Source organism: Pseudomonas japonica, assembly GCF_900188455.1.
Lineage (GTDB): Bacteria > Pseudomonadota > Gammaproteobacteria > Pseudomonadales > Pseudomonadaceae > Aquipseudomonas > Aquipseudomonas japonica.
This window is the reverse complement of the sequence record NZ_FZOL01000015.1, coordinates 1-174,035: the sequence shown is the minus strand read 5'-3', so window position 1 is coordinate 174,035 and position 174,035 is coordinate 1. Positions and strand designations below refer to the sequence as shown.

The 174,035-nt window shown below is 62.5% G+C and carries 155 protein-coding genes, 3 tRNA genes, 7 pseudogenes and 1 riboswitch; of the genes and pseudogenes, 106 read left to right on the top strand and 59 right to left on the bottom strand.

Annotated elements, in window-relative coordinates:
• From CHB99_RS30370 to CHB99_RS30425, 6 genes are all read left to right on the top strand, one after another.
• A partial coding sequence (locus CHB99_RS30370) for a type VI secretion system Vgr family protein (protein ID WP_141137307.1) occupies positions 1 to 879 on the top strand: 879 nt, incomplete at its 5' end.
• The gene (locus CHB99_RS18780) at positions 876 to 1,466 is read left to right on the top strand and encodes a DUF4123 domain-containing protein (RefSeq protein WP_042127832.1); all 591 of its coding nucleotides are present in this window, start codon (positions 876 to 878) and stop codon (positions 1,464 to 1,466) included. The genes CHB99_RS30370 and CHB99_RS18780, both read left to right, overlap by 4 nt.
• A complete protein-coding gene (locus CHB99_RS18775; RefSeq protein ID WP_042127834.1) occupies positions 1,451 to 2,290 on the top strand; it encodes a hypothetical protein in 840 nt (279 codons plus the stop codon). The genes CHB99_RS18780 and CHB99_RS18775 overlap by 16 nt, the downstream gene beginning before the upstream one ends.
• Positions 2,280 to 4,190, top strand: coding sequence for a hypothetical protein (locus CHB99_RS18770; RefSeq protein ID WP_052419514.1), 1,911 nt, complete (start codon positions 2,280 to 2,282; stop codon positions 4,188 to 4,190). The genes CHB99_RS18775 and CHB99_RS18770 overlap by 11 nt, the downstream gene beginning before the upstream one ends.
• A 17-nt stretch (positions 4,191 to 4,207) precedes the next feature.
• Positions 4,208 to 5,110: a hypothetical protein gene (locus CHB99_RS29820; RefSeq protein WP_170946395.1), complete on the top strand. Its 903-nt coding sequence runs from the start codon at positions 4,208 to 4,210 to the stop codon at positions 5,108 to 5,110.
• A gap of 50 nt (positions 5,111 to 5,160) precedes the next feature.
• Positions 5,161 to 5,427 (top strand): PAAR domain-containing protein, encoded by a 267-nt coding sequence (locus CHB99_RS30425; protein ID WP_346426411.1) that lies wholly within the window; start codon positions 5,161 to 5,163, stop codon positions 5,425 to 5,427.
• A 79-nt stretch (positions 5,428 to 5,506) separates the two neighbouring features.
• On the opposite strand, the gene CHB99_RS18755 is transcribed toward CHB99_RS30425, so the two are convergent.
• On the bottom strand, positions 5,507 to 6,085 hold the full coding sequence (locus tag CHB99_RS18755; RefSeq protein ID WP_042127836.1) for a hypothetical protein: 579 nt from the start codon (positions 6,083 to 6,085) through the stop codon (positions 5,507 to 5,509).
• A gap of 143 nt (positions 6,086 to 6,228) precedes the next feature.
• Positions 6,229 to 6,449, top strand: a riboswitch (cobalamin riboswitch).
• Positions 6,450 to 6,570: 121 nt separating this feature from the next.
• Here CHB99_RS18755 and cobO point away from each other — a divergent pair.
• The 14 genes from cobO to CHB99_RS18690 all read left to right on the top strand — a co-directional run bounded on the left by cobO (position 6,571) and on the right by CHB99_RS18690 (position 17,874).
• On the top strand, positions 6,571 to 7,182 hold the full coding sequence (cobO, locus tag CHB99_RS18750) for a cob(I)yrinic acid a,c-diamide adenosyltransferase (RefSeq protein ID WP_042127838.1): 612 nt from the start codon (positions 6,571 to 6,573) through the stop codon (positions 7,180 to 7,182).
• Complete coding sequence (locus CHB99_RS18745) at positions 7,179 to 8,474, top strand: cobyrinic acid a,c-diamide synthase CobB (RefSeq protein ID WP_042127840.1); 1,296 nt, start codon at positions 7,179 to 7,181, stop codon at positions 8,472 to 8,474. Before cobO ends, CHB99_RS18745 begins: the two co-directional genes overlap by 4 nt.
• On the top strand, positions 8,471 to 9,121 hold the full coding sequence (bluB, locus tag CHB99_RS18740; protein ID WP_042127842.1) for a 5,6-dimethylbenzimidazole synthase: 651 nt from the start codon (positions 8,471 to 8,473) through the stop codon (positions 9,119 to 9,121). The genes CHB99_RS18745 and bluB overlap by 4 nt, the downstream gene beginning before the upstream one ends.
• On the top strand, positions 9,118 to 10,026 hold the full coding sequence (gene cbiB, locus CHB99_RS18735) for an adenosylcobinamide-phosphate synthase CbiB (protein ID WP_042127844.1): 909 nt from the start codon (positions 9,118 to 9,120) through the stop codon (positions 10,024 to 10,026). Before bluB ends, cbiB begins: the two co-directional genes overlap by 4 nt.
• Positions 10,019 to 11,011 (top strand): threonine-phosphate decarboxylase CobD, encoded by a 993-nt coding sequence (gene cobD / locus CHB99_RS18730; RefSeq protein ID WP_042127846.1) that lies wholly within the window; start codon positions 10,019 to 10,021, stop codon positions 11,009 to 11,011. The genes cbiB and cobD overlap by 8 nt, the downstream gene beginning before the upstream one ends.
• A complete protein-coding gene (locus CHB99_RS18725; protein ID WP_042127848.1) occupies positions 11,008 to 12,462 on the top strand; it encodes a cobyric acid synthase in 1,455 nt (484 codons plus the stop codon). Before cobD ends, CHB99_RS18725 begins: the two co-directional genes overlap by 4 nt.
• Positions 12,463 to 12,464: 2 nt before the next feature.
• Positions 12,465 to 12,986 (top strand): bifunctional adenosylcobinamide kinase/adenosylcobinamide-phosphate guanylyltransferase, encoded by a 522-nt coding sequence (gene cobU, locus CHB99_RS18720; RefSeq protein WP_042127850.1) that lies wholly within the window; start codon positions 12,465 to 12,467, stop codon positions 12,984 to 12,986.
• Entirely contained in the window at positions 12,983 to 14,038 is a 1,056-nt protein-coding gene (gene cobT, locus CHB99_RS18715; protein WP_042127852.1) for a nicotinate-nucleotide--dimethylbenzimidazole phosphoribosyltransferase, read from the top strand. Before cobU ends, cobT begins: the two co-directional genes overlap by 4 nt.
• Positions 14,035 to 14,613, top strand: coding sequence for an alpha-ribazole phosphatase family protein (gene cobC, locus CHB99_RS18710; RefSeq protein ID WP_042127854.1), 579 nt, complete (start codon positions 14,035 to 14,037; stop codon positions 14,611 to 14,613). The genes cobT and cobC overlap by 4 nt, the downstream gene beginning before the upstream one ends.
• A gap of 101 nt (positions 14,614 to 14,714) precedes the next feature.
• Complete coding sequence (locus CHB99_RS18705) at positions 14,715 to 15,443, top strand: adenosylcobinamide-GDP ribazoletransferase (RefSeq protein WP_042127856.1); 729 nt, start codon at positions 14,715 to 14,717, stop codon at positions 15,441 to 15,443.
• A 55-nt stretch (positions 15,444 to 15,498) separates the two neighbouring features.
• Positions 15,499 to 15,903 (top strand): MarR family winged helix-turn-helix transcriptional regulator, encoded by a 405-nt coding sequence (locus tag CHB99_RS18700; RefSeq protein ID WP_042127858.1) that lies wholly within the window; start codon positions 15,499 to 15,501, stop codon positions 15,901 to 15,903.
• A gap of 61 nt (positions 15,904 to 15,964) precedes the next feature.
• Entirely contained in the window at positions 15,965 to 17,167 is a 1,203-nt protein-coding gene (locus CHB99_RS18695; protein WP_042127860.1) for an MFS transporter, read from the top strand.
• Complete coding sequence (locus CHB99_RS30365) at positions 17,164 to 17,286, top strand: hypothetical protein (protein WP_281177173.1); 123 nt, start codon at positions 17,164 to 17,166, stop codon at positions 17,284 to 17,286. Before CHB99_RS18695 ends, CHB99_RS30365 begins: the two co-directional genes overlap by 4 nt.
• Positions 17,287 to 17,325: 39 nt before the next feature.
• Positions 17,326 to 17,874: a glutathione peroxidase gene (locus tag CHB99_RS18690; RefSeq protein WP_042127862.1), complete on the top strand. Its 549-nt coding sequence runs from the start codon at positions 17,326 to 17,328 to the stop codon at positions 17,872 to 17,874.
• Between the two features lies 1 nt (position 17,875).
• Here CHB99_RS18690 and CHB99_RS18685 read toward each other — a convergent pair whose 3' ends face one another.
• On the bottom strand, positions 17,876 to 18,136 hold the full coding sequence (locus CHB99_RS18685; protein WP_042127864.1) for a DUF2798 domain-containing protein: 261 nt from the start codon (positions 18,134 to 18,136) through the stop codon (positions 17,876 to 17,878).
• A gap of 121 nt (positions 18,137 to 18,257) precedes the next feature.
• Between CHB99_RS18685 and CHB99_RS18680 the strand changes: the two genes are divergently transcribed.
• Positions 18,258 to 19,193 (top strand): LysR family transcriptional regulator, encoded by a 936-nt coding sequence (locus tag CHB99_RS18680; protein WP_042127867.1) that lies wholly within the window; start codon positions 18,258 to 18,260, stop codon positions 19,191 to 19,193.
• A gap of 46 nt (positions 19,194 to 19,239) precedes the next feature.
• On the opposite strand, the gene CHB99_RS18675 is transcribed toward CHB99_RS18680, so the two are convergent.
• The 3 genes from CHB99_RS18675 to CHB99_RS18665 all read right to left on the bottom strand — a co-directional run bounded on the left by CHB99_RS18675 (position 19,240) and on the right by CHB99_RS18665 (position 21,638).
• Positions 19,240 to 20,508, bottom strand: coding sequence for an OmpP1/FadL family transporter (locus tag CHB99_RS18675; protein ID WP_042127869.1), 1,269 nt, complete (start codon positions 20,506 to 20,508; stop codon positions 19,240 to 19,242).
• 148 nt (positions 20,509 to 20,656) lie between these two features.
• Entirely contained in the window at positions 20,657 to 21,139 is a 483-nt protein-coding gene (locus CHB99_RS18670; protein ID WP_042127871.1) for a hypothetical protein, read from the bottom strand.
• Between the two features lie 274 nt (positions 21,140 to 21,413).
• Complete coding sequence (locus CHB99_RS18665; protein ID WP_042127972.1) at positions 21,414 to 21,638, bottom strand: hypothetical protein; 225 nt, start codon at positions 21,636 to 21,638, stop codon at positions 21,414 to 21,416.
• 949 nt (positions 21,639 to 22,587) lie between these two features.
• Here CHB99_RS18665 and CHB99_RS18660 point away from each other — a divergent pair.
• Positions 22,588 to 22,917, top strand: a pseudogene (locus tag CHB99_RS18660) (sel1 repeat family protein); the annotation flags it as partial.
• Positions 22,918 to 23,158: 241 nt separating this feature from the next.
• Positions 23,159 to 24,550: a DNA recombination protein RmuC gene (locus tag CHB99_RS18655; protein ID WP_245655645.1), complete on the top strand. Its 1,392-nt coding sequence runs from the start codon at positions 23,159 to 23,161 to the stop codon at positions 24,548 to 24,550.
• Here the strand turns inward: CHB99_RS18655 and CHB99_RS18650 are convergent.
• Positions 24,522 to 27,998, bottom strand: a complete 3,477-nt coding sequence (locus CHB99_RS18650; protein WP_042127875.1) for a PAS domain-containing hybrid sensor histidine kinase/response regulator — start codon at positions 27,996 to 27,998, stop codon at positions 24,522 to 24,524. The genes CHB99_RS18655 and CHB99_RS18650 overlap by 29 nt on opposite strands.
• A 242-nt stretch (positions 27,999 to 28,240) precedes the next feature.
• Between CHB99_RS18650 and CHB99_RS18645 the strand changes: the two genes are divergently transcribed.
• Both CHB99_RS18645 and CHB99_RS18640 read left to right on the top strand, forming a co-directional pair.
• A complete protein-coding gene (locus CHB99_RS18645; protein ID WP_042127877.1) occupies positions 28,241 to 29,377 on the top strand; it encodes a TDT family transporter in 1,137 nt (378 codons plus the stop codon).
• A 203-nt stretch (positions 29,378 to 29,580) separates the two neighbouring features.
• Entirely contained in the window at positions 29,581 to 31,455 is a 1,875-nt protein-coding gene (locus CHB99_RS18640; RefSeq protein WP_042127879.1) for an MFS transporter, read from the top strand.
• Positions 31,456 to 31,473: 18 nt separating this feature from the next.
• On the opposite strand, the gene sugE is transcribed toward CHB99_RS18640, so the two are convergent.
• The gene (sugE, locus tag CHB99_RS18635) at positions 31,474 to 31,791 is read right to left on the bottom strand and encodes a quaternary ammonium compound efflux SMR transporter SugE (RefSeq protein ID WP_042127881.1); all 318 of its coding nucleotides are present in this window, start codon (positions 31,789 to 31,791) and stop codon (positions 31,474 to 31,476) included.
• A gap of 151 nt (positions 31,792 to 31,942) precedes the next feature.
• Positions 31,943 to 32,863 (bottom strand): recombination-associated protein RdgC, encoded by a 921-nt coding sequence (gene rdgC / locus CHB99_RS18630; RefSeq protein ID WP_042127883.1) that lies wholly within the window; start codon positions 32,861 to 32,863, stop codon positions 31,943 to 31,945.
• Between the two features lie 159 nt (positions 32,864 to 33,022).
• On the opposite strand from rdgC, the gene CHB99_RS18625 reads away from it, so the two are divergent.
• The 10 genes from CHB99_RS18625 (at position 33,023) to CHB99_RS18580 (ending at position 44,215) form a co-directional block, all read left to right on the top strand.
• Positions 33,023 to 33,098: transfer RNA gene (locus tag CHB99_RS18625), tRNA-Val, on the top strand.
• A 16-nt stretch (positions 33,099 to 33,114) separates the two neighbouring features.
• Positions 33,115 to 33,191, top strand: a tRNA-Asp gene (locus CHB99_RS18620).
• Between the two features lie 319 nt (positions 33,192 to 33,510).
• Positions 33,511 to 37,515 carry a bifunctional nitrate reductase/sulfite reductase flavoprotein subunit alpha gene (locus tag CHB99_RS18615; protein WP_042127885.1) on the top strand — a complete coding sequence of 1,335 codons (4,005 nt, stop codon included), beginning with the start codon at positions 33,511 to 33,513 and terminating at the stop codon, positions 37,513 to 37,515.
• A gap of 285 nt (positions 37,516 to 37,800) precedes the next feature.
• A complete protein-coding gene (gene nirB / locus CHB99_RS18610; protein WP_042127887.1) occupies positions 37,801 to 40,359 on the top strand; it encodes a nitrite reductase large subunit NirB in 2,559 nt (852 codons plus the stop codon).
• Positions 40,359 to 40,718 (top strand): nitrite reductase small subunit NirD, encoded by a 360-nt coding sequence (nirD, locus tag CHB99_RS18605; protein ID WP_042127889.1) that lies wholly within the window; start codon positions 40,359 to 40,361, stop codon positions 40,716 to 40,718. Before nirB ends, nirD begins: the two co-directional genes overlap by 1 nt.
• A gap of 119 nt (positions 40,719 to 40,837) precedes the next feature.
• A complete protein-coding gene (pcaQ, locus tag CHB99_RS18600; protein ID WP_042127891.1) occupies positions 40,838 to 41,770 on the top strand; it encodes a pca operon transcription factor PcaQ in 933 nt (310 codons plus the stop codon).
• Positions 41,771 to 41,946: 176 nt separating this feature from the next.
• Positions 41,947 to 42,711, top strand: a complete 765-nt coding sequence (gene bamJ, locus CHB99_RS18595) for a BamJ family beta-barrel-assembly machinery protein (protein WP_042127893.1) — start codon at positions 41,947 to 41,949, stop codon at positions 42,709 to 42,711.
• 253 nt (positions 42,712 to 42,964) lie between these two features.
• Complete coding sequence (locus CHB99_RS18590) at positions 42,965 to 43,405, top strand: YkvA family protein (protein ID WP_042127895.1); 441 nt, start codon at positions 42,965 to 42,967, stop codon at positions 43,403 to 43,405.
• A 100-nt stretch (positions 43,406 to 43,505) separates the two neighbouring features.
• Positions 43,506 to 43,850 (top strand): helix-turn-helix domain-containing protein, encoded by a 345-nt coding sequence (locus tag CHB99_RS18585; RefSeq protein WP_042127897.1) that lies wholly within the window; start codon positions 43,506 to 43,508, stop codon positions 43,848 to 43,850.
• On the top strand, positions 43,847 to 44,215 hold the full coding sequence (locus CHB99_RS18580; protein ID WP_042127899.1) for a hypothetical protein: 369 nt from the start codon (positions 43,847 to 43,849) through the stop codon (positions 44,213 to 44,215). Before CHB99_RS18585 ends, CHB99_RS18580 begins: the two co-directional genes overlap by 4 nt.
• Before the next feature lie 41 nt (positions 44,216 to 44,256).
• Here the strand turns inward: CHB99_RS18580 and CHB99_RS18575 are convergent, their stop codons facing one another.
• Together CHB99_RS18575 and CHB99_RS18570 are read right to left on the bottom strand one after the other, a co-directional pair.
• Positions 44,257 to 46,014: a bifunctional diguanylate cyclase/phosphodiesterase gene (locus tag CHB99_RS18575; protein ID WP_042127901.1), complete on the bottom strand. Its 1,758-nt coding sequence runs from the start codon at positions 46,012 to 46,014 to the stop codon at positions 44,257 to 44,259.
• Between the two features lie 136 nt (positions 46,015 to 46,150).
• Positions 46,151 to 48,232, bottom strand: a complete 2,082-nt coding sequence (locus CHB99_RS18570) for a carboxy terminal-processing peptidase (RefSeq protein WP_167335882.1) — start codon at positions 48,230 to 48,232, stop codon at positions 46,151 to 46,153.
• Between the two features lie 140 nt (positions 48,233 to 48,372).
• Here CHB99_RS18570 and CHB99_RS18565 point away from each other — a divergent pair, with 140 nt between their 5' ends.
• Entirely contained in the window at positions 48,373 to 49,335 is a 963-nt protein-coding gene (locus CHB99_RS18565; protein ID WP_042127904.1) for an NAD(P)H-quinone oxidoreductase, read from the top strand.
• Between the two features lie 146 nt (positions 49,336 to 49,481).
• Here CHB99_RS18565 and CHB99_RS18560 read toward each other — a convergent pair whose 3' ends face one another.
• From CHB99_RS18560 to CHB99_RS18535, 6 genes are all read right to left on the bottom strand, one after another.
• Positions 49,482 to 50,135 carry an HAD family hydrolase gene (locus tag CHB99_RS18560; RefSeq protein ID WP_042127907.1) on the bottom strand — a complete coding sequence of 218 codons (654 nt, stop codon included), beginning with the start codon at positions 50,133 to 50,135 and terminating at the stop codon, positions 49,482 to 49,484.
• A gap of 22 nt (positions 50,136 to 50,157) precedes the next feature.
• On the bottom strand, positions 50,158 to 51,147 hold the full coding sequence (locus tag CHB99_RS18555) for an ABC transporter ATP-binding protein (protein ID WP_042127909.1): 990 nt from the start codon (positions 51,145 to 51,147) through the stop codon (positions 50,158 to 50,160).
• Between the two features lies 1 nt (position 51,148).
• Entirely contained in the window at positions 51,149 to 51,946 is a 798-nt protein-coding gene (locus tag CHB99_RS18550; RefSeq protein WP_042127911.1) for an ABC transporter permease, read from the bottom strand.
• Positions 51,933 to 52,775 (bottom strand): ABC transporter permease, encoded by an 843-nt coding sequence (locus CHB99_RS18545; protein ID WP_089266589.1) that lies wholly within the window; start codon positions 52,773 to 52,775, stop codon positions 51,933 to 51,935. Before CHB99_RS18545 ends, CHB99_RS18550 begins: the two co-directional genes overlap by 14 nt.
• Positions 52,772 to 53,578, bottom strand: a complete 807-nt coding sequence (locus tag CHB99_RS18540) for an alkaline phosphatase family protein (RefSeq protein ID WP_042127913.1) — start codon at positions 53,576 to 53,578, stop codon at positions 52,772 to 52,774. Before CHB99_RS18540 ends, CHB99_RS18545 begins: the two co-directional genes overlap by 4 nt.
• 141 nt (positions 53,579 to 53,719) lie before the next feature.
• On the bottom strand, positions 53,720 to 54,784 hold the full coding sequence (locus tag CHB99_RS18535; RefSeq protein WP_042127916.1) for an ABC transporter substrate-binding protein: 1,065 nt from the start codon (positions 54,782 to 54,784) through the stop codon (positions 53,720 to 53,722).
• 334 nt (positions 54,785 to 55,118) lie between these two features.
• Here CHB99_RS18535 and CHB99_RS18530 point away from each other — a divergent pair, with 334 nt between their 5' ends.
• Positions 55,119 to 55,832 (top strand): UTRA domain-containing protein, encoded by a 714-nt coding sequence (locus CHB99_RS18530; protein WP_042127918.1) that lies wholly within the window; start codon positions 55,119 to 55,121, stop codon positions 55,830 to 55,832.
• Here CHB99_RS18530 and CHB99_RS18525 read toward each other — a convergent pair.
• The 7 genes from CHB99_RS18525 to minC form a co-directional block, all read right to left on the bottom strand.
• On the bottom strand, positions 55,829 to 57,970 hold the full coding sequence (locus CHB99_RS18525) for a mechanosensitive ion channel family protein (protein ID WP_042127977.1): 2,142 nt from the start codon (positions 57,968 to 57,970) through the stop codon (positions 55,829 to 55,831). The genes CHB99_RS18530 and CHB99_RS18525 overlap by 4 nt on opposite strands.
• A gap of 47 nt (positions 57,971 to 58,017) precedes the next feature.
• Positions 58,018 to 58,182: a hypothetical protein gene (locus CHB99_RS29815; protein ID WP_167335883.1), complete on the bottom strand. Its 165-nt coding sequence runs from the start codon at positions 58,180 to 58,182 to the stop codon at positions 58,018 to 58,020.
• A gap of 122 nt (positions 58,183 to 58,304) precedes the next feature.
• Positions 58,305 to 59,594, bottom strand: coding sequence for a M18 family aminopeptidase (locus CHB99_RS18520; protein ID WP_042127920.1), 1,290 nt, complete (start codon positions 59,592 to 59,594; stop codon positions 58,305 to 58,307).
• Between the two features lie 163 nt (positions 59,595 to 59,757).
• Entirely contained in the window at positions 59,758 to 60,393 is a 636-nt protein-coding gene (locus CHB99_RS18515; RefSeq protein WP_042127922.1) for an RluA family pseudouridine synthase, read from the bottom strand.
• A gap of 95 nt (positions 60,394 to 60,488) precedes the next feature.
• On the bottom strand, positions 60,489 to 60,743 hold the full coding sequence (minE, locus tag CHB99_RS18510) for a cell division topological specificity factor MinE (protein ID WP_042127924.1): 255 nt from the start codon (positions 60,741 to 60,743) through the stop codon (positions 60,489 to 60,491).
• A gap of 3 nt (positions 60,744 to 60,746) precedes the next feature.
• A complete protein-coding gene (gene minD, locus CHB99_RS18505; RefSeq protein ID WP_042127926.1) occupies positions 60,747 to 61,559 on the bottom strand; it encodes a septum site-determining protein MinD in 813 nt (270 codons plus the stop codon).
• A 103-nt stretch (positions 61,560 to 61,662) separates the two neighbouring features.
• Positions 61,663 to 62,421, bottom strand: a complete 759-nt coding sequence (gene minC, locus CHB99_RS18500) for a septum site-determining protein MinC (RefSeq protein ID WP_042127929.1) — start codon at positions 62,419 to 62,421, stop codon at positions 61,663 to 61,665.
• Between the two features lie 121 nt (positions 62,422 to 62,542).
• On the opposite strand from minC, the gene CHB99_RS18495 reads away from it, so the two are divergent.
• Together CHB99_RS18495 and CHB99_RS18490 are read left to right on the top strand one after the other, a co-directional pair.
• Positions 62,543 to 63,469 (top strand): lipid A biosynthesis lauroyl acyltransferase, encoded by a 927-nt coding sequence (locus tag CHB99_RS18495; protein ID WP_042127931.1) that lies wholly within the window; start codon positions 62,543 to 62,545, stop codon positions 63,467 to 63,469.
• Between the two features lie 26 nt (positions 63,470 to 63,495).
• Positions 63,496 to 64,671 (top strand): patatin-like phospholipase family protein, encoded by a 1,176-nt coding sequence (locus CHB99_RS18490; protein WP_042127933.1) that lies wholly within the window; start codon positions 63,496 to 63,498, stop codon positions 64,669 to 64,671.
• Positions 64,672 to 64,808: 137 nt separating this feature from the next.
• Here CHB99_RS18490 and CHB99_RS18485 read toward each other — a convergent pair whose 3' ends face one another.
• Both CHB99_RS18485 and CHB99_RS18480 read right to left on the bottom strand, forming a co-directional pair.
• The gene (locus CHB99_RS18485; protein WP_042127935.1) at positions 64,809 to 65,594 is read right to left on the bottom strand and encodes an MlaA family lipoprotein; all 786 of its coding nucleotides are present in this window, start codon (positions 65,592 to 65,594) and stop codon (positions 64,809 to 64,811) included.
• A complete protein-coding gene (locus CHB99_RS18480; RefSeq protein ID WP_042127937.1) occupies positions 65,587 to 66,885 on the bottom strand; it encodes a serine/threonine protein kinase in 1,299 nt (432 codons plus the stop codon). The genes CHB99_RS18485 and CHB99_RS18480 overlap by 8 nt, the downstream gene beginning before the upstream one ends.
• Positions 66,886 to 67,123: 238 nt before the next feature.
• Here CHB99_RS18480 and CHB99_RS18475 point away from each other — a divergent pair, with 238 nt between their 5' ends.
• Entirely contained in the window at positions 67,124 to 67,486 is a 363-nt protein-coding gene (locus CHB99_RS18475) for a hypothetical protein (protein WP_042127939.1), read from the top strand.
• A gap of 120 nt (positions 67,487 to 67,606) precedes the next feature.
• On the opposite strand, the gene CHB99_RS18470 is transcribed toward CHB99_RS18475, so the two are convergent.
• Positions 67,607 to 69,157, bottom strand: a complete 1,551-nt coding sequence (locus tag CHB99_RS18470) for a glycoside hydrolase family 17 protein (RefSeq protein WP_042127941.1) — start codon at positions 69,155 to 69,157, stop codon at positions 67,607 to 67,609.
• A 332-nt stretch (positions 69,158 to 69,489) separates the two neighbouring features.
• Between CHB99_RS18470 and CHB99_RS18465 the strand changes: the two genes are divergently transcribed.
• From CHB99_RS18465 to CHB99_RS18455, 3 genes are all read left to right on the top strand, one after another.
• Positions 69,490 to 70,338, top strand: coding sequence for a glycine betaine ABC transporter substrate-binding protein (locus CHB99_RS18465; RefSeq protein WP_042127942.1), 849 nt, complete (start codon positions 69,490 to 69,492; stop codon positions 70,336 to 70,338).
• A gap of 193 nt (positions 70,339 to 70,531) precedes the next feature.
• Complete coding sequence (locus tag CHB99_RS18460) at positions 70,532 to 70,843, top strand: DUF485 domain-containing protein (RefSeq protein ID WP_042127944.1); 312 nt, start codon at positions 70,532 to 70,534, stop codon at positions 70,841 to 70,843.
• On the top strand, positions 70,840 to 72,498 hold the full coding sequence (locus CHB99_RS18455) for a cation acetate symporter (RefSeq protein ID WP_042127946.1): 1,659 nt from the start codon (positions 70,840 to 70,842) through the stop codon (positions 72,496 to 72,498). The genes CHB99_RS18460 and CHB99_RS18455 overlap by 4 nt, the downstream gene beginning before the upstream one ends.
• A 69-nt stretch (positions 72,499 to 72,567) precedes the next feature.
• Here the strand turns inward: CHB99_RS18455 and CHB99_RS18450 are convergent, their stop codons facing one another.
• Positions 72,568 to 72,720, bottom strand: coding sequence for a DUF3309 family protein (locus tag CHB99_RS18450; protein ID WP_009407510.1), 153 nt, complete (start codon positions 72,718 to 72,720; stop codon positions 72,568 to 72,570).
• Positions 72,721 to 72,942: 222 nt separating this feature from the next.
• On the opposite strand from CHB99_RS18450, the gene CHB99_RS18445 reads away from it, so the two are divergent.
• The 3 genes from CHB99_RS18445 to csrA all read left to right on the top strand — a co-directional run bounded on the left by CHB99_RS18445 (position 72,943) and on the right by csrA (position 74,458).
• Positions 72,943 to 73,758 (top strand): SDR family oxidoreductase, encoded by an 816-nt coding sequence (locus tag CHB99_RS18445; RefSeq protein WP_042127949.1) that lies wholly within the window; start codon positions 72,943 to 72,945, stop codon positions 73,756 to 73,758.
• A 49-nt stretch (positions 73,759 to 73,807) separates the two neighbouring features.
• Positions 73,808 to 74,143 carry a YnfA family protein gene (locus tag CHB99_RS18440; RefSeq protein WP_042127951.1) on the top strand — a complete coding sequence of 112 codons (336 nt, stop codon included), beginning with the start codon at positions 73,808 to 73,810 and terminating at the stop codon, positions 74,141 to 74,143.
• A 129-nt stretch (positions 74,144 to 74,272) separates the two neighbouring features.
• The gene (csrA, locus tag CHB99_RS18435; RefSeq protein WP_042127953.1) at positions 74,273 to 74,458 is read left to right on the top strand and encodes a carbon storage regulator CsrA; all 186 of its coding nucleotides are present in this window, start codon (positions 74,273 to 74,275) and stop codon (positions 74,456 to 74,458) included.
• On the opposite strand, the gene CHB99_RS18430 is transcribed toward csrA, so the two are convergent.
• The 5 genes from CHB99_RS18430 to mnmC form a co-directional block, all read right to left on the bottom strand.
• A complete protein-coding gene (locus CHB99_RS18430; protein ID WP_042127954.1) occupies positions 74,459 to 74,686 on the bottom strand; it encodes a YheU family protein in 228 nt (75 codons plus the stop codon).
• A 180-nt stretch (positions 74,687 to 74,866) separates the two neighbouring features.
• Positions 74,867 to 76,051, bottom strand: a complete 1,185-nt coding sequence (locus CHB99_RS18425; RefSeq protein WP_042127956.1) for an osmoprotectant NAGGN system M42 family peptidase — start codon at positions 76,049 to 76,051, stop codon at positions 74,867 to 74,869.
• A gap of 14 nt (positions 76,052 to 76,065) precedes the next feature.
• On the bottom strand, positions 76,066 to 77,811 hold the full coding sequence (gene ngg, locus CHB99_RS18420) for an N-acetylglutaminylglutamine synthetase (RefSeq protein WP_042127958.1): 1,746 nt from the start codon (positions 77,809 to 77,811) through the stop codon (positions 76,066 to 76,068).
• 3 nt (positions 77,812 to 77,814) lie between these two features.
• Positions 77,815 to 79,602, bottom strand: coding sequence for an N-acetylglutaminylglutamine amidotransferase (locus CHB99_RS18415; RefSeq protein WP_042127960.1), 1,788 nt, complete (start codon positions 79,600 to 79,602; stop codon positions 77,815 to 77,817).
• A gap of 650 nt (positions 79,603 to 80,252) precedes the next feature.
• Positions 80,253 to 82,238, bottom strand: a complete 1,986-nt coding sequence (mnmC, locus tag CHB99_RS18410) for a bifunctional tRNA (5-methylaminomethyl-2-thiouridine)(34)-methyltransferase MnmC2/FAD-dependent 5-carboxymethylaminomethyl-2-thiouridine(34) oxidoreductase MnmC1 (RefSeq protein ID WP_042122567.1) — start codon at positions 82,236 to 82,238, stop codon at positions 80,253 to 80,255.
• Positions 82,239 to 82,363: 125 nt separating this feature from the next.
• Here mnmC and pap point away from each other — a divergent pair, with 125 nt between their 5' ends.
• Positions 82,364 to 83,857, top strand: a complete 1,494-nt coding sequence (gene pap / locus CHB99_RS18405; protein ID WP_042122540.1) for a polyphosphate:AMP phosphotransferase — start codon at positions 82,364 to 82,366, stop codon at positions 83,855 to 83,857.
• A 255-nt stretch (positions 83,858 to 84,112) separates the two neighbouring features.
• The gene (locus CHB99_RS18400; RefSeq protein ID WP_042122538.1) at positions 84,113 to 85,069 is read left to right on the top strand and encodes a DMT family transporter; all 957 of its coding nucleotides are present in this window, start codon (positions 84,113 to 84,115) and stop codon (positions 85,067 to 85,069) included.
• 1 nt (position 85,070) lies between these two features.
• On the opposite strand, the gene CHB99_RS18395 is transcribed toward CHB99_RS18400, so the two are convergent.
• A complete protein-coding gene (locus CHB99_RS18395) occupies positions 85,071 to 86,465 on the bottom strand; it encodes a class II fumarate hydratase (RefSeq protein WP_042122536.1) in 1,395 nt (464 codons plus the stop codon).
• A 162-nt stretch (positions 86,466 to 86,627) separates the two neighbouring features.
• Between CHB99_RS18395 and CHB99_RS18390 the strand changes: the two genes are divergently transcribed.
• From CHB99_RS18390 to CHB99_RS18360, 7 genes are all read left to right on the top strand, one after another.
• Entirely contained in the window at positions 86,628 to 87,155 is a 528-nt protein-coding gene (locus CHB99_RS18390; RefSeq protein ID WP_042122534.1) for a DUF2059 domain-containing protein, read from the top strand.
• 12 nt (positions 87,156 to 87,167) lie between these two features.
• Positions 87,168 to 87,467, top strand: coding sequence for a BolA family protein (locus CHB99_RS18385; protein WP_042122532.1), 300 nt, complete (start codon positions 87,168 to 87,170; stop codon positions 87,465 to 87,467).
• Positions 87,468 to 87,581: 114 nt separating this feature from the next.
• On the top strand, positions 87,582 to 88,517 hold the full coding sequence (gene trhO / locus CHB99_RS18380; protein ID WP_042122529.1) for an oxygen-dependent tRNA uridine(34) hydroxylase TrhO: 936 nt from the start codon (positions 87,582 to 87,584) through the stop codon (positions 88,515 to 88,517).
• A gap of 3 nt (positions 88,518 to 88,520) precedes the next feature.
• Entirely contained in the window at positions 88,521 to 89,153 is a 633-nt protein-coding gene (locus tag CHB99_RS18375) for a DsbA family protein (RefSeq protein WP_042122527.1), read from the top strand.
• Positions 89,146 to 90,978, top strand: a complete 1,833-nt coding sequence (locus CHB99_RS18370) for an ABC transporter ATP-binding protein (RefSeq protein WP_042122525.1) — start codon at positions 89,146 to 89,148, stop codon at positions 90,976 to 90,978. The genes CHB99_RS18375 and CHB99_RS18370 overlap by 8 nt, the downstream gene beginning before the upstream one ends.
• A 101-nt stretch (positions 90,979 to 91,079) precedes the next feature.
• Positions 91,080 to 93,539, top strand: a complete 2,460-nt coding sequence (locus CHB99_RS18365; RefSeq protein WP_042122524.1) for an EAL domain-containing protein — start codon at positions 91,080 to 91,082, stop codon at positions 93,537 to 93,539.
• A 35-nt stretch (positions 93,540 to 93,574) separates the two neighbouring features.
• A complete protein-coding gene (locus tag CHB99_RS18360) occupies positions 93,575 to 94,381 on the top strand; it encodes an iron-containing redox enzyme family protein (RefSeq protein WP_042122522.1) in 807 nt (268 codons plus the stop codon).
• Here the strand turns inward: CHB99_RS18360 and CHB99_RS18355 are convergent.
• From CHB99_RS18355 to CHB99_RS18340, 4 genes are all read right to left on the bottom strand, one after another.
• A complete protein-coding gene (locus CHB99_RS18355) occupies positions 94,368 to 95,108 on the bottom strand; it encodes a YciK family oxidoreductase (protein WP_042122521.1) in 741 nt (246 codons plus the stop codon). The two genes, CHB99_RS18360 and CHB99_RS18355, sit on opposite strands and share 14 nt — an antisense overlap.
• A gap of 83 nt (positions 95,109 to 95,191) precedes the next feature.
• A complete protein-coding gene (gene mupP, locus CHB99_RS18350; protein WP_042122519.1) occupies positions 95,192 to 95,863 on the bottom strand; it encodes an N-acetylmuramic acid 6-phosphate phosphatase MupP in 672 nt (223 codons plus the stop codon).
• Between the two features lie 2 nt (positions 95,864 to 95,865).
• Entirely contained in the window at positions 95,866 to 96,564 is a 699-nt protein-coding gene (gene ubiG / locus CHB99_RS18345; protein ID WP_042122517.1) for a bifunctional 2-polyprenyl-6-hydroxyphenol methylase/3-demethylubiquinol 3-O-methyltransferase UbiG, read from the bottom strand.
• 55 nt (positions 96,565 to 96,619) lie between these two features.
• Complete coding sequence (locus CHB99_RS18340; RefSeq protein ID WP_042122514.1) at positions 96,620 to 97,951, bottom strand: TRZ/ATZ family hydrolase; 1,332 nt, start codon at positions 97,949 to 97,951, stop codon at positions 96,620 to 96,622.
• A gap of 109 nt (positions 97,952 to 98,060) precedes the next feature.
• Here CHB99_RS18340 and mtnA point away from each other — a divergent pair, with 109 nt between their 5' ends.
• The 11 genes and pseudogenes from mtnA to CHB99_RS18285 all read left to right on the top strand — a co-directional run bounded on the left by mtnA (position 98,061) and on the right by CHB99_RS18285 (position 113,231).
• Positions 98,061 to 99,137, top strand: a complete 1,077-nt coding sequence (gene mtnA / locus CHB99_RS18335; RefSeq protein WP_042122512.1) for an S-methyl-5-thioribose-1-phosphate isomerase — start codon at positions 98,061 to 98,063, stop codon at positions 99,135 to 99,137.
• Positions 99,138 to 99,418: 281 nt separating this feature from the next.
• Positions 99,419 to 102,058, top strand: coding sequence for a DNA gyrase subunit A (gene gyrA, locus CHB99_RS18330; protein WP_042122510.1), 2,640 nt, complete (start codon positions 99,419 to 99,421; stop codon positions 102,056 to 102,058).
• Between the two features lie 74 nt (positions 102,059 to 102,132).
• Positions 102,133 to 103,218 carry a 3-phosphoserine/phosphohydroxythreonine transaminase gene (gene serC, locus CHB99_RS18325; protein WP_042122566.1) on the top strand — a complete coding sequence of 362 codons (1,086 nt, stop codon included), beginning with the start codon at positions 102,133 to 102,135 and terminating at the stop codon, positions 103,216 to 103,218.
• A complete protein-coding gene (gene pheA / locus CHB99_RS18320; RefSeq protein WP_042122508.1) occupies positions 103,218 to 104,312 on the top strand; it encodes a prephenate dehydratase in 1,095 nt (364 codons plus the stop codon). The genes serC and pheA overlap by 1 nt, the downstream gene beginning before the upstream one ends.
• A gap of 73 nt (positions 104,313 to 104,385) precedes the next feature.
• Positions 104,386 to 106,593: a bifunctional prephenate dehydrogenase/3-phosphoshikimate 1-carboxyvinyltransferase gene (locus tag CHB99_RS18315; protein ID WP_042122507.1), complete on the top strand. Its 2,208-nt coding sequence runs from the start codon at positions 104,386 to 104,388 to the stop codon at positions 106,591 to 106,593.
• Positions 106,590 to 107,279 (top strand): (d)CMP kinase, encoded by a 690-nt coding sequence (cmk, locus tag CHB99_RS18310; RefSeq protein ID WP_042122505.1) that lies wholly within the window; start codon positions 106,590 to 106,592, stop codon positions 107,277 to 107,279. Before CHB99_RS18315 ends, cmk begins: the two co-directional genes overlap by 4 nt.
• A gap of 120 nt (positions 107,280 to 107,399) precedes the next feature.
• Entirely contained in the window at positions 107,400 to 109,073 is a 1,674-nt protein-coding gene (gene rpsA, locus CHB99_RS18305; protein ID WP_042122503.1) for a 30S ribosomal protein S1, read from the top strand.
• A 224-nt stretch (positions 109,074 to 109,297) separates the two neighbouring features.
• Positions 109,298 to 109,585 carry an integration host factor subunit beta gene (gene ihfB / locus CHB99_RS18300; protein ID WP_042122501.1) on the top strand — a complete coding sequence of 96 codons (288 nt, stop codon included), beginning with the start codon at positions 109,298 to 109,300 and terminating at the stop codon, positions 109,583 to 109,585.
• A gap of 30 nt (positions 109,586 to 109,615) precedes the next feature.
• On the top strand, positions 109,616 to 109,879 hold the full coding sequence (locus CHB99_RS18295) for a LapA family protein (RefSeq protein WP_042122499.1): 264 nt from the start codon (positions 109,616 to 109,618) through the stop codon (positions 109,877 to 109,879).
• Between the two features lie 735 nt (positions 109,880 to 110,614).
• On the top strand, positions 110,615 to 111,676 hold the full coding sequence (locus tag CHB99_RS18290) for an LPS O-antigen chain length determinant protein WzzB (protein ID WP_042122497.1): 1,062 nt from the start codon (positions 110,615 to 110,617) through the stop codon (positions 111,674 to 111,676).
• Positions 111,677 to 112,162: 486 nt separating this feature from the next.
• A pseudogene (locus tag CHB99_RS18285) lies at positions 112,163 to 113,231 on the top strand (IS630 family transposase).
• A 102-nt stretch (positions 113,232 to 113,333) separates the two neighbouring features.
• Here CHB99_RS18285 and CHB99_RS30145 read toward each other — a convergent pair.
• A pseudogene (locus CHB99_RS30145) lies at positions 113,334 to 113,793 on the bottom strand (transposase); the annotation flags it as partial.
• A gap of 99 nt (positions 113,794 to 113,892) precedes the next feature.
• Here CHB99_RS30145 and CHB99_RS18275 point away from each other — a divergent pair.
• Positions 113,893 to 114,865, top strand: a protein-coding gene (locus tag CHB99_RS18275; RefSeq protein ID WP_377697073.1) for an IS5 family transposase whose coding sequence is annotated in 2 segments (ribosomal slippage) — positions 113,893 to 114,041 and positions 114,040 to 114,865 — 975 coding nt in all. Because the reading frame shifts where the segments join, the coding sequence is not laid out codon by codon here.
• Between the two features lie 92 nt (positions 114,866 to 114,957).
• Here the strand turns inward: CHB99_RS18275 and CHB99_RS18270 are convergent.
• Positions 114,958 to 115,414 (bottom strand): annotated as a pseudogene (locus tag CHB99_RS18270) (transposase); the annotation flags it as partial.
• A gap of 704 nt (positions 115,415 to 116,118) precedes the next feature.
• On the opposite strand from CHB99_RS18270, the gene tviB reads away from it, so the two are divergent.
• From tviB to CHB99_RS18185, 15 genes are all read left to right on the top strand, one after another.
• Positions 116,119 to 117,396: a Vi polysaccharide biosynthesis UDP-N-acetylglucosamine C-6 dehydrogenase TviB gene (tviB, locus tag CHB99_RS18260; RefSeq protein ID WP_042122493.1), complete on the top strand. Its 1,278-nt coding sequence runs from the start codon at positions 116,119 to 116,121 to the stop codon at positions 117,394 to 117,396.
• Positions 117,397 to 117,463: 67 nt separating this feature from the next.
• A complete protein-coding gene (locus CHB99_RS18255) occupies positions 117,464 to 118,513 on the top strand; it encodes an NAD-dependent epimerase/dehydratase family protein (RefSeq protein ID WP_042122491.1) in 1,050 nt (349 codons plus the stop codon).
• Between the two features lie 5 nt (positions 118,514 to 118,518).
• Positions 118,519 to 119,742, top strand: coding sequence for an MATE family efflux transporter (locus CHB99_RS18250; RefSeq protein WP_141137306.1), 1,224 nt, complete (start codon positions 118,519 to 118,521; stop codon positions 119,740 to 119,742).
• A 112-nt stretch (positions 119,743 to 119,854) separates the two neighbouring features.
• Entirely contained in the window at positions 119,855 to 121,060 is a 1,206-nt protein-coding gene (locus tag CHB99_RS18245) for a hypothetical protein (protein ID WP_042122488.1), read from the top strand.
• Positions 121,061 to 121,514: 454 nt separating this feature from the next.
• The gene (gene asnB, locus CHB99_RS18240) at positions 121,515 to 123,485 is read left to right on the top strand and encodes an asparagine synthase (glutamine-hydrolyzing) (protein WP_042122486.1); all 1,971 of its coding nucleotides are present in this window, start codon (positions 121,515 to 121,517) and stop codon (positions 123,483 to 123,485) included.
• Between the two features lie 5 nt (positions 123,486 to 123,490).
• Positions 123,491 to 124,609, top strand: coding sequence for a glycosyltransferase family 4 protein (locus tag CHB99_RS18235; RefSeq protein WP_245655585.1), 1,119 nt, complete (start codon positions 123,491 to 123,493; stop codon positions 124,607 to 124,609).
• 1,152 nt (positions 124,610 to 125,761) lie between these two features.
• Positions 125,762 to 126,796 carry a polysaccharide biosynthesis protein gene (locus CHB99_RS18225; protein ID WP_042122480.1) on the top strand — a complete coding sequence of 345 codons (1,035 nt, stop codon included), beginning with the start codon at positions 125,762 to 125,764 and terminating at the stop codon, positions 126,794 to 126,796.
• Positions 126,797 to 126,799: 3 nt separating this feature from the next.
• Positions 126,800 to 127,918, top strand: coding sequence for a UDP-2-acetamido-2,6-beta-L-arabino-hexul-4-ose reductase (gene wbjC, locus CHB99_RS18220; RefSeq protein WP_042122478.1), 1,119 nt, complete (start codon positions 126,800 to 126,802; stop codon positions 127,916 to 127,918).
• A gap of 25 nt (positions 127,919 to 127,943) precedes the next feature.
• Positions 127,944 to 129,074, top strand: a complete 1,131-nt coding sequence (wecB, locus tag CHB99_RS18215) for a non-hydrolyzing UDP-N-acetylglucosamine 2-epimerase (protein ID WP_042122475.1) — start codon at positions 127,944 to 127,946, stop codon at positions 129,072 to 129,074.
• Between the two features lie 14 nt (positions 129,075 to 129,088).
• Positions 129,089 to 130,342 carry a glycosyltransferase family 4 protein gene (locus CHB99_RS18210; protein WP_042122472.1) on the top strand — a complete coding sequence of 418 codons (1,254 nt, stop codon included), beginning with the start codon at positions 129,089 to 129,091 and terminating at the stop codon, positions 130,340 to 130,342.
• On the top strand, positions 130,342 to 131,307 hold the full coding sequence (locus CHB99_RS18205) for a UDP-glucose 4-epimerase family protein (RefSeq protein ID WP_042122469.1): 966 nt from the start codon (positions 130,342 to 130,344) through the stop codon (positions 131,305 to 131,307). The genes CHB99_RS18210 and CHB99_RS18205 overlap by 1 nt, the downstream gene beginning before the upstream one ends.
• Positions 131,304 to 132,314: an MraY family glycosyltransferase gene (locus CHB99_RS18200; protein ID WP_042122467.1), complete on the top strand. Its 1,011-nt coding sequence runs from the start codon at positions 131,304 to 131,306 to the stop codon at positions 132,312 to 132,314. Before CHB99_RS18205 ends, CHB99_RS18200 begins: the two co-directional genes overlap by 4 nt.
• Before the next feature lie 90 nt (positions 132,315 to 132,404).
• A complete protein-coding gene (locus tag CHB99_RS18195) occupies positions 132,405 to 134,399 on the top strand; it encodes a polysaccharide biosynthesis protein (RefSeq protein ID WP_042122565.1) in 1,995 nt (664 codons plus the stop codon).
• 449 nt (positions 134,400 to 134,848) lie between these two features.
• Positions 134,849 to 136,129 (top strand): GNVR domain-containing protein, encoded by a 1,281-nt coding sequence (locus CHB99_RS18190; RefSeq protein ID WP_042122464.1) that lies wholly within the window; start codon positions 134,849 to 134,851, stop codon positions 136,127 to 136,129.
• A gap of 365 nt (positions 136,130 to 136,494) precedes the next feature.
• Positions 136,495 to 136,824: a ComEA family DNA-binding protein gene (locus CHB99_RS18185; RefSeq protein WP_042122462.1), complete on the top strand. Its 330-nt coding sequence runs from the start codon at positions 136,495 to 136,497 to the stop codon at positions 136,822 to 136,824.
• 43 nt (positions 136,825 to 136,867) lie between these two features.
• Here CHB99_RS18185 and CHB99_RS18180 read toward each other — a convergent pair whose 3' ends face one another.
• The gene (locus tag CHB99_RS18180) at positions 136,868 to 137,035 is read right to left on the bottom strand and encodes a DUF2897 family protein (protein WP_084702591.1); all 168 of its coding nucleotides are present in this window, start codon (positions 137,033 to 137,035) and stop codon (positions 136,868 to 136,870) included.
• Positions 137,036 to 137,196: 161 nt separating this feature from the next.
• Here CHB99_RS18180 and pyrF point away from each other — a divergent pair, with 161 nt between their 5' ends.
• Positions 137,197 to 137,898 (top strand): orotidine-5'-phosphate decarboxylase, encoded by a 702-nt coding sequence (gene pyrF, locus CHB99_RS18175; protein WP_042122460.1) that lies wholly within the window; start codon positions 137,197 to 137,199, stop codon positions 137,896 to 137,898.
• Between the two features lie 36 nt (positions 137,899 to 137,934).
• Here the strand turns inward: pyrF and CHB99_RS18170 are convergent, their stop codons facing one another.
• Entirely contained in the window at positions 137,935 to 138,939 is a 1,005-nt protein-coding gene (locus CHB99_RS18170; RefSeq protein ID WP_042122458.1) for an NADP-dependent oxidoreductase, read from the bottom strand.
• Positions 138,940 to 139,167: 228 nt separating this feature from the next.
• On the opposite strand from CHB99_RS18170, the gene CHB99_RS18165 reads away from it, so the two are divergent.
• On the top strand, positions 139,168 to 139,929 hold the full coding sequence (locus CHB99_RS18165) for an SDR family oxidoreductase (protein ID WP_042122456.1): 762 nt from the start codon (positions 139,168 to 139,170) through the stop codon (positions 139,927 to 139,929).
• Here the strand turns inward: CHB99_RS18165 and CHB99_RS18160 are convergent.
• Positions 139,922 to 141,091: an MFS transporter gene (locus CHB99_RS18160; protein ID WP_042122454.1), complete on the bottom strand. Its 1,170-nt coding sequence runs from the start codon at positions 141,089 to 141,091 to the stop codon at positions 139,922 to 139,924. The two genes, CHB99_RS18165 and CHB99_RS18160, sit on opposite strands and share 8 nt — an antisense overlap.
• A gap of 113 nt (positions 141,092 to 141,204) precedes the next feature.
• Here CHB99_RS18160 and CHB99_RS18155 point away from each other — a divergent pair, with 113 nt between their 5' ends.
• The 3 genes and pseudogenes from CHB99_RS18155 (at position 141,205) to CHB99_RS30665 (ending at position 144,695) form a co-directional block, all read left to right on the top strand.
• Positions 141,205 to 142,617 carry an aminotransferase-like domain-containing protein gene (locus tag CHB99_RS18155; RefSeq protein ID WP_042122451.1) on the top strand — a complete coding sequence of 471 codons (1,413 nt, stop codon included), beginning with the start codon at positions 141,205 to 141,207 and terminating at the stop codon, positions 142,615 to 142,617.
• A gap of 131 nt (positions 142,618 to 142,748) precedes the next feature.
• Positions 142,749 to 143,831: pseudogene (locus CHB99_RS30670) on the top strand (HAMP domain-containing protein); the annotation flags it as partial.
• Positions 143,823 to 144,695 (top strand): methyl-accepting chemotaxis protein, encoded by an 873-nt coding sequence (locus CHB99_RS30665; protein WP_377697131.1) that lies wholly within the window; start codon positions 143,823 to 143,825, stop codon positions 144,693 to 144,695. The pseudogene CHB99_RS30670 and the gene CHB99_RS30665, both read left to right, overlap by 9 nt.
• 15 nt (positions 144,696 to 144,710) lie before the next feature.
• Here the strand turns inward: CHB99_RS30665 and CHB99_RS18145 are convergent, their stop codons facing one another.
• Positions 144,711 to 145,904, bottom strand: a complete 1,194-nt coding sequence (locus CHB99_RS18145; RefSeq protein ID WP_042122447.1) for a benzoate/H(+) symporter BenE family transporter — start codon at positions 145,902 to 145,904, stop codon at positions 144,711 to 144,713.
• Positions 145,905 to 146,037: 133 nt separating this feature from the next.
• Between CHB99_RS18145 and CHB99_RS18140 the strand changes: the two genes are divergently transcribed.
• Positions 146,038 to 146,640, top strand: a complete 603-nt coding sequence (locus CHB99_RS18140; RefSeq protein WP_042122445.1) for a glutathione S-transferase family protein — start codon at positions 146,038 to 146,040, stop codon at positions 146,638 to 146,640.
• An 88-nt stretch (positions 146,641 to 146,728) separates the two neighbouring features.
• Here CHB99_RS18140 and CHB99_RS18135 read toward each other — a convergent pair whose 3' ends face one another.
• The 5 genes from CHB99_RS18135 to CHB99_RS18115 form a co-directional block, all read right to left on the bottom strand.
• Complete coding sequence (locus tag CHB99_RS18135; RefSeq protein ID WP_042122443.1) at positions 146,729 to 147,100, bottom strand: glutathione S-transferase N-terminal domain-containing protein; 372 nt, start codon at positions 147,098 to 147,100, stop codon at positions 146,729 to 146,731.
• A 58-nt stretch (positions 147,101 to 147,158) separates the two neighbouring features.
• Positions 147,159 to 147,704 carry a GTP cyclohydrolase I FolE gene (gene folE / locus CHB99_RS18130; RefSeq protein ID WP_042122441.1) on the bottom strand — a complete coding sequence of 182 codons (546 nt, stop codon included), beginning with the start codon at positions 147,702 to 147,704 and terminating at the stop codon, positions 147,159 to 147,161.
• A 69-nt stretch (positions 147,705 to 147,773) separates the two neighbouring features.
• Positions 147,774 to 148,331, bottom strand: coding sequence for a Smr/MutS family protein (locus tag CHB99_RS18125; RefSeq protein WP_042122440.1), 558 nt, complete (start codon positions 148,329 to 148,331; stop codon positions 147,774 to 147,776).
• Positions 148,332 to 148,368: 37 nt separating this feature from the next.
• Positions 148,369 to 148,689: a hypothetical protein gene (locus CHB99_RS18120; RefSeq protein WP_042122439.1), complete on the bottom strand. Its 321-nt coding sequence runs from the start codon at positions 148,687 to 148,689 to the stop codon at positions 148,369 to 148,371.
• A 68-nt stretch (positions 148,690 to 148,757) separates the two neighbouring features.
• Complete coding sequence (locus CHB99_RS18115) at positions 148,758 to 149,348, bottom strand: cysteine hydrolase family protein (protein ID WP_042122438.1); 591 nt, start codon at positions 149,346 to 149,348, stop codon at positions 148,758 to 148,760.
• 186 nt (positions 149,349 to 149,534) lie between these two features.
• Here CHB99_RS18115 and prmB point away from each other — a divergent pair, with 186 nt between their 5' ends.
• Positions 149,535 to 150,443, top strand: a complete 909-nt coding sequence (prmB, locus tag CHB99_RS18110) for a 50S ribosomal protein L3 N(5)-glutamine methyltransferase (protein WP_042122437.1) — start codon at positions 149,535 to 149,537, stop codon at positions 150,441 to 150,443.
• A 114-nt stretch (positions 150,444 to 150,557) separates the two neighbouring features.
• Here prmB and CHB99_RS18105 read toward each other — a convergent pair whose 3' ends face one another.
• Together CHB99_RS18105 and CHB99_RS18100 are read right to left on the bottom strand one after the other, a co-directional pair.
• Positions 150,558 to 151,355, bottom strand: coding sequence for a hypothetical protein (locus CHB99_RS18105; protein ID WP_042122436.1), 798 nt, complete (start codon positions 151,353 to 151,355; stop codon positions 150,558 to 150,560).
• A gap of 95 nt (positions 151,356 to 151,450) precedes the next feature.
• Positions 151,451 to 152,410, bottom strand: a complete 960-nt coding sequence (locus CHB99_RS18100; protein ID WP_042122434.1) for an alpha/beta hydrolase — start codon at positions 152,408 to 152,410, stop codon at positions 151,451 to 151,453.
• A 137-nt stretch (positions 152,411 to 152,547) separates the two neighbouring features.
• Between CHB99_RS18100 and aroC the strand changes: the two genes are divergently transcribed.
• From aroC to CHB99_RS18085, 3 genes are read left to right on the top strand one after another with little or no spacing between them, the layout of a single operon-like run.
• The gene (gene aroC, locus CHB99_RS18095; RefSeq protein WP_042122433.1) at positions 152,548 to 153,639 is read left to right on the top strand and encodes a chorismate synthase; all 1,092 of its coding nucleotides are present in this window, start codon (positions 152,548 to 152,550) and stop codon (positions 153,637 to 153,639) included.
• A 38-nt stretch (positions 153,640 to 153,677) separates the two neighbouring features.
• Positions 153,678 to 154,823: an MFS transporter gene (locus CHB99_RS18090; RefSeq protein ID WP_042122431.1), complete on the top strand. Its 1,146-nt coding sequence runs from the start codon at positions 153,678 to 153,680 to the stop codon at positions 154,821 to 154,823.
• Positions 154,824 to 154,861: 38 nt separating this feature from the next.
• Complete coding sequence (locus tag CHB99_RS18085) at positions 154,862 to 155,401, top strand: acireductone dioxygenase (RefSeq protein WP_042122430.1); 540 nt, start codon at positions 154,862 to 154,864, stop codon at positions 155,399 to 155,401.
• A gap of 48 nt (positions 155,402 to 155,449) precedes the next feature.
• Here the strand turns inward: CHB99_RS18085 and CHB99_RS18080 are convergent, their stop codons facing one another.
• On the bottom strand, positions 155,450 to 155,722 hold the full coding sequence (locus tag CHB99_RS18080) for a DUF3509 domain-containing protein (RefSeq protein WP_042122428.1): 273 nt from the start codon (positions 155,720 to 155,722) through the stop codon (positions 155,450 to 155,452).
• Between the two features lie 331 nt (positions 155,723 to 156,053).
• On the opposite strand from CHB99_RS18080, the gene CHB99_RS18075 reads away from it, so the two are divergent.
• Positions 156,054 to 156,584, top strand: coding sequence for a hypothetical protein (locus tag CHB99_RS18075; protein ID WP_042122427.1), 531 nt, complete (start codon positions 156,054 to 156,056; stop codon positions 156,582 to 156,584).
• Here the strand turns inward: CHB99_RS18075 and CHB99_RS18070 are convergent.
• A complete protein-coding gene (locus CHB99_RS18070; protein ID WP_042122426.1) occupies positions 156,581 to 157,522 on the bottom strand; it encodes a ZIP family metal transporter in 942 nt (313 codons plus the stop codon). The genes CHB99_RS18075 and CHB99_RS18070 overlap by 4 nt on opposite strands.
• 126 nt (positions 157,523 to 157,648) lie before the next feature.
• Between CHB99_RS18070 and CHB99_RS18065 the strand changes: the two genes are divergently transcribed.
• The 7 genes from CHB99_RS18065 (at position 157,649) to CHB99_RS18035 (ending at position 164,310) form a co-directional block, all read left to right on the top strand.
• Positions 157,649 to 157,840, top strand: coding sequence for a PLDc N-terminal domain-containing protein (locus CHB99_RS18065; RefSeq protein WP_042122425.1), 192 nt, complete (start codon positions 157,649 to 157,651; stop codon positions 157,838 to 157,840).
• Positions 157,841 to 158,004: 164 nt separating this feature from the next.
• Positions 158,005 to 160,065 (top strand): LTA synthase family protein, encoded by a 2,061-nt coding sequence (locus CHB99_RS18060; protein ID WP_042122424.1) that lies wholly within the window; start codon positions 158,005 to 158,007, stop codon positions 160,063 to 160,065.
• Between the two features lie 154 nt (positions 160,066 to 160,219).
• A complete protein-coding gene (locus CHB99_RS18055) occupies positions 160,220 to 160,456 on the top strand; it encodes a hypothetical protein (protein ID WP_042122422.1) in 237 nt (78 codons plus the stop codon).
• 171 nt (positions 160,457 to 160,627) lie between these two features.
• Positions 160,628 to 160,957 (top strand): ribonuclease E inhibitor RraB, encoded by a 330-nt coding sequence (locus tag CHB99_RS18050; RefSeq protein ID WP_042122420.1) that lies wholly within the window; start codon positions 160,628 to 160,630, stop codon positions 160,955 to 160,957.
• A 204-nt stretch (positions 160,958 to 161,161) separates the two neighbouring features.
• Positions 161,162 to 162,571, top strand: coding sequence for a circularly permuted type 2 ATP-grasp protein (locus CHB99_RS18045; RefSeq protein ID WP_042122419.1), 1,410 nt, complete (start codon positions 161,162 to 161,164; stop codon positions 162,569 to 162,571).
• A 3-nt stretch (positions 162,572 to 162,574) separates the two neighbouring features.
• The gene (locus CHB99_RS18040; RefSeq protein ID WP_042122418.1) at positions 162,575 to 163,525 is read left to right on the top strand and encodes an alpha-E domain-containing protein; all 951 of its coding nucleotides are present in this window, start codon (positions 162,575 to 162,577) and stop codon (positions 163,523 to 163,525) included.
• Positions 163,522 to 164,310, top strand: a complete 789-nt coding sequence (locus CHB99_RS18035; protein WP_042122416.1) for a transglutaminase family protein — start codon at positions 163,522 to 163,524, stop codon at positions 164,308 to 164,310. The genes CHB99_RS18040 and CHB99_RS18035 overlap by 4 nt, the downstream gene beginning before the upstream one ends.
• A gap of 3 nt (positions 164,311 to 164,313) precedes the next feature.
• Here the strand turns inward: CHB99_RS18035 and CHB99_RS18030 are convergent, their stop codons facing one another.
• The gene (locus tag CHB99_RS18030; RefSeq protein ID WP_042122415.1) at positions 164,314 to 165,114 is read right to left on the bottom strand and encodes a cytochrome c; all 801 of its coding nucleotides are present in this window, start codon (positions 165,112 to 165,114) and stop codon (positions 164,314 to 164,316) included.
• A gap of 520 nt (positions 165,115 to 165,634) precedes the next feature.
• Here CHB99_RS18030 and CHB99_RS18025 point away from each other — a divergent pair.
• Positions 165,635 to 166,363, top strand: coding sequence for an amidotransferase (locus CHB99_RS18025; RefSeq protein ID WP_042122414.1), 729 nt, complete (start codon positions 165,635 to 165,637; stop codon positions 166,361 to 166,363).
• On the opposite strand, the gene CHB99_RS18020 is transcribed toward CHB99_RS18025, so the two are convergent.
• The 3 genes from CHB99_RS18020 to CHB99_RS18010 form a co-directional block, all read right to left on the bottom strand.
• Entirely contained in the window at positions 166,341 to 167,312 is a 972-nt protein-coding gene (locus CHB99_RS18020; protein WP_042122412.1) for a magnesium and cobalt transport protein CorA, read from the bottom strand. The two genes, CHB99_RS18025 and CHB99_RS18020, sit on opposite strands and share 23 nt — an antisense overlap.
• A gap of 67 nt (positions 167,313 to 167,379) precedes the next feature.
• On the bottom strand, positions 167,380 to 168,102 hold the full coding sequence (locus tag CHB99_RS18015) for a lysophospholipid acyltransferase family protein (protein WP_042122411.1): 723 nt from the start codon (positions 168,100 to 168,102) through the stop codon (positions 167,380 to 167,382).
• 123 nt (positions 168,103 to 168,225) lie between these two features.
• Positions 168,226 to 168,915 carry a crotonase/enoyl-CoA hydratase family protein gene (locus CHB99_RS18010; protein WP_042122409.1) on the bottom strand — a complete coding sequence of 230 codons (690 nt, stop codon included), beginning with the start codon at positions 168,913 to 168,915 and terminating at the stop codon, positions 168,226 to 168,228.
• A gap of 300 nt (positions 168,916 to 169,215) precedes the next feature.
• Between CHB99_RS18010 and CHB99_RS18005 the strand changes: the two genes are divergently transcribed.
• Positions 169,216 to 169,305, top strand: a tRNA-Ser gene (locus CHB99_RS18005).
• 119 nt (positions 169,306 to 169,424) lie between these two features.
• Here CHB99_RS18005 and CHB99_RS18000 read toward each other — a convergent pair.
• On the bottom strand, positions 169,425 to 170,630 hold the full coding sequence (locus CHB99_RS18000) for an Arm DNA-binding domain-containing protein (protein ID WP_042122408.1): 1,206 nt from the start codon (positions 170,628 to 170,630) through the stop codon (positions 169,425 to 169,427).
• Complete coding sequence (gene xisR, locus CHB99_RS30140; RefSeq protein ID WP_082425694.1) at positions 170,631 to 170,855, bottom strand: excisionase family protein; 225 nt, start codon at positions 170,853 to 170,855, stop codon at positions 170,631 to 170,633.
• Positions 170,856 to 171,704: 849 nt separating this feature from the next.
• Between xisR and CHB99_RS30360 the strand changes: the two are divergent.
• A pseudogene (locus CHB99_RS30360) lies at positions 171,705 to 172,132 on the top strand (ATP-binding protein); the annotation flags it as partial.
• Positions 172,133 to 172,224: 92 nt separating this feature from the next.
• Here the strand turns inward: CHB99_RS30360 and CHB99_RS17985 are convergent.
• Positions 172,225 to 172,689 (bottom strand): helix-turn-helix domain-containing protein, encoded by a 465-nt coding sequence (locus CHB99_RS17985; protein ID WP_042122407.1) that lies wholly within the window; start codon positions 172,687 to 172,689, stop codon positions 172,225 to 172,227.
• A gap of 212 nt (positions 172,690 to 172,901) precedes the next feature.
• Between CHB99_RS17985 and CHB99_RS17980 the strand changes: the two genes are divergently transcribed.
• From CHB99_RS17980 to CHB99_RS17970, 3 genes and pseudogenes are all read left to right on the top strand, one after another.
• Positions 172,902 to 173,309, top strand: a complete 408-nt coding sequence (locus CHB99_RS17980; RefSeq protein ID WP_245655583.1) for a hypothetical protein — start codon at positions 172,902 to 172,904, stop codon at positions 173,307 to 173,309.
• A 22-nt stretch (positions 173,310 to 173,331) separates the two neighbouring features.
• A complete protein-coding gene (locus CHB99_RS17975) occupies positions 173,332 to 173,736 on the top strand; it encodes a DUF6957 family protein (RefSeq protein ID WP_042122406.1) in 405 nt (134 codons plus the stop codon).
• Positions 173,737 to 173,814: 78 nt separating this feature from the next.
• Positions 173,815 to 174,035 (top strand): annotated as a pseudogene (locus CHB99_RS17970) (hypothetical protein); the annotation flags it as partial.

Below are 174,035 nucleotides of genomic sequence, written 5' to 3'. Positions count from 1 at the left end.
TACGGCCGGGTGAAGGTGCAGTTCCCCTGGGACCGCGAGGGCAAGGGTGACGAACACAGCTCCTGCTGGATTCGCGTATCGCAGAACATCGCCGGAGCGCTGTGGGGGCACATGGCGATACCGCGCATCGGCCAGGACGTGATCATTTCCAATTTCGACGGTGATCCCGACCAGCCGATCATCACCGGCCGCGGCTACACCGCCTTGCAGCGCCCGCCCTACGAACTGCCGAAGCACAAGACGCGCATGACCCTGAAGAGCCAGACCCACAAGGGCGATGGCTTCAACGAACTGCGCTTCGAGGATGAGGCGGGGCAGGAAGAGGTGTTCATCCATGCGCAGAAGGACCAGAACATCCACGTCAACAACGACGAAACCATCAGCATCGGCAACGACCAGACGCTCGGCGTTGTCCGCGACAGGAGCACCAGCATTGGCAGGGACGATATCCACACGACCGGCCAGGACCGAAAGGAGCAGGTCCGGCAAGACCTGTTCTCGACCATCGATCGAAACGAGATCCGCAAGGTCGGCAACACGCGGCAGGAGTCCATCGTCGCCAGTCATCTTATGGAGATTGGCGCGAACCAGACGGTCGTCATCGAAGGCGTGCAATCCATCGAGGCCCGAACCGCGCTGCGCACACTGACCAGGACCTTCGTCCTGCAAGGCACGGACCGCATACTCATCAGGGGCCCCAGCGGCAAGATCGTGCTCGATGCTTCGGGCATCACGCTTGACAGCCCCAACATCCTGCTCAAAGGCAATGTCACGATAATGACGCCCTCCGACGCTCAAAGCGACGTCATCGAGGCCGCGATCAGGGAGGGCTCGCCGCTGGTGGAAGAGTGTCCACTTGCCAAGGGGCCCGCTTCATGAGCCTGCACCGACAACTTGAGGCCGCGGGCGTCGTGCCGCGCTCGATGGCCACAGGGGTTTACTTGTTGGTCGAGGGCGCTGCAAGAACGGAACTGCAGGCCCGCCTGGAATTCCATGACGAACCACACCGAATGCTGTGGCTCACGGATGCGGCAGTCATCCTGGAAAGGCACGCCCCGGTGCTATTCCAGGCCATGCCGGGCGGCAAGCTCGACGCCTGGCTGGGTGAGCGCTTCAATGACCTTTCACTGAGCGTCATTCATGCTCGTCTGGATCATGACGCCTTGTGTCGGCAGTTGCGCCGGTTCAGCAAGCTTGAGGACGACAACGGCCGGTACTTCCTCAGGCTGGGTGATCCCGTCTCGCTTCATCTCTATGTCGCGTCGCTCGCCCGCGCCCCCGCTGAGGTCGCGCGCTTCTTTGCTGATGGCGATATCGAAAGCATCTATTTCCACGCTCCTGCGCAGGGCTTGTCACGGCAGGTCCAGCCCCTGTTCGAGCAGGCGTTCGAGCATGCCGAACGGGACGGGTGCCTGGTCTGGCTAGCGATTGAACAAAAGGAAGAAGCCTCATGCTCCCGCGCATAGACCTTCAGGCCGTGGAGCGTGCAGAGCGCGACAGGGCCAACCAGGAACTCTCCAGATACCTCTGCTCCACCTTGGCTGACATGCTTCCAAGGATCCCAACCACCGCGCAACGAGTGCCTCTACTGATCGAGGACGCTGGCAAGCTCGCTTACGCGGCTGGCCATTATCAAGGTCGGGCCTACAGCATCTACGTCATCATTTGCTTCCTGCTTGGCCCAGGCTGGGAATACGAGCCTGGCAACCGCCAGATTGTCCAGATCCTCTCCGATTCGGGAATGGGCATCGACGACCGGCTGGACATGGCGTTGAACCGAACCCTTGATCTGCGGCAGCAGTTCGAATCGATATTGCCGCAGATGCTCGACCTTATCGGGGCTGTCCTGACGCAGCGCGACGGCCTGTCGATCGAATCCTTGTGGGAGACCTTCCAGAGACTGGCGCACCTGCGTGGCGTCGTCTACGAGGACCGGATCCTGGATTGGCTCGAAGTCTACGAAGCCGACGCCTTCAACATCCTTCCGCATGCCCCGTTCGGGCGGAAAAGGCTGACGAAGGAAGACATCTGTAGGTACAGGGACATTGGCTGGTCGCTACCGCAGCCTGCCGATCCTTACCGGTCGCTGGAGCCTGGCATCGCCCGAAAGGTCGGTTTTCACGCTCTCATCGCGATGGCCTACGGGCGCAGGTTCTTCCTCAACCCTCTGTTGAGATCCTTGCCCCCGCTCCTCTCCGAAGCACTCAGCCCCTCCCCGCGAACAACAGCGCTACAGGCCTTCCTGCAGCAGCACCGCCACGCCCTGATGGAGCACACCCATGTCAAATGACGCCGATGCCGGCCTGGAAGCCCTGGCCGGCGATGCCCTGAACGACCGTACTCCACGCCCCAGCAACACCTGCAAGGCCTGTACTCAGGTCGGCGTGCCGTTCTCCCTCAATCCCGGCGATGGCCCGCGGGAGGCGGATGCCTTGCTGGGCATTCCCCCCAGCGACCGCAGCGTCGGGCTCGCATGGCTGGTGAACAACCAATGGCTCAAGGAACGCCACAAGGCGCGCAATTTTCGCGACACCTTTCTCCTGCAAGTGATCGCCTCCCTTGAGCATATGCATGGCATAGCCTGGCTCGCCGAGTTCTACGCCTTCATCGCCGCCACCAATCACGAGTTCGTCAGCATCGACATCGAGATGGAGAGCGAGACCTATGTCACCCCGGCGTTCATGGGCGAAGTGGCGCGGGTGCAAGTGACACCGACAGGGGTCAACTGTGAGAGGGGCAATTTTGTCTTTCACGGAGACCGTATCTACTTCTGGTCTTTCACCGCCGCCAGCCATTCCAGGGAAGCCCCCACGGCGCAGCAGCCGCACCAGGCGCCTTTGGGTGATTTCGACTGGCGCATCTCGGGGTTCTATTCGGTGGAGCAGGCCGCGAAGGAGCTGACGACCCACTACCTGCGGGCCAAGGAAATACAGCAGGGCTGGAACCGGTTCTTCGGTGCGCTGGAGCTCGCCACGGGCGTACTGAGCTTCGTTCCGGTGGTGGGCATGGTGGCGCGGGGTCTGTTCGGTCTGAACAAAGGAGTGGTCTACGTCCTGGCCGCGCTCGAAGCGGCGCTGGCCGCCAACGCGGTGGCCAGCGGCAGTACCAGGCTCATCACCGGCAAGGACATCAACCTGGGGGAGGAACTGTTTGCCGACCTGGGCCGACTGGCCGACCCGGTCGATGGCGAGGCGCGAGGGCGTCAGGTCTTCATGTTCATCAATCTGGTGATGCTTGCCCCTTTGGCCTACGGCGGGGCGAGCTGGCTGTTGCGCGACTTTCGCCGCGACGCAGCGCCTGTGGGAAGGATGGAAGTCGAGGCGCTGAGCGAGGCCGAGCGCAAGCCCCTGGGTGGGCGTCGTCGTGCGGAGGTCAAGGCCATCGAACTGCATGGCGGCAAGAAGGGCACGAGCGCCGCCGAGGCCGAGATGGGCAAGACCACCTGGGTGGATCGTCCTTCGCTGGACAGCAATCGCAGCCAGGTCAGCCTCACCCCCGCTACCGGCAAGGCCAGCTACGCATTGATGGCCGGCTCCCTGCGCGAACGGCTGATCGCCTTGATCGTGCACCACGCGGGCAGCCTCAAGGTGGTGGGCAGGATGGCCAGGGTGGTGGGTGATGCGGGCGAAGAGGCGCTGGTGATGAAGCTGACGACAACCTTTGGAATGGACCCCAGGCGTATCCCGGGCTACAGCCTCGATCCCCGTGTCCCGCATCGCTTCGGCCTGACCAACAAGAGCGGGCATGGCCTGGACCTGCTGGTCTGGGTGCCGCCACCGCCGGAACTGAAAGTGCGGGTGCCGAGCGACAGGTATCGCCACAGCATCGATGGTGCCACGGGGCCGGTGCAGAAGACGGAGACCTTGAAGTTTACCGGGGATACGTTGCTGGTGATCGAGACGAAGACGACGTTGGGGCAGAAGCGGACGCCTGCGTTTAACAAAACGCAGCAAGCAGGCTCGGAAAAAGTTACGGATCTGTTGTTGAACATAAATAAAAAGCGCAAGGGTTGGAATATGTCCAGTATCACAGATGTGGATCCGGACTCGATGAAGAAAGCCCAAGCGCTAGCAAATGCGGTTGCAATGAAGAAAGTGAACTATATCCATGCGCAGGTGTTTTTTGATGGTGGTGGAAATCTAAATAAGTTTGTGGGTGACGGGTCAGGGATTCAATTGAATATATGGTAAGCAGTGGAGGTGATGGTGTGAAATCTCGACTTGATAGGGTGCTTCCTGAAGTGAAGAAATGGTCAGAAGATAATTGGCCTCCAGCGGGTAGCTTGGAAACTTATATTGAAGGCAAGGGTTACCTTCCTCTGGCCAATATTGATCTCTCAAGGTTTGTAATGCTTGAGTTCAGCAAAAGCTTGCTGGAAGCTCAAGCGCATAGGATGGAATATGCCAAGCAGCATATGGCGTTTGGTTTCAAACGACAGTTGCTCTATGACTTGACTGAGCTTATGGGTAAGCGCGGTTCGTCCGATAGGATCATAGGTGACTTGGATACAGTTACTCATACCCTCCTAGGGGTGATCGCAACAGGTAATAACTCCCTTGTAGAGCCTTTTTATAATGTGGTCCTGAGTAGTGTGACAGGTGCCTATGGTGTATTCGACGGACATAACCCTCCTTCGGGGAGTTCGCTGCGCTACGCCGCCTTCGGCCTCTCCATCATCAGCGACTGGCTCGGCACACCACTGGACCTGGACGCGCACGCACTACCGAGAGACCCAGCCTGGGGCCAACTGGTTGCGCACTGGCGTGAGCCAGACCCGGACAAGTTCCTTTCAGTGTTGCTACAAGCCTGCGATACCCATGTCGAACGCATTGCCGTCACCGAGCGCGAGGCCAATGCGCTGTCGAAGGACTTCGAGTTCAACTCGGTCTTCCTCGCCGTCCACCCCACTGAAATCCTCGCCGTCCTGCGCCTTCGCGACCTGTTGGGCTTGCCCAACCCTGTCGAAATCAATCATCCGTTGATGCAAACGCCTTATGCCGCGATCACCTGCCGACCCGGCGAGATCACTGAGCGGGATGAACTGCTGGAGCGTTATCTCGCGACGGTGCGTCAGCGTGACCCTCACGTGCTGCCGCCGGAATTGAGTTGAGCATTTGCACACAAGCCTTCAAACGGCATATCAAGACGTCCAGGGAGCACATGATGGGTGGAGCAATTCGGCTGGGAGACAATCATTCCGGTGGCGGGAGCATGGTCGAGGCCAGTGGTGTCCCCGTTGACGGCAGGCCACAGTGCCTGCTGGGTGATCACGCCCAATGCGCTGCACACGGCGGCCGATTCCCGTTGGTATCCGGAGGCGATGGTTCAGCCGTCATGAACCGTCGTCCGTTGGTGTTCGAACCTGCCCGGCTCGCTTGCGGGTGCGTGGTGTCTTCATCATGCGCCGGTCGGTACGACCGACGGTAATCGTCCTTTGCAACCCTCAAGCCGCAAGACGGGTTCCCACAGCTCTTTCCTGCAGCTTATGGCTTGCGGCCTGGGGCTTTCAAACCTGCTTCAGCAGCAGTGCCACGCCTGGATAGTACTGCCCGAACTCGTCATGCAACTTGCGATAGCCATACGGGAAACACCAGGTGATCGCGCACGCCGTGTGTTTCTGCAGGTCGTCCACCATGTCCTGCAGTTCTTCCGGGCTGGCATGCTTTTCCAGCTTGACCGGGCTGACGAACAGCGCGGCGATCTTCAGCTGGCTCGGATAGGCGATGCTCTTCGCCACGGCGCCGGCTTCCTGCAAGGCGCCGCTGAGGTCGAGCCGCCCCACCTTCGGCCAGCGCTGGTCGGCATGCAGGTACGCCGACTCGTCGGTACTGGCGACCAGCAGGTCGCAGCGTGCGCCGCGCTCGCCTTCATCGCGCTGTTTCTTGCTCTGGTAATCCTGCAGGGTGACCAGTTCGGCCTGCCAGATGGCCGCCGAGAGTATTCCCAGGTTGGCCTGGGCGCCATGCCAGTAAGGTCCTTCGTTATCGCCAAGGACCTGGTTGAAGCGCTCGATGCTTTCCCCCCAGCGCTCCAGCGCCGGACGCAGGAATTCGAGGCGGGGATTGTTGATGATCAGGCCTTGCATGCTGCTCTCCTTTCGTAGTTGTTGTACGAGTACAGCGGAAAACCATGGCTATTTGATATCACTGTGGCACAGGGTCCAGGAAGTGTCATCGGGCAGGCCTGTGACGGGCGTCTCCAATTGACGCTCCCCGCCCAACCCTCTAACCTTCGCGACTTGTTTCAGGTGCTCTGTGACCCGCGGGTCGACAGGGTGAAACAGGGAAGCCGGTGAGTGCGCAAGGCGCGCGATTCCGGCGCTGCCCCCGCAACGGTAAATGAGTCAAGACCGCGCATGGCCACTGGGTTTCCGACCCGGGAAGGCGCCCGGTCGGGATCGCGCAGGTCCACTCATGAGCCCGGAGACCGGCCTGCAAACAGTCAACGGCATCACGGAGGGTGGTGCGCGGTTTTTCGGACCCCGCGTCCGGCTTCTGCGCCTGTTCCCGTGCCATTTTCCTTCAGCTGTCGTCGCTCCCGCCTGACGACAGTGGCCCGCGGAGACCCCCGATGAGCGAATCCCCCGAACGTGACGAACGCCACCTGGCGCGCATGCAGCGCAAGAAGGCGGTGATCGACGAACGCATCGCCAACGCGCCCAACGAATGCGGCCTGCTGCTGGTCCTCAGCGGCAACGGCAAGGGCAAGAGCAGCTCGGCCTTCGGCATGCTCGCCCGCGCCCTGGGTCACGGCATGCAGTGCGGCGTGGTGCAGTTCATCAAGGGCCGCAACGCCACCGGCGAGGAACTGTTCTTCCGCCGCTTCCCCGAGCAGGTGCGCTACCACGTGATGGGCGAGGGCTTCACCTGGGAAACCCAGGACCGCCAGCGCGACATCGCGGCCGCCGAAGCGGCCTGGGCCATGTCGCGGCAACTGCTGCAGGACCCGGCCATCGGCTTCGTCGTGCTGGATGAATTGAACATCGCCCTCAAGCACGGCTACCTTGACCTGGATCAGGTACTCGGTGACCTCCAGGCCCGTCCGCCGATGCAGCACGTGATCGTCACCGGCCGCGGCGCCAAGGACGAAATGATCGAACTGGCCGACACCGTCACCGAAATGGGGATGATCAAGCACGCCTTCCAGACCGGCATTCGTGCGCAGAAGGGCGTCGAGCTATGAGCGACACCCGGCATTGCCCGGCGGTGCTGATCGCCGCGCCGGCCTCCGGCCAGGGCAAGACCACCGTGACCGCGGCCCTGGCCCGCCTGCATCGCAACCAGGGGCGCAAGGTCCGCGTGTTCAAGTGCGGACCGGATTTTCTCGATCCGATGATTCTCGAACGGGCCAGCGGCGCGCCGGTGTACCAGCTCGACTTGTGGATGGTCGGCGCCGAGGAAAGCCGCCGCCTGCTCTGGGAAGCCGCCGGCGAAGCCGATCTGATCCTTATCGAGGGGGTGATGGGGCTGTTCGACGGCACTCCGTCCAGCGCCGACCTGGCCCGGCATTTCGGCGTGCCGGTGCTGGCGGTGATCGACGGCACGGCCATGGCCCAGACCTTCGGCGCCCTGGCCCTGGGCCTGGCTCGTTACCAGGCTGACCTGCCGTTCGCCGGCGTGCTGGCCAACCGTGTCGGTTCGCTGCGCCATGCGCAACTGCTCGAAGGCAGTCTCACCGAGGGCCTGCGCTGGTACGGCGGCCTGTCGCGGGAGACCGGGATCGAGCTGCCGAGCCGACACCTGGGCCTGGTCCAGGCCAGCGAGCTGAGCGACCTCGACCTGCGCCTGGACGCCGCCGCCAAGGCCCTTGGCGACAGTTGCCAGTCGTCCCTGCCGCCGGCGGTGGCCTTTGCCGCCCCCGCGCCGCGCGAAGTCGAAGCCCGCCTGGCCGGTGTGCGCATCGCCGTGGCCCGCGACGAAGCCTTTGCCTTCACCTACGGCGCCAATCTCGACCTGCTGCGGGCGATGGGCGCCGATCTGCGGTTCTTCTCGCCGATCCATGACCGCGAGTTGCCGGACGCCGACAGCCTGTACCTGCCCGGCGGCTACCCGGAGTTGCATCACCACGCGCTTGCCGCCAACACCGCGATGCTGGTGGCGATCCGCGCTCATCACCAGGCCGGCAAGCCATTGCTGGCCGAGTGCGGCGGCATGCTCTACCTGCTCGACGCCCTGACCGACGTCGCCGGCGAGCGCGCCGAACTGACCGGCCTGCTGCCGGGTGAAGCGACCATGCAGAAGCGCCTCGCCGCCTTGGCCCTGCAGGCGGTGGAGCTGGCGGAAGGGACCTTGCGCGGGCATACCTATCACCATTCCCTGACCAGCACCGACCTCGTGCCGATCGCCCGCGGGCAGAGCCCCAATGGCGGACGCGGCGCCGAGGCGGTGTACCGGATCGACCGCCTGACCGCCTCCTACGTGCACTTCTATTTCCCGTCCAACCCCGACGCGACGGCGGCGCTGCTGGCGCCATGAGCGAACACGCCTACAGCGCCGCCGAGCGCGCGGCGATCTATCGCGCCATCGGCGAACGCCGCGACATGCGTCACTTCAGTGGTGGCGAGGTGGCCCCCGAGCTGCTCGCGCGCTTGCTGGAGGCCGCGCACCAGGCGCCCAGTGTCGGCCTGATGCAGCCCTGGCGCTTTATCCGCATCACCCGCCGCGACCTGCGCCAGCGCATCCAGGCACTGGTCGAGGACGAGCGCCTGCGCACCGCCGAAGCCCTCGGGCAGCGCTCCGACGAATTCATGCAACTCAAGGTCGAGGGCATCAACGACTGCGCCGAGTTGCTGGTGGCGGCGCTGATGGACAAGCGCGAGGCGCATGTCTTCGGTCGCCGGACCTTGCCGGAAATGGACCTGGCGTCGCTGTCCTGCGCGATCCAGAACCTGTGGTTGAGCGCCCGCGCCGAGGGCCTGGGCATGGGCTGGGTGTCGCTGTTCGATCCGCTGGCCCTGGCCGAACTGCTGGGCATGCCGGCCGGGGCCAAGCCGCTGGCGATTCTCTGCCTGGGCCCTGTGCACGAGTTCTATCCGGCGCCGATGCTCGCGCTGGAAGGCTGGACCACGCCACGGCCGTTGGCGGACATGCTGTTTGAAAACCAATGGGGAGAAGCCGAATGAGTGTGGCCTTGCTGACCGTGGCCGGGGTGGCGCTGGATGCGCTGCTGGGCGAGCCGCGGCGCTGGCATCCGCTGGTGGCCTTCGGCCGTATGGCCGGGCGTCTGGAGCAGCGCTTCAATGCCGGCGGACGCGGCTGGCGCAGCCATGGCGTCACCGCCTGGTTCCTGGCCGTGGTGCCGCTGACCCTGCTCGCCACCGCGCTGTCCTGGTTGCCCTATATCGGCTGGCTGGTGGAAATCCTCGCCTTGTACTGCGCCCTCGGCCTGCGCAGCCTCGGCGAGCATGTGCAGCCGGTGGCCGATGCCCTGCGTGGCGGCGACCTGGACGAGGCGCGCACGCGCGTCGGCTACCTGGTCAGCCGGGAAACCCGCGAGCTGGACGAAACCGCCGTGGCGCGCGCGGCCACCGAGTCGGTGCTGGAGAACGGCAGCGACGCGGTGTTCGCCGCCCTGTTCTGGTTCGCCATCGCCGGCGCGCCGGGGGTGGTGCTGTATCGCCTGAGCAACACGCTGGATGCCATGTGGGGCTATCGCAACGAACGCTTCGAGCGTTTTGGCTGGGCCGCCGCGCGGATCGACGATGTCCTCAACTATCTGCCGGCACGCCTGGTAGCGCTGACCTACGCGTTGCTGGGCAAGACGCGCCTGGCCCTGAAATGCTGGCGCGAGCAGGCGCCGAAATGGGACAGCCCGAACGCCGGGCCGGTGATGGCGGCGGGGGCCGGGGCCCTTGGCGTCGAGCTGGGCGGACCGGCTGTCTATCATGGTGAACTGCACGAACGCGCGCGGCTCGGTGAGGGCCCGGCGGCCGATGCCGGGGCCATCGAGCGCGGCTGGCGCCTGGTGTGCCAGGGCGTCTGGCTGTGGCTGCTGCTGTTGTGCCTGGGAGCGGAATTCTATGCTTGAACATGGTGGTCGCCTGCAACGGGCGATCGAGCACTACGGCATTCCTCGCGAGGCCTGGCTGGACCTGTCCAGCGGCATCGCGCCCTGGCCGTTTCCCCTCGCCGAGATCCCCCCGCGCGCCTGGGCGCGCCTGCCGGAAACCGAGGACGGCCTGGAGCAGGCCGCGCGGGCCTATTACCAGGTCTCCGAGGTATTGCCGGTGGCCGGCTCGCAGGCGGCGATCCAGGCCCTGCCGCGTCTGCGTCGGCGCGGCACGGTGGCGGTGGTGTCGCCCTGTTATGCCGAGCACGCCGAGGCCTGGCGCCGCGCCGGGCATTTGGTGCGGGAACTGGACGAGGCCGAGGTGGAAGGGCAACTGGACGAGCTCGACGTGCTGGTCCTGGTCAACCCGAACAACCCCACCGCGCGGGTGCTGCCGCGGCACACCCTGCTCGCCTGGCACGCGCGCCTGAGCCAGCGTGGTGGCTGGCTGCTGGTGGACGAAGCGTTCATGGACAACACGCCGGCCGCCAGCATCGCCGCCGACAGCGAGCGCGAAGGGCTGATCGTGCTGCGTTCGTTCGGCAAGTTCTTCGGTCTGGCCGGGGTGCGTCTGGGTTTCGTCCTGGCCGCGCCAACTCTGTTGCGCGCGCTGGCGGAGGAGATCGGGCCTTGGTCGGTCAGCGGGCCGACGCGGATTCTCGGCGAGGCCTGCCTGCGCGATGTCGCCAGCCAGCGCGCGCAAACTGCCCGTTGCAGCGCCGCCAGCCGCCGCCTCGCTGTGCTGTTGAGCGAGGCGCAACTGGCCCCCAGCGCCGGCTGCGAGCTGTTCCAGTACCTGCGCCATGCCGATGCCGCGGGGATTCACGAATTCATGGCCCGGCGCGGCATTCTCCTGCGCCTGTTCGAACAGCCCGCCGGCCTGCGTTTCGGCCTGCCCGCCAACGAGGCCGACTGGCTGAAACTGGCCGCGGCGCTGGACGCGTACCGCAAGGAGCAGGCATGACCACGCTGATGGTGCAGGGCACCACCTCCGACGCCGGCAAGAGCACCCTGGTGACCGCGCTGTGTCGCTGGCTGAAGCGCCAGGGCGTCGCCGTGGTGCCGTTCAAACCGCAGAACATGGCGCTGAACAGCGCGGTGACCGCCGACGGCGGCGAAATCGGCCGGGCCCAGGCGGTACAGGCCCAGGCCTGCGGGCTGGCGCCGCATACCGACATGAATCCGGTCCTGCTCAAGCCCAACAGCGATACCGGCGCCCAGGTCATCGTCCATGGTCGCGCGGTCACCAGCATGAATGCCGTGGCCTATCACGACTACAAGGCCATCGCCATGCAGGCGGTGCTGGCCTCGCACCAGCGTCTCGACGCGCAGTACCCGGTGGTGATGGTGGAGGGCGCCGGCTCGCCGGCGGAGATCAACCTGCGCGCCGGCGATATCGCCAACATGGGCTTCGCCGAGGCGGTGGACTGTCCGGTGATCCTTATCGCCGACATCAACCGCGGCGGGGTCTTCGCCCATCTGGTGGGTACCCTGGAACTGCTGTCGGCGAGCGAGCAGGCGCGGGTCAAGGGCTTCGTCATCAACCGCTTCCGTGGCGACATCGCCCTGCTGCAGCCGGGGCTCGACTGGCTGGAGGCGCGTACCGGCAAACCGGTGCTGGGCGTGCTGCCCTATGTGATGGACCTGCACCTGGAAGCCGAGGACGGTCTCGATCGGCGTCAGGGTGACAAGGCCGCGCGGGTGCTCAAGGTGATCGTCCCGGTACTGCCGCGGATCAGCAACCACACCGATTTCGATCCGCTGCGCCTGCACCCGCAGGTTGACCTGCGGTTCATCGGTCCCGGCGAGGCGATTCCCCCCGCCGACCTGATCATCCTGCCCGGCTCGAAGAGCGTGCGCGGCGATCTGGCGCAATTGCGCGAACGCGGCTGGGACCAGGCCATCAACCGGCATCTGCGTTACGGCGGCAAGGTCGTCGGCATCTGTGGTGGCCTGCAGATGCTCGGCCAGCGCGTGGACGACCCGCTGGGGCTGGAAGGCGCCGCGGGCAGCAGCGCGGGCCTTGGCCTGCTGGATTACTCGACGGTGCTGGAGGCGGAAAAGCAGCTGCGCAACGTCAGCGGCACCCTGACCCTGGAGCAGGCCGCCATCAGTGGCTACGAGATCCATGCCGGGGTGACCCGCGGTCCGGCGCTGGAGCATCCGGCGGTGCAACTGGCCGATGGCCGTTGCGACGGTGCGATCAGCGCCGACGGGCAGATCTTCGCCACCTACCTGCACGGTCTGTTCGAATCGCCGCAGTCCTGTGCCGCGCTGCTGCGCTGGGCCGGGCTCGAAGCGGTCGAGCAGATCGACTACCACGCGCTGCGCGAACTGGATATCGAACGCCTGGCCGACCTGGTGGAGCAGCACCTGGATTGCGCCCGGCTCCGTCAACTCTGCGGGCAGGACTGAACATGCTCAACCTGATCCTCGGCGGTGCCCGTTCCGGCAAGAGCCGCCTGGCCGAACAACGTGCCGTGGCCAGCGGCCTGGCGGTGACCTACATCGCGACCAGCGAGCCGCTGGACGGTGAAATGAACGCACGGGTGCAACTGCACCGCGAGCGGCGTCCGGCCGAATGGGCGTTGATCGAGGAGCCGCTGGCCCTGGCCCGGGTGCTGCGTGCCGAAGCCGACGCCGGACGCTGCCTGCTGGTGGACTGCCTGACCCTGTGGCTGACCAATCTGCTGATGCTCGACGACCCGGCGCGCCTGGCCGCCGAGCGCGACGCGCTGCTGGCCTGCCTGGACGAGCTGCCGGGGGAAATCATCCTGGTCAGCAACGAAACCGGCCTGGGCGTGGTGCCCCTGGGCGAACTGACCCGACGTTACGTCGATGAGGCCGGCTGGTTGCACCAGGCGGTCGCCGAACGTTGCCAGCGGGTGATCCTCACCGTCGCCGGCCTGCCGCTTTACCTCAAAGGAACCGAATCATGACCCAGTCCTGGTGGCTGAATGCGTGCCGCGTGGCGGACGAGCAGGTGCGTGTCGAGGCGTTCGCGCGCCAGCAACAGTTGACCAAGCCGGCCGGCTCGCTGGGCCGTCTGGAGCAGGTGGCGGTGGAGCTGGCGGCGCTGCAGGGGCAGCTCAAGCCGGGCCTGGATCAGGTCTGGATCAGCATCTTCGCCGGCGATCACGGTGTGGTGGCCGAGGGGATTTCCGCCTATCCGCAGGAAGTCACCGGACAGATGCTGCTCAATTTCGTCAGTGGTGGCGCGGCCATCAGCGTCCTGGCCCGGCAACTGGATGCGCGGCTGGAAGTGGTGGACCTGGGGACGGTGAACCTGGCGCTCGACCTGCCGGGCGTGCGTCACGAGCGGATCGCCGCGGGCACGGCCAATTTCGCCCGCACCGCGGCCATGACCGAGGCCCAGGGCCATCGCGCCCTGCAGGCCGGACGCGACAGTGCCCTGCGCGCGCTGGCGGCAGGCGCGCGGCTGTTCATCGGTGGCGAGATGGGGATCGGCAATACCACCGCGGCCAGTGCCCTGGCCTGCGCCTTGCTCGATTGCCCGGCCAGCGAACTGAGCGGTCCCGGTACCGGGCTGGATGCCGTCGGCGTTCGCCACAAGGCCGAAGTGATCGAGGCGGCGCTGCTTCTTCATGCCGGCGCCACGCTCGATCCGTTCCAGGCCATGCTGCGGGTCGGTGGTCTGGAGATCGCCGCGCTGGCGGGCGCCTATCTGGCCTGCGCCCAGGAGGGCGTGGCGGTGCTGGTGGATGGGTTCATCTGCACGGTGGCGGCGTTGCTGGCGGTGCGTCTCAACCCGGGCTGCCGGCCTTGGCTGTTGTTTGCCCATCGGGGTGCCGAGCCGGGGCATCGGCGGCTGCTCGCCGAGCTGCACGGCGAACCGCTGCTGGAACTCGGCCTGCGTCTTGGCGAAGGCAGCGGCGCGGCGCTGGCGGTGCCGTTGCTGCGCCTGGCCTGCGCGCTGCACGGGCAGATGGCGACATTCGCCGAAGCCGCGGTGGCGGATCGTCCGGCATGATCCTCGACCTGTTGCGCCACGGCGAGACCGAGCTGGGCGGTGGCTTTCGCGGCAGCCTCGACGATGCGCTGACCGAACAGGGCTGGGCGCAGATGCACACGGCGGTGGAGGGGAGCGGGCCGTGGGATCGGCTGGTCAGTTCGCCATTGCAGCGCTGTGCGCGGTTTGCCGAGCGCCTGGCGCAACAGCTGCAACTGCCACTGGCGCTGGAGCCGGGCCTGCGGGAATTGCATTTCGGCGACTGGGAAGGGCGCAGCGCGGCCGAGCTGATGGTCGATCATGAGCAGGCGCTTGGGCAGTTCTGGAATGATCCCTATGGCTTCACTCCGCCCAATGGCGAGGCGGTGGAGGCCTTTGCCGTCCGCGTGCTGGAGGCTCTGGGTCGGCTGCACGCGGCCCATGCCGGCGAGCGGGTGCTGCTGGTGACCCATGGCGGGGTGATGCGCCTGTTGTTGGCGCGGGCCCGAGGGTTGCCGCGGGAGCAATTGCTGCAGGTGCAGGTTGCACATGGCGCCTTGCATCGGCTGCGGGTGGAGGCGGGTGGTGGGCTGCTGGAAATGTCGCCGGGTTCCTGATGCGCTGTTGCAAGTGAAGGCCTCATCGCTGGCCGGGCGGCGTTCCGCTTGTCAGCGATGAGGCCGGTGGTCATACCAACGATTCAATGAGAGGAACACCCGTGCTGCCCTTCTGGATCGCCCTGCAATTTCTCAGCAGCCTGCCGGTGACCCTGCCGGGCATGCCCGAGCCCCGGCAAACCGGGCGCTCGCTGCTGTTCTATCCGCTGGTGGGGCTGCTCTTCGGCGTGCTGCTCTGGGGCCTGAATGTCTTGCTGCAGGGCACCCAACCACTGCTCCATGCCGCCCTGCTGCTCAGTGCCTGGGTGCTGCTCAGCGGTGGCCTGCACCTGGATGGCCTGGCCGACAGCGCCGATGCCTGGCTCGGTGGCTTCGGCGATCGCGAACGCACCCTGCTGATCATGAAGGACCCGCGCAGCGGGCCGATCGCCGTGGTTACCCTGGTGCTGGTGCTGCTGCTCAAGTTCTCCGCCCTGCTGGCATTGGTCGAGGCGGGGCAGGGCATGCTGCTGGTGCTGGCGCCTGTCGTGGGGCGGGCAGCCATGCTGGCGCTGTTTCTCACCACGCCCTACGTGCGTCCCGGCGGGCTCGGCCAGGCGTTGGCCGAGCACCTGCCACGGCGCGCGGCGACCTGGGTGCTGGCCCTGACCGCCGCCGCCTGCCTGTGGCTGGGCGGCGTGCTGGCAATGGCGGTGGGCCTGGTGACCTTCTACCTCCTGCGCCGTTCGATGCTGCGCCGCCTCGGCGGAACCACCGGCGACACCGCCGGCGCTTTGCTGGAGCTGCTTGAACTCGCGGTTTTGCTCGCGCTGGCCCTGTCTTGCGCTTGAAATATTCAGTAACTTTCCCTTGCGTCACGTCTTATGCGGGTATATACACGTATCCATGTTGACCAGTACCTGCATCTGCACTCACCTGCGTCGTGCTGCCCGTGAGGTGAGCCGACACTACGACGAAGCCCTCGAAGGCTCCGGGATCAATGTCGCCCAGTTTTCCCTGCTGCGGCATCTGCAACGCCTCGATCGGCCGAGCATTTCGATCCTCGCCGACGCCATGGGCCTGGACCGCAGTACCCTGGGGCGCAATCTCAAGGTGCTGGAGGCGGAGGGCCTGGTGTCGCTGATCGAAGGCGAGGATCTGCGCAACCGCGTGGTCCTGCTCACCGCCGAGGGTGCGGAGCGTGTGCGCAGTGCCGAGCCAGCCTGGGAAAAGGCCCAGGCCAGCCTGGTCGAAAGCCTGGGTGAAGCACAGCGCGATGAACTGATCCGTCTGCTGAAGCAGTTGGCCTGAATTTTTTCACCGCCATAAACGGGTATATACCCGCTTATGGCGCCACAGGAGAGAAGAACACATGACTTCCATATGGCGTACCAGTGGCTGGATCCTCCTCGGCGCGGCCTTGATCCTCGCCCTGTCGCTGGGCGTGCGCCACGGCTTCGGCCTGTTCCTCGCGCCGATGAGCGCCGAATTCGGCTGGGGTCGCGGCGTGTTCGCCTTCGCCATCGCCCTGCAGAACCTGATATGGGGCCTGGCCCAGCCCTTCGCCGGGGCCCTGGCCGATCGCCTCGGTGCCGGCAAGGTGGTGATCATCGGCGGCATTCTCTACGCCGTGGGTCTGGTCCTGATGGGCCTGTCGGATTCACCGGTGTCGTTGTCCCTCAGCGCCGGCCTGCTGATCGGCATCGGTCTGTCCGGTACGTCGTTCTCGGTGATTCTCGGTGTGGTCGGCCGTGCCGTGGCGCCGGAAAAACGCAGCCTGGCCATGGGCATCGCCAGCGCCGCCGGCTCCTTCGGCCAGTTCGCCATGCTGCCCGGCACCCTCGGCCTGATCAACTGGCTGGGCTGGTCGCTGGCCCTGCTGGTGCTGGGTCTGATGGTGGCCTTCATCGTGCCGCTGGTGAGCCTGCTCAAGGATCGGCCGCTGCCGACCCTGGGCCATGAACAGACCCTGGGCGAAGCGCTGCGCGAAGCCTGCACCCATTCCGGTTTCTGGTTGCTTGCCCTGGGCTTCTTCGTCTGTGGCTTCCAGGTGGTGTTCATCGGCGTGCACCTGCCGGCCTACCTGGTCGACCAGCACCTGCCGGCGACCACCGGGACCACGGTGCTGGCGCTGGTCGGCCTGTTCAATATCGTCGGCACCTACACCGCCGGCTGGCTGGGTGGGCGGATGTCCAAGCCGCGTCTGCTGACCGCGCTGTACCTGCTGCGCGCGGTGGTCATCGTGTTGTTCCTGTGGGCACCGATCACCACCTTCAGCGCTTACCTGTTCGGTATTGCCATGGGCCTGCTGTGGCTCTCCACCGTGCCCTTGACCAACGGCACCGTGGCGACCCTGTTCGGTGTGCGCAACCTGTCCATGCTCGGCGGCATCGTTTTCCTCTTCCACCAGCTGGGGGCTTTCCTCGGCGGCTGGCTGGGCGGGGTGGTCTATGACCAGACCGGCAACTACGACCTTGTCTGGCAGATTGCGATCCTCCTCAGCCTGCTGGCGGGTGCGCTGAACTGGCCGGTACGCGAGCGTCCGGTGGCGCGCCTGCAGGCCGCGTCGGCATGAGCCGCTACCGTGCCTGGTTGGCCGCGCTGGTCGTGGCGGCCGTGCTGCTGGGGCTGGTCTGGTGGGGCTGGCAGCGTGGCGGTCTGGCGCTGATGCAGTTGGGCATGGGCGTCTGTTAGGCGTAGGCTGATCCTTCGTACAACGAATGGAGAATCGTCATGCATGCACGCCTGTTGATCGCCGCTGTTGCCCTTGGCTTCAGCGGCCTGGCCCTGGCCGATGGCTGCCCGGCCCTGCTTCAGGGTGATCTGCCCAAGCTGGGCAACAAGCAACCTGTCGACCTCTGCCAGCAGTTCGGCGGCAAGCCGCTGGTAGTGGTCAACACCGCCAGCTACTGCGGTTTCGCCCCGCAGTTCGAAGGCCTTGAGGCGGTCTACAAGGAGTACCACGGCAAGGGCCTGGAAATGCTCGGCGTGCCGTCCAATGACTTCAAGCAGGAAGACGCCGACAGCGCCAAGACCGCCAAGGTCTGCTACGCCAACTACGGCGTCACCTTCACCATGACCGAAGCGCAGCCGGTGCGCGGTGCCGATGCCACGCCGCTGTTCAGGGAGCTGGCGCGGCAGAGTGCTGCGCCGAAATGGAACTTCTACAAATACGTGGTCGACCGCCAGGGCAAGGTGGTGGCCAGTTTCTCCAGCCTGACCAAGCCGGACGATCCGGAGTTCCGCGCGGCCATCGACAAGGCCATCGCCTCCCGGCCCTGATTCATTTGTGCGGATGCACCGTCAGGGCCACCAGCCTGACCACGATCGGTCGCACCACCAGTACGCAGGCGAAGGCCACCGGCATGGCCAGTTGGTAGGCCTTCAGCACATTGCTCAGGTACTGCTCGCCGAGGCCGCTGTTGGCCGCGGTGATCACGAAGCACATCAGCATCGCCATGATCGACGACATGTAGAAGGCGAAGACATAGGGGGTGGCGCGAACGCCGAGTTTCAGGCTGCGACCGGTTGCCGGTGAATGCATGCGACTTCCTCGAAGGGTTCAGTGAGTCGGCGCAGGTTAACAAGGCGGTCGCCAGGCAGGTAGACGCTCGCGGATTAGGTCTTTATAAAGAGAATCTTACGAATTCTCGCCGAGGCCGTCCGTGAACCTGCTGGGTCTGATCAAGAGTTTCATCAAGGTGGTCGAAGCCGGCAGCATCGCGGGTGGCGCCCGCAGCCTCGGTTTGAGCGCTGCGGCGGTGAGCCAGAACATCGCCCGCCTGGAAGCCCACCTGCAAGTGCGACTGCTCTCCCGCACCACCCGCAGCATGGCGCTGACCCCCAGTGGCAGTTTGTACTACGACAAGGTCCGGCATATCGAGCGCGACCTGGAGGCGGCGCAACTGGCGGTCACCGCGGTGGACAGCGAGCCCCAGGGGCGCCTGTGCATCGCCAGCACTTCGGCGTTCGGCCGGCATGTGCTGGCGCGGTTGATTCCACGGTTCAGTGCGCTCTATCCGCAGCTTTCAATTGAATTGATTACGAGTGACAGCCGCGTCAACCATGCGCAGCAGGGCGTGGACGTGAGCCTGCGCATCACCCCGCAACTGGACGATGGGCTGATGGCGCGACATATCGCTCAGGTGCCTTTCATCTGTTGCGCCTCGCCTGGCTACCTGGAGCGCGAGGGCTGGCCGCAGAGCCCCGAAGAGCTCAAGCAACGGCGTTGCCTGGTGTTTCGCTACCCGGTGGACGGGCGTTTCCTGCGCTGGGGCTTCGTGCGCGACGGCCTGCGTTTCGATGCCGAGTTCGGTGATGTGCTGATCAGCGACGATATCGACGTGCTGGCTCAGATGGCCGTGCGCGATGGTGGCATTACCCGGCTCGCCGAGTTCGTTGCCCGGCCGTTCCTCGAGCGTGGCGAGCTGGTGCCGCTGTTCGAGGATGGCGGCGGCAACCGTGCCTATGCGCAGACCGAGCCGATGGATATCTACCTCTGCGTCACTGATCGCTTTGCCCTGACGCCGAAGGTGCGGGCCTTCATGGCGTTCCTGCAGGAGCATCTCGGCGATGAGTGGCGGGTGAAATCCCGGGCATGAAAAAACCGCCGGCGAGGGCGGTTTCTTCATGCAGCCGAAGCGCGGATCAGAAGCGGTAGGTCAGGGACGCGCCCAGGCCGTGCGCACTGTTTTCGTAGGTCGCGCTGTAGGCGCCCTTGCTCGGTTCGCGCAGGTTGACCTTGGTGTCTTCTTCCCACAGGTAGGAGTAGGCCAGGTCGATGGTCATGTCGTCAGTCGGGCTCCAGCCGGCACCGATGCTGAAGATCTTGCGATCGCCGGTGGGGATGCGTGGCGAACGGTTGACGTTGTTGGTCGGCGACTGGTCGACGGTGAAGCCGGTGCGCAGCACCCACTCCTTGTTGACCTTGTAGGACGCGCCGATGGCGTGGGCCCAGGTGTCGTGCCAGTTCTGTTCTTCGCTGATGGTGCCCAGGTTCGCGCGCAGCGGCGCCGGGACGCCCTCGTTCTTGACGGTGATGGCTTCCAGGCGGCTCCAGCGGGTCCAGGTGCTGCCCGCGTAGAGGGTCCACTGGTCATCCAGCTCGTGGGTGATGGAGAAGTCCACGGATTCCGGGGTCTTGATGTTCAGCGAGGCGTCGTACTTGCCACCGTTGAAGGGGCCGAAGCCAGTGCCCTGGATCTTGGTGTCGCCTTCCAGCTTGTAGTCCACCATCGAGTGGTAGGTCAGGCCGAGGCGGGTGTGCTCGGTAGGCTGGACCAGGATGCCGATGTTGTAGCCGACCGCGGTGTCGTCACCGGAGATCTTCACCTGGCCGTCGTTGCGGCCCAGGCTGCCGGCGTTGAGTGTATTGGACTGCAGGCTGCCTTTGATGTGGTTGATGGTCGGACCGAAACCGATCGACACCACGTCGTTGAAGGCGTAGCTGACGGTCGGCTGGAAGGTGACGACCTGGACTTCCGATTTGCTGCCGAAGTAGCGGCCGGCGAAGCCGGTCTCGTAGTCGGTGATCAGGCCGAACGGCACGTACATGCCGAAGCCGACGCTCCAGTGCTCGTCGATGGGCTTGACGTAGTAGCCCATGGGCACGCCAACCACCGGAACCATGTCGCCATCGTTGCTGCCACCGAAGGTGCCACGGGCGTTCTTGAGGTCGGTCTTGGCGATCACGGCAGCGCCGCCGACGGTGATCTGTTCACGTTTCAGGCGCGACATGCCGGCCGGGTTGCCGTACACGGTGCTGGCATCGTCGGCGGACGAGGAGCGGCCGGCAAAACCGGTACCCATGCCGCTGATGCTTTGTTCGTTGAGCGCGAAACCGCTCGCCAGCAGATTGGAAGAGGCCAGGGCAACCGCGAGGGTGAGGGTGCTTTTGACGAGTGTGAATTTTTTCATTATTAGAAACTCCAGGGGATCACCGGGGCGCAAATTACCAACATTTTCTGGCCTGCGCTATAGGCTGTATCGCCGGAGATAGAGCGGTTTTGTAGGACAATCCGACCAAAGTTGGCAGTTTATTCCGTTTGTGAATGTAGTTGTTTTCCTAACATGCCTGATGTTCCAGGGGCGCGACGCAGGCCTGCCAGGCCCGGGTGAAGTCGCGCAGCCGGCCCTGCGGCTGGAAAATCTGGCGCCAGATTTTCGCCAGGCCGAGCAGGTCGTCGGCAGCCGGCAGGTGTGGCGCCTGCTCTTCGATCAGCATCCATGCTATGGCGGTGGCGTAGCGCAGGTTCACCGTCAGTTCCAGGTGTGGGCCGTTGAGAAAAGCATGCTGACTGGCCAGTCCGCGGACCAGGCTCGCCAGTTCCGGATCGCGGGCGAGGAAGTGATCCCAGATGGCCTGGTGACGTAGTTCGGCGATGCGATACAGGCCGTGACCACGGCGGTCGTGAAGGGCGGCGCCAAGGGCCGACTGGCTGGCTGCCACGCCGAGCAGCAGGGCTTCGGCGCAGGGGCTGTAGCGTTCCAGGTAGATCAGCGTCGGCCGGATCACGTATTGGCTCAACTCGCTCGCGGCGATACCCATAATGCCCTCGAACTGAAAAATGGCCGGCGGGACGCTGGTGCTTGGCAGCAGGGTGGATCGGAAGTCAGGCCCGCCGGAAGCGGACTGAGCCGCTTGAGTTGAAGTCTAGTGTCATATTTCGGCTGTAAAGGGCTGTTTTTAAATCATTTCCGGCTTTTCGTTATAGGTCATATGCCGATCGGTACTTAAAGGCAGGGGGCTTTCGAGGGCGTTCAGGCGAGGTGGGTGGATAGCAAAAGCCCCTCGAATGAGGGGCTTGGGAGTGAGAGGTCCATCAGGCGGTCAGCGCCTGGCGGGTCCGGTCGATCACCGCCTGCAGCGGCTCGGCGCGGGTGTATTGCTCGGGGTACAGGCGTTCGCTGTGCTGGGCGATGCCGTGTTCGTCGACCAGGGTGAAGCTGAAGCTGTTCTTGCGCGAGGCGAGGATGATGCAGTTCAGTGGTGCGAAAGCCTGGGACAGGGTGCGGATGGCCGCTTGGGTATGGGTGTTGTAATTCATCATTGTTGGACGTTCCTGCATGGGATACGGCTAGTTTGAGCCGCATATATTTCAAACGTTCCAGTGACGCGAGCCTTTAGGCCGGATGCGGCAGAACCTGTCTGGAACAGGACAGCCAGTTGATGAGCGCAATAAGAAGGTGGCGCCTTGGGCTGACTGGTAGGTACTTCGGAAGACGGGCAACACGCCAGGGCATAGGTTCTGCGCCTCTGGGTGAGGATCCTGTTCAGTCTGCTGGTGTGGGCTCGGCGGGGCGTGCATGGCATTGCCCGGGGAGCTTCGGTTGGCGGGTCCTGGTTTCAGCAGGATGACCCTTGGGGAGGGTGATGCTGCAAGGACCGCTTTGGCCAGAATTGACTTTCAGCTTGGTACTAACGGCGGCGAAGATACCGACTTCCGTTCTCGCTGGCAAGTTTTTTCGTCTTTCGTCCGGCGAGCCGACCATTATGTCCATTTTGTGCGTTCCTGGGAAGCCCCGTCTCCGCTCCCGAATGACCGCGATGGTGCGCTGGATTGCCTCGCTTTGGGGCGTTTGTGCACATGTGGGGAGACCTGTGTCACAACCCTGTAACAGCCTGGCATGGCTCGCCCATTGACCGGTCTGGATGGACAAGTCAATGAAAAAAAACACTTTTTTTAGCTGGTGAAAAAATCGACAGTTTGACTGGGGGCCCCATTCTACCGGGGTTTGCGGGGTGTCGAGAGGGGTTGTCCACTGAGTTATCCACAGCTTCTGTGGATTGTCCCGAGCGGTTGCTCTAGGACGGGCGTGCCAGCAAGTGGAAGGCTGTCAGACAATTGTTCGAGGCGGTAGTACTGGCTAAAAAATCACCTCGGAAAGGTCAAGAAAAAATATCAGAAAATTCAAAAAAAACTTCGGAAATGATCCAGGCAGTCGTCGGAAAAATCGGGTAGAGTGCGCGCCCCAAGAAGTATCTCACCTGTTTTTATGAAGTTTCGCGGTCGATCCTCCGATTCAAATCCTCCCTCTAAAGCCATTTCCCAACCCGCGGGCCTGTCGCTGAAAGTGGCGTTGTGGCTGCTGGACAATCCGCGCCTGGGCGACAAGCCGCGAATCAAGCATTTCGCCGGACGCCTGCTCAAGCAACCGGCCCGTGAGGGCGTAGTGGTGGCGCAGAGCCGTCTGGGGCAGATGCTCTGTCGCGATTGCGGCAATGCCCGCGACCGTCGTATCGGTCATGAGCTGCTGCGCCAGGCGGCGCGGGCCGGCGATCTTCACGCGCAACGGGAGTACGAGCGCCTGTGCAGCCAGTCCGAGGTCAACCCGCCAGTGTCGGTCGCGGCCAGCACGGCGCGGCCTCTGCCGGAGTAATTGCCGCGCGGTCGAGAACCCGGGCTGATAAGCTCGGCGGGACTTTTTCCGAGGGGTGAGCATGCTGTCGATGGTTGCATTGGATCTGACCAGCCTGGTGCTGGGTATGTTGCTCGCGGCCGCGCCGGCGGCGGCTTTGCTGGTGCGCTGGCAGCGCCAGCACAGCGAGCGCCAGGCGCAACTGGCCTTGCAGGAGGAGCGCCTGAGCAGCGCACTGCTGGCCCAGGAAGGCCTGCAGGCGCAACTGGATGCCAGCCGCGACGAAATCAGCGATCTCGGCCAGGCCAACAGCGCCAAGCAGGCCAGTCTCGCCGCCCAGGCCCGTGAGCTGGATCTGTTGCAGATCGACCGCGACAACGCCCGGGACGCGGCCCACGCCTGGAACCTTGAGCGCAGCGCCCGCGAAGCCGAGCTGCGGCGCCTCGATGCGCGTTGCGCGGCCCTCGACGCCGAGCTGCGCGAGCAGCAGGACAGCCACCAGCAGCGCCTCGCCGACCTGCAGGGCTCGCGCGATGAGTTGCGCGCGCAGTTCGCCGAAATGGCCACGAAAATCTTCGACGAGCGCGAGCAGCGCTTCGCCCAGACCAGCCAGCAGCATCTGGGACAGTTGCTCGATCCGCTCAAGGAGCGCATCCAGTCCTTCGAAAAGCGCGTCGAGGAAAGCTACCAGCAGGAAGCCCGCGAACGCTTCTCCCTGGGCAAGGAGCTGGAGCGCCTGCAGCAGCTCAACCTGCGCCTGAGCGACGAGGCGACCAACCTGACCCAGGCCCTCAAGGGCCAGAAGACCCAGGGCAACTGGGGTGAACTGATCCTGGAAAAGGTCCTGGAGCATGCCGGTCTGGAAAAGGGCCGCGAATACCAGACCCAGGTCAGCCTGAAAAGCGCCGACGGCGAGCGTTTCCAGCCCGATGTGCTGATCATGCTGCCGGGCGACAAGCAGGTGGTGGTGGACTCCAAGGTCAGCCTGACCGCCTACCAGCAGTTCATCGGCGCCAGCGAGGACGACGTGGCCCAGGCCGCGCTCAAGCAGCACGTGCATTCCCTGCGCAGCCATGTCAAAGGCCTGTCGAGCAAGGACTACAACCGCCTCGACGGTCTCACCAGCCTGGATTTCGTCCTGCTCTTCGTGCCCATCGAGGCGGCCTTCTCGGCGGCGTTGCAGGCCGAGCCGAACCTGTTCCAGGAAGCCTTCGACCGACAGATCGTGATCGTCAGCCCGACCACCCTGCTGGCCACCCTGCGGGTCATCGACAGCCTGTGGAAGCAGGAGCGGCAGAGCCAGAACGCCCGGGAAATCGCCGAGCGCGCCGGCTGGCTGTACGACAAGTTCGTGCTGTTCATCCAGGACCTGGACGAGCTGGGCAGCCGTCTGCAGCAGGTGGACAAGGCCTACGCGGCGGCGCGCAACAAGCTCTGCGAGGGGCGCGGCAATCTGATCAGCCGCAGCGAACAGCTCAAGCTGCTCGGTGCCCGGGCCAGCAAGAGCCTGCCGACCGACCTGTTGGAAAAGGCCATGGCCGCCGGTGACGGTGGCCCGGCCAACGACGGGCTCATTGCACCAGACTCAGATGGCGATTGAGCAGGGCGCGCAGGGCTGCCGGTTTCACCGGTTTGCTCAGGTAGTCGAGGCCAGCGGCGTGGACCTTGGCCATGGTCTCGCCATGCCCGTCGGCGCTGATCACCACTCCCGGCACCGGCTCGCCGAGGCGGGTGCGTAGCCAGGCCATCAGCTCGGTACCGATCTCGCCGTCGTCGAGGTGGTAGTCCACCAGCGCCAGGTGCGGACGCAGCCCCTGGTCCAGCAGCGCCGCGCATTCTTCGCGATTGCGCGCGGTCCAGACCTGGCAGCCCCAGCGGCTGAGCAGGCTGTTCATGCCGATGAGGATGCTGTCTTCGTTGTCCACGCACAGCACGTGCAGGCCCGCCAGCGGCTGTCCGGCCTGTTCCGCGGTCTTCACCGGTTCCGGCGCGGGGGCGCTGGCCAGCGGCACGCTGACCCGGAACACGCTGCCCTTGCCGGTCCACGAGCGCACTTCCAACGGATGGCCGAGCACCTTGCACAGGCCGTCGGCGATCGCCAGGCCCAGGCCGAGGCCTTTCTCGGCGCGGGTCTGGTGGCTGTCGAGGCGTTTGAACTCCTCGAAGATCACTTGCAGCTTGTCGTCGGCGATGCCCGGTCCGCGGTCCCAGACTTCCAGCCACAGGTTGTCCTTGTTGCGCCGCACGCCGAGCAGGATCGGGCTCTTGCCGTAGCGGAAGGCGTTGGTCAGGAAGTTCTGCAGGATCCGCCGCAGCAGCTTCATGTCGCTGTGCACCCGCAGGTGGCTGCCACGCACGCGGAAGTCCAGGCCGTGCTCGCGGGCCAGCACCTTGAACTCGGCGCCGAGGGTGTCGAACAGCTCGCTGAGGGCGAAGGGTTTGGCGTCCGGGGTGATCTTGCCGTTCTCCAGGCGCGAGATATCCAGCAGGTCGCTGATCAGCTCTTCCGCCGAGCGCAGTGAACTGTCCATGTGCCGCACCAGTTGCTGGGCTTCCGTGGACAGGCCTTCGGCCTGGTGGGAAAGCGCCGCGGAGAACAGCCGCGCGGCGTTCAGCGGTTGCATCAGGTCATGGCTGACCGCGGCGAGGAAGCGCGTCTTGGACTTGTTCGCGGCTTCGGCGTGGCTTTTGGCCTCGGTCAGCGCCAGGTTCAGTTGCGACAGTTCGTGGGTGCGTTCGGCGACCCGCTGTTCGAGGCTTTCGTTGGAGTCCTTGAGCGCCTGCTCGGCTTCGCGGAACGGGGTGATGTCGGTGAAGCTCATGACGAAGCCGCCGCCGGGCATCGGGTTGCCGATCAGCTCGATGACCCGGCCGTTGGGGAACAGGCGCTCGGAGGTGTGCGCGCGGCCCTGGCGCATCCAGTGCAGGCGTCGCGCCACGTGCACCTGGGCTTCGCCGGGCCCGCACAGGCCGCGCTCGGCGTTGTAGCGGATGATGTCGGCGATCGGCCGACCGACGCTGATCAGGCCGTCCGGGTAGTTGAACAGTTCCAGGTAGCGGCGGTTCCAGGCCACCAGGCGCAGCGACTGGTCGACCACGCTGATGCCCTGGCTGATGTTCTCGATCGCGCCCTGCAGCAGGGCGCGGTTGAACTGCAGCACTTCCGAGGCTTCGTCGGCGATGCGCACGACGTCTTCCAGCTGCATGTCGCGCCCTTCGATGGCGGCCTTGACTACCGCGCGGGTCGACGAGGTGCCTAGGACGCCGGCGAGCAGGCGTTCAGTGTGCTCGATCCACTCACCGTCGGCGTTCTGGTTGGGGTTGAAGCCTTTGCCCTGGCGGTAGGCGAAGCGAATGAAGCTCTGCCGCGCGCGCTCCTCGCCGACGAAGCGCGCGGCGAGGTGCAGCAGGTCGTCGATCTGCACCGCCAGCAGCGAGCGGTTGTTCGGCCGCGCGCTGCTTTGCTGGCCGATGAAGCGCCCGGCCTGCCAGTGTTCGCTGACCCGGGTGCGGGAGAGGATCGAGACCCAGGCGAAGACCATGAAGTTGCCGGCCAGGGACAGGACCACGCCCTGGGTCAGCGGGGTGATCGGCAGGTCCAGCGGGTTGCCGTGCAGCCAGGCCAGGCCGGGAAACAGCTCCAGCGTCCAGCCGAGGCTGTGGGCGGCGATCGGCAGGACCAGGGTGTAGAACCAGAGGAACGTGCCGGTGGCCAGGCCGGCGAACACGCCGCGGCGGTTGGCCTGTTTCCAGTACAGCGCGCCAAGCATGGCCGGGGTCAGCTGGGTCACCGCGGCGAAGGCGATCTGGCCGATGGTCGCCAGGCTCGCGGTGGAGCCCAGCAGGCGGTAGCTGACGTAGGCGAGGAGGAGGATGACCACGATGGTCACCCGGCGCACCGTGAGCATCCAGTGGCGGAAGGCTTCGAATGGTCGCTCGGCGTTGTTGCGCCGCAGTAGCCAGGGCAGCAGCATGTCGTTGGAAACCATGGTCGACAGCGCCACGGCCTCGACGATGACCATGCCGGTGGCGGCCGAGGCGCCGCCGATGAAGGCCAGCAGGGCCAGGCTCGGGTGGGCTTCGGCCAGCGGCAGGCTGATGACGAAGGAGTCGGAGATCACCGTGCCCGGCAGCAGCATCTGCCCGGCCAGGGCGATGGGCACCACGAACAGCGCGGCGAGGACCAGGTACAGCGGGAACACCCAGCGCGCCATGCGCATGTCCTGCGGCTCGATGTTCTCCACCACGGTCACCTGGAACTGTCGCGGCAGGCAGATGATCGCCATCATCGCCACCCCGGTCTGCACCACCATGGACGGCCAGTTGATGGTTTCCTGCCAGTAGCTGTCCAGGGCGGGCGCGGCGCGGGCCTGGCTGAACAGGTCGTCGAAACCGTCGTACAGGTTGAACACCACGAAGGCGCCGACCGCGAGGAAGGCCAGCAACTTGACGATGGCCTCGAAGGCGATGGCCAGGACCATGCCGCGGTGGTGCTCGGTCACGTCCAGGCTGCGGGTGCCGAAGACGATGGAAAACAGTGCCAGGACCAGCGAAACCACCAGCGCGGTGTCCTGCACGCGGCTGCCGGTGGCGTCGGCGTTGGCGCCGATCAGCAGGTTGACGCCGAGGACGATGCCCTTCAACTGCAGGGCGATGTAGGGCAGCACGCCGACCAGGCAGATCAGCGCCACCACCACCGCCAGGGTCTGTGATTTGCCGTAGCGCGCGGCGATGAAGTCGGCGATGGAGGTGATGTTCTCCTGCTTGCTGATCAGCACCATCTTCTGCAGCACCCAGGGCGCGAACATCATCAGCAGCACCGGGCCGAGGTAGATCGGCAGGAAGGCCCAGAGCTGTTCGGCGGCCTGGCCGACCGCGCCGAAGAAGGTCCAGCTGGTGCAGTACACCGCCAGCGACAGGCTGTAGACCCAGGCCCGCAGGCGCGGTGGCAGCGGCGTGCCGCGGCGGTCGCCGTAGAAGGCAATGGCGAACATGACGGCCATATAGGCCAGGGCGACCACCGCGATCAGCCCGCTGGACAACGACATGATGACTCCGAACGAAAATAGCGATGCACCACCACGGCGGATGGTCACCTCGGTCAGTCAGTCTGGCACGTCGCCCGGGCTTCGTCAGCGCCGACCAAGGTCGCAGCGGCAGGGCGTCGCAGGGTTTTCGGCGATGATTATCTGTTAAGTCGATAATAGATAGAGAAAATAACCGTTATATGGATATTCTTTTTGGTTGTAGGTTGGTCTCTACCTCATGAGAGGACAGGAGACAGAACACCATGTCATGCCCGACCGCGATCCATCCCTTGCGTCCCTTCAACCAGTTGACCCACCCCCGCGAAGTGATCCGCCAGTTCACCCCCAACTGGTTCGCCGTGGTCATGGGCACCGGTGTCCTGGGCCTGGCCTTGGTGCAGGCGATTCCGGCGCTGCGCGGGGTGGCCGAGGCCCTGTGGTGGCTGGCGTCGGGGCTGTTCGTGCTGTTCGGCATGCTCTACGGCGCGCGCTGGGTCATGTTCTTCCACGAGGCGCGGCGGATCTTCGGACACTCCACGGTCTCGATGTTCTTCGGCACCATCCCGATGGGTCTGGCGACGTTGCTCAACGGTGCGCTGGTCTTCGGCCTGGCGCGTTTCGGCGACGGCATCCTGCCCTGGGTCGAAGCGCTGTGGTGGCTCGATGTGGCCATGGCGCTGCTGTGCGGCGTGGCGATTCCTTTCCTGATGTTCACCCGTCAGGAGCACAGCATCGACCAGATGACCGCGGTCTGGCTGTTGCCGGTGGTGGCCGCGGAAGTGGCGGCGGCCAGCGGAGGCCTGCTGGCGCCGCACTTGGTCGACAGCACGCGGCAGTTCCAGGTGCTGATCACCAGTTATGTACTGTGGGCGGTATCGCTGCCGGTGGCGTTCAGCATCCTGACCATCCTCATTCTGCGCATGGCCCTGCACAAGCTGCCGCCGGCGCACATGGCCGCGTCGAGCTGGCTGGCGCTGGGGCCGATCGGTACCGGTGCGCTTGGCATGCTGCTGCTGGGGGGCAATGCACCGGCGATCTTCGCGGCCAATGGCCTGGCCGGTTTCGGCGAGATTGCCCGGGGGATCGGCCTGATCGCCGGGCTCGTGCTCTGGGGCTGCGGGTTCTGGTGGTTGCTGACGGCGCTGCTGATCACCCTGAAGCATATGCACCAGGGCATGCCGTTCAACCTGGGCTGGTGGGGCTTCACCTTTCCGCTGGGCGTTTATGCGCTGGCGACGCTGAAGCTGGCGAGCTGGCTGGGTCTCGGGTTCTTCCAGGGGATGGGCGTGGTCCTGGTGCTGGCGCTGGTGGGGTTGTGGTCGCTGGTGGCCTGGCGCACGGCGCGCGGGGCCTGGCGTGGTGAGTTGTTTGTGTCGCCTTGCATTGCGGGTTGTAAATAGGCTTTGGGGAGCGCGTTGCGCTCCTTCGCGGGCGAGCCACGCTCCTACCGGGGCAGCCGAACCACTGCGAAGGACCGCAACGCGGGCCCAATTGATTGGCAAGTATTTCCAGGGGCTGGCCGAATCGAACTGCATTCCTGCAAAGTGTGGCTTTTCCCGCGCCCGGCGCCTCAAATCACAAAGCCCGATCAGGTACACGGACGATGAGCCACACCTCCCAGTTCGCCTTGCTCAGGAAGCGTCGCTTCCTGCCGTTCTTCATCACCCAGTCGCTGGGTGCCTTCAACGACAACCTGTACAAGCAGTCGCTGATCCTGGCGATCCTCTACAAGCTGAGCATCGGCGGCAGCGGGTCGATGCTGGTCAGCCTCTGCGCCCTGCTGTTCATCCTGCCGTTCTTCCTGTTCTCGGCGCTGGCCGGGCAGTTCGGCGAGAAGTACGCCAAGGATGCGCTGATCCGCACCATCAAGCTGGCCGAGGTGGTGATCATGGCCATCGGTGCCGTGGGCTTCCTTTATAACCAGCTGTGGCTGATGCTCGTGGCACTGTTCGCCATGGGTACCCACTCGGCGCTGTTCGGCCCGGTCAAGTATTCGATTCTGCCCCAGGCATTGCGCGAAGAAGAACTGGTGGGCGGCAACGGCCTGGTGGAGATGGGCACGTTCCTGGCGATCCTCGCCGGAACCATCGCCGCGGGTGTGATGCTGTCGGTCAGTGGCTATGCCCCGGTGGTGGCGTGCGCCATCGTGCTCACCGCGGCCCTGGGCTATCTTGCCAGCCGCTTCATTCCACGTGCCGCCGCGGCCTCGCCGGAACTGAAGCTGCAATGGAACATCTTCGCCCAGACCGGCGCGACCCTGCGCATGGGCCTGAACCAGACCCCGGCGGTGTCCCGCTCGATCGTCGGCAACTCGTGGTTCTGGTTCGTCGGGGCGATCTACCTGACGCAGATTCCGGAATACGCCAAGGTCTCGCTGCACGGTGACGAAACCGTGGTCACCCTGATCCTCACCCTGTTCTCGGTGGGCATCGCCCTCGGTTCGCTGCTCTGCGAACGGCTCAGCGGCCGCAAGGTCGAGATCGGCCTGGTGCCGTTCGGCTCCTTTGGCCTGACCCTGTTCGGCCTGCTCTGGTGGTGGCATTCCGGGTATATCCCGGCGGCGGACGCGCCTTATGACTGGCTGGCGCTGCTGGGCATGGCCAAGGCCTGGTGGATCCTGCTGTCGATCGTCGGCCTCGGGGTGTTCGGCGGCTTCTATATCGTGCCGCTGTATGCGCTGATCCAGGCGCGCACCCCGGAAGACCAGCGGGCCCGGGTGATTGCCGCGAACAATATTCTCAATGCGCTGTTCATGGTGGTCTCGGCGATCGTCACCATGCTCCTGCTCGGCGTGGCGGGGCTGGAGATTCCGCAGCTGTTCCTGGTGGTGTCGCTGCTCAACATCGCGGTGAATGCCTACATCTTCAAGATCGTCCCCGAATTCAGCATGCGCTTCATGATCTGGCTGCTCAGCCATTCCATGTACCGGGTCAGGCATCGCGACCTGGAGCGGATTCCCGACGAAGGCGCGGCGCTGCTGGTGTGCAACCATGTGTCGTTCGTCGACGCGCTGCTGATTGCCGGCGCGGTGCGCCGGCCGATGCGTTTCGTCATGTACTACCGGATCTACAACCTGCCGGTGCTCAACTTCATCTTCCGCACCGCCGGGGCCATCCCCATCGCCGGGCGCAACGAGGACCGCGCCACCTACGAGCGTGCCTTCGAACGCATCGCCGAATACCTGGAGGCGGGTGAGCTGGTGTGCATCTTCCCGGAAGGCAAGCTGACCGGTGATGGCGAGATCGACGAGTTCAAGGGCGGGGTCAAGCTGATCCTGCAGCGCACGCCGGTGCCGGTGATTCCGTTGGCGTTGCAGGGGTTGTGGGGGAGTTTCTTCAGTCGCGACCCGGCCAAGGGCTTCTTCCGGCGCTTCTGGTCACGGGTGACCCTGGTGGCCGGCGCCGCGATTCCTGGCGAACAGGCGGAGCCGGCGCTGCTGCGCGAACGGGTAGGGGCGTTGCGCGGAGAAATCCGCTAGCGACGTAGAGGGGGAAGGTCAGCTTGCGCTGACCTTCAGGCCGATCAGGCCGGCGATGATCAGCGCAACGCTGACCAGGCGCACCAGGGCCATGGATTCGCCGAACAGGATGATCCCGGCGATCACCGTGCCCACCGCGCCGACGCCGGTCCAGATGGCGTAGGCGGTACCCAGCGGCAATTCCTTCATCGCCAGGCCGAGCAGGCCCAGGCTCACGGCCATGGCGGCGACGGTCAATGCGGTGGGAAGGGGGCGGGTGAAGCCATCGGTGTATTTCAGGCCGACGGCCCAGCCGACTTCGAAGAGGCCGGCGAAAAACAGAATGATCCAGGACATGCTCGATACTCCATCAGGTGATGGGGCCGTCCCCGGATGTTCACGCGGTGCGTCGCGAGGTCGTCCTCGCAGTGCGCACTATAGTGCACATTTTCCCTGGCAAGGGCAAATCCAGGGGATGAAGGGGCCGCGCCGCGGCCCCCTGGATGGATCAGATCCCCTGCGGAATCTCCTCGCCGCCCAGCGCTTCGAACAGCGCCGGGAGGAATTCGGAGAAGGTCAGCATCATCAAGGTGAAGCTGGCGTCCAGTTGACCCAGCGCTTCGTCGCCGCCGTCTTCCTCGGCCTGGTCCTGCAGCAGTTCCTCGAACTTCAGGCGCTTGATCACCGTCTTGTCGTCCAGCACGAAGGACAGCTTGTCCTGCCAGGCCAGGGCCAGCTGGGTGACCTGCTTGCCGGTGCCCAGGTGCAGCTGGATCTCGTCGCTGGTCAGGTCCTGGCGCTTGCAGCGCACGATGCCGCCGTCTTCATGGGTATCGCGCAGTTCGCATTCGTCCAGTACGTGGAAGTCCGGGGCGGCCTGCTGGTTCTTCACCCAGTCGGTCATGGTCGCGCTCGGCGCGATCTTCACCGTGACCGGACGCACCGGCAGCGAGCCCATGACTTCACGCAGGGTCGAGAGCAGGTCTTCGGCACGCTTGGCGCTGGCCGAGTTGACCAGGATCAGGCCGAGCTTCGGCGCGATGGCGGCGAAGACCATCGCCCGGCGAATGAAGGCGCGGGGCAGGAAGGCCTGGATGATCTCGTCCTTGATCTGGTCGCGTTCCTTTTTATAGACCTTGCGCATCTGCTCGGTCTCGATCTCGTCGACCTTCTCCTTGACTGCGTCGCGCACGACGCTGCCGGGCAGGATGCGTTCTTCCTTGCGCGCGGCGATCAGCAGGAAGTCACCGCTGACATGCACCAGGGGAGCGTCCTCACCCTTGCCGAACGGCGCGACGAAGCCATAGGTGGTCAACTCCTGGCTGGCGCATGGGCGGGCAGGCTTGCTGGCGAGGGCCGCTTCCAGCGCTTCGGCGTCGAACGGGATGTCCTGGGTCAGGCGATAGCTCAGCAGGTTTTTGAACCACATGGGGCGAATCTCTCCTCATTACATAAGGGGGGCATTATTCTCCGAGCGGCGCTTCCAGGCCAAGTCCGCTAAGTCGTTGGAACGCCTGAAAATTTTTTTTCAAAAAGTGCTTGCCAGAGTATCGGGTGCTCCGTAGAATGCGCGCCACACCGAGACGATGGGTGATTAGCTCAGCCGGGAGAGCATCTGCCTTACAAGCAGAGGGTCGGCGGTTCGATCCCGTCATCACCCACCAAATCTCAGTGTTACGCGCAGCGGTAGTTCAGTCGGTTAGAATACCGGCCTGTCACGCCGGGGGTCGCGGGTTCGAGTCCCGTCCGCTGCGCCATATTCGCTTCCAGGGCCCACTGAACACCCGGAAGCAACAGAGAAAGCGACCTGAGGGTCGCTTTTTTTGTGCCTGCGTTTTCCTGCCCGCGCTGCGTTGGTGCAACGCTCACCACGACGGTGCATCCTGCGCCGCCCTCGATACCTCGCCATCCCCTGATTCCGGGCTTCCGGCCGTTTTGGCGCGCCCCTTGCTTTGACCTGACCATCAGGCAATCAACGTCGATTGCCCCATTCACGACAAAGGCGCCGTGTCGCTCCCCTGTTCATTCAGGCCGGGGCGGCAGGGCGCCTTTTTGTTTTGCGAAGGAGTCAGGGTCATGGCCAGCACGACGGTGCGCAGTGTCTGCCCATATTGCGGTGTCGGTTGCGGCATCGTCATGAGCGTGGCGGACAACCAGGTCATCAAGGTCAGCGGCGACAAGCAGCACCCGAGCAATTTCGGGCGCCTGTGCACCAAGGGCCTGAGTTGCCATCAGCCGTTGCGCGAGTCCGGGCGCATGGAATGGGCCTGGCTGCGCGATCAGCGCCAGCGCGATCCGGTGCGCCTGGGCATGGACCAGGCGCTCGAACAGGCCGCCCGGCGTCTGCGCGAGATCATCGACCGCGACGGCCCGGACGCCGTGGCACTGTACGTGTCCGGGCAGATGTCGCTGGAAGCCCAGTACCTGGCCAACAAACTGGTGAAGGGCTTCATCCGCAGTCGCCATATCGAATCCAACTCGCGCCTGTGCATGGCCAGCGCCGGCAGCGGCTACAAGCTGTCGCTGGGTGCCGACGGGCCGCCGGGCAGCTACCAGGACTTCGACAAGGCCGAGGTGTTCTTCGTGATCGGCGCCAACATGGCCGACTGTCACCCGATCCTGTTCCTGCGCCTGCTCGACCGGCTCAAGGCTGGCGCCCGCCTGATCGTGGTCGATCCGCGGCGCAGCGCCACGGCGGACAAGGCCGATCTGTTCCTGCAGGTCCGTCCCGGCACCGATCTGGCGCTGATCAACGGTCTGCTGCACCTGCTGCATGAAAACGGGCAGACCGACAACGCCTTCATCCAGCGCTACACCGAAGGCTGGGAGGAGATGCCGGCCTTTCTCGCCGACTACACCCCGGCGCGGGTGGCGCAGATCACCGGTCTTGCCGAAGCCGATATCCGCCAGGCGGCTGCCTGGATCGGCGCGGCCAAGGACTGGATGAGCTGCTGGACCATGGGCCTGAACCAGAGCATCCAGGGCACCTGGCACACCAATGCCCTGTGCAACCTGCACCTGGCGACCGGCGCCATCTGCCGACCCGGCAGCGGTCCTTTCTCCCTGACCGGTCAGCCGAATGCCATGGGCGGTCGGGAAATGGGCTACATGGGCCCCGGTTTGCCAGGCCAGCGTTCGGCGCTGGTGGAGGCGGATCGGCAGTTCGTCGAACGACTCTGGAAGATCCCGGCCGGCAGCCTGCGCGCCGAGGCGGGCGAGGGCACCATCGGCCTGTTCGAACAGTTGGCCGCCGGCCAGGTAAAAGCCTGCTGGATCATCTGCAGCAACCCGGTGGCCAGCGTCGCCAACCGCCAGCGGGTGATCGACGGGCTGCGCGCGGCGGAGCTGGTGATCAGCCAGGACGCCTTCCTCGACACGGAAACCAACCGTTACGCCGACATCCTTCTGCCCGCCGCGCTGTGGGCCGAAAGCGAAGGGGTGATGATCAATTCCGAGCGCAACCTGACCCTGACCGCCAAGGCGGTGGACGCCCCCGGCGAGAGCCTGGCCGATTGGCAGATCATTGCCCGGGTGGCCTGCGCCATGGGCTATGCGGACGCTTTCAGCTACGCCAGCGCCGAGGAGGTCTTCGAGGAAATTCGCCAGGCCTGGAACCCGGCCAGCGGCTACGACCTGCGCGGCCTGGACTACGCAACGCTGCGCAGCGGCCCGCGGCAGTGGCCGTGTGAACCGGGCCGCGCCGATTCGCGCAGCCCGCTGCGTTATCTCAACAATGGCCTGAGCCAGACGCTGAAGGACGCTGTCGATGGTGAGCGTCCGGATATCGTCTTCGCCACGGCCAATGGCAAGGCCCGATTCTTCGCCCGGCCGTGGCTGCCGCCTGCGGAACTGCCGGACGCGTCCTACCCGTTGGTGCTCAACACCGGTCGTGTCCAGCACCAGTGGCACACCCTGACCAAGACCGGCAAGGTGGCCAGCCTCAACAAGCTCGACCCCGGCCCCTTCGTGGAAATCCATCCGCAGGACGCCGCCGAACTCGGCATCGCCGAGAAGGATCAGGTCCAGGTCCGCTCGCGGCGTGGCCAGGCCGTGCTGCCGGCGCGGATCACCACGCGGGTGATGCCGGGCAACTGCTTTGCACCCTTCCACTGGAACGACCTGTACGGCGAGCAACTGGCGATCAACGCGGTGACCTGCGATGCGGTCGATCCGCTGTCGCTGCAACCCGCCTTCAAGCACTGCGCCGTGGTCCTGAGCCGGGTCAGTGGCGAGCGCCTCGATATCCTTCAACTCGATCCCGCCATCTCCGAGGAGAGCCGGCCCATGCCCTACGACACCCTGCGCCAGGTCCTGGGCCTGGGCACGCCGCCCGAACTGGCCCTGGCCGAGAATGAGCAACAGTACCTGCATGGCTTCCTGCTGGGGCTGGAGAGGATGCGCCACGAGGGCGTCCCGACCTTGCCGGCCAGCGCGCCGCTGGCGCCATCGCGAAGGCTGTTCGTCGACGGCCTGCTGGCCGGCCTGTATTCCCGTGCCGAGGCCCTGCCTGCCATGGCCTCCCTGGACGCGCCGACCACCCCGGCGCATCTGGTGCTCTGGGCTTCGCAGACCGGCAACAGCCAGACCCTGGCCGAGCGCTGCGCTGGCCATCTGCGCGAGGCCGGGTTGACGGTGCAACTGGAGTGCATGGAAAGCGTCCAGCCGGCACGGGTCGGCGAGGCTGCGAGCCTGTTGCTGATCACCAGCACCTTCGGCGACGGCGAGGCCCCGGACAGCGCCACGGCATTCTGGCAATCGCTGCAGGGCGAGGGCGCTGACTGGGCGAAACGGCCTTACGCGGTCCTGGCCCTGGGGGACTCCAGCTACGACCAGTTCTGCGGCTTTGGCCGCAAGCTCGATCAGCGTCTTGCCGAGCTGGGCGGCCAGCGTCTGCTGGAGCGGGTCGATTGCGAGCCGGATTTCGACGAGCCCTTCGCCGGCTGGCTGCAGGCGTTGACCACGAAGCTGGCGCAGGCTCCGCTGGCGCTGAGTGAACCGCTGCAGGCGGCGTTCGGCAAGCAGGCGCCATTGCCCGCGCGGGTCGTGGAAAATCGCCTGCTCAACGGGCCGGGAGCCAGCAAGGAGACCCGGCAGATCGTTTTCGACCTGGGTGACAGCGGGCTGCGCTACGAAGCCGGCGACGCCCTCGGGGTCTGGCCGCGCAACTGTCCGCAACTGGTCGAGGAAGTGCTCGAACGCAGCGGGCTCGACGCGGCGCTTCAGGTCACCCTGAAGGGCCAGGCGCCGATGTCGCTGCGCGAAGCGCTGAGCGATCACCTGGATATCACCCGGATCACCCCGCAGTGGCTGGAGCGCTTCCGCGCCGTGCATCCGGCCTGCCCCGGCGACAGGGATGCCTTGTGGGGACGGCAACTGGCGGACCTGCTCGCCGAGTTTCCCCTGTCGCTGCCCCTGGCGGACTGGCTGACCTTGCTCAAGCCCTTGCAGCCCCGGCTCTACTCCATCAGTTCCAGCCCGCGCCAGCATCCGCGGCAGGTGCACCTGACGATGTCGACGGTGCGTTACGGCCAGCGCAAGGGCGTGTGTTCGACCTTTGTCGCCGATCGTGCCGGGGAACTGAAGGTGTCGATCTTCCCACAGCCGTCCGCGAGTTTTCGCTTGCCCGAGGATGACAGCCGGCCGCTGATCATGGTCGGGCCCGGCACCGGCATCGCGCCGTTTCGTGCCTTTCTCCAGGAGCGCGAGGCGCGTGCCGCCAGCGGCGCCAACTGGCTGTTCTTCGGCGAACAGCGCGAAGCCTGCGACTTCTACTACCGCGACGAGTTGCTGGCATGGCGCCAGAGCGGTGTGCTGACCCGGCTGGACACCGCGTTCTCGCGCGATCAGCAGGACAAGATCTATGTGCAGCAGCGCATGCGCGAGCAGGGCGCGGAGCTGTGGCGCTGGCTGCGTGATGGCGCGTACTTCTATGTCTGCGGCGATGCCGGACGCATGGCCAGGGATGTCGATGCGGCGCTGAAGGACGTGGTCGCGGAGCATGGCGGGATGAGTGCCGAACAGGCGGCGCTGTATGTAGCGCAGATGGGGCGGGACAAGCGCTACCTGCGGGATGTGTACTGATGCGGCCGGGAAACTCACTGCATCAACATGCTGCAACATGGCGATTTCTGCACCAGCGTGGTTCAAGCAAACCCGCCGGGAGCCTCTGGAACCCTTGATTTCAGGCCAATCCGGCACTTGGCACACTACCTGCTTTTACCTCTGCACAACGTCCCGGGTGGTCAACGTCGATCACCGTTACGGACCATAACGATCAAGACCAGGCAAAGGCGCCTGGAGCTTCGGCTCCAGGCGCTTTTTTTTGCGTTTTTTCCGGGGTACGCCCCGCACCGTGAGGAACCAGGCATGAACGCCATCGCGTCCATCGAGCAACGAGAAAAGCTGGTAATCGTCGGCAACGGCATGGTCGGCCATCACTGCGTCGAGCAACTGATCGAGCGCGGTGCCCTGGCCCGTTTCGAGGTGCGGGTGTTCGGCGAGGAACGCCAGCGCGCCTACGACCGCGTGCATCTGTCCGAGTACTTCAGTGGCAGCGATGCCGAAGCGCTGGCGCTGGGCGAGGCGGGGCTGTATGGCGAACACGGCATCGCCGTGCATCTCGGCGAAGCGGTGCTGGAGCTGGATCGCGAGCGCCGCGAAGTGGTCACCACGCAGGGGCGCTACCCGTACGATCGGCTGATCCTGGCCACCGGTTCCTACCCCTTCGTGCCGCCGATTCAGGGCTCCGAAGGCGCGGCGCGCCTGGTCTACCGCACCCTCGACGATCTCGACGCGATCCGTGCCGCGGCGGCCAATGCCCGCCGTGGTGTGGTGGTGGGTGGCGGTCTGCTCGGCCTGGAGGCGGCCAATGCCCTGAAGTCCCTGGGGCTGGAAGCCCATGTGGTGGAATTCGCGCCGCGCCTGATGCCGGTGCAACTGGACGGCGAGGGCGGCGCGGCGTTGCGCGCGCGGATCGAGGCACTTGGGGTCGGCGTGCATCTGGCGCGGGCGACCCAGGCCATCGTCGCTGGCGAGGACTACCGCTACCGGATGAATTTCGACGGGGGCGAATTCCTCGAAACCGACCTGATCGTGTTCTCCGCCGGTATCCGTCCGCAGGACGCCCTGGCCCGCGCCAGCGGCCTGGAAGTGGCGGCCCGCGGCGGCGTGGTGATTGATGGCGAGTGCCGCAGCAGCGACCCGCGCATCTATGCCATCGGCGAATGCGCCTCGTGGAATGGCAGTGTGTTCGGCCTGGTCGCGCCGGGTTACGGCATGGCGCGCAACCTCGCCACGGCGCTGGCCGGACAGCCGGCCGAGGCCTTCGCCGGGGCGGACATGTCGACCAAGCTCAAGCTGCTCGGCGTCGATGTCGGCTCGATCGGCGATGCCCACGGCGCCACGCCGGGCGCGCGCAGCTATCGCTTCATCGACGAGGCTGGCAGCAGCTACCGCCGCCTGGTCCTGGATGCCAGCGGCAAGCGGGTGATCGGCGCGGTGCTGGTGGGCGACAACAGCTATTACGACACCCTGTTGCAGTACGTGCAGAACGGCATCGCCGTGCCCGCCGATCCGGCCGCGCTGATCCTCCCGCAAGGCGGCGGCGCGCCGGCCCTGGGCGCCGATGCCCTGCCAGACAGCGCGACCATCTGCTCCTGCCACAACGTCAGCAAGGGCGCGGTGTGCGCCGCCATCGACAGCGGTTGTGGCGATCTTGCCGCGGTGAAGAGCTGCACCAAGGCGGCGACCGGTTGCGGCGGTTGCGCGGCCTTGCTCAAGCAGGTCTTCGAGCACGAACTGACCGCCCGCGGCGTCAGCGTCGACAAGAGCCTGTGCGAGCACTTCGCCTACACCCGCCAGGAGCTCTACGCGCTGGTGCGGGTCGAGGGCATCCGTGATTTCGACGAACTGCTGGCCAAGCACGGCAAGGGTCATATCGGCTGCGCCATCTGCAAGCCCACTGTCGGCTCGATCCTCGCCTCGTGCTGGAACCAGCCGATCATGGACCCGTCCCTGGTGCCGCTGCAGGACACCAACGACACCTTCATGGCCAACATGCAGAAGAACGGCACCTACTCGGTGGTGCCACGGATTCCCGGCGGCGAGATCACTCCGGACAAGCTCATCGTGATCGGCGAGGTGGCGAAGAAATACGACCTCTACACCAAGATCACCGGCGGCCAGCGCATCGACCTGTTCGGCGCGCAGTTGCACGAGCTGCCGCTGATCTGGGAGGAACTGATCGCCGCCGGCTTCGAGACCGGGCACGCCTACGGCAAGTCGACGCGCACGGTGAAGTCCTGTGTCGGCAGCACCTGGTGCCGCTATGGCGTACAGGACAGCGTGAAGATGGCCCTGCTCCTGGAAGATCGCTACAAGGGCCTGCGCTCGCCGCACAAGCTCAAGTTCGCCGTGTCGGGCTGCACCCGCGAATGCGCCGAGGCGCAGAGCAAGGATATCGGCGTGATCGCCACCGAGAAGGGCTGGAACCTCTACATCTGCGGCAACGGCGGCATGCGCCCGCGCCATGCCGAACTGTTCGCCACCGACCTCGACGACGCCACCCTGGTGCGCCTGATCGACCGCGTGCTGATGTTCTACATCCGCACCGCCGACAAGCTCCAGCGCACCTCGGTATGGCGTGAAAGCCTGGAAGGCGGGCTGGACTACCTCAAGCAGGTGATCATCGATGACAGCCTGGGCCTTGGCGCCGAGCTGGAGGCGCAGATGCAGCATGTGGTCGAGCGCTATGAATGCGAATGGGCCAACGCCCTCAAGGATCCGGAAAAGCTCAAGCGCTTCCGTACCTTCGTCAACGACCAGCGGACCGATCCGGGCGTGCATTTCGTCCGCGAGCGCGGCCAGCGCCGACCGATCGCGGCGGCGGAACTCCATTTGATCCCGACCACCGAGGAGGTGCTCTGATGAACCTGTCGAATGCTGCTGTGAAATCGTCCCTGGCGTGGACGCCGGTGTGTGCCGAAGCCGATCTGGTGGCGCAATCCGGTGTGGTGGTCTGGCATGACGGCGCGCAGGTCGCGCTGTTCCATGTGCCGGGGGCGGAGACCGAGTTGTATGCCGTGGACAACCATGACCCGCGCTCGGGCGCCAATGTGATCGGCCGCGGCCTGATCGGCAGCCTGCAGGGTGAGCTGGTGGTCGCCGCGCCGTTGTACAAGCAGCATTTCCGCCTGCGCGACGGGCGCTGCCTGGAGGACGAGGGGCAGGCGTTGCGGGTCTGGCCGGTGCGCTTGCATGAGGGGCGGGTCGAGATCGGCGGGTAGTTCTTTTGGGGCTGCTTTGCAGCCCTTCGCGAGCAAGCTCGCTCCCACAACCGCCTGTGGGAGCGAGCTTGCTCGCGAAGGGCCGCAAAGCGGCCCCAATACGGATAAACTTCCCCCCCATGAACCTCGACACCCGCATCAAATTCCGCCACCTGCTGTGCTTTCTCGAAATCGCCCGCCAAGGCAGTTTCGCCAAGGCCGCGGATGCCGTGGCGATCAGCCAGCCGGCGATCTCCAAGACCCTCAAGGAGCTCGAGGACCTGCTGCAGACCCGTCTGTTCGAGCGCGGCAAGCAGGGTGTCGAGCTGACGCCCGCCGGGGTGCGCTTCATGCGCTACGCCGGCCCCTGCGTGCAGGCCCTGCGCGAAGGTGTGAGCACCCTGCGCGGGGAGGAGCATGCGCCGCCGCAGGTGCGCGTCGGCGTGCTGTCGACCGTGGAAAGCCTGCTGATGCCGGAAGTCATCCGCCGCCTGCATCAGCGCCACGCGGCGCTGGTGGTCAGCGTCGCCACCGGGCCCAGTGCCCATCTGCTGGCGCAGTTGCATGTCGGTGAACTGGACCTGGTGATCGGGCGCATGACCGACAGTCCGCAGATCCAGGGCCTGCTGTTCGAACACCTGTACAGCGAGTCGATGTCGCTGGTGGTGCGGCCGGGCCATCCCCTGCTGCGGAGCCTGCCCCTGGAGCGTGCGCGGCTTGCCGATTACCCGCTGGTCCTGCCCCTGGCCGGGACCACCATCCGCAAGCATGCCGACAGCCTGTTCGTGCAGTGCGCCATCGAACAGCCGCGACAGCGTCTGGAAACCCTGTCGCCGGCCCTCAGCCGGCGCTATGTGCAGGGCAGCGACGCGGTCTGGGTGGCGCCGCGCGATGCGGTGCGGGTCGACCTCGATCGCGGCGAGCTGCACGAGCTGGACCTGGGGGTCAGGGAGCCGGGCGGTTCTGTCGGCATCTGCAGCAACGCCGCCTTGCCGTCACCGTTGCCGGCCCAGTGGCTATGCGAAGTGTTGCGTGAAGTTGCGGCGCAATACCGCGATGGCGACTACCCTTGAACGCGGTTGCGACGTCCATACTGGCCCTGTGCCGTAAGTGCGCATGAAGAACTGTTCATATTGCTGAACTTCCGGGACTTTTCTCGTTCTTATTGCCGGTAGCCATTGGTCGTGGCCGCCTGATATTCTCGCGGCTTTATTCGATTGCCCCTTTGGCGGATGAACAAGGAAATAGCATGAAACAGCATCGGTTGGCGGCTGCGGTTGCCCTGGTTAGCCTGGTCCTGGCGGGTTGCGATTCGCAGACCAGCGTCGAGCTGAAAACCCCGGCACAGAAAGCCTCCTACGGTATCGGCCTGAACATGGGCAAGAGCCTGGCTCAGGAAGGCATGGACGATCTCGATTCCAAGGCTGTCGCCCAGGGCATCGAAGACGCCATCGGCAAGAAGGAACAGCGCATCAAGGACGAGGAGCTGATCGAAGCCTTCGCCTCGCTGCAGAAGCGCGCTGAAGAGCGCCTGACCAAGCTGAGCGAAGAGTCCGCCGCGGCCGGCAAGAAATTCCTTGAAGAAAACGGCAAGAAGCCTGGTGTGGTCACCACCGCTTCCGGCCTGCAGTACGAAGTCGTGAAGAAGGCCGAGGGTGTTCAGCCCAAGCCGACCGATGTGGTCACCGTTCACTACGAAGGCAAGCTGATCGATGGCAAGGTCTTCGACAGCTCCGTCGAGCGCGGTGCGCCGATCGATCTGCCGGTCAGCGGCGTGATTCCGGGCTGGGTCGAAGGCCTGCAGCTGATGCACGTCGGCGAGAAGGTCAAGCTGTTCATCCCGGCCGACCTGGCCTACGGCGCACAGAGCCCGAGCCCGATGATCCCGGCCAACTCCGTTCTGGTCTTCGACCTGGAACTGCTGGGTATCAAGGACGTGTCCAAGCTCGAAGTACCTGAGCTGGATGCCGCCCCAGAAGCCGCTCCGGCCAAGGAAGCAGCTCCGGCCAAGTAATCTGGCTGTCGCTGTTGTCCAACGCCCCGTAGCCACGGGGCGTTGTCGTTTTTGCGGCAGGGCGCGATGCTGTGTGACAGTGTTCACGGATCCTTGCGCTAGACGATTGCGTAATGAAACAAGTGTGTAAAAAACGCCCGATTCGACCCCGGCCCTTGCCCGCCGGGAGCCCCGGGCCCGAAACCAGGCTCTGTTCACAAGGTTATCCACAATTAATGTGGATAACCTTCCTGGCACCGCTGATGGAGGTCTCATGAAAGCACCGTGGAATTTCGCTCGCTTCCTGCCTCTCGCCGAACGTCTGCTCAGCCGTGGTCGGCTGCCGGCGCTGCTGTTCGCCGTGGCGCGCAAGGGCCCGCGGCTGGGTCAACTGAAGGAGGACGTGCGTCTGCTGCAGGCCCTGTGCGTGGCCTGGTGGCGCGGCGAGTACCGGGCGATCAGCCCCAAGGCACTGGTGACCATCGTTGCCGGCCTGCTGTACTTCGTCAGCCCGCTGGACGCGATTCCGGACTGGCTGCTGGGCGTCGGCCTGCTGGATGACATCGCCGTGCTCGGCTGGGTACTGAAGACCGTCAGCGACGAACTGGAGGCGTTTCGCGCCTGGCGCCAGCGTCAGTCGCCGGAAAAACTGCGGGTGGTGGAGCGTCTGCCGGATACCCCCGAAGCCCTGCGTCTGGAGCAAAATCGCGGCTGACGCGTGCGGCGTGCTGCAATTCCCCTGTTGGCTGGTAATATTATTGGCATAACGATTATGCCTACAGATTACATGCGAGAAGTCCGACAAGGGGGTTGTAATGGCTATTCAGGTTATCAGCCGAGATGGTCAACCCGAGTACGCGGTTGTTCCCTGGGATCAATATCAGGCGTTACTCAAGGCGGCGGGCCAACCGGAGGCGGTTGCCGCCAGCGTAGACAGCAGCACTTCAGCGTCCTCCACCACGGCCAGCGCGCCAGCCTTCAGCGAGCTGGCCGCGTTGCGTCAGGCCAAGGGCCTGGCGGCCGAGCAGCTGGCGCGCAAGGTCGGGATCAGCCCGGTCTATCTGGCGATGATCGAAAGTGGTGAGCGCGAGCCCGACTCGGCGATTCGTCGCAGCCTGGCCTGGGAGCTGGGGCTGCCGGGCTGGAGCGATGCGTCATGAGCGCCGTACGGATCAGCCGTCAGCATTGGGAAGGGCTGCTCGGCGAGCTGGATGTCGCCCGCCGGCAACGCCACCTGCTGACCTACCGTGCACTGCTGGAGCGCCTGCAGTTGCCCAGCCCGGCGATGCAGACCCTGACCGCCGCCCTGGAGTACCTGGCGCTGCTCGATGCCCGCGCCGAGCAGCCATTGCGTAGCTCGCTGGTGATCAGCCAGGGCGCGAGTCGCTTGCCGCGCACCGGATTCTTCGAGTGCGTCGAGCGCCTGGGGCGCTTTTCCGGGCCGTCGGATGGCATGGCGGCGGCGTCCTGGCATGCTTCGGAGGTTGTGCGGGTGTTCGAGTTTTCCTACCCCGACGAGGATTGACAGCCTTGAGGCTTCATCGCTGCGGTTCGGCGATGAGGCCGTCAGGCCGCCGCGGTATCGATCAGGTACACGCTGGCACCGGCCACTTCCTTGGCATGGTGCTTGGCTTGCGACGCCAGGTCCGCCAGTTGCCCCGCATCCAGCTGGGCACACGCCTCTGGGCGCAATTGCACGACCCCGATCGACAGCGACAGCAACGGGAACTCCTGGCGCTGCCCCAGGCGGTTGTGGGCGATGAAACAGCCGGCCTCCAGATGCTCGCTGCGATAAAAGCGCCGACACTGTTTGTGGAACTCTTCCAGCAGCACGTCCAGGCGCTGCTGCCAATCCTGCGAACCCAGCACCAGCATGAAATCATCCCCGCCGATATGCCCGACGAAGTCGCGGCTCGGATCGACCCGCTCGCTCAGGCACTGCGCCAGGCACAGCAAGACTTCATCGCCACGGGCATAACCGTAGATATCGTTGAAGGGCTTGAAGCTGTCGATGTCGACATAGCAGATCACCGCCCGACGCTGCTGTTGCAGCAGGCGCGCCAGGCACTGCTGGATCGGCACGTTGCCAGGCAGCAGGGTCAGCGGGTTGGCGTAGCGCGCCTGCTGGATCTTCTGCTCGGTGATCAGTTTGAGTACATCGATCACCCGACCCAGGCCGACATAACGCCCCTGGTGGGTAATGATGAAATCTTCTTCGATACGCTGCCGCGCGCGGCTGGTGAGCAGGCGGCTGACAGTCTGCAGTGACTGGCTCAGCTCGACGGCGAGGAAGTCGTCGCTCATCAGCCGACTGATCGGCTTGCGCGCGAACAGGTCGGTGGCGAACGGCTTGAGCAGGGCATCGGAGAGCGAATGGCGATGCACGATGCCGCACGGCCGCTCCTGTTCGTCGAGCACCGCCAGGGAGTTGAGGTTGGCCTGGCGGCGAAAGGCTTCCAGCACCAACGGCGTGGCGGTATCGCCAGTGACCGCCGGCTGTTCGATGAGCAGGGCGCTGAGGTCGGACGCTTCGTCGGCCAGTACCGGCAGGCTGGTGAGGACCGGGCCCGGCAGCAGGTGCGTGATGTCTTGTGGTGGATGTTCCTGCGGGCGGCAGAGCAGATAGCCCTGTACCAGGTCCACGCCCATCTCGGTCAGTACCGTCAGCTCCTCGGTCAGCTCGATGCCCTCGGCGATCACCTGGGCGCGGGACGCCTTGGCGATCTGCAGGATGGAACCGACGAACTCGCGCTTGACCGCGTCGAGGTGGATGCCGTCGATGAAGTGGCGGTCGATCTTCACGTAGTCCGGGCGCAGCTCCGACCACAGGCGCAGGCTGGAGTAGCCCGCGCCGAGGTCGTCCAGGGCAATCGAGAAGCCCATGTCGCGGTAGTGGTGCAGGGCGTTGTAGAGCAGCTGGAAGTCGTCGGTGGGGGTCTGCTCGGTCAGCTCGATGACCACCTGGCTGGCCGGGATGCCGAGGTGCTGCAGGAGCTTGAGGGTCTGTCCGGACTGGTACTGCGGTTCGAGCAGCGACTCGGGCGAGACGTTGAGGAACAGCTTGCCGTCCAGTTGCTGCTGACTGAACCGCCGACAGGCGCTTTCCCGGCAGGCGATTTCCAGTTCGGTCAGGCGCCCGGCGTGGCGGGCCACGGCGAACAGGTTGATCGGTGAATGCAGCGGGCTGTTGGACGGGCCGCGGCTCAGGGCTTCATAGCCGAGGATGCGCCGTTCGGAAAGGCAGACGATAGGCTGGAACAGGCTGTGCAAGCCGCCTTGAGTCAGGATGGAACTCAATGCGCTGAGCTGTTCGGTCATGGTCATATCGCAACTACCTTGAAAAAAAAGGGACTGGACGCCGGCAGCGTTCAGTCCCTTATTTCACGACAGTTTGATGACTGTTTAATGACGCAATGCCATCACTTCATGGTATTTCGCCATTATCGATTCAGCGGGCTTTTCAGTGTTTGGCCACCGCCGAATTGAGGCTCAGGTAGTCCAGCAGGATGCGTCCGGTCTCGCTCAGGTAGGCATCGTCCTCCGGCTTGCTGTCGTCCGGTTCGGCGGGGATCGCGTCCTCGTCTTCCTTCTTCAGCTCCTTCAGTGGCTCCTCGCCCTTGGCCTTGCGCCGGATGTTCTCCAGCGCCAGTTGCTGGCCTTCGATATCGGCGTGCTGGGCGCGGCGTTCCTGCTCGTTGAGGCTGACGGTCTTCTCGCTCATCAGCTTCTGGGTCAGGGCCAGGCGATCGCGGATGTAGACGAACTCCGCGTCCTTGGCGCTGCGCGTGTCATGGCGTTCCTTGAGCTGCGCGAGGAACGGTTTGAACGGATCGCTGGCCGGTTTGATCGCCGCGCGGATGGTGTCCCATGGCATGGCTTCGGGCAGGGCGCTTTCGCCGATTTCCTTGGTGTCGATGATCGACGGGTAGTCGATGTCCGGCAGCACGCCCTGGTGCTGGGTGCTCTGTCCGGAAACCCGGTAGAACTTGGCCAGGGTCAGTTTCAGCTCGCCGTGGTTGAGCGGCTGGATGGTCTGCACGGTGCCCTTGCCGAAGGTCTGGCCGCCGAGGATCAGGGCGCGGTGATAGTCCTGCATGGCACCGGCGAAGATCTCCGACGCCGAGGCGGACAGGCGGTTCACCAGCAAGGCCAGCGGGCCCTTGTAGAAGGCGCCGGTGTTTTCATCTTCGAGCACATCGACGCGGCCATCGCTGTTGCGCACCAGCACGGTCGGGCCCTTGTCGATGAACAGGCTGGTCAGCTCGGTGGCTTCCTGCAGGGAACCGCCGCCGTTGTTGCGCAGGTCGATGACCACGCCGTCGACCTTTTCCTTCTGCAGCTCGGTGAGCAGTTTCTTCACGTCGCGGGTGGTGCTCTTGTAGTCCGGATCGCCGGCACGGTAGGCCTTGAAGTCCAGGTAGAAGGCCGGGATCTCGATGATGCCGAGCTTGTAGTCGCGGCCGTCCTGCTTGAGGTTCAGCACGGATTTCTTCGCCGCCTGCTCTTCGAGCTTGACCGCTTCGCGGGTGATCGACACCACCTTGCTGGTCTGGTCGTTCGGCGCGTTGCTCGCCGGGATCACTTCGAGGCGTACCACCGAGCCTTTCGGGCCGCGGATCAGCTTGACCACTTCGTCCAGGCGCCAGCCGATCACGTCGACCATTTCCTTGTCGCCCTGGGCGACACCGATGATCTTGTCGGCGGGGGCGACCTGCTTGGTCTTGGCGGCCGGGCCGGCCGGCACCAGGCGGACGATCTTGACCTGGTCATTGTCGCTCTGCAGCACCGCGCCGATGCCTTCCAGCGACAGGCTCATGTTGATGTCGAAGTTTTCCGCGTTGTCCGGCGACAGGTAGTTGGTGTGCGGGTCGTAGGACTGGGCGAAGGTGTTGATGTAGGCCTGGAAGATGTCTTCCGAGCGGGTCTGGTCCAGGCGCGCCAGCTGGTTCTTGTAGCGCTTGGTCAGGAGTTCCTGGATGGCCTTGGGTTCCTTGCCGGCGATCTTCAGGCGCAGGACTTCGTCCTTCAGGCGTTTGCGCCAGAGGTCGTCGAGCTCGGCGCCGGTCTTGATCCAGGGGGCGTCCTTGCGGTCCACCAGCAGCGTTTCACGGGCATTGAAGTCGATCTTGTCGACGCCCTTGTTCAGCTCGGCGAGGGTGAAGTCCAGGCGCGATTTCACCCGGTCCAGATAGCGCTTGTAGATATCGAAGCCGGGCTGCAGGTTGCCGCTCTTGAGGAAGTCGTCGAACTGGGTCTTCCACTTGTCGAACTCGGCGATGTCGCTGGCCAGGAAGTAACTGCGCGCCGGATCCAGCAGCTTGATGTAGCTGTCGTAGATGATGACCGAACGTGCATCGTTCAGCGGCGGCTTGCTGTAGTGATGGCGCTTGAGCAGCTCGACCACGTTGAGACTGGCGACCACCTGATCGCGATCCGGCTGCAGCGATTCCCAGCTGTTGGCCGCCAGTGCCGTGCCCGCGAAGGGCAGGCTGCCGAGGCCGATCAGCAATGCGAGGGCGGTGGACGGAAGAAAGTGCTTCATGCCGATTCGACGCAGGGGCAATTGATAACGCATAGTGGGCCGTCTTTGATTCGCCGGTTCCAGAAGATCCGGTCGCAAAATGCAAAAAGCCTGGCGCTACAAGCGCCAGGCTCGGTCTTGACATCAACTATGGAGGCACTGTGAAGGCATTGCAAGGCGTTGACGGACATGTGGAGTGGGTTGAGGCACCAAGCCCGGCCTGCGATGTAGGTCAAGTGCGGATTCGTGTTGCCGCCGCCGGCCTCAACCGTGCCGACCTGCTGCAGCGCGCGGGGCTCTACCCGCCACCGCCGGGTGCCAGCGAATACCTGGGGCTGGAATGTTCCGGGGTGATCGTCGAGGTGGGCGCCGGTGCGTCCTGGCAGATGGGTGACCGGGTCTGCGCGCTGCTCGCCGGCGGCGGCATGGCCGAGGAAGTGGTGGTCGATGCCCGTCATGTGCTGCCGGTGCCGGAAGGCCTGAGCCTGCATGAGGCGGCGGCGCTGCCGGAGGTGTATGCCACGGCCTGGCTCAACCTGTTCCAGCTTGGTGGTCTGAGGCCCGGTGAGAAGGTGCTGCTGCACGCCGGGGCCAGTGGTGTCGGGTCGGCGGGCATCCAGCTGTGCAAGGCCTTTGGCAGCCCCTGCTGGGTCAGCGTGGGCTCGGCCGATCGCCTGGCCTACTGCGAGGCACTGGGGGCCAGCGGTGGCGTGGTGCGTGGTGATGATCTGGAGGCACTGAACGACTTTGCCCCGTTCGATGTGGTGCTCGATCCGGTGGGCGCCAATTATGCCGCGCTGAACCTCAAGTTGCTGGCGCGGGACGGACGCTGGGTGATCATCGGCCTGATGGGTGGGCGTAAAGCGGATCTGGATCTGGCCTTGTTGCTGGGCAAGCGTATCCAGCTGACCGGCTCGACGCTGCGCAACCGTGACGACCAGTTCAAGGCGGATCTGCTCCGCGACCTGCATCAGCAGGTCTGGCCGCTGTTCAGCGAGGGCAGGTTGCAGCCGCAACTGGTGGGCAGCTACCCGGTGGCGGATGCGCAGTCGGCCTTCGAGGAACTGGCGGGGAACCAGGTTTCCGGGAAGCTGGTGCTGGTGATCGATCCGACCCTGGTTTAGGCATTTGGGGCCGCGTTGCGGCCCTTCGCGGTGGTTCGTCACACGACAAGCCTCGCTCCTACAGGCAACTCAGATTTCCTGTAGGAGCGAGGCTTGTCGTGTGACGAACCACCGCGAAGGACCGCAACGCGGTCCCCGAAACCACCTCAGGTCCAGGCCAGGATCGGCCAGCCATTCTTCTCGGCATGCTCGCGCAGCACCGGATCCGGATTCACCACATGCGGGTGATCCACCTTCAACAGCAGCGGCAGGTCATTGCGCGAGTCGGAATAGAAACTCGCCCCCTCCAGGTTCTCCTCTTCCTGATCCAGCCACTCCAGCAAGCGGGTGATCTTGCCCTCTCGGTAGGTCAGCACGCCTTGCGTACGGCCGGTGTAGACGCCGTTGGCCACTTCCAGATCGATCGCCAGGAATTCGTCGATCCCCAGCCGCGCCGCGATCGGCCCCACCAGATGATTGCCCGAGGCCGAGATCACCAGGATCCGGTCGCCCTGCCGACGGTGCTCGGCAATCACGCGGCAGGCATCGCTGAAGATGATCGGCTCGATGAAGTCCTCCACCCATGGCTCCACCAGATGCTCGACCTCCTCCGGTGTGCGCCCGGCCACGGGCTCCAGGCTGAAGGCCATGTAGTCCTCCATGGCCAGGTGGCCCTTGCCGTACGCCTCCATCAGCTCATGGTCGCGGCGCAGGAACGAGGGGCCGTCGACCCAGCCCAGGCGGGCCATCTGCTCGCTCCACAGCGAGGCGCAGTCGCCGTGGATCAGGGTTTCGTCGAGATCGAAGATCGCTAAAGCCATTCAAGAAAACTCCCGTGCATCCCTAGGCGACTTCGCGCAGGGCAGTTGGATCGATCGACAAGGATACCCGTTGTCCGTCCGGATAGAGATCGGCGGACGAGCGGTTGAGCACGTCCACCAGCAGTTCGACGCCACGGGCCTCGACCCGGTAGCGAATGATGTTGCCGAGCAGGCTGTGGCTGCGCACCTGGCCGTCCAGCGCGCCGTCCAGGCTCAGGGCGATGGCTTCCGGGCGGATCGCCAGACGACTGTGCACCGGACGCTGCAGCAGGCGGCTGGCGCTCTCGGCGTCGAGCAGGTTGTAGTTGCCGATGAACCCGGCGGCGAAGGCGTCCACCGGGGCGGTATAGAGCGTCTCGGCGTCGCCGCTCTGGACGATCTTGCCCTGGTTCATCAGGAAGATGCGATCGGACATCGTCAGCGCCTCTTCCTGGTCGTGGGTGACGAACACCGTGGTCAGGCCCAGTTCGCGCTGGATGCCGCGGATCTGCTCGCGCAGGTGCTTGCGAATGCGCGCGTCGAGCGCCGACAGCGGCTCATCGAGCAGCAGCAGGCGCGGACGGGTCACCAGCGAGCGGGCCAGGGCCACGCGCTGGCACTGGCCACCGGACAACTGGTGCGGATAGCGCCCGGCGAAGTCCTGCAACTCGACCATGCGCAGGGCTTCCTCGACCCGGCTCCGGCTGTCCTGGCTGGCGACCTTCTGCATGCGCAGGCCGAAGGCGACGTTCTGCGCCACGGTCATGTTGGGGAACAGCGCGTAGCTCTGGAACACCATGCCGATCCCGCGCTTCTGCGGGCTCTGCGGCACCAGGTCGTGGCCGTCGAGGAGGATCTGGCCGCTGTCCACCGGGGTCAGTCCGGCGATGCAGCGCAGCAGGGTCGACTTGCCGCAGCCGGAGGGGCCGAGCAGGGTGATGAATTCGCCGCGGGCGATGGTGAAGTTGATGTCCTTGAACACCGGGCTGCCGGCGTAGGTCTTTTCCAGGTTCTGGATGCTGACGAAGCTCATATCAGGTCTTGTCCTTGTTCAGGCGGTTGGCTGCCCAGGTCAGCACCAGTACGAAGAGGAAGTAGGAAATCACCAGGGCACTGTTGAAGTGACCACTGCTGTTGCGCATGTTGTTGAGGTACACCTGCAGGGTTTCGTAGCGGGTACCCACCAGCAGGTTGGCGAAGACGAACTCGCCGAAGAGGAACGAGAACGACAGCAGCAAGGCCACCATCAGGCCCTTGCGCAGGTTCGGCAGGATCACCAGGAACGCCGCCTGCCAGGTGCTGGCGCCGAGCAGTTGGGCGGCGTCCATCAGGTCGCGGAGGTTGATCGCCTGGAGGTTGTTGGTGATCGCCCGGTACATGAACGGCAGGGCGACGGTGAAATAGCAACCGATCAGGATCCACGGCGTGCCGACCATGGCCATCGGCCCGGAGCCATAGAGCTGCAGCAGGCCCACCGAGGACACCACCGGCGGCACCGCGAAGGGCAGCAGGATGAGGATGTTCATCAGTCCGTCGAGCTTCGGAAAGTGGTAATGCACGACGAACAGCAGCGGCAGGATCAGCAGCACCGACAATGCCAGCGCGCCGACGCAGACCAGCAGCGACTGGGCGAAGGCGGTGAGGAAGCGCGGATCGCTCCACAGCGCCAGGTACCACTTGAAGGTCAGGCCGCTGGGCAGCAGGCTCGCCGACCAGCTGGTGGCCAGGGAATAGAGCAGGGTGCCGGCCAGCGGCAGGAGCAGGATCAGGAACAGCACCCAGACCACCAGGCGGTGGTAGAGGGCGCTGCGGCCAGGTTCAGCGCGCGACATGGTAGCTCCTCTTCAGCAGCCATTGGTGGACCAGGGTCACCAGGGTCATCAGTCCGACCAGGATGATCGCCAGGGCGCTGGCCAGGTTCGGGTCCAGGGAAATGTCACCGGCCACCAGGGCGGCGATGCGGATCGGCAGCACGTTGAAGTTGCCGGTGGTCAGGGCGTACACCGTGGCGTAGGCACCGAGGGCGTTGGCCAGGAGGATGACGAAGGTGCCGAGCAGTGCGGGTGTCAGCACCGGCAGGCCGATATGCCGCCAGTACTGCCAGGCATTGGCACCGAGCAGCGCGGCGGACTCGCGCCAGTCTTCGCGCAGGGCGTCGAAGGCCGGGTAGAGCAGGAGCACGCCGAGAGGAATCTGGAAGTAGGTGTAGAGGATGATCAACCCGGTCTTGGAATACAGGTTGAAGTCCTCGATCAGCCCGGCCTGCTTCAGGGCCATGGTCAGCGCCCCGTTGAAGCCCAGCAGGATGATGAAGGCGAACGCCAGTGGCACCCCGGAGAAGTTGCTGGTCATGTTGGCGAAGGCGTTGACGAAGTCGCGCAGGCGCGAATCCACCCGTTGCAGCGAATAGCTGCCGAGCACGGCGATGAGGATGCCGAACAGGCTCGACCAGAAACTGATCTCCAGGCTGTGCTGGATCGCCTGGCGGTAGAACTTCGAGGCGAAGATCTTGCTGAAGTTGTCCAGGCCCCAGCCGCTTTCGGCCTGCAGGCTGTGGATCGCCACCCAGGCCAGCGGGGCGATCTGGAAGATGATGAAGAACACCGCGAAGGGCAGCAGGCACAGCAGCGCCAGCCACTTGCCACGAGACAACGGATTCACGAGAGCAGCTCCCGGCAGACGGGTTTGTCGTGGGCCACGCCGAGCAACTGGCAGATGGTGCCGCACAGTTCGGTTTGCTGGGGCTTGGCGTTGGGGTCGAGGCTGAAGCCGTCGCCGAAGACGAACAGCGGCACGTCGCGCTCCTCCGGCAGCAGGCCGTTGTGCGAGCGGTCGTTGTTCATGCCGTGATCGGCGGTCACCAGCACCTGGTAGCCCTCGGCGAGCCAGGTGGCCAGGTAGTCGGCGAGCAGGATGTCGGCCGAGCGCGCACTGTTGCGGTACTGGCTGCTGTCCAGGCCGTGGCGGTGGCCGGCATCGTCGATGTTCATCGGGTGCACCAGGAGGAAGCCGGGGCGGTACTTGCGCCGCAGGTACTCGGCGTCGGCGAACAGGTGCGAGTCCGGGTAGTGGTCGGCGTAGTAGAACAGGCCGTGCTGGATCGGCAGCTTCGGCGCGTGGGTGTGACGGTCGCGGACCGGGTCGAACGGGGTGCGGTTGTACAGTTCGCTGACCCAGTGATAGGCCGCCGCCGCGGTATTCACGCCGCCCTCGCGGGCGTAATGGAAGATGCTGCGCTGGTTGGACAGGCGCGACACCTGGTTGTGCACGATGCCGCTGTCGATGGGCGGCACCCCGGTGAGGATGCATTCGTACAGCGGCCGCGACAGGGCCGGCAGTTCGCATTCAAGGCGGTACAGCGCGGCGCGGTCGGCTTCGACGTAGGCGTGCAGGTGGCCCATGGCGTGGTGGGCCACCTGGTGGTTGAGGCCGTCGAGGAGGACCAGGATGACGTTGTGTTTCATGTTGCGGGCTCCGGGGCCGGGTGGGACGGGGACCGCTGCGCGGTCCTTCGCGAGCAAGCTCGCTCCCACAAGGCCAGGTCAGCGCTGTTCCTGTGGGAGCGAGCTTGCTCGCGAAGGGCCGCATAGCGGCCCTGGAACCACTTATTCCATCTCGATGATGACCTGCTCCTGCCACTTCTGCGGCAGGGCCTTGGAGGTGGCCTCCCAGGCCGCGGCGTCCTTGATCGGCTGGGCCGCGCGGTACTGCTCGTTCGGCAGCAACTTGGCCTGCACCTCGGCCGGCAGCGTCAGGTGCTCGGCGCGGATCGGACGGGCGTGACCGATCGCCAGGTTGGTCTGGCCGGCGTCGCTGAAGATGTATTCGCGGGTCAGCTTGGCGGCATTCGGGTGCTTGGCGTACTTGTTGATGATGGTGGTGTAGCCGGAGATCACCGAGCCATCGGACGGAATCAGCACTTCGAAGCGGTTCGGATCGATCTGCTGGCGGTAGCTCAGGCCGTTGAAGTCCCAGACCACGCCGACTTCCACTTCACCCTTTTCCAGGGTCTGGATGGTCGGGTTGGCCAGCGACAGGCGCTTCTGCTGGGCCAGCTTGGTGAACAGCTGCAGGCCCGGCTCGATGTTCTTCTCGTCGCCCTTGTAGGCGATGGCCGCGGCCAGCACGCCGTTGGCGGCCTGGGCGGCGGTGCCGACGTCACCGATGGCGACCTTGTACTTGCCCTTTTCCAGGTCATGCCAGGTTTTCGGGATGTCGGCTTCCTTCACCAACTGCTTGTTGACGATGAAGGCGATGGTGCCGGTATAGGCCAGGGCCCAGTGACCGTCCTGGTCCTTGGCCCAGTCCGGGACCTGGTCCCAGGTGCTCGGCTTGTACGGCTGGGTCACGCCCTTGGCCTTCGCGATCGGGCCGAAGGCGGCGCCGACGTCACCGATATCGGCGCTGGCGTTGTCCTTCTCGGCGTCGAACTTGGCCACTTCCTGGGCCGAGCTCATGTCGGTGTCCATGTGCTTGAGGCCGTACTTGCTGGCCAGGTCGGCCCAGGTGCCTTTCCAGTTGGCCCAGGCATCGGGCATGCCGACGCTGTTCACGGTGCCTTCCTTGCGGGCGGCGTCTTCCAGGGCTTTGAGGTCGGTGTCGGCGGCGAACGCCGTGTGCGACAGGGCAATGCTCGCGCCTAACAGAGAGGCCAGGAAAAGCTGTTTCATCCGAAGCTCCTTAATGGGTGCCTTGCACAACGTGAGAGGTTGGGGCGTGCTGTGTTTCGGTTGGTCTAGGTCAGCAATACCTGAGCCAAGGTAGGCAAGTTGCGTGACAGTTTGATGTCGGGGAATGTGTCGACTGACCTTGGCAATACAGCGTAGACCACGGCAAAAACCCCGCCTGCCGTGGCTTTCAAGGCGGTCGTGGGCAACCGTTCGGCGCCGCTGTCATCTGCGCTTCATCTGCATTGCCTAAGCTCAAGGGGTTTTTCCGGCACGGCATTTGCGCACCATTGCGGTACGGATGCGATGCTGGACTAGTCCAGACAGGAAGCCTTTGATGCACGCACTGCCGACCCGCGCGGTTACAGCGATCTGCCATGCCTTGCAGGAGCAGATCGAACACGGCCTGCTCCCGCCGGGAAGCAAGCTGCCCGCCGAACGCAAGCTCAGCGACGTGTTCGACACCACCCGCATCACCCTGCGCGAAGCGCTGGTGCAACTGGAGGCCCAGGGCCTGATCTATCGCGAGGAACGGCGCGGCTGGTTCGTCGCGCCCGAGCGGCTGACCTATGACCTGATCGAACGCAGCCATTTCCACGCCATGGTCCGTGATCAGGGGCGCGTACCCGCCACCGAACTGCTGTCGGCGCGCCTGCAGCCGGCCGCCGCGGCGATCTGCGCGCGCCTGCGCTTGCCGGCGCTGTCCAGCGTGATCCAGATCTGCCGCCTGCGTCGCATCGACGGGCGTGCGGTGCTGTATGCCGAGCATTACCTGAATCCGGAGTACTTTCCCGGCATCCTCGAACACGATCTTGGCCAGTCGCTGACCGAGATCTACGCCCGGCACTACGCCATCCACTACGGGCGGGTGTGTTTCGAGATTCTGCCGACCGCCTTGCCCGCCGCCGCGGCGTCGGCGCTGAAGGTGTCACCAGGGAGTGCCGGGCTGCATATCACCCGGGTCAACAGTGATCAGAACGGACGTCTGATCGACTGCGACCTGGAGTACTGGCGGCACGATGCGATCCGCATTCGCGCCGACGCGGGTTAGTCCTTCGCGGTGCCGCTGCCGTCCGCGGAGGTCAGCACCTGCACCGAAAGGCGTGGCGTGGCGAGGTCCAGGCCGGCCTCGTCGAGCTGGCGCTTGAGCGCCAGGTTGAATGCGCGGGAGACTTCCCACTGCTTGATCGGCGCGGTCTTGAAGCGCGCGCGCAGTACCGCCGAGCCGGATTCGAAACTTTCCACTCCCTGAAACTCCAGCGGCGACCAGATATTGCGGCGCTGCAACGGATCGGTGCGCATCTTCTGGCCGACGTCCCGAACCAGGGCGATGGCCTGATCGATGTTCATGCTGTGGGGGATGGCGATGCGGAAGATCGCGTAGCCGAACTCGCGGGAGTAGTTCTTGATGCTCTTGATCTCGCTGAACGGGATGGTGTGGACGATGCCGTCGATGTCGCGCAGGCGCACGGTACGGATGGTCAGGCCCTCGACGGTGCCCAGGTGGCCGCCGACATCGACGTAGTCGTCGATGGCCAGGGAGTCCTCGATGATGATGAACAGACCGGTGATCAGGTCGGCCACCAGCGACTGCGCGCCGAAGCCGATGGCCAGGCCGATGACGCCGGCACCGGCCAGCAGCGGGGTGACGTTCATGCCCATGTTCGCCAGCGCGACGATCAGGGCGATGATGGCGATCGCCACGAACAGCACATTGCGGATCAGCGGCATCATGGTCTGCGCCCGGGCGTTGGCCAGGCCCTTGCGCGAGCGGGTCAGGGCGTGGTGCACGGCAGTGTCGGCGAGGATCCACACCAGCCAGGCGACGAGCAGGGTACCGGCCAGGCCCGCCAGGCGCATCGCCACTTCATGCCCCTCGCCCTCGGCGAAGGTGATCAGGGAAAAGCCCCAGACCCGCAGCCCCAGTTCGATGAACAGCAGCCAGATCGTCAGGTGCACCAGGGTGTAGCCGAAGCTGCGCAGGCGTTCCGCATACACCGCCTGGCGCCGGTTGGCGCGCCGCGGCTTGAGCGCCTGGCGGCGCACCAGGCCGTTGATCACCATGCACAGGATCACCAGCACCGTGCACATCAGCGACTGGCGCAGGGCAGTGCTGGTATCGCCGGCGGAGACGAAGGTGGCGAACAGGGAAATACCCACCAGCACCAGCGCCGGCAGGAACCAGAAGCTGCCGAGCACTTCGATGGTGTCGCTCAGCGCGCGGCGCTTGAGGCGCTGGGCCAGCGGCTGGTTGCGGATCAGGTGGGCGATCGGGCGGCGGAAACGCAGGATGAACAGCGCGGTGGACAGCGCCGCCAGGACATTGGCCAGGGTCGCCAGGGCATGCGCCAGGTGGGTGCCGAGGGCCAGGTACAGGCGCGGATCGTTCATCGCCTCGCCAAAGGCGGCGAAGCTGCCGATCAGCCACAGCGGGCGGAAAGCCTGGTGCCGGAGGATGTGCAGGGCGCGGTGGCGATGTGGACCGTCGAGCAGGGAAAAGGCGATGACGCAGATGGCCGAGAAGCAGGTGCCGACCACCAGCGCATAGGCCAGGACCATGGCCATGGATTTGCCCAGCGAAGACGGCAGGGCGAAGCTCAGGTACACGGTGATCACCAGCGCCACCAGCCAGGGGCCGAGCTTGCGCAGGGCGAAACGCACCAGATCCCAGGTGCGCGGATGCTGGGGCAGTTCCTCGGTCAGACCGAACTTCAGCCGCAGGCGGTGACCGGCCCAGTTCAGCGCGTACGCCAGCAGGCTCCACAGCGCGATGATGGCGATGAAGCCGAACAGCAGGCTCGGCAACTGCTGCACCGGCACCTTGAGCGCGGACAATTCGATCTGCGCCAGTTCCATCTCGTCGGACCAGCGCTTGAACGGACTGGCCTCGCCGCTGAACTGCTTTTCCAGCTCGGCGAGGGTGCCGCCGATCAGGCCCAGCACACCCTGTTCGGGCTCTGGCTGGGCCTTGCGGGTGCTGTCGCGGAGCTTTTTCAGGTCGTTCAGCAGGCGCGTGCGCTGCTGGTCGTTTTCCAGGGTGGTGATGACTTCGTCGAGGGACTTGCCCAGTGGCTCGCTGGCCTGGGGTTGTGCCGGGGTGCCGCCGAGCAGGCTGGGCAGGCCCGCGGCCTGGGCGGCGGTGCCGCAGAGAAGCAGCAGGAAGGCGAGAACACGCAGGAAAGCAGGCACTGGACGATCGACCTCGAACACTTGATCGGCGCAGTGTAGAGCATTTCTCAGGCGAGTTTTTCCAGGATCTTCCACACCATGATGCCGAGGATCGACAGCATGCCGAGCCACATCATCAGCACCCCGGAGTTGCGCTCGCGGTTGTTGAAACCGATGGTCAGCAGGATCAGGCCGGCGAGCACCGGAAGGAACATCGATTGAAATGCGGACATGCGCACGGTCCTTCTTTTTCCTCGGAAACGTCAGGCAAGAGCATAGGCGCAAAACGACCGAAGCGGCTTGATCGGTGTCACGGATTGGGGAAAAGGGCGGGGCAGAGCGCCCCGCGCCGGGTTCAGGGCAGTTCGCGCGTGCGGTAGAAGGCGGTGAGTACCTTGACCAGATGAGCGAGGTCCTGGCTGCCGCACAGCTCGCGGATCGAGTGCATGGCGAAGGTCGGCAGGCCGATATCGACGGTGCGCACGCCCAGGTGGCTGGCGGTGATCGGGCCGATGGTCGAGCCGCAGCCCATGTCGCTGCGCACCACGAAGCTCTGCACCGGGACTTCCTCGGCCATGCACAGGTGGCGGAAGAAACCGGCGGTTTCGCTGTTGGTGGCGTAGCGCTGGTTGTTGTTGACCTTGATCACCGGGCCGGCGTTGAGCTTGGGACCGTGGTTGCCGTCGTGCTTGTCGGCGTAGTTGGGGTGCACGCCGTGGGCGTTGTCCGCCGAGACCAGAAGCGAGCGCTGGATGGTGCGGACGAATTCGTCACCGTCCGGCAGCAGGCGGCGCAGGGTCTGCTCCAGCATCGGGCCGTCGGCACCGCAGGCCGAGCAGGAGCCGACTTCCTCGTGGTCGTTGCACACCAGCACGCAGGTCTCGTCGCTGTCGGCATTGAGCAATGCCTGCAGGCCGGCGAAGCAGGACAGCAGGTTGTCCAGGCGCGCACCGGCGATGAATTCGCCGTGCAGGCCGATCAGGGCGGCGTCCTGGGTATCGTAGAAACTCAGTTCGTAATCCAGCACCACGTCGGCGTTGAGGCCGTGCTCGCGGGCCAGTTGCTCGGTGAGCAGGGCGCGGAAGTCGACGCGCTCGTCACCGGCGACCTGGGCCAGGATCGGTGGCAGTTCGGTCTGCGGGTTGATCGCCCAGCCTTCGTTGGCGCTACGGTTGAGGTGGATCGCCAGGTTGGGGATCACCGCGATCGGCAGCTTGAAGTCCACCAACGCGCTTTCCACCTTGCCGTCGCGGCGGAAGGTGACACGCCCGGCCAGGGACAGGTCGCGGTCGAACCAGGGGGCGAGCAGGGCGCCGCCGTAGACTTCCACACCCAGTTGCCAGAAACCGTGGCGTTGCAGCTCGGGCTGCGGCTTGACCCGCAGGCACGGGCTGTCGGTGTGGGCGCCGACCAGGCGAATGCCATCGAGCAGCGGCGAATGGCGGCCGAGCTTGATGGCGATGATCGAGGAGTCGTTGCGGGTCAGGTAGTAGCGGCCACCGGGCACCGTGGCCCAGCTGTCGCGCTCGTCCAGGCGCTGGTAGCCGGCGGCTTCGAGGCGCTTGGCGAGGCTCGCGGTGGCGTGGAAGGGCGTGGGGGAGGCTTTGAGGAATTCAATCAGGCCGTGGTTCAGGGCGTCGCGCATAGGTCACTCCAGACAGCAGTGGGCGCGAGTTTAGCGCAGATGCGTACGGCTTTGGCACCGTGTTGAGCCTATCGCGGGCAACGCCCACTCCCACCGGTTCTGTGGTGCATGGAGTCCCTGTGGGAGCGGGCGTTGCCCGCGATAGGGGCGCCACGGTTCCGGATCAGAACGGCGCCGGGCACTCGAACTTCAGGCGCTCGCCCGTCACCGGATGGGTGAAGCTCAGCATCGAGGCATGCAGGCACAGCCGCTCATGGGCTGCCAGCGCCTCCGGATTGGCGTATAGCCGATCCCCCAGCAGCGGGTGCCCGATCGACAGCATGTGCACGCGCAACTGGTGCGAGCGCCCGGTGATCGGCGTCAGCTCGACACGGCAGTGATCGCCGCAGCGCTCGACGATGCGCCAGAAGGTCAGCGCATGCTTGCCCTGTTCGTGATCGACCACATGCCGCGGCTTGGTCGGCGGGTCGTAGCGCAGGGGCAGGTCGATGCTGCCGCTGTCGAGCGTCGGTTGGCCCCAGCACAGCGCGGTGTAGGCCTTCTCGGTCTCGCGGTCGTGGAACTGCCGCGACAGTTCTCGGTGGCTGTCGGCATTGCGGGCGAGAAGAATGATCCCCGAGGTTTCCCAGTCCAGGCGATGGACGATCAGGGCATCGGGATAGCCGTTTTCCTGCAGGCGGGTGATCAGACAGTCCTTGTTGTCTTCGGCCCGGCCGGGCACGGAGAGCAGCAGGGTCGGTTTGTTGACCACCAGGATGGCGTCATCCTCGTGCAGGATGTGAACGTTGGACAGCGGCATTGCGTGTTCTCTTGAAATGCCAACGGCGACGGTCGAACCCGAAGCTTTGCAGCCTGGGCCCGGCCGTCGCCGTGGCGGTTACCCGAAGACGCCGATCAGCGGTCGGGCAGGGTGATGTTGAGTTCGAGAATCGAGCAACTGCCCTGGTTCTCCAGCGCCACCTGCACGTCATCGTTGCCGATGTTGACGTACTTGCGGATCACTTCCAGCAGCTCCTGCTGCAGGGCCGGCAGGTAGTCCGGGGTGCTGCGTTGTCCGCGCTCGTGCGCCACGATGATCTGTAGACGCTCTTTCGCAACCGACGCGGAACTCTGTTTTTTGCTGGCACGAAAGAAGTCAAAAAGGTTCATGGGTCAATTGCCTCCAAACAGGCGCTCGAAGAATCCCTTCTTCTGTGCGTCGATGAACCGCAGGTCCACGGTCTTGCCCAGCAGGCGGTCGACGGTGTCGCTGTACGCCTGGCCGGCATCGCTCTGGTCGTCGAGGATGACCGGAACGCCCTGGTTGGAAGCCTTGAGTACCGCCTGGGATTCGGGAATGACACCCAGCAGCGCGATCGAGAGGATTTCCTTGACGTCGTCGACGCCGAGCATCTCGCCCTTGCTTACGCGCTCGGGGTGGTAACGGGTGATCAGCAGGTGTTCCTTGATCGGGTCTTCGTTCTGCTCGGCGCGGCGCGACTTGCTGGCCAGCAGGCCGAGCATGCGGTCGGAGTCGCGAACCGAGGAGACTTCCGGGTTGGTCACGACGATGGCTTCGTCGGCGAAGTACATCGCCAGGTGCGCGCCTTTCTCGATACCGGCCGGGGAGTCGCAGACCACGAATTCGAAGTCTTTCTTCAGTTCCATCAGCACGCGCTCGACGCCTTCCTGGGTCAGGGCGTCCTTGTCGCGGGTCTGGCTGGCGGCCAGCACGTACAGGTTCTCCAGGCGCTTGTCCTTGATCAGGGCCTGCTGCAGGTTAGCTTCGTTGTTGACCACGTTGACGAAGTCGTACACCACGCGGCGTTCGCAGCCCATGATCAGGTCGAGGTTACGCAGGCCGACGTCGAAGTCGACGATGACAGTCTTGTGCCCGCGCAGCGCGAGTCCGGTACCGATGGCGGCACTGGTGGTGGTCTTGCCCACACCACCCTTGCCGGAAGTAACCACGAGAATCTTGGCCAAGGTGTATCACCCCTAAAAATGATGAAAATGGACGCGTGGTCCCAAAAATGCAAAAAACGGCAACTAACTGACTAAGTTGCGCGGAAAATGGCGGCAGTATCCGTTAAAGGCGGGTGATGTTCAACACGTCACCGGACAGGCTGACCTGCACCCCGGCACCCCACAGCGGATCGCGGCGCAGGTCTTCGGAGACCTTGTACTGCCCGGCGATCGACACCAGTTCGGCGGTCATCTGCTGGCAGAAGATCCGCGCCCTGGTATTGCCTTTTATGCCGGCGAGGGCGCGTCCGCGCATTGGCCCGTACACATGGATATTGCCATCGGCGAGAAGTTCCGCGCCCGGACTGACCGCGGACACTACTACCAGATCGCCACCTTGAGCATAGATCTGTTGGCCGCCACGCACAGGCGAGGTGATGATCTTCGTTGGCCGCACCGTTGGCTCAGGCGGCGGAGGCGGTGGCGCGGGGGCGGGTTCGGGCTTTTTCACCGGCTCGATTTCCACCGGGTCCACCGGCCGCTCGCGGGCGCCGGATGGGGGCAGCACCGGCAGGTCGATGGCGATGGCGGCGGCGATGTCCTCGATGCGGCTGGCGCGGATCGCCAGGGTGCGCAGGCCGTGCTGGCGGCAGACACGCATCATGCCCGGCAGATCGACCGAGCCTTCGCCGACCGGCAGCTTGTCCAGCGCCAGCACCAGAGGCGTGTTGCTGAAGAAGTTCGGCGCCTGGGCCACCTTGGCCGCCAGTTGCCTGTCGAGTCCTTCGAGATCGTTCCGGGCAAGCTCCAGCACGGTGATGGCGAGCATGCTGCCCTTGAGCTGGAACACGGGGGCTTGGTCTGGCGTCTGGCTTTGGCTCATGGTCTGGGTCGAGGCGGCTTTGTTGCGAAAAGTGCCCAGACTTATAACGAGAACGCCGGTTAGCCGCAACCCGCGCCGAACCGTTGTAGAATGCCCGGCCTTTTTCTTTCCGGAATCTTGAATGGATCGCCCGCGTTTTCGTCCTTATTTCCTGCACCCGCGTTTCTGGCCGCTGTGGCTGGGGCTCGGCCTGCTCTGGCTGATCGTGCAGCTGCCGTACCCGGTTTTGCTGGGGCTCGGCCGTGTCCTCGGTGCGCTGATGTACCGCGTGGCTGGAGCCCGCAGGGCGATCGCGGCGCGCAACCTGGAACTGTGTTTCCCCGAACTGCCGTCCGTCGAGCGGACCCGCCTGCTCAAGGAAAACTTCGCTTCCACCGGCATTGCCTTCTTCGAAATGGCCATGAGCTGGTGGTGGCCCAAGGCCCGCCTGGCGCGCCTGGCGCACATCGAAGGACTGGAGCACCTGCAGGCGGCGCAACGTGATGGCCAGGGTGCCATCTTGATGGCCCTGCACTTCACCACACTGGAGATCGGTGCCGCGCTGCTCGGCCAGGAACACACCATCGACGGCATGTACCGCGAGCACAAGAACGCGTTGTTCGACTGGGTTCAGCGCCGCGGTCGCGAGCGCCACAACCTCGATTCGCTGGCGGTGGAGCGCGAGGACGTGCGCGGCATGCTCAAGCTGCTGCGTGCCGGGCGCGCCATCTGGTATGCGCCGGATCAGGACTACGGCGCCAAGCAGAGCCTGTTCGTGCCGCTGTTCGGCATCCAGGCGGCGACGGTCACCGCCACCACCAAATTCGCCCGCCTGGGCAAGGCGCGGGTGATTCCCTTCACCCAGGAGCGCCTGGCCGACGGCAGTGGTTATCGCCTGGTGATCCATCCGCCGCTGCAGGACTTCCCGGGGGAAACCGAGGAAGCCGACTGCCTGCGCATCAATCAGTGGATCGAGCAGGCGCTGCGCGAATGCCCCGAGCAGTACCTGTGGGCGCACCGGCGCTTCAAGTCGCGTCCGCCCGGAGAACCGAAGCTGTACACGCGGTAATCATCTTCATTCCAGGGAGTACGCGCATGGCAGCAGCAGAACCGGTCACCGGCCTGATCCTTTCCGGAGGCGGTGCCCGTGCCGCCTATCAGGTCGGGGTCCTGGCGGGTATCGCCGACCTGCTGCCGCAAGGTGCGGCCAACCCCTTTCCGGTGATCGTCGGCACGTCGGCCGGAGCGATCAACGCGGTCACCCTGGCCAGCGGTGCCCTGCATTTCGCCGAGGCGATCCGGCGCCTGACTAGTTTCTGGCAGGGTTTCCGCAGCCACCAGGTGCTGCGCAGCGACTGGCCCGGGGTCGTGCGCCAGGCCAGCCGTTTCGTCGGCCACAGCCTGCTCGGCCTGGGCCGGCAGGTACCGGTGGCGCTGCTGGACAGCTCGCCCTTGCGTGGCCTGCTCACCGAGCATCTGGATCTCGGTGGCATCGGCCAGGCCATCGAGCAGCGCCACCTGCGCGCGGTAGCGGTGACCGCGTTCGGCTACGAATCCGGCCAGGCGGTGACCTTCTATCAGGGCCGTGGCGCCATCGATCCCTGGCTGCGTCATCGGCGCATTGGCCTGCCGACGCGCCTGAGCATCGAGCACCTGCTGGCCAGTTCGGCGATTCCGCTGCTGTTCGCGCCGATCAAGCTCGGCCACGAATACTACGGCGACGGTGCGGTGCGTCAGTCGGCGCCGATCAGTCCGGCGCTGCACCTGGGCGCCAACCGCATCCTCGTGGTGGGGGTCAGCGGCAACCCGCGCGGCCCTTCGGACAGCATGCCGCAGGCGCGGGTCTACAGCGGCCAGCCGCCGAGCCTGGCGCAGATCGGCGGACATCTGCTCAACAGCACCTTCATCGACAGCCTGGAAGACGACCTCGAACTGCTCCAGCGCCTCAATCACCTGAGTCATCTGCTGCCGGCGCAGACTCATCCTCAGCGCCTCGGCCTGGCGCCGGTGGAGGTGCTGGTAGTCGCGCCGAGCCAGCCGCTGGATGAAATCGCCGCGCGCCACCGGCGTGAGTTGCCGGCGGCATTGCGCCTGTTCCTGCGCGGGCCGGGGGCGACCAAGACAAGCGGGGCGGGGGTGCTCAGCTATCTGCTGTTCGAGGCGGGGTATTGCAGCGAACTGATCGAGCTTGGCCGCCGTGATGCCCTGGCCAAGAGTGCCCAACTGCGCAGCTTCCTCGGCCTGCCGGGGGGGCACGGCAGCCCTCTGTAGGAGCTGGCTTGTCGTGTGACGAACCACTGCGAAGGACTGCGAAGCGGTCCCCGATAGCGGTGAGGTCTGGGACCGCGCTGCGGTCCTTCGCAGGCAAGCCAGCTCCTACAGAGGGCCGCGTCGCTCTTTCGATCAGGTCATTCGGCGATCTGCAGTTTGCGCGACTCGGTATAGACGTAGCGCACCTTCTCGTACTCGAACGGCGAGTTCATCTGCCCGTAGCGGAAGTTGGTGGTGTAGCGCTTGTCGATGCTGCGCAGCACCCACAGCTCCGGATGGTCGCTGCTGACTTGCGCGACATTGAGGAAGTTGATCTGGTTTTCCGCGCTGTAGTCCACCACCAGGCCACCGGTGTCACGCAGGTTCGACGGACCGAGGATCGGCAGCATCAGGTACGGACCACCCGGTACTCCCCAGACGCCCAGGGTCTGGCCGAAGTCCTCGCTCTGCTTGGGCAGGCCCATCTTCGCCGCCGGGTCCCACAGGCCGAACACGCCGATGGTGGTGTTGAGCAGCAGGCGACCGGTGATTTCCATGGAACGCTTGCCCTTGAACTGCAACAGGCTGTTGAGCAGGTTGGGCACGTCGCCGATGTTGCTGAAGAAATTGCTCACGCCGCTGCGCAGGATTTCCGGGGTGACGTAGCGGTAGCCGTTGACCACCGGCAGGAACACCCATTGGTCGAAGCGGTAGTTGAAGTGATAGACACGACGGTTCCACGACTCCAGTGGGTCATACACCTCCAGGGCGTTCAGGGTGGCGCGCTCGAACTCGCGCTGATCCAGGCCGGGATTGAATTTCAGTTCCTTGAGCGGTTCGGTGAAACCGTCGGTGTCGAGGGCGCTGGCCGTCGGCGCGGGCTCGTCGGCGAAGGCCGGTGCGGCGGACAGCAGCAGGGCGGTGATCAACAGACGTTTAACCACGGAAGAACTCCAGCATGGCGTCGCTGTTGACGCGGTAATTGAGGTTGCCGCAATGGCCGCCATGGGGGTACAGGGTCAGCCGGTCGCCGAAGGTCTTGCGCAGGAAACCGATGTCGCCGGGGCCGAGGATCAGGTCGTCGGCGTTGTGCATCACGGCGATCTTCGGCGACTTGCTGAGATAGTCCTGCAGGGCGTAGAGGCTGACCTGGTCGATCAGTTGCAGCAGGCTGCCGCCGTCGGTGCGGGCGCGCCACATGGGGATCACCTGCTCGGTCAGGTAGCAGTCGAAGTCGCACTGCAGCGCACGCTTGAAGAACGGCGTCAGGCTGCTGCCCTCGGTGATCGGGAATTTCGGCGGGATGATCAGGCCGCGGCGGTTGATCAGGTCCGAAGTGAAGGCGATATCGGCGGCGGAAAAGCGGAACGAGCTGCCGATCAGCATGGCCATCTGTTCGTTGGACAGGTGCTGGCGCGACTGCTGGAAGTCGTAGAGCAGGGCGTCGTTGAGGTCGATGTAACCCTTCTGCTGGAAGTAGCGGGTCAGCTTGTTGAGGACCAGCTCATAGAAGTTGGTGTGGCTGGTGACGCCCTTGACCTCGGTCTGTACCAGGCGATCGAGGTTGCTGACCGACGTGTACAGGTTCACCGGCGGGTTGAGCAGCAGCACGCGCTTGAAGTTGAAGCTGCGCCGGGTCTCGTCGAGGTGGGCGACGAACGCCGCGTCGAGGGCGCCGAGGCTGTAGCCGCTGAGGTAGAACTCCTTGACCGGCAGGCGCGGGTGCTGCGCGCGCACGCCCTGCATGACCCGGTACAGGTCCTCGGCGTCCTCGCTGCTGACGCCCGGCGTGGCGAAGCGCGAAGCGGCGCTCATGAAGTCGTAGCTGGTCGGCGAGGACAGCTGCACCACATGGAAGCCGGCCTTGTAGTAGAGGCGCTTGAGGTATTCGTTGATGCTGGCGTTGAACGGCGCGCCGGTGCCGGCGATGAGGAAGATCAGCGGCGCTTCGTGGTCCTGGCGGGCCAGGCGGTAGGTCAGCTTTTTCACCGGCCAGAAGTTGTCCGGCAGGGTGAAGGCGCGCTCGGGGCGCAGGTTCAGGGCGTAGTCGTTCTGGGTGATGTCATCGTCCGTGGGCAGCTCGGGACGAAGGTCCGGCGGCGTGGTGGCGATGGTCGCCTCGAAGGGGTTGGTCAGTGGATAGCCGTAGGTGGCGGCATCGATGTCCGCCGCCATCGCGGACGCGCTCAACAGTAGGCCGCCCAGCCAGGCAGCGAGGCGCAGTGGTCGAAACATGACGGATCCCCGGAAAAGACAAAAAACTCGTTGCACCCTAGGACACTTGTGTGACGAAAGAAGTTGCCAAGTGCCACTGTCTTTGTTGCCCCGGATGTTGCCGCGCCGGGCTTGGTCGCGGCAACAACAGGTTGCATTTCCCTTGACGGTAAAAATAGCCGAGGCGGGCGCTTTCGCCTTGCGTAGACGCTCTGGGGGATTATGCTGGGCGCCGATTTTTCTGTTTCTGGAGTACTCCATGTCATTGCGTTTGCCATTTATCGCTTTGTTGCTGTTCCTGCCGCTGTGGCTGGCTGCCAGCTATGGGGTGCGTTACGGCTTCATGGAGGACCCGCAGTGGGTGGGGATCTGTTCGGCACCGGTGCAGGCCTGGGAATGCCAGGTGCGGTCGGTGCTGGGGCTGACCATTCATTTCCGCATCCTGGCCTGGATTGCCCTGGGGCTGGCGGTGATTGCCAGCTTCGTGCCGCGGCGGCCGGGCTGGTGGCTGGCGGTGGCGGCACTGGTGGCGGGGATTCCGGCGTTGGTCTTGTATACCGCGAGCATCGCGGTGTTCGCGGTGGTGCTGGCGGGGTTGAGGTTGGTCAGGAAGACTCGGTAATCAGGCTTTGGGCCTGCTTTGCAGGCCTTCGCAGGCAAGCCAGCTCCTACAGAGGCATCGCGCGTTATCCGTAGGAGCGTGGCTTGCCCGCGAAGGGCCGCATAGCGGCCCCAAAACCATTCACTGCCGGACCCGCAGGCATCTCCACAAAGCGACAGCCATCCCGACGCTGACCACCGCCCAGATCCAGGCCTGCTGGCTTTCCAGCCCTTCCCGGTACAACTGCGGCGCAACCCCCGCGCCGACGATGAAGGTCAGCAACGCCACCTCCGCCCGCGGCACCCGCACCGGCCGCAGCAAGTACACCAGCGCCGGCAGCACGAACGCGGCACTCGGGAAACTGCGATAACGCGGATCGAACACCAGCGCCAGCGTGCTCACCGCCGCGGCGAATCCCGCCGCCACGACCCACCATCCGGCCCGCGCTTCCAGCCAGGCGAACGCCCGCTGGCGCCAGCCCTCGCGGTACGCCAGGGCCAGCGCGCCATGGGCCAGCACCAGCAGGTTCAGCCCCGCCAGCAACAGCACCCACAGCCATTCGCCCATGAAGCGGCTGTTGGTCCGCGCCAGCTCGCCCCACAAGCCGAGACTCGCCGCGCCGATCGCCGCCAGCAGCGGCAGGGCCAGGGCATTGCGCGTCCCCCGCACCGGCCCGGCCAGCACCAGTACGCCGATGAACAGCGCCACCCCGGCCGCCAGCCACTGTGGCCAGTACGCCAGGTTGCTCACCGGCCCTTCGAGCACGCCCTTGTCCTGGCGGTCGGCGTCGTACAGCCCCCAGTAGCCGCCCACCGCGCCTTCGCTGGCGCGTTTCCAGGGCTGGTCGAACGCTTCGATCAGGTTGTAGTGCCAGCCGTTCTGCTCGGCCATGGCGACGAAACCGCGAATGAAACGCGCCTCGTTGACCCGGCTGGGCAGGGCGGTTTCGCGCTGGCGGCCCTCGCTGGGCCAGCCGGTCTCGCCGATGAGGATGTCCTTCGGTGCGAATTTGTTGCCGAATACCTGGCGGATCTCGCCGACGTGGGCAAGGGCATCGTCGATGCCGCGCGGATCGTCCTCCCAGTAGGGCAGCAGGTGAATGGTCAGGAAATCCACCGCCGGGGCGATCTGCGGGTGCTGCAGCCAGAATTCCCAGACATCGGCGTAGGTCACCGGCACCTGCACCTGGCTTTTCACCCGGCCGATGAGCTCGGCCAGACGATCGCCGGTGATTTCCTTGCGCAGCAGCGTCTCGTTGCCGACGATCACCGCGCGGACCACGTCCGGGTTGGCGTTGGCCGAGGCGATCAGGGCGACGATCTCCTTCTCGGTATCCAGCGGATTGCCGTTGACCCAGGCCCCCAGCATCACCTTCAGCCCGTACTTGCGGGCGATGGCCGGGATCTCCTCGAGACCGGTCATGGAATAGGTGCGGATGCACTCGAAGCGTTTCGACAGCAGCGCGAGGTCGGCATCGATGCGTTCCGGACGCAGGGTGAAGGGCTGGTCGAAGGGCGACTGGTCCTTGTCGAACGGGGTGTAGGACGCGCACTGCAGTTTGTGCGTGGCGCTGGCGGCATCGGGCAGCAGCACCGGCTTGCCGAGCCCGTACCAGAGCCCGCCGAGGGCGAACAGGGCGAGCAGGCAGGCGAACAGGTAAGGCGGCAGCGCAGAGCGGGCGGTCGAAGACATGGAGCGATCCGGTGAGGCGACAAAGCCGCCAATACTACCTGCAAACTCCCGCGGATTTTCCTTCGGCATGCAAAGTTCGGGCGGGTTTGCCGGAGGGCCCCGTGTACCGGGCAAGTGCTGGCCATATGGTGTCGTTTCTCGATGTTTCGAGGTCGCTGACAGAGCAGGTTCCTCGCGAGCCGGGGTTGATGATGGACGCCATCAGTACTCCGCTGATGCGGTCCTGGTCCAGGCTTTGAGGCGTGAAGGGGGCGCCGTGCACCAGAACAAGACGTAGCCCGATCTGCGTCGGGCGCTCGACTCTATCCGTGAAGTGACAAGGGGAAGCTTTGATGAAAATGCGACGACTCCTGGGGGCGACCACCGCCCTGGCATTGGCCTTCAGCGCCGCTCAGGCGATGGCCAAGGAAGTGAGCATCGGTTATGTGGATGGCTGGTCCGACAGTGTGGCGACCACCCATGTGGCCGCCGAGGTCATCAAACAGAAGCTGGGTTATGACGTGAAACTCATGCCGGTGGCCACCGGCATCATGTGGCAGGGGGTCGCCACCGGCAAACTCGACGCCATGCTCTCCGCCTGGCTGCCGGTCACTCACGGTGAGTACTGGACCAAGAACAAGGACAACGTGGTCGACTACGGCCCCAACTTCAAGGACGCCAAGATCGGCCTGATCGTCCCGGAATACGTCAAGGCGCAGTCGGTGGCCGACCTCAAGACCGAGGAAGGCTTCAAGAAGAAGATCGTCGGCATCGATGCCGGCTCCGGGGTGATGCTCAAGACCGATCAGGCGATCAAGGACTACGAGCTCACCGGCTACAAACTGCAGGCCAGCTCCGGCGCGGCGATGACCGCTGAACTGGGGCGTGCCTACGACAAGAAACAGGACATCGCGGTGACCGGCTGGGTGCCGCACTGGATGTTCGCCAAGTGGAAACTGCGTTTCCTCGAAGACCCGAAAGGCGTGTATGGCGCCGCCGAGACCGTGAACAGCATCGGCAGCAAGGAACTGGCGGGCAAGGCGCCGGAAGTCGCCGAGTTCCTGAAGAAGTTCTCCTGGCAGTCGAAGGACGAAATCGGCGAGGTCATGTTGGCCATTCAAGAGGGCGCCAAGCCCGACGCGGCCGCCAAGGACTGGGTCGCCAAGCATCCCGAGCGCGTGGCCGAGTGGACCGGCAAATAATGGCTTGATGCCTCTATTCCGAGCCTCCCAGGGCCGCCCCCGGATTTTCCGGTGGGCGGCCTTGTCGTTCATGGGTTGTTACCGGATTCGCAAGAGACTGTTACATCTAAGACTAAGGTCGTCTGGAGCGCGTCCATGGGCAGCATAAAGTGGTGACGGGTTCTACCTAATCTGTGCTGCGAGGACAAAAACAATGAACGACAGCATTTACCTCTCGATACAAAACAGCCCGCGGTTCAAGGAGCTGGTGTCAAAACGCGAGCGCTTCGCCTGGATTCTCTCGGTGATCATGCTCGGCCTTTACTCTGCTTTCATCCTGCTGATTGCCTACGGTCCCCAGATTCTCGGATCGAAGATCAGTCCCGACTCGTCGATCACCTGGGGTATTCCCCTCGGCGTGGGCCTGATCCTCTCGGCTTTCGTGCTCACCGGCGTCTACGTGCGTCGTGCCAACGGCGAGTTCGACGAGCTGAACAACGCAATCCTCAAGGAGGCTCAGCAATGATCCGGCGTGTATTGGCAACCCTGGCCATCGGCGCGTTCGCACCCGCCGTCTGGGCCGCCGACGCCCTCACCGGCGAGGTGCAGAAGCAACCGTTGAACGTCGCGGCGATCCTGATGTTCGTCGCCTTCGTCGGTGCCACCCTGTGCATCACCTACTGGGCCTCCAAGAAAAACAACTCGGCGTCCGACTACTACGCCGCCGGCGGTAAGATCACTGGCTTCCAGAACGGCCTGGCGATCGCTGGCGACTACATGTCCGCGGCGTCCTTCCTGGGGATTTCCGCCCTGGTGTTCACCTCCGGCTACGACGGCCTGATCTACTCGATCGGCTTCCTCGTCGGCTGGCCGATCATTCTCTTCCTGATCGCCGAACGCCTGCGCAACCTGGGTAAATACACCTTCGCCGACGTGGCCTCGTACCGCCTCGGGCAGAAGGAAATCCGTACCCTGTCGGCCTCCGGTTCGCTGGTGGTGGTGGCCTTCTACCTGATCGCGCAGATGGTCGGCGCCGGCAAGCTGATCCAGCTGCTGTTCGGTCTGGACTACCACATCGCGGTGATCCTGGTCGGCATCCTGATGTGCATGTACGTGCTGTTCGGCGGCATGCTGGCGACCACCTGGGTACAGATCATCAAGGCGGTGCTGCTGCTCTCCGGTGCCAGCTTCATGGCGCTGATGGTGATGAAGCACGTCAACTTCGACTTCAGCCAGCTGTTCTCGCAAGCCATCGCCGTGCACCCGAAAGGCGAGGCGATCATGAGCCCCGGCGGCCTGGTGAAAGACCCGGTCTCGGCCTTCTCCCTGGGTCTGGCGCTGATGTTCGGTACCGCCGGCCTGCCGCACATCCTGATGCGCTTCTTCACCGTGAGCGACGCCAAGGAAGCCCGCAAGTCGGTGTTCTACGCCACCGGTTTCATCGGTTACTTCTACATCCTGACCTTCATCATCGGCTTCGGCGCGATCCTGCTGGTCAGCACCAACCCGACCTTCAAGGACGCCGCCGGCGCCCTGATCGGCGGCAACAACATGGCGGCGGTGCACCTGGCCGACGCGGTGGGCGGCAGCATCTTCCTCGGCTTCATCTCGGCAGTGGCCTTCGCCACCATCCTCGCGGTGGTTGCCGGTCTGACCCTGGCCGGTGCCTCGGCGGTTTCCCATGACCTGTACGCCAGCGTCTGGCGCAAGGGCAAGGTCAACGACAAGGAAGAGATCCGCGTTTCGAAGATCACCACCATCGCCCTGGCGGTCCTCGCCATCGGCCTGGGCATCCTCTTCGAAAGCCAGAACATCGCGTTCATGGTCGGCCTGGCGTTCTCCATCGCGGCGAGCTGCAACTTCCCGGTACTGCTGCTCTCGATGTACTGGAAGAAGCTGACCACCCGTGGTGCCATGATCGGCGGCTGGATGGGCCTGATCAGTGCCGTGGCCCTGATGGTCCTCGGCCCGACCATCTGGGTGCAGATCCTGCATCACGAGAAGCCGATCTACCCGTACGAGTACCCGGCGCTGTTCTCGATGCTGATTGCCTTCGTCGGTATCTGGTTCTTCTCGATCACCGACAAGTCCAAGGCGGCTGACGAAGAACGCGCGCTGTTCTTCCCGCAGTTCGTCCGTTCGCAGACCGGCCTGGGTGCCAGTGGCGCGGTTTCCCACTGATCCTTGGCGACAATGAAAAAGACGGCCCTCGCGGGGCCGTCTTTTTTTTGCCCGTGTTTCAGGCACGGGTCATATATAGCCGAGCAACAGCAGTATCAGCAGGACGATCAACACCGTGCCTATGACCCCGGACGGCCCGTAGCCCCAGCTCCGGGAGTGCGGGAAGACCGGGAGACCCCCGATCAGCAGCAGGATCAGGATGATGATCAGGATTGTGCCCATGACGGATTCCTCTGGTTTCGGTCGGATGGGCAGACCTGCTGTTCAGGTCCGCTTGTAGTTGCGACTGCTGGCGGACGGAGAAAGTTTAATCGGCCTCGCGCAGCCCCCCGCACCGTCCCGCGTTTTGCCCCCGCCATTCAGCAACCTGATAGCGGTCCAGACTGGCCGCACCCTTCGCTACACTGCCCCTCACCGACCCAAAGCACACAAGGCAGCTGTACTATGCAGAACCGCATGATGATCACCGGCGCAGGCTCCGGACTGGGGCGCGAGATCGCGCTGCGCTGGGCCTGCGAGGGCTGGCGACTGGCATTGAGCGATGTCGGCGAGGAGGGCCTCAAGCAGACCCTGGCCATGGTCCGCGAAGCCGGCGGCAGCGGTTTCATCCAGCGCTGCGACGTGCGCGACTACAGCCAACTGGTCGCCCTGGCCCAGGCCTGCGAAACGCAGTTCGGCGGCATCGATGTGATCGTCAACAACGCCGGCGTGGCCTCCGGTGGCTTCTTCGCCGAACTGTCGCTGGAGGACTGGGACTGGCAGATCGCGATCAACCTGATGGGTGTGGTCAAGGGCTGCAAGGCCTTCCTGCCGCTGCTGGAACAGAGCAAGGGCAGGATCATCAATATCGCCTCCATGGCCGCGCTGATGCAGGGCCCGGCGATGAGCAACTACAACGTGGCCAAGGCCGGTGTGGTGGCGTTGTCCGAGAGCCTGCTGGTGGAACTGCGGCAACTGGACATCGGCGTGCATGTGGTCTGCCCATCCTTCTTCCAGACCAATCTGCTGGACTCGTTCCGCGGTCCGACCCCGGCGATGAAGGCCCAGGTCGGCAAGCTCCTGGAAAGCTCGCCGATCAGCGCCGCGGATATCGCCGAGTACATCTGGCAGCAGGTCGCCCGCGGCCAATTCATGATCCTGCCCCATGAGCAGGGGCGCCTGGCCTGGCATCTCAAGCAGCACGACCCGCAGGCGCTCTACGACGAGATGGCGAGCATGGCGGAAAAGATGCGTGCCAAGGCCCGTCCGGGCCAATCCTGAGTCTATCCATCAGGTATCCTTGGCGCTTTTGCCAGCACCGGGGATACCTGTGACCAATTACCTGCTGTTCTTCCTCGCCGCGGTCTTCGAAATCGCCGGCTGCTACGCCTTCTACCTGTGGTTGCGCCTGGACAAGAGCGCCTGGTGGATCGCCCCGGCGCTGCTCAGCCTGACCCTGTTCGCCCTGCTCCTGACCCGTGTCGAGGCGGCTTACGCCGGACGGGCCTATGCCGCCTACGGCGGGATCTACATCGTCACCTCGCTGCTGTGGCTGGCGTTCGTCGAGAAAGGCCGGCCGCTGAGCAGCGACTGGCTCGGCGCGGCGCTGTGCGTGGCAGGGGCGACGGTCATCCTGCTGGGCCCGCGGTTACACAGCGCGAGCTGAATTTGTAGGACTTTTCGGTAGGCATATTCCGTTACTGTTGTAGGTCAACTCTTTTAGCCAGTCAGAGTATTGAAGCGGACTACACCGAAGACCAGTCTCCGAATTCATCTTGAAATGGAGGATTCGGGAATGTTGGTCATAGGACGCGAGATTGGCGAGGTCATCAACATCGGCAACGACATCAAGCTCAAGGTCATCGCCGTGGACGGTGGCACCGTGCGCTTCGGCATCAGCGCACCGCGCAACGTGGAAATCCATCGCGCGGAGATCTACCAGCGGCTGGTGGAGGAGCTGGGCAAGCAGAAGGCCGGCTGATCAGTCGAACAGTTCCTTCGGTACATCGTGTTTGGGCAGCAGCTGGCATTGCTGGCTGTCCATGTCGAAGAGAATGAAGGCCTGGCCTTTGGCCAACGCCTGGCGCACCCGCAGCACCCGGGTTTCCAGCGGGGTGTCGTCGCCGTTGTCGGTGCCGTCGCGGGTGACGAAGTCCTCGATCAGGCGGGTGAGGGTTTCGGCTTCGAGCTGGTCGTAGGGGATGAGCATGGTGGGGCCTTGCTGGGAATGAACTGGCGATATGCTACGCCAAATGGGGCCGCTCTGCGGCCCTTCGCGGTGGTTCGTCACACGACAAGCCACGCTCCTACGGGGTTTGCGTCACGTAGGAGCGGGGCTTGTCGTGTGACGAACCACCGCGAAGGCCTGCACAGCAGGCCCCGAATCCACCTAATTCCTCTGCCCAAGCACCTCATCCACCGTCGGCACCCGGGTGTCGCTCTCCATCTGCGCGTCATGCTCCAGCTGATGGCTGAAGCGCTCCAGCGAACTCCCCGCCGGATGCGAATCGGTGGCGAACACCGGCGGACTCAACAGATAGGCGCCAAGCAGACGACTCAAGGCCGCCAGGCTGTCGATATGGGTCCGTTCGTAGCCATGGGTCGCATCGCAACCGAAGGCCAGCAATGCGGTACGAATGTCGTGCCCAGCGGTGATCGCCGAGTGCGCGTCGCTGAAGTAATAGCGGAACAGGTCGCGACGTACCGGCAGGTGGTGTTGATTGGCCAGGTGCAGCAGATGCCGCGACAGATGGTAGTCATAAGGCCCCGACGAATCCTGCATCGCCACGCTCACCGCATGTTCGCTGGACTGCTGTCCGGGCGCGACCGGGGCGATATCGATACCGACGAATTCGCTGACATCCCAGGGCAGGGCGCCCGCGGCACCGGAGCCGGTTTCCTCGGTGATGGTGAACAGCGGATGGCAGTCGATCTGCGGTTGCTGGCCGCTCTCGACGATGGCCTTGAGCGCCGCCAGCAGTGCCGCGACCCCGGCCTTGTCATCCAGGTGGCGGGCGCTGATATGGCCGCTTTCGGTGAATTCCGGCAGCGGATCGAAGGCGACGAAGTCACCGATGTTGATACCCAGCGATTCGCAGTCGGCGCGGGTCGCGCAGTAGGCGTCCAGGCGCACTTCGATGTGCTCCCAGCTCACCGGCATCTGGTCGATGGCGGTGTTGAAGGCATGACCGCTGGCCATCAGCGGCAACACACTGCCGCGCAGCACGCCGCTGTCGGTGAACACGCTGACCCGGCTGCCCTCGGCGAAGCGGCTCGACCAGCAGCCCACCGCGGCGAGGCCGAGACGACCGTTGTCCTGCAGCGCGCGCACGCTGGCGCCGATGGTGTCGAGGTGCGCTGAGACGGCGCGGTCGGGGGAGTTCCTGTGGCCCTTGAGGGTGGCGCGAATGGTGCCGCGGCGGGTCAGTTCGAAGGGAATCCCCAACTCCTCCAGGCGTTCGGCGACGTAGCGCACGATGGTGTCGGTAAACCCGGTGGGGCTGGGGATCGCCAGCATTTCCAGAAGGACTTTCTGCAGGTAGTTCAGGTCCGGTTCGGGTAGTGGGGCGGACATAGGCACTCCTTGAGTCATTGCGTCGGCTGGCTGTGCGGGAACAGCAGGTCGACGAAGCGTTCGGCGACGGGTTGCGGCTCGTGGTTGGCCAGGCCGACCCGTTCATTGGCTTCGATGAACACGTACTCCGGCTGCTCGGCGGCGCGAACCATCAGGTCCAGGCCGACCACCGGGATATCCAGGGCGCGGGCTGCCTGCACCGCGGCCTCGGCCAGCGCCGGGTGCAGGCGCGCGGTGACGTCTTCCAGGCAGCCGCCGGTGTGCAGGTTGGCGGTGCGGCGCACGGCCAGGCGCTGCCCGGTCGGCAGCACGCTGGCGTAGTCGAAACCGGCGGCGCGCAGCGTGCGCAGGGTTTCCTCGTCCCGCGGGATGCGACTCTCTCCGCCACTGGCGGCCTGGCGCCGGCGACTTTGCGCCTCGATCAACTGGTCGATGCTGTGCAGGCCGTCACCGATCACCTGTGCCGGATGGCGGATCGCCGCGGCGACGACTTCGAAGCCGATCACCACGATGCGCAGGTCGAGGCCTTCGTGGAAGCTCTCCAGCAGGACCCGGCTGTCGAAGCGGCGCGCCGTTTCGATGGCCGCGTCGAGTTCGTCGAGGCTGGTGAGGTTGACCGCTACCCCGTTGCCCTGTTCGCCATCCACCGGCTTGACCACCAGCGCGCCATGTTCCTGGAGGAACGCCAGGTTGGCGTCGGCATCGCCGGCCAGTCGCTGCGCTGGCAGTTTCAGGCCGGCGGCGGCGAGGGTGCGGTGGGTCAGTTGCTTGTCCTGGCACAGGGTCATGCTCACCGCCGTGGTCAGGTCGCTCAGCGACTCGCGGCAGCGTACCCGCCGCCCGCCATGGCTGAGGGTGAACAGCCCGGCGTCGGCGTCGTCCACCTGGACGTCGATGCCGCGACGGTAGGCTTCCTCGACGATGATCCGCGCATAGGGATTGAGCCCGGCCTCCGGACCCGGGCCGAGGAACAGCGGCTGGTTGATGCCGTTCTTGCGCTTGACCGCGAAGGTCGGCAGGTTGCGAAAGCCCAGCTTGGCGTAGAGACGCTTGGCCTGGCGGTTGTCATGCAGCACCGAGAGATCGAGGTGGCTGAGCCCGCGACTCATGAAGTGCTCGATCAAGTGCCGTACCAGCACCTCGCCGACGCCCGGCCGCGTGGTATTCGGGTCCACGGCCAGGCACCAGAGGCTGCTGCCCAGTTCCGGGTCGTCGAAGGCCTTGAGGTGATTGAGGCCCATGACGCTGCCGATCACCGCACCGCTGGTCTCGTCCTCGGCCAGCCAGTACACCGGTCCGCCCAGATGGCGCGGGGTGAGCAGGGTGGTGTTGACCGGGAGCATGCCGCGGCCCTGGTACAGGTTATTGATCGCCTGCCAGTCCTCGTCGCTCTGCGCGCGGCGGATGCGAAAACCGCGAAACACCCGGCTGGCCGGGCGGTAGTCGCTGAACCACAGGCGCAGGGTGTCGGAGGGGTCGAGGAATAGTTGCTGCGGCGCATGGGCCAGCACCTGCTGCGGCGCCGCGACATAGAGGGCGATGTCCCGCTCGCCGGGACGTTCCTCCAGCAGCGCGGCGGCCAGTTGCGCGGGCTCCGGCCAGGTGTGACCGATCAGCAGCCGGCCCCAGCCGCAGTGCAGGGCGCGCGGCTGGTCGCTGGGCTCGTTGCCGTCCCCGGCCAGGCGCGCCCGCAGGCGTTCGTAGGACGGCACCTGGCCGCGCAGCAGGCGCTGGCCATAAGCGGTTGCGTGGGCTTTCATCGGTCAGATTCCTTGTTCGCTGAGCCACAGGTTGAGGGCTGCCAGTTGCCAGAGCTTCGAACCGCGCAGCGGGGTGAGCTGACCGTGCGGGTCGCTCAGCAGGCGGTCGAGCATCGCCGGGTTGAACAGCCCGCGATCCTGGCTCGGGTCCAGCAGCAGCTCGCGTACCCAGTCCAGGGTCGCGCCTTGCAGATGCTTGAGGCCGGGCACCGGGAAGTAGCCTTTCCTGCGGTCGATCACCTCGCCGGGAATGACCAGCCGCGCGGCTTCCTTGAGCACCTGCTTGCCGCCGTCGGGGAGTTTGAAGCGTGCCGGGATGCGCGCCGACAGCTCCACCAGGCGGTAGTCGAGAAACGGCGTGCGTGCTTCCAGGCCCCAGGCCATGGTCATGTTGTCGACCCGCTTCACCGGGTCGTCCACCAGCATCACCGTGCTGTCCAGGCGCAGGGCCTTGTCCACCGCGTCGCGGGCACCGGGCTGGGCGAAGTGCTGGCGAACGAAGTCGCCGGCGGCGTCCCGCTCCAGCAGCCAGGGCAACTGCACGGTGTCGCGGTATTCGGCGTGACTGCGGTCGAAGAACGCCGCGCGGTAGGCCGCCAGCGGATCGGCGGCGCCGTCCACCTGCGGGTACCAGTGGTAGCCGGCGAACAGCTCGTCGGCGCCCTGGCCGCTCTGCACCACCTTGCAGTGCCTAGCCACTTCCCGCGAGAGCAGGTAGAAGGCGATGCAGTCGTGGCTGACCATCGGCTCGCTCATGGCGCGGAAGGCCGCGGGCAACTGGGTGATGATCTCCCGTTCGTCGATGCGCAACTGGTGATGGCGGGTGCCGTAGTGACGGGCGATCAGGTCGGAATACTGGAACTCGTCGCCGCGTTCGCCGCCGGCATCCTCGAAGCCGATGGAGAAGGTCGACAGGTCTTCCACGCCGACCTCGCGCAACAGGCCGACCAGCAGGCTGGAGTCGACGCCGCCGGAGAGCAGCACGCCGACGTCCACGGCCGCGCGCTGGCGGATCGCCACGGCCTGGCGCGTGCTGTCCAGCACGCGGTCGCGCCAGTCTTCGAGGGTCAGGTCCTGCTCATCGGTGCGTGGTCCGTAGTGCAGGCTCCACCACTGCTGCTGTTCGGCGCGGCCCTGGGCGTCGATGCGCATCCAGGTGGCCGCCGGCAGCTTCTCGACATTCGCCAGCAGGGTGCGTGGCGCGGGGACCACGGCGTGGAAGTTCAGGTAGTGGTTGAGCGCCACCGGGTCGAGCAGCGGGTCGATATCGCCGCCTTTGAGCAGGGCGGGGAGGGTCGAGGCGAAGCGCAGGCGCTCGCCGCTGCGCGACAGGTACAGCGGCTTGACGCCGAGACGGTCGCGGGCCAGGAACAATTGCTGTTTGTCTCGCTCCCAGATGGCCAGGGCGAACATGCCGTTCAGGCGCGGCAGCAGTTGCTCGCCCCAGGCGTGATAGCCCTTGAGCAGGACTTCGGTATCGCCTCTGGAATGGAAGGTGTAGCCCAGCTCTTCCAGTTCGCGGCGCAGTTCGGGGTAGTTGTAGATCGCGCCGTTGAAGGCCAGGGCCAGGCCCAGCTGGTTGTCGACCATGGGCTGCGCCGAGGCGTCGGATAGGTCCATGATCTTCAGGCGCCGGTGGCCCAGGGCAATCGGGCCTTGGCTATGGAAGCCCCAGGCGTCGGGGCCGCGAGGGGCCAGGTGATGGGTGATCCGCTCGACCGCGGCGAGGTCCGCCGGGCGCGATGGGGTGGCGACGGGGGTGAAACGAAACTCTCCAGCTAATCCGCACATAAGTCCTTACCGGTTTTGCCGTTGGGGAAAGTGCCCGAACAACGGGCACTCAGGAACTGACCGGTGGGGATCCTGTGAGTTTTAGATCGATATGGAATAACTGCTCAATGGCTGCCTGGGCCTCATTGCTGCATGGGTATCTACACATCTTTGACGGCCTGGCGGGAAACCGCATGAAGACCGCCAGGTGCCTGTCTTGAGCCCTACAGTGCCTGTGAGATCGAGCGCCGCCCGCGCGGCGCATCGCGAGCTCGCTCGCTCCTACATTTTTTGCAACGTGCCTATGCCTGACAGGCCATGGTTGTCCGCCTTGGTGGTACGACGCGGTACCTCGTCGATCCCAACAGCCTCCCCGCGATAAATCGCCAGGCACCAAAGGCTGGCAACACCGCTCTCACAGGCCATGGCACGTTGCAAAAAATGTAGGAGCGAGCGAGCTCGCGATGCGCCGCGCGGGCGGCGCTCGATCTCAAGAGCACTGCACCCGTCACGACGAGCACTTGGCGGCCTTGATACGGTTCCCCGCCAAGCCGTCAAAAATGTGTAGATACCCATGCTCATTGCTGGCAAGCCAGCCCCACAAGGTTCGGTGTCGCCGCGGACATTGTGGGAGCGGGCCGGGCGGCGTTCCGATTGCCCGCGATGGGTCTTCAAGCCTTGCCGCGCTTGAGCTCGCGCAACATGAAGCGGTTCGGATGGCAGGCCTCGGCGATCTCCCGCGGCACCGGCAGGGCATCGCCGTTGATCCAGGCCGCCACCAGCTCGCCGCACAGCGGTGCGGTGATCAGCCCGCGCGAGCCATGCCCGCTGTTGACGTACAGCCCTTCTAGCCACGGGCAGGCCTCGTCGGGAACCTGCCGCGCATTCTTCGCCAACGCGGCATAGACCTCGGCGAACCGCGCCGCATCCGCCACCGGCCCCACCAGCGGCAGGTAATCCGGGCTGGTACAGCGAAACGCCGCGCGCCCCTGCAGGTGCCGCGGGTCCAGATGATCGATGTCCAGGCGCTCGGCCAGATCGGTGGAAATCTCCCGCAGCAGGTCGAGGTTGCTGCGATGCTCCTCCGCCGTCGGCGTCAGATCGGTCGCGTGGAAGTCGAAGCTGGCCCCGAGGGTATGTTCGCCATGCCGCGGTGGCGCCACATAGCCATCGGCACAGACCACGGTATGCAGCGCCTGGCTCGCTGTCGTCACCGGCAAGCGGGTGATCTGCCCGCGAATGCGCTTGAGCGGCAGCCCGGCGCAACCTTCGAAGCGGCGAATGTCCGCAGCGCCGGCGAGCACCACGACCGGCGCTTCGGCCAGCATCCGTTCGCCATCGAGGGCCTGCCATTGGCCGTCGACCCGGCGCAGTTGCAGCACGTCGTGATGAGTGAGCAGGCGCACATTGGCCTGTCCCGCCTGCCAGTGGCACAGGGCCGGCGGGTGGACCCAGCCGCCCTCGGGATAGAACAGGCCGCCGCTGGGCAGCGGCACGCCGGCCACTGTCTCGGCCTGCTGGCGGTCCAGGCGCTGCACCAGTTCCTCGCTGAAGGCCCCGGCCAGTTGCGCCTGGCGCTGGTCTTCCTTGGCGTCGAAGGCCAGTTGCAGCACGCCACAGTCGTCCCAGTCGCTGCCCCGTTGCAGGCGCTGGAGCAGACGGCGGGTATGGCCGAAGCCGCTGACGATCAGTTGCGAAAGCAGCGTGCCGTGGGCGGACAGCTTGAGATAGAGCACGCCCTGCGGGTTGCCCGAGGCCTCGCTGGCCGCCTGTGCATGGCGCTCCAGCAGGCTGACCTGCCAGCCGCGGGCGGCCAGGCTGGCGGCGCTGGCGCAACCGGCGAGACCGGCGCCGATCACCAGGGCATGGCGCGGACCGCTGGCCAGGGGAGGGCGTCGATACCAGGGCGCCACGGCAGGCAGCGGCTGTTGTTCGGGCGCCGCGTTGAACAGGCCACGAAGGATTTCCCATTTCTTGCCGATCCCCGGAATCCGCTTCATCGAGAAGCCCACCGCGATCAGCGCGCGGCGCACCCAGCCGGTGCTGGTGAAGGTGCCGAGGGTGGTCCCGGGGCGCGACAGCCGGGCCAGTTGGGCGAACAGTTCCGGGGTCCACATGTCCGGGTTCTTCGCCGGGGCGAAGCCGTCGAGGAACCAGGCATCGATGTGTCCATCGAGCTTTTCGAACTGCTCGCGGGCGTCGCCGATCATCAGCGTCAGGCTGACCCGGCCGTTGTCGAAGAGGAACGGCTGATAGCCCTGGTGCACCGCCACGTACTGCTCCAGCAGGGTCGTGCCCTGCGGCGCCAGGTCGGGCCAGAGGGCGAGGGCACGGGTCAGGTCGTCGCGGGTCAGGGGAAACTTCTCGGCGCTGATGAAATGCAGGCGCGCACCCGGCGCGGCGCAGTGCTCGAACAACTGCCAGGCGCAGAGAAAATTCAGCCCGGTACCGAACCCGGTTTCGCCGATCACCAGGCATTCGCCCGCGGCCAGCGCGCTGAAACGCTGGCGCAGATCGTTCTGCTCGATGAACACGTGGGTGGTTTCCGCCAGGCTCTGGTCCTTGGAGAAATAGATGTCGTCGTACTGCCGCGAATGTGGGCGGCCCAGTTCGTCCCAGTCGATCTGGGCGTGGCGGGGGGCGGGCGTGTCGGTCATGAAAGGGCTCGGCAACAGCGGATCGGCCATTCTAGCTGATCGCCGGAGCGCTGTTTGATCTGGCGCAACCCGGACAAAAGCAGTGGCAATCCGCTAGTCTTGCTTATCCAAGAAGGGAGCCTGGTATGTTCGAATCCGCTGAAATCGGTCACTCGATCGACAAAGAAACCTACGAAGCCGAGGTGCCCGCCCTGCGCGAGGCCTTGCTCGAAGCCCAGTTCGAACTCAAGCAGCAGGCGCGCTTCCCGGTGATCGTGCTGATCAACGGCATCGAGGGCGCGGGCAAGGGCGAGACGGTCAAGCTGCTGAGCGAATGGATGGACCCGCGTCTGATCGAAGTGCGTACCTTCGACCAGCAGAGCGACGAGGAACTGGCCCATCCGCCGGCCTGGCGCTACTGGCGTGCGCTGCCGGCCAAGGGCCGCATGGGCGTGTTCTTCGGCAACTGGTACAGCCAGATGCTGCAGGGCAGGGTCCATGGTCGGTTCAAGGACGCCGTGCTGGACCAGGCCATCAGCGGCGCCGAGCGCCTGGAGCAGATGCTCTGCGATGAAGGCGCGCTGATCTTCAAGTTCTGGTTCCACCTGTCCAAGAAACAGATGAAGGCCCGGCTCAAGACCCTGAAAAAAGACCCGGTGCACCGCTGGCGGATCAGCCCGCTGGACTGGGAGCAGTCGCAGACCTACGACCGTTTCGTGCGCTTCGGCGAGCGCGTGTTGCGCCGCACCAGCCGCGATTACGCGCCCTGGCATGTGATCGAGGGGGCCGACCCGTACTACCGCAGCCTGGCGGTCGGCAAGATCCTGCTCGAAGGCCTGCAGAACGCCCTTAAGGCCGAGGGCAACATCAAGGCGCCGACCCCGATCGCGCCGTTGGGCGAAAGCATCGACAAGCTCAGCCTGCTCGAGGCGCTCGACCTCAGCGTGCACCTGGACAAGCAGGACTACGAGAAGCAACTGCTCAGGGAGCAGGCGCGCCTGGCCGGTCTGCTGCGCGACAAACGCATGAAGCAGCACGCCCTGGTGGCGGTATTCGAAGGCAACGACGCGGCGGGCAAGGGCGGGGCGATCCGTCGGGTCGCGGCGGCGCTGGACCCGCGTCAGTACCGTATCGTGCCGATCGCCGCGCCGACCGAGGAAGAGCGTGCGCAGCCTTACCTGTGGCGGTTCTGGCGACATATTCCGGGACGCGGCACCTTCACCATCTTCGACCGTTCCTGGTACGGCCGGGTGCTGGTCGAGCGGGTCGAGGGGTTCTGCTCGCCTGCCGACTGGATGCGGGCCTATGGCGAGATCAACGACTTCGAGGAGCAACTGAGCAACGCCGGCGTGGTGGTGGTCAAGTTCTGGCTGGCGATCGACCAGCAGACCCAGCTGGAGCGTTTCCAGGAGCGCGAGGAGATTCCGTTCAAGCGCTTCAAGATCACCGAGGAAGACTGGCGCAACCGCGACAAGTGGGACCTGTACGCCCGCGCCGTGGGCGACATGGTCGACCGCACCAGCACCGAGATCGCGCCGTGGACCCTGGTGGAGGCCAATGACAAGCGCTGGGCGCGGATCAAGGTCTTGCGCACCATCAACGAGGCGCTGGAGGCGGCGTTCAGCAAGCACAAGAAATAAGCGTTGGATCTGGGGCCGCTGTGCGGCCCTTCGCGGTGGTTCGTCACACGACAAGCCACGCTCCTACGGCGGTGCGCGTTCCCGTAGGAGCGTGGCTTGTCGTGTGACGAACCACCGCGAAGGACCGCACAGCGGTCCCGATCATCTCCATGTCGCTGCCAGACCAGCACAGTTATTCCCCAACTGTCACTGTGTAATCCCTTTCCTACCCCCTAGACTCCACCCAACCACCACCCCGGGATTATCGAGGCCGTCATGCATACCACCTCCGGACGCTGGGCGTACGGGCTGTTTCTCGCGCTGTTGACCGCCGTGCTGTGGGGCATCCTGCCGGTCAAGTTGAAGCAGGTGTTGCAGGTCATGGACCCGATCACCGTCACCTGGTACCGCCTGCTGGTCTCCGGCAGCCTGTTGTTCGCCTGGCTGGCGGCAACCCGTCGGCTGCCGTCGTTCGCGCCACTGGGGCGGCGCGGCAAAGGCCTGGTGGCGATCTGCACCCTGGGCCTGGTGGGCAACTACGTGCTCTACCTGGTCGGCCTCAAGCTGGTCAGCGCCGGCACCGCGCAACTGGTGGTGCAGGTCGGCCCGGTGCTGTTGCTGGTGGGCAGCGTGCTGGTGTTCAAGGAGCGTTTCAGCTTCACCCAGGGCATTGGCCTGGCGCTGCTGCTGGCGGGATTCGGCCTGTTTTTCAATCAGCGTCTGCAAGAGCTGCTCACCTCGCTGAGTGCTTACACCACCGGGGTGCTGGTGATCCTCCTGGCCTCGTTGGTCTGGGTGTTCTATGCCCTGGGCCAGAAGCAGTTGCTGACGGTATGGAACTCGATGCAGGTGATGATGGTGATCTATCTGTTCTGCGCCCTGTTGCTGACACCCTGGGCGCAGCCGCTGGAGGTGCTGCAACTGAGTGCGCTGCAGGGTTGGCTGCTGCTGGCCTGTTGCCTGAACACCCTGGTGGCCTACGGGGCGTTCGCCGAAGCACTGGCGCATTGGGAAGCCTCGCGGGTCAGCGCGACCCTGGCGATCACGCCGCTGGTGACCTTCGTCGCCGTCGCCCTGGCCGCCTGGCTGTGGCCGGACGTCGTGATGGCCGAACAGATCAACGGCCTGGGCTATTTCGGCGCGCTGGTGGTGGTGCTGGGCTCGGCGCTGACCGCGCTGGGCCCTTCGCTCAGCGCCGGCTGGAAGGCCAGGCGCGCACGCCTGGCCGGCTGACTCAGCCCTTGCCGCCCGCTTCGAGCATCTGTTCGGGGCGCACCCACTGGTCGAACTGGGCGTCGGTCAGGTAACCCAGGGTCAGCGCCGCCTCGCGCAGGGTGGTGCCTTCCGAGTAGGCCTTCTTGGCGATTTCCGCCGCCTTGTCGTAGCCGATATGCGGGTTCAGCGCGGTCACCAGCATCAGCCCGCGTTCCAGGTGCGCGGCCATCTGCTGCGGATCCGGCTCGATGCCGGCGACGCAGTGCTGCTGGAAGTTGCGGCAGCCATCGGCGAGCAATTCGATCGATTGCAGCAGGTTGTGGATGATCACCGGCTTGAACACGTTCAACTGCAGATGTCCCTGGCTCGCCGCGAAGCTGATCGCGGTGTCGTTGCCCAGTACCTGGCAGGCCAGCATCGACAGGGCTTCGCACTGGGTCGGGTTGACCTTGCCGGGCATGATCGAACTGCCCGGCTCGTTGGCCGGCAGACGCACTTCGGCCAGGCCCGCGCGGGGGCCGGAGCCGAGCAGGCGCAGGTCGTTGGCGATCTTCATCAGGGCCACCGCCAGGGTTTTCAGGGCGCCGGCGAGGCTGGTCAGCGGTTCGTGTCCGGCCAGGGCGGCGAATTTGTTCGGCGCGGTGACGAACGGTAGCCCGGACAAGGCCGCCAACTCCGCCGCGATGGCCTCGGCGAAACCATGCGGCGCGTTCAGCCCGGTGCCCACCGCGGTCCCGCCCTGGGCCAGCTCGCATACCGCCGGCAGCGTGGCGCGAATGGCGCGCTGGGCATAGTCGAGCTGGGCGACCCAGGCGGAAACCTCCTGGCCGAAGGTGATCGGCGTGGCGTCCATCATGTGCGTGCGCCCGGTCTTGACCAGGTGCGTGTGCCGCGCCGACAGCTCGGCCAGGCCCGAGGACAGTTCGGTGATGGCCGGCAGCAAGTGTTCCTGCACGGCCTGGGCGGCGGCGATGTGCATGGCGGTGGGGAAGCAGTCGTTGGAACTCTGCGAGCGGTTGACGTGATCGTTGGGGTGCACCGGGTCCTTGCCGCCACGTCCCTTGCCGGCCAGTTCGTTGGCACGACCGGCGATCACCTCGTTGACGTTCATGTTGCTCTGGGTGCCGCTGCCGGTCTGCCAGACCACCAGCGGGAACTGGTCGTCGTGCTCGCCGTCGAGCACTTCGTCGGCGGCCTGCTCGATCAGGCGGGCGATGTTGGCGGGGAGGTCGCCGTTGCGGTCGTTGACCCGGGCGGCGGCTTTCTTCACCAGGGCCAGCGCGTGCAGGACCGCCAGCGGCATGCGTTCCTTGCCGATGGCGAAGTTGATCAGCGAGCGCTGCGTCTGCGCGCCCCAGTAGACCTGGTCCGGAACTTCCACGGGTCCCAAGCTGTCAGTTTCGATGCGGCTCATGTGCTACCCACTCCTTATGCAAGATGCCAGGTTTGACCAGACAGTTTAGGTGCCGATTCCAAAGGCCGGTTCCATAGCCCACTCGTCCTATTGAGCGGTTGCGTCCCTCGGCGCAGAATGCTCTACGCTGGAAACACTCACTTACTCTTTTAAGGAACACCGATGACCCGTCTCCGCGCCCTCTGCACGGCTGTTGCGCTGGTCTGCGCCACTGGCCAGGTATTCGCCGCCGGTGCCAGCCATGAGGCTGCCGCTGAAAAATTCCTCCTGCTCGCCCACGCCGACAAGCTTCCAGCGCCGGTCTACGGTCAAGTGCAGCAGATGTTCGCCCAGCGTTTCGAGCAGACCAAGGCCCCGGCCTCGAAGAAAGCCGTGCTCGACAGCTACCAGGCCAAGGCCAACGCCGCCCTGGACAACAACATCGGCTGGAACAAGCTCAAGCCGGACATGATCAAGCTCTACACCAGTGCTTTCAGCGAGCAGGAACTGAAGGACCTGGTGGCCTTCTATCAGTCGCCACTGGGCAAGAAAGTCCTGGAAACCATGCCGCGCGTCACCCAGCAGTCGGCCCAGCTGACCCAGCAGAAGCTGGAAGGCGCGGTACCGGTGGTCAACAAGCTGCTGGCCGACATGACCAACGAACTGGACCCGAACGCCGGCAAAGCCGCCGCTCCGGCCAAGAAGCCGTAAGCGGAGTCGCCGATGTCGATGCAACAGAAGATCGAACAGAGCCTGGGCGCGCTGGCGCCCGTGCACCTGCAGGTTCTGGACGAGAGCCACATGCACAGCCGTGGCGTGGAAACCCACTACAAGGCGGTGCTGGTCAGCGAGCAGTTCGAGGGCCTGAACAGCGTCAAGCGTCACCAGAAGGTCTACGCCACCCTCGGCGACCTGATGGGGCAGTTCCACGCCCTGGCGCTGCACACCTACACCCCGCGGGAATGGGAACAGACCGGCGCCGCGCCGGCTTCGCCGACCTGCGCCGGAGGCAGCAGGCACTGATTTCACCGTCGGTTTTTGCTAGAATCCGCCACCGCGCCGCTTGTCGGCGCGTTTTTATTTGTATTTCTGACCCGGTCCGCCCTTTGCGAGGGTGACCACTGGAGAGTTGCAAGCATGACCCAATCCATCGTCGTGGCGGCGCTGTACAAGTTCGTCACCCTGGAAGACTACGTCGAACTGCGCGAGCCGCTGCTGGCCTGCATGGAAGCCAATGGCGTCAAAGGCACCCTGCTGCTGGCCGAGGAAGGTATCAACGGCACGGTTTCCGCCGCCCGCGAAGGCATCGACGGCCTGCTCGCCTGGCTGCGCAACGATCCGCGCCTGGTGGATGTCGACCACAAGGAGTCCTACTGCGACGAGCAGCCGTTCTATCGCACCAAGGTCAAGCTGAAGAAAGAGATCGTCACCCTCGGCGTACCGGGTGTGGACCCGAACAAGGCGGTCGGGACCTACGTCGAGCCGCAGGACTGGAACGCCCTGATCAGCGACCCGGAAGTACTGCTGATCGATACCCGCAACGACTACGAAGTGGCCATCGGCACCTTCGAGGGCGCCATCGACCCCAAGACCACCTCCTTCCGCGAGTTCCCCGACTACATCAAGGCCAACTTCGACCCGGCGCGGCACAAGAAGGTCGCCATGTTCTGCACGGGCGGCATCCGCTGCGAGAAAGCCTCCAGCTACATGCTCGGCGAGGGTTTCGAAGCCGTCTATCATCTTAAGGGCGGGATCCTGAAATATCTTGAAGAGGTTCCTCAGGATCAGAGCAAGTGGGAGGGCGACTGCTTCGTCTTCGACAACCGGGTCACCGTGCGTCACGACCTCAGTGAAGGCGATTTCGATCAGTGCCACGCTTGCCGCCATCCGGTCAGTGTCGAGGACCGGGCCTCCGAGCACTATTCGCCAGGCGTCAGCTGCCCGCATTGCTGGGACAGCCTGAGCGAGAAGACCCGGCGTAGCGCCATCGACCGGCAGAAGCAGATCGAACTGGCCAAGGCCCGCAACCAGCCACACCCGATCGGATTCAACTACCGCAAAGCCGAGGTGTGATGCATGAGCGCTCGCCTGCTTTACGTCATGGACCCCATGTGTTCCTGGTGCTGGGGGTTCGCGCCGGTGGCCGCGGCCCTGATCGACCAGGCCCGGCAGGCGGGTGTGGAAACCCGTCTGGTGGTGGGTGGTCTGCGCAGCGGCAGCTCGGCGCTGGATGCCTCGACCCGGCGCTACATTCTCGAGCACTGGCAGGCGGTCAACCAGGCCACCGGCCAGACGTTCCAGTTCGAGGGCGCCATGCCCGACAGTTTCGTCTATGACACCGAGCCGGCCTGCCGTGCCCTGGTCACCGCGCGCAGCCTCGACGCCGACAAGGTGTGGACGCTGCTGGTGCTGATCCAGCAGGCGTTCTACCAGCGCGCCGAGGATGTCACCCTGGCACCGACCCTGGTCAACCTGGCGGAGCAGGCCGGTTTCGACCGCGCCGCCTTCGCCGCGGCCTTCACCAGTGCCGACCAGCGCAGCGCGACCGCCGCCGATTTCACCTGGGTTCAGGACCTGGGCATCGCCGGCTTCCCCACGCTGCTGGCCGAACGCAACGGCCAGCTGGCCCTGCTGACCAACGGCTATCAGGCGCTGGAATCCCTCGAACCGCTGCTCGGTCGCTGGCTGGAGCGCGCCGCCTATGCTTGATCTGCCAGGCTCGCCCGACCCGGTTCCCGGGCCAGCGGCGGCGTCTGCCGATCGTCTGAGCTGGGCGGAAATCCGCCGCCTGGCGCTGCATCACAAGAAAGCCCTGTGGATCGCCAACGGCGTTGCCGTGCTGGCGGCGCTGTGCAGCGTGCCCATCCCGCTGCTGTTGCCGCTGCTGGTGGACGAAGTGCTGCTCGGCCACGGCGACACCGCGCTGAAATGGATGAACCAGTTTCTTCCGGGCAACTGGCAGGTGGCGGCCGGCTATATCGGCCTGATGCTGGCGGTGACGCTGGTCCTGCGCTGTTCGGCGCTGGTCTTCAACGTGATGCAGGCCCGGCTGTTCGCCGGGCTGGCCAAGGACATCGTCTATCGTCTGCGCATCCGCCTGATCGAACGGCTCAAGCGGATTTCCCTGAGCGAGTACGAAAGCCTCGGCAGCGGCACGGTCACCACCCACCTGGTGACCGATCTGGATACCGTCGACAAGTTCGTCGGCGAAACCCTCAGCCGCTTCCTCGTGGCGGTGCTGACCCTGACCGGCACCGCGGCGATCCTGATCTGGATGCACTGGCAACTGGCCCTGCTGATCCTGCTGTTCAACCCGCTGGTGATCTTCGCCACGGTACAACTGGGCAAGCGGGTCAAGCACCTGAAGAAGCTGGAGAACGACAGCACCTCGCGTTTCACCCAGGCCCTGGCCGAGACCCTCGACGCGATCCAGGAGATCCGCGCTGGCAACCGCCAGGGCTATTTCCTCGGGCGCCTCGGCCTGCGCGCCCAGGAAGTGCGCAATCACGCCATCGCCTCGCAGTGGAAAAGCGATGCCAGCAACCGCGCCAGCGGCCTGCTGTTCCAGTTCGGTATCGATATCTTCCGCGCCGCGGCGATGCTCACCGTGCTGTTTTCCGACCTCAGCGTCGGACAGATGCTCGCGGTGTTCAGCTATCTGTGGTTCATGATCGGCCCGGTGGAACAGTTGCTGAACCTGCAGTACGCCTACTACGGCGCCGGTGGCGCGCTGAGCCGGATCAATGAACTGCTCGCCCGTGGCGATGAACCGCAGTACGCCGGCGGCGCCGATCCGTTCCAGGGCCAGACCACCGTCGGCATCGACGTGCGCGGGCTGCGCTTCGGCTACGGCGAGGAACCGGTGCTGGACCAGTTGAACCTGTCCATCGCGCCGGGCGAGAAGGTGGCCATCGTCGGTGCCAGCGGTGGCGGCAAGAGCACCCTGGTGCAACTGCTGCTCGGCCTTTACAGCGCCCAGGCCGGAAGCATTCGTTTCGGCGGCGCGACCCTGCAGGAAATCGGCCTGGAAACCCTGCGCGAAAACGTCGCGGTGGTGCTGCAGCACCCGGCGCTGTTCAACGACACCGTGCGCGCCAACCTGACCATGGGGCGCGACTGCAGCGATGAAGAGTGCTGGCAGGCCCTGGCCATCGCCCAGCTCGACGAAACCATCGGCGCCCTGCCACAAGGCCTGGACAGTGTGGTCGGGCGTTCCGGCGTGCGTCTCTCCGGCGGCCAGCGCCAGCGCCTGGCGATCGCGCGGATGGTTCTGGCCAAGCCCAAGGTGGTGATTCTCGACGAGGCCACCTCGGCCCTCGATGCCGCCACTGAATACAACCTGCACCACGCCCTGGCGCGTTTCCTCAGTGCCCGCACCACCCTGATCATCGCCCACCGCCTGTCGGCGGTGAAGCAGGCCGACCGCGTGCTGGTGTTCGACGGTGGTCATGTCGCCGAGGATGGCGGCCATCTGCAACTGATCGCCGAAGGTGGTTTGTACGCCAAGTTGTATGGTCACTTGCAGCAGAGCTGAACGCTCGAATGTGAGAAATCACTTATCCGCATGCAGGCAAATGGCCTAGTCTGTATCGGAACAGAGTGAGGCGACTCACCGGCGCAGTTGCAAGGGACTTCATGAAGGGAAAACGGACGCTTGAAACGCCCAGGCTCCTGGGGATCATCTGGCCATTTATCGCCGTGGTGCTGTTTCAGGCGCTGCTGGGTGGTATCAGCCTGTACGCGCTGTCGGCGATGCGTGCCTATGTCGCCGGGGAAAGCCTGTGGTCCAAGGGGCAGAAGGACGCCATCTATTACCTGAGCCTGTACGTCGACAGCCGCGACGAGGAGAACTTCCGCAAGTACCGCGACGCCTTCGCCATCCCCGAAGGCAGTCACCGCCTGCGTCTGGCCCTCGATCTCGATCCGCCGGACCTGGAGGCCGCGCGCCAGGGCATCCTCGCCGGTGGCAACCACCCGGACGACGTCGCCAGCGTGATCTGGTTCTACCTCAACTTCCGCCACGTCAGTTACCTGGAAAAGGCCATCAGTCGCTGGCAGGTAGGGGACAGCTTCCTGCAGGAGCTGGACACCCTGGCCGATGAAATTCACGCAGGCATCGCCGGCAGCCGCGCCACGCCGCGCGATCTGGCCGACTGGAAGCGCCGCATCGTCTCCATCAATGACAACGTCACTCCCGCCGCACGAGCCTTCAGCGATGCGCTGGGGGAAGGCTCGCGCATGCTTTTGCGCCTGCTGCTGCTGACCAACCTGGCCACCGCGGCGTTTCTCATCGCCCTGGCCTGGCTGCGTTCGAGCAAGCTGCTGGCGCAGCGGCAGGCCTTTGCCAGCGCGCTGCGGGAGGAAAAGGAGCGGGCGCAGATCACCCTGGCTTCCATCGGCGACGGCGTGATCACCACCGATGTCGATGGCAGCATCGTCTACATGAACGCCGCCGCCGAGCAACTGACCCACTGGGACGCCAGTCACGCTCAGGGCCTGCCGCTGGCCGCACTGTTCAGCCTGCTGGATGACAATGCCGAGAAGGACCGCCTGACCCTCACCGAACATATCCTCAACGGCGCGCTGGGCGGCGGTTCGGAGCATGTGCGGCTGATCCAGCGCCTGGATGGCAGTACCGTCTCGGTGACATTGGTCGGTGCGCCGATCATGACCGAAGGGCGGATCAGTGGCACCGTGCTGGTGCTGCACGACATGACCCAGGAGCGCCAGTACATCGCCAACCTGTCCTGGCAGGCGACCCATGACGCCCTGACCGGGCTGGCCAACCGTCGCGAATTCGAATATTGCCTGGAGCAGGCGCTGGGCGATCAGGTACGCAACAACGGCCGGCATTCGCTGATGTTCCTCGACCTCGACCAGTTCAAGTTGGTCAACGACACCAGTGGCCATGCCGCGGGTGATGAGTTGCTGCGGCATATCTGCGCGGTCCTGCAGTCGGGACTGCGCGAAGGGGATGTGCTGGCGCGGCTGGGGGGCGACGAGTTCGGCGTGCTGCTGCGCGATTGTCCGCCGGAGCAGGCCGAGCGGATTGCCGAGAACCTGCGCCAGGTGGTGCAGAGCCTGCATTTTGTCTGGAAGGGTCGACCGTTCGTGAACAGTGTGAGCATCGGTCTGGTTCATCTGAATCAGGCGCCGGACTCGCTGGAAGCGGCGTTGCGCGCGGCGGACATGGCCTGCTACATGGCCAAGGAAAAAGGCCGCAACCGTGTGCAGCTGTACCTTGCCGACGACACCGAGCTGTCGCTGCGCTTCGGCGAGATGGCCTGGATCCAGCGCTTGCACATTGCCCTGGAAGAAAACCGCTTCTGCCTGTATGCCCAGGAGATTGCCGCGCTCGACCCTCACGAGGAGGGCGGCGGACACCTGGAAATCCTCCTGCGCCTGCACGACGAAAGCGGCCGCATCATCCTTCCCGACAGCTTCATTCCCGCCGCCGAGCGCTTCGGCCTGATCACCGCTCTCGATCGCTGGGTGGTGCGCAATGTGTTCGAGGTGATACGCCAATGCCTGAACGAGGGGCGTGAAGGGCCGTTGGCGATGTGTTCGATCAATCTGTCGGGGAGCAGCATCGGCGACGACAAGTTCCTCGACTACCTGCGGCGGCAGTTCAGCGACTACGCCATTCCCCCTGAATTGATCTGTTTCGAAATAACCGAAACCAGTGCAATCGCCAACCTGGGAAGTGCCATTCGTTTTATCAACGAATTGAAAGGATTGGGCTGCAAGTTTTCCCTTGATGATTTTTGCGCCGGAATGTCGTCGTTCGCGTATCTGAAACATTTGCCTGTAGACTTCCTCAAGATCGACGGAAGTTTCGTCAAGGACATGCTCGACGACCCGATTAACCGGGCGATGGTCCAGGTGATCAACCACATCGGCCACGTCATGGGTAAGCGCACCATCGCCGAGTTTGTCGAGACGCCGTTGATCGAGCAGGCCTTGCAGGAGATCGGTGTCGACTATGCCCAGGGCTATCTGATCGAACGGCCCCAGGTGTTTTCCTGCGACAGCCTGCAGCGTCAGCGTGACGCCGCCGGGCCAGTGCTGTTCGGATCACCGGGGACGCTGCGCTGACGCTCCATCCAAATCACAAGGACAAGGAGCTGACAGTGATTGACGCATTTACTCGGACTGGTCCATTGATGGACGCCGCAAGTTATCCCCTCTGGGCCCAGCGCCTGATCCAGGAATGCAGCGCGAGCAAGCGCCGGGTGGTGGAGCACACGTTCTACCAGCGCCTGCGTGACGGCCTCGTCGGCAGCACGACCATGCACCAGTACCTGGTGGGTGGCTGGCCGGTGGTCGAGCAATTCTCCGTGTACATGGCCCACAACCTGACCAAGACCCGCTACGCCCGCCACCCCGGCGAGGACATGGCGCGACGCTGGCTGATGCGCAACATTCGCGTCGAACTCAACCATGCCGACTACTGGGTGCACTGGTGTGAAGCCCACGGCGTCACCCTCGACGACCTGCAGGCACAGGACGTGCCGGCGGAACTGCAGGCGTTGAGCGACTGGTGCTGGCACACCTGCAGCCAGGACTCGCTGGTGGTGGCCATGGCGGCGACCAACTACGCGATCGAAGGGGCGGTGGGCGAGTGGTCGGCGGTGGTCTGCGCCACCGATACCTATGCCCTGGGCTTCCCCGAAGAAGGCCGCAAGCGGGCGATGAAATGGCTGAAGATGCACGCCCAGTACGATGATGCCCATCCGTGGGAGGCGCTGGAAATCATCTGTACCCTGGCCGGCAACAGCCCGAGCAAGGCCTTGCAGGCCGAGCTGAAGCGGGCGATCTGCAAGAGTTACGACTATATGTACCTGTTCCTCGAGCGCTGCATGCAACTGGAGCAGCAGGAGTCGCACCAGGGCACCCGCTTGCGCGGCGCCCTGGCGCAGGGGCTCACTGGGCGTTGAATGCCTGACCGTTGACCCCGGTGCTGTCCGGGCCCATCAGGTACAGATAGACCGGCATGATGGCCTCGGGCAGCGGGTTGTCCTGCGGATTTTCCGCCGGATAGGCCTGGGCGCGCATGCTGGTGCGGGTGGCGCCCGGGTTGACGCTGTTGGCCCGCACCGGGGCGACACCTTCAAGCTCGTCGGCCAGGGTCTGCATCAGGCCCTCGGTGGCGAACTTCGACACACCGTAGGCACCCCAGTAGGCGCGGCCCTTGCGTCCGACGCTGCTGGAGGTGAACACCACCGAGGCGTCTTCCGACAGCTTGAGCAGCGGCAGCAGGGTCTGGGTGAGCATGAACATGGCGTTGACGTTGATGTGCATGACGCGCATGAAGTTGTCGCCGCTCAACTGCTCCATTGGCGTGCGCGGGCCGATGATCGACGCGTTGTGCAGCAGGCCGTCGAGGCGGCCGAAGGCGTTTTCCACCATCACCGCCAGTTCGTCGTACTGGTGCGGCAGGGCGGTTTCCAGATTGAACGGGATCACCACTGGCTGCGGATGGCCGGCGGCTTCGATCTCGTCGTACACCGCGGTGAGGTTGGCCTCGGTCTTGCCCAGCAGGAGCACGGTGGCCCCATGGGCGGCGAAGGCTCTGGCCGCTGCCGCGCCGATCCCGCGACCGGCGCCGGTAACCATGATGACCCGGCCTTTGAGCAGATCCGGGCGGGCGGAATAGTCGAACATGGGAGTTGCCTCGAAAGGGAAATGGCTTCAGGCGCCAGCGAGCCGGCCACGAGGCCGGCCCGACAGGGCCACTGGCTGTGGGATCAGCAGCCGCACAGGGCGCTGTCGAGCACCTTGCGCAGCTCCAGGGGATGATCGACCACCACATCCGCGCCCCAGTTGTTGGGGTTGTCCTCGGGATGAATATAGCCATAGCGCACCGCCGCGGTGCGGGTGCCGGCATCGCGGCCGGACTCGATGTCGCGCAGGTCGTCGCCGACGAACAGCACGCTGGCCGGATCCAGGTCGAGGGTCTTGCAGGCGAGGATCAGCGGCTCGGGATCGGGCTTGCTGTTCTTCACGTGGTCCGGGCAGATCAGCAGCGAGGAGCGTTCGGCCAGGCCCAGGCGTTGCATGATCGGTTCTGCGAAGCGCACCGGCTTGTTGGTCACCACGCCCCACAGCAGCTTGCCGCGCTCGATGTCCTGCAGCAGCTCTTCCATGCCGTCGAACAGCTTGCTGTGCACCGCGCAGTCACGCTGGTAGCGCTCCAGGAACTCCAGGCGCAGGGCCTCGAATTCCGGCGCTTCGGGGTCGATGCCGAAGGTCGCGGCGACCATCGCCCGGGCGCCGCCGGAAATCACGTCGCGCACGGTGTTGTCGGCGACCGGCGCCAGGCCGCGGTCGTTGCGCATCGCCTGGCAGATGGCGATGAAGTCCGGCGCCGTGTCGAGCAGGGTGCCGTCCATGTCGAAAAGTACTGCTCGCAAACGCATGCTCATTCCTCGCGAAGGGTCTGGATCATGTAGTTGACGTCAACATCGGCGGCCAGCTTGTAGTGCTTGGTCAGCGGATTGTAGGTCAGGCCGATGATGTCCTTGACGCTCAGGCCCGCCGCGCGGCTCCAGGCACCGAGTTCGGAAGGACGGATGAATTTCTTGAAGTCATGGGTGCCGCGGGGCAGCAGCTTCATGATGTATTCGGCGCCGATGATGGCGAACAGATACGCCTTCGGGTTGCGGTTGATGGTGGAGAAGAACACCTGGCCCCCGGGCTTGACCATGCGGAAGCAGGCGCGGATCACCGAGGACGGGTCCGGCACGTGTTCCAGCATCTCCAGGCAGGTGACCACGTCGAACTGCTCCGGCATTTCCTCGGCCAGGGCCTCGGCGGTGATCTGCCGGTACTCGACGTTGACCCCGGACTCCAGCTGGTGCAGTTGCGCCACCGCCAGCGGCGCCTCGCCCATGTCGATACCAGTAACCGTGGCACCGCGCAGGGCCATGGCCTCGCTGAGGATGCCGCCGCCGCAACCGACGTCGAGGACCTTCTTCCCGGCCAGCTTGACCCGTTCGTCGATCCAGTTGACCCGCAGCGGGTTGATGTCGTGCAGCGGTTTGAACTCGCTCTCGCGATCCCACCAGCGATGGGCCAGGGCCTCGAACTTGGCGATTTCGGCGTGGTCGACGTTGCTCATGGAACAATCCTCTGAAACTGTGAAAATTCGGTGCGGCAGGCTGGCTGCCGTCGGGTCATTCGGCGTGTCCGGCGATCCGCTGGCCCCAGGCCACGGCGGCGGCATGCACGGCCTGCTCGTCCAGGCGGGTCAGGCGACGCTCGTCGAGCAATGCCTTTCCGGCGACCCAGACATGCTTCACGCAGTCGCGGCCGCTGGCGTAGATCAGTTGCGACACCGGGTCGTAGATCGGTTGCTGGGCCAGTCCGCCCAGGTCGAAGGCCACCAGGTCGGCGGCCTTGCCCACCTCCAGCGAGCCGGTGATGGGGTCCAGGCCGAGGGCGCGAGCACCGTTCAGGGTCGCCATGCGCAGTGCGCGGTGGGCATCCAGGGCGCTGGCCGAGCCGGACACGGCCTTGGCCAGCAGGGCGGCGGTGCGGGTTTCACCGAGCAGGTCGAGGTCGTTGTTGCTGGCGGCGCCATCGGTGCCCACGGCGACGTTGACTCCGGCCTGCCACAGGCGCTCCACTGGGCAGAAGCCGCTGGCCAGCTTGAGGTTGGATTCGGGGCAGTGCACCACGCTGGTGTTGCTTTCTACCAGCAATGCCAGGTCGTCATCGCTGATCTGGGTCATGTGCACGGCCTGCAGGCGCGGGCCGAGCAGGCCGATACGGGCCAGACGCTGCAGCGGGCGTTCGCCGCGCTCGTCGAGGGACTGGCGGACTTCGCTGGCGGTCTCGTGGATGTGCATGTGCACCGGCGCGTCCAGTTCGTCGGCGGCCACCCGGATCTTTTCCAGGTTCTCGTCGTTGACCGTGTACGGCGCGTGGGGGCCGAGGGCGACGCTGATGCGCGGGTGATGGCGCAGGTCGCCGAACAGCTCGACGGCCAGGTGCAGGCCTTCATCGAAGGTGCGCGCGCCGGGAATCGGGAAATCCAGCAGGGGCACGGCGATCTGCGCGCGAATGCCGCTGTCGTGCACGCAGGCGCTGGCGATCTTCGGATGGAAATACATGTCGCTGAAGCAGGTGATGCCGCCCTTGAGCTGTTCGGCGATGGCCAGGTTGGTGCCGTCGCGGACGAAATCCTCGTCGACCCAGCGGCCTTCGGCGGGCCAGATGTGCTCCTGCAGCCAGGTCATCAGCGGCAGGTCGTCGGCCATGCCGCGGAACAGGGTCATGGCCGCGTGGCCGTGGGCGTTGATCAGCCCCGGGGTCAGCAGGCAGTCAGGCAGTTCGCGGACTTGCGCGGCCTGGAAACGACCGGTCTCGCTGCGTGGGCCGATGAAGACGATGCGCCCTTCGTGAATCCCCAGGGCATGCTCCCTGAGCACCACGCCGGCCGGTTCGACGGGCACCAGCCAGGTCGGCAGGAGCAGCAGGTCGAGAGGGACGGGGGGCTTGGGCATGGGACGGAATTCCCTGGGTCATGGGCAGGTGGCGAAGTATACCCGAGCGTCCGCGCTTGGGGCTCGTTATAATCGCCGGTTTTTGATGTCCGAATGACGGGGTGAGGGAATGCGCGATCGACTTCTGGCTGCAGAGAAAGTGAGGGCCATCGATTGGCGTGATGGCACCCTTTACTTGCTCGACCAGCGCGCCTTGCCGTTCGAGGAAACCTGGCTGGCCTACAAGGACGCCGCCGGCGTGGCCGAGGCAATTCGCTCGATGGTGGTGCGCGGAGCCCCGGCCATCGGCATCAGCGCCGCCTATGGCCTGCTGCTGGGCGTGCGCCAGCGCCTGGCCGAGGGGGGCGACTGGCGCGCGTCGCTGGAGGCGGATTTCGCCGTGCTGGGCGAGGCGCGGCCGACCGGGGTCAACCTGTCCTGGGCGCTGAATCGCATGCGCGAGCGCCTGCGACGACTCAAGGAGGGCGACGATCCGTCGCAGGTGATGGAGGCCGAGGCCCAGTCGATTCATGACAGCGATCGCGAAGCCAACCTGAACATGGCCCAGTTGGGCGTGGAGCTGATCCGTCGCTACCAGGGCAGCGAGCAGACGGTGCTGACCCATTGCAACACCGGCGCCCTGGCTACCGGTGGTTTCGGCACCGCTCTGGGTGTGATCCGCGGCGCCTGGCTGGATGGCATGATCGAGCACGTCTACGTCGATGAAACCCGGCCCTGGCTGCAAGGCACCCGGCTGACCGCCTGGGAGCTGGTCAACGAGGGCATTCCGGTAAGTGTCAACGCCGATTCGGCCGCTGCGCACCTGATGAAGACCAAGGGCATCACCTGGGTCATCGTCGGCGCCGACCGCATCGCCGCCAACGGCGACGTGGCGAACAAGATCGGCACCTACCAGCTGGCGGTCAACGCCATGCACCACGGTGTGCGCTTCATGGTGGTGGCACCGAGTTCGACCATCGACATGAGCCTGGCCAGCGGTGACGAGATCGTTCTCGAAGAGCGCGATGGCAGCGAGTTGCTGGAAATCGCCGGAACCCGCATCGCACCTGACGTGGAGGTGTGCAATCCGGTGTTCGACGTGACCCCTGCGGACCTGATTGACGTGATCGTGACCGAGAAGGGCATCGTCGAGCGCCCCGATACCGCCAAGCTGGCCCAGTTGATGTGCCGCAAGCGCCTGCACTGAGCATTTTCGCCTGCCGCCGGCCGACAGTCCTGGCGCCGCTTCCGGGCCCGTTTTCCCTCGCGCCAGGCGGCGCTTTGCCATACTCCCATGCCCCCGGCGACTGTGATAACATCCGGCGGTTTCCAAGACCGCCCCGAGGGGCGCTCTTCACTACGCAGATCCATGGCATAACTCGTTGATTTGTCGTAAGTCGTTGCGGGGGAGGCCCTCCGCGGCGGCGAGCTTCGTTCGTCCCATATGGATGTGACGAAGTTTCACCAGAAAAAGGAATCAGGCTTCTCATGGGCGAACTGGCCAAAGAAATCCTCCCGGTCAATATCGAAGACGAACTGAGACAGTCCTACCTCGACTACGCGATGAGCGTCATTGTCGGGCGTGCACTGCCCGATGCGCGTGATGGCTTGAAGCCCGTGCATCGCCGCGTTCTGTATGCGATGAGTGAACTGGGTAACGACTGGAACAAACCGTACAAGAAATCCGCCCGTGTGGTCGGTGACGTGATCGGTAAGTACCACCCGCACGGTGACACCGCCGTGTACGACACCATCGTGCGTATGGCCCAGCCTTTCTCCTTGCGTTACCTGCTGGTCGACGGCCAGGGCAACTTCGGTTCGGTCGACGGCGACAACGCCGCGGCGATGCGATACACCGAAGTGCGCATGTCCAAGCTGGCCCACGAGCTGCTGGCCGACCTGCACAAGGAAACCGTGGACTGGGTGCCGAACTACGACGGCACCGAGCAGATCCCGGCGGTCATGCCGACCCGTATTCCCAACCTGCTGGTCAACGGCTCCAGCGGTATCGCCGTGGGCATGGCCACCAACATCCCGCCGCACAACCTCGGTGAAGTCATCGACGGTTGCCTGGCGCTGATCGACAACCCGGAAGTCTCGATCGACGAACTGATGCAGTTCATCCCGGGCCCGGACTTCCCCACCGCCGGCCTGATCAACGGTCGCCAGGGCATCATCGAGGCCTACCGTACCGGCCGCGGCCGCATCTACATGCGCGCCCGCTCGACCATCGAGGACATCGACAAGGTCGGTGGTCGCCAGCAGATCGTCGTCACCGAACTCCCCTACCAGCTGAACAAGGCGCGTCTGATCGAGAAGATCGCCGAGCTGGTCAAGGAGAAGAAACTCGAGGGCATCACCGAACTGCGCGACGAGTCCGACAAGGACGGCATGCGCGTGGTCATCGAGCTGCGTCGTGGCGAAGTGCCGGAGGTCGTGCTCAACAACCTCTATGCGCAGACCCAGCTGCAGAGCGTGTTCGGCATCAACATCGTCGCCCTGATCGACGGTCGCCCGCGCCTGCTCAACCTCAAGGACCTGCTCGAAGCCTTCGTCCGCCACCGCCGCGAAGTGGTGACCCGGCGTACCGTGTTCGAGCTGCGCAAGGCGCGTGAGCGCGGGCACATCCTCGAGGGCCAGGCGGTCGCGCTGTCCAACATCGACCCGGTCATCGCCCTGATCAAGGCTTCGCCGACGCCTTCCGAGGCCAAGGAAGCGCTGGTCAGCACGCCGTGGGAGTCCAGTGCCGTGCAGGTGATGGTCGAGCGCGCCGGCGCCGACTCCTGCCGCCCGGAGAACCTCGACGAGCAGTACGGTCTGCGCGACGGCAAGTATTACCTGTCGCCAGAACAGGCCCAGGCCATCCTCGATCTGCGTCTGCACCGCCTGACCGGCCTGGAGCATGAGAAGCTGCTGGCCGAGTACCAGGAGATCCTCAACCAGATCGGCGAACTGATCCGCATCCTCAGCAGCGCCGAGCGCCTGATGGAAGTGATCCGCGAGGAACTGGAGCTGATCCGCGCCGAATACGGCGACGCGCGCCGCACCGAAATCATCGATGCGCGCCTGGATCTGACCCTGGGCGACATGATCCCCGAAGAAGACCGCGTGGTGACCATCTCCCACGGCGGCTACGCCAAGACCCAGCCACTGGCCGCCTACCAGGCGCAGCGTCGTGGCGGCAAGGGCAAGTCGGCTACCGGAGTCAAGGACGAGGACTACATTTCCCACCTGCTGGTCGCCAACAGCCACACCACGCTGCTGCTGTTCTCCAGCAAGGGCAAGGTGTACTGGCTGAAGACCTACGAGATTCCCGAAGCGTCCCGTGCCGCTCGCGGCCGGCCGCTGGTGAACCTGCTGCCGCTGGATGAAGGCGAGCACATCACCACCATGCTGCCGGTGGAGGAGTACACCGAGGGTCACTACATCTTCATGGCCACTGCCAACGGCACCGTGAAGAAGACCCCGCTGGAGCAGTTCAGCCGGCAGCGCAGCGTCGGCCTGATCGCCCTGGAGCTGGACGAGGGCGATATCCTGATTTCCGCCGCGATCACCGATGGCGAGCGTGAGGTCATGCTGTTCTCCGACGGTGGCAAGGTAACCCGCTTCAAGGAATCCGATGTCCGCGCCATGGGGCGCACTGCCCGCGGTGTTCGCGGCATGCGTCTGGCCGAAGGGCAGAAGCTGATCTCCATGATCATTCCGGAGGAGGGCAGCCAGATCCTCACCGCTTCCGAGCGTGGCTACGGCAAGCGTACCGCGATCGGCGAGTTCCCCGAATACAAACGTGGCGGCCAGGGCGTCATCGCCATGGTCAGCAACGAGCGCAACGGTCGTCTGGTCGGCGCGGTCCAGGTGCAGGAAGGCGAGGAGATCATGCTGATCTCCGACCAGGGCACCCTGGTGCGCACGCGGGTTGGCGAGGTTTCCAGCCTGGGCCGCAACACCCAGGGCGTGACCCTGATCAAGTTGGCCAGCGATGAAACCCTGGTCGGCCTGGAGCGGGTCCAGGAGCCTTCCGACGAAGGCGACGAAGACGATGTGCTGGAAGGTGCCGACGACGATATCGAAAACGCCGAGGCGCCCCAGGCGGATGCCGCTGGCGATGAAGAGACAGCGCAGGACTGATTGGTAAACAGTGTGACTGGAAGCGGGGCAATGGCCCCGCTTCCGCCGTTATCTTGAGCAGAGCGAGAGTGGATGTGAGCAAACGAGCCTTTAACTTCTGCGCCGGCCCTGCCGCGCTCCCCGATGCTGTTCTGCAGCGCGCCCAGGCCGAAATGCTGGACTGGAACGGCAAAGGCCTGTCCATCATGGAAATGAGTCACCGTAGCGACGACTACGTGACCGTCGCCGCGAAGGCCGAGCAGGACCTGCGTGACCTGCTGTCCATCCCCTCCAACTACAAGGTGCTGTTCCTGCAGGGCGGCGCCAGCCAGCAGTTCGCCGAGATTCCGTTGAACCTGCTGCCCGAGAATGGCACCGCCGACTATGTCGAGACCGGCATCTGGTCGAAGAAGGCCATCGAAGAGGCGCGCCGCTTCGGCAACGTCAACGTCGCCGCCTCTGCCAAGCCATATGATTTCCTGGCCATTCCCGGTCAGAACGAGTGGCAGCTGACCCCAGGCGCCGCCTACCTGCACTACGCCTCCAACGAAACCATCGGCGGCCTGCAGTTCGACTGGGTTCCGCAGACCGGTGACGTACCGCTGGTGGTCGACATGTCGTCGGACATCCTCTCCCGCCCGATCGACGTCTCGCAGTACGGCCTGATCTACGCCGGTGCGCAGAAGAACATCGGCCCGAGCGGTCTGGTGGTGGTGATCGTTCGCGAAGACCTGCTGGGTCGCGCCCGCAGCAGTTGCCCGACCATGCTCGACTACAAGATCGCCGCCGACAACGGCTCGATGTACAACACTCCCGCCACCTATTCCTGGTACCTCTCCGGCCTGGTGTTCGAGTGGATCAAGGAGCAGGGTGGTGTCGCCGCCATGGAGCAGCGCAACCGGGCGAAGAAAGACCGCCTGTACGGCTTCATCGACAAGAGCGATTTCTACACCAACCCGATCAGCACCAACGCCCGTTCCTGGATGAACGTGCCGTTCCGCCTGGCCGACGAGCGCCTGGACAAGGCCTTCCTCGCTGGCGCCGACGCCCGCGGGCTGCTCAACCTCAAGGGTCACCGTTCGGTGGGCGGCATGCGCGCGTCGATCTACAACGCCCTGGGTCTGGACGCCGTGGAAGCACTGGTGGCCTACATGGTCGAATTCGAGAAGGAACATTCCTGATGTCGGAACAGGAACTCAAGGCCCTGCGGGTGCGCATCGACAGTCTCGACGAGAAGATCCTCGAGCTGATCAGCGACCGTGCCCGCTGCGCCCAGGAAGTCGCCCGGGTGAAGATGGCATCGCTGGCCGAGGGCGAGAAGCCGGTGTTCTACCGGCCCGAGCGCGAGGCGCAGGTGCTCAAGCGGGTCATGGAGCGTAACCAGGGCCCCCTGGGTAACGAAGAGATGGCCCGTCTGTTCCGCGAAATCATGTCCTCCTGCCTGGCGCTGGAGCAGCCACTGAAAGTCGCCTACCTCGGCCCCGAGGGAACCTTCACCCAGGCGGCGGCGATGAAGCACTTCGGTCACGCGGTGGTCAGCAAGCCGATGGCGGCGATCGACGAAGTGTTCCGCGAAGTGGCCGCCGGTGCGGTGAACTTCGGTGTGGTGCCGGTGGAGAACTCCACCGAGGGTGCGGTCAACCACACCCTGGACAGCTTCCTCGAACACGACATGGTCATCTGTGGCGAGGTCGAGTTGCGCATTCACCACCATCTGCTGGTGGGCGAGAACACCAAGACCGACAGTATCAGCCGCATCTATTCCCACGCCCAGTCGCTGGCCCAGTGCCGCAAGTGGCTGGATGCGCATTACCCGAACGTCGAGCGCGTGGCGGTATCGAGCAACGCCGAGGCCGCCAAGCGGGTCAAGGGCGAATGGAACTCCGCGGCCATCGCCGGTGACATGGCTGCCGGCCTGTACGGGCTGACGCGCCTGGCCGAGAAGATCGAGGACCGCCCGGACAACTCCACGCGGTTCCTGATGATCGGCAACCAGGAAGTCCCGCCGACCGGCGACGACAAGACCTCGATCATCGTCTCCATGAGCAACAAGCCCGGCGCATTGCATGAGCTGCTGGTGCCATTCCACGAGAACGGCATCGATCTGACGCGTATCGAGACTCGTCCGTCGCGCAGCGGCAAATGGACCTACGTGTTCTTCATCGATTTCGTCGGTCATCATCGCGACCCGCTGATCAAGGCCGTTCTGGAGAAGATCAGCCAGGAAGCTGTTGCCTTGAAAGTACTGGGTTCCTACCCGAAAGCGGTGCTTTGAGGCATGCCGATGCGTGATGTTTTGAACAGGGTCCTGCTCCGTGATTGAAGTCGAAACGCGAAAGGGCGGGGCCATGATCGGCCGCCTGGTGGTCGTGGGCCTCGGCCTGATTGGTGGTTCCTTCGCCAAGGGCTTGCGTGAAAGCGGCCTGTGCCGTGAGGTGGTCGGTGTCGACCTGGATCCGCAGTCGCGCAAGCTGGCGGTGGAGTTGGGCGTGGTCGATCGCTGCGAGGAAAACCTCGAAAGCGCCTGTGTCGGGGCCGATGTCATCCAGTTGGCCGTGCCGATTCTGGCCATGGAGAAGCTCCTGGCTCGTCTCGCCGGGATGGATCTCGGCCAGGCAGTGCTGACCGACGTGGGGAGCGCCAAGGGCAATGTAGTGCGCGCGGCTCGCGAGACCATGCCTGGCCGGCTGTCGCGGTTCGTGCCTGGCCATCCGATCGCCGGCTCCGAGCAGAGTGGGGTCGAAGCCTCCAATGCCGCGCTGTTCCGTCGGCACAAGGTGATTCTCACACCGCTGGCGGAAACCGCGCCGGAAGCGCTGGCCGTCGTCGACCGGCTCTGGCGCGCGCTGGAGGCGGACGTCGAGCACATGCAGGTCGAGCGGCACGACGAGGTCCTCGCGGCGACCAGTCATCTCCCGCACCTGCTGGCCTTCGGTCTGGTCGATTCATTGGCCAAGCGCAATGAAAACCTGGACATCTTCCGCTACGCTGCCGGCGGCTTCCGCGACTTCACGCGGATCGCCGGAAGCGACCCGGTAATGTGGCATGACATTTTTCTCGCCAATCGTGAAGCGGTGTTGCGCACACTGGACACTTTTCGCAGCGACCTCGACGCCTTGCGCGACGCGGTCGATGCAGGGGACGGGCATCAACTGCTGGGCGTGTTCACGCGCGCCCGGGTGGCCCGTGAGCATTTCAGTAAAATCCTGGCCCGCCGGGCCTATGTGGACGCTATGAACTCCAACGACCTGATTTTCCTGGCACAACCTGGTGGCCGTCTGTCCGGACGCATTCGCGTTCCTGGCGACAAGTCGATTTCCCACCGTTCGATCATGCTCGGCTCCCTGGCCGAAGGCACTACCGAAGTCGAAGGCTTCCTCGAGGGCGAAGACGCCCTGGCCACGTTGCAGGCCTTCCGCGACATGGGTGTGGTGATCGAAGGTCCGCATCATGGTCGCGTCACGATTCACGGCGTCGGCCTCAATGGCCTGAAGCCGCCGCCTGGCCCGATCTACCTGGGCAACTCCGGTACCTCGATGCGCCTGCTCTCCGGGCTGCTGGCCGCGCAGAGCTTCGATACCGTGTTGACCGGCGACGCGTCGCTGTCCAAGCGCCCGATGAATCGCGTCGCCAACCCGCTGCGGGAGATGGGAGCGGTCATCGAGACCGCGGAGCAGGGGCGTCCACCGGTCGTCATTCGTGGCGGTCACAAGCTCAAGGCGCTGACCTACGCGCTGCCAATGGCCAGCGCCCAGGTCAAATCCTGCCTGCTGCTCGCCGGCCTCTACGCCGAGGGCCAGACTTCCGTCACCGAACCGGCCCCGACCCGCGATCATACCGAGCGCATGCTGCGTGGTTTCGGTTACGACGTGAAGGTCGACGGCGCCACGGCCTCGCTGGTCTCCGGCGGCAAGCTGAGCGCAACTCATATCGAGGTGCCGGCGGATATTTCCTCGGCGGCCTTCTTCCTGGTGGCGGCCTCCATCGCCGAAGGTTCCGATCTGTTGCTGGAGCACGTCGGCATCAACCCGACCCGCACTGGCGTGATCGACATCCTGCGCCTGATGGGCGGCGACATCACCCTTGAGAACCAGCGCGAAGTCGGCGGTGAGCCAGTGGCCGACCTGCGTGTTCGCGGTGCGAAGCTCAAAGGCATCGATATTCCCGAGCATCTGGTGCCGCTGGCCATCGATGAGTTCCCGGTACTGTTCGTCGCCGCCGCTTGTGCCGAGGGTCGTACCGTGCTGCGTGGTGCCGAGGAGCTTCGAGTCAAGGAGTCCGACCGCATCCAGGTCATGGCTGATGGCCTGCTGGCCTTGGGCGTGAAATGCGAGCCGACCCCTGACGGGATCATCATCGACGGTGGAGAGATTGGCGGTGGTGAGGTGCATGGTCATGGCGACCACCGCATCGCCATGTCCTTCAGTGTTGCCTCGCTGCGCGCCAGCGCGCCGATTCGCATCCACGACTGTGCCAACGTCGCGACCTCTTTCCCGAACTTCCTCGCGCTGTGCGCGGAAGTCGGCATTCGTGTCGCCGAAGAGGGTAAATCGTGAACACACAAGCGCCGGTCATCACCATCGACGGACCGAGTGGCTCGGGCAAGGGCACGGTAGCGGGGCTGCTGGCCCGTCGCCTGGGCTGGAACCTGCTGGATTCCGGTGCCCTGTACCGCCTGCTGGCGTTCGCTGCCAGCAACCACGGTGTCGACCTGACCAATGAGGAATTGCTCAAGGCTTTGGCGGCCCATCTCGACGTGCAGTTCCTCGCGGCCGAAGAAGGGCAGTTGCAGCGCATCATTCTGGAAGGCGACGACGTCAGCAATGACATCCGCAAGGAGCATGTGGGTGCCGGTGCTTCCCAGGTCGCTGCGCTGCCGGCGGTGCGCGAGGCCCTGCTGCAGCGCCAGCGCGCCTTCCGCGAGGCGCCGGGGCTGATTGCCGACGGCCGGGACATGGGCACGGTGGTGTTTCCCGATGCACCGTTGAAGATTTTTTTGACAGCCAGCGCCGAGGAGCGGGCGCGTCGTCGTTACCTGCAGTTGAAGGCAAAGGGCGATGATGTTAGTCTGTCGAGTCTGCTGGATGAGATACGTGCGCGTGATGAACGCGACACCCAGCGATCGGTGGCCCCGCTCAAACCGGCGGCCGACGCGATTCAGCTGGATTCTACTGAATTGTCCATCGAGCAGGTGCTGGAACGCATTCTGAGCGAAGTTGCTTTGCGCGACATCGCCGGATGATCAGGGAGGCTGCAGGATCACCAGTCAACGTCCTGCAGGCCAACCTTACTTTGAACGAACCCACATTGTCTGGAATGTGGCTGTTGGGCGTATTCTCCGCCCGAATCTACAGGAATTAAAATGAGCGAAAGCTTTGCAGAACTCTTTGAAGAAAGCCTGAAAACCCTCAACCTTCAACCAGGTGCGATCATCACCGGTATCGTTGTCGATATCGACGGTGACTGGGTTACTGTCCACGCTGGTCTGAAATCCGAGGGCGTCATCCCGCTCGAGCAGTTCTACAACGAAGCTGGCGAGCTGACCATCAAGGTCGGTGACGAAGTTCACGTCGCGCTGGACGCGGTGGAAGACGGCTTTGGCGAAACCAAACTGTCCCGTGAAAAAGCCAAGCGCGCCGAGTGCTGGATTGTTCTGGAAGCAGCTTTCGCCGCTGAAGAAGTGGTCAAGGGCGTTATCAACGGTAAAGTTAAAGGCGGCTTCACTGTCGACGTTAACGGTATCCGTGCGTTCCTGCCGGGCTCCCTGGTTGATGTCCGCCCAGTGCGTGACACCACTCACCTGGAAGGCAAAGAGCTGGAATTCAAGGTCATCAAGCTGGACCAGAAGCGCAACAACGTTGTCGTTTCCCGTCGCAGTGTCCTGGAAGCCGAAAACAGCGCCGAGCGCGAAGCTCTGCTGGAGTCGCTGCAGGAAGGCCAGCAAGTCAAGGGTATCGTCAAGAACCTCACCGACTACGGCGCATTCGTGGACCTGGGCGGCGTAGACGGCCTGCTGCACATCACCGACATGGCTTGGAAGCGCATCAAGCACCCATCGGAAATCGTCAACGTTGGCGACGAGATCGATGTCAAGGTTCTGAAGTACGATCGCGAGCGCAACCGCGTTTCCCTGGGTCTGAAGCAACTGGGCGAAGACCCATGGGTTGCTATCAAGGCTCGTTACCCAGAAAGCACCCGCGTCATGGCGCGCGTCACCAACCTGACCGACTACGGCTGCTTCGCTGAGCTGGAAGAAGGCGTTGAAGGTCTGGTGCACGTTTCCGAAATGGACTGGACCAACAAGAACATCCACCCGTCGAAAGTCGTTCAGGTTGGCGACGAAGTGGAAGTCATGGTTCTGGACATCGACGAAGAGCGTCGTCGTATCTCCCTGGGTATCAAACAGTGCAAGTCGAACCCATGGGAAGACTTCTCTGGCCAGTTCAACAAGGGCGACAAGATCTCCGGCACCATCAAGTCGATCACCGACTTCGGTATCTTCATCGGCCTGGACGGCGGCATCGACGGTCTGGTTCACCTGTCCGACATCTCCTGGAACGAAGTGGGCGAAGAAGCCGTACGTCGCTTCAAGAAGGGCGACGAGCTGGAAACCGTCATCCTGTCCGTTGATCCAGAGCGTGAGCGCATCTCCCTGGGTATCAAGCAACTGGAAGACGATCCGTTCTCCAACTACGTTGCTGTGAACGACAAGGGCGCCATCGTCAAGGGTACCGTCAAGGAAGTCGACGCCAAAGGCGCCGTCATCACCCTGGCCGACGACATCGAAGCTACTCTGAAGGCTTCCGAAATCAGCCGTGACCGCGTTGAAGACGCGCGTAACGTCCTGAAGGAAGGCGAAGAGATCGAAGCCAAGATCATCAGCGTTGACCGCAAGTCCCGCGTAATCAACCTCTCCATCAAGTCGAAAGACGTTGAAGAAGAGAAAGAGGCTATCCAGCAAATCGCCAAGGCTCCAGAAGCCGCTGGCGCGACCCTGGGTGACCTGCTGCGTGCGGAAATGGCCAAACAGAACTAAGTTCTGCTTGATCAAAAAAAGGCGACTTCGGTCGCCTTTTTTTATGCCTGAAATTTCAGTCAGTTAAGCGCCGACCCTTGTGAATAGGGCGTTACGGGGGTGGGGGACCATTATTTGTTTCTGGATTTTCTGTCCAAGTCAATAACCGCACTGTTCAAACTCACCAAGCCATGCTAAAACCAATGGAAGCAATGACCTAGCTGCTTGATACAGAAGGGAAAAATATGACGAAGTCGGAGCTGATCGAACGTATTGTCACCCATCAGGGGCTGCTCTCGTCCAAGGATGTGGAGTTGGCTATCAAGACCATGCTTGAGCAGATGTCCCAATGTCTCGCGACAGGTGATCGAATCGAAATCCGCGGTTTTGGCAGTTTTTCACTGCATTATCGTGCGCCTCGTGTGGGGCGCAATCCGAAGACTGGGCAGTCAGTCACGCTTGACGGTAAGTTCGTTCCGCACTTTAAGCCAGGAAAAGAGCTTCGAGATAGAGTCAATGAAGAAGAGGCATGAGCCCTCCTGAGCGACGGAAGGAAAAATTTTATGTTTAAGCTCAAGCGAGTCCTAGTGACGCTGTTCATCCTCTTGCTGGTGGCCTTGGTGTTGTTCTTCGTGCTGGAAAATCAGCAGGTTGTGTCATTGATAATATTTGGTTGGTCGACACCGGCCATTCCGCTGGCAGTACCTGTTTTGTTGGCTCTGATTATTGGTTTGGCGATTGGTCCGCTGATGGGTTGGTATGGGGTGATGCGCCACAAGCGGGACATCCGGGCTTCTGCTCGGCGTGCGGCACAGGTCCAAGGCTGAGGAAATTTCCCTGTTGCGTTGGGAAAATGCCTATTTTTTGGTTGTGTCGGAAATGAGGTAATACGGGTTTCCTCGCTAGTGGTCGAAGGGGTAGCGAAATGGAATTCCTGGCGACTAATTCTCCTGGTGGCGCCCGCATTAGCGTGGGTTCTCGTCACCAACCTCCTCCCGATAAGTTGGTGTGCCTTGGCATGCAAGCTTGGGTTCCGTCTGGATCATGTCCAGTGTCCGCCGAGGCATTCGCCTGCGGCTTCAGTCCCCCTTGTTCACTATGGTGCCTCTTGCGACAGTCTGTTGCTGTCTTAAGGATGCCTATCGCCGCTTGATATGCCTTTATTGAAATGTGGGGCGCAGTTGGCTTCATCGTGAAGATGCATTACCAGCAGTTCATGATGCTGTCCTGTGTCAACGCAGACAGGGCACGTATTGCAATGTGCAGTGCAGGCTGGGGTGCCATTGATCGAGAGGGCTGGAGCTGTCTGGAAAGTCTGGGAACTTCCTAGTGGGGTGTTGCTCTACAGTCCCCTGTGGCGTGGCTGGTCATGTGCTGATGTTGCTGTTGGCTGATGCTCGGGCGAGCGGTTGTTGCGGGCGGCGCTATGCTTGCGTTGTGGGTTTTCAAAAATGGCTAGTAGGGCCGGGAGGGCCTTGTCAGCGGGGTAAGTCGTGTTCTGGAGGTGTGCAGTGAACTGTTGTGACGTGATGATTGAACAGACCCATGGGGAATTACAATAAATGCGCGATAATCGTGAGCGGCTCAGCATTACAGAAGAAGTCGACTTGATTGAGCTGATTGAGAGGTTGTGGAGGCGCAAGTTACTTATTTTCGGTACGGCGTTGACGGTTCTGATCGCGGCTGTGGCTTACGTGTTCCTGGCTACGCCGATCTATCAGGCAAAGGTTTTTGTCCAGGCGCCGACCCAGAATGACATTGCGAATCTGAATTATGGGCGTAGCGAGGGGCAGGGTGGTCTTGGGGTGCTGACCGTCAAGGAAGTCTACGATACCTATCTGCGCAATCTGCTTTCCGAGTCGTTGCGACGTAAGTTTTTCCGAGAGGTCTATCTGCCCTCGTTGGATGGCAAGGTGACCGATAGAGGTCAGGACGAACTCTATGCACGCTACGTCAAGGCTCTGCGAGTGACGGTGGCTGGTAAAGATACACCAGACCGATACTCGATCACCGCTGATCTGCCAGATGCGCAACAGGCTGTGAAATGGGTGACACTCTATGCCCGAATGGCGGGGGACCTTGCAAAGCAGGAGGTGCTCAAGGATGCCCGAAGTGATGCGCTAGTAAAGGCGGGCAACCTTGAGCAGGAAATTGCCAGTGTACAGGAGACGGCTAGAAAGCGGCGTGAGGATCAAATCGTGCAGTTGCGTGAAGCTCTTGCTGTGGCTCGTTCAATAGGCCTGGAGAAGCCGCCGATCATTTCCGGCAATCTTTCTACCGAGGTTTCTGCCCGTATGGATGGATCGCTGACCTACATGCGTGGCAGCAAGGCATTGGAGGCCGAAATCGAGAACCTAGAAAAGCGTCCGTCGGACGATCCGTTCATCAGTGGTCTTCGGGCGCAGCAGGCGGGCCTGGCGTTCTTTCGCTCTTTGGATGTTCCCGCTGAATCGATTACCGTTTATCGGTTGGATGGGGACGTCGAGTTGCCAGACAAGCCTATAGAGCCAAGAAAGCTGCTTATCATCGTCGCTGCTGCTGTGCTGGGGTTGTTGCTGGGCTGTATTGCCGCAATCATAGCCAACTTGTTGCGTGGTAGGGTCCGTGTCGGGCCTGGCGCCTAAAGCAAGGCTCGTGGAGTAAACTCAGCAGTGTCATTTCATTTTTCATCGTTTCTGCGGCAGGCGCTCACGTTGGCGCAGAACGAAGAAGATGTTGGTGGGCTGACTCTTGGTGTGGGGCTGGCTCGACCTCTTTAAGCAGGTTGTACAGCTCAATGGGGTCGGGTTTATTTTTTCGGGGTTATTTAAAGACTTAAGAGTCTTAATCAGGCAGTGGCTCCGTAAGTCGGTTATTCTTTTGCTGCTGCATGTGTGAAATTTCAAAGTCGACTAGTCATCAGTTGGCTGCTATGTTGTCTCGTGCGTTCCACGTGTATGAGCCGTGTTACATTGTGTTAGGCTTTGTGTGAAAAGCCTTGATACTCGGTGATGCTGCGTTGAAAACAGCCTTGCCTGACCTTCGTCTCAATGCTTTTCACACAGACCCTAGTGTGGTGTTTCGCAAGTAACACTCATATTTTGGCCTAGGCTTTCAGCGTCAGAAATGCCTTGAAGCAACGATATGAAAACCGGCCGACCGGCCGACCGGCTGCCCCGATTGAGCTGAGCGACGAAGAACACATCGAACTGCTTCGTCGCTCCCGGCAGCGTAAAGGCCCTGCTGAATCGCGCATTCGGGCCGAAATCATCTTGGCGTGCGCAGGTGGAGAGTCGGGTACCTCGATCGCCCACAGACTCAGTATCGGCGTGCACACGGTTTCGCGTTGGCGAGTGTGATTCAGTCGTCTGCGACTCGATGGTTTAAATGACGAATATCGCTCAGGCCGGCCTCGCAGCATTACTGATGAACAAGTACAGGCCGTGGTCAATCAGGCACTGCAATCCAAACCCGAAGATGCCAGTCACTGGAGCACTCGCTCGATGAGTCAGGCAACCGGGATTTCTCCAGCCAGCGTCATGCGAATATAGCATGCCTTCGGGCTCAAGCCTCATCTGGAAAAGACTTTCAAGCTTTCGACCGATCCTCTGTTCGTCGAAAAGGTCCACGACATTGTTGGGCTCTATCTCAATCCGCCCGACAAGGCCCTGGTACTCTGTATCGACGAGAAAAGCCAGATTCAGGCGCTGAACCGTACCCAGCCAGGCTTACCTCTTGCCCCGGGTAAACCCATCACTCGCACCCACGACTACAAGCGCCACGGGTGAAGTCATCGGTAGATTAAAGCGCCGCCATAGAAGTACGGAGTTTCTTGCTTTCCTTAAAGAGGTGGACGACAACGTACCAGAGGACATGCCTGTTCATCTGGTAATGGACAACTACGCGACACACAAGACCGACAAAGTGAAAGCGTGGTTGGCAGCGCATCCGCGCTACCAGGTGCATTTCACGCCTACTTCGGCATCCTGGTTGAATCTGGTGGAGCGCTTCTTCTCGACACTGGGCGAGAAGTGGATCAAGCGTCAGGCACATACCAGCGTGAAGGATCTGGAGGAGTCTATTGAGTACTACCTATCCACTCACAACGCCAACCCTCGCCCCTTTCACTGGAACCGAAAGGCCGATGATATCTTGGCGAGCATCGGTCGTGCAGCCGAGGCGCTAGGCCGAAAAATATGAGTGTTACTTGCGAAACACTACACTAGCTATTTGGCTCAGAAGTGCTTGACCTTCAGTCGCTGACGGTTCTGATAACCAGGGCAAAACCGTGGTTATCGAGCGTTACAGACGTCTCCTAAAGGATTCAATAAATCTGGCGTACCATCCCAAATTCGACAGAGCAAACAGCGTTGTTGGTTGCGCCATGTTCTTGGTCAGCCCGCGGAGGTGGGTCATCACGCAGTCTAACCGTCGCTGATGGCCTGAAACGGATGTTCGGCCTTTGCCCGCGTCTGAGCTTTGACCTTTTCAACTTTGCGTTCGGCCTTGTGCAGGGCGCTGAGTTTACTCAAATGCTTGTAGGTGCTGCGTCGGGTTTCGATCTGCCAGATTACTTGTCACCCCTCATGTTCTGGCCGCTCTTCCGCCCTGGTATAACCGGCATTGGCAGAGATGACATTCTCATCCCTATGCAGCAAATGAGCGATTTCCGTTATGCAGTTACATTCGTCGCGGTGCCATGAGCGTGGTTTGCCAGACCAGCTTCAACGTGGACTCCGATATGTGCTTTCGTGCCGAAGAAGTCCTAGGGATTCTCCGATCAAGTCAGCACAGATCGCCTGAGCTGTGCTGAAATAGCCCTCCGCCCAACTGCCCCCCCCCCCGAGCAAGCCTCCATCCTATGAGTCAGATGAGCTTTTCCGATTTCGAGTACGCCGGTAAGCGCAAGCAAACCCGTCGCGAGCGTTTCCTGGCCGAGATGGAGCAGGTGGTGCCGTGGCGCGGTTTGGTGGCGTTGATCGAGCCTCATTACCCAAAGGCCTCGCAGACAGTATCCACTGGAAACCATGCTGCGTGTTCACCTGCTGCAGAACGGGTTCTCGTTGAGCAGCCCAGCCATGGAAGAGGCGTTGTATGAGATCACTTCGATGCGTCAGTTTGCTCGGTTGACTCTCAGCGCTCCAATACCCGAAGACACAACAATCATGAGTTTCCGACACCTGCTGGAGAAGCATCAGCTGGCATCGGGCATTCTGGAAACCATCAATAGTTATCTGCGGGACAAGGGCCTTTCGTTGCGCCAGGGCACAATTGTCGATGCCACCATCATCCGCGCGCCCAGTTCGACCAAGAACAAGGAAGGCAAGCGCGATCCCGAGATGCATCAGACGAAGAAAGGTAACCAGTACTTCTTTGGGATGAAGGCAGATATCGGGGCTGATATTGAATCGGGTTTGGTGCATCACGTTCACGGCACCGCGGCGAATGTGGCTGATGTAATGGAGGTCGCTCACCTACGACATGGCGATGAAAATTTTGTCTGTGCCGATGCGGGTTATACCGGCGTGGAGAAAAGGTCTGAGCATGACGAGAGGCCAGTGATCTGGCAGATTGCGGCTCGCCGCAGTTACAAGCACCTGAGTAAACGCAGCGTGCTTTACAAAGCCAGACGCAAGGTCGAGAAGGTCAAGGCGCAGACACGAGCGAAAGTGGAACATCCATTTCGCGTGATCAAGCGTCAGTTTGGTTATGTGAAAACCCGCTTCCGTGGCTTGGCCAAGAACACGGCGCAACTGACCGCGCCGTTTGCCCTGTCGAATCTGTGGATGGTGCGCCGGCAATTACTGACTTCTGCGGACCAGGTGCGCCCGTAGCGGCAGATGATCAAGGTTTTGCCTTGGTTATCGAGTAGTCAGCGTCTGAAAACATGGGTTTTCGATCTCCCAAAGTCGCCCATTTTCGGCTGATGGGCGACTTGTTCGGAGCTTCCCTGGTTTCCCTTCTTCGTCTTGTGCATTTCCGGATCGCGTTTGCCTTCGTTGTTTTTGGTCGAGCTGGAGGCATGAATGATCTTGGCCTCGACGATCGTCCCGTGGTGCAAAGACAGGCTCTTGTCTCGCAGGAGCTCGTTGATGGTTTTCTGAATGCCTTCCGCCAGCTGATGTTTCTGCGGCAGGTGCTGGAAATTCGTGACAGTGGTGTTTTCTGGAGTCGGGGCGCTGAGTGTCGGCCGGACAACCTGGTACATCAAAGTGATCTCGTACCTCGCCTCTCCTGTCACCGGGTCGCTGACGAAAACCAGTTCTGCAGCAGATGAATGCGTAGCATGGTTTCTAGTGGATAGGGTCACCCGATTTTGGATAATACGGCTCGATCAATGTAGCCAATCCGCTCCAAGACACGGCTTGCTGCATCTCGGACAGGAAGCGCTCGTGACGGGTTTGCTCGCATTTTCGGTGTACTCGGAAATCGGAAAACTCATCTGGTTCATGAGTGGGAGGACTTGCTGGGGAAGTTGAGCAGAGGGCTGTTTCAGCGCAGGTCGGACGGTCTGTGCTGACTTGATCGGAAAATCCTTAGGGGTTGTAGGAAAACCATCGCGTAGCGCTCGGGTATTTTAGGGGTGAGTGTTAGGCTCTGCATGGAAATTTTTATCCCGCTGTTGCCCCTCAAGGCTCGAGTTTCCATAGAGCTCTGGCTTTTTCAGTCAGACCTCTGTCATGCTCAAACGATAAGAACTTTCTGACGTGGGCTGGAAGTTGGTCACTGATCTTTTCAGTACCCATAGCAGCAGCGGGCGACCAAGAGCTGGCGCTGGGCTAATGATCGGCGGCGTCCTGTGGGTGTTTTGTTCCGACGCAGCCCAGCGGGACACGCAGAAACGTTTCGGGCCTTGGTTTAGGGTCTATCAACGTCAGAGGCCAAGGCCGATCGGTGGTGCGTTTATGCAGTGCTCCACGTCCCTGTTCGATGAGCTGGAACCTTACAGGTCGAAAATGAGTATGGCTCCCGGGAGGGATTTCGGTGTAATCTCTAATGTGCGCAACGATCATGCTCGGCTCGAAAGCGCGAGATGTGAAGTGGTTTTTGCGATCGACTTAATATTGATGAATGGCAAGGGAAAACAATGCTTAAACTCGAAGATGTAAAGCTGGCCATAGTAGGTCTCGGTTATGTGGGCTTGCCGCTGGCAGTTGAGTTTGGCAAAAAGATGCAAGTGGTTGGTTTTGATATCAACCAGCATCGGGTCGAGGCGTTGAAGGCGGGGCATGATGCTACTCTTGAAGTCTCTGATGACGAACTGAGATCGGCATCCGGATTAAACTTCAGCTCTGTTCTTGATGAACTGTCGGCATGTAATGTTTATATTGTTACGGTTCCAACTCCGATTGATGAGCACAAGCAGCCAGACCTGACGCCTTTGATCAAGGCCAGTCAGTCCATAGGTCGCGTGCTGAAAAAGGGTGATATTGTTGTCTATGAGTCAACGGTATATCCCGGTGCCACCGAAGAAGATTGTGTTCCTGTGCTGGAAAAAGTGTCAGGCCTTAAATTTAACGTTGATTTTTTTGCCGGTTATAGTCCGGAGCGCATAAACCCCGGCGATAAAGAACATCGGGTTACCACGATTAAGAAAGTTACCGCTGGATCCACTCCGGTAGTCGCTGATCTGGTCGATGCGCTGTATAACACCATCATTCTCGCTGGCACTCACAAGGCTCAGAGTATCAAGGTTGCCGAAGCTGCCAAGGTTATCGAGAATACGCAGCGGGATTTGAATATCGCGCTGATCAACGAGCTGGCCTTGATTTTCAATAAAATGGGTATTGATACCGAAGCGGTCCTCAAGGCAGCAGGGACGAAGTGGAACTTCCTACCATTCCGTCCGGGCTTGGTTGGGGGGCATTGTATCGGTGTGGATCCTTACTATCTCACTCATAAGGCACAGTCCATCGGCTATCACCCGGAAATTATTCTTGCCGGGCGCCGTCTGAATGACAGCATGGGGGCCTATGTCGTCTCTCAACTTGTCAAAGCCATGCTCAAACGCAAGATTCATGTTGATGGCGCCAGGGTGCTGATCATGGGGTTGACCTTCAAGGAAAACTGCCCGGACCTACGCAATACCCGAATTATTGATGTCGTCAATGAACTAGCAGAGTTCAATGTCGTTGCCGATGTTTACGATCCATGGGTTGACGCGGATGAAGCGATGCATGAGTACTCGATTGCTCCTATCAGTCATCCACAGGAGAACACCTACGACGGTATCATCTTGGCTGTAGCGCATAATGAATTTGTAGCGATGGGGGCAGAAAGCATTCGCCGCCTCGGCAAGGCTGATCATGTCCTCTACGACCTTAAGTATTTGCTGGATGCATCCCAGTCAGATCTGCGTCTTTGAACTTCAGGGGCTGCAAGACCCCTGATTTGCTAGCGCTGATTAAAAAATACTAAGCCGAGAGAACGACATGAACCGTTTTGAAAAAGTAAAATCTGAAATTCAGCATTCCCCAAAAGTATGGCTGATCACCGGTGTAGCGGGATTCATTGGCTCCAATTTGCTGGAGACGCTGTTGCGGTTGGATCAGCGAGTCGTTGGCCTCGATAATTTTGCAACCGGACATCAATACAATCTTGATGAGGTAGAGTCGGCGGTCAGTCCTGAGCAGTGGAAGCGCTTCGCCCTGATCAAGGGTGATGTCAGAAATATTGAAGACTGCAGACGGGCAATGGTATTCCCTGGCAACTCCACTGTATCCGTGGACTATGTTCTGCACCAGGCTGCGTTGGGCTCTGTTCCCCGCTCCATCAATGATCCCATTACGACCAACGGCACCAACATCGACGGCTTTCTGAATATGTTGGTCGCCGCAAGGGATGCTCAGGTGAAGAGCTTTACCTATGCGGCCTCCAGTTCAACTTATGGCGACCATCCTGCACTGCCAAAGGTAGAGGGGGTTATTGGAAAGCCGCTTTCTCCCTACGCGGTTACGAAGTATGTAAATGAGTTGTATGCTGAGGTATTCTCGAAGACTTACGGTTTCCATACCATCGGGCTTCGGTACTTTAACGTTTTCGGAAGGCGTCAGGATCCTAACGGCGCCTATGCAGCCGTTATTCCAAAATGGACAGCAGCCATGATTAATGGCGAAGAAGTTTTCATCAATGGTGATGGTGAAACTAGCCGAGACTTCTGCTTTGTCGAAAACGCTGTCCAGGCCAATGTATTGTCTGCCTGTGCCGATGCCGAGGCAAAGAACAATGTATATAACGTTGCGGTGGGTGACAGAACAACTCTGAATCAAGTGTATACTTGCATCAAGGATGCTTTGGCCCACGCGGGTGTCCAGTCGACTTCGAAAGTGGTCTATCGTGATTTTCGTGCCGGTGATGTAAGGCATTCGCAGGCTAATATTGACAAGGCAAAAAACCTGCTAGGATACGATCCCCTCTTCAACGTAGGGGCTGGCATGCTGAAGTCGGTTGACTGGTATATCTCTTTCTTTGCGAAAAGCTGATTCTCGTGATCAAGGAAATTTGTGCCGTCACAGTGCTGGCAAATAAACTTTGCATGTTCCTCCTGCTGTTCAGCTTGGCCCGGATTTTAGGGATCGAGCTGTACGGCGTTTTTTCTTATCATTACGCGATCATCACTGGTATAGCAGCGGTCGCAGGTGAGTCCTTGAGCGTCGCGTTGAGCCGCTATGTGGTCCTGAATTCCAAGAATATAAGCTATAAGACATCGTTGAATTTGATGGTGTGGGGAGGCCTTGTTGTAGGTCTCCTATCTGTCATCATCTCGTGGACGTTTCCCGCTCCTGCTTCATCTTACGATGCTATTGATGGCTATATGATGCTGGGGACGTTTCTCCTCGGTTTTGCGTGTGTATGCAATTTGGCTGTTACCGGATTCATGTATGCACTCAACACCTCGAAGAAGTGGGCGATTGTACTTGCCGCTCATGGGCTGCTTGGATTGCTGTTGGTGGTCGCGGTTGCCAAATTTGAGGGGCAGATAGAAACCGTAGTCTTGGCGCTGGCATTGTGTACGTTGATTGCACCTGCCTTCGGTTTTTCGATGATAAAGAATAGTGATACTAATACATCGCTGGAGGCGGGATGGGGTTTTTTCTCCTTTCGTGAGATGTGGGCGTTGCTTTCCCGCTCTGGCGTGCCAGCTCTTGCGGGGAGTATGCTACTGGGGGGGCCCGTTCATATTGTTTGTCTGATGATGTTCGCTGATGCAAGTCTGAATGTTTCCGAGGTTGGCTACTTCAATATTTTTTTCCTGTTTTACATTCTCGTCACCGTGCTTCCAAGCGCACTTGCTTCCTATGTCATTGTTAGGCTTGCCGGTTATGGTGATGGCGCAGGCAGATTGTATCTGCTGTTTGGAGCATTGGTTTCTGTTGTGTTGCCCGTGCTCATGGTCGTCTCTCAAGACTACTGGCTATGTCTCCTCGGTGATGGCTTCTGCGGTAAACGGGAGCTTCTGGAGTATGCGGCCTTAGCAGGCGGCGCTGGTTTGATGACCACAATTATTACTCAGGTTCTACACAGCAAGAATATGACCAGAGTTGTATTTCTGGCCAGCTGTCTATATGCAGTTGTGTATTTGTTTTCAACGCTGCTCGCAAGCCTCAAGGGAGAGATGTTGGCGACTGATCTTTTCAGTTCCTTCCTATTCGCTCTTGCCGCCCAGATAACAGTATTGATTGTCTTGGGTGCTCGCAGGTTGCTGAAATGAGGAGTGCTCTCGCTATGGGGTGTCACTCCTTGGGGCGCGAGAGCGAGCATGAAATCAAGGCCGGGCCTGGTGAGAGGCTCGGTCGCTGTTTTATTTTTTTGGATTAGACTCTATGGTGATATTTTTGGTTTCGATGTGCTTGGTGATTCTGGTCGCCCAGTGCGTTATATGTACGGTTTCCAAAAAATATCTGATTGCGCTGTATGCTGTGTGTTATTCGGTGCCGTTCCTCGGGCTCATGAGTTGTCTGTGGAGCGACACTGTCACCTTGTGGCCTATTGGGGGCTATGATTTTTCCTTGGATGACCCATTTGTATTCAGGCTTTCGCTCGTATGGCTCTTCGGTGTCATGGGTGGCCTAGTGGCTTATTCGTTGTCTTCTTTAATGCCTGTCATTAGATTGCGCTCGGATGATAGTAGATTTTTTTCATCAGTAGACTTCAAGTTGACGGGGGTTCTTTTCTTTGCTCTGTGCGCAGCGCTGATTGCGTATCGGTTCGTTAACATAGACTCGATGATCGAGGCTTTTACCGGAACCGAGTCATTAATGATTTTCTCTATCATCGCTGTTGTTGCCCTGGCACTCGTCTACCCCTCCCGGTTGACAGCAATTTCCGCTACAGCGCTGGTGGTGGCTTATTGTGCCGCCAACGCAATGACAGGAGACCGGGATTTTGTCGTATTGATAGTGGCATGCGTCCTCGGTGTAATGTTCCGTTATAGTCGGCTGATTAATTTCAAGGTGCTGCTTTTTGTAACTTCGTTCATGTTGCTGCTTCTGGCTAGTGGTGTGATAGTTTCCATGGTTCGACAGGATGTGAATCTCACATCCGATAATGTAGCTCAATTTTTCCTGTTTAACTCGTGGAATGCGATTATTCTGCCGCTTGTTCAGCAGTTGACCGGTTTCTGGGAAGGAGAGCACTTGCGCTACGGTCAGACTTATCTGGACATGTTTCTTTCTCTGGCGCCGTCCCCAATATACTCAGTGTTTGGAACGGAGAAACCAATCACGGCAGATAATCCTGCACTTTGGTATTACATTACCGGGCTGGGGGGGATACATGCTGCCGGTGTTGCTTTCGAGAACTTTGGTTTGTTTGGGGTTTTTCTCAATGGCTTCATCAGTGTGTGCTTTCTACGGCTGATAGACTCGCATTGCCGTAATGGTGACTACCTGCAGACGTTTTTGTATATGATCTGTGCCTCTTCAGTCATGCACTGGGTCTGGTACGGGGAGATGTACTTGTTCAATGCATTGTTCTTTTATCTAATGGCGTTAGGGTTGTTTCTTGCAATGAAACTTGTTCGTGCTTGAGGAATTCTGGTGGATATGTACAGAGGTGGACATTTGCAGAGCGTGCTCTGTAGAGCTTGCCTATCACCAATATTGGGCGCGCCGACATCCGAGGCAAGGTGCCTTGTGATTGATTGACTCTTTGTTTTTGTTGGCTGCGAAGCTAAAAATTGGTAAAAGAATGCCAGCGTTCCGGGGGCTTGTACGAAAAAGCGCCCTCGCGGCAAGCGCGCTTTGTTGAGAACAGGTTCGAAATGCACGCTGGCAACTGGTCACTACGTCGCCTTGCTTGTTTTCGCCTAACCAGACGGAGTTTTTGCTCAGGTCTTTGGTTAATTTTCCGGTGACGCTGAGGCGCTTGCAGGAAAATGGCTTTCGGCTAGGTGTGTGAGCGTAACTGGTTTATGGGAATTTTTTCGGTGTGTCTCGTGTCTTCGGGCGTAACAAGCCGTTTTACTAAGGATTGAGCTTATTCATGTGTGGTTTCGCGGGGTTGATGGCGGAAAACGTAGGTGCTTTGGAGGTGCGTGTCCAGAGCATGCTAGCACCGCTTTTTCATCGGGGGCCCGACGACGAGGGCATATGGATCGACGAGCGGATGGGGCTGGCGCTAGGTCACCGCCGGCTGGCCATTCTGGATCTGTCTGCTCATGGGCATCAGCCGATGCATTCCACGTCCGGTCGCTATGTCATCGTTTTTAACGGCGAAATCTATAATTTCGCGCTATTACGTAAGGAAATCGAGGCGGCTGGTGTCAATACCGAGTGGCGCGGACACTCCGATACTGAGGTTCTGCTGGCTGCATTCGAGTTGTGGGGGGTCGAGACCACGCTCGCTCGGCTCGTTGGCATGTTCGCAATTGTCTTGTGGGACAAAGAGACTCACCAGCTCACGCTCGCCCGTGATCGCCTGGGTGAAAAGCCACTTTACTTTGGTCGCATCAAAGGAGCTTTCTATTTTGCTTCTGAGCTGAAAGCGATCAGGGCGCAATGTGCGCAGGACCTGCAGATTGACCGGGATGTATTGGCAGACTACATGCGTTTTGGCTACATTCCCGCGCCACGTTCCATATACAAGGATATTTTCAAGCTTCATCCAGGGCATTTGATTCAAGTATCTGCGGCGGGAGTGGCGGGTGAATCCCGACCGTTCTGGAGTCTTGTCAGTGACCAAACTGCCGAGTTGCGCAGTCAGCTCAGCCAGGCCAGCGATACCGAAGTCCTGGATTTGCTCGATGAGCGTCTTGCATCGGCAGTAGGGTTGCAATCGTTCTCCGACGTTCCGGTAGGTGCATTTTTGTCCGGTGGGGTCGATTCCAGCCTCGTCGTTTCGTTGATGCAGGCTCAGAGTTCAAGTCGGGTGCGGACGTTTACAATCGGTTTCGAAGAAGAGGCGTTCAATGAAGCGCCTTATGCCCGGGAAGTTGCGCAGCATCTTGGTACGGATCATACAGAGATGTATGTCAAGGCGCTGGATGCAGCCGCGTTGATACCGATGTTGCCGAAGATATATGACGAGCCATTCGCAGACTCGTCGCAGATACCAACAACACTGGTTTCGAGGTTGACCCGCGAGCACGTCACGGTAGCGTTGACCGGTGATGGAGGTGATGAGCTGTTCGCAGGGTATCCGCGCTATCCGATTACCGCCAACCTCTGGCGCAAGATCAGCAAGGTACCAAGGCCTCTGAGGTCTGCGGTGGCTTCTGTTTTGACCCATCCCTCAGCAGCTGATTGGGACAGGCTCACTGGGTTGCTACCTGCACGGTATCAATCTTCTATCAACGGTCGTCGAGTCAATCGTCTGGGGCAACTGATCGACTCTCGTAGTTTGGGCGAGATGTATATTCGTCTCATGTCTCACTGGCAGCCGGAAGAAAATATTGTCGTCGGTGGCAAATGCACTGGCTTCGATAGCTTCCCTGCACAGGAAAGCGACAGCATTGCGGCAATGAGGCAATGGGATGTTGTTCAGCATTTGCCTGACGATCTTTTGGTGAAGGTTGACAGAGCTACAATGTATTCAAGTCTTGAGTCGCGAGCTCCATTGCTGGATCATCGTATTGCTGAGTTTGCATTCGCCTTACCCGAGCGTTTTCTAGTGCGGGAAGGGGTTGGCAAGTGGGCATTGCGTCGCCTGCTTGATCGTTATGTGCCTTCGCGTTTGATTGATCGTCCCAAGACGGGTTTTTCAATCCCTCTTGGGGAGTGGCTGCGGGGGCCGCTACGGGACTGGGCGGAAGACTTGCTATCCCCTTCGCGGCTGGTTGATGACAGTTATCTTGATGCAGACAAGGTCGGCAGGATGTGGCACGAGCATTTGTCAGGAAAGTTTGATCGTAGTGCGCATATCTGGAACGTTTTGATGTTCCAGGCGTGGTTGAGAGATATTCAGTCGTCTGAGTGTTGCGGTCAGACTGGCGAGAACAAGGAAGTTTTCAATTGAATATTGTGATTAATGCGTTTTCTGCCAGATTGGGTGGAGGGCAGACTTACCTGATCAATCTGCTGAAGCATATTCCTGATCGTGCCGACTTGAAGATAACGGTGCTAGCCCCCGAAGGGCTGAAGCTGCCTGAGCATCCGTGTGTCAGCCGTTATTACCCGGCATGGCCAGTGGACAATCCATTGACCCGTACTGTTTGGGAAAAAGTCTTGTTGCCCAGATATCTGAGTCGTGTTGGTGCAGATGTGCTGTTCTGCCCTGGAGGGGTGGTTGCAGGCAGGGTGCCGAAGGGATGTAAAGTGGTAACCATGTTCCGCAATATGCTGCCTTTCGACAAGCGCGTGCGTGCGTCCATGCCGTTAGGGTTGCAGCGCATCAGAAACTGGCTGTTGTACCGTGTCATGTTGCGTAGCATGTCTCGGGCGGATCTGACGATTTTCATTTCGGACTATGCTCGCAGCGTAATCGAGGGGCTGACCAAAATTCCAAACCCGATCACCATACCTCATGGAGTAGGGGAGGCATTCAGGGAGGTTGATGTCAATGTCCCGCGCCCTCAGCGTTTGCCGGCGGAAAGCTATCTTCTATATGTGTCTCGTTTTGATGTCTACAAGCATCATTATGAGGTGGTCAGCGCGTATGCAAGCTTGCCGGATGACTATCGAAACCGTTTTCGCTTGGTGCTGATCGGTGAGTCCAATATGCCAGGTGGCGAGCGGGTGCATGAGTTGATTAAGGCTCGTGGGCTTGCCGAGAAGGTGATGATTCTTGGTGCAGTACCGTACGGCGAGCTGCCTGCCTATTATCATCATGCACAGCTCGTGCTGTTCGCGTCTTCTTGTGAGAATTGCCCGAATATTCTACTCGAGTCGTTGGGTGCTGGCCGGCCGGTTCTTTCATCCAATGTCATGCCGATGCCAGAGTTTGGCGCAGACGCCGCCGCCTATTTCTCGCCGTTCGATCCGGACGATATTGCCAAAACCATGCTGAAGGTCCTGTCGGACGAAGACTATGCTGCGCGTCTCTCGGGTAAAGCTGTCCTGCAGGCCAGGAAATATGATTGGGCAAGAACCGCAGAGGCTACCTGGCTCAATATATTCAACCTAGTCGGTAGTTCGAGGTAGCTTCGAGATCGTCGAGTGTTGGTTCAGCCTTCTGGGTTGAGCCATTTTCGAGGGTGTCGTTGGTCTTCAGGGTATCAGAACGTATTGTTTTGTCGTGGCGGTTGGCGACGGTTGTGATATGGCGGTTTCTCAAGTGCACTGACGCATTGATTCATTGTCTCGAAGGCATCGGATGGTGAGGGTGCTCGAAAAGCCAGGGTGTGAGACAATGGGCGCACTTTGGTATCTGTTTCGATGCAGGCCATCGAACACGGCGGCTGTGGCCCTTGGGAGTCCCCGGAAAAAGGAGTGGTTATGCGGGGTTGGGTACCTGATCTGACAAGGATGCTGGGTGATGCAATGCCCGGATTTTTGCAAGGTGGTGACGCTTGGAGTCTTTTCACCACGTTACCTTTCTATTTGATGATGTCTCATCAACTTGCACCTTTGTGCTCGCCTGCACAGGCGCGATATGGTACATATAAGCACTGATTTTGCGTTTTCGGGGTGTCATCGATGCCGCGAAAACGATACTTCTGATGCTGAAAGATTATGCGAAAAGTCCAAGTATATTGGCGAGTTGCATGATCTGCCGGGTATCATAGCTACGCGCCTCTCTATCGGTCACGAGCCGTATTCGTATCAGCCTCAGGTTGACTGGTTCCTCTCTCAAGATGGTCGGAGAAAAGGTTCCTCCCTTGGCAATACAAGAAGAGTTCCTGATTTTGATAGAATGCCTGAGTGCCATCCACCGGATTTTCCGATGATGCAGATGATCTTCTCCGACGTTGGCTACGCATGCCGACGCAACCAGTCCTGCAGGGAGTCGCTCCTGAGCGGGGTAAGACGGGTCGTGACGTGGCAGGTCGGGCTTGTGCTACCTCTGCGAGCCCGGGAAACGAGAATCATTTTCAGTTCGATCGTTCAAGGCACTGTTGTGGGCGGTCCTGCCAATCGGCAGCCTCTCCAGATGCATCAGGCTTGACCATGCTCGGGGGGCGCAGATTCGCAAAATCATCTGACACTTATCGAACATTGCGGTACAGCAAGCTCGTTTGCAAGCAACCTTTTTGTGCAAAGGCAAGTTGCGTACGGTGTTGATCAATTATCCAGGTCGTGAGCAGGCGAATTTGCCAGCCCGATTTGGCTAACTATAAAGCGAAGTCATAGACTATGTTTAAAGATAAAACTCTTCTTATTACCGGTGGTACTGGCTCTTTCGGTAATGCCGTGTTGAAACGATTCCTGAAAACCGACATCGGCGAAATTCGAATTTTCAGCCGTGACGAGAAAAAACAGGATGACATGCGCAAGCGTTATGCGAGCGACAAGTTGAAGTTTTACATTGGTGACGTGCGTGACTATCAGAGCATTCTGAATGCCACACGAGGAGTGGATTACATCTTCCACGCAGCTGCGCTGAAGCAGGTGCCTTCTTGCGAGTTTCATCCGCTCGAAGCTGTGAAGACTAACGTGCTGGGTACTGAAAACACGCTGGAAGCGGCGATTCAGAATGCTGTGAAGCGAGTGGTCTGCCTGAGTACCGACAAGGCGGTTTATCCCATCAATGCGATGGGTATCTCAAAGGCCATGATGGAGAAAGTCATGGTGGCCAAATCGCGCAACCTTGACGAGCGCAAGACCGTTATCTGTGGCACGCGCTACGGTAATGTCATGGCTTCGCGTGGCTCGGTCATTCCGCTTTTCATCGAGCAGATCCGTGCAGGAAAAGCACTTACCTTGACCGATCCGAACATGACCCGCTTCATGATGACGCTCGCCGACGCGGTCGACCTGGTATTGTATGCCTTCGAGCATGGCAACAACGGTGACCTTTTCGTGCAGAAGGCACCGGCGGCTACCGTAGAGACGCTGGCTCAGGCACTTACTGCGCTGGTTGGCAAGCCGGATCATCCGATTCAGGTCATCGGTACCCGCCACGGGGAGAAGCTGTTCGAAGCGTTGCTGAGCCGTGAGGAAATTGCCTGCGCCGAAGACATGGGTCAGTACTTCCGCGTTCCGCCTGATCTGCGCGATCTGAACTACGCCAAGTTTGTCGAGCAGGGGGAAACGGTAATTTCGCGTACCGAGGATTACAACTCCCACAACACTGAGCGTCTGGACGTTCAAGGTATGCAGCAGCTGCTGCTTAAACTTGAATTCATGCGCGCTATTCAGAGTGGTGAAAACGCGGCGCCAGAGGAATAACCCATGAAAGTACTGGTCACTGGCGCCAATGGCTTTGTCGGCAAGAACCTTATTGCTCATCTACGTGAGCGTAAAGATATCGAGGTCCTACGTTTCACGCGCGAGGACTTGCTCAGCGATCTGGCCCACCTGGTTGGCGAAGTGGACTTCGTGTTTCATCTGGCGGGCGTGAATCGCCCGCAGGATCCTCAGGATTTCCACATAGGTAACACCGACCTTACCCGCGCGTTATGCGATGCGATTGTCGCCAGCAGTCGCAAGATACCAGTTCTGTATACGTCTTCCAGCCAGGCCGAACTGGATAATGAGTATGGGAAGAGCAAGCGAGCAGCCGAGCAGGTGTTGCTGGCGCTGCAGAATGATTTCGGTGCACCAGTGCATCTTTTCAGGTTGCCCAACGTTTTCGGCAAGTGGGGCAGGCCGAACTACAACTCTGCTGTGTCGACGTTCTGCCACAACATTGCGCGTGGGTTGGATATTTCGATCAGCAATCCCGCAGCCATGATCAATCTTGTCTACATCGATGATGTGGTTTCCTGCTTCCTGGCCGTTATGGAAGGGCGTTTGGCGGGCAATCCATTTGTTTCTGTCGAGCCGCAGTACAGTATTAGCGTCGGCTCTCTGGCGGAGCAGCTGTACGCGTTTCGCGATAGCCGCGAGTCGCTGGTCACCGAAGCGGTGGGTACCGGATTGACGCGTGCATTGTATTCCACCTACCTGAGCTACCTGCCTCCGGCCAGCTTCACCTATGAGGTCAAGGGTTACACCGATCCTCGTGGTACGTTTGTGGAAATGCTGAAGACCAAGGATGCTGGTCAGTTCTCATATTTCACAGCGCACCCAGGTGTTACCCGCGGTGGTCATTACCACCATTCCAAGACCGAAAAGTTCATGGTGATCAAGGGTACCGCCAACTTCGGCTTCCGGCATATCGAAACTGGCGAACTTCATGAGCTAGTGACTACAGGTGACAAGCCCGAAATTGTCGAAACGGTGCCCGGTTGGACGCATGACATCACCAATATCGGTAAAGAAGAAATGATTGTCATGTTGTGGGCCAACGAGATCTTCGATCGCGATCACCCGGATACTTATGCGTTGCCTGTCAAGTCAACTCACTGACGTGTCGAGGCTCATTGAGGTTGTTATGAAAAAGTTGAAAGTTGTCACCGTCGTCGGCACCCGTCCGGAGATCATCCGCCTATCTCGTGTGATGAGTGCGCTGGATGAGCATTGTGAGCACGTTCTCGTTCATACCGGGCAGAACTACGACTACGAGTTGAACGAGATCTTCTTCCAGGATCTGGGTATTCGCAAACCAGACCATTTTCTCAATGCCGCCGGTGCGACCGGAGCCGAAACCATCGGCAACGTGATCATCACGGTCGACCGCGTGCTGGCCGAGATCGCGCCCGAGGCGTTGCTGGTACTGGGCGACACCAACAGTTGCATGGCCGTCCTGCCTGCCAAACGACGCAAGATTCCGACCTTCCATATGGAGGCCGGTAACCGTTGCTTCGACATGCGCGTGCCGGAGGAGATCAACCGCCGCATCGTGGACCACACCGCGGATATCAACCTGACCTACAGCACCATCGCCCGTGATTACCTGCTGCGTGAAGGGCTTCCTGCCGATCGCGTGATCAAGACCGGTAGTCCTATGTTCGAGGTGCTCAATCACTACCGTGACGGTATCGATGGGGCGGATGTGCTTTCCCGTCTTGGCCTAGAAAAGGGCCGATTCTTTGTGGTCAGCGCCCACCGCGAAGAAAACATCGATTCGGAGAAGAATTTCCTCAAGTTGGTAGACGTGCTCAATACTGTTGCAGCCCAATTTGACCTGCCGGTAATTGTTTCGACGCATCCGCGTACTCAGAAGCGCGTCGACGCCGTAGGCGTCAGCTTCCACCCGAACGTGCGCCTGCTCAAGCCGCTGGGCTTCAAGGACTACAACAAACTGCAGATGGAGGCCAAGGCCGTCCTTTCGGACAGCGGGACCATCAGTGAAGAAGCTTCGATTCTGAACTTCCCGGCACTCAATATACGCGAAGCGCATGAGCGCCCTGAAGGTATGGAGGAAGCTGCGGCGATGATGGTCGGATTGGAAGTAGACCGCGTTCTGCAAGGGCTGAGCATCCTCGATAGCCAGGCACGTGGCGATGAACGCAGCCTGCGTCTGGTGGCCGACTACAGCATGCCAAATGTTTCAGATAAAGTTGTTCGCATTCTTCATAGTTACACCGACTATGTGAATCGCACCGTATGGAAGCGTTATTGAACCGAGTGGTTTGCATGTCTGAAAAAAAGCTGAGAGTGCTTGTCGTAACGCAGTATTTCTGGCCGGAGAACATGCGGATCAATGATCTGGTCCGCGATCTCAAGGAAAAGGGTCATGAGGTTACCGTACTCACCGGATTGCCCAACTATCCCGAGGGTGAAGTGTTCGAAAACTATCGTACTTCGCCTGGGGATTTTTCCGTCTATCACGGTGCTGATGTCGTCAGGGTGCCGATGCTGCCGCGGGGCAAGCGCAGTATCCAGCTGATGCTCAACTATGCTTCGTTCTTCCTCAGTGCCTCGACGTTCGGCGCGTTCAAATTGCGTGGTCGCAAATTTGATGCGCTCTTCGTTTATGCGGTATCGCCAATCATGGCGGCCATACCGGCAATCGTGATCGGTCGCCTGAAGAAAGCGCCGGTTTTCGTCTGGGTACTGGACCTGTGGCCGGAAACGCTCCGTGCTGTTGGTGTGTTGCGCAACACGCGTTTGCTGGGGTTGGTAGGCAAGATGGTGTCGTGGATCTACAACCGCACCGACTACTTGCTGCTGCAGTCCCATGGATTCCTGGAAAACGTGAAGCAGTACTGCACACAGCGGATCGCCGACGAACGGCTGGTATATTTTCCAAGCTGGGCGGAAGACGATTTTTCCGATCCAGGCTCGGTGGCGAGCACGCTTGTAGAGGCGGATCCGTCGGTGTTCACCGTGGTCTTCGCTGGCAATTTGGGCGAGGCACAGGACTTTCCTGCGGTGCTGGATGCCGCCGAATCGTTGCGCGGCAGCGCAGCTGTTCGCTGGGTTATTGTCGGTGATGGGCGGATGAGTGCCTGGCTCGCCGAGCAGGTCCGGGAGCGTCAACTGGACAACGTTCATCTTCTTGGGCGTCACCCACTGGAGGCGATGCCCGGTCTGTTTGCCCAGGCCGACGCGCTGTTGGTAACCCTGAAAACCAACGACGTGTTCCAGAAGACCATTCCCGGCAAGGTGCAGGCCTATCTGGCGTCGGGGCGCCCATTGCTGGGCATGATCAACGGCGAAGCAGCCCGTGTCATCCGCGAGTCCGGTGCTGGATTCGCCTGCGACTCGGGCGATGCCCAAGGGCTCGCCGCGATTACCAGTACACTGGCCGCTACTGCTTTGGCGCAACGTGCCATCATGGGCGAAGCCGGGCGTCAGTACTACCTCGAGCATTATTCCAAGCCCAAGCTCATGGCTAGGCTGGAGTCGCTCTTTCGTGAAGCCACCCTACGTAAGGCAGGCAGGTGATGTCGCATACCGTGTTGTTGACCGGAGCTTCCGGTTTCGTGGGCAAGGCTGTCCTGGATGGGCTGCTGGCGCGGGATTATTCGGTGGTTGCGGCATTGCGAAACGTGCCGGCTGGCCTGGACCCTCGTGTTACCGTCAGTCGTTTCGAAGCGCTTGATGAGGCGACAGACTGGTCAGCCGCGCTTGTCGGCGTGCGCACGGTCATCCATTCCGCAGCGCGTGTGCATGTAATGAATGACACTGAGGTGGATCCGCTGGCGGCGTTTCGCAAGGTCAATGTCGACGGCACCCTGAATCTCGCGCGCCAGGCCGTCCGGGCTGGTGTCACGCGTTTCGTGTTCGTCAGCTCGATCAAGGTCAACGGCGAAGGCACGCTCAAGGGTCGTCCTTATCATGCCGACGATACGCCAGCCCCGGCTGATCCTTATGGCGTATCGAAGATGGAGGCGGAACAAGCCTTGCGCGCACTGGCCCTGGAAACCGGAATCGAGGTGGTCATCGTGCGCCCGGTTCTGGTCTACGGTCCGGGAGTCAAGGCCAATTTTTTGGCAATGATGCGTTGGCTGGACAAAGGTGTGCCACTACCATTCGGTGCCATCGATAACCGTCGCAGTCTTGTTGCGCTGGGCAACCTTTCCGACCTGGTGCTCACCTGCGTTACCCATCCGGCCGCCGCTAACCAGACTTTCCTCGTCAGCGACGGCGAGGATCTGTCCACTACCGGGTTGCTGCGTCGCATGGCTGCCGCTCTGGACAAGCGGGCACGCCTGTTGCCGGTTCCCAGCAGCTTGTTGGAACTCGGCGCAACCTTGCTGGGCAAGCGCTCATTGTCGCAGCGACTCTGTGGTTCACTGCAGGTCGATATCGAGAAAACACGTACTGTGCTGGGCTGGAAGCCGCCAATCAGTGTCGATGAGGCGCTTCGGCTGGCAGCCCGGGGCTATCAGGAAAAAACAAGCAAATGACTCAGACCTGGCTAATTCCGTTGGTTGGAATGCTGTCCCTTGTATTGACCGCCGGTCTTCGGCGCTATGCACTGGCCAAAAGCATCATTGATGTTCCCAATGCGCGCAGCTCCCACACGGTACCGACTCCCCGTGGTGGTGGCGTGGCGATCGTGCTCGCCTTCCTCCTGGCCTTGGCCGTAGTGGGCGCGCACAATGACGCTGACTTGGCCGGTATGATTGCTCTCGGGGGCGCGGGGGCATTGATCGCCATTATCGGCTTCCTGGATGACCATGGTCATATCGCAGCACGCTGGCGTCTCCTGGGACATTTCCTGGCAGCTGCCTGGGCGTTGGCGTGGTTGGGCGGGCTGCCAACTCTGGAGGTGTTCGGCCTGCAACTTGATCTTGGCTGGTTCGGAGCTATCATCGCGGCCTTTTATCTGGTCTGGTTGCTGAATCTGTACAACTTTATGGATGGGATCGATGGTATAGCCAGTGTCGAGGCGATCTGTGCCTGCCTGGGAGGCTGTCTGCTCTATTGGTTCAGTGGTTTTCATCAGTTGCTGATGTTGCCTCTATTGTTAGCCATGGCGGTGGCTGGTTTCCTGTATTGGAATTTTCCTCCCGCACGCATCTTCATGGGTGACGCGGGTAGCGGTTTCCTCGGAATCACGCTGGGCGTCCTGTCGTTGCAGGCAGCCTGGGTGTCTTCGCAGTTGTTCTGGTGCTGGCTCATCCTGCTCGGTGTATTCATCGTAGACGCGACCTATACACTGATCCGCCGCCTTTCCAGAGGCGACAAGGTCTACGAGGCGCACCGCAGTCATGCCTATCAGTTTGCATCTCGACTCTATGGCAGGCACTTGCCTGTGACCGTTGCGGTTGGTTTGATCAACCTGTTTTGGTTGTTGCCGATCGCCTTGTGCGTCATGCTTCTGGGGCTTGATGGTGTGCTGGGTGTTGTTATCGCCTATGTGCCACTGATCATCATTGCCATTCGTTATCGCGCCGGTGCGCTTGAATAAAGCAGATTGATCCGCTTGCCCGCGTCGGCAAGTGTGCGTGGTTTCAGGTACTGATTCATTATGGGAGCAGTAAAGGTGTACGAAGGGGTTATGGATCGATTGCGGGCTGTTTTGCTTGGGCTGCCCCGCCGTCAAAAACGCCTGTTGCAGGTAATGGCCGATGTCATACTAGTCTGGGCCGCATTGTGGCTCGCGTTCGTCGTGCGCCTGGGTATCGACGAAATGGCAAACCCCATTCGCGATCACGTCTGGCTGTTCATCAGTGCGCAGATCGTCGCTATCCCACTGTTTATCCGGTTTGGCATGTACCGCGCGGTCATGCGTTATTTCGGTAATGACGCACTCATCGCCATTATCAAGGCGGTCAGCCTCTCGGCACTGATTCTTGGGGTGGTCGTCTATTGGTACAGCAACCATGAGAATGTCGTCCCTCGTTCGATCATCTTCAACTACTGGTGGTTGAGTCTGATTCTTGTGGGTGGGCTGCGCTTGGCCATGCGCCAGTATTTTCTCGGCGACTGGTTTGCGGCTGCTCAGCATGTGCCGTTCACCAACCGCGACGACGGATTGCCCAAGGTTGCGATCTACGGTGCGGGTTCGGCGGGTAACCAATTGGTGGCGGCGCTGCGCCTCGGGAAACTGATGCGTCCGGTGGCGTTCATCGACGACGACAGCAGCATTGTCGATCGTGTCATTTCAGGGCTGCAGGTATACAAGCCTCGTAATCTGCAGAAAATGATCGACTGTACCGGCGCGCAGGAGATTCTCCTTGCGATTCCCTCGGTGACGCGCGCGCGCCGCCGGGAAATTCTCGGGTTTCTCGAGGGCTTTCCATTGCATGTGCGCAGCATTCCTGGATTCATGGATCTGGCCAGTGGCCGGGTCAAGGTCGAAGATATCCAGGAAGTAGATATCGCCGACCTGCTCGGACGCGATGCCGTTCCAGCGCAGGAAGACCTGCTTGAGCGTTGCATCGCCGATCAGTCGGTCATGGTAACCGGCGCCGGTGGATCAATCGGTTCCGAACTGTGTCGGCAGATCCTGGGCCTGCGTCCACGTATATTACTGTTGTTTGAACACAGTGAGTTCAATCTCTACAGTATTCTGTCCGAACTGGAGCAACGTGTTCGGCGCGAGTCGCTGCCGACCAAGATCCTGCCGATTCTCGGGTCGGTGCGTAATCAGGCTCAGATGCTCGATATCATGAAGACCTGGCGGGTCAGCACCGTTTATCACGCAGCGGCCTATAAGCATGTACCAATGGTCGAGCATAATATCGCCGAAGGCGTATTGAACAATGTCATTGGTACTCTGAATACTGCCCAGGCCGCGTTGCAGGCAGGTACTGCCAACTTCGTGCTGATTTCTACCGACAAGGCTGTCCGCCCGACCAATGTCATGGGTAGCACGAAACGACTCGCTGAGATGACCCTTCAGGCGCTCAGTCGTGAGCCTGCACCGGTGCTGTTCGGCGACAAGGGTAATATCTCCCGGGTCAACAAGACTCGTTTCACCATGGTTCGGTTCGGTAACGTTCTGGGGTCGTCCGGCTCGGTGATCCCACTGTTTCACAAACAGATCAAGTCCGGTGGTCCTCTCACCGTGACGCATCCGAACATCACCCGGTATTTCATGACCATTCCCGAGGCCGCTCAGTTGGTCATTCAGGCGGGTTCGATGGGGCAGGGCGGCGACGTATTTGTCCTCGACATGGGCGAACCAGTTCGCATCGTGGAGTTGGCGGAAAAGATGATCCATCTCTCCGGCTTGAGTGTTCGCTCCGAACGCAACCCCCATGGTGATATCGCAATCGAGTTTACCGGTTTGCGTCCTGGAGAAAAGCTCTATGAAGAGCTGCTGATCGGTGACAATGTCGCAGCGACACGACATCCGATGATCATGACGGCTAATGAAGACTATCTGTCGTGGAGTTCTCTCAGCGAGCGCCTGGGGCAATTGCTTAAGGCGATCGATGAAGATGACTACAATCGGGTCCGGCAGTTGCTGCGAGAAACGGTTAGCGGTTATGCGCCGGATGGCGAGATCGTCGACTGGATTTATCAGCAGCGTCGTCTGGATCCTTGACTAGCAGTATCGGCAACTAACTGAGACCAGCAGGTCAAGTTCTCTTGTTGATCTTTAGCGCGCGAGACAACAATCCGATGCCTGGAAACGAGCCTCGGATTGACTGCTGCTACGAAAAAATATCGAAAGTGCTGCTGCGGGTATGAGTGCACCAGTTATAACGCGCTGAACCTGCGCCGGGAGGAAAAGCGCTGCAATACAGCTACTTCAAGCTGTCGGCCTTCGAAAAATTCTCGGAAGTTACCAGGCGGATTCGTGGAAAGGCTTGGTAGGGCGCGGTTTGCGAAGGTTCAGCAGTCTCCGCGAATGAGTCCTACTCTTGCTATTTGTCAACGAATGCGGGAGAATCTGTAACTTGAAGTTAATTTTCAAAACATATTCCTGACAGGCATGGCGGTAACTTTCCGATGAGTTTCGGGGGTGGCTGTCGATGATTTTTTGAGCGTGCGATGAACATTCCAGTAAAATCGATAGATACCTCTCGCCAAGAAGTGCTTGAAGTAAAAGAGCTTATCAGCGGTCTCTGGGATCAGAGGGCGGTTGTTCTGCTGTTCACCGCTCTGGCGGTGACTGCTTCCATTGCTTATGTTCTGTGGGCAACACCGGAATATGAGGTTGAAAGTTATATTCGTCCGGTTGCACAGGCAGAGCTGGATGAGTTCAATGAGTCTGGACTGTATGTGCTCCAGCCAAAGGATGCGCTGATCCGTGTCGGCTCCTCCATGCAGTCTTACGATGTTCGGCTCAGCTTCTTTCGGGCTAATCCTCAATACCTTGCCCCGCTTCAGGCTGCGGGGCAGACGCTCGAGGAAGCATTCGATAAATTCAATGAAAAGGCCTTTTCCCTTGAAAGCATCGATCCGACCAAGAGCAAGAATCTCAGCGACAGTCTGAGGTTTACTGTCCGATACCCGCAAGGTATAGACGGTGTAGGTATCACCAAGGATTTTACTAACTACGTGGTTACCAGCGAGAAGGAAAGAGTCACCTCCGGCTTGAAGATCCTGATTGCCAACCGTATTACACAGGTCGAAAAAAACCTGGAATCGAAAAAAGCCGGTTACGAGGCGGAAAAAGACTCGAAGATCGCCACCCTGCTTGAGAAAGACCAACTTAAAAGGCAGCTTCTGCAGGATGAACTGAAAGCGCTGCGTCAACAACTGCAAAGCCGCCGGCAAAATCGTATCAAGGAACTTGACGAGGCGATCACCATTGCCAAGAAACTTGGCATTGTCAAGCCGACCACGCCGTCGACCTTTAGCGACGAAAGCCAGGCGCGCCAAAGCAATATGGTCCGTACTGAGGTGAACAATCAGAAGATCCCGCTGTATTTCATGGGGCAATCTGTATTGGAGGCGGAACGCAGTACCTTGGAAACACGGCGTTCCGATGACTTCACCGAGCCACGTATTGATGAAATCCAGAAAGAGCTCAGCTTGCTGGCCAGCAATCGTGAAGTTGAACTCCTCAAGAGCCGACACAATCCCGAACTGTTCTTGAAGGAAATTGCGGATATCCGTGGTGAGTTGACGCGTTTGCAGCAACTGAACACCAAGTTCGATAACCTCGAACTGGCTCGGGTCGACAAGATTGCAATGGAACCTCAATCCCCAGTCAAGCCGAAGAAAGCGCTTATTGTCGGCTTTGGCTTGCTGTTTGGGTTCTTGCTGGGGCTGGGCGTTGCAGTTGTGCGGCGCTCTGTGCTGGCATCCCAACAAAGTCGTCATTGATGTGGGTGCTGCGATAGCCTCTATTCGCAGCACGCAAGATTGTTTCATCTCTACTCGCTGCCGGTTTCCTGAGCACGTATCGCTTGGGGACGGCAGCCCTCCTTTGACAGCCCTTCTGCAACGTCCGCATGGTGCGTACAGTGCGTAATCTGGCATTTTGCCTTATTTCGAAGTGCCCAGCGAATATCCAAGCTCCCTGACGGCGATGACCTATTGGGCGCGCCTGGTTTCGGTGCGCTCTTGAATTGTTTGGAAAACACTGAGGCGACAAGGGCGTTTGCCGATCCATAACCACAGGTCTAGCCTTCTGCGGCAGCTACGGAAAAGCTGCCCCTGAAAACACTGATCCTATGGAGCAACATCCTATGCGCCCTACTTACCTTACTTCCGTTCTGGCAGCATTCGTCGTGACATTTTCCCTCGCGGCGGGAGCAGCACCGGGTAAATCAGGCAATGCTGAAACAGCACCGCTATCAATCTCTGCGGAGCAGTCGACCGGGAAACTCGATTTGAACAAGGCCGATGCCCTTACGCTTCAGCGTGAGCTCTCGGGAATAGGCGAGGCTAAATCGAAAGCAATCGTTGCCTATCGGGAATCCAACGGAAACTTCGCATCTGTGGACGAACTGCTGGAGGTCGAGGGGATCGGCAAGGCAATTGTCGACCGTAACCGGGAGAAAATAACGGTCAACTGAAGCTCTCAGGGGTGGGCTTCCCCCGCCCCTGAATCCGCTAACCTCAGCGGTCTTGTGCCTCTTTGGCGTCCATCTCCGCATTCCTTTCATGAACGCGTTTCAACTGCTCTTCCGTCAGTGGCAATTTCTTCGCCGTGTCTCTCAACATCATCAGACCACCGATGATGGAGCCAAGTGCCACCAGCAGAATCAACCAGGCATACCAAGGCATGACAGTCTCCTTCTCTCTCGGCGAACGGGCCGTGTCTGTAATATCGAGTAAAATCTTAACGCATTGGTTCAATTATAGGGCGAGTGCGATCGCCGGCCCCCTTTGCAGCGCCGCATCGTTTACAATGCGCGCCGTTTTCGACTTGCCAAGAGACCCTGCCCATGTCCGCCTGCCAGACGCCCCTGATTGTCGCCCTGGATTTTCCCACCCGTGACGCCGCCCTTAAGCTGGCCGATCAGTTGGACCCTGCGCTGTGCCGGGTGAAGGTCGGCAAGGAGCTGTTCACCAGCAGCGCTTCCGGCATCGTCGAAACCCTGTGCAGCAAGGGTTTCGAAGTTTTCCTCGATCTGAAATTCCACGACATTCCCAACACCACGGCGATGGCGGTCAAGGCCGCGGCCGAGATGGGTGTATGGATGGTCAACGTACATTGCTCGGGCGGCCTGCGCATGATGGCGGCTTGCCGTGAGGAACTGGCCAAGCGTAACGGCCCGCAGCCACTGCTGATCGGTGTGACCGTGCTGACCAGCATGGAGCGCGAGGACCTGGCCGGAATCGGCCTGGATATCGAGCCGCAGGAGCAGGTGCTGCGTCTGGCTGCGCTGGCAGAGAAGGCCGGTATGGACGGTCTGGTCTGCTCGGCCCTGGAAGCACCGGCGCTGAAGGCGGCGCATCCGTCGCTGCAACTGGTGACCCCAGGTATCCGTCCGACGGGCAGTGCCCAGGATGACCAGCGCCGTATCCTGACCCCGCGTCAGGCCCTGGATGCCGGTTCCGATTATCTGGTGATCGGCCGCCCGATCAGTCAGGCCGCCGATCCTGCACAGGCGTTGGCTGCGGTCGTCGCGGAAATCCGCGGCTAAGACGAAAGACAGGGCCCGAAAGGGCCCTGTTTCATTTCACACCTTCAGCACCAGCTTGCCGAAATTCTCCCCGCTGAACAGCTTCAACAGCGTTTCGGGGAAGGTCTCCAGGCCTTCGACCACGTCCTCCTTGCTCTTCAGTTGGCCGCTGGCCAGCCAGCCGGCGATTTCCTGGCCCGCCGCGGCGTACTGGGAGATGTAGTCCATGACCACGAAACCCTCCATCCGCGCACGATTGACCAGCAATGCCAGGTAGTTGGTCGGACCTTTCACCGCCTGCTTGTTGTTGTACTGGCTGATGGCGCCGCAGATGACTACGCGGGCCTTGAGGTTGAGCTGGCTGAGCACGGCATCGAGGATGTCGCCGCCGACGTTGTCGAAATACACGTCCACGCCTTTCGGGCACTCCCGCTTCAGACCTTCCAGCACATCCTCGGCCTTGTAGTCGATGGTGCCGTCGAAGCCCAGCTCATCCTTCAGGTATTGGCATTTCTGCGCACCGCCGGCGATACCCACCACGCGGCAACCCTTGATCCTGGCAATCTGCCCGGCGATGCTGCCCACCGCGCCGGCGGCCCCGGAAATCACCACGGTGTCGCCAGCTTTCGGCTGGCCGACGTCGAGCAGGGCGAAATAGGCGGTCATGCCGGTCATGCCCAGCGCCGAGAGATAGCGGGGCAGCGGCACCAGCCGCGGGTCGACCTTGTAGAAGCCCTGGGGCTCACCGAGGAAGTAGTCCTGTACGCCGAGGAGGCCATTGACATGGTCGCCGACGGCGAACTTCGGATTGCGTGAGGCGACTACTTCGCCGACCCCCAGGGCACGCATCACTTCGCCCAGGCCGACGGGGGGAATGTACGACTTGCCCTCGTTCATCCAGCCGCGCATTGCCGGGTCGAGGGACAGGTACAGGTTCTTCACCAGCACCTGGCCATCGGCGGGTTCGCCCAGCGGCGGCTGTTCGAAGTGGAAGTCGTCCCGGGTCACGGCGCCCAGCGGGCGTTTGGCGAGCAGGAAGCGGCGATTGGTCTGGGCAGTCATGGGAGCCTCGCAAAGGTTGGGCAAAAGCACTGTGATAGCCCTTCATGGCGTCCTCGGCAAGCTCGGCGGTCACAGCGAATACCCAAGCATCCAGCAGGGTTATGAAGCGTCGCGGGGATAATCATCACTTCGCATAATGCGCCAACCGGCGTCTTGATGATGCTGCCCAGACGCCGCGCTGCCTGACTAGACTCTCGCCACTTTCCTACCTTGTTGCAGGAGCTATCGATGAGTATGAAATTCAGCGGCCAGGTTGCCCTGGTCACCGGCGCCGCCGCGGGCATCGGTCGGGCCACGGCCGAGGCGTTCGCCGCCGAAGGCTTGAAAGTGGTTGTGGCCGACCTCGATGTCGCCGGTGGCGAAGCCACGGTGGAGTCGATCCGGGCGGCGGGCGGCGAGGCGATCTTCGTGCCTTGCAACGTGACCCGGGATGCCGACGTGCAGCAGTTGATGGCGCGCACCGTCGAAGCCTACGGGCGCCTGGACTACGCCTTCAACAATGCCGGTATCGAGATCGAACAGGGGCGTCTGGCCGAAGGCAGCGAAACCGAGTTCGACGCGATCATGGGCGTCAACGTCAAGGGCGTATGGCTGTGCATGAAGCACCAGTTGCCGCTGATGCTGGCTCAGGGCGGCGGGGCGATCGTCAACACGGCTTCGGTGGCTGGTCTCGGCGCGGCGCCGAAGATGAGCATCTACGCGGCCTCCAAGCATGCGGTGATCGGTCTGACCAAGTCGGCGGCCATCGAGTACGCGAAGAAGCAGATCCGGGTCAACGCCGTCTGCCCGGCGGTGATCGACACCGACATGTTCCGTCGGGCCTACGAGGCCGATCCGCGCAAGGCCGAGTTCGCCGCGGCGATGCACCCGGTGGGGCGCATCGGCAAGGTCGAGGAAATCGCCGCCGCCGTGCTCTACCTGTGCAGCGATGGTGCGGCGTTCACCACTGGCCATGCCCTGGCCGTCGACGGCGGCGCCACCGCTATCTGAGGTTCAGCAGGGCCTGGATCGCGGCGTTGCGGCTGGAGCGCAACAGGGCGCCGGCGACCGCCAGGCAGCCGAGCAGCAGCAGGGCACCGAACAAGGCCAGGGCGGTGCCCGTGCCGAAACGGTCGGCGAGCAGGCCGGTGAAGATCACCGGCAGGCTGAAGCCCAGATACGCCAGCAGGAAGAATCCGGCGCTGGCGCGGGTCTTTTCCGCGCCGGCCAAGGTATTCACCGCTGACAACCCACCCAGGTAAATGAATCCGTAGCACGCGCTGCTGGCGCCGACCGCCCCCAGCAGCACGGCGGCCAGCACCCCGCTGTGCGCGCCCCAGGCCAGCACGGCGTAACTGCACGGCAATACCAGCAGGCCCAGCAGGGTCGAGCGGGCCGAAGCCATGCGTCGTGCCAGGGGCTGGAACAGCAGTCCGCAACTGATCACACAGAACGTCGACAGCCCCGACCAGTTCGCCAGGTGATGGCGGGCCAGGATCGACGGCATCAAGGCGATCACCAGCGCGACGCAGGCCCAGGCCAGCAGGATCGCCAGGCCGTAGGGCAGGCTGCCTTGCGGATAGCAGGGCAGGCGCAGCAGCGGCGTGGCACGGCGTGGCGCCGGATCCGGCAGGCGCAGCACCGCCAGCAGGGCGACGAAGGCCAACGCCAGATGCAGGGGGAAGCTGCCTGGCACCAGGCTTGGCCCCCACAGCAGGAACAGGCTGGTGATCGCGGCGCCCAGGCCGAAGCCCAGCGACGTACTGGCGGTGACCCGGTTCGCCGCGGCACGACTGTCGCCGTCGTGCATCAACTCGCTCATGTACGCGGTGCCGGTGGCCGAAGCCAGTGCCGTGCCGATGCCCAGCAGCGTGCGGGCGAAGGCGAGGCTGGTCAGCCCAGGAGCGATCAGCATCAGCACGGTTGCCGCCATCGACAGGCACAGCGCGGCGAGGATCAGGCGCTTGTGTCCGACCCGGTCGGCCAGCCCGCCCAGCAGCAGCAACACGGGCAGTACTCCGAGCACATAACCGGAAAAGGCTACCGCCGTCGCCGCCGCGCCCTGGCCGGAGAGTGCCGCGTAGGCGGTATAGAGCGGGGCCTGGAGGTTGACGGCGAAGGTCACCAGGCACAGCGCGAAGGCCAGTGTGGTGGGGGCGTGGCGGCTGATCATGAGGCTCTCCTTGAATGACCAGGCGATTGTCCCGAGGGGCTGGAACACGGAAAAGGCACAGCCCGCGGACATTTGTGATTAACTGTTTGGCCAAAACGAGCAAACACTTCGCCATGAAACTCAACCTCGATCGACAACTGGCCACGCCCCTGGTGCAACAACTGACCGAGCGCCTGCGCGACTGGATCGCCACCCAGCGCCTGCGCCCCGGCACCCGCTTGCCGTCGATCCGCGATCTGGTGCGCGAGCAGGGCGTCAGTCAGTCCTGTGTTATCGAGGCCTATGATCGGCTGGTCTCGCTGGGCTGGCTGGAGGCGCGTCATGGCGTCGGTTTTTTCGTCGCTGAACGCAAGGGGCAGGCGCCGTTCGCCGAGGAGCCGGCCTGGGGCGAGGGCGCCGAAGGTCGCTGGCGGCTGTTCAGCGATAATCAGGAAGACCTGCTGCGCCTCGGTTGTGGCTGGTTGCCGGGCAACTGGCGGCAGAGTGAGGAAATTGCCCTGGCGATTCGTCAGATCAGTCGCGGTGCCGAGCAGGATCTTTTCGGCTATGGCCCGCCACTGGGGTTGACGGTATTGCGCCAGCAGGTGCGCAAGCGTCTGGCCTTGCTCGGCATCCAGGTGCAGCCGGAGCAGATTCTCGCCACCCAGGGCGCCAGTCATGCCCTCGACCTGCTGGTGCGTACGCTGCTCAAGCCCGGCGACAAGGTACTGGTGGAGAGCCCCGGCTATTACAACCTCTACAACCTGCTGCGCCTGCATGGCGTGCAGATGCTCGAGGTGCCGCGCACGGTGGACGGCCCGGACCTCGACATCCTCCGCGCGCTGCTGGACGAGCACCGACCGCGCTACCTGTTCGTCAACAGCCTGTACCAGAACCCCACCGGCACCAGCCTGAGCCCGCGCAGCGCCCAGCGGTTGCTGGAACTCGCCGGCGAATTCGACCTGCGGATCATCGAGGACGATATCTACGCCGACTTCCAGGAAGGCCCTGCCACGCGGCTGAGCACGCTGGACAGCCAGCAGCGGGTGATTTATCTGGCGAGCTTCTCCAAGACCCTGAGCAGTTCCCTGCGCGTCGGCTACCTGGTGGCGGACGCGGCGCTGATCGCGCGCCTGGCCGAGGTGAAGATGGTCACCGGCATCGGTGCCTCGCGTTTCGCCGAACAGGTGGTGGCGCAGTTGCTCGGTAGCGGGGTGTACCGCAAGAGCGTGCAGCGCCTGCGTCTGCGTCTGGCCGAGCATATGGCCAGTGCCTTGCGCCTGCTCGAAGCCAATGGCTGGGAGGTTTTCGCCGAACCCTACGGCGGCATGTTCGTCTGGACCCGCTATCCGGGCGCGGATTTTTCCTGTCTGCAGCAGATCGCCCAGGCCGAAGGTGTACTCCTCTCCCCAGGCTCGGCGTTCGACCCACAGGGGCGGGACAGCGACTGGCTGCGGATCAATGTCGCCTATGCCAGGGACGTGCGTGCCCAGGCGTTTTTCCAGGCGGTCGGGCAGATGGCGTTGCGGCGACCTCCAGCATCCTGAAAACGACGGCTTCCTAGCTTTTTGCCATTATTGCGACACGGGTGTCTTGTGCACTCACCAGCGCGGTTGCCACTCTGCACCCTTGGATATGCGGCAGGTTTTCCAAGGGCAGCACGAGAGGGCGGCGAACAATGAAGTCGGGCGCGAATGGCGGTTTCGCCAACCTGGGCATGGCCCGCAAGCTGGGGCTGGGATTCACACTGGTATTGCTGCTGACGGCAGTGGTGGCGGCGATCGGGATTGCCGCGCTGCACGTGTTGGGCCAGCGCTTCGACGGGCTCAAGCAGATCACCGAATTCAACAATGGCGTGCTGGCGCTGCGTCTGCACGAGCAGCGCTATGCCCAGCGTTCCGATCCCAAGGAGGCCGAGACGCTGCGCAAGGGCGTCGAGGCGCTCGTCAGTCGGGCCACGGAGTTGCCGGAGCTTGGCGGTAGTGATGTCGGCAGCGCGCTGGGCGCCTATCGCCAGGCCTTCGATCAATTCGTCGAACTGACCCAGGCCAAGGAGCTGGCGCTGGACATGGCCAGTTGGTCGGTGTCCAGCGTTGCCAACAACCTCGACGTCCTGCAGGCCGGGCTGGCTGACGACGGTACCTGGACCCTGAAGGATTCGCAGGGCCAGAAAGGCGCCGAGTTCGTCGAGCAGGCCGGCCAGGTGGCCCAGGTCGCGCGGCTGATGTTGCAGGCCATGGATGAAGCGCGGGTGCGCCTGGAGCAGAACCGCAAGGGCGCCGATGACGTGCGTCAGGGTCGTATCGAGCAGGCCGAGCAGGCGGCGCAGTTGGCCGACCAGCTCAAGGGCACGGTACAGGACCCCGGCTACCAGAGCGTGCTGGGCGAAGTGGTCACGCACATTGCCAGTTTCGGCGAAAAACTCGGCGAATATACCGATCTGCTGGCCCGCGAGGAGCAGTTGCGCAAGCAGTTGCAGGAGCGTGCCGAGCAGGTGACGGCGCGGGTCGAACAGATCAACGCGCAAATCGATGCGCAGATGCAGGCCGAACTCAAACGCAATGCGTTGTTGATCCTGGTCTCGTCATTGGCGGCATTGCTGGTGGGGCTGGTGGCTGCGGTGCTGATCACCCGGGCGATTGTCCTGCCGTTGCGTCGGGTCATCGTCCGTGCCCAGGAAATCGCCGCCGGCGATCTGCGCGGCGAGATCGCCGTGGACCGTGGTGACGAGGTCGGCCAGTTGCTGCTGGCGATGCAGCAGATGGGCAGCGGCCTGAGCGGCATCGTCAGTGGTCTGCAGTCGGGTATCGACAAGCTGGCCAGTAGCGCCCACACCCTGTCGGCGGTGACCGAGCAGACCAACCGTGAGGTCAGCAGCCAGAAGGACGAGACCGACCAGGTCGCCACCGCCATGCAGCAGATGACCGCCACGGTGCACAGTGTCGCCCGCGATGCCGAGGAGGCGGCGCAGGCCGCGCAATCGGCGGATGACAAGGTGGAAAGCGGCCAGCAGGTGGTGCGCCAGAGCATGCAGCGCATCGAGCGTCTGGCCAGCGCCGCGGATTCCGCCAGTCATAGCATCGAAAGCCTCAGCGCCGAGATCCAGCACATCGGTTCGGTGCTCGAAGTGATCAAGAGCGTTGCCGAGCAGACCAATCTGCTGGCCCTCAATGCGGCCATCGAAGCCGCCCGCGCCGGGGAGCAGGGCCGTGGCTTCGCCGTGGTGGCGGACGAAGTGCGCGCGCTGGCCCAGCGTACCCAGCAGTCCACCGGCGAGATCGAGCGCCTGGTCAGCAGCCTGCGCAGCAATGCCCAGGCCTCGGTGGCGCAGATCCAGGACAGCGGCGAACTGGTCAAGCTGGCGGTGGCCGATGCCCTGCAGACCGAAAGCGCCCTAGGCAGCATCGCCAGTGCGGTGTCGCTGATCCAGCAGATGAACCAGCAGATCGCCGCGGCGGCGGAACAGCAGAGTTCCGTGGCTGAAGAGATCAGCCGCAGCGTCACGCAGATCCGCAGCAGTGCCGATCAGTCGGCGATGGCCATGCGCGGCAACGCCAGCTCGAGTATCGAGCTGGCGCAGTTGGGGGCGGAGTTGAAGGGGATGGTCGGGCATTTCCGGATCTGAGTCCGGAAATGCCTGTCAGGCGCTCTTGCGCCAGTTCAGGATGACCAGGGTCAGGACCCCGGCGACGATGCCCCAGAAGGCCGAGCCGATGGAGAACAGGGTGAAGCCGGAGGCGGTGACCATGAAGGTGATCAGCGCCGCTTCGCGTTCCCTGGCTTCGTTCATCGCCACGCTGAGGCCGTTCATGATCGAGCCGAACAGGGCCAGGGCGGCGATGGACAGCACCAGTTCCTTCGGCAGTGCGGCGAACAGCGCCGCCAGGGTCGCGCCGAACGTGCCGGCGATACCGTAGAAGATCCCGCACCAGACCGCCGCGGTGTAGCGTTTGGCAGGGTCTTCGTGGGCGTGCGGGCCGGTGCAGATCGCCGCGCTGATCGCCGCCAGGTTGATCCCGTGGGAGCCGAAGGGGGCCAGCAGCAGCGAGGCGATGCCGGTCACCGAGATCAACGGCGACGCCGGTACCTGGTAGCCGTCGGCGCGCAGGACGGCCACGCCCGGCATGTTCTGCGACGTCATCGCGACCACGAACAGCGGGATGCCGATGCTGATGGTCGCGGCCAGGGAGAAGCTCGGCGTGGTCCATACCGGGGTCGCCACTTCCAGCTTGAAGCCGCTGAAATCCAGCAGGCCGAGTGCGGCGGACAGCGCCGTGCCCACCACCAGCGCTGCCAGCACCGAATAGCGCGGCGACACTCGCTTGATCAGCAGATAGCTGAAGAACATGCCCAGAACCAGGGTGGTGCGGTGCTGCGCGGCAACGAAGATTTCGCTGCCGATCTTGAACAGGATCCCCGCCAGCAGGGCCGAGGCCAGGGATGCCGGGATGCGTCGCACCAGGCGTTCGAAGCTGCCGGTCAGGCCGCAGATCACTACCAGCACGGCACAGGTGATATAGGCACCGATGGCCTCGCCGTAGGTCACGCCGCCGAGGCTGGTGATCAGCAGGGCCGCGCCGGGGGTCGACCAGGCCACGGTCACCGGGGTGCGGTAGCGCAACGACAGGCCGATGCTGCACACTGCCATGCCGATGGAAAGGGCCCAGATCCACGAGGAAATCTGCGCGTTGCTCAGGCCCGCCGCCTGGCCGGCCTGGAACATCAGGACCAGGGAACTGGTGTAGCCGGTGAGCATGGCGATGAAGCCGGCGACCACCGCCGAGGGAGAGGTGTCGGCCAGCGGCCGCAGGTGCGCGGAGGTGGCGTCGGGCATGGATATTTCCTTATTGTTCGATGTAAGCAGTTTTTTCAGACTACCGTGCGATGGGGTAGCGAGTGCGGTACAGCAATCGTTGCATTTAACCGTACAGTCATCGCATGGGTTTTACGCAAAGGGGGAGGGGTCGATGTACAAGGTCTATGGGGATTACCAGTCGGGTAACTGTTACAAGATCAAGCTGATGCTGCATCTGCTCGATCTGCCCTATGACTGGCAGCCGGTGGACATTCTCAAGGGGGAGACGGAGACGCCGGAGTTCCTGGCGATGAACCCCAACGGCAAGGTGCCGGTGCTGCAACTGGAGGATGGCTCCTGCCTTTGGGAGTCGAATGCGATCCTCAACTTCCTCGCCGAGGGCAGCGAATTTCTGCCCAGCGAGCCGCGCTTGCGCACCCAGGTGCTGCAGTGGCAGTTCTTCGAGCAGTACAGCCATGAGCCGTATATCGCGGTGGCGCGTTTCATCCAGTTCTACCTGGGCTTGCCTGAGCCGCGCATGGACGAATATCGCAAGCTGCACAAGGGCGGGAACAAGGCGCTCAAGGTCATGGAGCGGCAGCTGGAAGTGACGCCGTATCTGGTGGGGGAACGCTATTCGATCGCCGATGTGGCGCTGTATGCCTACACCCATGTGGCCCATGAGGGCGGTTTCGATCTGAGTGCGTATCCGAAGGTGCGCGAGTGGCTGGCGCGAGTGGCGCAGCATCCGCGGCATGTGGCGATGGTGGATTGAGGGGGATTGGGACCGCTTTGCGGTCCTTCGCGGGCAAGCCACGCTCCTACGATTGGCGCCTGGCTTGCCTGCAAAGCAGGTCCGTGGATCACACCGCCGAGAAGCGCTGATCCAGGTACGCGATGATCGCCTTGGATTCGTACATCCAGGTGGTCTTGCCGTCTTCTTCGATACGCAGGCACGGCACCTTGATCTTGCCGCCTTCGTTGAGCAGGGTCTGCCGATCCTGTTCGTTGTTCTTCGCATCGCGCAGGGTCACCGGTACGTTCAGGCGGTGCAGGGCGCGGCGCGTCTTGACGCAGAACGGGCAGGCGTGGAACTGGTACAGGCTCAGTCCGCGGGCCTGCTGCTCGACACTGGCCTGGGCGGCGGGATTACGTTTGAGCTTGGCCGGACGGCTGACCCAGTCGAGAAAGACGATCAACTGGCCGAGGCCGACGCGCAGGGCTTTGACGATCATGGCAACTCCTCAAAAGAAAAGGCCGACCTGCAAAGGTCGGCCCGGATGACACGCCCGATCACTTGATCAGGCTGAGAAACTCGCTGCGGGTCGCCGCGTTCTCGCGGAATTCGCCCAGCATCACCGACGTGATCATGGACGAGTTCTGCTTCTCCACGCCGCGCATCATCATGCACATATGCTTGGCCTCGATGACCACCGCCACGCCCACGGCGCCAGTGACCTGCTGCACCGCCTCGGCGATTTCGCGGCTGAGGTTTTCCTGGATCTGCAGGCGACGGGCATACATGTCGACGATCCGTGCCACCTTGGACAGGCCCAGGACCTTGCCACTCGGGATATAGGCGACATGCGCCTTGCCGATGAACGGCAGCAGGTGGTGTTCGCACAGCGAATACAGCTCGATGTCCCTGACCAGGACCATTTCGCTGTTGTCGGAGCTGAACAGTGCGCCGTTGGTGACTTCTTCCAGGGTTTGGTTGTAACCGCGGCAAAGGTACTGCATGGCCTTCGCGGCCCGTTTCGGCGTGTCGAGCAGGCCTTCGCGGGAGACATCCTCGCCGAGTTGGCCAAGGATCGCGGTGTAATGCTGTTCCAGGGACATGGATCTACCTGTGGTGTATTTCGCAAACGCGAAGGGTACGGCGGCTGTGGCGGCACCGCAAGTGCGGCGTTACTCGTCGCGGCCTTCGAGCATGGTCCGGCGCAGCATCACATAGACTGCGCCGGTGCCTCCGTGACGGGCCTGGCAGGAGGTGAAACCGAGCACCTGCGGGTGCTGGCGCAGCCAGGTATTGACGTGGCTCTTGATCATCGGCCGCTTGCCGTCCAGGCGCACCGCCTTGCCGTGGGTCACGCGCACGCAGCGCACTTCGAAACGGGTCGCCTCGGCGAGGAAGTCCCACAGGGTCTCCCGGGCTTTCTCGACGGTCATGCCGTGCAGGTCGAGGCTGCCCTCGAAGCCGATCTGGCCGAGCTTGAGTTTGCGCATCTGGCTTTCCTGGACGCCGTCGCGGGCCCAGTGCAGGTCGTCCTCGGGGCCGACGTCGATGACGAACTGGTCGGACAGGCCGTCGACCACGGTTTCGTCGGTGCGTACCGTCGCGTTCTGGCGCAGGCTTGCCAGTTGCTTGCGGTCGGCCTTGGCCTTGCCGGTGTCGGCGCGATCATGCTTGATCGGCTTGACGCCGCGCATCTCGCTTTTGAACAGGGAAAAATCGTCGTCTTGCATGTAAAGCCTCCGCCAGAACCGCGCAGAGTCTACGCAGTCAGTCGTGTTTTTTCATCAGATGCGGGGACAGATTCAGCTCGCGGCTGCGGCGCAGGCGCAGACGACGACGGCGCCAGATCCAGATCCCGAGGTAGAGAACGAGCAATCCGCCGGCCAATACCAGGCTGGCCGCGGCGGGATTGTCGTTGAGTTCGCCCAGTGCCGCCGGATGGCCCAGCAGGCTGGCAGCACCGGCCATGGCCAACAGCACGCCGACGGTCGCCAGCAGGGCGGAGAACATCGCCGCCAGGCGTGCGCCCCAGGCGCCCGGCTGACGCGGGCGCAGGCGTTTGGCGTCGAAACCGTCGGATATCTTCATGCCGATCTCCTCTGTACAGATCCGGGTTTGGACCGGAAATCGTCGAGGTGGTTCCGACCGCCGCCGGTTCAGACCAGGCTGTTGGTCGGGGTCACGCAGGCGAAGTTGTCGGCCATGATCGCCATTTCGCTCTGCTGGATCTGCGCGGCGGCGATCACGCCATCCTTGAACGGCAGGTCGCGGGTGGCGCAGGCATCTTCCACCAGGGTGCAGCGATAACCGTAGTCCTTGGCGCGCCGCACGGTGGTGCTGACGCTGGAGTGGCTCATGAAGCCACAGACGATCAGGTCGAGGTGACCGAGTTCCTGCAGGGTTTCATGCAGCTTGGTGTTCTTGAACGCGTTGGGCATGCGCTTCTCGACGATGATTTCGTCGCCTTGCGGTTCCAGGCCGGGGATGAACTGGCCGCGCGAACCCTGTGGATCGAACAGGCCACCGACGGTGCCGAGGTGACGCACATGGATGATCGGCCGGCCGGCCTTGCGCGCCGCGTCGAGCAGTTTGCCGATGTTCGCCACCGCTTCGTCCATGCCCGACAGCGCCAGGGGACCGCTCAGGTACTCCTTCTGCGCATCGATAATCACCAGGCTGGCGTTGCTCAGTTTCGCGGGCGGATAGCCGCGGCCGCTGAGGTGGAACATCGTCGTTGGAACAGACATCAAGGGCTCCTTCGGGTAGGGCTTTTTACCTATTCTCCCCTGCTTGGACACTTATGTGAATCGCTTAGCGTACAAGCGGCGTGGTTAGTGGCTTTCAGCCATGATGGTTCATCGCTCATATTCGTCGTTGCGGCCTTCGTGGCGTGGGGCTGTTAGAATCGCCGGTCGTCTTTCAAGGAGTCTGCCGTGATCACTTCCCGCCTGCGCACGTTGCGCGACCATATCCGCTGGGCTGTCAGCCGTTTCCATGAGCATGAGCTGTTCTTCGGACATGGCGCCGACAATGCCTGGGACGAGGCCCGCCTGCTGGTGCTGGGCGCGGTGCACCTGCCCTGGGAAGTGGCCGACAGCTACCTCGACTGCCGCCTGGAAGACGACGAACTGGTCAAGCTGCAGCGCCTGCTCAAGCGTCGCATCGAAGACCGTGTGCCCACCGCCTACCTGCTGGGCGAGGCGTGGTTCTGCGGCATGTCGTTCATCGTCGACGAGCGTGTGCTGGTGCCGCGTTCGCCCATCGGCGAACTGATCGAAAAGCGCTTCGAGCCCTGGCTGGCCGCCGAGCCGGCGCGGATCCTCGATCTCTGCACCGGCTCCGGCTGCATCGGTATCGTCAGCGCCGAGGTCTTCCCCGAGGCGGAAGTGGTGCTGGCCGACCTGTCGTTCGAGGCGCTCGAAGTGGCCAACCAGAATATCGAGCGACATGGCCTGGAAGAGCGCGTCTACAGCGTCCAGGGCGATGGCTTCGAGGGGCTGCCGGGGCAGCGCTTCGACCTGATCCTGTCCAACCCGCCGTATGTCGATGCCGAGGATTTCGCCGACATGCCGGCCGAGTACCATCACGAGCCGGAGCTGGGGCTGGCCTGTGGCAATGATGGCCTGGACCTGGTCCGGCGCATGCTGGCCGAGGCGGCGGATCACCTGACCGAGAAAGGCCTGCTGATCGTCGAGGTGGGCAACAGCCAGGTGCACGTCGAGCAACTGTACCCGGAAGTGGATTTCGCCTGGCTGGAGTTCGAGCGTGGCGGCCATGGCGTGTTAATGCTCACGGCGGAGCAGTGCCGCCAGCACCAGGCGCTGTTCGCTTCGCGGGTCTGAGTGCAATCGGGGCCGCTTTGCGGCCCTTTCGCGAGCAAGCTCGCTCCTACAGGGTTACGCGAATTCGGTGGGAGCGAGCTTGCTCGCGAAGGGCTGCGAAGCAGCCCCGGCTTTTTAGCGGTGCGTCGCGATCCAGATCAGCAATCCCGCCTGGAACACCGCGAACGCCACCAGACAGGTGATGGTGAAGCGCAGGCCGCCGTCTTCACGCTTGTACTTGGCAACCCGCTCGTCGCGCTCGCGCAGTTGCGCTTCTTTCTCGTGCAGCTTGGTTTCCGCCTGCTGGAGCATGTTGGCCGCGTCGATGATGTCGACCCGCTGCAGCTTGTCGGTGTTCCAGCCCCCCTTGAGCTGTCCCACCTGGGTTTCCACCCAGCGGCCTTTCAAGTGCTGGGCGTCGGCGTACTCGACTTCGATGCCATGGCTGTGCAGCACATGATCGCGGCGCAGCCGGGTGTCTTCGTTGAGGGCGTCCTTGTTCGCCAGGGCACCGCCCTCCAGGCGGTAATGCGACCAGCGCCGCTGCGCCCAGAGCACCGCCTGGGCCAGCAGGAAGCGCCCGATGCCGCGGTTCAGCGGTTCGATCTGCAGACCGCCTTCCGGATGAATGCTGACCAGGCGCTTGTCGTGATCGACGCGGATATCCAGGGTGTTCTGTTCTTTGCGGGTTTTCTGGCCGGGCAGGCGGATGTCCATGCGCAGCAGGCTGTGTTCCTTGCTGTGGCGCTCGGCATAGCCGTACTGGACGAAGCGCAGCGGCCGCGCGCCGCTGTTGCGGTCGGTGGGCAGCGGCGCCAGGCGCAGCAGCTGGAAATGTTCCGGGGCCAGGTCCGCCCAGGGCAGCGGGGCGGGCTCCGGCGCAACCGGTTCGTCGGTCGCTTCGGCAGCGTCCTGGGTGGGTGCATCAGTCATCACGGGTGTCCTCTTCATGCGCGTCAGGCCGCCTGCAATGGCGTTGCCTGCATCGGTTTATCGGCCGCGGCGGCGAGGACTGGAGGGTGATTTGCTCAGGCAGGTGTCAACTGGCGCACAAAAGCGACGATCCGTTCACTCAGCTCGCTGGCCAGTGGCAATTGCGGGTTGGTGTAGGCGTCGCGCTGCTTGCCCCGCTCGGCGGGACTGATGCGCAGCATGTGATTCATGCCGTCGATCAGCGCCAGTTGTGCCTCGGGCCGCGCCGCATGCAGGGCCCGGGCGTCGGCCGGGCTGACCTGGATGTCGTTGCGGCCCTGGATGATCAGCGCGGGCATGCGCAATTTGCCGAAGGCCGCCGCCGGGTCCTGCTGGAACAGGGAAATCAGGTAGGGCTGCACACTGGGACGCAGGATGTCCTTGAGAGCGGCGGGCACCTGGCTGACCGGGCGACCGGCCTTGAGCTGGTCCAGGGCGACTTGCGCGCGGGCCAGTTGAGCGGGTGGCAGGCGCTCGGCCAGTTGCTCACGCAGCACCTGGTCGATCGGACGGCCACTGCCGGCCAGGGCGATCACCGCGCTGGCGCCCGCCGGTTCGGCGGCCAGGCTGGCGATCAGCGCGCCTTCGCTGTGACCGAGCAGGATCAGCGGACCGAAGCGTGGATCGGCGTCGAGCTTGCGGCCCCAGGCGACCGCGTCGGCGACGTAGCGGTCGACGCTGAGATTGCGTTCGTCCGGGGTCGCCGCCAGGCTCGCGGCCACGCCGCGCTTGTCGTAGCGCACGCTGGCGATGCCCTGGGCGGCCAGTTGCAGGGCCAGGCGCTTGAGAATGTCGATACGCCCGACCGCCGGATTGTTGCCGTCGCGGTCGGTCGGCCCGGAGCCGGCGATGATCAGCACCACCGGAGGGGGCGTTGCGCTGCGCGGCAGCAGCAGGCTGCCATGCAGCACGCCCTGGCCGGTATCGAGGCTGATCGGGCGTTGCAGGACGCTGGGGGTGGCTGCCTGGGCGAAACAGGAGGCGAGGAGCAGGAGCAGGGCGGCGAGACGCGACATCTTCAGGTTACGTGCGGGGAGACAGTGCTTTGACCCGGGCGCGGGAGGAAGGTTCGCCATCAGGGATGAACTGAATGGTTCGTCTGCGTATACTGGCGGCTTCGTTCAAATCAGGCTGAATTCGCGGAGCGTCCTGCATGTCCGGCAATACCTACGGCAAGCTGTTCACTGTCACCACCGCAGGCGAAAGCCATGGTCCGGCGTTGGTCGCCATTGTCGATGGCTGCCCGCCGGGCCTGGAGATTTCCCTGGAGGACCTGCAGCGCGACCTGGACCGGCGCAAGCCCGGCACCAGCCGCCACACCACCCAGCGCCAAGAGGCCGACGAAGTCGAGATCCTCTCCGGCGTGTTCGAGGGACGCACCACCGGTTGCGCCATCGGCCTGCTGATCCGCAACACCGACCAGAAGTCCAAGGACTACTCGGCGATCAAGGACCTGTTCCGCCCGGCCCACGCCGACTACACCTACCACCACAAGTACGGTGAGCGCGACTACCGTGGCGGCGGCCGCAGTTCGGCGCGGGAAACCGCCATGCGCGTGGCCGCCGGCGCCATCGCCAAGAAGTACCTGGCGACCCAGGGCATCCGCATTCGCGGCTACATGAGCCAGCTGGGCCCGATCGAGATCCCGTTCAAGACCTGGGACTCGGTGGAGCAGAACGCCTTCTTCAGCCCGGATCCGGACAAGGTCGCGGAACTGGAGGCCTACATGGACCAGCTGCGCCGTGACCAGGACTCGGTCGGGGCGAAGATCACCGTGGTCGCCGAAGGCGTGATGCCGGGCCTCGGCGAGCCGATCTTCGACCGCCTGGACGCCGAACTGGCCCACGCGCTGATGAGCATCAACGCGGTCAAGGGCGTGGAGATCGGCGCCGGTTTCGCCTGTGTCGCCCAGCGCGGCACCGAGCATCGCGACGAACTGACTCCGGAAGGCTTCCTCAGCAACAACGCCGGCGGCATCCTCGGCGGGATTTCCTCGGGCCAGCCGATCGTCGCCCACCTCGCGCTGAAGCCGACCTCCAGCATCACCACCCCGGGTCGTTCCATCGACAAGGATGGCAACCCGGTGGACGTCATCACCAAGGGCCGCCACGATCCGTGCGTGGGCATTCGCGCCACACCGATCGCCGAGGCCATGATGGCCATCGTGCTGATGGACCACCTGCTGCGTCATCGCGGCCAGAACGCCGACGTGCGAGTGAGCACCCCGGTACTGGGCCAGCGCTGATGCCCGGCATCGCCCGTCGCGCCACGGCTCGCTGAGTCGTGGCGCTTCCCTACTGGCGGTTGTCCAGTTTCTATCTCTTCTATTTCGCCCTGCTCGGTTCCACCGCGCCGTTTCTGGCGCTGTATTTCGATCATCTGGGCTTTTCCAGCGCGCGCATCGGCGAGCTGGTGGCGATCCCCATGCTGATGCGCTGCGTCGCCCCCAACCTGTGGGGCTGGCTTGGCGATCGCAGCGGCCGGCGCCTGCTGATCGTGCGCTTTGGCGCGCTGTGTACCCTGGCCAGTTTCGCCCTGATCTTCGTCGACCAGAGCTATGCCTGGCTGGCGCTGGTCATGGCCCTGCATGCGTTTTTCTGGCATGCGGTGCTGCCGCAGTTCGAAGTCATCACCCTGGCTCATCTGCAGGGACAGACCGGGCGCTACAGCCAGATCCGTCTCTGGGGCTCCATCGGTTTCATCCTCACCGTGGTCGGCCTGGGGCGCCTGTTCGAATGGCTGAGTCTGGATATCTACCCGGCGGCGCTGGTGTGCATCATGGCCGGGATCGTCCTGGCCAGCCTGTGGGTGCCCAATGCGCAACCGGTGGAGCAGGCCGAGCGACCGGCGAACGGCGGCTTTCTGCGGCAACTGAGTCGTCCCGGGGTGCTGGCGTTCTATATCTGCGTGGCGCTGATGCAACTCAGCCATGGGCCGTACTACACCTTTCTGACCCTGCATCTGGAGCAGCTCGGCTACGCCCGCGGCACCATCGGCATGCTCTGGGCCCTGGGCGTGCTGGCGGAAGTGCTGCTGTTCGTGGTGATGAGCGCGATCCTGGCGCGGGTTTCCCTGCGCCGGGTGCTGCTGGCGAGCTTCCTGCTGGCGGCGTTGCGCTGGGTGTTGCTGGGCAGTTTCGCCGAGCACCTCGGCGTGCTGCTGCTTGCCCAGTTGCTGCACGCGGCGACCTTCGGTGCCTTCCATGCGTCCTGCATCGCCTTCGTCCAGCGCAGTTTCGGTGCGCGCCAGCAGGGCCAGGGCCAGGCGTTCTACGCCGCGTTGTCCGGCACCGGCGGCGCGCTGGGAGCGCTGTACGCGGGGTACAGCTGGAAGACCCTGGGCCCCGGCATCACCTTTAGTATTGCCAGCGTCGCGGCACTGGCCGCAGCCGTTATCATTGCGACCCGCTTGAAAGAGGACGCCGCGTAGCGTCTTCACCACGTTTTCGAAAGATCAGGAGTTGCCCCTTGAGCATCCTCAGCGTTTATCACCAGTCCACCCCCGACACGCCGAACAAGGTTCTCACCCACGCTGACGACATCGCCGCGACCCTGGCGGAGCAGGGCGTGCACTTCGAGCAGCGGGAACCGGCCGCGCGGATTCGTCCGGGTACTGGCACCGATGAAGTGATCGCGGCCCTGCGCGAACAGATCGATGGGCTGGGTGGTGGGGTGCTGGAGGTGTTGAGCATTGACCCGGAACACGCGCAGAAGGATGAGATTCGCGCGGGTCTGATCGACGAGCGTCGTCACGCCGGCAAGGACCTGCGGTTCTTCGTCAGCGGGCGCGGACTGCTGAACCTGCGCGTCGGCGAGTATGTCTATGCCCTGGTGGGCGAGCGGGGCGATGTGATCAGCGTGCCGGCCGGCACTGCACAGTGGTTCGATATCGGCGAGCAGCCAAATCTGGTACTGGTGCGGGTGTTCGAGAGCGAGGCGGCAAGCAAGGTCGAATTGACTGGGGACGAGAGTTCGCGGGCATTTCCGGGGCTGGATGACACCTTCTAGGTTCGCCGATCCTCTTGATTGGAGCTGGCAAGCCAGCTCCCGCAACGCTCAGCGATAGGTCGGCAGCGCGAACCGCTGCTGACTCTGCAGCAGCGAAATCACCGGCAATTCACTGGCCTGCCCGGCCAGGTCGCGGCGAATCGCGCTGATCGCCCAGGACAGTTGCTCGGCACTGTGCAACTGGGCATAGGAAATCGAACGCCGGGTCTGCGTGCCATCGGCGGCGCGAAGGGTCAGCAGGATGCCGCCATCCGGGCGCGATTGGGTGGTCACCTGGTAGGCGGAGAACACCGAGGCGAATTTTTCCTGAATGAGGTCCATATCAGCTCCTGGCTGTGGGTGGCAGACATGAACTGAAGGGTGCAGTCGGCGTGCCAGCTTTTCTGAATTAAAAAATCCTTTTAAATCAATAACTTGTCTTGTTTTGGAAAACCGGCTGCCGTGCAGGATGCATGGTCGTGCAATTTGCACAGTGCAATTTGCAATGCTCCTCGCCGCTCGAACGTTTCGCCCGGTGCGATGGACTTATCCACATATCCACAGATCAGGCGCCATGCGCACGCCCCTTCTGGAGAGCGGAGGGCCGGCTAACCCTCGGCAGGCGTTTGCGGCTATCCTTGGCGCCTTTTTTCCAGCGGCGCAGGGCCTCCCCATGAAAAACCAACTGGTCGAACTCATCGGCAAAATCAGCTCCGGCTGCCTGGCCGAGCAGGACATCGAGCGGATCGCCGACGAAGCGGCGCAGGCCTATGCCGACCCCGAGGGCTTCCTCGCCGCCAACCCCGACATCAACTACGACGACACCTTCCCGATCCCCCTGGGCGAGTGGGTGGTGGTCGGCAGCCTGCCGGACACCGTGCTGTTCCAGGCCGACACCTATCCGGACCTGCTCGCGCGGATCAGCGATTCGTTCGACAAGAGCGTGCCGTTCAACATCAAGCCCAAGCAACTGGCCAAGGTCGAGCCGCTCACCGCGCTCAACCGCATCCAGATCCAGATGGGCAGCATGAACAAGGAAGCCGGCGGCTACGTGTTGATGAACTTCAGCCAGTTGCTCGATGACGAACTGCAGATGGTCCTGGTGTGTGGCAACGACCTGCCGCGGGTTCTGCAGCTGTGCGCCGAACTGAACATCGCCGCGGCGCCTGCGCTGGAGGCGCTGCGGGTCGCCGTCCACGTTTAACCGAGGGCGGTGTCGAGGAACATCATCACGGCGAAGCCGCCCATCAGGCCGAGGGTTGCCGAGGTTTGGTGGCCGTTGCGGTGGGTTTCCGGAATCACTTCGTGGGACACCACGAAAATCATGGCGCCGGCGGCCAGGCCCATGCTGATCGGGTAGGCGAGGGCGAAACCGCTGGAAATCCCCAGGCCGATCACCGCGCCCAGCGGCTCCATCAGGCCCGAACCGATCGCCACCAGGGCCGCCTTCAGGTTCGACAGGCCGGTGGCGCGCAGGGCCAGGGCCACCGCCAGGCCTTCGGGGATGTCCTGGATGGCGATGGCGCTGGTCAGCGGCAGGCCGACATTCAGGTCGCCGGTGGTGAAACTCACGCCGATGGCCATGCCTTCCGGCAGGTTGTGCAGGGTGATCGCCAGGACGAACAGCCACACCCGATTGATCCGTTCGGCCTGCGGACCGCAGGGGCCGGTGCTTTCGTGTTCGTGCGGGGTGAAACGGTCGAGGCCGAGCATCAGCAGTACCCCCAGGCCCATGCCGACCACCACGGTCAGCGCGGCGAACGGACCGTTGCCGGTGATTTCGCGGGCGGCGTCGAGGCCTGGCAGGATCAGCGAAAAGGAACTGGCGGCGAGCATCATCCCGGCCGCGAAGCCGAGCATGACGTCCTGAGTGCGCGAGCTGACTTCGCGCAGGACTACGGCAAGCACAGCGCCCAGCGCCGTGGCGCCGAAGCCGGCGAGGCCGCCGAGCATGGCCATGTGCAGGTTTTCCTGGTGATCGCCGTGGATCGCGTTCCAGGCGCTGGCACCCATCAGCCAGAGCACCGCCAGCAGGCTCAGGCCGAGGCCGGCACTCAGCCAGGGGGTCGATTGCGCCTGCTGCAGCCAGGCATTGAGCATCGGTGTGGGCGCGGAGGGGCTGTGGGTGTGGGCTGAAGACATGGGCATCTCTCCGGAAAAACGATGAAACAAGTTTAGGCGGGGGGCCGGAACGACCTCCAGACAAGGACGTCTATAGGGCCAATAGCCAGCTATCCTCTCGGAAGCGCTTGAATTGGGAGCAACAAAATGGGTTCGACGTTCAACGGCCTCGCCGGTCTGGTCATTCTCGCCCTGGATATCTGGGCCATCCTCAATGTGATCAAAAGCAGCGCGGGGGGCGGCGTCAAGGTGCTGTGGATTCTGCTGATCATCCTCCTGCCGGTGCTGGGCCTGATCATCTGGGCCATTGCCGGACCGCGCGGAAATGTGCGTTTATAGGCCTCGTCCGCGCCTCAACGAAATTTTCACAATCGATTGAAGACAATCGCGCGCGCAATTATCCATTCGCCTAATGGTTCGGCCGCTCGGGAAATCCACCCCGGGTGCCGCCGCTTCGCGTCAATGTGCCTCCCATAACCAGATTTTCAGGGACCTTCCACTTCATGGCTAAAACGGACGCCTCGCGCCTGCAACCGACGGTCAAATCACACCTGCTCTACACCCTGCTGTGCGGCCTGGTGATCATGCTGATGCTCAGCCTGGTGCGCTTCGCGCTGCTGGTCTACAACAGCGAAATGATCGGCGAGACGCCGTACTCGACCGTCGCCGAAGGCTTCCTCAACGGCCTGCGCTTCGACCTGCGGGTGGTGGTGTACCTGAGCATTCCGCTGCTGCTGGCGATCCTCAGCGCCCGGGCCATGGCCGCTCGCGGGCTGTTCCGCCTGTGGCTGAGCGTGGCCTCCAGCGTCGTGCTGTTCCTCGGCCTGGTGGAGATGGACTTCTATCGCGAGTTCCACCAGCGCCTCAACGGCCTGGTCTTCCAGTACATCAAGGAAGACCCGAAGACCGTGTCGAGCATGATCTGGTACGGCTTCCCGGTGGTTCGCTACCTGCTGGCCTGGGCCGTCGGCACCGTGGTCATGAGCCTGGCCTTCAAGGGCATCGACCGCCTGACCCGCCCTCGTGGCCAGTACCAGAGCAACCTGGCTGGCGTGCGCAGCGTGGCGCCGTGGTACATGCGTGGGGTGGTGTTCTTCATGATCCTGCTGGTGGCCGTGGTCGCCGCCCGCGGCACCCTGCGCCAGGGCCCGCCGATGCGCTGGGGCGATGCCTTCACCACCGACTCCAACTTCGTCAACCAGCTGGGCCTGAACGGTACCCTGACCCTGATCGACGCCGCCAAGAGCCGCATGTCCGAAGACCGCGACAATATCTGGAAGTCGACCCTCGATCCGCAGGTGGCGCAGCAGACTGTGCGCGAGATGCTGCTGACCCCGCACGACACGCTGGTCGATGCCGACAGCGCCGCCGTGCGCCGTGACTTCAACCCGCCGGCGCAGAACACCCTGCCGATCAAGAACGTGGTGGTGATCCTCATGGAAAGCTTCGCCGGCCACTCCGTGGGCGCGCTGGGCGCCGAGGGCAACATCACCCCGTACTTCGACAAGCTGGCCGAGGAAGGCCTGCTGTTCGACCGCTTCTTCTCCAACGGCACCCATACCCACCAGGGCATGTTCGCCACCATGGCCTGCTTCCCCAACCTGCCGGGCTTCGAATACCTGATGCAGACCCCGGAAGGCGGTCACAAGCTGTCCGGCCTGCCGGCGCTGCTCAGTGCCCGCGACTACGACGACGTCTACGTCTACAACGGTGATTTCGCCTGGGACAACCAGTCCGGTTTCTTCGGCAACCAGGGCATGACCACCTTCATCGGCCGCAACGACTTCGTCAATCCGGTGTTCTCCGACCCGACCTGGGGCGTGTCCGACCAGGACATGTTCGACCGTGGTGCCCAGGAGCTGGCGCACAATTACGGCAAGAAGCCGTTCTATGCCCTGCTGCAGACCCTGTCCAACCACACGCCGTATGCGTTGCCGAAGAACCTGCCGGTAGAGCCGGTGACCGGCCACGGTCGTCTGGACGAGCACCTGACCGCGATGCGCTACTCCGACTGGGCCCTGGGCCAGTTCTTCGAGAAAGCGCGCAAGGAGCCGTACTTCAAGGAAACCCTGTTCGTCATCGTCGGCGACCACGGTTTCGGCAACAACCAGCAGGTCACCGAGATGGACCTTGGCCGTTTCAACGTGCCGATGCTGCTGATCGCCCCGGGCATCCAGGAGAAGTTCGGCAAGCGCAGCCATGTCGTCGGTACCCAGATCGACATCGTGCCGACCATCATGGGCCGTCTTGGCGGCGAAACCCGTCACCAGTGCTGGGGCCGCGACCTGCTCAACCTGCCGGAAGGTGACCAGGGCATCGGCATGGTCAAGCCGTCGGGCAGCGATCAGAACGTGTTCCTGATCCAGGGCGACCACATCCTCATCGAATCCAAGGAAACCGCGCCGATCGTGTATCGCTACAAGCTGGGTCGCGAGTTCAGCGCCGAGCGTGTCGATGACGCCGAGAAGGCGCTGATGGTGAAGAAACTCGAGTCGTTCATCCAGACCGCGACCAAGAGCCTGATGGACAACACCGCCGGTGTGGTTCACGGCATTCCCGAGTGACCGGCTGACGCTGTCGCAGACCCATCGGACCCCGGCTTGCCGGGGTCTTTTTTTCCCGTGGCGACGCCCGCGCGACTGGAACGATGTCCTCTGCCAGGGGTCAACGGGAAGTAGGCTGGACATACCCTGTATTTCCATTCGAGGACTACGCCAGATGAAAGAGTGGGAAATCACCTTCGTGGATCAGAAAGGCGAACGCACTTCGCTGCTCTTCGCTTGCGCCGACCGCCCGAGCATCGAAGACGCCGCGCGGCGGGTGAGAGGCCACCTGTTCCCGATCATGGATGAACTCGACCTCAACGACTTCCAGGACCGCGCTGACTGCCCCACCGCCAAATGGCTGAAGGAGCAGAGCGGTGTGGAAATCACCGCGATCACCGAACGAACCTGAATCGTCTCAGCTGGCGATGTGCCAAGGCTGACGCTACGCTGCAAACAGGGTCGCGCTTTTCGGCGCCGGCCTTTGCCGTCGTTACACCCGCTCGAGAACCCCGCCCGCCAGGGCGCATGGGGTTGGTGCGAATGCACCGAAAGTCTATCCATCGAATGAGGAGGACGATTCATGAGCAACCTGTACGAAGACATCAGCAGCACAGTACTGCGCCGCATGAAAGAGGGCGGCTTCGACTTCACGCAAATCCACCCCATCGAGTTTTACGCGGTATTCCCGGACGAGGAGCGGGCGCGCAGGGCTGCGGGCAAGTTTCGTGGTGAGTCGCTGTGCGCCCTGGTGCATGAAAGCGACGAAGGCTGGCAACTGGAACTGAGCAAGATCATGTACGCCACCCATGGCGGGATCGGTGAATTCGAACAGGATTTCGAAGCGGTAATCCGACCATTGGGGGGCGAGGCCCAGGGCTGGGGAGTCAAGCAGGAGCGTCCCCTGGCCTGAACCATTGTCCGGGGCTGCGGCCGACGCTGCCCCGGGCCCATCGGCGCTTCGCAATGAAGCGTGTGCCCCAAGGCGAGGGGCGTGGCTGCACAACTCTGGTGCGGCATCTTTCCAAGACTATTCCAACTCCTTGATTACAAAGGTTTTATGCCTCTGGCACGGGCTTTGCGACGTTGCCTGGGCACGGGTGACAAGGAGTTCGGCATGATTCGCAGATTCTATGATGAGATGTACGCCGCCGACGGTCAGCTCCGTCCGCATTACCGGGAATTCGCCCGCTGGCTGGCGCAGACGCCGCCGGAACTGCTGGCGCAGCGCCGCCGCGAGGCCGATCTGCTGTTCCACCGCGCCGGTATCACCTTCACCCTGTACGGCGACGAACAGGGCACCGAGCGCCTGATTCCCTTCGACACCATTCCCCGGGCCATTCCCGCCAGCGAGTGGCGGGTGGTGGAGCGCGGCTGTATCCAGCGGGTCAGGGCCCTGAACCTGTTTCTCGCCGACCTGTATCACGAGCAGCGGATCATCCGCGCCGGGATCATTCCCGCCGAGCAGGTCCTGGCCAACGACCAGTACCAGCTGGCGATGCAGGGCCTGAGCCTGCACCGCGATCTCTATGCGCACATTTCCGGCGTCGATCTGGTGCGCGATGGCGACGGCACCTACTACGTCCTCGAAGACAACCTGCGCACCCCCAGCGGTGTCAGCTACATGCTCGAAGACCGCAAGATGATGATGCGCCTGTTCCCGGAGCTGTTCGCCGCGCAGCGCATCGCCCCCATCGATCACTACCCGAACCTGCTCCTAGACACCCTGAAGAGCGCCAGTCCGCTGGATGACCCCAGTGTCGTGGTACTGACTCCGGGACGTTTCAACAGCGCCTTCTTCGAACATGCGTTCCTCGCCCGGGAGATGGGCGTGGAACTGGTGGAAGGCGCCGACCTGTTCGTGCGCGACGAGCGCGTGTTCATGCGCACCACCGGCGGACCGAAGCCGGTGGACGTGATCTACCGCCGCCTCGACGACGCCTACCTCGACCCGTTGGCGTTCAACCCGGAATCCATGCTGGGCGTGCCGGGCCTGCTGTCCGCCTACCGCTGCGGCAACGTGGTGCTGGCCAACGCCATCGGCACCGGTGTGGCCGATGACAAGTCGGTCTATCCCTATGTCACCGACATGATCCGTTTCTACCTCGACGAGGAGCCGATCCTGAAGAACGTGCCGACCTGGCAATGCCGCAATCCCGCCGAACTGTCCCATGTGCTGGCCAACCTGCCGGAACTGGTGGTCAAGGAAACCCAGGGCTCCGGTGGCTACGGCATGCTGGTCGGACCGGCCTCGACCCAGGCCGAGATCGCCGCCTTCGCCGAGCGCATCAAGGCCCGTCCGGCGGCCTATATCGCCCAGCCGACCCTGTCGCTGTCGACCTGCCCGACCTTCGTCGAGAACGGCATCGCGCCGCGGCATATCGACTTGCGCCCGTTCGTCCTCTCCGGTCGCGAAACCCGCGTGGTGCCTGGTGGCCTGACCCGGGTGGCGCTGCGCGAGGGCTCGCTGGTGGTGAATTCGTCCCAGGGGGGCGGTACCAAGGACACCTGGGTGGTGGAGGACTGAACCATGCTCAGCAGAACCGCTTCCGACCTGTACTGGATGTCGCGCTATCTGGAGCGCGCGGAAAACCTCGCGCGGATGCTCGACGTCAGCTACTCGCTGTCACTGATGCCCCAGGACGGTCAAGGCGACGGCCTCGACGAGATGACCCTGGCCCTGCGCATCACCGGCACCCTCGACGACTACCTGGCCCGTCATGGGCAGTTGCATGCCGAACGCCTGCTGCACTTCTTCGCGCTCGACCCGGACAACCCGGCGAGCATCTACAGCTGCCTCGGCGCGGCGCGGGCCTGTGCCCATGCGGTGCGCGGCAAGATCACCGCCGACATGTGGGAGAACATCAACGCTACCTGGCTGGAGATCCGCGGCATCGCCGAGCAGGGCCTCGGTCGCTATGGCATGAGCCGCTTCTGCGAATGGATCAAGGAGCGTTCGCACCTGTTTCGCGGCGCCACCTACGGCACCATCATGCGCAACGATGCATTCCGCTTCATCCGCCTGGGCATCTTCATCGAACGGGCCGACAACACCCTGCGCCTGCTCGATGCGCGCTACGAAATGTTCGGCGAGGCGGCGGAGACCGTCAGCGACAGCTCGGCCCGCGGTTATTACCAGTGGAGCGCGTTGCTTCGCGCCCTGTCCTCGTTCGAGGCGTATACCGAGATCTACCGCGATGCCCCCACGGCGCAGCAGGTGGCCGAACTGCTGCTCCTGCGTGCCGATGTGCCCCGTTCCCTGCGCGCCTGCACCGAGGAAATCGACCAGATCCTCGCCAGCCTGCCCGGCAGCAATGGCCGGCCGGCGCAGCGACTGGCGGCGGAGGTGGATGCCCGCCTGCGCTACACCGGCATCGACGAAGTCCTCGCCCATGGGCTGCATCCCTGGTTGAACCAGTACATTCCACTGGTGCGCGAACTGGGCAATGCCATTCACAGCGCTTATCTGGAGCTCGTATGAGACTGACCATCAGCCATGAAACCGCCTATCACTACGAAGACCAGGTGCGCACCAGCATCCAGTACCTGCGCCTGACGCCGCCGGACAACCAGCGCCAGCAGGTGCTGCAATGGCACCTGGAACTGCCGCGTCCGGTTCAGGCCCGGCGTGATCCGTTCGGCAACATCCTGCACGTCCTGAGCCTCGAAGAACCCCATGCCGACCTGCTGATCGCCGCGCACGGAGAAGTCGAGATCGACCCGCACCTGGAAGCGGAACAGGACAGCCAGTCGCCCCTGCCATTCCTGCGTTTCACCCGCCTGACCGAGGCCGACCCGGCACTGCGGGCGTTTGCCGGCCGGCACTGCGGCGAATACCGCGACCGCGCCGCGCTGATCGGCCTGATGGGCGCCCTGCATGAGCACATGGCCTACCGCCCCGGTGCGACCGAGGTGGACACCAGTGCCGCGCAGGCGTTCGCCGGTGGCGCCGGGGTGTGCCAGGACCATGCCCATGCCTTCATCGCTTGCGCCCGTAGCCTCCAGGTGCCGGCGCGCTACGTCTCGGGCTACCTGTTCGACAACGCCAACCAGCACATGGCCAGCCACGCCTGGGCCGAGGCCTGGCTGGACGACGCCTGGTACAGCTTCGACGTGACCAACCAGCTGGCCGTGCCGGAGCGCCACCTGAAGCTGGCGGTGGGCCTGGATTACCTGGATGCCTGCCCGGTGCGCGGCATGCGCCGTGGTGGTGGCTACGAGCAGATGCACGCCAATGTGCTGGTGAGCGCCGGGTTCAGCCAGTAGGTCTCAGGATTTGCGCTTGGCCATGTGGCTCAGGTAAGCGAGCAGGGCATCGAGGTCGGCGTCCGGCAGCACATCGGGGCTGAAGCCGGGCATGCGCGCCTGCGGCCACTGGCGCAAATCCTGCGGATTGCGGATATAACGGCGCAGGAATTCCGGGCGAAAATATTCCGTCGGGTTGTGCGGCAGGTTCAGGTCCGGACCGAACTGGGCATCACCAGCGCCATTGAGGCGATGACAGGCCAGGCAGTTTTTCTGGAACAGGGCGAAGCCGCGGCTGATCGGGTCGTCGGCGCGCAGTCCCGCTGCCGGACGCAGGGCCGGAAAGCGCTCGGCGACCGGTTGCAGGCGGCGGATGCTGGCGACCTGGTAAGGCCATTGCTCGGGGCTGATACCTCCGGCTCGCGGGTTGGTCCAGACCAGGTAGAAGGGGCCGGCGCTGGGTTTGTCCTGGCCCAGTGGTGGCCAGGGTTGGTTCGGGTCTTCCACCGCCAGCCAGGCTTGCGCGGGAGCGGACTGGAGCAGGGGGCCTGCCGGCATTTCCGCGGCGAAGCCATCGAGGGCCACGGCCTGCAGGTGATCGTCCGGCTTGATGCCGGTCAGCAGCGCGGCCAGCGGCACGGCACGGTAGTGCATGGTCTTTTTGTAGGAAACGTCCTGGTCGATGCGGATGTCCCGCGCCTGCGGATGCTTGAGCAGGGCGGCACTGTCCCACTGGCGGCTATCGGTGCCAAGCTCCAGGGTCAACTGTGCGGCGTACGACGGCAGGCCCAGCAGGGCGAGCAGGAGGATGAGGCAACGGCGCATGGGCGAGTCTCCAGCCAGTGAAGGTCGGCAGCATACACCAGCGCTGAAGTGACACTGAAAGACGATCGTTCAGCCGAACAGACGAGTCAGGTTCGGCAGGATCAGCAGCAGTGTGGTGGCGAACAGAATGAGTCCCGCCTGACGAACCTTGTGTTGTTTGAGCATGGCTGTCTGCCTTCTTGTTGTTATTCCTGAGAGCCGGTTGGCGTCCTTGTCCCGGGTCCGGCGGTGTCTCTGCGGACACTGTTTTCGGACCTGCTGTTAATGGGTATACAACCTGGATTGCCGTAACGTTACCGCTGTTTTAGATCGCTTTCGTCTGTACTTTGGTCGAGAAAGACCTTTTTTTCATGAGGCTATATGCCATCCACGCACGACGTGCCTGACTAGACACATGCACGGGATACACACACGGACTGCACGGAAATGACCGTTCGTCCGAGGGAATGCTTGCCTGCTGCCGATATTCGCGGCAGGCTTCACCGGTGTTTTTTCACCACTGTCGTTCAGGGCCAAGTCTATGTCGTTACGCATCTGCATCCTGGAAACCGACGTCCTGCGACCCGAGCTGGTCGAGCAGTATCAGGGCTATGGACGGATGTTCGAGCAACTGTTCACCCAGCAACCGATCGCCGCCGAATTCACTGTGTACAACGTGATGAACGGCCACTATCCACCCGATGACGCGGTCTTCGATGCGTATCTGGTGACAGGCAGCAAGGCCGACTCGTTCGGTGACGATCCGTGGATCGCCAGGCTCAAGGCGTTCCTGCTGGATCGCTACCAGCGCGGCGACAAGCTGCTGGGGGTGTGTTTTGGCCATCAGTTGCTGGCCCTGCTGCTGGGCGGCAGGACCGAGCGTGCCAGCCAGGGCTGGGGTGTCGGCACCCATCGCTACGTGATGGCGGCGCGCGCGCCGTGGATGAGCCCGCAGGTGGAAGAACTGACCCTGCTGATCAGTCACCAGGATCAGGTCACCGCGCTACCGGAAAACGCCACCGTGATCGCGTCCAGCGATTTCTGTCCGTATGCGGCGTATCACATCGGCGATCAGGTGCTGTGCTTCCAGGGTCACCCGGAGTTCATCCACGACTATTCCCGCGCGCTGCTCGACCTGCGCCAGGAGAACCTCGGTGCCGAGGTCTACCGCAAGGGCATCGACAGCCTGGCGGTGGCGCATCAGGGGCAGACCGTCGCGGAATGGATGATGCGTTTCGTGGCCCAGCCTAAAGCCAGCCCGAACGCTTGAAGCTGCCGTACAGCGCGGTGCAACCCAGCGCGATGCCCCCCAGCACGGCGAAGTAGCCGTAGTGCCAGCTCAGCTCCGGCATGTTCTGGAAGTTCATGCCGTAGATCCCCGCCACCGCGGTGGGAAACGCGAGGATCGCCGCCCAGGCGGCGAACTTGCGTTGCACGATGCTCTGCCGTGACGACTCCAGCAGCATGCCGATCTCGATGGTCTGGCTGGCCAGGTCGCGGATACCCGCCAGGTCTTCCATCTGCCGCGTCACGTGGATCTGCACGTCGCGAAAGTACGGGCGCATGTTCTTGTCGATGAAGGGGAAGGCCAGGCGCTGCAGTTCCTCGCTGATTTCCACCATCGGCGCGACGTAGCGGCGCAGACGCAGGATGTCGCGGCGCAGGTTGTGGATGCGGCGGATGTCTTCCTCCACCAGCGAGCCGCTGAGCACGCCCTGCTCCAGTTCCTCGATCTCTCCGTGAATGGCTTCGCTGACAGGCTGGTAGTTCTCGGTGACGAAGTCGAGCAGGGCATACAGAACGAAATCCTCGCCATGGTCCAGCAGCAGCGGGCGTGCTTCGCAGCGCTGACGGACCAGGGCGTAGGATTTCGAGTGGCCATTGCGGCAAGTGATGATGTAGCCGTTGCCGGCGAAGATATGGGTTTCGATGAACTCCAGCTTGCCGTCCTGGCGCACCGGCGAGTAGGTGACGATGAACAGCGCGTCGCCGAAGGTTTCCAGCTTCGGCCGGCTGTGCTTTTCCAGGGCGTCCTCGATGGCCAGCTCGTGCAGGTTGAACTGGCGTTGCAGATTGGCCAGTTCCTGGGCGTTGGGTTCTTCAAGGCCGATCCAGACGAAATGCCCGGGCTTCTTCGCCCACTCGGCACCCTCGTCGAGGCTGATATTGGTGACCTTCCTGCCGGCGCTGTACACCGCCGCTGCTACGACTCGACCCATGGTTCTACGTATCCTGCGCGTTGACGTGACAGACAGCTTGGTCTGGCCTCGATGAAACGGCAACTGCTCAGCCGTGCTGGCGTTCGCGCTCCATCAGGTCGATGCAGGCCTGCATCTGCGTGCGGCATTGTTCGACCAGTGCCGGGATGTCCTGCTGGCTCATGCCCGCGGTGGAAATGGGCGGCAGCGAACGGATCAGCACCCGTTCCTTGCGCCAGCCGTTCAGATTGAGGCGCCTGGCGTAGCGACTGACGCAGACCGGGACGATCGGCACGCCAGCGTCGATGGCCATGTGGAAGGCACCTTTCTTGAACGCGTGCAACGACTCGCCGGGGTTGCGCGTGCCTTCCGGGAAGATCCAGATCGAGGTGTCCTTTTCCCGCAGCGTACGGGTGGTGGTCTGCATGGCGCGGCGCGCCTCATAGGCGTTGCCGCGATCGATCAGGACATTGCCGCCGAGCCAGAACAACTGGCCGAACAGCGGGATCCAGCCGAGGCTTTTCTTGCCGACGCACACGGTGCGGGGGGGCACTACGTGGCCGAGTACGAACAGGTCGTAGTTGGACTGGTGGTTGGCGATGATCACGCAGCCGGGCGGCTGATCGAACAGTGGGCCGACCTCGGTGTCGACCTTGAGTCGCAGCAGCCAGCTCGATGGCCAGGCGTACAGGCGTGCGCAGAGGCGGCTGTTGTCGGGGTTGAACGGACGGCACAGACCGATGAACAGGCCGATAAAGCCCACCAGGATGAAGTGCGCGCCCAGCAGGAACATGCGAGGAAGGAAAAGCATCGTACGACTCGTTCGACAAAACGCGGGGGAGTGTACGGATGTGTATCGACGGCGGCAAACCTCCTGTTTGTCTAAATGTGCGCCCCGGGCCGGACGGCGGACGCGCGGCCCGGGGGAGGGGAATCAGCCCAGGTGTTCCTGGTCGCGGATGATCGCGTCGTCGAGGGTATCGAGCAGCGTCTTGCGCACTTTCAGCTTGGTATTGCGGTGCGCATTCATGTTGATTTTCTTCAGTTGGCGGGCCGCGGCCAGAGCGGTTTCCAGCAGTTGCTCGGCGGGTACCACCTTGTCGAGGAAGCCGGCGTCCACGGCGCTGACCGGGTCGAACATCTCACCGTTGATCACCGAACGGTGAAACGCCGAACGGCGCAGGCGATCACGGGCCAGCTCGATGCCGGCGTGGTGCATGGTCATGCCGATCTGTACTTCGTTCAGGCCGATGCTGAACGGACCCTCGACGCCGATGCGGTAATCCGCCGAAAGCAGCAGGAAGGCGCCCTTGGCCACGGCATGGCCGGGGCAGGCGACGATCACCGGGAAGGGGTGGGAGAGCAGGCGACGGGCCAGGGTCGACCCGGCGGTGACCAGCGATACCGCGGCTTGCGGGCTGGCGGTCATCACCTTGAGGTCGTAGCCGCCGGAAAGGATACCTGGCTGACCGGTGACGATGACCACGGCGCGGTCCTCGCTGGCACGGTCCAGTGCAGCGTTGAAGGCGGCGATGACGTCGGGGGAAATGGCGTTGACCTTGCCGTTGTTCAGGGTCAGGGTCGCGATGCCATCTTCGAGGTGGTAGGTAATCAGCTCACTCATGACGGAATTCCTTGGGGGAGAAGTGGCGAGAAAGTGGCACGACGTTACCCAGCCGCTGTGGTCAGGTAAAGCACGATGATTGACCGGCTGGTCATCGTTTCGCCTGTGATCCCTGTCCGGCGGGAGCAAGGCGGAAAGGAACGGCAAAGCGCACCATGGATTGGCCAAAATGCCATGGCTCCCCCCGCTTTTCCGGGCTTCGGCATAAATATTTGAAAATTCTGAAAAAAACCTTTGCCAAGTGAAAGGCTTTCGACTAAATTAGCGCGCCTCGACAGGCTGAACTGCTTGAAGAGATCCGGTGAAGTGTCCGAGCGGTTGAAGGAGCACGCCTGGAAAGTGTGTATACAGGAAACTGTATCAAGGGTTCGAATCCCTTCTTCACCGCCACATTCGTTAACGAGAAGCCCCTGAAATCATTGAGTATTTCGGGGGTTTTTTGTTTCTGGAATCCGCGTTAGGACAAAATTAGTACAAAATCACGTCCCTCCAGTCCGCTCTAGGCCGCTTCAGGCTTGTTCGCGGAACCCCATCATCTGCGAAACTAGTCCAGCCATACTCCGAGTCTCTGACGGCAGGAAGCGACCATAATGCTTCTTCACCATCGTCGTGTCGGTATGCCCAAGCTGACGCGCAATCCACTCAAGCGGCACATAAGAGCTGATCGCTTGGCTTGCGAACGTGTGTCGACATTGGTTAACACCTCGATGCCTCACGCCGACGTTCTTCAAATGGCTCGTGAACCAGCGGTTCAGGCTGTTTCCATACCAAGGCTTCATGCTTACCGAATTTCGGAATACGAGCTTGAGATGCATCAAGCGTGTGGTGTTGTTATCACGTTGTGTGATCTCAAGGGACACTGGTGGAAGGTGACCAGTGAACTCCCAATGCTTTTTCAGGTACTCCAAAGCCGGGTCAATCAGTTCAATCTTGCGAGCTCGGACTGATTCCTTGGGTACTTTGTATTCCCCCTCCACTCGCGCCGCTCTCACATAGATCGTGCCGGCCTCAAGATCTACATCATCCCAGCACAGCGCAATCAACTCCGACACCGACAGGCCTGTCCAGCAGTTGAACATGATCATATTGACGTCCTGCGCCCTGCACTCACGAATCACTGATATCTTTTTCATCTCATCGCGAGTGAAAGGGTCAGCGCTGTCGTCGTCCTTGTCTTGCTTGATGTTCTTGATCATTTTGCAGGGATTAATGGAAATGACGCCGTCGGAGTGAGCGTCGTCCCAGACTCCTCGCACAATCGTGAAAACATCGTTAACCGATTTCGGAGACAGGGTTTTCAACAATCCTGTCTGGAACAGCTGCAGATCAGATCTGCAGATGTCCGCTATGCAGTCAGAGCCAAACTTGTCTAGCAGGTGCTTGGCTTTGTATGTATAGTTTTTTCCGGTTGTGGTTGCGTGTCGCGCCATTTGCACTTCTAAATAGCGCTCTACACCTTGAGCTACTGTCCTTTTAGATTTTTCGTCTTTCTTTGGCAGTACACGCCGCGAATTTGGGAAGTGGGCGGCATAGTTAAATCTATTGCTCTTTATTTCGGATAAAATGGTGTTACGCTTTGCTTCGGCATATTTTATTGATGCCTGATCAATAGTCTCATTCCCGATAGGTTCCTTGTAACGTTTTCCCTCAAACATAAAGGAGATTCGAATCTGCCGTCCATTCAACTCGATTCCACGTGGCCATACCAAAGCCATTTAATTACCTCCAAGCCAAAGTTCAATTTCAATTGTGTTATAGACGACACGGTTGGCTGGGTCTCGACGCCAATGTTTACCTTGCAGCCATTTTCCTTGTGATCGATATTTTCTTGCGGCTTCCGTGCTAATGCCGAAAATTACAGGAAGGAGTTCTTGTCTTACCCAACTGCTACGGACTGTGTCTGGGGTAGGAGTCAGTTGGATTTTTTTAGCGACGGCCATTGAATATCTCATATGCTATTCAGTGCGCGTACCCGGTCGGTTGTGGCACTGAGTTACGATGAGCCGTTTCCATCCTGTACTATGGCTGCAACTAAATATTTCTTTTTTAAGGCTTTTAGGCTGACGCATGGAGTTTAGTATTTATAATTAGCACCCTTACAAAGTCAACTAAGATGGATTGGGTGCGTAATTGTTGACTAGAAAATGGAATTTCTAGTTTTGGTTTCATTGACTTCCGGTATGTGTTTCTGAATAGATCAGCTTGGGCTTATGGTGCTTGCTAAGAATATGGATGTCAACGAAAAAAATCACTGACTTGTTGGCGCGTTGTCAATTCGTTCTCTTAGTGAGTAGGTATATTCTATACTCTTTAAGCCGGCATCATCGCCCAAGAGTTCCAAATGTGTGGTTTTGATAAATTGTCAATTCTCAAATTGTGGACGTGGCTATCCCCAAAAAATAGTGACTTTATTTGATGTCAAAAAGAAAGCGTAGGCGTCCTTCGGACGAAGAAGCGATTAACTCTGCCCCAGCCGTTGGCTTCCGCTTTGGAGCATTTTCATAATCATTAATTGAGCTATGGCCGCAGCCCTCATCGCTGTGAATGATTACCGAGAGGATGAGGTTTCAGCTTATGGATTGGTTACAAACATATATACTCCGTTTTGAAAAATTGAATTCAAGTGTAAAAATAAAAAATAAATCTATTGACATTCGCAAGGCATTGAAAATGCTAATGTTTTCGTTTTAAATGGCCAATTGATGGCTAGCGATAAAGTTAGCTTGTCAGGTGCAATTGTGGCCCGTCCAACATCATGTACGCGATCGTTACTCCTGCGTTGGCTTGGGGGTATCGGCAAAACCTGGCCCGCCTGCGCGTTGGCCTACAGGGCCTGCCGCGATGGCTACAGCGTGCGCTAGCTGCGCCTACCGCGCCTGATGGAGAAACCGGGCCTAACCCTTGGTAATGGCTGCTTGGTCAAACTGATGGCGGGCAACGCCAAGACGGATTAGCTGATCCTAGACGATTGGGCGTGGCGCCATTTAGCGCTGGGCAACGGCGCGGCATGCTGGAGCTGTTGGGCGACCGCTATGGCAACCGCTTGACGCTGATGACCAGCCAAATGCCGTTAGATAAATGGCATGCGCTGATCGGCGATTCGAGCCCGGGCGATGCGATCCACGACCGGCTGGTGCACAACGCTTATCGAAACCAGTTGAAGGGGGAATCGATGCGCAGACACGCAACGAAATTGATGGCGGTGGAGGCTTCAGACCAACAATGCAAGCCTGCGTTGCTGCGCTCCCATTGCCTGGCCGGATGCCGCGAATGGCTTGCAGGGTTTTTGGCGGTCGTCTGTACAGACGTTCAGCTCTTCATCCAGTAACGCTGCACGGTCGTCTTCGCCAGCCCCAATTCCCGAGCGACCTCAGCTCTGGTCATACCTTTCGTTTTGAGATCCGCGACAGCCGCAAGCATTGAGGCATTCTCTGGCCTGCTCCTTGGTCGACGTTTCAGCTTTCCGTCTTCGAACTGCTGATTCAGAAGCTCAAGCCCACCAGCCGCTTTGAACTCCTCTAGCCTTCGGACGGCGCGTGCGATCACTACGTCCGGATCCGTTCTGTCGCGAAGGCTCAGGCAGAGCGCGACGAGTGTCACTAGATCAAAATCTAGGCTATCGGAAATTTTTGCGAGGGTTTCGAACAGCACTCGTGTCTCACCGCGCTCAAGCATGCTCAAGTTGGTTCGGCTAATCGAGCTTGCCGCGCTGGCGTAGTCAGCCCCTTTAAGGTGGCGCACGATCCGCAGAACCGCACCTAATTCATCCTTCACTTTCTGCTTCCAAAAGTGAGGATAGAGCCACAGAGGATTGATCCGTTAAACAATGTATGTTGTTATTAATGGGTATTTGGATTTATGATGCCCCTCCCTGTGCGGTCGATGCTTGTCCTGCCCCCCCGGAGGGGAGCTAGGTAGAGGTAAGGCATAGCTTCATGCGATATCAGTGATTTCTAAGCATCGATTGTCAGTTTTAGCGCTTGGCGATGAGTGACAAAAATGAGGTGGAAAAGGTGTTTGTAACCAACGCGAACGCGCTGGCAGGCCGTTTCAAAGAAGCTGTCAGTGAGCGGCTGCTTTGGAAGTCAGTAGAGCTAAATCCTGACATCTACTACTTCCTCGTGGAGGGATGTGGGTTGGTCGATGGTTGCTTTGGCCCGTGGGTGCGACTGGTTTCTGATGTGAAGGAGCTTGATCTTCTTTGCGCTGGGCAGGGGCCTGAAGCACTCAATGTGAATCATGTTCAGCTTATCGCACCTGCTGCTATGACGAAGCGTGCGGGGGTATCGATGGAGTTGCTTTCGGAAATACGAATTCAGCCTGGAACCGAGAGCAGCCCGGTCTACGAGTTCATCACCAAAGCTGGTCAGCTCTTCACGAGCGCACCGGGATAATGGCTCGAGTTCTGGAGACCACATGGCGACAACTCTAGTAGAAGTCACTCAGTTCCTTTACGCAGGAGGTGAAGCAGCTCCCGGCTGGCACGGCCCCCAGGACGAACTGATCAGCCTGGCCAACCAAGCCTTTCCTGAAAAGTCTTTTTGCCTCGTGAAGCAATGGATCATCGCCGACTTGCAGCTCACTCAAGACGAGCATCAGAAGCTGTCATCCATGGGGATTTTGCCCTCGGTCGTCTACGCACATGAAGTCGTCCGTGACAGCCGAAACCGATTCCCGCCCGGCCATTGGGTGCGCACAAATTTTGGGGTCTCGCATAACCCCCCGTGCATGTTTGAAACCAACAGTACCGTCTACCTGTTGCTGGGTGACGGGTTAAGGAAGCAGGCCGCACTTAGTACTGTTTTTTCGTTCCGCGCGTAGCTGACTCGGCACATCGGCAGACGCTGCCTTCGAGGCGGTGGGGTCGACTGCGCGCTCTTAAAATTGCAGGAGCAAATTTTGATCAAGTTTGATTGCCGTCAGGTCACGGGAGTGATCGATAAACCACGCGTCACCGACACCGAGCCAGGGGCAGTCACTGCCCGGATCGTGATAGACGGGGAGGTGCTGCCGGAGGTTCTGCTACCGGGAAAAATTTACGAAGAGCTCGAGGCAGGAGAGCGTGTGACCCTGTACGGCATCTTCACCAAGAATAAGGACAAGATGAAGAACAAGGCCAC

What these genes read in the sequence shown, in the direction of transcription:
- CHB99_RS18105 (WP_042122436.1), bottom strand. Translation starts at nt 151,355, where the DNA reads ATGACTGATGCACCCACCCAGGACGCTGCCGAAGCGACCGACGAACCG.
- CHB99_RS18180 (WP_084702591.1), bottom strand. Translation starts at nt 137,035, where the DNA reads ATGCCTTGGTATGCCTGGTTGATTCTGCTGGTGGCACTTGGCTCCATC.
- CHB99_RS18070 (WP_042122426.1), bottom strand. Translation starts at nt 157,522, where the DNA reads ATGTCTTCAGCCCACACCCACAGCCCCTCCGCGCCCACACCGATGCTC.
- CHB99_RS18225 (WP_042122480.1), top strand. Translation starts at nt 125,762, where the DNA reads ATGTTTAAAGATAAAACTCTTCTTATTACCGGTGGTACTGGCTCTTTC.
- nirB (WP_042127887.1), top strand. Translation starts at nt 37,801, where the DNA reads ATGAACGCCATCGCGTCCATCGAGCAACGAGAAAAGCTGGTAATCGTC.
- CHB99_RS18775 (WP_042127834.1), top strand. Translation starts at nt 1,451, where the DNA reads ATGCTCCCGCGCATAGACCTTCAGGCCGTGGAGCGTGCAGAGCGCGAC.
- asnB (WP_042122486.1), top strand. Translation starts at nt 121,515, where the DNA reads ATGTGTGGTTTCGCGGGGTTGATGGCGGAAAACGTAGGTGCTTTGGAG.
- ubiG (WP_042122517.1), bottom strand. Translation starts at nt 96,564, where the DNA reads ATGAGCAACGTCGACCACGCCGAAATCGCCAAGTTCGAGGCCCTGGCC.
- CHB99_RS18000 (WP_042122408.1), bottom strand. Translation starts at nt 170,630, where the DNA reads ATGGCTTTGGTATGGCCACGTGGAATCGAGTTGAATGGACGGCAGATT.
- CHB99_RS29815 (WP_167335883.1), bottom strand. Translation starts at nt 58,182, where the DNA reads ATGTCCGCATTTCAATCGATGTTCCTTCCGGTGCTCGCCGGCCTGATC.
- CHB99_RS18695 (WP_042127860.1), top strand. Translation starts at nt 15,965, where the DNA reads ATGACTTCCATATGGCGTACCAGTGGCTGGATCCTCCTCGGCGCGGCC.
- tviB (WP_042122493.1), top strand. Translation starts at nt 116,119, where the DNA reads ATGCTTAAACTCGAAGATGTAAAGCTGGCCATAGTAGGTCTCGGTTAT.
- CHB99_RS18465 (WP_042127942.1), top strand. Translation starts at nt 69,490, where the DNA reads ATGAAAATGCGACGACTCCTGGGGGCGACCACCGCCCTGGCATTGGCC.
- CHB99_RS18370 (WP_042122525.1), top strand. Translation starts at nt 89,146, where the DNA reads ATGCTTGATCTGCCAGGCTCGCCCGACCCGGTTCCCGGGCCAGCGGCG.
- wbjC (WP_042122478.1), top strand. Translation starts at nt 126,800, where the DNA reads ATGAAAGTACTGGTCACTGGCGCCAATGGCTTTGTCGGCAAGAACCTT.
- mnmC (WP_042122567.1), bottom strand. Translation starts at nt 82,238, where the DNA reads ATGACCGACACGCCCGCCCCCCGCCACGCCCAGATCGACTGGGACGAA.
- csrA (WP_042127953.1), top strand. Translation starts at nt 74,273, where the DNA reads ATGTTGGTCATAGGACGCGAGATTGGCGAGGTCATCAACATCGGCAAC.
- CHB99_RS18455 (WP_042127946.1), top strand. Translation starts at nt 70,840, where the DNA reads ATGATCCGGCGTGTATTGGCAACCCTGGCCATCGGCGCGTTCGCACCC.
- gyrA (WP_042122510.1), top strand. Translation starts at nt 99,419, where the DNA reads ATGGGCGAACTGGCCAAAGAAATCCTCCCGGTCAATATCGAAGACGAA.
- cbiB (WP_042127844.1), top strand. Translation starts at nt 9,118, where the DNA reads ATGAGTGTGGCCTTGCTGACCGTGGCCGGGGTGGCGCTGGATGCGCTG.
- CHB99_RS17980 (WP_245655583.1), top strand. Translation starts at nt 172,902, where the DNA reads ATGAGTGACAAAAATGAGGTGGAAAAGGTGTTTGTAACCAACGCGAAC.
- pap (WP_042122540.1), top strand. Translation starts at nt 82,364, where the DNA reads ATGTTCGAATCCGCTGAAATCGGTCACTCGATCGACAAAGAAACCTAC.
- CHB99_RS18675 (WP_042127869.1), bottom strand. Translation starts at nt 20,508, where the DNA reads ATGAAAAAATTCACACTCGTCAAAAGCACCCTCACCCTCGCGGTTGCC.
- CHB99_RS18645 (WP_042127877.1), top strand. Translation starts at nt 28,241, where the DNA reads ATGTCATGCCCGACCGCGATCCATCCCTTGCGTCCCTTCAACCAGTTG.
- CHB99_RS18590 (WP_042127895.1), top strand. Translation starts at nt 42,965, where the DNA reads ATGAAAGCACCGTGGAATTTCGCTCGCTTCCTGCCTCTCGCCGAACGT.
- CHB99_RS18340 (WP_042122514.1), bottom strand. Translation starts at nt 97,951, where the DNA reads ATGCCCAAGCCCCCCGTCCCTCTCGACCTGCTGCTCCTGCCGACCTGG.
- CHB99_RS18155 (WP_042122451.1), top strand. Translation starts at nt 141,205, where the DNA reads ATGAAACTCAACCTCGATCGACAACTGGCCACGCCCCTGGTGCAACAA.
- CHB99_RS18575 (WP_042127901.1), bottom strand. Translation starts at nt 46,014, where the DNA reads ATGACCATGACCGAACAGCTCAGCGCATTGAGTTCCATCCTGACTCAA.
- CHB99_RS18470 (WP_042127941.1), bottom strand. Translation starts at nt 69,157, where the DNA reads ATGTCTTCGACCGCCCGCTCTGCGCTGCCGCCTTACCTGTTCGCCTGC.
- CHB99_RS18685 (WP_042127864.1), bottom strand. Translation starts at nt 18,136, where the DNA reads ATGCATTCACCGGCAACCGGTCGCAGCCTGAAACTCGGCGTTCGCGCC.
- CHB99_RS18065 (WP_042122425.1), top strand. Translation starts at nt 157,649, where the DNA reads ATGGGTTCGACGTTCAACGGCCTCGCCGGTCTGGTCATTCTCGCCCTG.
- CHB99_RS18075 (WP_042122427.1), top strand. Translation starts at nt 156,054, where the DNA reads ATGAAAAACCAACTGGTCGAACTCATCGGCAAAATCAGCTCCGGCTGC.
- CHB99_RS18290 (WP_042122497.1), top strand. Translation starts at nt 110,615, where the DNA reads ATGCGCGATAATCGTGAGCGGCTCAGCATTACAGAAGAAGTCGACTTG.
- rpsA (WP_042122503.1), top strand. Translation starts at nt 107,400, where the DNA reads ATGAGCGAAAGCTTTGCAGAACTCTTTGAAGAAAGCCTGAAAACCCTC.
- CHB99_RS18520 (WP_042127920.1), bottom strand. Translation starts at nt 59,594, where the DNA reads ATGCGCGACGCCCTGAACCACGGCCTGATTGAATTCCTCAAAGCCTCC.
- CHB99_RS18580 (WP_042127899.1), top strand. Translation starts at nt 43,847, where the DNA reads ATGAGCGCCGTACGGATCAGCCGTCAGCATTGGGAAGGGCTGCTCGGC.
- CHB99_RS18295 (WP_042122499.1), top strand. Translation starts at nt 109,616, where the DNA reads ATGTTTAAGCTCAAGCGAGTCCTAGTGACGCTGTTCATCCTCTTGCTG.
- CHB99_RS18255 (WP_042122491.1), top strand. Translation starts at nt 117,464, where the DNA reads ATGAACCGTTTTGAAAAAGTAAAATCTGAAATTCAGCATTCCCCAAAA.
- CHB99_RS18425 (WP_042127956.1), bottom strand. Translation starts at nt 76,051, where the DNA reads ATGTCCGCCCCACTACCCGAACCGGACCTGAACTACCTGCAGAAAGTC.
- minE (WP_042127924.1), bottom strand. Translation starts at nt 60,743, where the DNA reads ATGAACCTTTTTGACTTCTTTCGTGCCAGCAAAAAACAGAGTTCCGCG.
- pcaQ (WP_042127891.1), top strand. Translation starts at nt 40,838, where the DNA reads ATGAACCTCGACACCCGCATCAAATTCCGCCACCTGCTGTGCTTTCTC.
- pyrF (WP_042122460.1), top strand. Translation starts at nt 137,197, where the DNA reads ATGTCCGCCTGCCAGACGCCCCTGATTGTCGCCCTGGATTTTCCCACC.
- bamJ (WP_042127893.1), top strand. Translation starts at nt 41,947, where the DNA reads ATGAAACAGCATCGGTTGGCGGCTGCGGTTGCCCTGGTTAGCCTGGTC.
- CHB99_RS18385 (WP_042122532.1), top strand. Translation starts at nt 87,168, where the DNA reads ATGTCGATGCAACAGAAGATCGAACAGAGCCTGGGCGCGCTGGCGCCC.
- CHB99_RS18015 (WP_042122411.1), bottom strand. Translation starts at nt 168,102, where the DNA reads ATGCTTTTCCTTCCTCGCATGTTCCTGCTGGGCGCGCACTTCATCCTG.
- CHB99_RS18650 (WP_042127875.1), bottom strand. Translation starts at nt 27,998, where the DNA reads ATGTCGTTGTCCAGCGGGCTGATCGCGGTGGTCGCCCTGGCCTATATG.
- CHB99_RS18700 (WP_042127858.1), top strand. Translation starts at nt 15,499, where the DNA reads ATGTTGACCAGTACCTGCATCTGCACTCACCTGCGTCGTGCTGCCCGT.
- CHB99_RS18430 (WP_042127954.1), bottom strand. Translation starts at nt 74,686, where the DNA reads ATGCTCATCCCCTACGACCAGCTCGAAGCCGAAACCCTCACCCGCCTG.
- CHB99_RS17975 (WP_042122406.1), top strand. Translation starts at nt 173,332, where the DNA reads ATGGCGACAACTCTAGTAGAAGTCACTCAGTTCCTTTACGCAGGAGGT.
- CHB99_RS18640 (WP_042127879.1), top strand. Translation starts at nt 29,581, where the DNA reads ATGAGCCACACCTCCCAGTTCGCCTTGCTCAGGAAGCGTCGCTTCCTG.
- CHB99_RS18755 (WP_042127836.1), bottom strand. Translation starts at nt 6,085, where the DNA reads ATGCAAGGCCTGATCATCAACAATCCCCGCCTCGAATTCCTGCGTCCG.
- CHB99_RS18170 (WP_042122458.1), bottom strand. Translation starts at nt 138,939, where the DNA reads ATGACTGCCCAGACCAATCGCCGCTTCCTGCTCGCCAAACGCCCGCTG.
- nirD (WP_042127889.1), top strand. Translation starts at nt 40,359, where the DNA reads ATGAACCTGTCGAATGCTGCTGTGAAATCGTCCCTGGCGTGGACGCCG.
- cobD (WP_042127846.1), top strand. Translation starts at nt 10,019, where the DNA reads ATGCTTGAACATGGTGGTCGCCTGCAACGGGCGATCGAGCACTACGGC.
- cobT (WP_042127852.1), top strand. Translation starts at nt 12,983, where the DNA reads ATGACCCAGTCCTGGTGGCTGAATGCGTGCCGCGTGGCGGACGAGCAG.
- CHB99_RS18035 (WP_042122416.1), top strand. Translation starts at nt 163,522, where the DNA reads ATGAGACTGACCATCAGCCATGAAACCGCCTATCACTACGAAGACCAG.
- CHB99_RS18725 (WP_042127848.1), top strand. Translation starts at nt 11,008, where the DNA reads ATGACCACGCTGATGGTGCAGGGCACCACCTCCGACGCCGGCAAGAGC.
- CHB99_RS18315 (WP_042122507.1), top strand. Translation starts at nt 104,386, where the DNA reads ATGATCGGCCGCCTGGTGGTCGTGGGCCTCGGCCTGATTGGTGGTTCC.
- CHB99_RS18030 (WP_042122415.1), bottom strand. Translation starts at nt 165,114, where the DNA reads ATGCGCCGTTGCCTCATCCTCCTGCTCGCCCTGCTGGGCCTGCCGTCG.
- ihfB (WP_042122501.1), top strand. Translation starts at nt 109,298, where the DNA reads ATGACGAAGTCGGAGCTGATCGAACGTATTGTCACCCATCAGGGGCTG.
- CHB99_RS18045 (WP_042122419.1), top strand. Translation starts at nt 161,162, where the DNA reads ATGATTCGCAGATTCTATGATGAGATGTACGCCGCCGACGGTCAGCTC.
- CHB99_RS18415 (WP_042127960.1), bottom strand. Translation starts at nt 79,602, where the DNA reads ATGTGCGGATTAGCTGGAGAGTTTCGTTTCACCCCCGTCGCCACCCCA.
- CHB99_RS18480 (WP_042127937.1), bottom strand. Translation starts at nt 66,885, where the DNA reads ATGTTTCGACCACTGCGCCTCGCTGCCTGGCTGGGCGGCCTACTGTTG.
- CHB99_RS18770 (WP_052419514.1), top strand. Translation starts at nt 2,280, where the DNA reads ATGTCAAATGACGCCGATGCCGGCCTGGAAGCCCTGGCCGGCGATGCC.
- CHB99_RS18060 (WP_042122424.1), top strand. Translation starts at nt 158,005, where the DNA reads ATGGCTAAAACGGACGCCTCGCGCCTGCAACCGACGGTCAAATCACAC.
- CHB99_RS18100 (WP_042122434.1), bottom strand. Translation starts at nt 152,410, where the DNA reads ATGTCGCGTCTCGCCGCCCTGCTCCTGCTCCTCGCCTCCTGTTTCGCC.
- CHB99_RS18040 (WP_042122418.1), top strand. Translation starts at nt 162,575, where the DNA reads ATGCTCAGCAGAACCGCTTCCGACCTGTACTGGATGTCGCGCTATCTG.
- CHB99_RS18375 (WP_042122527.1), top strand. Translation starts at nt 88,521, where the DNA reads ATGAGCGCTCGCCTGCTTTACGTCATGGACCCCATGTGTTCCTGGTGC.
- CHB99_RS18540 (WP_042127913.1), bottom strand. Translation starts at nt 53,578, where the DNA reads ATGAAACACAACGTCATCCTGGTCCTCCTCGACGGCCTCAACCACCAG.
- CHB99_RS18475 (WP_042127939.1), top strand. Translation starts at nt 67,124, where the DNA reads ATGTCATTGCGTTTGCCATTTATCGCTTTGTTGCTGTTCCTGCCGCTG.
- CHB99_RS18490 (WP_042127933.1), top strand. Translation starts at nt 63,496, where the DNA reads ATGGCAGCAGCAGAACCGGTCACCGGCCTGATCCTTTCCGGAGGCGGT.
- CHB99_RS18560 (WP_042127907.1), bottom strand. Translation starts at nt 50,135, where the DNA reads ATGGCTTTAGCGATCTTCGATCTCGACGAAACCCTGATCCACGGCGAC.
- CHB99_RS18020 (WP_042122412.1), bottom strand. Translation starts at nt 167,312, where the DNA reads ATGGGTCGAGTCGTAGCAGCGGCGGTGTACAGCGCCGGCAGGAAGGTC.
- cobC (WP_042127854.1), top strand. Translation starts at nt 14,035, where the DNA reads ATGATCCTCGACCTGTTGCGCCACGGCGAGACCGAGCTGGGCGGTGGC.
- CHB99_RS18570 (WP_167335882.1), bottom strand. Translation starts at nt 48,232, where the DNA reads ATGAAGCACTTTCTTCCGTCCACCGCCCTCGCATTGCTGATCGGCCTC.
- CHB99_RS18550 (WP_042127911.1), bottom strand. Translation starts at nt 51,946, where the DNA reads ATGTCGCGCGCTGAACCTGGCCGCAGCGCCCTCTACCACCGCCTGGTG.
- CHB99_RS18050 (WP_042122420.1), top strand. Translation starts at nt 160,628, where the DNA reads ATGAGCAACCTGTACGAAGACATCAGCAGCACAGTACTGCGCCGCATG.
- CHB99_RS18055 (WP_042122422.1), top strand. Translation starts at nt 160,220, where the DNA reads ATGAAAGAGTGGGAAATCACCTTCGTGGATCAGAAAGGCGAACGCACT.
- CHB99_RS18125 (WP_042122440.1), bottom strand. Translation starts at nt 148,331, where the DNA reads ATGCAAGACGACGATTTTTCCCTGTTCAAAAGCGAGATGCGCGGCGTC.
- CHB99_RS18080 (WP_042122428.1), bottom strand. Translation starts at nt 155,722, where the DNA reads ATGGACCTCATTCAGGAAAAATTCGCCTCGGTGTTCTCCGCCTACCAG.
- CHB99_RS18530 (WP_042127918.1), top strand. Translation starts at nt 55,119, where the DNA reads ATGCACGCACTGCCGACCCGCGCGGTTACAGCGATCTGCCATGCCTTG.
- CHB99_RS18115 (WP_042122438.1), bottom strand. Translation starts at nt 149,348, where the DNA reads ATGTCTGTTCCAACGACGATGTTCCACCTCAGCGGCCGCGGCTATCCG.
- CHB99_RS18160 (WP_042122454.1), bottom strand. Translation starts at nt 141,091, where the DNA reads ATGATCAGCCGCCACGCCCCCACCACACTGGCCTTCGCGCTGTGCCTG.
- CHB99_RS18390 (WP_042122534.1), top strand. Translation starts at nt 86,628, where the DNA reads ATGACCCGTCTCCGCGCCCTCTGCACGGCTGTTGCGCTGGTCTGCGCC.
- CHB99_RS18365 (WP_042122524.1), top strand. Translation starts at nt 91,080, where the DNA reads ATGAAGGGAAAACGGACGCTTGAAACGCCCAGGCTCCTGGGGATCATC.
- CHB99_RS30665 (WP_377697131.1), top strand. Translation starts at nt 143,823, where the DNA reads ATGCAGCAGATGGGCAGCGGCCTGAGCGGCATCGTCAGTGGTCTGCAG.
- CHB99_RS18665 (WP_042127972.1), bottom strand. Translation starts at nt 21,638, where the DNA reads ATGAATTACAACACCCATACCCAAGCGGCCATCCGCACCCTGTCCCAG.
- CHB99_RS18190 (WP_042122464.1), top strand. Translation starts at nt 134,849, where the DNA reads ATGAACATTCCAGTAAAATCGATAGATACCTCTCGCCAAGAAGTGCTT.
- CHB99_RS18615 (WP_042127885.1), top strand. Translation starts at nt 33,511, where the DNA reads ATGGCCAGCACGACGGTGCGCAGTGTCTGCCCATATTGCGGTGTCGGT.
- CHB99_RS18245 (WP_042122488.1), top strand. Translation starts at nt 119,855, where the DNA reads ATGGTGATATTTTTGGTTTCGATGTGCTTGGTGATTCTGGTCGCCCAG.
- CHB99_RS18010 (WP_042122409.1), bottom strand. Translation starts at nt 168,915, where the DNA reads ATGAGTGAGCTGATTACCTACCACCTCGAAGATGGCATCGCGACCCTG.
- CHB99_RS18460 (WP_042127944.1), top strand. Translation starts at nt 70,532, where the DNA reads ATGAACGACAGCATTTACCTCTCGATACAAAACAGCCCGCGGTTCAAG.
- cobU (WP_042127850.1), top strand. Translation starts at nt 12,465, where the DNA reads ATGCTCAACCTGATCCTCGGCGGTGCCCGTTCCGGCAAGAGCCGCCTG.
- CHB99_RS18205 (WP_042122469.1), top strand. Translation starts at nt 130,342, where the DNA reads ATGTCGCATACCGTGTTGTTGACCGGAGCTTCCGGTTTCGTGGGCAAG.
- aroC (WP_042122433.1), top strand. Translation starts at nt 152,548, where the DNA reads ATGTCCGGCAATACCTACGGCAAGCTGTTCACTGTCACCACCGCAGGC.
- CHB99_RS18025 (WP_042122414.1), top strand. Translation starts at nt 165,635, where the DNA reads ATGTCGTTACGCATCTGCATCCTGGAAACCGACGTCCTGCGACCCGAG.
- pheA (WP_042122508.1), top strand. Translation starts at nt 103,218, where the DNA reads ATGTCGGAACAGGAACTCAAGGCCCTGCGGGTGCGCATCGACAGTCTC.
- CHB99_RS18585 (WP_042127897.1), top strand. Translation starts at nt 43,506, where the DNA reads ATGGCTATTCAGGTTATCAGCCGAGATGGTCAACCCGAGTACGCGGTT.
- wecB (WP_042122475.1), top strand. Translation starts at nt 127,944, where the DNA reads ATGAAAAAGTTGAAAGTTGTCACCGTCGTCGGCACCCGTCCGGAGATC.
- CHB99_RS18400 (WP_042122538.1), top strand. Translation starts at nt 84,113, where the DNA reads ATGCATACCACCTCCGGACGCTGGGCGTACGGGCTGTTTCTCGCGCTG.
- CHB99_RS18165 (WP_042122456.1), top strand. Translation starts at nt 139,168, where the DNA reads ATGAGTATGAAATTCAGCGGCCAGGTTGCCCTGGTCACCGGCGCCGCC.
- minC (WP_042127929.1), bottom strand. Translation starts at nt 62,421, where the DNA reads ATGAGCCAAAGCCAGACGCCAGACCAAGCCCCCGTGTTCCAGCTCAAG.
- CHB99_RS30425 (WP_346426411.1), top strand. Translation starts at nt 5,161, where the DNA reads ATGATGGGTGGAGCAATTCGGCTGGGAGACAATCATTCCGGTGGCGGG.
- CHB99_RS18200 (WP_042122467.1), top strand. Translation starts at nt 131,304, where the DNA reads ATGACTCAGACCTGGCTAATTCCGTTGGTTGGAATGCTGTCCCTTGTA.
- CHB99_RS18495 (WP_042127931.1), top strand. Translation starts at nt 62,543, where the DNA reads ATGGATCGCCCGCGTTTTCGTCCTTATTTCCTGCACCCGCGTTTCTGG.
- CHB99_RS18780 (WP_042127832.1), top strand. Translation starts at nt 876, where the DNA reads ATGAGCCTGCACCGACAACTTGAGGCCGCGGGCGTCGTGCCGCGCTCG.
- trhO (WP_042122529.1), top strand. Translation starts at nt 87,582, where the DNA reads ATGACCCAATCCATCGTCGTGGCGGCGCTGTACAAGTTCGTCACCCTG.
- CHB99_RS18450 (WP_009407510.1), bottom strand. Translation starts at nt 72,720, where the DNA reads ATGGGCACAATCCTGATCATCATCCTGATCCTGCTGCTGATCGGGGGT.
- CHB99_RS18745 (WP_042127840.1), top strand. Translation starts at nt 7,179, where the DNA reads ATGAGCGACACCCGGCATTGCCCGGCGGTGCTGATCGCCGCGCCGGCC.
- CHB99_RS18395 (WP_042122536.1), bottom strand. Translation starts at nt 86,465, where the DNA reads ATGAGCCGCATCGAAACTGACAGCTTGGGACCCGTGGAAGTTCCGGAC.
- bluB (WP_042127842.1), top strand. Translation starts at nt 8,471, where the DNA reads ATGAGCGAACACGCCTACAGCGCCGCCGAGCGCGCGGCGATCTATCGC.
- CHB99_RS18535 (WP_042127916.1), bottom strand. Translation starts at nt 54,784, where the DNA reads ATGAAACAGCTTTTCCTGGCCTCTCTGTTAGGCGCGAGCATTGCCCTG.
- xisR (WP_082425694.1), bottom strand. Translation starts at nt 170,855, where the DNA reads ATGGCCGTCGCTAAAAAAATCCAACTGACTCCTACCCCAGACACAGTC.
- CHB99_RS18210 (WP_042122472.1), top strand. Translation starts at nt 129,089, where the DNA reads ATGTCTGAAAAAAAGCTGAGAGTGCTTGTCGTAACGCAGTATTTCTGG.
- mupP (WP_042122519.1), bottom strand. Translation starts at nt 95,863, where the DNA reads ATGCGTTTGCGAGCAGTACTTTTCGACATGGACGGCACCCTGCTCGAC.
- CHB99_RS18355 (WP_042122521.1), bottom strand. Translation starts at nt 95,108, where the DNA reads ATGTTCGACTATTCCGCCCGCCCGGATCTGCTCAAAGGCCGGGTCATC.
- CHB99_RS18195 (WP_042122565.1), top strand. Translation starts at nt 132,405, where the DNA reads ATGGATCGATTGCGGGCTGTTTTGCTTGGGCTGCCCCGCCGTCAAAAA.
- CHB99_RS18445 (WP_042127949.1), top strand. Translation starts at nt 72,943, where the DNA reads ATGCAGAACCGCATGATGATCACCGGCGCAGGCTCCGGACTGGGGCGC.
- CHB99_RS18185 (WP_042122462.1), top strand. Translation starts at nt 136,495, where the DNA reads ATGCGCCCTACTTACCTTACTTCCGTTCTGGCAGCATTCGTCGTGACA.
- cobO (WP_042127838.1), top strand. Translation starts at nt 6,571, where the DNA reads ATGAGCGAATCCCCCGAACGTGACGAACGCCACCTGGCGCGCATGCAG.
- CHB99_RS18555 (WP_042127909.1), bottom strand. Translation starts at nt 51,147, where the DNA reads ATGAGCTTCGTCAGCATCCAGAACCTGGAAAAGACCTACGCCGGCAGC.
- CHB99_RS18135 (WP_042122443.1), bottom strand. Translation starts at nt 147,100, where the DNA reads ATGATCGTCAAAGCCCTGCGCGTCGGCCTCGGCCAGTTGATCGTCTTT.
- CHB99_RS18140 (WP_042122445.1), top strand. Translation starts at nt 146,038, where the DNA reads ATGTACAAGGTCTATGGGGATTACCAGTCGGGTAACTGTTACAAGATC.
- rdgC (WP_042127883.1), bottom strand. Translation starts at nt 32,863, where the DNA reads ATGTGGTTCAAAAACCTGCTGAGCTATCGCCTGACCCAGGACATCCCG.
- CHB99_RS18670 (WP_042127871.1), bottom strand. Translation starts at nt 21,139, where the DNA reads ATGGGTATCGCCGCGAGCGAGTTGAGCCAATACGTGATCCGGCCGACG.
- sugE (WP_042127881.1), bottom strand. Translation starts at nt 31,791, where the DNA reads ATGTCCTGGATCATTCTGTTTTTCGCCGGCCTCTTCGAAGTCGGCTGG.
- ngg (WP_042127958.1), bottom strand. Translation starts at nt 77,811, where the DNA reads ATGAAAGCCCACGCAACCGCTTATGGCCAGCGCCTGCTGCGCGGCCAG.
- CHB99_RS18515 (WP_042127922.1), bottom strand. Translation starts at nt 60,393, where the DNA reads ATGCCGCTGTCCAACGTTCACATCCTGCACGAGGATGACGCCATCCTG.
- CHB99_RS18690 (WP_042127862.1), top strand. Translation starts at nt 17,326, where the DNA reads ATGCATGCACGCCTGTTGATCGCCGCTGTTGCCCTTGGCTTCAGCGGC.
- mtnA (WP_042122512.1), top strand. Translation starts at nt 98,061, where the DNA reads ATGCGCGATCGACTTCTGGCTGCAGAGAAAGTGAGGGCCATCGATTGG.
- CHB99_RS30365 (WP_281177173.1), top strand. Translation starts at nt 17,164, where the DNA reads ATGAGCCGCTACCGTGCCTGGTTGGCCGCGCTGGTCGTGGCGGCCGTG.
- CHB99_RS18120 (WP_042122439.1), bottom strand. Translation starts at nt 148,689, where the DNA reads ATGAAGATATCCGACGGTTTCGACGCCAAACGCCTGCGCCCGCGTCAG.
- folE (WP_042122441.1), bottom strand. Translation starts at nt 147,704, where the DNA reads ATGTCCCTGGAACAGCATTACACCGCGATCCTTGGCCAACTCGGCGAG.
- CHB99_RS18145 (WP_042122447.1), bottom strand. Translation starts at nt 145,904, where the DNA reads ATGCCCGACGCCACCTCCGCGCACCTGCGGCCGCTGGCCGACACCTCT.